This is a genomic window from Pantoea sp. RSPAM1, from assembly GCF_038816185.1.
Taxonomy (GTDB): Bacteria; Pseudomonadota; Gammaproteobacteria; order Enterobacterales; family Enterobacteriaceae; genus Pantoea; species Pantoea ananatis.
In genome coordinates this window covers 57,672-288,357 of the sequence record NZ_CP046137.1, presented here as the reverse complement: position 1 = coordinate 288,357, position 230,686 = coordinate 57,672, and the positions used below count along the sequence as shown (strand labels likewise).

206 protein-coding genes, 5 tRNA genes, 6 rRNA genes and 2 riboswitches (2 of these 219 only partly in view) are annotated in these 230,686 nt (G+C 53.0%); of the genes, 113 read left to right on the top strand and 104 right to left on the bottom strand.

The genetic code is table 11. The features are described from left to right. The 3 genes from GKC68_RS01855 to GKC68_RS01845 form a co-directional block, all read left to right on the top strand. Nucleotides 1-253, top strand: partial view of an extracellular solute-binding protein gene (locus GKC68_RS01855; protein ID WP_014594836.1) — the end only. It extends 851 nt beyond the left edge of the window; only the last 253 of its 1,104 coding nucleotides appear in the window; its start codon lies beyond the left edge, outside the window; it ends in the stop codon at nt 251-253. 37 nt (nt 254-290) lie between these two features. Next, a complete protein-coding gene (locus tag GKC68_RS01850) occupies nt 291-1,037 on the top strand; it encodes a glycerophosphodiester phosphodiesterase family protein (RefSeq protein WP_047713851.1) in 747 nt (248 codons plus the stop codon). A gap of 199 nt (nt 1,038-1,236) precedes the next feature. Continuing rightward, entirely contained in the window at nt 1,237-2,316 is a 1,080-nt protein-coding gene (locus GKC68_RS01845) for a porin (RefSeq protein ID WP_033778100.1), read from the top strand. 102 nt (nt 2,317-2,418) lie between these two features. On the opposite strand, the gene GKC68_RS01840 is transcribed toward GKC68_RS01845, so the two are convergent. The 4 genes from GKC68_RS01840 to GKC68_RS01825 all read right to left on the bottom strand — a co-directional run bounded on the left by GKC68_RS01840 (nt 2,419) and on the right by GKC68_RS01825 (nt 6,507). Next, nucleotides 2,419-3,354, bottom strand: coding sequence for an alpha/beta hydrolase (locus GKC68_RS01840; RefSeq protein WP_028724484.1), 936 nt, complete (start codon nt 3,352-3,354; stop codon nt 2,419-2,421). Between the two features lie 170 nt (nt 3,355-3,524). Continuing rightward, entirely contained in the window at nt 3,525-3,863 is a 339-nt protein-coding gene (locus GKC68_RS01835) for a hypothetical protein (RefSeq protein WP_028724485.1), read from the bottom strand. Between the two features lie 30 nt (nt 3,864-3,893). Further along, complete coding sequence (locus GKC68_RS01830) at nt 3,894-5,237, bottom strand: cation:proton antiporter (RefSeq protein WP_028724486.1); 1,344 nt, start codon at nt 5,235-5,237, stop codon at nt 3,894-3,896. Between the two features lie 61 nt (nt 5,238-5,298). Further along, a complete protein-coding gene (locus GKC68_RS01825) occupies nt 5,299-6,507 on the bottom strand; it encodes an MFS transporter (protein ID WP_342656537.1) in 1,209 nt (402 codons plus the stop codon). 93 nt (nt 6,508-6,600) lie between these two features. Here GKC68_RS01825 and GKC68_RS01820 point away from each other — a divergent pair, with 93 nt between their 5' ends. Continuing rightward, nucleotides 6,601-7,533, top strand: coding sequence for a LysR family transcriptional regulator (locus GKC68_RS01820; protein ID WP_028724488.1), 933 nt, complete (start codon nt 6,601-6,603; stop codon nt 7,531-7,533). A 60-nt stretch (nt 7,534-7,593) separates the two neighbouring features. Here GKC68_RS01820 and GKC68_RS01815 read toward each other — a convergent pair whose 3' ends face one another. The 8 genes from GKC68_RS01815 to GKC68_RS01780 all read right to left on the bottom strand — a co-directional run bounded on the left by GKC68_RS01815 (nt 7,594) and on the right by GKC68_RS01780 (nt 17,168). Then, the gene (locus GKC68_RS01815; RefSeq protein WP_014604798.1) at nt 7,594-8,097 is read right to left on the bottom strand and encodes a TIGR00645 family protein; all 504 of its coding nucleotides are present in this window, start codon (nt 8,095-8,097) and stop codon (nt 7,594-7,596) included. 54 nt (nt 8,098-8,151) lie between these two features. Next, complete coding sequence (gene kdpD / locus GKC68_RS01810) at nt 8,152-10,827, bottom strand: two-component system sensor histidine kinase KdpD (RefSeq protein WP_028724489.1); 2,676 nt, start codon at nt 10,825-10,827, stop codon at nt 8,152-8,154. A 13-nt stretch (nt 10,828-10,840) separates the two neighbouring features. Continuing rightward, complete coding sequence (gene kdpC / locus GKC68_RS01805; RefSeq protein ID WP_028724490.1) at nt 10,841-11,410, bottom strand: potassium-transporting ATPase subunit KdpC; 570 nt, start codon at nt 11,408-11,410, stop codon at nt 10,841-10,843. A 10-nt stretch (nt 11,411-11,420) separates the two neighbouring features. Beyond that, nucleotides 11,421-13,466, bottom strand: coding sequence for a potassium-transporting ATPase subunit KdpB (gene kdpB, locus GKC68_RS01800; RefSeq protein WP_013027626.1), 2,046 nt, complete (start codon nt 13,464-13,466; stop codon nt 11,421-11,423). Between the two features lie 2 nt (nt 13,467-13,468). Then, nucleotides 13,469-15,151, bottom strand: coding sequence for a potassium-transporting ATPase subunit KdpA (gene kdpA / locus GKC68_RS01795; RefSeq protein WP_047713855.1), 1,683 nt, complete (start codon nt 15,149-15,151; stop codon nt 13,469-13,471). Next, a complete protein-coding gene (kdpF, locus tag GKC68_RS01790; protein WP_015699348.1) occupies nt 15,151-15,240 on the bottom strand; it encodes a K(+)-transporting ATPase subunit F in 90 nt (29 codons plus the stop codon). Before kdpF ends, kdpA begins: the two co-directional genes overlap by 1 nt. A 110-nt stretch (nt 15,241-15,350) precedes the next feature. After that, nucleotides 15,351-16,517 carry an HD-GYP domain-containing protein gene (locus tag GKC68_RS01785; RefSeq protein WP_206116276.1) on the bottom strand — a complete coding sequence of 389 codons (1,167 nt, stop codon included), beginning with the start codon at nt 16,515-16,517 and terminating at the stop codon, nt 15,351-15,353. Nucleotides 16,518-16,664: 147 nt separating this feature from the next. Further along, on the bottom strand, nt 16,665-17,168 hold the full coding sequence (locus tag GKC68_RS01780; protein WP_028724494.1) for a GNAT family N-acetyltransferase: 504 nt from the start codon (nt 17,166-17,168) through the stop codon (nt 16,665-16,667). 71 nt (nt 17,169-17,239) lie between these two features. On the opposite strand from GKC68_RS01780, the gene GKC68_RS01775 reads away from it, so the two are divergent. Beyond that, the gene (locus GKC68_RS01775) at nt 17,240-19,072 is read left to right on the top strand and encodes an ABC transporter ATP-binding protein (protein WP_028724495.1); all 1,833 of its coding nucleotides are present in this window, start codon (nt 17,240-17,242) and stop codon (nt 19,070-19,072) included. Here GKC68_RS01775 and GKC68_RS01770 read toward each other — a convergent pair. After that, complete coding sequence (locus GKC68_RS01770; protein ID WP_342656536.1) at nt 19,069-20,193, bottom strand: GNAT family N-acetyltransferase; 1,125 nt, start codon at nt 20,191-20,193, stop codon at nt 19,069-19,071. The genes GKC68_RS01775 and GKC68_RS01770 overlap by 4 nt on opposite strands. A gap of 182 nt (nt 20,194-20,375) precedes the next feature. On the opposite strand from GKC68_RS01770, the gene GKC68_RS01765 reads away from it, so the two are divergent. After that, nucleotides 20,376-20,981 carry a dienelactone hydrolase family protein gene (locus GKC68_RS01765; protein ID WP_028724497.1) on the top strand — a complete coding sequence of 202 codons (606 nt, stop codon included), beginning with the start codon at nt 20,376-20,378 and terminating at the stop codon, nt 20,979-20,981. Between the two features lie 29 nt (nt 20,982-21,010). Here the strand turns inward: GKC68_RS01765 and crcB are convergent, their stop codons facing one another. After that, on the bottom strand, nt 21,011-21,388 hold the full coding sequence (gene crcB, locus GKC68_RS01760; RefSeq protein ID WP_028724498.1) for a fluoride efflux transporter CrcB: 378 nt from the start codon (nt 21,386-21,388) through the stop codon (nt 21,011-21,013). Nucleotides 21,389-21,481: 93 nt separating this feature from the next. Next, a riboswitch (Fluoride riboswitch) is annotated at nt 21,482-21,558 on the bottom strand. A gap of 245 nt (nt 21,559-21,803) precedes the next feature. Between crcB and GKC68_RS01755 the strand changes: the two genes are divergently transcribed. After that, nucleotides 21,804-22,721 (top strand): nucleoside hydrolase, encoded by a 918-nt coding sequence (locus GKC68_RS01755; RefSeq protein WP_028724499.1) that lies wholly within the window; start codon nt 21,804-21,806, stop codon nt 22,719-22,721. A 33-nt stretch (nt 22,722-22,754) separates the two neighbouring features. Here GKC68_RS01755 and GKC68_RS01750 read toward each other — a convergent pair whose 3' ends face one another. Then, entirely contained in the window at nt 22,755-23,783 is a 1,029-nt protein-coding gene (locus GKC68_RS01750; RefSeq protein ID WP_342656535.1) for a zinc-binding alcohol dehydrogenase family protein, read from the bottom strand. A gap of 137 nt (nt 23,784-23,920) precedes the next feature. Between GKC68_RS01750 and GKC68_RS01745 the strand changes: the two genes are divergently transcribed. Both GKC68_RS01745 and GKC68_RS01740 read left to right on the top strand, forming a co-directional pair. Continuing rightward, the gene (locus GKC68_RS01745; RefSeq protein WP_064365800.1) at nt 23,921-24,823 is read left to right on the top strand and encodes a GntR family transcriptional regulator; all 903 of its coding nucleotides are present in this window, start codon (nt 23,921-23,923) and stop codon (nt 24,821-24,823) included. A 168-nt stretch (nt 24,824-24,991) separates the two neighbouring features. Next, complete coding sequence (locus GKC68_RS01740; RefSeq protein WP_342656534.1) at nt 24,992-26,341, top strand: MFS transporter; 1,350 nt, start codon at nt 24,992-24,994, stop codon at nt 26,339-26,341. 9 nt (nt 26,342-26,350) lie between these two features. Here the strand turns inward: GKC68_RS01740 and GKC68_RS01735 are convergent, their stop codons facing one another. The 4 genes from GKC68_RS01735 to mntP form a co-directional block, all read right to left on the bottom strand. Beyond that, on the bottom strand, nt 26,351-27,742 hold the full coding sequence (locus tag GKC68_RS01735; protein ID WP_110957271.1) for a hypothetical protein: 1,392 nt from the start codon (nt 27,740-27,742) through the stop codon (nt 26,351-26,353). Then, nucleotides 27,735-28,682: an alpha/beta fold hydrolase gene (locus tag GKC68_RS01730; RefSeq protein WP_342656533.1), complete on the bottom strand. Its 948-nt coding sequence runs from the start codon at nt 28,680-28,682 to the stop codon at nt 27,735-27,737. Before GKC68_RS01730 ends, GKC68_RS01735 begins: the two co-directional genes overlap by 8 nt. Nucleotides 28,683-28,728: 46 nt before the next feature. Continuing rightward, nucleotides 28,729-29,565, bottom strand: coding sequence for a fumarylacetoacetate hydrolase family protein (locus GKC68_RS01725; RefSeq protein WP_342656532.1), 837 nt, complete (start codon nt 29,563-29,565; stop codon nt 28,729-28,731). Nucleotides 29,566-30,016: 451 nt separating this feature from the next. Beyond that, nucleotides 30,017-30,589, bottom strand: coding sequence for a manganese efflux pump MntP (gene mntP, locus GKC68_RS01720; protein ID WP_024472222.1), 573 nt, complete (start codon nt 30,587-30,589; stop codon nt 30,017-30,019). 305 nt (nt 30,590-30,894) lie between these two features. Here mntP and GKC68_RS01715 point away from each other — a divergent pair, with 305 nt between their 5' ends. Both GKC68_RS01715 and mqo read left to right on the top strand, forming a co-directional pair. Then, nucleotides 30,895-31,137: a DUF1158 family protein gene (locus GKC68_RS01715; protein WP_013027643.1), complete on the top strand. Its 243-nt coding sequence runs from the start codon at nt 30,895-30,897 to the stop codon at nt 31,135-31,137. A 621-nt stretch (nt 31,138-31,758) separates the two neighbouring features. Beyond that, the gene (gene mqo / locus GKC68_RS01710) at nt 31,759-33,372 is read left to right on the top strand and encodes a malate dehydrogenase (quinone) (RefSeq protein WP_028724505.1); all 1,614 of its coding nucleotides are present in this window, start codon (nt 31,759-31,761) and stop codon (nt 33,370-33,372) included. Between the two features lie 108 nt (nt 33,373-33,480). Here mqo and GKC68_RS01705 read toward each other — a convergent pair whose 3' ends face one another. Beyond that, the gene (locus tag GKC68_RS01705) at nt 33,481-34,068 is read right to left on the bottom strand and encodes a LysE family translocator (protein WP_028724506.1); all 588 of its coding nucleotides are present in this window, start codon (nt 34,066-34,068) and stop codon (nt 33,481-33,483) included. 134 nt (nt 34,069-34,202) lie between these two features. Here GKC68_RS01705 and GKC68_RS01700 point away from each other — a divergent pair, with 134 nt between their 5' ends. After that, complete coding sequence (locus GKC68_RS01700; protein ID WP_047713864.1) at nt 34,203-35,693, top strand: PLP-dependent aminotransferase family protein; 1,491 nt, start codon at nt 34,203-34,205, stop codon at nt 35,691-35,693. Here GKC68_RS01700 and GKC68_RS01695 read toward each other — a convergent pair. Continuing rightward, complete coding sequence (locus tag GKC68_RS01695) at nt 35,660-36,283, bottom strand: glutathione S-transferase (protein ID WP_342656531.1); 624 nt, start codon at nt 36,281-36,283, stop codon at nt 35,660-35,662. The genes GKC68_RS01700 and GKC68_RS01695 overlap by 34 nt on opposite strands. 105 nt (nt 36,284-36,388) lie before the next feature. Between GKC68_RS01695 and GKC68_RS01690 the strand changes: the two genes are divergently transcribed. After that, complete coding sequence (locus GKC68_RS01690) at nt 36,389-37,237, top strand: PhzF family phenazine biosynthesis protein (protein ID WP_342656530.1); 849 nt, start codon at nt 36,389-36,391, stop codon at nt 37,235-37,237. 39 nt (nt 37,238-37,276) lie between these two features. Here GKC68_RS01690 and GKC68_RS01685 read toward each other — a convergent pair whose 3' ends face one another. Continuing rightward, nucleotides 37,277-38,035, bottom strand: a complete 759-nt coding sequence (locus tag GKC68_RS01685; protein WP_064365795.1) for an SDR family oxidoreductase — start codon at nt 38,033-38,035, stop codon at nt 37,277-37,279. Nucleotides 38,036-38,150: 115 nt separating this feature from the next. Between GKC68_RS01685 and GKC68_RS01680 the strand changes: the two genes are divergently transcribed. From GKC68_RS01680 to GKC68_RS01670, 3 genes are all read left to right on the top strand, one after another. Beyond that, complete coding sequence (locus tag GKC68_RS01680) at nt 38,151-39,050, top strand: LysR family transcriptional regulator (RefSeq protein ID WP_028724510.1); 900 nt, start codon at nt 38,151-38,153, stop codon at nt 39,048-39,050. A gap of 43 nt (nt 39,051-39,093) precedes the next feature. Continuing rightward, on the top strand, nt 39,094-40,107 hold the full coding sequence (yhjD, locus tag GKC68_RS01675) for an inner membrane protein YhjD (protein WP_064365848.1): 1,014 nt from the start codon (nt 39,094-39,096) through the stop codon (nt 40,105-40,107). A gap of 277 nt (nt 40,108-40,384) precedes the next feature. Further along, nucleotides 40,385-41,716, top strand: coding sequence for an MFS transporter (locus tag GKC68_RS01670; protein ID WP_013027652.1), 1,332 nt, complete (start codon nt 40,385-40,387; stop codon nt 41,714-41,716). Between the two features lie 64 nt (nt 41,717-41,780). Here GKC68_RS01670 and GKC68_RS01665 read toward each other — a convergent pair whose 3' ends face one another. Continuing rightward, nucleotides 41,781-42,353: a substrate binding domain-containing protein gene (locus GKC68_RS01665; protein WP_342656868.1), complete on the bottom strand. Its 573-nt coding sequence runs from the start codon at nt 42,351-42,353 to the stop codon at nt 41,781-41,783. A gap of 114 nt (nt 42,354-42,467) precedes the next feature. Continuing rightward, the gene (locus GKC68_RS01660; RefSeq protein WP_342656867.1) at nt 42,468-42,635 is read right to left on the bottom strand and encodes a LysR family transcriptional regulator; all 168 of its coding nucleotides are present in this window, start codon (nt 42,633-42,635) and stop codon (nt 42,468-42,470) included. 175 nt (nt 42,636-42,810) lie between these two features. Here GKC68_RS01660 and GKC68_RS01655 point away from each other — a divergent pair, with 175 nt between their 5' ends. Genes GKC68_RS01655 through GKC68_RS01625 form a run of 7 tightly spaced genes read left to right on the top strand, consistent with a single transcriptional unit; the run spans nt 42,811 to nt 48,808 of the window. Then, the gene (locus GKC68_RS01655) at nt 42,811-43,782 is read left to right on the top strand and encodes an amino acid ABC transporter substrate-binding protein (protein ID WP_342656529.1); all 972 of its coding nucleotides are present in this window, start codon (nt 42,811-42,813) and stop codon (nt 43,780-43,782) included. 30 nt (nt 43,783-43,812) lie between these two features. Further along, nucleotides 43,813-44,703, top strand: a complete 891-nt coding sequence (hilA, locus tag GKC68_RS01650) for an L-isoleucine 3(1)-dioxygenase (protein WP_342656528.1) — start codon at nt 43,813-43,815, stop codon at nt 44,701-44,703. 47 nt (nt 44,704-44,750) lie between these two features. Further along, entirely contained in the window at nt 44,751-44,972 is a 222-nt protein-coding gene (locus tag GKC68_RS01645; RefSeq protein WP_342656527.1) for a hypothetical protein, read from the top strand. Further along, nucleotides 44,945-45,493: a 2OG-Fe dioxygenase family protein gene (locus GKC68_RS01640; protein ID WP_342656526.1), complete on the top strand. Its 549-nt coding sequence runs from the start codon at nt 44,945-44,947 to the stop codon at nt 45,491-45,493. Before GKC68_RS01645 ends, GKC68_RS01640 begins: the two co-directional genes overlap by 28 nt. Further along, nucleotides 45,481-46,215: an SDR family oxidoreductase gene (locus tag GKC68_RS01635; protein ID WP_047714143.1), complete on the top strand. Its 735-nt coding sequence runs from the start codon at nt 45,481-45,483 to the stop codon at nt 46,213-46,215. Before GKC68_RS01640 ends, GKC68_RS01635 begins: the two co-directional genes overlap by 13 nt. 48 nt (nt 46,216-46,263) lie before the next feature. Then, on the top strand, nt 46,264-47,520 hold the full coding sequence (locus GKC68_RS01630) for an ATP-grasp domain-containing protein (protein WP_064365792.1): 1,257 nt from the start codon (nt 46,264-46,266) through the stop codon (nt 47,518-47,520). 46 nt (nt 47,521-47,566) lie between these two features. Next, the gene (locus tag GKC68_RS01625; RefSeq protein WP_047714145.1) at nt 47,567-48,808 is read left to right on the top strand and encodes an MFS transporter; all 1,242 of its coding nucleotides are present in this window, start codon (nt 47,567-47,569) and stop codon (nt 48,806-48,808) included. Between the two features lie 116 nt (nt 48,809-48,924). Here the strand turns inward: GKC68_RS01625 and ilvC are convergent, their stop codons facing one another. Next, the gene (ilvC, locus tag GKC68_RS01620) at nt 48,925-50,400 is read right to left on the bottom strand and encodes a ketol-acid reductoisomerase (protein ID WP_028724518.1); all 1,476 of its coding nucleotides are present in this window, start codon (nt 50,398-50,400) and stop codon (nt 48,925-48,927) included. A gap of 161 nt (nt 50,401-50,561) precedes the next feature. Between ilvC and ilvY the strand changes: the two genes are divergently transcribed. Beyond that, nucleotides 50,562-51,443, top strand: a complete 882-nt coding sequence (ilvY, locus tag GKC68_RS01615; protein WP_047714146.1) for an HTH-type transcriptional activator IlvY — start codon at nt 50,562-50,564, stop codon at nt 51,441-51,443. Here the strand turns inward: ilvY and ilvA are convergent, their stop codons facing one another. From ilvA to ilvL, 6 genes are all read right to left on the bottom strand, one after another. Beyond that, nucleotides 51,444-52,991 carry a threonine ammonia-lyase, biosynthetic gene (gene ilvA, locus GKC68_RS01610; RefSeq protein WP_047714147.1) on the bottom strand — a complete coding sequence of 516 codons (1,548 nt, stop codon included), beginning with the start codon at nt 52,989-52,991 and terminating at the stop codon, nt 51,444-51,446. A gap of 1 nt (nt 52,992) precedes the next feature. Then, the gene (gene ilvD / locus GKC68_RS01605; RefSeq protein ID WP_047714148.1) at nt 52,993-54,843 is read right to left on the bottom strand and encodes a dihydroxy-acid dehydratase; all 1,851 of its coding nucleotides are present in this window, start codon (nt 54,841-54,843) and stop codon (nt 52,993-52,995) included. A gap of 59 nt (nt 54,844-54,902) precedes the next feature. Further along, a complete protein-coding gene (locus GKC68_RS01600) occupies nt 54,903-55,832 on the bottom strand; it encodes a branched-chain amino acid transaminase (protein WP_014604777.1) in 930 nt (309 codons plus the stop codon). Nucleotides 55,833-55,850: 18 nt separating this feature from the next. Further along, nucleotides 55,851-56,108, bottom strand: coding sequence for an acetolactate synthase 2 small subunit (ilvM, locus tag GKC68_RS01595; RefSeq protein WP_013027665.1), 258 nt, complete (start codon nt 56,106-56,108; stop codon nt 55,851-55,853). Beyond that, nucleotides 56,105-57,751, bottom strand: a complete 1,647-nt coding sequence (ilvG, locus tag GKC68_RS01590; protein ID WP_089528922.1) for an acetolactate synthase 2 catalytic subunit — start codon at nt 57,749-57,751, stop codon at nt 56,105-56,107. The genes ilvM and ilvG overlap by 4 nt, the downstream gene beginning before the upstream one ends. Nucleotides 57,752-57,901: 150 nt before the next feature. Further along, nucleotides 57,902-58,000, bottom strand: a complete 99-nt coding sequence (gene ilvL / locus GKC68_RS01585; RefSeq protein WP_071785161.1) for an ilv operon leader peptide — start codon at nt 57,998-58,000, stop codon at nt 57,902-57,904. Between the two features lie 330 nt (nt 58,001-58,330). Between ilvL and GKC68_RS01580 the strand changes: the two genes are divergently transcribed. Beyond that, nucleotides 58,331-59,851, top strand: a complete 1,521-nt coding sequence (locus GKC68_RS01580; protein WP_342656525.1) for a YifB family Mg chelatase-like AAA ATPase — start codon at nt 58,331-58,333, stop codon at nt 59,849-59,851. Nucleotides 59,852-59,874: 23 nt separating this feature from the next. Here the strand turns inward: GKC68_RS01580 and GKC68_RS01575 are convergent, their stop codons facing one another. Continuing rightward, entirely contained in the window at nt 59,875-60,213 is a 339-nt protein-coding gene (locus tag GKC68_RS01575) for a DUF413 domain-containing protein (protein ID WP_006121163.1), read from the bottom strand. Nucleotides 60,214-60,334: 121 nt separating this feature from the next. Here GKC68_RS01575 and hdfR point away from each other — a divergent pair, with 121 nt between their 5' ends. Next, nucleotides 60,335-61,159 carry an HTH-type transcriptional regulator HdfR gene (gene hdfR, locus GKC68_RS01570; RefSeq protein WP_047714152.1) on the top strand — a complete coding sequence of 275 codons (825 nt, stop codon included), beginning with the start codon at nt 60,335-60,337 and terminating at the stop codon, nt 61,157-61,159. A 112-nt stretch (nt 61,160-61,271) separates the two neighbouring features. Here the strand turns inward: hdfR and GKC68_RS01565 are convergent. From GKC68_RS01565 to btuB, 9 genes are all read right to left on the bottom strand, one after another. Beyond that, nucleotides 61,272-61,347, bottom strand: a tRNA-Trp gene (locus GKC68_RS01565). An 8-nt stretch (nt 61,348-61,355) separates the two neighbouring features. Then, a tRNA-Asp gene (locus GKC68_RS01560) sits at nt 61,356-61,432 on the bottom strand. A 235-nt stretch (nt 61,433-61,667) separates the two neighbouring features. Further along, nucleotides 61,668-61,783: ribosomal RNA gene (gene rrf / locus GKC68_RS01555) — 5S ribosomal RNA — on the bottom strand. 225 nt (nt 61,784-62,008) lie between these two features. Then, nucleotides 62,009-64,913 (bottom strand): 23S ribosomal RNA (locus GKC68_RS01550). 235 nt (nt 64,914-65,148) lie between these two features. Further along, nucleotides 65,149-65,224, bottom strand: a tRNA-Ala gene (locus GKC68_RS01545). 142 nt (nt 65,225-65,366) lie between these two features. Continuing rightward, nucleotides 65,367-65,443: transfer RNA gene (locus GKC68_RS01540), tRNA-Ile, on the bottom strand. Between the two features lie 73 nt (nt 65,444-65,516). Then, nucleotides 65,517-67,058 (bottom strand): 16S ribosomal RNA (locus GKC68_RS01535). The 16S, 23S and 5S rRNA genes sit together here with 4 tRNA genes alongside, the layout of an rRNA operon. Nucleotides 67,059-67,452: 394 nt before the next feature. Next, on the bottom strand, nt 67,453-68,304 hold the full coding sequence (murI, locus tag GKC68_RS01530; protein ID WP_028723138.1) for a glutamate racemase: 852 nt from the start codon (nt 68,302-68,304) through the stop codon (nt 67,453-67,455). Further along, nucleotides 68,249-70,105: a TonB-dependent vitamin B12 receptor BtuB gene (gene btuB / locus GKC68_RS01525; protein ID WP_342656524.1), complete on the bottom strand. Its 1,857-nt coding sequence runs from the start codon at nt 70,103-70,105 to the stop codon at nt 68,249-68,251. Before btuB ends, murI begins: the two co-directional genes overlap by 56 nt. Nucleotides 70,106-70,170: 65 nt before the next feature. Further along, nucleotides 70,171-70,354, bottom strand: a riboswitch (cobalamin riboswitch). 121 nt (nt 70,355-70,475) lie between these two features. On the opposite strand from btuB, the gene trmA reads away from it, so the two are divergent. Next, nucleotides 70,476-71,579, top strand: coding sequence for a tRNA (uridine(54)-C5)-methyltransferase TrmA (gene trmA, locus GKC68_RS01520; RefSeq protein ID WP_028723141.1), 1,104 nt, complete (start codon nt 70,476-70,478; stop codon nt 71,577-71,579). 33 nt (nt 71,580-71,612) lie between these two features. Here the strand turns inward: trmA and GKC68_RS01515 are convergent, their stop codons facing one another. Together GKC68_RS01515 and fabR are read right to left on the bottom strand one after the other, a co-directional pair. After that, the gene (locus GKC68_RS01515) at nt 71,613-71,966 is read right to left on the bottom strand and encodes a YijD family membrane protein (RefSeq protein ID WP_014604773.1); all 354 of its coding nucleotides are present in this window, start codon (nt 71,964-71,966) and stop codon (nt 71,613-71,615) included. A gap of 14 nt (nt 71,967-71,980) precedes the next feature. Then, entirely contained in the window at nt 71,981-72,628 is a 648-nt protein-coding gene (fabR, locus tag GKC68_RS01510) for an HTH-type transcriptional repressor FabR (protein WP_028723142.1), read from the bottom strand. Nucleotides 72,629-72,821: 193 nt separating this feature from the next. Here fabR and sthA point away from each other — a divergent pair, with 193 nt between their 5' ends. Beyond that, on the top strand, nt 72,822-74,222 hold the full coding sequence (sthA, locus tag GKC68_RS01505; protein WP_028723143.1) for a Si-specific NAD(P)(+) transhydrogenase: 1,401 nt from the start codon (nt 72,822-72,824) through the stop codon (nt 74,220-74,222). Here the strand turns inward: sthA and oxyR are convergent. The 5 genes from oxyR to argC form a co-directional block, all read right to left on the bottom strand. Then, nucleotides 74,205-75,122 carry a DNA-binding transcriptional regulator OxyR gene (oxyR, locus tag GKC68_RS01500; RefSeq protein WP_015699323.1) on the bottom strand — a complete coding sequence of 306 codons (918 nt, stop codon included), beginning with the start codon at nt 75,120-75,122 and terminating at the stop codon, nt 74,205-74,207. The two genes, sthA and oxyR, sit on opposite strands and share 18 nt — an antisense overlap. 355 nt (nt 75,123-75,477) lie before the next feature. Beyond that, on the bottom strand, nt 75,478-76,851 hold the full coding sequence (argH, locus tag GKC68_RS01495) for an argininosuccinate lyase (protein WP_058706100.1): 1,374 nt from the start codon (nt 76,849-76,851) through the stop codon (nt 75,478-75,480). A gap of 88 nt (nt 76,852-76,939) precedes the next feature. After that, nucleotides 76,940-78,157 (bottom strand): argininosuccinate synthase, encoded by a 1,218-nt coding sequence (locus tag GKC68_RS01490; RefSeq protein ID WP_089529052.1) that lies wholly within the window; start codon nt 78,155-78,157, stop codon nt 76,940-76,942. A 24-nt stretch (nt 78,158-78,181) separates the two neighbouring features. Beyond that, nucleotides 78,182-78,958, bottom strand: a complete 777-nt coding sequence (gene argB / locus GKC68_RS01485) for an acetylglutamate kinase (protein ID WP_013027679.1) — start codon at nt 78,956-78,958, stop codon at nt 78,182-78,184. A 14-nt stretch (nt 78,959-78,972) separates the two neighbouring features. After that, entirely contained in the window at nt 78,973-79,977 is a 1,005-nt protein-coding gene (gene argC / locus GKC68_RS01480) for an N-acetyl-gamma-glutamyl-phosphate reductase (RefSeq protein WP_028723147.1), read from the bottom strand. Between the two features lie 168 nt (nt 79,978-80,145). On the opposite strand from argC, the gene argE reads away from it, so the two are divergent. The 3 genes from argE to GKC68_RS01465 all read left to right on the top strand — a co-directional run bounded on the left by argE (nt 80,146) and on the right by GKC68_RS01465 (nt 86,290). Beyond that, complete coding sequence (gene argE, locus GKC68_RS01475; RefSeq protein WP_013027681.1) at nt 80,146-81,294, top strand: acetylornithine deacetylase; 1,149 nt, start codon at nt 80,146-80,148, stop codon at nt 81,292-81,294. Nucleotides 81,295-81,644: 350 nt separating this feature from the next. Then, a complete protein-coding gene (ppc, locus tag GKC68_RS01470; protein ID WP_342656523.1) occupies nt 81,645-84,293 on the top strand; it encodes a phosphoenolpyruvate carboxylase in 2,649 nt (882 codons plus the stop codon). 362 nt (nt 84,294-84,655) lie between these two features. Continuing rightward, nucleotides 84,656-86,290: a methyl-accepting chemotaxis protein gene (locus GKC68_RS01465; protein ID WP_047714749.1), complete on the top strand. Its 1,635-nt coding sequence runs from the start codon at nt 84,656-84,658 to the stop codon at nt 86,288-86,290. Between the two features lie 94 nt (nt 86,291-86,384). On the opposite strand, the gene metF is transcribed toward GKC68_RS01465, so the two are convergent. The 3 genes from metF to metB form a co-directional block, all read right to left on the bottom strand. Beyond that, nucleotides 86,385-87,281 carry a methylenetetrahydrofolate reductase gene (metF, locus tag GKC68_RS01460; RefSeq protein WP_028723149.1) on the bottom strand — a complete coding sequence of 299 codons (897 nt, stop codon included), beginning with the start codon at nt 87,279-87,281 and terminating at the stop codon, nt 86,385-86,387. 208 nt (nt 87,282-87,489) lie between these two features. After that, nucleotides 87,490-89,925, bottom strand: coding sequence for a bifunctional aspartate kinase/homoserine dehydrogenase II (locus GKC68_RS01455; protein WP_311092758.1), 2,436 nt, complete (start codon nt 89,923-89,925; stop codon nt 87,490-87,492). A 2-nt stretch (nt 89,926-89,927) separates the two neighbouring features. Beyond that, nucleotides 89,928-91,088 carry a cystathionine gamma-synthase gene (gene metB, locus GKC68_RS01450; protein ID WP_089529053.1) on the bottom strand — a complete coding sequence of 387 codons (1,161 nt, stop codon included), beginning with the start codon at nt 91,086-91,088 and terminating at the stop codon, nt 89,928-89,930. A gap of 271 nt (nt 91,089-91,359) precedes the next feature. On the opposite strand from metB, the gene metJ reads away from it, so the two are divergent. Next, nucleotides 91,360-91,677: a met regulon transcriptional regulator MetJ gene (gene metJ, locus GKC68_RS01445; RefSeq protein WP_013027687.1), complete on the top strand. Its 318-nt coding sequence runs from the start codon at nt 91,360-91,362 to the stop codon at nt 91,675-91,677. A 72-nt stretch (nt 91,678-91,749) separates the two neighbouring features. On the opposite strand, the gene rpmE is transcribed toward metJ, so the two are convergent. Then, on the bottom strand, nt 91,750-91,965 hold the full coding sequence (gene rpmE, locus GKC68_RS01440; protein WP_006121308.1) for a 50S ribosomal protein L31: 216 nt from the start codon (nt 91,963-91,965) through the stop codon (nt 91,750-91,752). A gap of 225 nt (nt 91,966-92,190) precedes the next feature. On the opposite strand from rpmE, the gene priA reads away from it, so the two are divergent. The 6 genes from priA (at nt 92,191) to rraA (ending at nt 99,300) form a co-directional block, all read left to right on the top strand. Continuing rightward, a complete protein-coding gene (gene priA / locus GKC68_RS01435; RefSeq protein ID WP_047714747.1) occupies nt 92,191-94,386 on the top strand; it encodes a primosomal protein N' in 2,196 nt (731 codons plus the stop codon). A 164-nt stretch (nt 94,387-94,550) separates the two neighbouring features. Next, nucleotides 94,551-95,588: a DNA-binding transcriptional regulator CytR gene (cytR, locus tag GKC68_RS01430; RefSeq protein ID WP_047714746.1), complete on the top strand. Its 1,038-nt coding sequence runs from the start codon at nt 94,551-94,553 to the stop codon at nt 95,586-95,588. Nucleotides 95,589-95,741: 153 nt separating this feature from the next. Further along, nucleotides 95,742-96,686 carry a cell division protein FtsN gene (gene ftsN, locus GKC68_RS01425; protein WP_089529056.1) on the top strand — a complete coding sequence of 315 codons (945 nt, stop codon included), beginning with the start codon at nt 95,742-95,744 and terminating at the stop codon, nt 96,684-96,686. Nucleotides 96,687-96,774: 88 nt separating this feature from the next. Continuing rightward, nucleotides 96,775-97,305: an ATP-dependent protease subunit HslV gene (hslV, locus tag GKC68_RS01420; RefSeq protein ID WP_028723155.1), complete on the top strand. Its 531-nt coding sequence runs from the start codon at nt 96,775-96,777 to the stop codon at nt 97,303-97,305. Nucleotides 97,306-97,315: 10 nt separating this feature from the next. Continuing rightward, entirely contained in the window at nt 97,316-98,653 is a 1,338-nt protein-coding gene (gene hslU / locus GKC68_RS01415) for an HslU--HslV peptidase ATPase subunit (protein WP_028723156.1), read from the top strand. A gap of 161 nt (nt 98,654-98,814) precedes the next feature. Further along, nucleotides 98,815-99,300 carry a ribonuclease E activity regulator RraA gene (gene rraA / locus GKC68_RS01410; RefSeq protein WP_013027693.1) on the top strand — a complete coding sequence of 162 codons (486 nt, stop codon included), beginning with the start codon at nt 98,815-98,817 and terminating at the stop codon, nt 99,298-99,300. A 53-nt stretch (nt 99,301-99,353) separates the two neighbouring features. Here rraA and zapB read toward each other — a convergent pair whose 3' ends face one another. Continuing rightward, on the bottom strand, nt 99,354-99,593 hold the full coding sequence (gene zapB / locus GKC68_RS01405) for a cell division protein ZapB (protein ID WP_014594885.1): 240 nt from the start codon (nt 99,591-99,593) through the stop codon (nt 99,354-99,356). Between the two features lie 416 nt (nt 99,594-100,009). On the opposite strand from zapB, the gene GKC68_RS01400 reads away from it, so the two are divergent. The 3 genes from GKC68_RS01400 (at nt 100,010) to glpX (ending at nt 103,505) form a co-directional block, all read left to right on the top strand. Next, on the top strand, nt 100,010-100,858 hold the full coding sequence (locus GKC68_RS01400) for an MIP/aquaporin family protein (RefSeq protein ID WP_028723157.1): 849 nt from the start codon (nt 100,010-100,012) through the stop codon (nt 100,856-100,858). A 30-nt stretch (nt 100,859-100,888) separates the two neighbouring features. After that, a complete protein-coding gene (gene glpK, locus GKC68_RS01395; RefSeq protein ID WP_342656522.1) occupies nt 100,889-102,400 on the top strand; it encodes a glycerol kinase GlpK in 1,512 nt (503 codons plus the stop codon). A 94-nt stretch (nt 102,401-102,494) separates the two neighbouring features. After that, nucleotides 102,495-103,505: a class II fructose-bisphosphatase gene (glpX, locus tag GKC68_RS01390; RefSeq protein ID WP_014604766.1), complete on the top strand. Its 1,011-nt coding sequence runs from the start codon at nt 102,495-102,497 to the stop codon at nt 103,503-103,505. Here glpX and emrD read toward each other — a convergent pair. After that, a complete protein-coding gene (gene emrD, locus GKC68_RS01385) occupies nt 103,495-104,688 on the bottom strand; it encodes a multidrug efflux MFS transporter EmrD (protein WP_047714745.1) in 1,194 nt (397 codons plus the stop codon). The two genes, glpX and emrD, sit on opposite strands and share 11 nt — an antisense overlap. Before the next feature lie 271 nt (nt 104,689-104,959). Between emrD and fpr the strand changes: the two genes are divergently transcribed. Beyond that, nucleotides 104,960-105,706, top strand: a complete 747-nt coding sequence (gene fpr, locus GKC68_RS01380; RefSeq protein ID WP_028723160.1) for a ferredoxin--NADP(+) reductase — start codon at nt 104,960-104,962, stop codon at nt 105,704-105,706. Between the two features lie 5 nt (nt 105,707-105,711). On the opposite strand, the gene GKC68_RS01375 is transcribed toward fpr, so the two are convergent. Further along, nucleotides 105,712-106,131, bottom strand: coding sequence for a DUF805 domain-containing protein (locus GKC68_RS01375; protein ID WP_028723161.1), 420 nt, complete (start codon nt 106,129-106,131; stop codon nt 105,712-105,714). Nucleotides 106,132-106,228: 97 nt separating this feature from the next. On the opposite strand from GKC68_RS01375, the gene GKC68_RS01370 reads away from it, so the two are divergent. Together GKC68_RS01370 and tpiA are read left to right on the top strand one after the other, a co-directional pair. Continuing rightward, complete coding sequence (locus tag GKC68_RS01370) at nt 106,229-106,819, top strand: DUF1454 family protein (RefSeq protein WP_028723162.1); 591 nt, start codon at nt 106,229-106,231, stop codon at nt 106,817-106,819. 120 nt (nt 106,820-106,939) lie between these two features. Next, on the top strand, nt 106,940-107,707 hold the full coding sequence (gene tpiA / locus GKC68_RS01365) for a triose-phosphate isomerase (RefSeq protein ID WP_064366097.1): 768 nt from the start codon (nt 106,940-106,942) through the stop codon (nt 107,705-107,707). 31 nt (nt 107,708-107,738) lie between these two features. Here the strand turns inward: tpiA and GKC68_RS01360 are convergent, their stop codons facing one another. The 6 genes from GKC68_RS01360 to cpxP all read right to left on the bottom strand — a co-directional run bounded on the left by GKC68_RS01360 (nt 107,739) and on the right by cpxP (nt 113,560). Further along, nucleotides 107,739-108,512, bottom strand: coding sequence for a CDP-diacylglycerol diphosphatase (locus tag GKC68_RS01360; RefSeq protein WP_311092490.1), 774 nt, complete (start codon nt 108,510-108,512; stop codon nt 107,739-107,741). A gap of 108 nt (nt 108,513-108,620) precedes the next feature. Next, nucleotides 108,621-109,610, bottom strand: coding sequence for a sulfate ABC transporter substrate-binding protein (locus GKC68_RS01355; protein ID WP_028723165.1), 990 nt, complete (start codon nt 109,608-109,610; stop codon nt 108,621-108,623). 146 nt (nt 109,611-109,756) lie between these two features. Continuing rightward, the gene (pfkA, locus tag GKC68_RS01350; RefSeq protein ID WP_006121288.1) at nt 109,757-110,719 is read right to left on the bottom strand and encodes a 6-phosphofructokinase; all 963 of its coding nucleotides are present in this window, start codon (nt 110,717-110,719) and stop codon (nt 109,757-109,759) included. A gap of 206 nt (nt 110,720-110,925) precedes the next feature. Next, nucleotides 110,926-111,828 carry a CDF family cation-efflux transporter FieF gene (fieF, locus tag GKC68_RS01345; protein WP_028723166.1) on the bottom strand — a complete coding sequence of 301 codons (903 nt, stop codon included), beginning with the start codon at nt 111,826-111,828 and terminating at the stop codon, nt 110,926-110,928. Between the two features lie 233 nt (nt 111,829-112,061). Beyond that, nucleotides 112,062-112,226: a KGG domain-containing protein gene (locus GKC68_RS01340; RefSeq protein WP_028723167.1), complete on the bottom strand. Its 165-nt coding sequence runs from the start codon at nt 112,224-112,226 to the stop codon at nt 112,062-112,064. A gap of 824 nt (nt 112,227-113,050) precedes the next feature. Further along, complete coding sequence (cpxP, locus tag GKC68_RS01335; RefSeq protein WP_047714251.1) at nt 113,051-113,560, bottom strand: cell-envelope stress modulator CpxP; 510 nt, start codon at nt 113,558-113,560, stop codon at nt 113,051-113,053. Between the two features lie 148 nt (nt 113,561-113,708). Between cpxP and cpxR the strand changes: the two genes are divergently transcribed. The 3 genes from cpxR to trmL are packed head-to-tail and all read left to right on the top strand — an operon-like array spanning nt 113,709 to nt 116,289. Then, a complete protein-coding gene (gene cpxR / locus GKC68_RS01330; protein ID WP_342656521.1) occupies nt 113,709-114,404 on the top strand; it encodes an envelope stress response regulator transcription factor CpxR in 696 nt (231 codons plus the stop codon). Beyond that, a complete protein-coding gene (gene cpxA, locus GKC68_RS01325) occupies nt 114,401-115,780 on the top strand; it encodes an envelope stress sensor histidine kinase CpxA (RefSeq protein WP_028723169.1) in 1,380 nt (459 codons plus the stop codon). Before cpxR ends, cpxA begins: the two co-directional genes overlap by 4 nt. 35 nt (nt 115,781-115,815) lie before the next feature. Further along, nucleotides 115,816-116,289, top strand: a complete 474-nt coding sequence (trmL, locus tag GKC68_RS01320; RefSeq protein ID WP_110146238.1) for a tRNA (uridine(34)/cytosine(34)/5-carboxymethylaminomethyluridine(34)-2'-O)-methyltransferase TrmL — start codon at nt 115,816-115,818, stop codon at nt 116,287-116,289. Here the strand turns inward: trmL and cysE are convergent. From cysE to GKC68_RS01295, 5 genes are all read right to left on the bottom strand, one after another. Next, a complete protein-coding gene (gene cysE, locus GKC68_RS01315; protein WP_013027713.1) occupies nt 116,286-117,107 on the bottom strand; it encodes a serine O-acetyltransferase in 822 nt (273 codons plus the stop codon). The two genes, trmL and cysE, sit on opposite strands and share 4 nt — an antisense overlap. A gap of 67 nt (nt 117,108-117,174) precedes the next feature. After that, nucleotides 117,175-118,191: an NAD(P)H-dependent glycerol-3-phosphate dehydrogenase gene (gene gpsA, locus GKC68_RS01310; protein ID WP_173647289.1), complete on the bottom strand. Its 1,017-nt coding sequence runs from the start codon at nt 118,189-118,191 to the stop codon at nt 117,175-117,177. Further along, a complete protein-coding gene (gene secB, locus GKC68_RS01305; protein WP_013027715.1) occupies nt 118,191-118,661 on the bottom strand; it encodes a protein-export chaperone SecB in 471 nt (156 codons plus the stop codon). The genes gpsA and secB overlap by 1 nt, the downstream gene beginning before the upstream one ends. Nucleotides 118,662-118,697: 36 nt before the next feature. After that, nucleotides 118,698-118,952, bottom strand: a complete 255-nt coding sequence (gene grxC, locus GKC68_RS01300) for a glutaredoxin 3 (RefSeq protein ID WP_013027716.1) — start codon at nt 118,950-118,952, stop codon at nt 118,698-118,700. Between the two features lie 16 nt (nt 118,953-118,968). Next, nucleotides 118,969-119,400, bottom strand: a complete 432-nt coding sequence (locus GKC68_RS01295) for a rhodanese-like domain-containing protein (protein WP_342656520.1) — start codon at nt 119,398-119,400, stop codon at nt 118,969-118,971. A 252-nt stretch (nt 119,401-119,652) separates the two neighbouring features. On the opposite strand from GKC68_RS01295, the gene envC reads away from it, so the two are divergent. Then, a complete protein-coding gene (gene envC, locus GKC68_RS01290; RefSeq protein WP_089529061.1) occupies nt 119,653-120,954 on the top strand; it encodes a murein hydrolase activator EnvC in 1,302 nt (433 codons plus the stop codon). Next, entirely contained in the window at nt 120,955-121,866 is a 912-nt protein-coding gene (locus tag GKC68_RS01285) for a divergent polysaccharide deacetylase family protein (RefSeq protein WP_342656519.1), read from the top strand. 95 nt (nt 121,867-121,961) lie between these two features. Here GKC68_RS01285 and tdh read toward each other — a convergent pair whose 3' ends face one another. Further along, nucleotides 121,962-122,990 carry an L-threonine 3-dehydrogenase gene (gene tdh, locus GKC68_RS01280; RefSeq protein WP_028723174.1) on the bottom strand — a complete coding sequence of 343 codons (1,029 nt, stop codon included), beginning with the start codon at nt 122,988-122,990 and terminating at the stop codon, nt 121,962-121,964. A 9-nt stretch (nt 122,991-122,999) separates the two neighbouring features. Continuing rightward, the gene (gene kbl / locus GKC68_RS01275) at nt 123,000-124,196 is read right to left on the bottom strand and encodes a glycine C-acetyltransferase (RefSeq protein ID WP_058706092.1); all 1,197 of its coding nucleotides are present in this window, start codon (nt 124,194-124,196) and stop codon (nt 123,000-123,002) included. A 228-nt stretch (nt 124,197-124,424) separates the two neighbouring features. On the opposite strand from kbl, the gene rfaD reads away from it, so the two are divergent. Genes rfaD through GKC68_RS01245 form a run of 6 tightly spaced genes read left to right on the top strand, consistent with a single transcriptional unit; the run spans nt 124,425 to nt 130,797 of the window. Continuing rightward, nucleotides 124,425-125,357: an ADP-glyceromanno-heptose 6-epimerase gene (gene rfaD / locus GKC68_RS01270; protein ID WP_014594895.1), complete on the top strand. Its 933-nt coding sequence runs from the start codon at nt 124,425-124,427 to the stop codon at nt 125,355-125,357. A 17-nt stretch (nt 125,358-125,374) separates the two neighbouring features. Next, on the top strand, nt 125,375-126,433 hold the full coding sequence (rfaF, locus tag GKC68_RS01265; RefSeq protein ID WP_342656518.1) for an ADP-heptose--LPS heptosyltransferase RfaF: 1,059 nt from the start codon (nt 125,375-125,377) through the stop codon (nt 126,431-126,433). After that, a complete protein-coding gene (gene rfaC, locus GKC68_RS01260) occupies nt 126,421-127,389 on the top strand; it encodes a lipopolysaccharide heptosyltransferase RfaC (RefSeq protein ID WP_047714258.1) in 969 nt (322 codons plus the stop codon). The genes rfaF and rfaC overlap by 13 nt, the downstream gene beginning before the upstream one ends. Next, complete coding sequence (locus tag GKC68_RS01255) at nt 127,386-128,555, top strand: glycosyltransferase family 4 protein (RefSeq protein WP_058706088.1); 1,170 nt, start codon at nt 127,386-127,388, stop codon at nt 128,553-128,555. The genes rfaC and GKC68_RS01255 overlap by 4 nt, the downstream gene beginning before the upstream one ends. Then, the gene (locus GKC68_RS01250) at nt 128,552-129,808 is read left to right on the top strand and encodes an O-antigen ligase family protein (protein WP_058706087.1); all 1,257 of its coding nucleotides are present in this window, start codon (nt 128,552-128,554) and stop codon (nt 129,806-129,808) included. The genes GKC68_RS01255 and GKC68_RS01250 overlap by 4 nt, the downstream gene beginning before the upstream one ends. Beyond that, entirely contained in the window at nt 129,808-130,797 is a 990-nt protein-coding gene (locus tag GKC68_RS01245) for a glycosyltransferase (RefSeq protein WP_047714044.1), read from the top strand. Before GKC68_RS01250 ends, GKC68_RS01245 begins: the two co-directional genes overlap by 1 nt. Here GKC68_RS01245 and GKC68_RS01240 read toward each other — a convergent pair. After that, a complete protein-coding gene (locus tag GKC68_RS01240; RefSeq protein WP_047714045.1) occupies nt 130,760-131,767 on the bottom strand; it encodes a deacetylase in 1,008 nt (335 codons plus the stop codon). The two genes, GKC68_RS01245 and GKC68_RS01240, sit on opposite strands and share 38 nt — an antisense overlap. 326 nt (nt 131,768-132,093) lie before the next feature. On the opposite strand from GKC68_RS01240, the gene GKC68_RS01235 reads away from it, so the two are divergent. Next, nucleotides 132,094-133,191, top strand: coding sequence for a glycosyltransferase (locus GKC68_RS01235; protein ID WP_342656866.1), 1,098 nt, complete (start codon nt 132,094-132,096; stop codon nt 133,189-133,191). Nucleotides 133,192-133,346: 155 nt separating this feature from the next. Here GKC68_RS01235 and GKC68_RS01230 read toward each other — a convergent pair whose 3' ends face one another. Then, nucleotides 133,347-134,369, bottom strand: coding sequence for a glycosyltransferase family 9 protein (locus GKC68_RS01230; RefSeq protein WP_058706086.1), 1,023 nt, complete (start codon nt 134,367-134,369; stop codon nt 133,347-133,349). A 215-nt stretch (nt 134,370-134,584) separates the two neighbouring features. Here GKC68_RS01230 and GKC68_RS01225 point away from each other — a divergent pair, with 215 nt between their 5' ends. The 6 genes from GKC68_RS01225 to coaD all read left to right on the top strand — a co-directional run bounded on the left by GKC68_RS01225 (nt 134,585) and on the right by coaD (nt 140,434). Next, a complete protein-coding gene (locus GKC68_RS01225) occupies nt 134,585-135,535 on the top strand; it encodes a glycosyltransferase (protein WP_342656517.1) in 951 nt (316 codons plus the stop codon). Between the two features lie 73 nt (nt 135,536-135,608). Continuing rightward, nucleotides 135,609-136,685, top strand: a complete 1,077-nt coding sequence (gene rfaQ / locus GKC68_RS01220) for a putative lipopolysaccharide heptosyltransferase III (RefSeq protein ID WP_058706084.1) — start codon at nt 135,609-135,611, stop codon at nt 136,683-136,685. Next, a complete protein-coding gene (locus GKC68_RS01215; RefSeq protein ID WP_013027733.1) occupies nt 136,678-137,814 on the top strand; it encodes a glycosyltransferase family 4 protein in 1,137 nt (378 codons plus the stop codon). The genes rfaQ and GKC68_RS01215 overlap by 8 nt, the downstream gene beginning before the upstream one ends. 90 nt (nt 137,815-137,904) lie before the next feature. After that, the gene (gene waaA, locus GKC68_RS01210; RefSeq protein ID WP_342656516.1) at nt 137,905-139,179 is read left to right on the top strand and encodes a lipid IV(A) 3-deoxy-D-manno-octulosonic acid transferase; all 1,275 of its coding nucleotides are present in this window, start codon (nt 137,905-137,907) and stop codon (nt 139,177-139,179) included. Then, entirely contained in the window at nt 139,179-139,958 is a 780-nt protein-coding gene (locus tag GKC68_RS01205; protein ID WP_028723188.1) for a glycosyltransferase family 2 protein, read from the top strand. Before waaA ends, GKC68_RS01205 begins: the two co-directional genes overlap by 1 nt. Further along, a complete protein-coding gene (gene coaD, locus GKC68_RS01200) occupies nt 139,955-140,434 on the top strand; it encodes a pantetheine-phosphate adenylyltransferase (RefSeq protein ID WP_014604743.1) in 480 nt (159 codons plus the stop codon). Before GKC68_RS01205 ends, coaD begins: the two co-directional genes overlap by 4 nt. On the opposite strand, the gene mutM is transcribed toward coaD, so the two are convergent. The 4 genes from mutM to radC all read right to left on the bottom strand — a co-directional run bounded on the left by mutM (nt 140,431) and on the right by radC (nt 142,659). Continuing rightward, complete coding sequence (gene mutM / locus GKC68_RS01195; RefSeq protein WP_019105393.1) at nt 140,431-141,240, bottom strand: bifunctional DNA-formamidopyrimidine glycosylase/DNA-(apurinic or apyrimidinic site) lyase; 810 nt, start codon at nt 141,238-141,240, stop codon at nt 140,431-140,433. The genes coaD and mutM overlap by 4 nt on opposite strands. 69 nt (nt 141,241-141,309) lie before the next feature. Continuing rightward, nucleotides 141,310-141,477: a 50S ribosomal protein L33 gene (gene rpmG / locus GKC68_RS01190; protein ID WP_001051798.1), complete on the bottom strand. Its 168-nt coding sequence runs from the start codon at nt 141,475-141,477 to the stop codon at nt 141,310-141,312. A gap of 20 nt (nt 141,478-141,497) precedes the next feature. Beyond that, nucleotides 141,498-141,734 carry a 50S ribosomal protein L28 gene (rpmB, locus tag GKC68_RS01185; RefSeq protein ID WP_006121249.1) on the bottom strand — a complete coding sequence of 79 codons (237 nt, stop codon included), beginning with the start codon at nt 141,732-141,734 and terminating at the stop codon, nt 141,498-141,500. Between the two features lie 238 nt (nt 141,735-141,972). Continuing rightward, entirely contained in the window at nt 141,973-142,659 is a 687-nt protein-coding gene (gene radC, locus GKC68_RS01180; protein ID WP_080687748.1) for a DNA repair protein RadC, read from the bottom strand. 150 nt (nt 142,660-142,809) lie between these two features. On the opposite strand from radC, the gene coaBC reads away from it, so the two are divergent. The 3 genes from coaBC to slmA all read left to right on the top strand — a co-directional run bounded on the left by coaBC (nt 142,810) and on the right by slmA (nt 145,183). Continuing rightward, nucleotides 142,810-144,030, top strand: coding sequence for a bifunctional phosphopantothenoylcysteine decarboxylase/phosphopantothenate--cysteine ligase CoaBC (gene coaBC / locus GKC68_RS01175; RefSeq protein ID WP_014604740.1), 1,221 nt, complete (start codon nt 142,810-142,812; stop codon nt 144,028-144,030). Continuing rightward, the gene (gene dut / locus GKC68_RS01170; RefSeq protein WP_014333008.1) at nt 144,008-144,466 is read left to right on the top strand and encodes a dUTP diphosphatase; all 459 of its coding nucleotides are present in this window, start codon (nt 144,008-144,010) and stop codon (nt 144,464-144,466) included. The genes coaBC and dut overlap by 23 nt, the downstream gene beginning before the upstream one ends. A 120-nt stretch (nt 144,467-144,586) precedes the next feature. Beyond that, nucleotides 144,587-145,183: a nucleoid occlusion factor SlmA gene (gene slmA / locus GKC68_RS01165; protein ID WP_028723190.1), complete on the top strand. Its 597-nt coding sequence runs from the start codon at nt 144,587-144,589 to the stop codon at nt 145,181-145,183. Nucleotides 145,184-145,211: 28 nt separating this feature from the next. Here the strand turns inward: slmA and pyrE are convergent, their stop codons facing one another. Next, the gene (gene pyrE, locus GKC68_RS01160; RefSeq protein WP_013027742.1) at nt 145,212-145,853 is read right to left on the bottom strand and encodes an orotate phosphoribosyltransferase; all 642 of its coding nucleotides are present in this window, start codon (nt 145,851-145,853) and stop codon (nt 145,212-145,214) included. A gap of 49 nt (nt 145,854-145,902) precedes the next feature. Continuing rightward, on the bottom strand, nt 145,903-146,619 hold the full coding sequence (rph, locus tag GKC68_RS01155) for a ribonuclease PH (RefSeq protein ID WP_013027743.1): 717 nt from the start codon (nt 146,617-146,619) through the stop codon (nt 145,903-145,905). A 153-nt stretch (nt 146,620-146,772) separates the two neighbouring features. On the opposite strand from rph, the gene GKC68_RS01150 reads away from it, so the two are divergent. Continuing rightward, a complete protein-coding gene (locus tag GKC68_RS01150; protein ID WP_014333007.1) occupies nt 146,773-147,957 on the top strand; it encodes a nucleoside transporter C-terminal domain-containing protein in 1,185 nt (394 codons plus the stop codon). Nucleotides 147,958-147,992: 35 nt separating this feature from the next. Here the strand turns inward: GKC68_RS01150 and GKC68_RS01145 are convergent, their stop codons facing one another. Continuing rightward, complete coding sequence (locus GKC68_RS01145; protein ID WP_028723191.1) at nt 147,993-148,427, bottom strand: DUF3574 domain-containing protein; 435 nt, start codon at nt 148,425-148,427, stop codon at nt 147,993-147,995. Between the two features lie 157 nt (nt 148,428-148,584). On the opposite strand from GKC68_RS01145, the gene GKC68_RS01140 reads away from it, so the two are divergent. The 7 genes from GKC68_RS01140 (at nt 148,585) to GKC68_RS01110 (ending at nt 156,213) form a co-directional block, all read left to right on the top strand. Beyond that, the gene (locus GKC68_RS01140; protein ID WP_013027746.1) at nt 148,585-149,448 is read left to right on the top strand and encodes a YicC/YloC family endoribonuclease; all 864 of its coding nucleotides are present in this window, start codon (nt 148,585-148,587) and stop codon (nt 149,446-149,448) included. Nucleotides 149,449-149,800: 352 nt separating this feature from the next. Next, nucleotides 149,801-150,616 (top strand): DUF3289 family protein, encoded by an 816-nt coding sequence (locus GKC68_RS01135; RefSeq protein ID WP_013027763.1) that lies wholly within the window; start codon nt 149,801-149,803, stop codon nt 150,614-150,616. Beyond that, nucleotides 150,613-151,092, top strand: coding sequence for a DUF943 family protein (locus GKC68_RS01130; protein WP_342656515.1), 480 nt, complete (start codon nt 150,613-150,615; stop codon nt 151,090-151,092). Before GKC68_RS01135 ends, GKC68_RS01130 begins: the two co-directional genes overlap by 4 nt. A 906-nt stretch (nt 151,093-151,998) precedes the next feature. Further along, nucleotides 151,999-152,274: a hypothetical protein gene (locus GKC68_RS01125; protein ID WP_019105388.1), complete on the top strand. Its 276-nt coding sequence runs from the start codon at nt 151,999-152,001 to the stop codon at nt 152,272-152,274. 517 nt (nt 152,275-152,791) lie between these two features. Continuing rightward, the gene (gene lpxP / locus GKC68_RS01120; protein ID WP_264228677.1) at nt 152,792-153,715 is read left to right on the top strand and encodes a kdo(2)-lipid IV(A) palmitoleoyltransferase; all 924 of its coding nucleotides are present in this window, start codon (nt 152,792-152,794) and stop codon (nt 153,713-153,715) included. A 772-nt stretch (nt 153,716-154,487) separates the two neighbouring features. Next, on the top strand, nt 154,488-155,138 hold the full coding sequence (locus tag GKC68_RS01115; RefSeq protein WP_089529075.1) for an oligosaccharide flippase family protein: 651 nt from the start codon (nt 154,488-154,490) through the stop codon (nt 155,136-155,138). Nucleotides 155,139-155,595: 457 nt separating this feature from the next. Continuing rightward, nucleotides 155,596-156,213 (top strand): trimeric intracellular cation channel family protein, encoded by a 618-nt coding sequence (locus GKC68_RS01110; RefSeq protein WP_013027768.1) that lies wholly within the window; start codon nt 155,596-155,598, stop codon nt 156,211-156,213. On the opposite strand, the gene ligB is transcribed toward GKC68_RS01110, so the two are convergent. Continuing rightward, entirely contained in the window at nt 156,127-157,896 is a 1,770-nt protein-coding gene (ligB, locus tag GKC68_RS01105; RefSeq protein ID WP_342656514.1) for an NAD-dependent DNA ligase LigB, read from the bottom strand. The genes GKC68_RS01110 and ligB overlap by 87 nt on opposite strands. A gap of 240 nt (nt 157,897-158,136) precedes the next feature. Between ligB and gmk the strand changes: the two genes are divergently transcribed. From gmk to GKC68_RS01070, 7 genes are all read left to right on the top strand, one after another. Further along, on the top strand, nt 158,137-158,760 hold the full coding sequence (gene gmk, locus GKC68_RS01100; RefSeq protein WP_028722042.1) for a guanylate kinase: 624 nt from the start codon (nt 158,137-158,139) through the stop codon (nt 158,758-158,760). Nucleotides 158,761-158,814: 54 nt separating this feature from the next. Continuing rightward, nucleotides 158,815-159,090 carry a DNA-directed RNA polymerase subunit omega gene (gene rpoZ / locus GKC68_RS01095; protein WP_003851346.1) on the top strand — a complete coding sequence of 92 codons (276 nt, stop codon included), beginning with the start codon at nt 158,815-158,817 and terminating at the stop codon, nt 159,088-159,090. Between the two features lie 20 nt (nt 159,091-159,110). Then, nucleotides 159,111-161,219, top strand: a complete 2,109-nt coding sequence (spoT, locus tag GKC68_RS01090; RefSeq protein WP_028722041.1) for a bifunctional GTP diphosphokinase/guanosine-3',5'-bis pyrophosphate 3'-pyrophosphohydrolase — start codon at nt 159,111-159,113, stop codon at nt 161,217-161,219. 3 nt (nt 161,220-161,222) lie between these two features. Then, on the top strand, nt 161,223-161,924 hold the full coding sequence (gene trmH, locus GKC68_RS01085; RefSeq protein WP_028722040.1) for a tRNA (guanosine(18)-2'-O)-methyltransferase TrmH: 702 nt from the start codon (nt 161,223-161,225) through the stop codon (nt 161,922-161,924). After that, nucleotides 161,921-163,999 carry an ATP-dependent DNA helicase RecG gene (gene recG / locus GKC68_RS01080; RefSeq protein WP_047714060.1) on the top strand — a complete coding sequence of 693 codons (2,079 nt, stop codon included), beginning with the start codon at nt 161,921-161,923 and terminating at the stop codon, nt 163,997-163,999. The genes trmH and recG overlap by 4 nt, the downstream gene beginning before the upstream one ends. Before the next feature lie 84 nt (nt 164,000-164,083). Further along, nucleotides 164,084-165,463 (top strand): uracil-xanthine permease family protein, encoded by a 1,380-nt coding sequence (locus GKC68_RS01075; protein ID WP_110146223.1) that lies wholly within the window; start codon nt 164,084-164,086, stop codon nt 165,461-165,463. A gap of 111 nt (nt 165,464-165,574) precedes the next feature. Continuing rightward, on the top strand, nt 165,575-167,254 hold the full coding sequence (locus GKC68_RS01070) for an AsmA family protein (protein ID WP_028722037.1): 1,680 nt from the start codon (nt 165,575-165,577) through the stop codon (nt 167,252-167,254). Nucleotides 167,255-167,286: 32 nt separating this feature from the next. Here GKC68_RS01070 and fabY read toward each other — a convergent pair whose 3' ends face one another. The 5 genes from fabY to typA form a co-directional block, all read right to left on the bottom strand. Continuing rightward, nucleotides 167,287-168,234, bottom strand: a complete 948-nt coding sequence (fabY, locus tag GKC68_RS01065; RefSeq protein ID WP_028722036.1) for a fatty acid biosynthesis protein FabY — start codon at nt 168,232-168,234, stop codon at nt 167,287-167,289. A gap of 59 nt (nt 168,235-168,293) precedes the next feature. Beyond that, a complete protein-coding gene (gene dtd, locus GKC68_RS01060; protein ID WP_013027777.1) occupies nt 168,294-168,731 on the bottom strand; it encodes a D-aminoacyl-tRNA deacylase in 438 nt (145 codons plus the stop codon). After that, nucleotides 168,728-169,597, bottom strand: a complete 870-nt coding sequence (locus GKC68_RS01055) for a virulence factor BrkB family protein (RefSeq protein ID WP_013027778.1) — start codon at nt 169,595-169,597, stop codon at nt 168,728-168,730. Before GKC68_RS01055 ends, dtd begins: the two co-directional genes overlap by 4 nt. Before the next feature lie 3 nt (nt 169,598-169,600). Then, nucleotides 169,601-170,197 carry a glucose-1-phosphatase gene (gene yihX, locus GKC68_RS01050; protein ID WP_028722035.1) on the bottom strand — a complete coding sequence of 199 codons (597 nt, stop codon included), beginning with the start codon at nt 170,195-170,197 and terminating at the stop codon, nt 169,601-169,603. 224 nt (nt 170,198-170,421) lie between these two features. Continuing rightward, the gene (gene typA, locus GKC68_RS01045) at nt 170,422-172,245 is read right to left on the bottom strand and encodes a ribosome-dependent GTPase TypA (protein WP_028722034.1); all 1,824 of its coding nucleotides are present in this window, start codon (nt 172,243-172,245) and stop codon (nt 170,422-170,424) included. A 432-nt stretch (nt 172,246-172,677) separates the two neighbouring features. On the opposite strand from typA, the gene glnA reads away from it, so the two are divergent. From glnA to glnG, 3 genes are all read left to right on the top strand, one after another. After that, entirely contained in the window at nt 172,678-174,087 is a 1,410-nt protein-coding gene (glnA, locus tag GKC68_RS01040; RefSeq protein WP_028722033.1) for a glutamate--ammonia ligase, read from the top strand. A 193-nt stretch (nt 174,088-174,280) separates the two neighbouring features. Further along, the gene (gene glnL, locus GKC68_RS01035; protein WP_028722032.1) at nt 174,281-175,330 is read left to right on the top strand and encodes a nitrogen regulation protein NR(II); all 1,050 of its coding nucleotides are present in this window, start codon (nt 174,281-174,283) and stop codon (nt 175,328-175,330) included. Between the two features lie 7 nt (nt 175,331-175,337). Further along, the gene (glnG, locus tag GKC68_RS01030) at nt 175,338-176,747 is read left to right on the top strand and encodes a nitrogen regulation protein NR(I) (protein WP_014332989.1); all 1,410 of its coding nucleotides are present in this window, start codon (nt 175,338-175,340) and stop codon (nt 176,745-176,747) included. Nucleotides 176,748-176,787: 40 nt separating this feature from the next. On the opposite strand, the gene hemN is transcribed toward glnG, so the two are convergent. From hemN to yihI, 3 genes are read right to left on the bottom strand one after another with little or no spacing between them, the layout of a single operon-like run. Further along, nucleotides 176,788-178,161, bottom strand: a complete 1,374-nt coding sequence (gene hemN / locus GKC68_RS01025) for an oxygen-independent coproporphyrinogen III oxidase (protein ID WP_058706072.1) — start codon at nt 178,159-178,161, stop codon at nt 176,788-176,790. 2 nt (nt 178,162-178,163) lie between these two features. Next, nucleotides 178,164-178,340, bottom strand: a complete 177-nt coding sequence (locus tag GKC68_RS01020; protein ID WP_110146220.1) for a high mobility group protein Z — start codon at nt 178,338-178,340, stop codon at nt 178,164-178,166. Nucleotides 178,341-178,395: 55 nt separating this feature from the next. Then, entirely contained in the window at nt 178,396-178,917 is a 522-nt protein-coding gene (yihI, locus tag GKC68_RS01015) for a Der GTPase-activating protein YihI (RefSeq protein ID WP_047714064.1), read from the bottom strand. A 549-nt stretch (nt 178,918-179,466) separates the two neighbouring features. On the opposite strand from yihI, the gene yihA reads away from it, so the two are divergent. Continuing rightward, entirely contained in the window at nt 179,467-180,102 is a 636-nt protein-coding gene (gene yihA / locus GKC68_RS01010; RefSeq protein ID WP_047714068.1) for a ribosome biogenesis GTP-binding protein YihA/YsxC, read from the top strand. Between the two features lie 395 nt (nt 180,103-180,497). Here the strand turns inward: yihA and polA are convergent, their stop codons facing one another. The 4 genes from polA to GKC68_RS00990 all read right to left on the bottom strand — a co-directional run bounded on the left by polA (nt 180,498) and on the right by GKC68_RS00990 (nt 185,627). Next, complete coding sequence (gene polA / locus GKC68_RS01005; protein WP_342656513.1) at nt 180,498-183,284, bottom strand: DNA polymerase I; 2,787 nt, start codon at nt 183,282-183,284, stop codon at nt 180,498-180,500. A gap of 380 nt (nt 183,285-183,664) precedes the next feature. After that, on the bottom strand, nt 183,665-184,294 hold the full coding sequence (gene dsbA, locus GKC68_RS01000; RefSeq protein ID WP_013027789.1) for a thiol:disulfide interchange protein DsbA: 630 nt from the start codon (nt 184,292-184,294) through the stop codon (nt 183,665-183,667). 25 nt (nt 184,295-184,319) lie between these two features. Continuing rightward, entirely contained in the window at nt 184,320-185,306 is a 987-nt protein-coding gene (locus GKC68_RS00995) for a serine/threonine protein kinase (protein ID WP_342656512.1), read from the bottom strand. 45 nt (nt 185,307-185,351) lie between these two features. After that, the gene (locus tag GKC68_RS00990) at nt 185,352-185,627 is read right to left on the bottom strand and encodes a YihD family protein (RefSeq protein ID WP_028722026.1); all 276 of its coding nucleotides are present in this window, start codon (nt 185,625-185,627) and stop codon (nt 185,352-185,354) included. A gap of 52 nt (nt 185,628-185,679) precedes the next feature. Here GKC68_RS00990 and mobA point away from each other — a divergent pair, with 52 nt between their 5' ends. Together mobA and mobB are read left to right on the top strand one after the other, a co-directional pair. Next, nucleotides 185,680-186,252, top strand: a complete 573-nt coding sequence (gene mobA / locus GKC68_RS00985; protein ID WP_047714066.1) for a molybdenum cofactor guanylyltransferase MobA — start codon at nt 185,680-185,682, stop codon at nt 186,250-186,252. Next, nucleotides 186,252-186,767, top strand: a complete 516-nt coding sequence (gene mobB, locus GKC68_RS00980; protein WP_110146217.1) for a molybdopterin-guanine dinucleotide biosynthesis protein MobB — start codon at nt 186,252-186,254, stop codon at nt 186,765-186,767. The genes mobA and mobB overlap by 1 nt, the downstream gene beginning before the upstream one ends. Before the next feature lie 313 nt (nt 186,768-187,080). Here the strand turns inward: mobB and rrf (GKC68_RS00975) are convergent. From rrf (GKC68_RS00975) to GKC68_RS00955, 5 genes are all read right to left on the bottom strand, one after another. Further along, nucleotides 187,081-187,196: ribosomal RNA gene (gene rrf / locus GKC68_RS00975) — 5S ribosomal RNA — on the bottom strand. Then, the gene (locus tag GKC68_RS00970; RefSeq protein ID WP_158541463.1) at nt 187,183-187,326 is read right to left on the bottom strand and encodes a hypothetical protein; all 144 of its coding nucleotides are present in this window, start codon (nt 187,324-187,326) and stop codon (nt 187,183-187,185) included. The genes rrf (GKC68_RS00975) and GKC68_RS00970 overlap by 14 nt, the downstream gene beginning before the upstream one ends. A gap of 78 nt (nt 187,327-187,404) precedes the next feature. Beyond that, a 23S ribosomal RNA gene (locus GKC68_RS00965) occupies nt 187,405-190,308 on the bottom strand. Between the two features lie 212 nt (nt 190,309-190,520). Next, nucleotides 190,521-190,595: transfer RNA gene (locus GKC68_RS00960), tRNA-Glu, on the bottom strand. Between the two features lie 92 nt (nt 190,596-190,687). Further along, nucleotides 190,688-192,229, bottom strand: a 16S ribosomal RNA gene (locus GKC68_RS00955). A 535-nt stretch (nt 192,230-192,764) separates the two neighbouring features. Between GKC68_RS00955 and mdtD the strand changes: the two genes are divergently transcribed. After that, the gene (mdtD, locus tag GKC68_RS00950; protein WP_028725315.1) at nt 192,765-194,165 is read left to right on the top strand and encodes a multidrug transporter subunit MdtD; all 1,401 of its coding nucleotides are present in this window, start codon (nt 192,765-192,767) and stop codon (nt 194,163-194,165) included. On the opposite strand, the gene rbsR is transcribed toward mdtD, so the two are convergent. The 7 genes from rbsR to GKC68_RS00915 all read right to left on the bottom strand — a co-directional run bounded on the left by rbsR (nt 194,162) and on the right by GKC68_RS00915 (nt 200,539). Continuing rightward, complete coding sequence (gene rbsR / locus GKC68_RS00945; protein ID WP_028725316.1) at nt 194,162-195,145, bottom strand: ribose operon transcriptional repressor RbsR; 984 nt, start codon at nt 195,143-195,145, stop codon at nt 194,162-194,164. The genes mdtD and rbsR overlap by 4 nt on opposite strands. A 13-nt stretch (nt 195,146-195,158) precedes the next feature. After that, nucleotides 195,159-196,088, bottom strand: coding sequence for a ribokinase (gene rbsK / locus GKC68_RS00940; protein ID WP_047714738.1), 930 nt, complete (start codon nt 196,086-196,088; stop codon nt 195,159-195,161). Between the two features lie 61 nt (nt 196,089-196,149). Next, nucleotides 196,150-197,025 carry a ribose ABC transporter substrate-binding protein RbsB gene (gene rbsB, locus GKC68_RS00935; RefSeq protein WP_342656511.1) on the bottom strand — a complete coding sequence of 292 codons (876 nt, stop codon included), beginning with the start codon at nt 197,023-197,025 and terminating at the stop codon, nt 196,150-196,152. 26 nt (nt 197,026-197,051) lie between these two features. After that, entirely contained in the window at nt 197,052-198,023 is a 972-nt protein-coding gene (rbsC, locus tag GKC68_RS00930) for a ribose ABC transporter permease (RefSeq protein ID WP_013023916.1), read from the bottom strand. Beyond that, complete coding sequence (rbsA, locus tag GKC68_RS00925; RefSeq protein WP_047714737.1) at nt 198,020-199,528, bottom strand: ribose ABC transporter ATP-binding protein RbsA; 1,509 nt, start codon at nt 199,526-199,528, stop codon at nt 198,020-198,022. The genes rbsC and rbsA overlap by 4 nt, the downstream gene beginning before the upstream one ends. Nucleotides 199,529-199,535: 7 nt before the next feature. Beyond that, nucleotides 199,536-199,955, bottom strand: a complete 420-nt coding sequence (rbsD, locus tag GKC68_RS00920; protein ID WP_028725319.1) for a D-ribose pyranase — start codon at nt 199,953-199,955, stop codon at nt 199,536-199,538. A 182-nt stretch (nt 199,956-200,137) separates the two neighbouring features. Further along, nucleotides 200,138-200,539, bottom strand: a complete 402-nt coding sequence (locus GKC68_RS00915) for a YgiW/YdeI family stress tolerance OB fold protein (protein WP_014332977.1) — start codon at nt 200,537-200,539, stop codon at nt 200,138-200,140. A 160-nt stretch (nt 200,540-200,699) separates the two neighbouring features. Here GKC68_RS00915 and qseB point away from each other — a divergent pair, with 160 nt between their 5' ends. Beyond that, the gene (gene qseB, locus GKC68_RS00910) at nt 200,700-201,371 is read left to right on the top strand and encodes a quorum sensing response regulator transcription factor QseB (protein WP_028725321.1); all 672 of its coding nucleotides are present in this window, start codon (nt 200,700-200,702) and stop codon (nt 201,369-201,371) included. Further along, complete coding sequence (qseC, locus tag GKC68_RS00905; protein ID WP_206116013.1) at nt 201,359-202,699, top strand: quorum sensing histidine kinase QseC; 1,341 nt, start codon at nt 201,359-201,361, stop codon at nt 202,697-202,699. Before qseB ends, qseC begins: the two co-directional genes overlap by 13 nt. A gap of 31 nt (nt 202,700-202,730) precedes the next feature. On the opposite strand, the gene kup is transcribed toward qseC, so the two are convergent. Further along, nucleotides 202,731-204,599: a low affinity potassium transporter Kup gene (gene kup / locus GKC68_RS00900; RefSeq protein ID WP_028725323.1), complete on the bottom strand. Its 1,869-nt coding sequence runs from the start codon at nt 204,597-204,599 to the stop codon at nt 202,731-202,733. Nucleotides 204,600-204,869: 270 nt separating this feature from the next. Between kup and ravA the strand changes: the two genes are divergently transcribed. The 18 genes from ravA (at nt 204,870) to glmS (ending at nt 225,353) form a co-directional block, all read left to right on the top strand. Further along, on the top strand, nt 204,870-206,366 hold the full coding sequence (ravA, locus tag GKC68_RS00895; protein ID WP_028725324.1) for an ATPase RavA: 1,497 nt from the start codon (nt 204,870-204,872) through the stop codon (nt 206,364-206,366). Then, nucleotides 206,363-207,823 (top strand): ATPase RavA stimulator ViaA, encoded by a 1,461-nt coding sequence (gene viaA, locus GKC68_RS00890; protein WP_058705869.1) that lies wholly within the window; start codon nt 206,363-206,365, stop codon nt 207,821-207,823. The genes ravA and viaA overlap by 4 nt, the downstream gene beginning before the upstream one ends. 74 nt (nt 207,824-207,897) lie before the next feature. Continuing rightward, nucleotides 207,898-210,036: a 5-histidylcysteine sulfoxide synthase gene (gene ovoA, locus GKC68_RS00885; protein WP_028725326.1), complete on the top strand. Its 2,139-nt coding sequence runs from the start codon at nt 207,898-207,900 to the stop codon at nt 210,034-210,036. A 104-nt stretch (nt 210,037-210,140) separates the two neighbouring features. Further along, the gene (gene asnC / locus GKC68_RS00880) at nt 210,141-210,602 is read left to right on the top strand and encodes a transcriptional regulator AsnC (RefSeq protein WP_013023927.1); all 462 of its coding nucleotides are present in this window, start codon (nt 210,141-210,143) and stop codon (nt 210,600-210,602) included. Between the two features lie 155 nt (nt 210,603-210,757). Further along, the gene (gene mioC / locus GKC68_RS00875; RefSeq protein ID WP_206116017.1) at nt 210,758-211,198 is read left to right on the top strand and encodes an FMN-binding protein MioC; all 441 of its coding nucleotides are present in this window, start codon (nt 210,758-210,760) and stop codon (nt 211,196-211,198) included. Between the two features lie 432 nt (nt 211,199-211,630). Further along, entirely contained in the window at nt 211,631-213,520 is a 1,890-nt protein-coding gene (gene mnmG / locus GKC68_RS00870) for a tRNA uridine-5-carboxymethylaminomethyl(34) synthesis enzyme MnmG (protein ID WP_028725329.1), read from the top strand. Nucleotides 213,521-213,567: 47 nt separating this feature from the next. Then, the gene (rsmG, locus tag GKC68_RS00865) at nt 213,568-214,194 is read left to right on the top strand and encodes a 16S rRNA (guanine(527)-N(7))-methyltransferase RsmG (protein WP_206116019.1); all 627 of its coding nucleotides are present in this window, start codon (nt 213,568-213,570) and stop codon (nt 214,192-214,194) included. A 688-nt stretch (nt 214,195-214,882) separates the two neighbouring features. Further along, on the top strand, nt 214,883-215,263 hold the full coding sequence (gene atpI, locus GKC68_RS00860) for a F0F1 ATP synthase subunit I (protein WP_110146211.1): 381 nt from the start codon (nt 214,883-214,885) through the stop codon (nt 215,261-215,263). 8 nt (nt 215,264-215,271) lie between these two features. Next, nucleotides 215,272-216,090 (top strand): F0F1 ATP synthase subunit A, encoded by an 819-nt coding sequence (gene atpB, locus GKC68_RS00855; protein ID WP_033737226.1) that lies wholly within the window; start codon nt 215,272-215,274, stop codon nt 216,088-216,090. 48 nt (nt 216,091-216,138) lie between these two features. Then, entirely contained in the window at nt 216,139-216,378 is a 240-nt protein-coding gene (gene atpE / locus GKC68_RS00850; protein WP_003849523.1) for a F0F1 ATP synthase subunit C, read from the top strand. 103 nt (nt 216,379-216,481) lie between these two features. Next, nucleotides 216,482-216,952, top strand: a complete 471-nt coding sequence (atpF, locus tag GKC68_RS00845) for a F0F1 ATP synthase subunit B (protein ID WP_013023933.1) — start codon at nt 216,482-216,484, stop codon at nt 216,950-216,952. Nucleotides 216,953-216,966: 14 nt separating this feature from the next. Continuing rightward, on the top strand, nt 216,967-217,500 hold the full coding sequence (gene atpH / locus GKC68_RS00840) for a F0F1 ATP synthase subunit delta (RefSeq protein ID WP_006121199.1): 534 nt from the start codon (nt 216,967-216,969) through the stop codon (nt 217,498-217,500). Between the two features lie 14 nt (nt 217,501-217,514). Continuing rightward, nucleotides 217,515-219,056: a F0F1 ATP synthase subunit alpha gene (gene atpA / locus GKC68_RS00835; protein ID WP_028725331.1), complete on the top strand. Its 1,542-nt coding sequence runs from the start codon at nt 217,515-217,517 to the stop codon at nt 219,054-219,056. 52 nt (nt 219,057-219,108) lie between these two features. After that, nucleotides 219,109-219,975 (top strand): F0F1 ATP synthase subunit gamma, encoded by an 867-nt coding sequence (gene atpG / locus GKC68_RS00830; RefSeq protein WP_006121201.1) that lies wholly within the window; start codon nt 219,109-219,111, stop codon nt 219,973-219,975. 30 nt (nt 219,976-220,005) lie between these two features. Next, nucleotides 220,006-221,403, top strand: a complete 1,398-nt coding sequence (gene atpD / locus GKC68_RS00825; protein WP_014332967.1) for a F0F1 ATP synthase subunit beta — start codon at nt 220,006-220,008, stop codon at nt 221,401-221,403. A gap of 24 nt (nt 221,404-221,427) precedes the next feature. Further along, nucleotides 221,428-221,847, top strand: coding sequence for a F0F1 ATP synthase subunit epsilon (locus tag GKC68_RS00820; RefSeq protein WP_013023936.1), 420 nt, complete (start codon nt 221,428-221,430; stop codon nt 221,845-221,847). A 161-nt stretch (nt 221,848-222,008) separates the two neighbouring features. Next, nucleotides 222,009-223,379 (top strand): bifunctional UDP-N-acetylglucosamine diphosphorylase/glucosamine-1-phosphate N-acetyltransferase GlmU, encoded by a 1,371-nt coding sequence (glmU, locus tag GKC68_RS00815; RefSeq protein ID WP_089528854.1) that lies wholly within the window; start codon nt 222,009-222,011, stop codon nt 223,377-223,379. Between the two features lie 144 nt (nt 223,380-223,523). Continuing rightward, nucleotides 223,524-225,353, top strand: a complete 1,830-nt coding sequence (gene glmS, locus GKC68_RS00810; protein WP_058705866.1) for a glutamine--fructose-6-phosphate transaminase (isomerizing) — start codon at nt 223,524-223,526, stop codon at nt 225,351-225,353. 43 nt (nt 225,354-225,396) lie between these two features. On the opposite strand, the gene GKC68_RS00805 is transcribed toward glmS, so the two are convergent. Next, complete coding sequence (locus GKC68_RS00805; RefSeq protein ID WP_206116025.1) at nt 225,397-225,780, bottom strand: hypothetical protein; 384 nt, start codon at nt 225,778-225,780, stop codon at nt 225,397-225,399. A gap of 176 nt (nt 225,781-225,956) precedes the next feature. Here GKC68_RS00805 and pstS point away from each other — a divergent pair, with 176 nt between their 5' ends. From pstS to GKC68_RS00775, 6 genes are all read left to right on the top strand, one after another. After that, nucleotides 225,957-227,000, top strand: a complete 1,044-nt coding sequence (gene pstS / locus GKC68_RS00800) for a phosphate ABC transporter substrate-binding protein PstS (protein WP_028725335.1) — start codon at nt 225,957-225,959, stop codon at nt 226,998-227,000. Nucleotides 227,001-227,086: 86 nt separating this feature from the next. Beyond that, complete coding sequence (gene pstC, locus GKC68_RS00795; protein WP_028725336.1) at nt 227,087-228,049, top strand: phosphate ABC transporter permease PstC; 963 nt, start codon at nt 227,087-227,089, stop codon at nt 228,047-228,049. Then, nucleotides 228,046-228,936, top strand: a complete 891-nt coding sequence (gene pstA / locus GKC68_RS00790) for a phosphate ABC transporter permease PstA (protein WP_028725337.1) — start codon at nt 228,046-228,048, stop codon at nt 228,934-228,936. The genes pstC and pstA overlap by 4 nt, the downstream gene beginning before the upstream one ends. Before the next feature lie 44 nt (nt 228,937-228,980). Next, nucleotides 228,981-229,754 (top strand): phosphate ABC transporter ATP-binding protein PstB, encoded by a 774-nt coding sequence (gene pstB, locus GKC68_RS00785; RefSeq protein WP_013023943.1) that lies wholly within the window; start codon nt 228,981-228,983, stop codon nt 229,752-229,754. Nucleotides 229,755-229,771: 17 nt separating this feature from the next. Continuing rightward, nucleotides 229,772-230,506, top strand: coding sequence for a phosphate signaling complex protein PhoU (phoU, locus tag GKC68_RS00780; protein ID WP_013023944.1), 735 nt, complete (start codon nt 229,772-229,774; stop codon nt 230,504-230,506). A 110-nt stretch (nt 230,507-230,616) separates the two neighbouring features. Continuing rightward, nucleotides 230,617-230,686: the beginning of an MFS transporter gene (locus tag GKC68_RS00775; protein ID WP_047713557.1), read on the top strand. It continues 1,169 nt past the right edge of the window; only the first 70 of its 1,239 coding nucleotides appear in the window; the start codon lies at nt 230,617-230,619; its stop codon lies off the right edge, out of view.

Sequence of the window (230,686 nt, the reverse complement as noted above, 5' to 3'; positions counted from 1 at the left end):
CGGAAATATGGTGGCGATACCTAAAAACGCGCCCCACAAAGCGGCAGCGTTGCTGTTTATCCACTGGTTGACGCTGCCCACCACCCAACGGCTGTTCCAGCAGGTTTATGGCATTACGCCTCAAAACAAAGAAGTGAATCGTGATGCCGGGCTGATTAACAGCAAAGAGCGCGTTCATGGCACTCAGTTCATGCCTAAACCGCTGGGTGATGAAGTCAGGACCGAATTCTCTAACCAGGTTTTGCTTAAGTAGACCTGCGATAAAACCCTAACAGAAGGTAAAGCCAAGAATGTCGACCAAAAAACACCCTGCACGCGTCGTGAACGCCAGCCTGATTGCCCATCGGGGAGCACCGCTGCTGGCACCGGAAAATACGCTGCCTTCGTTTCAGGCGGCGGTTGAACACGGCGCGACGTGGATAGAGGTGGATGTCAAACTCACCAAAGACATGCACCCAGTCATTATTCATGACGATTCCGTAGACCGGACAACGAATGGCAAAGGTTATGTGGCAAATTTAACCCTGGATGAGATCCGGTCGCTGGAGGCTGGCGTGTGTTACGGCCACCTCTTTAAAGGCGTAAAAGTGCCTACGCTGGCTGAAACTGTGGGCTTTGTGCTGGATAAAGGCATTGGGCTGCAACTGGAAATCAAACCCACCTCCGGGCAGGAAGTGGAAACGGCGGAGATTGCGATCGCTCAGTTGAAGTCGCTGTGGCCAGCGAGCGAGAAGAAGTTATTTATCAGCAGCTTCTCTGAGATTTCGCTGCAGGTTGCCGCCAGGCTGATGCCTGACGTACCGCGTGGGCTGGCGGTTTGCGTCCCGCCAAAAGACCCGGCGGCGCTCCTCGCCAGAACAGGTTGCCAGATCCTGCATTTCCTGGGTGACTTCGCAACGGACGAAGACCTGACGCGCCTGGCCCATTCAGGTATCGAATTCGCGATTGCCACAATCAACGACCCGGTGCTGGCCCGAAAATATATTGATGCGGGCGCACAAACGGTATTAAGCGATATACCCGACCTGGCATTTTGAATAAAAAGATCATCAGGATGTTCTCTGCCTGAATGGAATAACACCAGGGAAAGCCATTATAAAAAATGGCCATAAATTTTATGGCCGCTATGCCCATTTTATTATTTAGTCATTAAATAAGACGAAAGTGATATTGAAATAAATACCGCCCTGAGCGGTAACATCCTCATGCTTCAGTTAACTGATAAGGGTAGATGATATGCACAATAAAATAAAAACAGTCGCGCCGTATGCAATGTGTTTTCTGGTCTCATTTTCTGCATGCTCCGCCGAGATTTATAATAAAAGTGGAAATAAGCTTGACCTGTACGGTAAAGTCGATGCGCGCCATGTTTTCTCAGATAATACTGCAGAAGATGGCGACAACTCTTATGCACGCCTGGGTTTTAAAGGTGAGACGCAAATTAATGATAAGCTTACCGGTTATGGACAATGGGAATATAATTTCCAGCTGAATCACAGTGAAGGCGGTAGCGATGCGCAAACGGGTAATGCCACACGTTTAGGGTTTGCCGGTCTGAAACTCGCCGACTTCGGCTCGTTCGATTATGGCCGTAGCTTTGGGGTACTGTATGTTGCCTCTGCCTATACGGATATGGCACCGATCTACGGTTCCGGCACCATGACCACCAACGATAACTTCCTGTCAAAACGCTCAACCGGCCTCGCGACCTGGCACTCTCCGGACTGGGGCGGGTTAAAGTTAACCCTGCAGTATCAGGGGAAAAATGACCGCTCAACCGCCAAACTGGCTAACGGAGACGGTTACGGTGCTGGTCTGACTTACAGCATTACCGATGGGCTGAGCATTGCGGCGGCAGGGATGAAAGCAAAACGGACACTGACTCAGCAAGCTGACGGTCAGGGAGACGATGCCACCGCCTGGGTAACCTCTGCAAAATATGACGCCAACCAAATCTATCTGGCCGCCATGTATGGCGAAGCCAATGACGTTACGCCTTATGGACAGCTGGCACAGGTCGCCGACAAAACTCATAACTTTGAGGCGATTGCACAATACCAGTTCCTGAACGGTTTGCGTCCTTCTGTCGGTTTTGTTACGCAGCGTGGCGAAAACCTGCAGGGCGCGGGGAATTTTGCCGGGGGCAGCCAGACGATGCAGAAATATATTGCGGTGGGCACCTATTACTATTTCAACAAGAACATGCTGACCTACGTGGACTACCGCATTAACTTACTGAAGGAAAACGATTTTACGCGCGCCACCGGCATTACGACGAAAAACAGTATCGGTATGGGCCTGACCTATCAATTCTGATCCGCCTGTTGCTGCTTCGTCCTGTGTTGCTTCAATCCTGATCATCGCTCATTTAGCGAGGCCGGCAAATGCCGGCTTTTTTTATGCCTGCCGCAGGAAGCGTCAGGACAGAACGGAGGCGTGCCTGACCGCCAATGCGCCCTGACTGAGGTTTTCCAGCCATTTAACATAGGCCTGATCCCACAGTGCGGCAGGTGTACCCGCTTTGCCGAGTCCAAAACCATGCCCCCCGCTGGACAGCTGAATCAGCTGCACCGGTACGCGGTTGCGGCGACAGGTGTCACGCATGAGCTGGGTGTTAAAAGGTTTTGAGGTGTGATCGTCTCCGGCCTGCGCCAGGAACGTGGGAGGATAGAGATTCGTCACATAGTTTTGTACTGACCAGTTGGCTTCTTCTTGCGGACTGGCGTCATTGCCCACCATCATCAGGTGCGTGTTGGTATGTTGATAGGGCGCTTCAAGCGTAATCACCGGGTAAATCAGCCCAACGCTGTCGGCTTTAGGGACTTCCTGATCCAACCTGTCCACCGGCGGATATGACTGAAATTCCGGGCGCGCCGCCGCCATGCCCAGTAAATGCCCCCCAGCCGAAAACCCCAGGACATGCACTTTTCGTTCAAACGCACGTATCAGGCGCAGCGCACGCTGTGCATCCTGTAAGGGCGCGAGGTTGCCAGCCTGCCATTTCTCGCGCGGTAAGCGGTAGCTGAGCACATAGGCGGTATAACCGTTAGCATTTAACCAGTGCGCGACGGGCCAGGCTTCGCGTCCCATACCGATCCACCGGTAGCCTCCCCCGGCCGCAATCAGCACCGCTTCGCCATTGGGATTTTCTGGCCTGAAGCGTTGAATCGCCGGGCTGACAATATTCGACCATGAACCCCAGGCGTCCACGCGCAATGTTCCAGACGGCCCACCGCCGCCGGGCGGTTCGTCCGGCCAGAGAGGAATAATATCATCGCGGGCAAACAGTTTGCTGGTAGCCAGTGAAAGCGCAAGCGCTCCTGTGCCGAAAATAAAGCGTCGACGCGTAATCATGATGCCTGTTAAATCAATGCCATAAAGGTCAGCCGACCCTTTCGGCCCGCTGCGTTTTTATTATGTATCGCACATTTGGTTAAGACGCTGGCGATTATGTACGCAATCGGTAGGGAAAATCCATTAAAAAACGCGCCATTTTAGCGCGTTTATTGGCGAATTAACTGCGGTTAATCTTCCTGTTGAAACTGCGTCATCACCGTTTGTTCACACTGTTGGGTATGGGTACGGAGTTTGGCGCGTTCTTCATCACCCAGCTGCAGCCAGGCGCTGGCCACTTCATTGGCCAGCTCTTCATCAAATTCAGGCTTGCTGACGGCAGAGGAGGACTGCGATCCTGCCACGCTGGCCTTCATTTTTTCCACATACTGGTCGGCTGTCGAAACGCTTTTTTCACTGCTGACAATGTGACACAGCTGGCTTGCATACACGCTTTCTTCACTATTGTCTTCCGCCAGCGCGCTGCCCGACGCCAGCATGCTCAGCAACAGTATCTGAGATATCTTCATCATCAACTCCCGTTATCAGTTAATTCACTATCATGACTGGCGTTGTTTCGCCTCCAGTCGGGCCTGGCGCCAGTTGAGCAGCGGCGTCACCGAAATGCCGTGAACCACGACACTGCACACCACCAGCGTCAGCGCCATATCAGCCATTATCGTTGCTTCTGCGCCCCCCATGCCATGCACCCAGGCGAACGCAATATAGTTAAGGCTCCCAATACCGCGGATACCCAGCCAGCCAATCAGCAACCGCTGAGGAAGCGGCATGCCCGTCCTGAGGGTAACCAACCACACCGCCAGGGGGCGCACCACGATAAACAGCAGCAGTCCAAGCAAGATACCCTGAATGTTCCAGTGGTATGCCATGGTTACGCCCAGTACCACCATCATGATGGCAGCCAGCAAACGTTCAATAGTATCGCCAAAAGAAAGCGCGTCGCCTACTACTAAACCAACGGATTTCACCATGCCACTGCTGCGTTGCTGCAGGCGCTTGTTGGGATTGACCAATGCCTCTGCGGGCAGTAACCGATCGTCGTCCGGCATATCGTCTGGTTGGTAACGTTTAAAGACGCGCAGCTCAGCACGGCGCAGCCCAAGACCGGCGGCAAAGGTGGCCAGAAAGCCTGAAGCACCCAGCCATTCCGCCAGGGCGTAGCTGAGCGCGATCAACGCCAGCGCCAGAAAGTCGTTGGGGGCGCAATCCCCATGCGCATTGCGAAGCCGGGTGGCCAGTAAGCCAACAAGTCGGCCCAGGCCAAATCCCAGCAGGATACCGCCGCCGATGGCCCACACGACGTCGACAGCAGCCCAGTGCGCCAGCATGCCTGCACTGAGGTTTTGGCCGTTGAACAGCAGCAAGGCCAGTACCAGCAACGGCAGCGCTGAACCATCATTCATGCCCGCCTCGCTAGAAATGGCGACGCGCAAGGCGTCATCGTCCTGCGCGTCGCTCACCGAAATCAGGCTAGCCAGTACCGGGTCGGTTGGCGCAACAATTGCGCCAAACGCCAGCGCAACGGGCCAGGACAACCCGACCAGCCAATGAGACAGCAGCGTCATGGCCGCCACCGTTATCAACATCGCCGGAAAGGCCAGCAAGCCTCCTGCTCGCCAGCTTTTCGCTTTAAGCGGCAAGCGTAATTTGAGCCCCGTAATAAACAACGACGCAGCCATCGTGATTTCGGTAATGTGCGTAACCAGTTCCGCATGGCGAATGATATCAATCTCGATGACATCAAACATCCACGGCCCACAGGCGATCCCGGCTAACAAGAAAAGACCAAAAGAGGTCACCGGGCCACGGTGGATCCACCCTGATGCCAGTGACATTAATAACAGAAGACAGCCCGTCGCGGCTGTCCAGGCAATAAAGTTCATCACGCACCGTTTTAATTGAGTTTATGACTAAGCCTGGCACATTTGCTGACGGGCGGATTGATCAGTCCTTGAGATGACGGCTGGCGAGCCGCACCATCAGGCTGGCCGCGGCGGCAAGCGTGGACAATACGACAACGCCATTCCAGCCCCAGTGGGCAAGCGCCAGGCTGCCCAGCGCCGCACCGCTGGCCATGCCGATAAACACGACGGTAAAGAGTAGAGCGTTAAGACGACTCCGTGCATCGGGTACCAGACCATAAATCAGCGTTTGATGGGCGACCAGCGTGGCCTGCACACCTAAGTCAAAACCCAACGTGCTGATAACGATGACGACCAGCTGACCGGTGAGCGACAGCAGCGGCAGCAAAAACATCAGGGCGAAGGCAGCCGTGACCAGGCCGGCACCAAACTGGGTTACGCGTGCCGGGCCGAGTCGATCGGCCAGGTTACCCGCCAGCGGCGCGGCCAGTGCACCCGCCGCCCCTGCCAGACCAAAGGCACCGGCGATGGCACTGTCAAAGTGAAAACGTTCGCTGAGCATGATCGCCAGCGTAGACCAGAAGGCGCTGAAGCTGACAGAAAGCAGTCCCTGAGCCAGGGCCGCGCGCCGCAGGGTCTGGTGTTCGCGCCACAGGTGAACCAGCGATAAAAGCAGGCGGGGATAGCTTACCGACGTGCCGGGCGTAAAGCGCGGCAGCACGCGCCACAACGTCAGGCTTATCAGAAACACAGCCAGGGCCGCGATAATATACATGGTGCGCCAGCCAAAATACTCTGCCACCACGCCGCTGACGACCCGGGAGAGTAAAATGCCTACCAGTAATCCTGTCATTACCGTACCCACGGTTTTACCCCGGCTGTGCGCCGGTGCCAGCGCCGCCGATGCCGGAACAATATCCTGCGCCACGGTCGCCGTCAGGCCGGTGACAAAGCTGGCGATGAGCAGCACGCTGATACCGCTGGAAAACCCACACAGCAGCAGCGCCATCACCAGCAGCAGTCCTTTGATCAAAATTATCGTGCGGCGATCGTGGCGATCGCCAAGCGGGGCCAGCAGCAGAATACCTAAAGCATACCCGGCCTGCGTTAGCATCGGCACCATGCCGACGGTGCTCACACTGACCTGAAACTGCTTACCGATGATATCCAGCATCGGCTGACTGTAGTAAATCGAGGCCACACTCAGGCCCGCGCCAGCAGCCAGCGTAAAGACAAGGGGCGCGGGCAGGCGTTCAGTTGCGTGGGGAGTCATAGTTTTTACCGCTGACATGGTTACATCCTCAAAAAATTGTGTAGCAAGTAAAGCCTGTTTTTGACATACGCGGTAGACTAATAAAAAGCAAAACGGTTATACGTGGAACGCATGAGCAATTTCAGTAACAGCGATCGCATCGAACTGATGCACACCTTTATTCGTATTGTCGAAAGCGGCAGTTTGTCAGCCGCAGCATTGCAGCTGGGTATTACGCAACCGACAATCAGTCGCCGGTTGCAGTCTCTTGAGCAGGGGCTGGGGCTGAAACTGATTCTGCGCACCACCCATGCGCTGAAGCTGACTGATGACGGTGAGCGTTGCTATGCACAGGCCCGGCAGCTCCTGGCAACCTGGCACGCGCTGGAAGATGAACTGACCGGCGCCGGCAGCGATCCGGTTGGCATCTTGCGGGTGCGCGCGCCCCACGCTTTTGGCCAGGATCAGCTGGTCACACCGCTGGTGAACTTTATGCGCCGCTATCCGCGTTTGCGCATTGAATGGATGCTGAACGACAGGACGCCAGACTTCGTCGCCGAGAACGTGGACTGTGCGATTCAGGTGGGGGCGCTGACCGACCCTTCTGTGGTAGCCGTGCTGCTGGCCGAAGTGCCGCGCATTGTTGTCGCTGCGCCCGCGCTGCTTCAGCACTATCCCCCGATTAACCAGGTGGCGCAGCTGGGCGATTTGCCGTGGCTGGCGCTGACGAGTTTCTACCGTAACGAGATCGCATTACAACATAAAGACAAGGGGGAACCGATGAATCTGCCTATCGTTCCCCTGCTCAGCAGCGACAGCCTCTTCGCCGTGCGCAAAGCTGCGCTGGCGGGGCTGGGAACCGCTATTCTGTCGACATGGGTCATTCAGGAGGATCTGGCGCAGGGCAATCTGATTCAGCTTATGCCGGAATGGCAGGCTCCCGCATTGCCAGTCTGGCTGACCTATCCCTGGGCGAGCTATTATCCCGCCAGGCTGACCGCCTTCTTTACCATGATCAAAGCGGTATTTCCGCATTTGACGGGCGCGCGGCCCGCTTCAGGCTGAAACTGGCCTCCCCCACAGGGGAAGCCGTGTCACCGGACGGCATGGGGAGGTTGCCGTCGATCAGACGTTTTTCTTTTCCGCTCGCGACATGTTATCCAGCCAGCCCATCACGAAGGCAGACAGGACAAAGGTCAGGTGGATAATGACGTACCACATCAGCTTGTCGTTTTCGACATTGCGCGCATCCATAAACACCCGCAGCAGGTGAATGGAGGAAATGGCCACAATCGAGGCCGCGACTTTGTTTTTCAACGAGCCGGAATCCATTTTGCCCAGCCAGCTCAGCTTCTCTTTGCCCTCGTCAATGTCGAGTTTGGACACAAAGTTTTCGTAGCCTGACAGCATAACCATGACCAGCAGCCCACCCACCAGCGTCATATCCACCAGCGACAGCAGCAGCAAAATCAGATCGTTTTCTGCAATGCTAAAAATGTTGGGCAACAGGTGAAAAATTTCCTGGAAAAATTTGACGGTGAGCGCCAGCAGTCCCAGCGAAAGTCCAATGTAAACCGGAGCCAACAACCAGCGCGATGCATACATCAGGTTTTCGGTAAAACGTTCCATAATTTCCCAATCATAATCAGTAAGGTCGCGCATTATAACCGATCATCTGTGAAGTTATTTCAAGCCTTCAGGAGAAATTTCAGGAACGGGTGGAAGTGGTAAAGAGAGACGAAAGCAGGCGCCGCCTTCAGCACGATTTTCTGCCCAGATCTGACCGCCGTGGCTTTCGATAATCGTTTTACAAATCGCCAGTCCCAGCCCAACGCCAGGTACGGCCGATTCTTTATCACCGCGTGAAAATTTGTCGAAAATCCGCGTCAGGTCGTTTTGGGCGATGCCCGGCCCGCCGTCCCAGATGGCGATTTCCAGCCGGGTATTTTCACACCAGGCACGTATGCCGCGGGGCGCACAGTTGCCAGCGTACTTCAGGCTGTTTTCAATCAGGTTGGTAAATACCCGCTCCAGCAACGTACTGTCGCCTTTGATCAGGACAATATCTTCAGGCAGGTCGAGTTCGACCTCTCTTCCCTTGAGCGAGGGTGCCATGCTACTGAGCGCGCCGCCAATCACCTCTTCCAGCGCCAGCCACTCTTCGCGTAAATTCAGGCCGCCTGACTGAATACGCGCCATATCCAGCATGTTGCTGACCAGACGAATGGTACTCAGGGTTTGTTCACGAATCTGGCTGGCCTGCGGCACATACTTTGAGTTATCGCTGGCCAGGTCCAGCATCAGCATTTCTGCCTGACCAAACAGCACCGTCAGCGGGGTACGTAGATCATGGGAGAGCGCCGACAGCAAAGCATTACGCAGTTGCTCACGTTCAGCTGACAGCCGGGAAGCCGCCTCACTCTGGGACAGCGCCATCCGCTCCAGGGCATTGGCAATCAGCACGGTGAAGGTTTCCAGCAGCCGTTGCTGTTCCGGCACCATCAACTGACGCACATTCTGCGGTTCAACCACCAGCAATCCGCGACACAGATCGCCCACTTTCAGCGGCAGAATCTGGTAGGGCACCGCCGGTAAGGTGTCCGTGCCTGCGCCTGCTGGCTGGCCCTTGCTGAAGCTCCATTTCGCGATAGCCCAGTCCGGTTCGTTGCCCGGCAGCGCGTTGCCCAGCGTGTGCAGTTCGCCCTGCTCATCGGGCAGCAGCAACAGGCATCGCGCCTGTAAGGTCGCCTCCAGCACCCGCTGGCTGGTTGCAGCGATATCTTCAGGCGTCAGGCCGCTTCCCAACGATTTGGCCATTTCGTAAAGCTGCCGCGTGCGCTGCTCCCGGTAACGGGCAACCCGTGCCTGGTAGCGAACGCCGGCCGTCAGGTTGCCAACAATGACCCCGACCGCCAGCATCACCCCAAAGGTCACCAGGTATTGCAAATCCGAGACCGCGACCGTGCCGGTAGGTGCGACGAAAAACAGGTCAAAGGCAATGATGTTCATAACGGTGGCGATAACGGAGGGCCATCGTCCGTAGCGCAACGCGACGATCACCACCGCCAGCAGGTAGATCATCACACAGTTGGCCGGATCGAAGCTGATCAGCACCGACTGCCCTGCGGCGGTAACCACAATACACAGCACCAGCGCCATCAGCACGCCGCGCAGCTGCAGCCGCCATTTGTCGCTGTTAACCCGATCCTCGGCTAACGGATGGGGCGCATCCTGGATCGGCTCATTGAGCGCCACCACCAACAGATCCAGATCGGGACCCAACTGTCCCAGCCGCTCGGAAAAGCTGTCACGCCGCCAGCGGCGCGCCGGGCGTCGGCCCGTCACAATTTTACCCAGATTGTGTTCCCGCGCGTAACGCAGGACCGCCTGCGCCTCATCAGGGTCAGACAGCGTCGCCGTTTCCGCCCCCATATCCTGCGCCAGCTTCAGCGTGCGTAAAATGGCCCGACGCCGCGCTTCCGGTAGCCGGTTAAGCCGGGGCGTTTCCACGTAAACGGCATGCCATTCGCTGCCCAGCCTTGCGGCCAGCCGCGCCGCCGTCCGCACCAGTTTTTCGCTGCCGGTATCGTCCCCGATACACAATAAAATGGCATCACGCGTGTGCCAGACCCGATCGCGACCCTGACTGTCGCGCCAGGCGCGCATCTGGTCATCGACCCGGTCGGCCGTGCGGCGCAGCGCCAGCTCACGCAGGGCATACAGGTTGCCTTTACGAAAGAAATTTTCGATGGCGCGTTCGGCACGATCGCCAATGTAGACCTTGCCCTCTTTCAGGCGCTGGCGGAGATCGTCAGGTGGGAGATCAACCAGTACCACTTCGTCGGCAGCGTCGAAAAAGGGATCGGGAACGGTTTCACGCACCTGAATGCCGGTGACGCCACCGACCACATCATTCAGACTTTCCAGATGCTGAACATTCACTGTCGTCAGGACGTCAATGCCCGCCTCCAGCAGCTCCTCAATATCCTGCCAGCGTTTGGGATGACGTGAGCCCTTCACGTTCGTGTGCGCCAGCTCATCCATCAAAATTACTGCCGGATGGCGCGCCAGCGCGGCATCAAGGTCGAACTCTGCATGCCGCGAACGGCCCGTCGCCCGGCGCGGCAACAGCACCAGTCCGTTAAGAAGCTGTGCTGTTTCCGGACGTTCGTGCGTTTCCACTACGCCTACCAGCACATCCAGCCCCTGGGCACGCAGCCGCTGCGCCTCCTGCAACATGGCATAGGTTTTACCTACGCCCGCACAGGCGCCAAAATAGATTTTCAGTTTGCCGCGATGGCTGTCGCTGCTGGTCTGCAGCAGGGCATCCGGATCGGGGCGCAGCGGTTCGTGGTTCATAGCGTCCTTACAGTTATTTGAGGTCGTTCAGCGCCAGATTAAGCTGCAGCACATTGACAGTCGGTTCGCCGATAAAGGGCAGCAGCGGCCGCTGCGTCATGCTGTCTACCAGGGCATCCACTTTCGCCAGCGGCAGCTGACGTGCCGCCGCAATACGCGGTGCCTGCCACAGCGCAGCCTCTGGCGAAATCTCGGGGTCCAGTCCACTGGCCGAGGTGGTGACCAGCTCAACCGGTACCGCCCCGTTAGCCTGTGGATTCGCCGTGCGCAAAGCCGCCACGCGCTCGGCTACAGCCTTATCCAGCGCCGGGTTGCTGGCCGCCAGGTTGCTGCCGCTGGAGGCCAGAGGATTATAAGGCTTATCACCGGTTGCAGAAGGGCGCCCCCAGAAATAACCGGGCTGGCTAAAATTCTGACCAATCAGCGCTGACCCCCGTTCTTCGCCATCGACCTTCAATACTGACCCGTTAGCCTGCCAGGGAAACAGCAGTTGCGACAGTCCCGTGGTAAGCAAAGGATAAACGACGCCGCACACAACCGTTAGCAGCACAAGCAGGAAAATCGCCGGACGTAACTGACTCATTTTAATCTCCTCAGGCCATACCAGACAGCACGAGCAACATATCAATCGCTTTGATGCCGACAAAGGGCACCAGCAGCCCACCTAACCCATAAATCAGTAAATTACGGCGCAACAGCGATGCGGCACTCAAGGGGCGATAGCTGACACCTTTAAGCGCCAGAGGGATCAGGAATACAATCACCAGGGCGTTAAAAATCACGGCCGACAGGATGGCCGATGCGGGCGAGTGCAGCTGCATCACGTTGAGCATATTTAACTGTGGATAGGTTGCCGCAAACGCGGCCGGGATGATGGCGAAGTACTTGGCAACGTCATTGGCGATACTGAAGGTGGTCAGCGAACCACGCGTCATCAGCATCTGCTTACCAATGTGCACCACTTCCAGCAGTTTGGTGGGGTTCGAGTCCAGATCCACCATGTTGCCCGCTTCTTTCGCCGCCTGCGTACCCGAGTTCATGGCAACCGCCACGTCCGCCTGGGCCAACGCTGGCGCGTCATTGGTGCCGTCACCGGTCATCGCGACTAAGCGCCCCTCCGCCTGATACTGACGAATCAGTGCCAGCTTGGCTTCCGGCGTCGCTTCTGACAGAAAGTCATCCACCCCCGCCTCTGCCGCGATGGCGGCGGCGGTCAACGGGTTATCACCAGTGATCATCACGGTTTTAATGCCCATCTTGCGCAGTTCCGCAAAACGTTCTTTGATGCCACCTTTAACGATATCTTTTAGCGCCACCACGCCCAGCACCTTTGCGCCTTCCGCCACCACCAGCGGTGTGCCACCGGCCCGCGCCACCTCTTCCACCCGGGCGTTCACCTCAGCCGGAAAGGCACCGTGGCTGGCTTCAATATGACGGCGCACCGCATCGACCGCACCTTTACGGATCAGGCGGTCCTGTACGTTGACGCCGCTCATGCGGGTTTGAGCCGAGAAGGGAATAAAGCTGGCACCCATACTGCTCAGGTCGCGTTCACGCAGGTTAAACTTTTGCTTCGCCAGCACCACGATGCTGCGTCCTTCCGGCGTTTCATCCGCCAGGGACGCCAGCTGCGCCGCATCGGCCAGCTGTTCTTCCGTTACGCCGGGAGCCGGTAAAAACTGCGTTGCCTGACGGTTACCCAGCGTGATGGTGCCGGTTTTATCCAGCATCAGCACATCCACGTCGCCCGCGGCTTCAACAGCGCGGCCGCTGGTGGCAATGACGTTAGCGCCGAGCATCCGGCTCATCCCGGCCACGCCGATAGCGGACAGCAGACCGCCAATGGTGGTGGGGATCAGACAGACCAGCAGCGCCACCAGGACGGTGATGGTGACCGGCGTGCCGCCCCAGGCTGAAAAAGGCCACAGCGTGACCGTGGCTAACAGAAACACAATGGTGAGCGACACCAGCAGAATGGTCAGGGCAATCTCATTCGGGGTTTTACGACGCTGCGCGCCTTCAACCATGGCGATCATCCGGTCCAGGAAGGTTTCGCCTGGGTTGGCGCTGCAGGTAATAACCAGCCAGTCAGACAGAATGCGTGTCCCGCCGGTCACCGAGGCGAAATCACCACCCGATTCACGGATCACCGGTGCCGATTCACCGGTGATCGCGCTCTCGTCTACCGATGCGCCCCCTTCCACGACTTCACCATCGCAGGGGATCACATCACCGGCCTCTACCAGCACGGCATCGCCTTTACGCAGCGCATCGGCCGCCACCTGCTGCCACGCTGCACCGTAGTGCGCCGCCGACAGTTTTTTGGCGAAGCTGGTCTTTTTAACGCCTTTCAGGCTGTTTGCCTGGGCTTTACTGCGCCCTTCCGCCAGGGCTTCTGCCATGTTGGCAAACAGCACGGTGAACCATAACCACAGGGCAATCGCGCCGGTAAAGCTGGCGCTGCCGCTCTGGTGTCCGGTAAACATCATTATGGCCAGAATCGAGGTCAGGATACTGCCCAGGTAAACCACAAACATGACCGGATTGCGAAACTGCACGCGAGGATCGAGTTTTTTTACCGCATCGATCGCTGAGGTACGTAACAGCGCTGCGTCAAACACCTGTTGTTGACGACTCATGATTATTGTCCCTGAATAAGTTGCAGGTGCTCGGCGACCGGACCCAGCGCCAGAGCAGGAATAAAGGTCAGCGCGCCGACTAACAAGACGGTACCAACCAGCAGTGCGATAAACAGCGGACCGTGCGTAGGAAGCGTGCCGTTACCTACCGGCTGCACTTTTTTCACCGCCATTGCCCCCGCAATCGCCATGACCGGAATAATGATGCCGAAGCGACCAACGAACATGCACACCGCCAGCAGCAGGTTCCAGAACGGCGTATTGGCGCTCAGGCCCGCAAAGGCGCTGCCATTGTTATTGGCGGCCGACGAAACGGCATACAGGACTTCACTAAAGCCATGCGTTCCGGGGTTTGCCATACCTGCGCGTCCGGCGTCGGTCATCATCGCAATCGCCGTACCGATCAACACCAGCGCGGGCGTGACCAGAATCGCCAGGGCCGTCATTTTCATTTCCCATACGTCGATTTTCTTGCCGAGAAATTCCGGTGTGCGGCCAATCATCAACCCGGCAATAAACACCGCCAGCAAGACAAACAGCAGCATCCCGTACAGACCGGCGCCCACGCCGCCGAACACCACCTCGCCCAGTTGCATCAGCAACATCGGCACCATACCGCCCAGCGCCGTAAACGAGTCATGCATCGCGTTTACCGCCCCGCAGGACGCCGCCGTCGTAATCACCGCAAACAGGCTGGAGTTGAGAATGCCGAAGCGCGTCTCTTTGCCTTCCATATTGATGGCGCTGTCAGCCCCTAGCGTCAGAAAGTGCGGGTTGCCACGGAGTTCCGCCCACATCACCAGCGCAGCAGCCACGACAAACATCAGCGTCATGGACCACAGCAACATTGAGCCCTGGCGCCGATCTTTAACGCTTTCGCCAAAGGCAAAGCAGAGAGCCGCCGGAATCAGGAAGATACTCAGCATCTGGACGAAATTGCTCAGCGCGGTAGGGTTCTCAAACGGATGCGCAGAGTTGACGTTGAAAAAGCCGCCGCCGTTGGTGCCCAGCATTTTGATGGCTTCCTGAGAGGCAACCGGTCCCATTGCCAGCGTTTGCTGCACACCTTCCAGACTGGTGACGTTGTGATACGGCAGGAAGTTCTGGATGCTGCCCTGACTGACAAAAAACAGCGCCATCAGCAGGCTGATCGGCAACAGGACATAGAGTGTAATGCGCGTTAAATCGCGCCAGGCGTTGCCCAGGGTTGCTACCGAACGATTAGCAAAACCGCGAATCAGCGCAAACGCCACAGCGATGCCGGTAGCGGCGGAAACGAAGTTCTGTACCGTCAGCCCGACCATCTGGCTGAAGTAACTCAGGGTGCTTTCACCGGCATAAGACTGCCAGTTAGTGTTGGTGACAAAACTGATAGCGGTATTCAGCGCCAGATCCCAGCTCAGTCCGGGAAAATGTTGCGGATTGAGCGGCAACGCTCCCTGACACATCAGGATGGCGAGCAGCACCACGAAGCCAAGCAGGTTGAACACCAAAATGGCCAGCAGGTAGTGCTGCCAGCGCATACCGCCTTCTTGTACACCCGAAAAACGCCACAGCAGGGCTTCTGCACGTGCAAAGAGGGGTTTATCGGCAACCAGCGCGGCCAGCCCACGCCCCAGCGGTTGCGCCATCACCATCAGCAACAGCAGATAAACCGCGATCAGTAAAAACGCATTGGCCGCCATCAGAAGGCCTCCGCATTTAACAGGGCATAGATTAGATAGCCCAGCAACAACACTACCAGCACAATGCCGGTTATTACGCCTGCACTCACAGCAACCTCCAGAGGATTGGATTTGCTGAGTAGCTTGCGCTGGCGCACATAAAGAAAGGGTTAAAATGCAGGTCGGGGATGTAAAAAATGTATAAAAACGACCTGCAATATCAGGCGGTGTCCAGCAACCAGATTCGGCGCAGATAGACGTTGTCCCAACGGCCATTATCTTCGGCACACACAATGCTGTCAGTACAGAAACTGTCGCCCAGATCCAGCACCTCGGGTTTGATTTCCCGCTGCGCATGCAGTGACCAGAAGACATGCACCGTAGGTCGCTTTAATGATTTATCGCCGCCCTTCACCACCAGCGCAATGCGTCCAGACGCCAGGCGAACCAGGGAACCGACGGGATACATCCCTATCGTACTGACGAAAGCGTGCAGTAAGGTACTGTCGAAATGCCCCGGCCAGCTCAACATCATTTGCAGGGTTTTGGCTGGGGTCCAGCCTTTACGGTAAGGCCGCGTTGAGGTCAGCGCATCGTAAACGTCGCAAATCGTCGCCATGCGGGAATACACGCTGATCTCATGGCCTTTCAGGCCGTAGGGATAGCCGCTACCGTCATATTTTTCATGGTGATGCAGCGCGATATCCACAAGATCATCGCCTGCCTGTGCATCCATCAGCATTTGCGCACCGGCAATCGGATGTTCACACATGATCTTAAACTCTTCGTCGTTGAGCGTGTCCGGTTTGTTGAGGATAGCCAGTGGTACGGCTGCCTTGCCCAGATCGTGCAGTAATCCGCCCATCCCCACCCGCTGAAGCTGCTGAGCATCCAGCCCCAGTTTTTTTCCAAAGGCGATCATGAGCCCACAGACCGCCATGGAGTGCAGGTAGGTGTAATTGTCATGATCCTTGAGCTGCGCAACGCGTAACAGCGCGGAGGGCTCACGCTCAATAGAGCCCGCAATCTGATCGACAATGGCAATCATGTCATTGAGATTCAGACCATGGCCCAGGCGTGCCTCGCTGAACATGGCCAGCACTTTTGGCTTTCCCTGTTCAAAGATATGCTGCGCCTGCTCCATTTCCTGAGAAAAAGGCGCACGCAGGCCTGAATCGACCTTTTTCGGCACAGATGGCGTCACTGAAATCGATTTCTCCATATCGATCCATAAACGCTGTATGCCCTCATGACGAAACATCGAAACCTGACGTTGATCGGTGATCAACATCTGATTACGAATGCGTTTGTCTTTAAACCACCAGACTTCAAGCTTGTGGACGAACATACCCGGTTTTAGTTCGTCAATGGTGATGAGTTTAATCACAATCTCCCTCCAGAGTATCAGCGGGTGATATCGTGATATCGGCAGGCACTCGGTTTTATGCAGGTCATTTTGTGCGAACTGTGGCACAGCACAAATTTTAGCCGCCGAAGGGAGATTTTTCCTGTTAACCGGTTAAAAAGGGCGTGGTCAGGCTGTCTCAGTGAGCAATTTTGCCATCATCACCACATCGTGAAATTTGCCTTCACGCAGTGACGCCTGGCGACGGATGCCCTCGCGCTCAAAGCCCAGTCGCTCATACAGCGCCAGCGCCCGGTGATTATCGTGAAACACCTCCAGCTCCATACGGGTGATGCCCAGCCAGTTGCGCGCATAATCCATGGCGTTACGAATCAAATGCTCTCCGATTCCCCGACCAGAGAAGGCGGGATCGACGCCAATACCGAAACTGATGCAGTGGCGGGTACGCGGATTATGATTGGTAAACAGCGTAAGTTCACCCACCATTTCCCCCTCGACTTCGGCGATAAAATTGATAAAGCCTTCCGCATCCATCTTTGCAAACTTCTTTTCCCAGGTCGCGACGCTGGGGAAAGGCAACTGAAGCGTCCAGGGATAAACCGCCGGATTCCCGTAAAGACGTTGGTATGCCGCAGCATCGCCAGGCTCGCGGCCGCGCAGAGTGATATCCATATTTAATCCTTTTTAATCGGGCGTACACATGCACTAAGCTATCACTCTTCCCGAACGGAAAGAGTGACTCTATGTTGTATCGTCGTTTCGAACGTTTTATCAATATTTTTCAGGATGCGCCAACCGATATGCCGCCTTCACGGGTCTGGCCATTTTACTTTTACTATCTGCGTCAGGTGTGGCCGAGCTTCGCCGCGCTATTGGTGGTGGGATTAATTGGCGCACTGATTGAGGTTGCCCTGTTCAGTTATCTGAGCCGCATTATCGATTTGGTGAATCACGCTACGCCAGCAACGTTGTTCAGGGATAACTGGCAAACGTTGTTATGGATGGGCTGCGTTGCGCTGATACTGCGCCCGGTGTTTATTGCACTGCACGATATGCTGGTCCATCAAAGCATTAACCCCGGCATGACCAGTATGATCCGCTGGCAGCACCATAATTATGTCCTGCGGCAGAGCATGAACTTTTTTCAGAACGACTTCGCCGGGCGGATTGCGCAACGTATTTTGCAAACCGGTAACTCGCTGCGCGACTCGGCAGTACAGTTGGTGGATGCGATCTGGCATGTGCTGATCTATGCCGCAACGGCGCTGCTCCTGTTTGCAGAAGCCGACTGGCGTTTGATGATTCCGCTGATAATCTGGATTGTGGCCTACGTTGCCGCGCTGCGCTTTTTCGTCCCCCGGGTAAAAGCCCGTTCGGTGGTGTCATCGGAGGCCCGTTCGAAGCTGATGGGCACCATTGTTGACGGCTATACCAATATCGCCACCATCAAGCTTTTCGCGCACAGCGATCTGGAACGTCAGTATGCCCGCGAAGCGATTCAGGAGCAGACGGATAAGACGCAGCAGGCTAACCGGATGGTGACCAGCATGGATCTCACCTTATCAACGCTGAACGGAATTCTGATTGTCTCAACGTCAGGCCTGGCGCTGTGGCTGTGGAGCGCGTCGCTGATCAGCGTTGGCGCCATTGCCCTGGCAACCGGCCTGGTGATCCGCCTGGTCAACATGTCCGGCTGGGTGATGTGGGTGGTAAACGGGATTTTTGAAAACATCGGTATGGTGCAGGACGGGCTGAATACCATTTCACAGCCGCTTAGCGTGCAGGATTCCTCAAAGGCAACACAGCTAAAGGTGACGCAGGGCGAGATTCGTTTTGACGCTATCCGTTTCGACTATGGCGGCGGCCGTCAGGTCATTGATGGCCTGGACCTGTCCATCAAACCCGGTGAAAAAATTGGCCTGATTGGGCCTTCCGGTGCGGGTAAATCCACCCTGGTGAACCTGCTGCTGCGCCTGTACGACCTCAACGGCGGTCGTATCCTGATTGATGGTCAAAATATTGCTGAAGTGACGCAGGAGAGCCTGCGCAGCCAGATCGGGATGATCACCCAGGATACCTCGCTGCTGCATCGCTCTATTCGCGAAAACCTACTGTACGGGCGGCCAGATGCCAGCGAAGAAGAACTCCAGTTAGCCATTCATCGCGCCCGCGCCGATGAGTTTATCCCGTTGCTGTCCGATTCACAGGGCCGGTTTGGCCTGGATGCACATGTGGGCGAACGCGGCGTAAAACTGTCAGGCGGGCAGCGCCAGCGCGTAGCTATCGCCCGTGTCCTGTTGAAAGATGCGCCGATCCTGATTATGGATGAAGCGACGTCCGCGCTCGATTCCGAAGTAGAAGCCGCGATTCAGGAGAGCCTGGAATCCCTGATGCAGGGCAAAACGGTGATTGCCATCGCCCACCGCCTGTCCACCATTGCCAAAATGGATCGTCTGGTGGTGCTGGAAAAAGGCCAGATTGTGGAAATCGGTAGTCACGCTGAGCTACTGGCTCAAAATGGCCTGTATGCCCGTCTGTGGCAGCATCAGACGGGAGGATTTGTTGGCGCGGATTAATCGCCGCGTCGATATGGCAGGGCGTCACGGGCTTCTTCGGCCCAGAGATGGACGCCTTGCCGCTCCTGCTGCAGAAAGTCATCCACGGCCGCGCGCAGGCCGGGATGACACAGATAGTGCCAGGAGTGGGTCATCTGGGGTTCAAAACCGCGTACCAACTTGTGCTCGCCCTGCGCACCCGCATCGAAGCGTTGCAGCCCTTCCGCAATGGCGAAATCCATCCCCTGATAAAAACAGGTTTCGAAGTGAAGCCGGTCAAATTCCGCCAGGCAGCCCCAGTAGCGGCCATACAGGCTTTGGCCGTCCTTGAGGTAAAAGGCCATCGCCGCCGGTTGTTGCTGCAGACGGGCAATGACCACGCGAATAGGGTCCGGCAGCCTCTCAGCCAGCAGGCTGAAGAAGGCGCGGGTCAGATAGGGCCGCTGGCCGCGCACTGCATAAGTATTGGCGTAGCAGGTATAGACAAAGTCCCACTGCTCCTCGCGCAGTTGATCGCCGCGATACCAGTCAAATTCAAAACCGCTCTGCACCACCTGCTCGCGCTCTTTTCGCAGCTGTTTACGTTTACGCGACATCAGCGTATCCAGGAAATCCTGAAAATCGCGATAGCCTCGATTGTGCCAGTGATACTGGCAGCCCAGGCGTGACAGCCAGTCAGGTTGCGCCGCCAGCAAGGCGTTCGCTTGCGGGTCGGTGAAGTTGATATGCGCACCACTCAGCCCCTGTTCAGCCAGCACGTCCGGGAGAGCCGCAAGCAGTCGGGCGGCGGCATCCGCTGCGCCGAGTAGGCGTGCCCCTGTGACCGGGCTGAAAGGAATCGCGCCCAGCCATTTCGGATAGTACGGAATCCCGGCGCGCTGACAGGCATCTGCCCAGGCGTGATCGAAAACGTATTCACCCTGAGAATGAAACTTTTGATAACCGGGAAGCGCGGCGCGAAGCACACCGGCCTCACGCCAGAGAAGGTGATCGGGCTGCCAGCCCCTTTCCGGCCGGACGCTGCCACTTTCTTCCAGGCTCAGCAAAAACGCGTGGCGTAAAAAAGGCTGTTGATCGGGTAACAGCGCATCCCATTCAGCGGCAGAGATGTCTGAAAGCGAACTCAGGTGGAACAACGACATGCATAACTCCAGACAGCAACCGATGACATGTCAGTCAAGCAGGTTTTAGGGTTCAGGGAAAGCAGAACGGCACGGAATGCCTCATGCCGACGCGCGACCCAGATCGCCGTTAGGTTTTGACGTTAATCCCGCCAGCTGTTCAAATGCCCGCAGAATCTGACAAAACAGCGAAAGGAACAGACATGGCAAAAGCATTGGTGATCTTCCTGCACGGCGTGGGCAGTAACGGCGACGATCTGGCCCCTATTGGCGACGACTGGGCAACCCTGCTCCCGGATGTGGCCTTTGCATCACCGGATGCGCCTTACGTCTTTGAGCATGGCGCAGGCTATCAGTGGTTTAGCCTGGCCGGGATTACGCCGGAAAATCGCCCGGGTCGGGTACGTGAAGCCCGCGAGGCCTTTGACCACGTTATCCGCCACCTGATGGCGCAGCACGGAATGACAGATTGCTGGGAAAACGTCATTCTGGTGGGCTTTTCCCAGGGCTCCATTATGGCGCTGGATCTGCTGGCTTCCGGGCGTTATCCGCTCGCGGGCGTGGTGGCGTTTTCCGGACGCCTGGCCTTTGACGGCCCGCTGACGCCAGCGCCTCACACGCCAGCCCTGATACTTCATGGCCGTGCTGATACGGTCATACCGGCAAGCGAAAGCGAGTCGGCGGCCACTCGCCTGAAGGCGGCTGGCGTCCTGGTCGAAGCGGTATTTGAGCCGCAGACCGGACACACGATTTCGGCTCAGGGTGCGATGCACGCCGCCGGGTTTATTGCTCAGTGCCTGCGGGACTAAAGCGCAGACATGCCGGTTTGGCCCTCAGGCTAACCCAACAGGTTAATGAGCGCGAAACCGGCAAAACTCATCAGTAACGAGCCAATGACATGCACCAGCGCACTGCTCATCGCCCACAGGTATTTGCCGGTCTGCAATAAGGTCATTAACTCTGCTGTAAACGTGGAAAACGTGGTGAGCCCGCCGCATAAGCCCGTAATGATGAGTAACCGCCAGGCGGGATCGAGTGAGGGATTTTTGATAAACCAGGCCATTGCACCGCCAATCACGAATCCGCCTATCAAATTCACCAGCAAGGTTCCCGGTGGCAGATTGGGGAAAAACGCATTAAAACGCATCCCGAACCACCAACGCAGTACACAGCCCACGCTGCCGCCCAACATCACAGCCAATAGCGGTTTTAACATCACAGTCTCCATTTCAGGATTTGCGCGGAAGAGGGTGGAGGGCCAGAAAAAATGCATGCACCTGACACTCCATCTCCCGCGAAAGGATTAAGGATAATGTCAGGCGTCATCAGCCGCAGGTTAAGCCTGCAGGCGGTTGGGAAAGGTGGAACGCCATCACCTTGTGCGCGCCATAATACGACGCCTTTTTCTGACTGGCAACCACAGTTGAGGGGGGAAAGCGGCAATGCCCTCCGACGCCGTCTGGACAGCTACCCTCCGTTCAGGCTGCCGCAAAGCACAAGGTTTAGGGCCACACAATTCAGGTTTCCTCTTGAGCCGTTTTCCGCTTAAATGGTGACCTGCCAGCGGCCTTCAAGGGCCGTTTATTGCCCTTCACGCATGGCGAAGGGATGACCCTGCTCTGGAGCGTCCTGTGCGAACTGTCATTTTAGATACTGATATCGGCGTAGACGATGCCTTTGCTCTGGCTTATGCCGCCCGCACCCAACATTTGCTGGGCATTACTACGGTGTTTGGCAACGTTGCCGTGGGACAGGCCGTGAAAAACGCCCGGCTGTTTTGCCACAAAATGGCGATTGAGGTGCCGGTGTACCGGGGCTGTTCACGTCCATTGGCCCAGGCGCCGAGCGCGCCTGCCCGACTGCACGGCGAAGATGGTTTAGGCGACGCGTTTGATAATCCCTTCAGCGATGAGGCACCCGGTGCCGTTCAGTTTATTATCGACAGCGTTCGGGCCAGTCCGGGTGAAATCACGCTTGTCGCGATAGGTCCGCTGACCAATATCGCCAGCGCAATCAATCAGGCGCCGGATATTATTCCGCTGGTGAAAGAGCTGGTCATGATGGGCGGGGCATTTGGCACGGATGGACACAGCGGGAATGTCACGCCCTTCAGCGAATTTAATATCTGGAAAGATCCTCACGCCGCCGATCAGGTTCTCTCTTCCGCCTTGCCGATCGTGGTGATCCCGCTCGATGTCACGCATAAGGTCTTGATCCACAGCGATGAGGTCGATCGCCTTCATCAACCCGTCCTGCATGCGATCTGCCGCCCCTATCTGGCATACAGCCTTGAGAAAGAGGGCTTTTCTGGTATGGCACTGCATGACACGCTGACGATATCCTGGCTGTGTTTGCCTGACGCGTTCACGCTGGTGGAAAGCCCGCTTCGTGTCATTACGGAAGGCATTGCCTGCGGCCAGACGGTGCGTCAGTTGAGCACCCTGGCGTCCCGGCATGATCCCTTCCGCAATCTACCTCGACAGCGCATCGCACTGGGCGTTGATGCGGAGGCCGTGCGGAAACACTTTTTTCAGTTGCTCAGCCGATAAGCCTGGCGGCGAGACGGCTCCTGTGATCTACCGTTAGCGATCAAAATCGATAACGCCTTTTATCAACTCACGATTGTTGATAACCGCTTCCTCAAAGTGCTCTGCCAGCGTAGAGAAGGCGAAACGGCGGTTCAGCATCATGTCTGCTCGCAGTTTCCCGGCGGTCATGAGTTCACGCACCCGGTCAAAATCTTCGCGCGTCGCGTTCCGGCTGCCCATCAAGGTACTCTCTTTTTTGTGGAACTCACTGTCGGGGATGACCAGATCGCCTTTGTGCAGGCCGACATAAACCACCGTACCGCCATGCCGAATCAGGTTAACCGCCGCGTTCATGGCCGCCGGGTTGCCCGTGGCATCGATCAGGGTTAACGCCAGCTGACCGTTAAATTCAGCGCGCAGCGTGGCAATGAAATCGGCGTTGGCCGGGTTAAGCGCGGGAAGACCCAGCTGTTGACTGACGTGCTGGCGGCGGTATTCACTGGTGTCCGCCACGATGACCCGCGCGCCATTGGACGCCGCGATGGCCGCCGCCCCCAGCCCAATAGGGCCAGCGCCCACCACCAGCACGGCATCGCCCTGTGCCACTGCCGCACGCCTTACCGCATGGGCGCTAATCGCAAAGGGTTCAATCAGCGCCGCCGCCTCAGGTGCCAGCGCGTCTACGGCCAACAGGTTTGACGCAGGCACGCTCAGATAGTCACAAAAGCCGCCATCCTGATGTACGCCAATAACTGAGATATGTTCACAACAGTTGGTTTTACCGCTTTGGCAGGCATCGCACTGATAACACGAGAGATAGGGGATCAGCGCCACGCGCTGGCCAACGGCAAATCCCTCCACGGCACTGCCTGTTTCAACAATGTCTGCGCAGAGTTCATGCCCGAGTACCCGTGGATAGCTAAAAAAAGGTTGGTTTCCCGCCCAGGCATGGATATCCGTGCCGCAGATGCCCGCGCTGACAATTTTAATCAGCACCTCCCCTGGCGCGGGTTGAGGCGTTGCGCGCGTGGTCCAGACCATATTGCGTGGTTCTGCGATGACTAATGCTTTCATTGTTGTCATGGTAAGACTCCCGTTATCGTTAGCGCAGTTATGGCTAATCTTGCCGTGACAAGGCATTTCCTTTGCGCGTTCTGTGAAGCGTGACGGTTTTTTTGGGCCTTCAATGGTTTTTAATGCATAAAAAACCGGAGCCGCTCATGAGCCGTAGTCAGAATTTACGTCATAACGTGATCAACCATATGCTGGAAAGCATTGCCCAGGGTCACATTCAGTCGCCCCTGCCGCCGCAGGCCGCCCTGGCTGAAATGTTTAATATCAGCCGCACTACGGTGCGGCATGCTCTGCGCTATCTGCACCAACGCGGCGTGCTGGAGAACGTAAAAGAGAGCTGGGTCATCGTGCGCGAGCCCGAAGAGCAAGACAGCCTCAGCGCCGTCACGCCAGCCATCGAGCAGCAGGCCAGCCAGGTCGAAAAACACTTTTTTGATATGATTAATCAGCGACTGCTGCAGCCCGGTGATACGTTCAGCGAACTGCAACTGGCAAAACAGGCCAATGTCAGCCCGGTAGCGGTACGGGAATTCCTGCTGCATTTTATGCGTTATAACCTGCTGGAACCGGTTAAACGCGGCCACTGGCAGATGAAAAAGTTTTCACAGGAGTACGCTGAAAAGTTATTTGAGCTGCGCGAGATGCTGGAAACTCATGCGCTTACCCGCTTTCTGAATTTGCCCAGAGAGGATGAACGCTGGATCCAGGCCAGAGATCTGCTGGATCGCCATCGATCGATGCGCGAAACGATCGCCAGCAACTATCGCCATTTTGCTGCCCTCGATAAAGAGCTGCACTGGCTGATCCTGTCTGCCGCCAACAACCCCTTTTTTAATCAGTCGCTGGAGATTATTTCAGTGATTTTTCATTCGCATTATCAGTGGGATGAAAGCGATCTTAAGCAGCGCAACATCGTCGCGCTGGAAGAGCATATGGCGATTCTGTCCGCCCTGATTGGCCGCCGGGATGTGGATGCGCTGTGCGCATTGCATAACCACCTGGCTACCGCCAAGCGCTCTATGGTACGGAGCATTAATCAGTACAATTAAAACCCGATTAAAAACCACAAAGCATTAGCTCCCGCACGATTTTGAAACAACTTTACAACATATCCTGTTCATTCCCCCTACTCTCAGCGCAACGTCCCGACGGCCTTGTACCGTCGGGCGACCGTAATACTCACCATAATGATGAATCGCCTGCCCAGGGAGATTGCCATGCAACACAGATCGGTTGTTGATCACGCGAAACCGTCCGACACGTCGCCCGATGAGGCCTTTGTGCCGTGGCGCAGTGATATCGTGCGCTCGCCGCGCATTCGTAAAGTCCAGATTACCGCCATGCTGCTGCTGCTGTTTGCTGCCGTCATTAACTACCTGGATCGCAGTTCGCTGTCTGTGGCCAACATGACCATTCGTAATGAAATGGGGCTGAGCGCCACTGAGATCGGCGTGCTGTTGTCTGCGTTTTCGCTGGCCTATGGGCTGGCGCAGTTGCCCGCCGGTGCGCTGCTGGACCGTAAAGGACCGCGTATCATGCTGGGCCTGGGAATGTTTATCTGGTCCCTGTTTCAGGCCGCGTCCGGACTGGTGCATAACTTTACGCAGTTTGTCCTGGTGCGAATTGGGCTCGGCATTGGTGAAGCCCCTATGAATCCGTGCGGGGTCAAGGTCATCAACGACTGGTTTAATATTAAAGATCGCGGTATGCCGATGGGGATGTTCAACGCCGCCTCGATGATTGGCTTATCCATCGCGCCGCCGATCCTGGCGGCCATGATGCTGGTTCTGGGCTGGCGCGGCATGTTTGTCACCATCGGGATTCTGGGTGTGTTTCTTGCCATCGGCTGGTACCTGATTTATCGCGACCGCGATAACACCACGCTGAGCGCAGAAGAGATTCACTACCTGCAGGCAGGCAGCGTGGCATCGCGTAAAGAGCCGATCAGCTTTCAAGAATGGCGCGGGCTGTTTAAACAACGCACCATGTGGGGCATGATGATTGGCTTCAGCGGCATCAACTATACCGCCTGGCTGTATATCGCCTGGCTGCCGGGCTATCTGCAATCCACCTATCATCTCGACCTGAAAAGCACGGGATTACTGGCGGCCATTCCCTTCCTGTTCGGTGCCGCAGGCATGCTGTTAAATGGCTATGTGGTTGATGCGCTGGTCAGACGCGGCTGGGATGCGGTAAAAACCCGTAAAGTCTGCATTGTCAGCGGTATGATTCTGTCTGCCGGGTTTACCGCTATCGTGACCCGCGCGACCGACACCACCAGCGCCGTGACGCTGATTGGGATGGCGCTGTTTTGCATCCACTTTGCCGGTACCTCCTGTTGGGGTTTGATTCATGCCAACGTTACCGCGCGTATGACGGCGTCCGTGGGCAGCATTCAAAACTTCGCCAGCTTTATCTTTGCCTCGTTTGCGCCGGTCGTGACCGGATGGGTGCTGGATACCACCAAATCATTCAGCCTGGCGCTGATGATTTGCGCCTGCGTCACCCTGGTTGGCGCCCTTGCGTACCTGCTGCTGGTGCGCAAACCCATCACGGACGGGGCCTGATATCCCGATTCAGGTCAGCGAATGGAGGGTCACGCCGTGGCGCGCACCGTAACGCTGAATGCCCGCAATCGCTTTATCAATACTGAGCGCCGGCGGCGCAGGCAGTCGCGGTGCGCGCTCCCGTAGCGCCGAATCGAACCGGGAAAAGGTGGCAAAATCGTGGGGGAAGCGCGTTTCATCTACCCCGACTAATGCGCCCTCTTCCCTGGCAAAGGCTAACAGCTGTTTCCAGCGATCGATGCCCGCCAGGCCAATGCTGTCGGTGCCGTGCGAATACAGCATCATATCGATATGGTTGAAAGGCGGCTGCTTTTCAAGAAAGCGCTGCAGCGCATCAGCCGACGGCACGGATGGAAACATCAGCCAGAACGGAATCGCGTGCTGCTGCATGCTGCACCAGGGATCCATGAGTAAAAAGCTGTCTACCGTCAGCCGGGCAGGCAATATGCCCGCCGCCAGATACCAGTCGCGATAAATTTCAGCGACCACGAAACTCAGCGCTTCGGGATGGTCGTAGCGAATCTCCATCAGCCGCCAGCGCTGGGCTTCTGCCAGCTTTTTCAGTGGCGAAATCAGGTAGCCATCCAGCCCCCATTCGGCTTCAGGGACGTGGTCGGTGATAGCAGGCGGTTCCCAGCGCGCCCGATCCACGCCTGCCCGCGCCAGATATTCCGCCACTCTCGCTCCCCCCTGCAAATACTCCTTTTCGGTTGCGCCGCCGGGGGCGCCAAACTGAAAGAAAGAGCGGTCACTGGTGCGCGTTACCGGCCACTGTCGCGTACAGTGATTAATGAACAGTGTTGAGCCCGCCGGTAAACCTCCCAGCAGAAACTCATTAAAGGCCAGCGGCATGTCGCGCAGCTTCAGGCGGAAATAGTGCATTTTTTCCAGCAGGAGGCGATCCTGACTCGGATCCTGCATGTGGTGCACGGCAAGCTTAGGCCAGGTCGCCAGCAGCGCTGCGGCCACAGCCTTGCCGTTTTCAAATTCGGACTGGGCGTCATCCGGATCGCTCTGCTGTACCCGCACCGGGCACAAAAACGTTTGCGGTAGCCACGGCGTTCCCATCGCCGCGGCCAGATGCACCATGGCACCGTTAGTGGCACCGACAAACGCAGCCGGATAATCGCGCTGCGGATAGGTACTGACCATCCATTCGGCGATGCCTTCGACGTCCAGTTCACTGGCCTGTTTGTGACTGATGCCCTCGGCCAGGCCACTGACCGCATAGCCCCACTCCCGCAGTCGGGTCGGTAACCGATCAAGCGAAGGCAGTAAGCGGTCTAACATGGGCGACTGGCCTGGACTGGCAAAAGGCCGATCGTGCAGCGCATTCGCTAAGGCCAACAGCATCGTGGCGGCTGAATCAAACCGGGCAATGCCCTTGGGAGGTTTACTCATGCTGGCTCTCCTGCTGAATACGCGCCAAAAAAGGTCGAATGGCGTGGCAGAAACTCCACGGATAGACATAGTGCAGCCGGTGCGTGCCGCCGCACAGGGTGATTTTTTCACTGTGCGGCAGCAGCCCCGCCAGCTCATCCAGCCAGCGCGCCGGGCAAACCGGATCGCGCGAGCCTCTCAGTAAAAGGGTTGGCGCGGTGAGATAGGTCAGATGGTGTTCGATAGGATCGTTCAGCATGGCGCGCAGGGTGCCAAAGGCTCGCGGCAAACCGGCTTTCGCCCAGTCAATTCGGGCCAGTGAGTCGGGCGATCGATGCGCTTCCATTCGGCTGTTACGCCAGCCTCGCCATATCTGACGAACCACGCTGCGCGCGTGGCGATCGGCGGTGGGCCCCTGTAATACCAGGCCTGCCACCGCTTCCGGGTATTTATCCGCCAAAGCCGCCAGTACCTGGCAGCCAAAAGCGCTCCCAACCCAGATCGCCCGCTGAAAACCGTTGTGCTGTAACCATTGCCACAGGATATCGGCCAGCGCTTTCACCGAAAGCACCGGTGCGGATGCGGGCAACGCACTGCCGCCAAAACCCGGCAGGTCGGGCACCAGGACGTGATAATCCCGTCCCAGCGCCAGTGCCAGTGATTCCATCGACCGCCCCGACATGACCAGGCCGTGTATCAGCACCACGGGCAACCCCTGAGGTTCGTCAGGCGTGACGCGGGTAAACATGCGCCAGTCACCGATCTGTTGATAATAACCCGCCAATCCCGCGTGATGACTGCGAGGTGAAACCGGCGGCGTTTGCTTCATTTGCTGCCAGCGTTTCGTGCCCCACATGACCGCCGCGACACCGAAGCCGATCCCGGCGGCAAGCGCCATGCCCTGCCGCTTTCTACACTGGATGGTACGCCTCATCAGCTGCTCCTGTTCCTGGGTATCCATTGAGTGTAGGACGGGAATGGCAGAGGCAGGCGGTTAATGCATTGGGTCAGGCAATGGTATGGCGCAGGCGGCCGATTTTTTCGATCTCAACCTCAACCACATCGCCACTGAACATGAACAGCGGCGGCGTGCGTTTTTTGCCCACGCCGCCCGGTGAACCCGTAATAATCACATCGCCTGGCGACAGCGGGCTAAAGGCGGAAACGTATTCAATAATCCTGGCGACCGGATGCACCATGCTGCCGGTGGTATCGTTTTGTACTTCCTGACCGTTCAGCACCGTTTTAATGGTCAACTGCTGCGGATCGGGGATCTCGTCGGCGGTAGTCATCCAGGGCCCGAAGCCTCCGGTTTGCGGCCAGTTTTTCCCTGCGGTAAACCAGGTAAACTGCATGTCGCGTACCGTCGCATCCATAAAGCAGCTGTACCCTGCCACCGCGCTCAGCGCCTCTTCCGCCTTAACCCGGTGCGCAGGCTGTCCGATGATCACCGCCAGTTCCCCCTCGTAATCAAACTCCTGGGTGGTGGTGGGTTTTTGCAACGGTTGCTCATGGCCGACCAGGGAGTCAGCAAAGCGTACAAATAACGTGGGCGCATCTAGCGTGGCGGCGAATTCCTGGCGTTTATCGGCATAGTTCATGCCCACGCAAAACACTTTACCAGGCTGCTCGATAACGGGCAGAAACTGCACAGTTGACCAAACATGATCGGCGGGCATCGCCTCAAAAGCAGTCAGGTCGGCCAGCGACGAGCGCGTCAGGAAGGTTTTTAAATCGGGGCAGGCTTTTCCCAGGCGCATACCGACATCCACTACGCCCTGAGCCTTAACGATACCAAAGCTTTTCTTCCCCTGTTCAGGAAGGTAAAAACTGCATAGCTGCATGACCGCCTCATGATGATTACGGGTTATAACCGCATGTTTTACATGAAATTGGCGCGCAGAGTAGCAAAAATAGCGATGAAAATCGTACCGCGTTTGGCACATCGGATGTCCAGATGTATCACGTTGTGTCAACAGGAGGATATCAGGAAGGTCACGCAGAGAAGGTTGTCGTTATAACAGGGGACAATCAAAAGGGGGCGAGATGACGAGTGATAATCACCGGTCAATCCCTGACCGCGACTATCGAGGGTATTCGGTGGGCGCTTAGTTCAGCGCGCCTGGCGGTACGTGTTTAAAGGTTTCGACATAAGCGTGGAACACGTACTTAAAAAAACGTTTCATACATTATCCGGTTAAAAATTTGTTGAATATCTACAGCAAAAGTATAGCGCCTGCTGTTTAAAGCATCAATAAATTTTGAACCAGATCACAAAACTCACTTTTAACTGCGTTACTGAAACAGGGCCAGGTGCTCTGCAAGAATGGTTGACCCAATAGCAATCAGGACCAGGCCGCCCAGCACTTCAGCCCATTTGCCCAACACCGGTCCGATAAAACGCCCAATCAGCACGCCAGTGGTGGCCATTACGGTGGTTGCAGCACCGATAGTCAGGGCCGTGGTCACGATGTTTACCTGCAGGAACGCCAGTCCAACCCCGACAGCCAGGGCATCAAGACTGGTTGCGACCGCCGTGGTGGCCAGTACCATGAAGCCGTGACTCTGCGGTGCTTCACAGGGCTCCGTGGCTGTTTTGCGGAAGCCTTCCATCATCATACGCGCGCCCAGAAAGGCCAGCAGGAAAAAGGCAATCCAGTGATCCCATGCCGCTACGTACTGGCTGGCCGCCAGGCCCAGCGCCCAACCGATAAGTGGCGTCAGGGCTTCGATACAACCGAAAATCAGACCGGTCCGCACGGCTTCCTTCAGGCCAGGACGATGCAAGGTTGCACCTTTGCCCAGTGCGGCGGCAAACGCGTCCATTGACATTCCAAAAGCGAGAATAAGCGTGGCAATAAAGGTCATGATTCGTTCACTTGGGATGAAAAAGCACGGCTTCATGCTAAATCCATCACACAATTTGCTCGGTTATTTAAAAAGTGCGCGCAGTCTATCACGCGATAATCGATATAAAAAGACAATAAAATCAGGGATTTAAGTATAGCAAAGGCTATAACTCATAACAGTCGCTATGAATGCCGCTAAGTTAATGTCATTTAAGCCTTTTCTCGACAGCTTTCCTCCGGGAATGACAGGTTGCGGCAGAGCATGATTGAACCTCTGCACGGAATACCGGAAAATGTCCGGCTGATAAACAGAGAACACTGCTCATGAATAACCCTTTTGAGTCCTTAATCCTTCCCGGTGGCATTTTACTGCTGGGCTTTCTGTCTGCCCTGCTGCTACCCGCACCAGCTTTTAGCCTGACGGTGGCGCAGCATTTGCAGCAGTTGTTTCATTTACAGGATCTGAGCCAGCTGTACACCCTGGTGTTCTGCCTGTGGTTCCTGGTGCTGGGCGCGCTGGAGTTTTTTGTTATCCGCTTTGTCTGGCGTCGCTGGTTCAAGGTGTGACAACGCTGTCCTGAAACGCGGCCAGGATACAGGGCTGCCGGGCGGTGGGCCCTGGCCGGTTTTCTGTTCTGAAGAAAATCTTAAAATTGCGCTGTCACGCGTATTTGCTGAGGCTTGGCAACCGTGCTGGCATCCTGCATGGGGCCACTTCCGAGGTCACAAAAATGTAACATTTGTTTTACACAAATGGGTCAGCTACACCAGTGATTAAAAATTCACCTCAAAGAATAAAATTAAATAAACGTCATTTTTCATAAGTTTAAATTATTCCTTCCCTTATGTGACATTTTCACCCTGCACCATAAAGAGGCAATCTCGCAACATCAATCTTAACTTAACTCACTGAGTTAAAAGAAAAATCCCCCTTATGCCCAGCCCGAAATTATGATTACTTCTTATGCTGAATCATTTCTGCATTTAAAAAATAAACAAATGTTTAAATCCGATACGAGAATGTTATATTTGAGCAACAAAGCATAACGATGAGTTAACTCGTTATCGTCGCTTTAACCCATACCTGAGTCTTAACCCGGAAATAGCGCAACGCGCTCATCAGAAGCGTGACTATTTCGCCTGCAACGCTGTTGAGCTTCAGGTCAACAGAAGAGGAGATGTCGCCTCATGTGCAAATCAGCTGTAAATCTTGCGCTCATGATGAGTGTTAGCGGAAAGGACACCACCAGGGCGCAGGAGCGTAAAGACGTTGATGTACTGCTTATTGGCGCAGGCGTCATGAGTGCTACGTTAGGAACCTGGCTTCAGGATCTGGAACCTGACTGGTCCATCGAAATGGTGGAGCGACTGGGGCACGTAGCGGAAGAGTCTTCAAATGGCTGGAACAACGCGGGTACAGGCCATGCGGCGCTGGCCGAGTTGAACTATACGCCTCAGCGAGCCGATGGCAGTATCGATATCGCCAAAGCCGTTGCGATTAACGAGTCATTCCAGATTTCTCGCCAGTTCTGGGCCTATCACGTTCAGAAAGGCAACCTGCATACGCCGAAAAGCTTTATTCACAGTACTCCGCACATGAGCTTTGTCTGGGGCGATGATAATGTCGCGTTCCTGCGTAAGCGCTTTACTGCCTTACAGAAAAGCACGCTGTTCCGCGGCATGGCTTACTCTGAAGATCCGCAACAAATCGCACAGTGGATTCCGCTGGTCATGAAAGGCCGTGCGTCGAATCAGAAAGTGGCTGCAACCTGGACAGACATGGGCACCGACGTCGATTTCGGTGAAGTGACGCGCCAGCTGATTGCTTCGCTGGAGCAAAAAGCCAACTTCCGCTTACGGATGCATCAGGAAGTGCGCGAGATTACCCGCCTTAATGATGGCCGCTGGCAGGTGACGCTCGTCTGCATGAAAGAGGGTACACGTCGCACGTTGACGGCTGGAAAGATCTTTATTGGCGCGGGCGGTGCGGCGCTGCCGCTGCTGCAGAAGGCCGGCATTCCGGAAGCCAACGGCTATGCGGGCTTCCCGGTTGGCGGTTCCTTCCTGGTCACCGAAAATCCAGACGTCGTGAAACAGCACATGGCGAAAGTCTATGGCAAAGCCAGCGTGGGCGCGCCACCGATGTCCGTGCCCCATGTCGATACGCGTGTGCTGAACGGCAAGCAGGTGCTGCTGTTTGGTCCCTTTGCGACCTTCTCGACCAAATTCCTGAAGCAGGGCTCGCTGCTGGATATGTTTGCCTCACTCAACAGCACCAACGTAATGCCCATGATCAAGGTCGGACTGAAAAGCTTTGATCTGGTGAAATACCTGATGGATCAGGTGCTGCAAAGTGACCGCGATCGTATGGATGCACTGCGTGCTTATGTGCCACAGGCGAAACAGGAAGACTGGCGCCTGGTGACGGCCGGGCAGCGCGTGCAAATCATCAAAAAAGATGAGAAAGAAGGCGCAGTGCTGCGTTTAGGCACGGAAGTGGTGTCGTCCGCAGACGGATCTGTCTCTGCGTTGCTGGGTGCCTCGCCTGGTGCCTCGACCGCAGCGCCGATTATGCTGGAGCTGCTGCATAAGGTCTATCCGGAACAGATGGCGTCGCCGGAGTGGCAAAATAAAATCCGTGCCGTGGTGCCGTCCTGGGGCCGTAAGCTGAATGGCGATGTGGCGCTGACTGAAAAAGTACTGGCAGAAACCAGCCGTATCCTGCAGCTCAAATACACGCCGGTTACGCCAGTGGCTGCCAACGATGAAGGCCGTGAAACCGCCTATGTCATAGGCAAATAATCCACGGCAGCGCGCAAAACATCATCGCCACGTGCGCATTTGTGGCGATGATGTGCCGGAAATCCAGAACGAAACGTCGCCCTTGACGACCGCGTCAGGCCCACCAGACTAGAGAAGCCTGAAGGCATCGACCAGCATCCAGATCGTGGTCGCCACCAGCGACAGCGCCATCAGGCTGTTAAACAGCTGGCGCTTCCAGTTGATTTGCAGGTGACCGCGCAGGCGATCACCCAGTGCAGCCCACAATAAAATGCACGGCAGATTGAGCAACATAAAAGCCCCCATCACGGTCAGCACGCCACTGCTGGCGCTGTAGAGCAGTGCCACGTTGCTGGCCATTAACCAGGCTTTTGGATTGATAGCCTGAAAACAGGCCCCACCCACCAGGGTCATGGGCTGCGGCTTTGCTCGCGCTTCGGGGGCATTCGCCCGAAATATTTTCCATGACAGCCACAACAAATAACCACATCCCACCAGCGTCAGCGGCAGACGTACAGATGCCATCCAGTGCAGCAGGACTTCCAGCGCCAGCCCCGCAATGGCGGTTTGTAGCGCACAGCCAATCAAAATGCCAAACATCATGGGTAACGTCCGGCGCATACCAAAGTTAACACCGGAAGTGGCGAGCAACAGATTATTTGGCCCCGGTGTAATCGACATCACGGTGACATAACTAAAAAAGGAAGGATCGAGCATAGTGGCGTTCCTGATGAATGAGAGAACACCATGCTACGATCAGAAAAGCCATGGCAACAGAGACAAGAAATCGCTATTTTGATGGGTACAATCAGCACTGATTCCAACTGTACCTGTTATCTACGGAGGCAATTGTGTCCCCTGAAACTCAGTCCGAGCACAGGCTTTATCAGCAACTGGCCGACAGCTTTGCCGAGGCCATTCACAAGGGCACGCTAAAACCGGGCAAGCGCTTACCCGCCATCCGGCGCGTTGCTCAGTCACATCAGGTCAGCGTGAACACCGTGCTGAATGCCTGGCAGCTGCTGGAGAATCGCGGTCTGATTGAGGCGCGCCCGCAATCGGGCTACTACGTGCGCGGCGTGCTGCCAGTGGTAACGCGAGATGCCCAGCACTCTGCCCGGGTGGTTCGCGATCCAGGCAACGAGAAGCTGGACTTGATTGATAAGGTTTTCGCCGCACAAAATCATCCGGATTACACCAATATTTCGCTGGCCTGTCCGCAGGACAGTGATCTGTTTCCGTCAGCCAGACTGGCGCGCATTACGGCCTCTCTGCTACGTCGCGATCCACAACTCATTGGTCGCTACGCGCTTCCGCCGGGTAGTGAGCGCTTACGGGAGGAGATTGCGCGACGTGCCCTGCATAGTGGCCAGTCGCTCGCGGCCGATGAGATCACCCTTACCCATGGCTGCATGGAGGCACTTCAGCTGGCACTCAGGGCGGTGACCCGGCCAGGTGATTGTGTCGGTCTGGAATCCCCCACCTATTTCTTCCTGTTTCCCCTGCTGGCATCGTTGGGCCTGAAGGCACTGGAGATTCCTACCGATCCTCAGCGCGGCCTCTCGCTGGATGCACTTGAGATGCTGCTCCAGGAAAAGCGTATTCAGGCGCTGGTTGCCATGCCCTCTGCGCAGAACCCGCTGGGCTTTGGAATGTCGTTGCCCGACAAGAAAAGGCTCGCAGAGTTAGTGAACACTTACAACGTTCCATTGATTGAGGACGGGCTTTACGATGAGTTGCAGTTTGACTGGCCGCTGTCCCCTACGGTGAAGTCATTCGATCAGCATGGCTGGGTGCTCTACTGCACCAGTTTCACGAAAACCGTGGCGCCCGATTTTCGCATCGGCTGGATTGCAGCCGGCCGCTTTCATGATGCCATTGCACGCCTTAAAGCCGTGTCATCCATGGCGGAATCGGCCCTGCTGTCTGAAACGCTGGCAGAATTTCTTGCCAACGGAGGCTACGACCACCATCTGCGCAGCCTGCGCCGTAGCTATGCCAGTAATCTGGATGAAGCGCGCGGTTTGATTGCGCAGCATTTTCCTCAGGGTACCCGGGCTACGTTACCGCGCGGCGGCTTCGTTTTTTGGGTCGAACTGCCCGGCAATGTGAATACCACAGAGATGTTTAGCCGTCTGTTGAAAGAGCAGATTTGTGTCACGCCAGGTGCACTGTATTCGCTGAGCGAGCGCTATAACCATGCATTGCGCCTCTCATGCTGCTATCCGTTTGATCAGCGTTATGTCAGCGCGATCATCCGTGCGGGGGCGGTAGCCTGCGAACTCGCTGGCCTGCCGCCGGGCCAGGATCAGGGCGTGCCATTACGTCCCCAAATGGTATAGCCATGCCGTTCAGTGAGGCGTTCGTAGTAGGTCCGCACGGCCGGTAAATCAGGATGGTCAAGCGGCGTTTCAAACCAGCGGTTAACGGCCAGCCCAATAGGGATGTCCGCCAGACTGAAGTTACGCCCGGCAACATAGCGACCGGTATGTTCGAGCTGCTGATTGAGAATACCCATGGTGTGGGACCAGCCTTTGCAGGCAGCGGCCAGCAGTCTTGGGTCCTGATGGGCGGGCGAATTACGCACCAGTGACATAAATGCATAGCGCCATGAGGTATTAAGTTCCGTCGACTGCCAGTCCATCCACTGATCCACCGGCGCACGCGCACGTGGATTGTCGGGATAGAGCCAGTCGCCACCGTAGGCGGTGACCAGATAGCGTAGAATGGCGTTGGACTCCCACATCGTCAGGTCTTCATCAATCAACACTGGGATCATGGCGTTAGGATTCAGCGCGATAAATTCAGGAGAGTGCGTGGATTTGTACCCTTCTCCCCACTCTTCACGTTCGTAGAGCAGGTCCAGTTCGTCACACAGCCAGAGTACTTTGCGCACGTTGATTGAGGAGGCGCGTCCAAGAATTTTTAACATAGCAGGCTCCATCCAGTTGCTTAACTTATTCATAGCCCTGTTAACTGACATAAGCAATTGCCGGAGCATGAAAAAACATCTTTACCTCATTCACAAGGAGTCACAATGCGCGTTGCGTTTAAACAAGTCGATGTTTTTACTTCAGCCGCGTTTAACGGCAATCCCCTGGCCGTCATCATGGATGCACAAGGTCTGGACGACAGCCAGATGGCGGCCATCGCACGCTGGACTCACTTATCTGAAACGACCTTTGTCCTGCCGCCGCAGGATAATCAGGCCGACTACCGCGTGCGTATCTTCACCGTAGAGGGCGAACTGCCCTTTGCCGGCCATCCGACGCTCGGTACCGCTCATGCTTTACTGGAAGCGGGCTTCCAGACGAAAACGCCGGGCGTAATGATCCAGGAATGCGGCGTAGGCAACGTAATGATAAAGATTGCCGACGACAAGACGCTGGCCTTTGCCGCGCCAAACGCCACCTTAACACCGTTTCATGATGCGCTTATCAGCGCGGCGCTCAACAGCCATGCGCTTGATACCGCGCAGGATGCCGTGGTGGTCGATATGGGCATCCGCTGGCTGCTGATCCCAATGATCAGTGCCGATGCGGTCCTGGCGATTAAGCCCGATATTGCGGATTTACAGCGGCTTGTTCATCACGCCAACGTCACTGGCATTATGCCATTCGGCCCGCTGCCCGCAGGGGAAGCGGAACAGTACGAGGTTCGCGGCCTGATAATTGAGCATGGAAGCCTGACCGAAGATCCGATTACCGGCAGCGCCAATGCCTGCCTGGCACGTTACTTCGCTGCTCAGGGCAAAACGCAAGATTACCGCGTCCGTCAGGGCACCCGGGTAAACCGAGAGGGACGCGTAACGGTGGAATATCAGGGCGATACGATCTGGATCGGGGGGAAAACCGTGACGGTGATAGAGGGTACCATCAGGCGCTAACCCAGACGTTGGCACAAGGGCGGCAAAGCCGCTCTGAAATTACAGCGCCTGACCGCCCGATGCTTCGATACGCTGCGCAGTGATCCAGCTGGTTTCCTCACTGAGGATGGCACAAACGGCATCACCGATATCGTCTGGCAGGCCCACCCGGCCCAGGGCGGTTAATGCGGCGATAGTGTCATTGACCGTTTTATCATCGCGCACGCGCCCGCCGCCAAAGTCGGTCTCAATGGCACCCGGCGCCAGGATGTTAACGCGAATGCGCCGCTCGCCCAGCTCTTTAGCCTGATAGCGCGTCAGCACTTCCATTGCGCCCTTCATTGAGGCATAGGTTCCGGAACCGGGATACGTCAGGCGGGTTAACCCGCTGGAGATATTCAGAATGCGCCCGCCGTCTGCTATCGCAGGCAATAGCGTCTGAGTCAGGAAGTAAGGCCCCTTGAAATGCACATTCATCAGCGCATCAAATTCAGCCTCGGTAGTCTCAATAAACGGTTTATAGTGCCCATGGCCGGCATTGTTCACTAAATAATCAAACGTCTCACGCTGCCAGTGCTGTTGCAGTGCATTTTTCACTTCAGACATGAAACGATCAAACTGGCGCAGATCGCCGACATCCAGCTGGAGCGCCACTGCGCGGCCGCCTGCGCTTTCAATTTCCCTTACCACGTCCTGCGCTTCATGTTGATGACTGCGGTAGGTCAGAATGATATCCCGGCCCTTAGCCGCCAGTTTTAGCGCTGCATTCCGGCCTAAACCGCGATTAGCGCCCGTGATCAAGACGATTTTACGATTCATGTTGATTTCCTGTTGCAAAATTGAACACAGGTTGAGGATATTCTCTAATAATTGTTCTATAAACGCTTAAGAACGAGCAGCACTGTTCCACTTACAACAACAATCGGCAGGCCATATGGATAAAATTCATGCAATGCAGGTTTTCGTCAGAGTGGCAGAGATGGGCAGTTTTACGGCAGCAGCAGAAAGTCTTGGGCTGCCAAAAGGAAGCGTCTCGCGACAAATTCAGGCGCTGGAAAATCAGATGGGGACGCGTCTTTTGCACCGCACCACTCGCCGGGTGCAACTTACCCAGGATGGCTTAGTTTATTACGACCGCTGTCTGGATTTGCTGTCGATGATTAGTGATATGGATAGCCTGTTCCAGCACGATCCCGCCACCTTAAGCGGTAAGCTACGGGTGGATATGTCCGCCGCGATGGCGACCGATCTGATCCTGCCCCGCCTGCCAGAATTTCTGCAGCATTATCCCGGCGTTGAAATCGAGCTCAGCAGCAACGATCGCCAGGTTGACGTTATCCGCGAAGGGTTCGACTGCGTGATCCGCGTTGGCGAGCTGAAGGATTCGGGCCTCATCGCCCGCCGTATCGGCACCCACACCTTAATTAACTGCGCCAGCCCTGGCTATCTTTCCCGTTTTGGCCGGCCGGTTAGGCTTGAAGAGCTGTCGCAGCATGCCATGGTGCATTACAGTCAGCAGCTCGGCCAGCCTGCCCAGGGCTTTGAGTTTTTCGATGGCAAGCAGTGTCACTATGTGCACACCGGCGGCGTTGTCACCGTCAACAGCACCGAAACCTATCGCGCGGCCTGCCTCGCGGGGCTGGGCATTATCCAGGTGCCGACCGTGGGGATTCACAAATATCTGGAAAGCGGTGAGTTGGTGGAGGTGCTGCATGCCTTCCCGGCAAAACCGATGCCGATTCATTTACTTTATCCCCATCGCCGTAACGTTGCCCGTCGCGTGCGGGTATTTATGGAGTGGTTGAGTCAGGTGCTTCAGGAGTATGTCACCTGAGAGGCTATAATGTGTTTTTACGTTTAACAGGAAGTGAATGTCTATGACAGACGAACAGGACAACGCAAAAGACGCACAGTCACCCAAGCCACTGATTGATATCAAAACAGGTAACAAGACTGTCGATCGTTCGATCGTGCGGGTTTCACGCTTTGCCACCTGGTTTCAGGCCATACCCGCCGTTGCCCATTTTATTCGTGCGCTTGACCGGTTTAACGATCGTCTCGGTAGCCAGTTTGGCGCAGCCATTACCTATTTTTCATTTTTATCATTAATCCCGATTTTAATGGTGTCCTTTGCCGCCGTGGGTTTTGTGCTGGCATCGAATCAGGATCTGCTGACCGATATCATCAACAAAATCGTCAGCAGCATCAGCGATCCCTCGCTGGCAACGACCCTGAAAAATACCGTAAATACGGCCATTCAACAGCGCGCGACCGTGGGGATTACGGGTCTGCTGTTGGCGCTATACTCGGGCCTTAACTGGATGGGCAACCTGCGTGAAGCGATTCGCGCACAGTCGCGTGATGTCTGGGAACGCCAGCCCGACGATAAAGAGAAGATCTGGAAACGCTACATTCGCGACTTCTTATCGCTGACAGGACTGATGCTGGCTCTGGTCATTACCCTGTCGTTAACCTCAGTCGCAGGCTCTGCCCAGGCGATGATCGTGAGCGCGTTAGGTCTGGATGGCATCGAATGGTTACGTCCTGCGCTGACAATTATCGCGACCTCGATTTCCGTAATGGCAAACTATTTGTTGTTCCTGTGGATTTTCTGGATTTTGCCTCGCCATAAGCCCCGTAAGAAGGCGCTGCTACGCGGTACGCTGCTGGCGGCAGTGGGTTTCGAAATCATTAAATTTGTCATGACGCTGACCTTGCCAAAACTGGCCACCTCCCCGTCAGGCGCCGCATTTGGGTCGGTATTGGGATTGATGGCCTTCTTTTATTTCTTTGCGCGTCTGACGCTGTTTTGCGCCGCATGGATTGCCACCGCGAAATACAAAGACGATCCGCGCATGCCGGAAAAAGGCGCGCTGACCACGCACAAATGACAATACTGCGTTAAACCAGCGTAAAATATCCCCCTCCGGTTATTTATTCACCAAATTACAGGATGAATAACTGAGGGGTCACTTTTCTTCAGCGCTTTCTTAGAGTATCTCGCCATATTTGCGTCACTTAACGCTGACATTCTCCGGCATTTAACACATCACAAAAATTTTCCACTTTTGCTGGCGCAACGTCGCTAACCACGCGGCTTTCCGCCATTGAATGCCGTTATACAGGTGCGTAAGATTCCCTATCTGTCATTAAAAATAAGAAACATTTATGCAAGCCTCCATATCAGAACCGCTCGATCAGCAAAACGATCCCACGCCAGTAAACTCACGAAGTAAAGTGGTTATCGCCTCGCTGGTTGGCACCGCTATCGAATTCTTCGATTTTTATATTTATGCCACCGCAGCCGTCATCGTTTTCCCTCACATCTTCTTTCCTCAGGGTGATGCCACCGTCGCGACGTTGCAGTCGCTGGCCACCTTTGCGATTGCGTTCATCGCCCGTCCCATCGGCTCTGCCCTGTTTGGTCACTTTGGCGATCGCGTAGGCCGTAAAGCCACCCTGGTTGCCTCACTGCTGACGATGGGGATCTCGACCGTGGTTATCGGTTTATTACCCAGCTACCAGAGCATTGGCGTGCTGGCTCCGCTGCTGTTGGCGCTGGCACGTTTTGGTCAGGGGTTGGGCCTGGGCGGTGAGTGGGGCGGCGCAGCCCTGCTGGCGACGGAAAATGCACCTGCCAAAAAGCGGGCGCTGTACGGCTCCTTCCCGCAGCTGGGCGCACCTATTGGCTTTTTCTTCGCCAATGGCACCTTTTTACTGCTCTCCTGGCTGCTGACCGATGAGCAATTTATGCAATGGGGCTGGCGCGTGCCTTTTGTGCTGTCTGCCGTGCTGGTGCTGATTGGACTGTACGTGCGCGTGTCGCTGCATGAAAGTCCGGTTTTTGCCAAAGTGCAGAAAGAGAAGAAACAGGTGCGCGTGCCGATTGCCTCACTCCTGAGCAAACATCTGACGGCAACGATACTTGGCACCTTTATCATGCTTGCCACTTATACGCTGTTTTACATCATGACCGTTTACTCAATGAGTTACGGCACCGCCGCCGCGCCAGCCGGACTGGGGATTTCTCGTAACAGTATGCTGTGGATGCTGATGATGGCGGTGATTGGATTTGGCGTGATGGTGCCGATTGCGGGCCTGCTTGCTGACCGCTTTGGTCGCCGTAAAACCATGATCGTCATTACGCTGATGATTATTGGCTTTTCATTCCTGTTTCCGGCCATGCTGGGCTCCGGTTCTCAGGCGCTGGTGATGGCTTTCCTGCTGCTGGGCTTGAGCATTATGGGGCTGACGTTTGGCCCAATGGGTGCGCTGCTGCCTGAGCTGTTCCCGACGGAAGTGCGTTATACCGGCGCATCCTTCTCCTATAATCTGTCGTCGATTTTAGGTGCGTCGGTTGCACCCTATATTGCGACCTGGCTGAACGCGCACTATGGCTTGTATGCTGTCGGATTGTACCTGGCTTCCATGGCTTTTCTGACGCTGATTGCCTTGATTGCCTGCAAAGAAACCCGGCATCAAACGCTGTATGAAGTGTGATACCCGATAACGCTAAAGACACTCAACCCGGCTCAGGCCGGGTTTTTTATCGTTTCCAGTCACGCTATTTCGCTCTAAGCCAGGCCATAAAATCGTCAATAAAGACACGGGTTTTTAGTGGTAACAGACGGTTGGGTAAGGTAATGGCGTAAGTGGTCATTGAGAGCGTATTTTCAATTCGCCAGTCTGGTAACACGCGGCGTAACTGCCCGTTGAGCAAATAACCATTTGCAATAAAGGTGGGGATCAACGCAATACCTACACCCTGCAATATCGCATCAATCATGGCATCACTGTTATTTATCATCAGCCGGGGCGTGAGTGTAACGCTCTCCATCGTGTCGTTTAGCCAAAAACGCCATTCTCCGCGAAACTGAGCATCGTCCGGAAAGAAAATATTGTGCTGTTTGAGATCGCCCGGCATATCAGGCAGCCTTTGATCGTAGTGCTCTGCACAGACTAAAACATAGTCAACAGGCATTAATGCTCGCGCGACCATATTGATAGGTGGCGTATCCGTGACGCGCAATGCCAGGTCGTACGACTCATGCGTGAGGTTTATCAGATGGTCAGTGAGATTGAGCTCAATATTGATTTCAGCATAGCGTCGCAGAAAACCAGGCAGGAACGGCGTCAGTAAAATCTTCCCAAGCGTTGTCGGCGCAGTAATACGCAGTAACCCCTTAGGGACATCGCTGTAACTGTCTGCCTGAGAAAACAGGGATTTAGTTGCGGCGATAACTGATAAAGCCTAGTGATATATTTCCTGTCCGGCCTCGGTCACAGCGAGCGCGCGCGTCGAGCGGGTAAAGAGTAAAACATTTAGCCTTTTTTCCAACCTGTCTATCATACGACTCACTGAAGACGGCGTCATGGATAGCGCTCTGGCAGCTGAGGAAAAGCTACCACTTTCAACCACCTGAACAAACAAAACCAATCCAGGCAAGACTTCCGTTAATTCATTTATGTTCTTCACGCACAGCTCTTTTGCATCTCAACTATCTAGCCAAGCTAGCACTGAACAGTATGATGTTCAACAGAGGTTTACATCCTTGAAACCTTATTATTCTTAATACTTTAATGACAGGCTAGCTATGTTTGAACATGCAGTAATTAAACGCATTGAACAACATGACGTATTAAATGTTGGTGTGAGTTTAGGCTTTAAAGGCCTTTCGCAGCGCGATCCCCTCAACAACAGCTGGAATGGATTTGATATTGATTTGGCACGCGCTGTGGCTATCAGCGTGCTGGGAGACGGCGGCAAAATCCATTTTATCCCTTTGCAATCGGCTGATCGCTTCCAGGCTCTACGTGATGGCGTCATCGATCTTGGCACCTTTAACGCTAGCGTGACCTTTCAGCGCGAAGCGGAGTACGGCATTAATTTCCTACATCCGATGTTGTTTGATGGGGAAGTGCTGATGACTCCGCGCAGTAACCTCACTGAAGAAAGCCCACAAGCCAGGTTCACTCGTCAGCGTCGTATTGCTGCGATGCGTGGCTCAACAACGGAAGAGAACCTCACTCGCTATTTTGATGAACTTAACCTTCCCTGTGAGATTCTGCTATTTGACTCTCCGCAGCAAGCGAGGCAAGCCTACGAATCAGGAGAATGTGATATCTACTGTCTGGATGGTTATCTGCTAGCGGGTGAACATCACCAGTTAACAGACAGCAGCCAACATCTTATCCTGGACGATCGCATTTCACTTGAGGCAATGGCACCCGCCGTTAGCGCCAGTGACTCACAATGGTATATTGCGACAAAATGGGTTATGCGCGCACTGATTGAAGCTGAGAATCTGGGTATTACCCAAAAAAACATTTTAGAAAAAAGTGATAATCCTGAGGGTTATTTAAAAACGTTTCTCTATCCCGATGTGAATTTGTGTTCGCAACTCGGTCTACAACCTGACTTTATTAGAGAGATAATACGTAAAATTGGCAATTATGGTGAGATTTTTGAGCGTAACCTGGGTAAACACTCAGAATTAAAACAACAGCGCCGCGACAATAAACCTTGGGAGGAAGGCGGAATGCTCTGGTCACCTCTTTTTATTTGACTTCTTAAATTCAAATGGCATGGAAACATTATGACTGATTTACTGACCTTAGAACCTACGCAAACAATATTAACGGGTTCAAAAAAAACAAACTTTGGCTATCTGGAATCAACAGATGGCGTTATTAACTTCTCCATTGTTAAAAACATTATTCTTAACGGCCATCATCATGGCAATGTTTTATATGTTATTCGTAATTACGCATCAAAATCCGTGTGCGAAAAACTTGCAAAAAACTTTGATTACAGGGTTACCCAAAGTGGAGGGAATCGCGCTGACGATGGCTTTGTTTTAACCAATCAGATCGGTGCAACGCAGTTTTCGCGTAATGGTGAACAATATATTCATGAAGTCAATCGTGTGAATCAAAGTGTCGCCGACCTGATGAAAGCAACCAGCGCAGAAGATAGTGAATCACTTTTCCTCAACCTGACGCTGGAAAAAGAATTTTTAGAACGAGGTATTCATTTTGGTCCGGCACGATTCAAAAACGGCTATGCCTGTTTTGCAACCTTTCGTCGCTGGCTTGATAACGGTGTGATGTCACTTATGCCACATGAAGATATGGCACAGGTTGACTTTGCAAAAGAAGACGGCTTTGAGATTGCGAATACTCAAACTGTAACAGCCTATAATGTTTGTCTGGAAGCTGCGCAGGGTGGTGGCCAACTTAAAATCTGGAATCTCATTCCCGACCAGGTGTGCCGTGAAACACTTGGCGTAACACGAACAGGTTATCCTTATCCACCCCATCTGTTAAATGAAATAGAATCCCTTTCTGTTCAGCTCAATGCTGGCGATCTTTACTTTATGAATGCTTGTCACTTACACGGCGTAAGCAGTGTAAGTGAAGGAAGCCGACTCACTGCTGGACGATTTATTGGAAAACTGAATGACCGTAAGGTGGTTTACTGGACATAGCTTATGGAATGTATTTAAAACTATCCTTTTAATGCAGAGATAAATAAATGATGGAATATGCAACGCATCTCTCCAGGCAAGGCTATGCCTTTATTCCCGGTGATTATTATCGTTCAATTGAAGCCATGCAGTTTTCGAATAAAGAAGATTTCTTAGATGAGCTGGAAAAATTAAAAAAAGGCTATGAGAATTTACTTCTTGATCCTTATTCGCCAGGAAACCGCTGGCGCGGTTATGCTCAATGCAAAAAAATGAAAAGGGCGAATTAACCTTTGGAAAATTTAACCCTTATAAACAAACAAAAGCCTTTAATCCTGATACTGGTGATATTATTCGCGATTATCCGCTATTGCCTGAAGCGATCACCCGTAATCGTCTGTTTCAAACGCTGTTGCACGATGACTTATCGTTAGTCGACGCTTATGAAAGCATTGGCCCTGTCGACAGCCTGACCATTGGCATTCATTTTTTTCGTTATCAGGCCACGGAAAATGAGCCTGCTTATAGCTCGCCCGTCTGGCTGCATAAAGACGATGAAGACGTGGTGTTTGTGCATATGATTAATGCCTCACCGAATATGCTGGGCGGAGACAGTCTGATTGCCAGCCATCCTCGCAGCATTGATCGCGTGCTGCGTCTGGAACAGCTTTTTGACACCTTAGTGGTTAATCACGACAAACTTCATGCCGTCACTCCCGTTGGCGCACGTGAAAACAGTGGCCCTGCTCAACGCGACATCATTCTGATCACGTTTCAGAAAAACGAGGAGAAGACAGCATGTCCGGTCTGAAGCTTAAAGCCGTTATCACGGGGGCATCCAGCGGAATTGGCCGCGCGCTGGTCAAGGCCTTCCTCGACAAAGGTTATCAGGTTGAGGGTATCGATCGTTCATCATCGGAATTTAACGATACGTCAGCCTATCGCCATCATCAGCTGGACGTGACTGACTCCGTCAGCCTGGCTGCACTTTTCGAAACTCTGGAGTACGGCGAGGCTAATAACGTTCTGATTAACTGTGCCGGTACGCGTGAAATTTGCAGTATCGCGGATTTAACGCTGGCGCAATGGGAATCCGTTTTTGCCCTTAACGTGACAGCCAGTTTTATAGCAGGTCGTGCTTTTTGCCAACAGTTGGTAAACCAGAACCGCCCTGGAAATATGGTTAATTTGGCCTCCGTTTCAGGATTAATGGGCGAGCCTGATCGAACGGCTTATGTCTCATCAAAACACGCCGTCATTGGACTGACGAAACAACTGGCACTCGAATACGGCAAACACGGTATTCGTGTCAATGCAATTGCGCCCGGCGTTATTCGTACGCCACTGACGGAGTCTTATTACCACGATGACTCGCAGCTTGAAAAAATTAAGCGTGGCCAGTTTTTACCGGTACTGGGTGAGACAGGTGACGTTGCCGAAGCGGCACTTTATCTGACCGCCCCGGAGAATCGTTTTGTCACAGGTTCAACACTGGTCATCGATGGTGGCTGGACGCTGGGAAAAGATCTTTAACTTTCTTGGGTCAGATAAACGGCCCAACCTCTTTGCAGGAGAAGCAACATGGATAAGCGTTATATATTAATTTTAGGCGGCGAGTTTTCCCTTCGTGAACGTGTATTAGCCGGTGCACTGCGCGCAGCAGGCGGAATGCAGGTGCTCACCATGGCAAAAAATCGTACCAATGCCGCAATCAAATTTTTTGACGGCTATTTGTCAGGTGATGTCGCCGATGAAAACGCCGTATTAAATGCGGTAAAAGCCCATGAAGCCTCAACAGGGTGCAAACCCGCCGCCGCCATTCCTATGAATGATTTCACTGTCCGCGCCGCCAGTCTGGTGGCTGAACATTATCAGCTTCAGGGTAATAGTCGTCAGACTATTCATAATTGCCGTGACAAGTTTGTCATGAAACAACTGCTGGAGAAGGCCGGATTACCGGTGCCACGTTTTGCCGCATTCAGTACGCTGGAAGAACTCAGACACCATATTCGTGATATTGGGCTGCCTGTCGTTATTAAGCCCCGTGAAATGGCAGGTAGTCTTGGTGTTCTGAAGATTACCCGTGAAGAGGAGATTGAACCGAGCTTTGCCAGAAGTGTGGCTGACGTCATCTCACTTAACGGTGAATCCTATGCTCCCGAAGATCTGTTCCAGGTGGAAGAGTACATTCCCTCTCTTCAGGAAGTTAGCGTTGAGGTAATAAATCAAGGTGACTACCACAAAGCTATTGCGGTAACGGATAAATATCTGGGCGAGGAACCTCATTTTGTTGAAGTGGGACACAGTGTCCCTTCCGTTCATGCCAGTAACGCACAGTTGCGGGATATCGCGGAGCGCGCCTGTCATGCCTTGGGCATTCATTATGGCGTGGCGCATTTTGAAGCGCGAATTACCCCCGCCGGAGAGATCAAAATCATTGAAGTGGGTGCCCGCACCGGCGGCGACACCATTATGGATCTGGTTGAACGGAGCTATGGCATTAATCCTTATGAGTTGCATGTAGCAAGCCATTTAAACGCGCTTAAACCCCTTGCAGAACCTTTAGTGCCGAAAGGCCTGAGTGCAGTGGCCTTTATAAAAGCGCCTGTCGGCACAATTGAGAAAGTGACGCTTCCTGCCAGCCTTCCTGATCACATTGTGAATATGCAGATCACCGCAAAACCGCTGGATACATCGAAGAAGCTCGAGTCCTGGAAAACACGTGAGGGATCGGTAGAGTTTTTTTGGCCCAGCCGGAAGCCGGAAACCGGTTTTAATGAGCATCTACGCACTGCGGATGACCTGGCGACTACGCTCTTTACCTTACGCCAGGCGTAATTATTTTTGAGCCGCTGCAAAGCGGCTTTCAAGCAGGAGTCCCCTTATGTCTGCTGAAAACTTCGGTTTAAAGCGCTTCGTTTTTTCCCGTTTTGTCGGCGCGTTGTGCGATCAGTTCTTACTGTTTGCTGTTCCTCTGGCTATTCTCAAGGCGACAGGGTCGCTTACGCTTTCATCCCTGGCCTTTGTCATTGAATGGCTGCCACGCATTATTTTCTTCCCGTTATCGGGATTTATGGCTGACCGCATCAAGCCCCGTTTCATCTTTTTCAATGTCGATGCTCTTCGTGCCTTACTGATGGGGGCCGTCTTCGCCCTTCTTTACTGGTATCCGGGGTCAACTTTTCCGGCCCTGGCCGCGATGATGGCTTTGTTGTCTGTAGCCTATGTTCTCAACTTTGTGGCCACGGATGCCCTCTTGCCTCGTCATTTGTCCAGTGAAGCCTTGCCGAAAGCCCACTCCATGCTTCAGGGCGTCGATCAAATCACTATGGTATTGGGGCCTGCTATCGCGGTTGCGATTTCTTCGTGGGGCGGCATCGACAGCATTTTGATCGTCGCAGCTGGTCTGTTTGCCATTTCGGCTATTAATTATCTTTTTTTGGAAACACACGATCTAGAGGTGACGGAAAAGCTAGGGTTTCATACCTTACTGGCATCTAACCGAACGGCATTGCACGTGCTCAAGAAAAACAAAATACTGCTGCATCTTTGCGCACTGACCTGGGTCGTGAATCTGGTTTACGGCGCGGCGCTGGTCGTGAGCGCAGCGGTCATTTTAAAAGAGTTCAACCTGTCCGATCGCTACTTTGGCGCCTTGCAGACAACAGCCGCTCTCGTCAGTATCGTGGCATTCTTCTTTGTTCCCAGGTTTGCCAGCCGCTTTGGTTTGTCCACGTTGGGAACATTTTCGTTTTGCGCCATGATTCTTGCGGGTGCCGTAATGTCGCTGTCCGTTGATTACGCAATGTATCTGGCAGGCTATGCTGTGCTGATGGCTTTTGACGGTGCATTCAGTGTTTATTTGCGCACGTTGAGAAGCCAGGTCATTCCTAAAGAACATTTAGGGAAAACCATGGGAATTATTGGCTTGATGAACATGTGTTCAGTACCGGCGAGTGGGGCTGTGGTATCGCTGCTGTCCGGGCATTTTATGCCGCTGCAAATCATTAGCATTATTCTGGTTGCCGCATTAGTGTTTGGCTTGCTTTTGATTTTCTTCGGGCGCCGTGTCTTTGGCTATAAAAGTTTATTACCCCCAGTGATCGTGTCAGAGCCATCCTGTTAACTTTTTATACCTGAATTGCCATAACAAGCCGCAGGCTTAATACATAAAAAGGGCACAGCCAGATGGCTGCGCCCTTTTTGCCTGTGCTGTTTTGCTGAAAACAGTGACGGTGCGGCTTAGCCTGCAACCGCGATGCGTTTCATATCGGTCATGTAGCCACGCAGTTTGCGGCCAACCTGCTCGATAGGATGCTGACGAACAGCTTCGTTAACGTCGCGCAGTTGGGCATTATCCACCTGTGTGCCCTCTATCGCTTTACCCAGATCGCCCGGCTGCAGCGTGGTCATGAACTCTTTCAGCAGTGGAACGGCCGCGAAGGAGAACAGGTAGTTACCGTACTCAGCGGTATCAGAAATCACCACGTTCATTTCGTACAGACGCTTACGGGCAATGGTGTTGGCAATCAGCGGCAGCTCATGCAGCGATTCGTAGTAAGCCGACTCTTCGATGATGCCAGCATCAACCATGGTTTCAAATGCCAGCTCAACGCCCGCTTTGACCATGGCAACCATGACAACGCCTTTGTCGTAGTATTCCTGCTCTTCGATTTTGCCATCGAACTGAGGTGCGGTTTCGAACGCGGTTTTACCGGTCTCTTCGCGCCAGGTCAGCAGCTTCTTATCGTCATTCGCCCAGTCCGCCATCATGCCCGCAGAGAAATCACCGGAAATGATGTCATCCATGTGCTTCTGGAACAGCGGTGCCATGATGGTTTTCAGCTGCTCAGACAGCGCGTAAGCACGCAGTTTGGCCGGATTCGACAGGCGATCCATCATCAGCGTAATGCCACCAAACTTCAGGGATTCGGTGATGGTTTCCCAGCCAAACTGAATCAGTTTTTCGGTGTAAGCCGCATCGTGACCTTCCGCCACCAGCTTATCGAAGCACAGCAGAGAACCGGCCTGCAGCATGCCGCAAAGAATAGTCTGCTCACCCATCAGGTCAGATTTCACTTCGGCAACGAAAGAAGATTCCAGCACGCCCGCGCGGTCGCCACCGGTGGCAGAAGCCCAGGCTTTGGCGATCGCCATACCTTCACCTTTCGGATCGTTTTCCGGGTGAACCGCGATCAGCGTCGGTACGCCGAAGCCACGCTTGTATTCTTCACGCACTTCGGTACCCGGGCACTTCGGCGCAACCATAACAACGGTGATGTCTTTACGGATGGTTTCGCCTACTTCAACAATGTTGAAACCGTGTGAATAGCCCAGCGCGGCACCGTCTTTCATCAGTGGCTGTACAGCCTGAACAACGGCGGAGTGCTGTTTGTCTGGCGTCAGGTTAACCACCAGGTCTGCCTGAGGAATCAGTTCTTCGTAAGTGCCCACGTTGAAACCGTTGTCGGTGGCTTTACGGTAAGAAGCACGTTTTTCAGCGATGGCTTCTGCACGCAGGGCATAAGACACATCCAGACCTGAATCACGCATGTTCAGACCCTGGTTCAGACCCTGAGCACCACAGCCCACAATCACAATCTTTTTGCCTTTCAGGAAGCTGGCGCCATCCGCGAACTCGTCACGCCCCATAAAACGACATTTGCCCAGTTGCGCTAACTGGTTGCGCAGATTCAGTGTATTGAAGTAATTAGCCATGGGTACTCCGGTTAAATGTTGTGTTTGCTTTTGTCTGTTGACGGCGTAAGGTTCAGCGCCGCGAATGACCCCATCATATGACAGGACTTCTGTTGCTTAAATTGATATATTAACAACATTACATTGCAACAATTGCAATGCCATCCTGAGGTAGATTCCCTATGGATTTACGCGATCTCAAATTGTTTTTACATCTGGCAGAAAGCTGCCATTTTGGCCGCACCGCACGGGCCATGCACGTCAGCCCGTCCACGCTGTCGCGCCAGATTCAGCGGCTGGAAGAGGATGTCGGCCACGCGTTGTTTCTGCGTGATAACCGCACCGTGGCGCTCACCGAAGCGGGCGAAAGACTGAAGTTATTTGCACAACAAACCTTACTGCAGTATCAGCAATTGCGCCATGCCATGGATCTCAACGGCCCTTCACTCAGTGGCGAACTGCGGCTGTTTTGCTCGGTGACGGCGGCCTATAGCCATCTGCCGCCTATTCTGGATCGCTTCCGCGCCGAGCATCCTCAGGTCGAAATCAAACTGACTACTGGCGATGCGGCGGATGCGATTGAAACGGTGCAGTCGGGCAATGCAGACCTGGCTATCGCGGGCCGGCCTGAGTCGCTACCGGCCAGCATTGATTTCACCACGCTGGGGCTGCTGCCGCTGGGGCTGATTGCGCCTGCGCTGCCCTGCCCGGTACGCAGTCAGGCAACGGAAGAGGTACCTGACTGGACACAGATTCCGTTTATTTTGCCCGAACAGGGGCCGGTTCGTCGGGCCATTGAACTTTGGTTTCGTCGTCACCGCATTGTTAACCCGTTGATTTACGCCACGGTTGCGGGTCATGAAGCGATTGTTTCCATGGTGGCGCTTGGCTGTGGCGTTGCCCTGTTGCCGGATGTGGTGCTGGAGAACAGCCCTGAGCCGGTACGAAACCGGGTGTTACCGCTGGAAAGCGTGGCATCCGTCGCGCCGCTGGAGCTGGGGGTTTGCGTACAAAAAAAGCGGCTCGGGGAGCCGCTTATCAGTGCATTCTGGCACCAGCTATAGTTACTGGCCTGCCAGGAAAAAGCGGAATGCCGGATTATGCGTTTCGTCGTGGAAATCGTAGCCCAGATCGGCAAGGTGCTCTTCAAAACGCGGTTCGTCGTTGCCAAGCTCGAAGGCCGTGAGGACCCGGCCGTAATCCGTGCCGTGGCTACGGTAATGGAACAGCGAGATATTCCAGTGCGTGCCCAGCGTTTGCAGAAACTTAAGCAATGCGCCGGGCGCTTCCGGAAACTCAAAGCTGAACAGGCGCTCACGCAGCGGCTTGGAAGGCCGGCCGCCCACCATGTACCGCACGTGCAGCTTTGCCATCTCATCGTCAGACAGATCCACCACCTGATAGCCGTTTTCCGTTAACTGACTGATGATCTCTGCGCGCTCCTCCATCCCCCGCGTCAGGCGCACTCCCACAAAGATGCAGGCTTTGTCGGTGTCGGCATAGCGATAGTTGAATTCGGTAATCGAGCGACCACCCAGCGTCTGGCAGAACTTGAGGAAGCTACCCTGCTGTTCCGGTATAGTGACGGCCAGAAGCGCTTCACGTTGTTCACCCAGCTCGCAGCGTTCAGAAACGTAGCGCAAGCCATGGAAGTTAACGTTAGCACCCGACAACACGTGCGCCAGGCGCTCGCCTTTGATGTCATGTTGCTGAACATATTTCTTCATGCCTGCCAGCGCCAGCGCCCCTGAAGGCTCCGCCACGGCGCGCACATCTTCGAACAGATCTTTCATGGCCGCGCAGATAGCATCGCTGTCCACGGTGACGATATCGTCGAGAAATTCCTGACACAGGCGGAAGGTTTCACTACCGATGCGTTTCACCGCCACACCTTCGGCAAATAAGCCCACGCGCGGTAAATCTACCGGCTCACCGGCATCCAGCGCTGCCTTCAGGCAGGCTGAATCCTCTGACTCTACGGCAATCACTTTGATTTGCGGCATCAGCTGTTTGATCAGGACGGCCACACCGGCCGCCAGACCACCGCCACCCACCGGGACAAAAACCCGATCAAGATGCGCATCCTGCTGCAGCAGTTCCATCGCCAGCGTACCCTGTCCGGCAATAACTGCCGGATGGTCAAACGGCGGGACAAAGGTGTAACCCTGCTGCGTCGCTAACTCGATAGCTTTAGCTTTTGCCTCGTCAAAGTTGGCACCAAACAGGAAGGCTTCTCCGCCAAATGCACGCACGGCATCCACCTTAATGTCGGCAGTGGCAAGCGGCATCACGATCAGCGACTTGATGCCCAGCTTCGTGGCGGATAAAGCAACGCCCTGAGCATGGTTGCCCGCAGACGCGGTGACGACGCCGCGTGCTTTCTGCTCTTCGTTAAGTCCGGCAATCATCGCGTAGGCGCCGCGCACTTTAAAGCTGTGCACCGGCTGGCGATCTTCTCGCTTGACCAGAATGGTATTGCCCAGACGCGCAGAGATTTTTTCCATCTTCTGCAGCGGGGTAACCTGTGCCACTTCGTATACCGGTGAACGCAATACAGCGCGCAAATACTCGGCGCCGCAGGGCGCCTCGGGTAGCGGTTGAGCCTCAGCCATTCTAGCCTCCCAGCTTACTCTTATCGCGCACGGCACCTTTGTCGGCACTGGTGGCAAGCGATGCATAGGCGCGTAGGGCAAACGACACCTCGCGCTGACGGTTCATCGGCGTGTAAGCGGCATCGCCACGTGCTTCCTGCTCTTCACGGCGCGCGTGCAGTTCATTATCCGGCACGGCCAGCTTGATGCCGCGGTTCGGAATATCAATTTCAATGGTATCGCCATCTTTAACCAGCGCGATGGTGCCGCCATTGGCTGCCTCGGGTGAGGCATGACCAATTGACAGGCCAGAGGTACCGCCAGAGAAGCGACCGTCGGTGATCAGGGCACAGCTCTTACCCAGCCCCATCGATTTCAGGTAGGTGGTGGGATACAGCATTTCCTGCATGCCCGGTCCACCTTTTGGCCCTTCGTAGCGAATCACAACCACGTCACCTGCCACCACTTTGCCACCGAGGATAGCTTCTACTGCGTCATCCTGGCTTTCATAGACTTTGGCCGGGCCGCTGAAGGTCAGAATCTCTTTATCGACGCCCGCGGTTTTTACGATACAGCCATCTTCAGCAATGTTGCCGTAGAGTACGGCCAGACCGCCATCCTGAGAATAGGCGTGTTCGCGCGTGCGGATGCAGCCTTCAGTACGGTCATCATCCAGCGTGTCCCAACGGCAGCTTTGCGAAAACGCCTGAGTCGTTCGAATACCGGCTGGACCCGCACGGAACATGTCCTTCACCGCCTGATCCTGAGTCAGCATGATGTCGTACTGATCGATCGTTTCACGCATGCTTTGCTGCAGAATGTTGCGTGCGCTGGTGTCGATGAGTCCGGCACGATCCAACTCGCCGAGAATACCGATCACGCCACCGGCGCGGTGCACGTCTTCCATGTGATATTTCGGCGTGCTTGGCGCCACTTTGCACAGCTGAGGCACTTTGCGTGACAGGCGATCGATATCAGAGATGTTGAAGTCGATCTCGCCTTCCTGCGCGGCAGCCAGCAGGTGCAGAACGGTATTTGTAGAGCCGCCCATCGCGATATCCAGCGTCATGGCATTTTCAAACGCTGCCTTAGTGGCGATGTTGCGCGGCAGCATATTGGCATCGTCCTGCTCGTAATAGCGTTTGGTCAGGCTGACGATGCGCTTACCGGCGTTGATAAACAGTTCTTTACGGTCGGCGTGAGTGGCCAGCAGGGAACCGTTACCCGGTTGCGACAGGCCCAGCGCTTCGGTCAGACAGTTCATGGAGTTTGCGGTGAACATGCCTGAACAGGAGCCACAGGTCGGACAGGCGGAGCGTTCAATCTGCTCGCTGTCGGCATCGCTGACGTTCGGGTTAGCCCCCTGGATCATGGCATCCACCAGATCCAGCTTGATGATCTGATCGGACAGTTTGGTTTTACCGGCTTCCATTGGGCCGCCGGAAACAAAGATCACCGGAATATTCAGGCGCAGCGCGGCCATCAACATGCCTGGGGTGATTTTGTCGCAGTTTGAAATGCAGACCATGGCATCGGCACAGTGCGCATTCACCATATACTCGACGGAGTCAGCAATCAGTTCCCGGGAAGGCAGAGAATACAGCATGCCGCCATGGCCCATGGCAATACCGTCATCCACCGCTATCGTGTTGAACTCTTTGGCCACGCCACCAGCCGCTTCGATTTGCTCGGCAACCAGCTTACCCAGATCACGCAGGTGAACGTGGCCCGGCACAAACTGGGTGAAGGAGTTCACGACGGCAATAATCGGTTTGCCGAAATCATCGTCGGTCATTCCTGTTGCGCGCCAGAGGGCACGGGCACCGGCCATGTTGCGGCCGTGGGTGGTGGTAGCGGAACGGTACTTAGGCATGCTCTTTACTCCAGTGAAAATAAGTTCGCGGACATCCAGCGACATCCGCGCAGGTCTGGTTATGCGTTAACCGGGTCCAGCCAGCCCCATTTGTCTTCAGTCTCGCCGGTGAACAGGCCAAAGAAGGCCTGCTGAACGCGTTTGGTGACGGGACCGCATTTGCCTGCGCCAACCTGAATGCGGTCAACGCTACGCACTGGAGTAATTTCAGCTGCGGTGCCAGACATAAAGACTTCATCAGCCAGATAGAGCGACTCACGGGACAGCGTCTGTTCACGTACTTCGATGCCCATATCACGCGCCAGCGTAATAATGGCATCGCGGGTGATGCCCGGCAGTGCAGATGAGGTAAACGGCGGGGTAAACAGCACACCGTCTTTCACTTCAAACAGGTTTTCGCCTGCACCTTCTGAGATCAGGCCATTGGTGTCCAGTGCAATGCCTTCCTGATAACCATGGCGGCGCGCTTCGCTGCCCACTAACAATGAGGAAAGGTAGTTGCCGCCTGCTTTTGCCGCGGTTGGCAATGTGTTTGGCGCAACGCGGTTCCATGAAGACACCATTGCATCAATACCGTTTTCCAGCGCTTCAGCACCCAGATAAGCGCCCCACGGAAAGGCTGCAATGATCACGTCGGTCGTAAAGCCATCCGGCGGGTTCACGCCCAGTCCCACATCACCGACGAAAGCCAGCGGGCGGATATAGGCGCTTTTCAGGTTGTTGACGCGAATGACTTCACGGCAGGCTTCCATCAGTTCATCAACGCTGTGTTTGATTGGGAAACGGTAGATTTTGGCCGAATCGTGGAGGCGCTGCATGTGCTCACGGTGACGGAATACAACCGGCCCTTTATGGGAGTCATAGCAGCGAACGCCTTCAAATACGGATGTGCCGTAGTGCAAAGCATGAGACATCACGCTGACTTTTGCCTCTTCCCACTTAACCATTTCGCCGTTGAACCAAATAAAGTCTGCTTTTTTGGTACTCATTATTATTTCCTTTCGCGACTAGGCGCGTATTTGTTGTGATGTCTGTTGTTGAGTCTGGACGCAGGCGACATCCATCAGTTTTCTTAGCTGGGAAGACAGTAAATCGACAGAGCGCTGGCTGGCAACGGTCATTTCGATATTAATGTTCTCAGTGTTAGCCACGGTGGCCATGTTCATGGAACACACCTGAAAACCACGATGGCGTACCACACGTAAAATACGTTCCAATATTTCAGGTCGAAAGCGCGCTTCGATAGACAATTGATGCTGGTTCATACGGTTTTCTCCATCATGTTGGCGTTGCTGGCACCAGGCGGTACCAATGGCCAGACGTTTTCATGCTCATCGATTGAAACATGCAGGAAGTAAGGTCCTTCACTGCTCAGCAGAGCATCGAGTGCGGCGTCGACCTGATCTTTACGGGTGATTCGCTGGCCAGGGATATCAAACGCGCTGGCCAGCGTAAGGAAGTCGGGATTATCGGTCAGGATGGTTTCGCTGTAGCGACCATCAAAAAACAGCTGCTGCCACTGGCGCACCATGCCTAAGCGCTGGTTATCGAGCAGCAAAATTTTTACAGGCAGCTTGCCACGCTTGATGGTGCCCAACTCCTGAATGTTCATCATGATCGAGCCATCGCCCGAGACGCAGATAACCGTATCGTTGGGACGCGCCACCTGCGCACCGATCGCCGCGGGCAGCCCAAAGCCCATGGTGCCTAACCCACTGGAGGTGATGAAATCTTCAGGTGCGTCACAGACGATATGCTGGGCCGCCCACATCTGGTGCTGGCCGACGTCGGTCGTGATCACGGTGTTAGCAGGCTTGCGATCGGACAGTTGCTTCAATAACAACGGCGCATAGATCGCTTCGCCGGGGTGATCGTAGCGCCATGCATGCTGGGCTTTCAGGGCGGCCACTTCGTCACGCCATGTCTGAATCTGTAAAGGCTGGCTCAGGGCTGGCAGGACATGGTTAAGATCGCCCTGCAGTGAAACATGCGCACGGCGCAACTTGTTCAGTTCTGCGGGATCAACATCCAGATGAATCACGCTGGCCAGCGGGGCAAACGTATCCAGTTTACCGGTGACGCGGTCGTCAAAACGCGCGCCAACGGCAATCAACAGGTCACAGGACTGCACGGCCAGGTTCGCGGCCTTAGTACCGTGCATGCCCAGCATGCCCAGATAGCCTTCGCTGTCGGCGTCAACACTTCCCAGGCCTTTCAGCGTGGCGACAGAAGGTATGCCGGTCTCCTGCATCAGCGCGCGCAGCGCCGGCACGGCCTGCGCCATCCCTACACCGCCGCCCACATAGAATATCGGCTTTTTAGCCTTAGCCATCATGGCGCGCGCTTCAACAATGGCCTGGTGCGGCATCGACATCACTTCTTCGACCGGCATCAACTGTGGCGAAGGCTCGCCTTTTGCCAGCTGAATATCTTTTGGGATATCCACTAATACCGGCCCGGGGCGACCCGACTGCGCGATGGCGAATGCCTCGGCCATCACGGAAGGCAACGCGTCCAGAGACTCAACCATAAAGCTGTGTTTTGTGCAGGCTAATGACAGGCCAAGAACATCAATTTCCTGGAATGCATCCGTGCCGATGAACGCAGAGGCGACCTGCCCGGTTAAGGCGACGACCGGAACAGAGTCCATCATGGCGTCGGCAAGACCGGTGATCAGATTCGTCGCGCCGGGGCCAGAGGTTGCAATGCAAACGCCGGTTTTGCCGGTTGAACGGGCATAGCCGATTGCGGCCATTACTGCGCCCTGCTCATGGCGGCACAACAGGTGTTCTACGCCGCCGTCGTATAGCGCATCGTATACTGGCATGATCGCACCACCAGGATAGCCAAATACGGTATCAACGCCCTGTGCGCGTAAAGCCTGAACTACCCATTGTGCACCTGTCATCGCTATTCTCCTGTATTCCGAGGGGAACAACAGAATTTTATGCTACTGTTCATTGTTTGTTCCTTGTAGATTTACTAAGTTTTTGCCAGGTCAAAAAAAAACCCCCGGACCTTTCGGTGCGGGGGGTTTTTTAGAGTTCTGGCTTGATTTTTAAGCCTTTCTTGCTCCAAGCGTTGCCCCGCACAGTGGGTTAATAATCACCACCACGCTAATCACGACAAGGCTAATCACTAGTAGAAGGGCTTTCATAACGTATTCGATTCTTTAACTCGTTCGAAGTAATGCCTACAGAGTTATCATAGTTACCCCTCTAATTACAATATTTTTTATCAGGTTTTTTATTCACGCAGGTTTACCGTATTCATTATCGAATTGTTATTAAAAGATTATTTTATCATCCGGGGTTCCGGACAAAAAAAGGCCGCTCATTGCATTTTGACGATTTCACAGTCTGCTTCTGCAAAATGTGAAACCCGATGTATGGCAGGTAAAAAGTTTGCGGGGCGACATTCATTTCCTTGTTCTGGCCTTCGCTACACCTAAATTCCGGGTACAGAATGGCCGCATTTGGGGGCCGCTATGTCATTGTCAAAGGTGCTGACACGGGCAGCCATCGGTGTTGAAGCGCCGCTGGTGACGATTGAAGTGCATATCAGTAACGGATTGCCCGCACTCACGTTGGTAGGATTGCCTGAAACGACCGTGAAAGAGGCGCGTGAACGCGTACGCAGTGCCATTATCAACAGCGGTTTTGACTTCCCTGCCCGACGTATCACCATCAACTTAGGCCCGGCAGACTTACCCAAAGAAGGCGGCCGCTACGATTTGCCTATGGCTATTGCCATTCTGGTGGCCTCTGAGCAGCTTCCTGCGGACAAGCTCAACCACTACGAGTTTCTGGGTGAGCTGGCGCTTGACGGTGGTCTGTGCGGCGTTAAAGGCGCCATTCCGGCGGCACTGGCTGCGACAGGGGCCGGTCGGCAACTGGTGCTCTCAGCTGAAAACCAGCCTGATGTGGGATTGATACGTCAGGGCGCGACTTTAGTCGCCGCACATTTGATCGAGATTTGTGCCTTTTTACACGGTAAGTGTGAGTTAGCGACCGCAACCGCTCATGTTGAAGATGATGACAGCATTACCGAAGATCTTCGCGATATCGTGGGTCAGGAGCAGGGACGGCGTGCCCTGGAGATTACCGCTGCAGGTGGACATAATCTGTTGTTGATCGGTCCGCCAGGAACCGGTAAAACCATGCTCGCCACACGCTTACCCGGTATCATGCCGCCGTTAAGCGATCAGGAAGCCCTGGAGTGCGCCGCCATCGCCAGCCTGAGCCAGACATCCCCGTTGCATCTGCGATGGCGTAAGCGGCCTTTTAGGGCCCCTCATCACAGCGCTTCTCTGTATGCCATTGTCGGGGGCGGTGCGTTACCACGACCCGGAGAAATCTCGCTGGCACATAACGGCGTGCTGTTTCTGGACGAACTGCCCGAGTTTCAGCGCAGCGTGCTGGACGCGTTACGTGAACCCATTGAGTCTGGCGAAGTGGCCATTTCACGGGCGAGGGCCAACGTCGTTTATCCTGCACGCTTTCAGTTAATCGCAGCAATGAATCCCAGCCCAACCGGACACTATCAGGGACAGCATAACCGTACGTCGCCACAGCAGATTTTACGCTATCTCAGCAAACTTTCTGGCCCTTTCCTGGATCGCTTTGATCTGTCACTGGAAGTTCCGCTGCTTCCTGCAGGAATGCTGAGTCAGCAACGGCAGGCAGGGGAAAGCTCTGCAGAAGTGCGTGAGCGCGTTTTTGCCGCACGTCAGGTACAGATGGCGCGCTCAGGGAAGATCAATGCGCAGTTGGCTAATTCAGAGGTACTACAGTGGTGTCAGATTTCGCCATCGGATGCACGGTGGCTTGAGTCTGTTTTAAATCAGTTGGGCTTATCGGTGAGGGCGTGGCAACGTATCCTGAAAGTGGCGCGCACGGTGGCCGATTTAGCGGGGGAAGAGGTGATTGGACGTCATCATCTTCAGGAAGCAGTAAGCTATCGAAGCATTGACCGACTGATGATCTATTTGCACAAGAGCTTGCAGTAAAAAGGGGCTTTCGCCCCTTCTCATTAATCGTCGCTTTCGGTGTAGTCTTCAACGGTATCCATCTGTGGTTTACCGCCTGACAGCGTGTGAAAACGCTTAGGACGCTTAATACGTGTCATGTATTTGGACCATACACGTTCTGCTTCCGTTTGTGGCTCACGCACGCCACGACAAACCTCAATGAACAGACGCTCTTCTTCTGTTGCTGGCTCACGCTTGGCGAGGTCCAGCTCATTAAACGCTACGCCGTGACGTTCAAGTAGCTGTGCTTCTTTAATCGTAAAGTCACCATGCCGCGAAAAACCGCGTGGGTAATGTTTGTTGTCAAAGAAACGATTTTCCGTTGAGAAGCTTTCCGCCATGTTACACGCTCCTGTTTCTCGTATGGCCGTGCTATTTATGGCGCGGAGTATTAGATAGGCTTGACAGAGTGTAAAACAAAACATTTAAATCTATACGACAAACAAATTTTGGGAGAACGTTGTGGATACGGAATTACTGAAAACTTTCCTGGAAGTGAGCAGAACTCGCCATTTCGGGCGCGCTGCAGAAGCACTTTATTTAACGCAGTCTGCTGTCAGTTTTCGCATCCGCCAGTTAGAAAATCAGCTTGGTGTTAATCTTTTTACCCGCCATCGTAACAATATCCGTCTGACCTCCGCAGGTGAGCGGCTGCTGCCCTATGCGGAAAGCCTGATGAATACGTGGCTGATGGCCAAGAAAGAAGTGTCGCATACGCAGCAGCACCACGAGCTCTCTATTGGTGCCAGTGCCTCGTTATGGGAGGCGTATTTAACACCCTGGCTTCAGACGCTCTATGAGAACCGTGAGAGCCTCCATCTGGAAGCGCGTGTGGCACAACGCCATTTACTGGTTAAGCAGCTTCACGAACGTCAGCTGGATTTATTAATCACCACAGAAGCGCCGAAGATGGATGAGTTAACCAGTCAGCAGATCGGTCATATCTCACTGGCGCTGTTTCGCTCACGACAGACAGACAAGCGTGAAAAATATGATTATATAAAACTGGAATGGGGAGCCGACTTTCATCAGCATCAAAGCTATCTCTCTGGCGGTGACGATGTGCCCGTGTTAACCACCACATCCGCCCAGGTGACGCGCGAGTTGCTTCACACGACAGGTGCATGTGCGTTTCTACCTGATTTCTGGCAAGGCCTTTACAGCGATTTGATGGTAATGCCTGATACTTCTGTAGCCGTTCGCCCTCTTTATGCGGTGTGGCTACAAAACAGCGATCAGCAAACGTACATCCGTCAGCTGTTAAAGTTTCCTGTGGTACCGAATTAAAAACAGGGGGACGTCAAAGAGGCGTGGGCCAGTATCTGCTGGCTGGTTTTCTTTTTAAGTTTTCTGCAGGCAAAAAAAAATCCTTCGCCGAAGCAAAGGATTTTTCTCTTTCTGGCAGGGGCGGAGGGACTCGAACCCCCAACACCCGGTTTTGGAGACCGGTGCTCTACCAATTGAACTACGCCCCTAAAAAGGGTGGCGGAACGGACGGGGCTCGAACCCGCGACCCCCTGCGTGACAGGCAGGTATTCTAACCAACTGAACTACCGCTCCACCGATTCTGTACTGACGTCAGAAAAACGTTCTGATATCAGGTATATCGCCCTTCCGCGTCACCGGTAAGGTCACGACCAGCGTACTGGTCTCAATTTGATGCCTGGCAGTTTATGAATCACGCTGTGATTCACCCTTCGGGCCGCTGCCTCGCAGCGTTCAAAAGCGTTCGCTTTTGTCCTACTCTGTTGAGTAGTGAACTGCCCGAAGTCACGTGCAGGTCGTTCAATTTGATGCCTGGCAGTTCCCTACTCTCGCATGGGGAGACCCCACACTACCATCGGCGCTACGGCGTTTCACTTCTGAGTTCGGCATGGGGTCAGGTGGGACCACCGCGCTACAGCCGCCAGGCAAATCTTGGTGCACTGTCCTGTGTCTTTTGTGCTGATGCTGTGTTGTCTTCCCTCGCGCCACTCAGTCACATACCCACGTATGCTCCTTCGTAACGCCTCAGTCGACGCCTTGCCTCAGCGCAAAATCCGTCGGACTCACGTCCGCAGGACACCGCTAATTCTTTATCCGGGAAACAATGCTGAAAATTCTTCTGTCTCTCAACCAAAACGCCTCTGGCGTTGTAAGGTTAAGCCTCACGGGTCATTAGTACCGGTAAGCTCAACGCATCGCTGCGCTTACACACCCGGCCTATCAACGTCGTCGTCTTCAACGTCCCTTCAGGAGCCTTAAAGGCTCAGGGAGAACTCATCTCGGGGCAAGTTTCGTGCTTAGATGCTTTCAGCACTTATCTTTTCCGCACTTAGCTACCGGGCAGTGCCACTGGCGTGACAACCCGGACACCAGCGGTGCGTTCACTCCGGTCCTCTCGTACTAGGAGCAACCCCCCTCAATTCTCCAGCGCCCACGGCAGATAGGGACCGAACTGTCTCACGACGTTCTAAACCCAGCTCGCGTACCACTTTAAACGGCGAACAGCCGTACCCTTGGGACCTACTTCAGCCCCAGGATGTGATGAGCCGACATCGAGGTGCCAAACACCGCCGTCGATATGAACTCTTGGGCGGTATCAGCCTGTTATCCCCGGAGTACCTTTTATCCGTTGAGCGATGGCCCTTCCATTCAGAACCACCGGATCACTATGACCTGCTTTCGCACCTGCTCGAGCCGTCACTCTCGCAGTCAAGCTGGCTTATGCCATTGCACTAACCTCCTGATGTCCGACCAGGATTAGCCAACCTTCGTGCTCCTCCGTTACGCTTTGGGAGGAGACCGCCCCAGTCAAACTACCCACCAGACACTGTCCGCAGCCCGGATCACGGGCCTACGTTAGAACACCAAACATTAAAGGGTGGTATTTCAAGGCCGGCTCCACGCAGACTGGCGTCCACGCTTCAAAGCCTCCCACCTATCCTACACATCAAGGCTCAGTGTTCAGTGTCAAGCTGTAGTAAAGGTTCACGGGGTCTTTCCGTCTTGCCGCGGGTACACTGCATCTTCACAGCGATTTCAATTTCACTGAGTCTCGGGTGGAGACAGCCTGGCCATCATTACGCCATTCGTGCAGGTCGGAACTTACCCGACAAGGAATTTCGCTACCTTAGGACCGTTATAGTTACGGCCGCCGTTTACCGGGGCTTCGATCAAGAGCTTCTCCTTGCGGATAACCCCATCAATTAACCTTCCGGCACCGGGCAGGCGTCACACCGTATACGTCCACTTTCGTGTTTGCACAGTGCTGTGTTTTTAATAAACAGTTGCAGCCAGCTGGTATCTTCGACTGCCTTCAGCTCCACCCGCGAGGGGTTTCACCTACCGACAGCGTGCCTTCTCCCGAAGTTACGGCACCATTTTGCCTAGTTCCTTCACCCGAGTTCTCTCAAGCGCCTGGGTATTCTCTACCTGACCACCTGTGTCGGTTTGGGGTACGATTTTGTGTTACCTGATGCTTAGAGGCTTTTCCTGGAAGCAGGGCATTTATCACTTCAGCACCGTAGTGCCTCGTCGTCACGCCTCAGTGTAAAGTGAACCGGATTTGCCTGGAACACACACCTACACGCTTAAACCGGGACAACCGTCGCCCGGCTGATATAGCCTTCTCCGTCCCCCCTTCGCAGTAACACCAAGTACAGGAATATTAACCTGTTTCCCATCGACTACGCCTTTCGGCCTCGCCTTAGGGGTCGACTCACCCTGCTCCGATTAACGTTGAACAGGAACCCTTGGTCTTCCGGCGACAAGGTTTTTCACCTTGTTTATCGTTACTTATGTCAGCATTCGCACTTCTGATACCTCCAGCAGCCCTCACAGGCCACCTTCGACGGCTTACAGAACGCTCCCCTACCCAACAACGCATAAGCGTCGCTGCCGCAGCTTCGGTGCATGGTTTAGCCCCGTTACATCTTCCGCGCAGGCCGACTCGACCAGTGAGCTATTACGCTTTCTTTAAATGATGGCTGCTTCTAAGCCAACATCCTGGCTGTCTGGGCCTTCCCACATCGTTTCCCACTTAACCATGACTTTGGGACCTTAGCTGGCGGTCTGGGTTGTTTCCCTCTTCACGACGGACGTTAGCACCCGCCGTGTGTCTCCCGTGATAACATTCTCCGGTATTCGCAGTTTGCATCGGGTTGGTAAGCCGGGATGGCCCCCTAGCCGAAACAGTGCTCTACCCCCGGAGATGAGTTCACGAGGCGCTACCTAAATAGCTTTCGGGGAGAACCAGCTATCTCCCGGTTTGATTGGCCTTTCACCCCCAGCCACAGGTCATCCGCTAATTTTTCAACATTAGTCGGTTCGGTCCTCCAGTTAGTGTTACCCAACCTTCAACCTGCCCATGGCTAGATCACCGGGTTTCGGGTCTATACCCTGCAACTTAACGCCCAGTTAAGACTCGGTTTCCCTGCGGCTCCCCTATACGGTTAACCTTGCTACAGAATATAAGTCGCTGACCCATTATACAAAAGGTACGCAGTCACACCACGAAGGTGCTCCCACTGCTTGTACGTACACGGTTTCAGGTTCTGTTTCACTCCCCTCGCCGGGGTTCTTTTCGCCTTTCCCTCACGGTACTGGTTCACTATCGGTCAGTCAGGAGTATTTAGCCTTGGAGGATGGTCCCCCCATATTCAGACAGGATACCACGTGTCCCGCCTTACTCATCGAACTCACAACCTGTGCACCTTTGTGTACGGGAGTATCACCCTGTACCCTGCGACTTTCCAGACGCTTCCACTGATGCACAAGCTGATGATGGTTCTGGGCTCCTCCCCGTTCGCTCGCCGCTACTGGGGGAATCTCGGTTGATTTCTTTTCCTCGGGGTACTTAGATGTTTCAGTTCCCCCGGTTCGCCTCATACAGCTATGTATTCACTGCATGATAGTGTGACGAATCACACTGGGTTTCCCCATTCGGGTATCGCCGGTTATTGCGGTTCATATCACCTTACCGGCGCTTATCGCAGATTAGCACGCCCTTCATCGCCTCTGACTGCCAGGGCATCCACCGTGTACGCTTAGTCGCTTAACCTCACAACCCACAGGCGTTTATCTGTTTTACCGTAACGGCACCACAGTTAGCTTGTAAGCTGTAAGCTTTTGAGAGACTCGAACACATTGTCATCATTCTTTATTACGGAAGAATGCGACGCTGTGTCGTTTCAAATTTTCAGCTTGTTCCGGATTGTTAAAGAGCAGAATACTTCGCAGCACACCGTTGCCGGTACGCTCTGAAGTATTTTCAGAAAAAAATACAGTAGTGAGTATGGTGGAGCTAAGCGGGATCGAACCGCTGACCTCCTGCGTGCAAGGCAGGCGCTCTCCCAGCTGAGCTATAGCCCCATACAGTTACTGCAGAGACCACTACCACCACTCAACCGCGTGCACTTCGTGAGAAATGCACTTCGTGCTCAGGCAAGGCGTGTGTCCGCGAAGCATAGTGAACTATGCGAGCCGGAGACATAACGCAGCATGAGTGCGAAGTTGGTAGGCCTGAGTGGACTTGAACCACCGACCTCACCCTTATCAGGGGTGCGCTCTAACCACCTGAGCTACAAGCCTGTAGAGGTTTTTTCTGCTCGTGACTTTCTATCAGACAATCTGTGTGAGCACTTCGCACGAAGGTATCTTCAGGTAAGGAGGTGATCCAACCGCAGGTTCCCCTACGGTTACCTTGTTACGACTTCACCCCAGTCATGAATCACAAAGTGGTAAGCGCCCTCCCGGAGGTTAAGCTACCTACTTCTTTTGCAACCCACTCCCATGGTGTGACGGGCGGTGTGTACAAGGCCCGGGAACGTATTCACCGTGGCATTCTGATCCACGATTACTAGCGATTCCGACTTCACGGAGTCGAGTTGCAGACTCCGATCCGGACTACGACGCACTTTATGAGGTCCGCTTGCTCTCGCGAGGTCGCTTCTCTTTGTATGCGCCATTGTAGCACGTGTGTAGCCCTACTCGTAAGGGCCATGATGACTTGACGTCATCCCCACCTTCCTCCGGTTTATCACCGGCAGTCTCCTTTGAGTTCCCGACCGAATCGCTGGCAACAAAGGATAAGGGTTGCGCTCGTTGCGGGACTTAACCCAACATTTCACAACACGAGCTGACGACAGCCATGCAGCACCTGTCTCACGGCTCCCGAAGGCACCAAGGCATCTCTGCCGAATTCCGTGGATGTCAAGAGTAGGTAAGGTTCTTCGCGTTGCATCGAATTAAACCACATGCTCCACCGCTTGTGCGGGCCCCCGTCAATTCATTTGAGTTTTAACCTTGCGGCCGTACTCCCCAGGCGGTCGACTTAACGCGTTAGCTCCGGAAGCCACTCCTCAAGGGAACAACCTCCAAGTCGACATCGTTTACGGCGTGGACTACCAGGGTATCTAATCCTGTTTGCTCCCCACGCTTTCGCACCTGAGCGTCAGTCTTCGTCCAGGGGGCCGCCTTCGCCACCGGTATTCCTCCAGATCTCTACGCATTTCACCGCTACACCTGGAATTCTACCCCCCTCTACGAGACTCAAGCCTGCCAGTTTCAAATGCAGTTCCCAGGTTAAGCCCGGGGATTTCACATCTGACTTAACAGACCGCCTGCGTGCGCTTTACGCCCAGTAATTCCGATTAACGCTTGCACCCTCCGTATTACCGCGGCTGCTGGCACGGAGTTAGCCGGTGCTTCTTCTGCGGGTAACGTCAATCAACAAGGTTATTAACCTTGTTGCCTTCCTCCCCGCTGAAAGTACTTTACAACCCGAAGGCCTTCTTCATACACGCGGCATGGCTGCATCAGGCTTGCGCCCATTGTGCAATATTCCCCACTGCTGCCTCCCGTAGGAGTCTGGACCGTGTCTCAGTTCCAGTGTGGCTGGTCATCCTCTCAGACCAGCTAGGGATCGTCGCCTAGGTGGGCCGTTACCCCGCCTACTAGCTAATCCCATCTGGGTTCATCCGATAGTGAGAGGCCCGAAGGTCCCCCTCTTTGGTCTTGCGACGTTATGCGGTATTAGCCACCGTTTCCAGTGGTTATCCCCCTCTATCGGGCAGATCCCCAGACATTACTCACCCGTCCGCCACTCGTCACCCGAGGAGCAAGCTCCTCTGTGCTACCGTCCGACTTGCATGTGTTAGGCCTGCCGCCAGCGTTCAATCTGAGCCATGATCAAACTCTTCAATTTAAAGTTTGATTTGCTGCAACCAGTGCAGCGGTGCTCAAGGAAAACGTCGTAATGAATTTATTACGTGTTCACTCTTAAGACTTGATATTTTTTACGTCCGGAGACGCTGATATCAATCCTGCGAGTGCCCACACAGATTGTCTGATAAATTGTTAAAGAGCAGTGCCACACTTCTCTGTGGCGCGGGCTGCATATATTACGCTTTCCGCTTTATCAGTCAAGCACTTATTTTTGCTTAACTGACCGGTTCGAATCGTTCTGAACCTTACTTAACCCGGCGCTTCGTATTCCGTTGTGCCGTGTCAGTGGAGGCGCATTATAGGGAGTTCTTTTCGGCTGACAAGGGCTAATTTCAATAAATTTTCCGAGTGCTGTTTTTTTCAACGAAAACCTTCTAAAGCGCCAGTTTTTCAAGCAATGGGAAGCCATAACGTTGCAAAACTGGTGACAATTGCACCGCTTCGCCATCCAGCTCGGTACAAAACGCCACGTTTTGCAGTGACGATCGGACCTCAGGGGCTTCATTTTCCAATAGCCAGGCCGTTCGTCTGGCTATGGCTGCCCCAGAATCAATTAAACGCGTCCCTTCCGGCAGGATCTGCTGCAGCTCATCGCGCAGTAAAGGAAAGTGCGTACATCCTAACACCACTGTGTCCGGCGGCTCCGCCATACGTAACCAGGGTTGCACAATGCGCCTGATTTCATCTATCGACACCTCTTCGCCATGGAGTTTGGCCTCAGCCAGCTCAACCAGTTCGGCTGAACCCAACATTTCAATCTTGCAGGTTTTGGCAAACTGCGACACCAGCTCATGCGTATACGAGCGACGGACCGTCGCGCGCGTTGCAAGCAGCCCGACCACACCGTTACGCGTTAGACGCGCAGCAGGTTTAATCGCAGGCACTACGCCGACGACAGGAAAGGCAAATCGCTCACGTAATGCGGGCAGTGTCACGGTGCTGGCTGTATTGCAGGCGATGATGACCAGGGAAACAGGATGACGGCGGGTAATGGCATCAACAATCGCGACCACACGCTCGACAATAAACGTCTCGGTTTTTTCACCATAGGGAAAACCGGCATTGTCGAATGCATAGAGATAATGCAGGTCCGGCAGGTGTTGCCGAACCTCATCATAGACAGAAAGCCCTCCTACGCCGGAGTCAAACACCAGCACAGTCGGGCGCAGGTCAGAAGCTGTAGCTTCCGCTGAGGTAATACTCTCTTCCTGGAGTCTGATAGCCATACGCTGTCTCGTAATCTTTATCGAACAGGTTGGCGATTCTACCACGAACGGTCAGATGTGATGTGACCGGATACGATACGGCGAGATCCCACAGGCTGACACCGCCCAGCTTTACCGTTTCAAGCGTGTTGAAATTGGTGTCGTAACGCTGGCCAAGATACTGATAACTCACTGACCAGTCGAAATCATACAGCGTTAAATCCAGCTGATATTTAAACTGTTCTTTTGCCCGACGAGCCAGCCATTGATTTGTCGTCGCATCGCGAGCATCAAGATAGTCAAAAGATAATGAATGAGAGAGCACGCCAGTATCAAAAGATGCCGTTGTTTCAACGCCTTTTATCCGGGCCTGGTTGACATTGTAATAGCGATTATTGGTATAGGAGATCAAATCATCAATATCATTGCGGTATCCCGACACTCGCCAGTTAACCGGGCCTGTCAGGCCTTCAAAACCCCCTTCCCATTGTTTGCTTTTCTCTGGGTTGAGATCCGGGTTACCGCCAAAGCCACTGTATAGCTGTCCAAAATTAGGGGCGTTAAATGCCGTGCCATAGTTGGCAAAGACACGATAACCTTCTACAAATTCCCAGGCTGCGGCTGTCTGCCATGTGGTATGCCAGCCAAACTGGCTATTGTCATCCCCACGAAGTGCGCCTTCCAACGTCACATCGCCAAATTCTTGTTGGGCCGTCGCGTAAAGGCCGGTGTTGCGCTGTTCGTAGCCCTCACTCAGGAAGTTTGTACCGGGCTGAGTCGCTTCTTTCCGCCAGTCGACGCCGCCGCTGAAGGTGCCGTGCTCTGCTTGCAATGTGTTGCCCCATTGCACGTTATACTGCTCAATGTCATCAAAGGTCGCGGTACTGTCATATCGCCCCAGTTGAGGGCTGTAGTTAATGTCTTTGGTATGGCTGTAACTGGCCACCAACTGCGTTGAATAGATGCCCTGATTGAAGCGCAAGCCGCTATCCCAGCTTTGACTGTAGAGTTGGCGAGTATCAACAAACGCATTGGGATCGAAAGATACCTGCTGTCCATCGTAGGCAGTGCGGTTGTCAAAACCATAGCCACGGATAAAACCACTAAATTGATCGTTAAATTGGTGCTCCACCGTGCCAAAGAGGGTTTTACTCATAAAACCATCACGGTCGGGCTGGGCCGCGCTAAAGGCATCAGGCAGGTTAGCCACCACATCATACCCTTTGGTGTAGGTATAATTTCCCGCCAGAGTGGCTGTGGTCGCCTCACCCAGCCGCTGCTGGGTGGACCCATCGTATGCCTGATAGCCGTTAGAACCCACACCTGCGGTCAGCGTGGTGCCGGGCTTATCGCGGCCCGTAATAATATTCACGACGCCGCCGATGGCATCTGAACCATAAACCGCCGAGCGTGCACCCCGGATATATTCAATTCGTTGCACCAGCGACAGCGGGATCTGGCTGAGATCGGAAGAACCCGAAATCCCAGCCTGGTTGAGACGAATACCGTCGATCAGCACAAGAACATGGCTGGAATTGGTTCCACGAATAAACATGGAGCTTGACTGCCCCAGTCCACCGTTTTGAGCAATATCCACCCCCGGCAAACGCCGCATGACATCAACGAGGCTTTTGGACTGCCAGCGATCAATCTCTTCACGCGTAACCACGGTCGTCGGGGCCAGTACCGACGACACTGGCTGTTGAAAACGATTGGCGGTCACAATTTGCGTATCATCATTACCCTGCGCAAAGCCATTTTGCGCCCAGAGGGAAATCGCCGTTGCGCTGAAGGCAAACAGCGAGGCTTTTGTTTTACTCATTTTTATCGCATCCAAAAGAAAAAGGATGCCGCAGGCATACAATCGATAGCACGCGATGACTGTAAGAGTGGCGACGTCACACCGGCAGGTCTTCGGGCTGGGAATCATAGCAGGTGATGACTTCCCATCCCGCAGGACAGTGTCTGCAATTGCAATCACCCTGACATTCCTTACCGCTGCGCGTCAGCTCCAGATTCACACTGGATTCCCTATTAACTCAAGGCTGAGGCCGGTGCCAGCAGTCTACGAAGAGCGCATGAGCAAGTCCAGACTTCCGCACGTCGTCTTTCTGCGCCAGCGTACAAGACTGGACATCGGCAGGTGAATGCCTACAATCGCCCGGCAAGTAAGCTCTTAACCAGGATTAAACATGACACCCGAACATCTCCCTGTTGAACAGTATGACGCGCAGCTGGCGGAAAAAGTCAGTCGGTTAGAAACGATGATGACGCCATTCGCTGCACCCGCCGTGGAGGTGTTTCGTTCCCCCGTCAGTCACTACCGCATGCGAGCAGAGTTCCGCATCTGGCACGAGGGTGATGACCTCTACCACATTATCTTCGATCAGGAGACGAAACAGCGCATACGCGTCGATCAGTTTCCTGCGGCCAGTGAGTTAATCAATCAGGTCATGCCAAAAATGATGGCGGCCATTCGGGACAATCGTCTGCTGCGCCACAAGCTGTTTCAGATCGATTACCTGTCCACAATGAGTCATCAGATCGTGATTTCGCTGCTCTACCACCGCAAACTGGATGAGGAATGGCAGCAGGCCGCCAGCACGTTACGCGATCAATTGCGCGCTGAAGGTATTGATGTCCAGCTGATTGGCCGCGCGACCAAGACCAAAATCTGCCTCGATCGGGATTATGTCGATGAGCGTTTGCCGGTGGCCGGTAAAGAGATGATTTACCGTCAGGTAGAAAACAGCTTTACGCAGCCCAACGCCGCCATGAACATTCAAATGCTGGAATGGGCACTGGACGTCACCACGGGTTCTCGCGGCGATCTGCTGGAGCTCTACTGTGGTAATGGCAACTTCTCGCTGGCGCTGGCCCGAAATTTCCGACGGGTACTGGCAACAGAAATCGCCAAACCTTCCGTAGCGTCAGCGCAGTACAATATTGCCGCCAATCAGATTGATAACGTGCAGATTATTCGCATGGCAGCCGAAGAGTTTACGCAGGCGATGAATGGCGTGCGCAGCTTTAACCGGCTGGAAGGGATCGATCTGAAGAGTTATGACTGCGAGACGATCTTTGTCGATCCGCCGCGCAGCGGGCTGGATGAGGAAACCGTTAAGATGGTGCAGGCTTATCCTGCCATTCTCTATATTTCCTGCAATCCGCAAACCCTGTGCGACAATCTGCTGATACTGGCGCAAACGCACGACGTGACGCGGCTGGCGCTGTTTGACCAGTTCCCGTACACCCACCATATGGAATGCGGCGTGCTGCTGACGCGTAAAGCGTAAAAAAACGGGAACCTGAAGGTTCCCGTTTTTTAATTACCGATTGCGGTTGCGCTTGTAACGTAGGGCAATCCAGAACACCAGCCCAACCATTAAAATGGTCGGGATGAAATTAGAGCCAATATCCGGGTACTCTGCCCTGACCAGCGCGCTGTATACCAAAATGCCCAACAGGAAAAAGGCGGCAGCAAGGCCGGGAACGCCATCCGGCATGTTTTTGTTCAGATAACGCTGATGCAGGCACCAGGCCGACAGCCCCAACGCAATCAGTGGAAAAATAGAAAAAGGAACAAAAGCACTAAACAACACGGAGAACGAGCCGTTCATAGCAAGGCCGGTAATAAAAGCCAGCAACATCGTGCCTTTATCACGGGAGCTTGGGTGGGTCATGGCAGGGTCCTTATTCATATCTCTTCAGGTTTATCCAGGGTTACCGCAAGGCGTTCTTGTTCCCGGCGATACCAGTAATAAGCGCCTTTGGCGATCATGCGTAACTGTAATACCAGACGATCTTCCAGCTTACGTCGCTGCCCAATATCAATGTCCAGGGCTTCAGCACCCGCGCTAAAAACAATCGTCACCATCGCTTCAGCCTGCGCTTCGGTGAAGCTGCGCGGCATGCGATTTTCGACCTCAAGATAGTCAGCCAGTTCAGCAATGAAATGTTGAATTTCACGTGCAACAGCAGCGCGAAAGGCCGCGGAAGTTCCTGAACGCTCGCGCAACAACAAGCGAAACGCGTTAGGGTTATTCTCGATGAACTCCATGAAAGTGGCGATAGAGGTTTTAATAATGCTGCCACCTTTTGCGATACGCTGACGTGCCTGGCGCATCAGCTGGCGCAACATCAGTCCACTTTCGTCAACCATCGTCAGACCTAACTCATCAACATCTTTGAAATGCCGATAAAAAGACGTGGGCGCAATGCCGGCTTCCCTGGCAACTTCACGTAGGCTCAGGCTGGCAAAACTGCGCTCGGCGCTGAGCTGACTGAATGCAGCTTCGATGAGTGTACGCCGTGTACGTTCTTTTTGTTGCGCTCTGACACCCATTCTCTCTGCCTTGTGAGGTTCTGAAACAGCACTATAACAAAATATTCAGCGTACAGCCGGGCAAACTTTGTGACGGCTTGTTAAACACCACTGAAAGGCAAAACGTGATGAAAATCGCTGTTAGAATTCAGAAGTGCGCGGTGAGATGTTAGAATCTCGTTGTAAAAATGTATAAATAATAGGACGTATCGGTATGCAAAAGTCTTACGATTACGATGTTATAGTGATTGGTTCAGGACCCGGCGGCGAAGGTGCGGCGATGGGACTGGTCAAGCAAGGCGCACGCATCGCGGTTATCGAACGCTATCACAACATCGGCGGCGGCTGTACTCACTGGGGAACCATCCCTTCAAAAGCCCTCCGTCACGCTGTTAGCCGCATCATCGAATTCAATCAAAATCCCCTTTACAGCGACCACACCCGACTGCTTCGTTCATCCTTTGCCGATATCCTTAACCACACGGAAAACGTGATCAACCAGCAAACGGCAATGCGTCAGGGTTTTTACGAGCGTAACCGCTGCGAACTCTTTCAGGGCGATGCCCATTTTGTTGATGCCAACACGGTCGAGGTAGAACATCATGACGGTACGCGCGAAAAACTAACCGCCGAGAAGTTTATCATCGCCTGCGGTTCACGCCCTTATCATCCCCACGATGTCGACTTTACCCATCCACGCATTTACGACTCCGATTCTATTCTCAACCTGCACCATGAACCTGGCCACGTGATCATCTATGGCGCCGGCGTCATTGGCTGTGAATATGCTTCTATTTTCCGTGGACTTAACGTCAAAGTTGATTTGATTAACACCCGTGACCGGCTGCTGGCATTTCTTGACCAGGAGATGTCCGACTCGCTGTCCTATCACTTCTGGAACAGCGGCGTAGTGATTCGTCATAATGAAGAGTTTGAGAAAATTGAAGGCGTAGATGACGGCGTGATCATGCACCTTAAATCCGGCAAGAAAGTAAAAGCGGATTGCCTGCTGTATGCGAATGGTCGTACCGGTAACACTGATTCGCTGTCGCTGGAAAATGTCGGTCTGGAAGCAGACGGACGTGGCCTGCTGAAAGTGAACAGCATGTATCAGACAGCTCAGCCGCACATTTATGCGGTAGGCGACGTGATTGGTTATCCAAGTCTGGCATCCGCTGCTTACGATCAGGGCCGTATTGCCGCGCAGGCCATTATGAAAGGTGAAGCCTCAGCGCATCTGATAGAAGACATCCCGACCGGGATCTATACCATTCCGGAAATCAGTTCTGTGGGGAAAACCGAGCAGCAGCTGACGGCAATGAAAGTGCCATACGAAGTGGGTCGTGCTCAGTTCAAACATCTGGCGCGTGCGCAAATCGTTGGAATGAATGTGGGTAGCCTGAAGATCCTGTTCCATCGCGAAACCAAAGAAATCTTAGGCATTCATTGTTTTGGCGAGCGCGCGGCGGAGATCATCCATATCGGTCAGGCGATTATGGAGCAAAAAAATGGTGGCAACACAATCGAGTACTTTGTGAATACCACCTTTAACTATCCCACCATGGCCGAAGCCTATCGTGTTGCAGCGTTAAACGGCCTAAACCGCCTGTTTTAACGTCGTATCGAAATAGCCCTGCATGTGCGTTCGGATTGCCTCTGCCAGTTGTTCATAACGACTGCGCAGGGGTGAACCGGGGCGGTATACCAGTGCGATAGTGCGTTGGGGAACCGGTTTGTAGCACGGGAGATAACAAACGCCGTCACGAATACGCTGATCCGGTACGGCCAGTGCAGGCAGTAACGTGATCCCGCTTCCCGCCGCAACCATATTGCGCAAGGTTTCCAGGCTGGTCGCGCGGAAATGCGTGTCTTCGTCTGCACCTGCTTCAAAGCAAAAGCCCATCGCCTGATCGCGCAGGCAATGACCGTCTTCCAGCATGAGCAGCTTTTCGCCCGCCAGATCGGACATCGGCACGCGGTCACGATCGCGCCATGGGTGATCTTCATAAACGGCCAGCTTCATCGGCTCATCAAACAGCGGGACCTCGATAAAGGCTTCGCTTTCTTTCACCAACGCCAGAATCGCACAGTCCAGTTTGCCGCTGTCGAGCTGCGCCAGCAGTTGCTGCGTCTGCGCTTCATGCAGATACATTTCCAGCTTTGGAAAGGTCTGATGCAGCATTGGAATGATCTGCGGCAGCAAATAAGGGCCGGTCGTGGGGATAAGCCCAATATGCAGTGGCCCTGACATCGCTTCGCCTTGCTGACTGGCCATCTCTTTCAGCACTTTGACTTCACGCAGAACGGTACGCGCCTGGTCGACCAGCAACAGGCCGGCCTGAGTAAACAGCACTTTGCGGCTGGTACGCTCCAGCAGCATGACACCTAATTCGTCTTCTAATTTACGGATCTGTCCGCTCAACGTGGGCTGACTGACATGGCAGGCATCCGCAGCACGTCGGAAATGACGATGTTCAGCAAGCGAAACCAGATATTCAAGATCACGGATATTCATTATTACCCTCCATTCCACGATAGCTCGTGGCGATAGATAGAATAGCAACCAACGATTGGCCCTATCAAGAGCGGATGGGAATAATGCCCACATCAATTCAGATTCATTGCCACCCAGGGAAATGTTTTCTGAACGTTGGAAACGGTGTCGCCCCTGTTTTCAACAGTCGCGAGCCCTTCGCCTAAAAAAAGACGAGAAGCACTGTCAGGCTTCCCTAAAACGCGTAGAGGGTGAACGTAACGAATCTGAGCATCGGCCGGGAGCGCCGTGGCTCTGATGATGTGCCTAAAATAAAAGTAGTTTCTGAAGCTAGAGGTTGGCGGGCATCTGATGCCCGCTTTTTTTTGCCTGCTGTTTACGCTAAGCGTGTTTTGGCATCCGCGATAGCACGGGCAACCTGACCGGGCGAAACCCCACCCTGAGCATTCCGCTTATCCAGACAGGATTTTAGGGCCAGAACAGGATAGACATCGTCCTCTATCACACTACTGAACTGCTTTAACTGCGCCAGCGTCAGCGCTTCCAGCGCCACGCCCTGTTTTATCGCTTCAACGACCGTTTCACCGACAATGTGGTGCGCCTCACGGAACGGCACGCCTTTAGCAACGAGGTAGTCAGCCAGCTCGGTTGAGTTCGCGTAGCCCTGCTCTGCCGCTTCCTGGCAGCGAGGACGTTTTACCTGCAGGCCATCCAGGACAAGAACCGACATATGCAGGCAGTCCAGCCAGGTATCCAGCGCGTCGAACAGCCCTTCTTTGTCTTCCTGCATGTCTTTGTTGTAGGCGAGCGGCAGACCTTTTAGCGTCATCATCATTCCGGTTAACGCGCCCTGTACACGGCCACACTTGCCGCGAATCAGCTCCAGTGCATCCGGGTTTTTCTTCTGTGGCATCAGGGATGAACCCGAGGTGACTTTATCTGAGAGTTCGATAAAGCCGGCTTCGCCAGTGTTAAAGAAAATCATGTCTTCAGCAAAGCGCGACAGATGTACCATACCGATTGACGCATCCGAGAGCAGTTCCAGAACATGGTCACGATCGGACACGGTGTCCAGGCTGTTACGCGTGGCAGAAGCAAAGCCTAACCAGCCAGCCAGCTGCTCACGATCGATGTCGTACGCCGTTCCTGCCAGCGCGCCACAACCCAGTGGGCTAACATCAAGACGCTTCAACGTATCCTGCAAACGGCTTTCATCGCGCGCCAGCATTTCAACATAGGCGAGGCACCAATGCGCAAAGGTTACCGGCTGCGCCCGCTGCAAATGCGTATAGCCTGGCATCACCGCATCCTGGTTCACTTCGGCGGTGGCGACCAGCGCCTGCTGCAGCTCACGTGTGGCGTCCAGCAGTACGGCAACCTGCGCCTTACACCAGAGTTTCAGGTCGGTCGCTACCTGGTCATTACGGCTACGGCCGGTGTGCAGTTTTTTGCCCAGCGCACCGACTTTCTCGATCAACTGACCTTCAACCCAGCTGTGAATATCTTCGGCATCACTTTGCAGAATTTGCTCAGGATTGGCACGAACCTCTTCCAGCAATGCATTCAATGCGGCTTCCAGCTGCTGCTGCTCATCACCGGTCAGAACATTTACCGTCACCAGCGCTTTGGACCAGGCCACTGAGCCAATGATGTCCTGCTCAGCCAGGCGGTAATCAAAACGCAGCGAGTCGTTGAACTGTTTGAAACGTTGATCTGCTGCCTGGGTAAAGCGTCCACCCCAAAGTGCCATGTGAATCTCCTTCAAGTCGTTAAACCAGGGGCGGCCTGAAAGCCGCCCCTGATGTCATACTGAGAGGCGAGGCGATCCTCGCCTGCGATTACTTTTTCTGCTCGTTCAATGCACGGATGCGTGAAGAGAGTGAGAACAGACGGATAAAGCCACCGGCATGACGATGATCGTAAACCTCGTCTTCGCCGAAGGTCGCGAACTCTTCGGAATACAGGCTGTTGGCTGAACGCTTCTGCGTCGCCGTGGCCTGGCCTTTGTAGAGTTGCAGGACCACTTCACCGTTGACGTCTTCTGCCAGCGACTCTGCCGCCGCCTGGATAGACTTACGCAGCGGTGCAAACCAGCGACCATCGTAAACCACATAGGACATTTCATGGCCCAGCTGCTCACGCCATTTGAAGCTGTCGCGATCCAGAACCAGTTGTTCAACCGCACGCAGTGCGTTAACCATGATGGTGCCGCCAGGCGTTTCGTAACAGCCGCGTGATTTAATGCCCACCAGACGGTTTTCAACGATATCGATACGACCTACGCCGTGTTTAGCACCCAGCACGTTCAGCTTTTCCAGACACTGGAACGGGCTCAGTTTCTCGCCGTTTACCGCGACAACGCGCCCTTTTTCAACGGTTACCGTCACGTCTTCAGGCTGATCCGGGGCTTCCAGCGGATCAACGGTCCAGACCCAGCAATCTTTATTCGGCGCATTAGACGGGCTTTCCAGCACGCCGCCTTCGGTGGAAATATGCCAGGCGTTTTCATCACGGCTGTAGATTTTTTCCAGCGAAGCGGTGGTTGGGATATTGCGCGCTTTCAGATAATCCAGCAGCGCTTCACGTGAACGCAGGTTCCATTCGCGCCATGGCGCAACCACTTTCAGCTGGGGTGCCAGCGCGGTGTAAGTGGTTTCAAAACGTACCTGGTCATTGCCTTTACCGGTCGCACCGTGGCACAGGGCATCAGCACCGACTTTCAGCGCCAGCTCAACCTGCGCTTTAGCGATGATAGGACGCGCCATTGAGGTACCCAGCAGATACGTCCCTTCATACAGGGCCCCGGTCTGCAGCACCGGATAAACGTAGTCGCTGATAAATTCTTCACGCAGATCAACAACGTGACATTCTGATGCACCTGACTGCAGCGCTTTCTTCTCAACGCCTTCCAGATCGCTACGTTCCTGACCGATATCCGCCACAAACGCGACCACTTCACAGCCGCCATAGTTTTCTTTCAGCCATGGAATAATGGCGGAAGTATCCAGACCACCAGAGTAAGCCAGAACGATTTTTTTGATGTTTTGCGTTTGCATTTCGTAATCCTTGAATCTGAGTCGTTAAGCGAGAATCCGGGTGCCAATGGACACACCGTTAAAAAGGTCGGGCAGTTGCTCGGCATGACGCCAGCTGGCGATATCAACCGGGCGGCCCAGCGTGCGCGCAGCATCCAGCGCTGCGTTCACTTTAACAATCATGCCATCGGTGATGATGCCCTGCGCAATCAACTGTTCAGCTTTGTCAGCCGTCATCTCTGCAATGCGCTGGCCTTTGCCATCGAGAATGCCACTGACATCCGATAACAAGACTAAATCAGCACCCAGCGTTGATGCCAGCGCCGTGGCGGCCTGATCCGCATTGACGTTCATTAACTGGCCGTCATCGGTAATGCCAATTGAGCTGACAACAGGCATATAACCCGCCGCAAGCAATGTATTGACCAACGCGGGATTACCCGGCGTGGCGTGGCCCACATGACCCAATGCTTCATCCAGCTGCGTGACATTAACCAGGCCTGCATCGCCCAGGCAAAGGCCTACCGCATGAATGCCATATTTTTTCGCCCAGGCCAGCAGGGTTTTGTTTGCGGTACCCGCCAGTGCGCCGGTAATAATGTCGATCTGGTCGGCAGGCGTGACGCGTAAGCCGTTCTTTTTCTGCACCGGCAGCGCCAGTTTTTTCATCAGTTCATCGACAAGGCAGCCGCCGCCGTGAACGACGATCAACGGGCGCTGATGCGCGGAGCGATAGGCCAGCAGCGCGTCAAATAAACGGGCCAGCGCTTCTTCGCTGTCTAACAGCACACCGCCCAGCTTGATAATCAATGGATTGGTCATGGTTTACTCGTCCGTTAAATCAGTGACTGCGTTTCAGGGAAACCGAAACGAATATTAAGGCACTGCACCGCCTGGGAGGCCGCGCCTTTAAGCAGGTTATCTTCTGCAGCCACCACAATCAGGTGTTCGCCCTGAACGGCGAACCCGATATCGCAATAGGGTAGCCCGACAACTGCTTTCAGAGCCGGCACGCCCTGGTCGTACACGCGTACCAGCGGCTTATCGTGGTAGGCGTTATGGAAAGCTTCAGCAACATCATCACGGCTTACGCCGGCCTTCAGGCGGCAGGTAACGGTCGCCAGAATCCCACGCGGAAAACTGCCCAGATGCGGGGTGAAAATTACCGGCGTTCCCAGGTGCGCCACAATCTCAGGATGATGACGATGATTAAAAATACCGTAAGGTTGCAGGCTGACTTCGCAGAAGCTGGTGCCGACATTCGCTTTGCGCCCCGCCCCACTCACGCCGCTGGTGGCATTAATGACCGGCCACTGCGCGTCATTCAGCAAACCCGCATCCAGCAAGGGCTTCAACGCCAGCTGGGAGGCGGTGGGATAGCAGCCCGGTACGGCCACCAGCTGTGCTTCTTTAATTTTTTCCTGCTGGAACTCAGCAAGACCGTAAACGGCTTTATCCAGCCAGTCACCGTGCTGATGCGTAAAGCCATAAAACTGGGTGTAAAAATCGTCATCGTTGACGCGAAACGCGCCTGACAGATCGAACACCACACAACCGGCTTTAAGAAATTCAGGGGCCAGGTCATGGCTAACTTCGTGGGCGGTCGCCAGAAACACCACATCCACTTTGCCTGCCCATTCGGCGGCATCACTCAACGGCTGCAGCGGCAAATCCACCACGCCTTTCAGCTGTGGATGCAGATCGGACAGGCGCTTGCCCGCATCGGGACTTTGCGCAGATACCGCCAAAGCGGTTATGTTGATATGTGGATGGCGATTAAGGAAGGTGGCAAGCTCTACGCCAGCGTAACCACTGGCACCAACGATCAGCGTATTCAACATCAGGCTGTATACCTTTATTACAGTCACACGTTCCGGGTCGCGGCCTTGCCCCGTTGCCCACGATGTCGTTTGCAGCGATTTAAGGTTCACATGCACACGACGTTAATGTATTTTTATTCACTATTAATGCATGAATATTGATACATCCTAACTCAAGGACCGTCAACAGTGAAGACAAAATTACCGCCTTTTATCGAACTATACCGCCAGTTGATCGCAACACCGTCAATCAGCGCAACCGATGCCGCACTCGATCAGAGCAATGAAACTTTAATCAATTTACTGGCTGGCTGGTTCCGCGACCTGGGTTTTGCTGTGGAAGTACAGCCCGTCCCCGGAACGCGTCATAAATTTAATATGCTGGCGCGCACCGGAAACGGCGCGGGCGGCCTGCTGCTTGCCGGGCATACCGATACCGTTCCGTTCGATGACGGTCGCTGGACTCGCGATCCCTTTACCCTGACCGAACATGACAACAAGCTGTACGGTCTGGGCACCGCCGATATGAAAGGCTTCTTTGCGTTTATTCTGGACACGCTACGTGATGTGGATGTGACAACCCTGAGTAAGCCACTGTATATTTTGGCGACAGCCGATGAAGAAACCACGATGGCAGGGGCGAAATATTTTGCAGAGTCCACCCAGCTTCGCCCCGACTGCGCCATTATTGGCGAACCGACCTCGCTAAAGCCGGTGCGGGCGCACAAAGGCCATATATCTAATGCGATTCGCATTCAGGGACAATCGGGCCACTCCAGCGATCCCGGACGCGGCGTTAATGCCATTGAGCTGATGCATGAGTCGATTACCGAACTCATGCAGTTGCGTAACACACTCAAATCACGTTACCACCACGATGGCTTTGCCATCCCCTATCCGACCATGAACTTTGGTCATATTCACGGCGGCGATGCGGCAAACCGTATCTGCGCCTGCTGCGAATTGCATATGGATATCCGGCCTCTGCCGGGCCTCACGCTGAGCGATCTCGACGGGCTGCTAAATGAAGCACTGGCACCGGTAAGCGAACGCTGGCCGGGACGGATCACCATTGAAGAACTGCATCCACCGATTCCCGGCTACGAGTGCCCCGCTGATCATGAACTGGTTAAAGTGGTAGAAACGCTACTGGGGATTCAGACGGAAGTGGTGAATTACTGCACTGAAGCGCCTTTTATTCAGCAACTCTGCCCAACCCTGGTACTGGGCCCAGGATCGATCAATCAGGCGCACCAGCCAGACGAGTTTATCGATACCGCATTTATTAAGCCTACCCGTGCGCTGATAAGCCAGGTTGTGCAGCATTTCTGTCACTAATTATCATTAATCGGGGCATTTCACTGAAATAACAGCAAAATGCCCCGCCATTCTGTGGGATTTGATAATAAGAATAACTTATCCCGCTTCTCCCCTATCAAATTCCATGAATTTCCAGCAGTTAGCTGCATGTTTCCTTCACTTTAAGTCAATTGACGAACGGATGATTACGTGGCTAGATAAAAGACGATGTTATACCTACGGGGCAATCATCCCACTTTATTCAGCTTGCGCCAGGCAGCAACTGAAGAACCTCGGGCAGTACCGAGAGGACAACGTTGCTGGCTTTTGTGCTGCCTGAAAAGACCGGGTATAGAGGTTTATCAAGACGATAAGGGTGTCAGGGTCACATGAACGAACAATATTCCGCAATGCGAAGTAATGTCAGTATGCTCGGCAAACTGCTCGGGGATACGATTAAGGATGCGCTGGGAGAGAACATCCTGGACCAGGTGGAAACCATCCGTAAGCTGTCTAAATCATCCCGTGCTGGCAATGACACGCATCGTAAGGCGTTGCTGAATACGCTGCAGAATCTGTCAAATGACGAGTTGTTGCCCGTCGCACGTGCTTTCAGTCAGTTCCTGAACCTCACTAACGTGGCTGAACAGTATCAAACCATTTCCCGCAGCGGCGATGGCGCGAATCATCCCGAGTTGTTAAAAAAGACCTTCGAAACGCTCAAACAAAACAATCTTAGTGAAAGTGCTATTCACGCGGCGATTGAATCCCTGTCGCTGGAACTGGTGTTGACCGCCCATCCCACAGAAATTACGCGTCGTACGCTGATTCATAAACTGGGCGAAGTAAACAGCTGTCTTGAACAGCTCGATCACAGCGATATTTCTGACTACGAGCGTAACCAGATTATGCGCCGCCTGCGCCAACTGGTCGCTCAGGCCTGGCATACGGATGAGATCCGTAAATACCGCCCTACGCCCGTGGATGAAGCCAAATGGGGCTTTGCCGTCGTTGAAAACAGCCTGTGGGAAGGCGTACCTGCGTTTCTGCGTGAGCTGAATGAACAGGTAGAAGAGACGTTTGGCATTAAACTGCCGGTCGATTTCGTTCCGGTGCAGTTTACCTCCTGGATGGGCGGTGATCGTGACGGCAACCCCAATGTCACGGCCTCCATCACCCGTCACGTCATGCAACTCAGCCGCTGGAAAGCCACCGACCTGTTCCTGCGTGACATTGGCGTACTGATTTCAGAACTGTCGATGTCTGAATGCAGCCAGGAAGTGGCCGATCTCAGTGGTGCCCCTGAAGCGCTCGAACCTTATCGCGTGATTTTGAAGCGTCTGCGCAGCCAGCTAATGAGCACGCAGGCTTATCTGGAACGCCGCCTCAAAGGCGAACGTTTACCACGTCCGGCTGACCTACTGGTCTCTAACGCTCAGCTTTGGGACCCGCTGTATGCGATCTATCAATCCCTGCAGCAGTGTGGCATGAGCATCATTGCCAACGGCCAACTGCTGGATACGCTGCGCCGCGTGAAATGCTTTGGCGTGCCGCTGGTCCGCATTGATGTTCGTCAGGAAAGCACCCGTCACACCGAAGCCATTGCAGAGATTACCCGCTACCTGGGGCTGGGCGATTATGAGAGCTGGTCAGAAGCCGACAAGCAAGCGTTCCTCATCCGCGAGCTGAATTCTAAGCGCCCATTACTGCCGCGCAGCTGGGAACCGAGCGATGAAACCCGCGAAGTGCTGGAAACCTGCAAAGTGGTAGCAGAAGCGCCTCAGGGCTCTATCGCCGCCTATGTGATTTCGATGGCAAAAACGCCGTCGGATGTGCTGGCCGTCCACCTGTTACTGAAAGAAGCCGGTATACCTTTTGCGATGCCGGTTGCACCGCTGTTTGAAACGCTTGATGACCTCAACAATGCCAACGATGTGATGAGCAAGCTGCTCAACATTGACTGGTATCGCGGCTTTATTCAGGGCAAACAGATGGTCATGATTGGCTATTCCGACTCGGCGAAAGATGCCGGGGTCATGGCGGCCAGTTGGGCGCAGTATCAGGCGCAGGATGCGCTGATTAAAACCTGCGAAAAAGCCGGAGTGTCACTGACCTTGTTCCACGGACGTGGCGGTACTATCGGTCGCGGCGGCGCGCCGGCACATGCTGCGCTGCTGTCTCAGCCGCCAGGCAGCCTGAAGGGCGGCCTGCGCGTTACCGAGCAGGGCGAAATGATCCGCTTTAAATACGGTTTACCGGAAGTGACTATTGCCAGCCTGTCGCTCTATACCGGTGCGATACTGGAAGCTAACCTGATGCCACCGCCGGAACCTAAACCGGAATGGCGCAGTATTATGAATCAGCTTTCTGCGGATTCCTGTGCCATGTACCGGGGCTACGTGCGCGAAAACGCTGACTTTGTGCCCTACTTCCGTTCAGCCACCCCAGAGCAGGAACTGGGCAAGCTGCCACTGGGTTCACGCCCGGCCAAACGCCGTCCTACCGGCGGTGTGGAATCCCTGCGCGCCATTCCCTGGATCTTCGCCTGGACCCAAAACCGTCTGATGCTCCCGGCATGGCTGGGTGCAGGTGCGGCGCTGCAGCAGGCGATGCTGGCAGGCCATCAGGATCAGCTTGAAGCGATGTGTCGCGACTGGCCGTTTTTCTCAACCCGCCTCGGTATGCTGGAGATGGTGTTCTCCAAAGCAGACCTGTGGCTGGCTGAATATTACGACCAGCGGCTAGTGGATAAATCCTTGTGGCCATTAGGTCAACAGCTGCGTGACCAGCTGGATGCCGATATCAAAGCCGTGCTGACCATCGCCAACGATTCACACCTGATGGCGGATCAGCCGTGGATTGCCGAATCCATTGCCCTGCGCAATGTGTATACCGATCCTCTGAACGTACTGCAGGCTGAACTGCTTCACCGTTCACGTGCTCAGGAAGCCCGCGGTGATGAACCGGATGCGCGCGTCGAACAGGCGCTGATGGTGACGATTGCCGGTGTTGCCGCTGGCATGCGTAACACGGGTTAAGTCCATTCTTGTCAGGACGGTCCGCGCAGCCTGTGCGGCCGTCCTTAACCCACCCGCGCTCGGGTGAGTTTGCCCGCCTCAACTACGCACCCTCTGATGAATGCCTGCTGTTTTATCTGGTGTTTTACCCCTTCACCCTCAGCGTCCTTAAGACCCTTTCATCTGGTCAAGTGCGTTACCTCAGAAATTATTACAGTTTGATTACAGTTAGCCTATAAACCTTATGCCTTTGTGGTCGTTACTCTTTATACGGGTCAAAAATCACCCGGATTGATCGATAAAAAGCCACACACTGATTCACACACCACACTGACAGAAGGCAGTGAGGCCTTCGTGCTTCTCATTAACATCAGGGTAACAGTATGAATAACATCAGAATAGGAATACGGCTCGTGGCGGCTTTTGGCTTCATGGGCATGCTTGTCATTTTCATGGTCCTGATCGGTATTACCAAAACACGTTCTCTGGCCGACGCCAACAGTGAGATCGCCGGGGGCCTTTACGCCAAGGCATCCGAATCGGCCGTGCTGTCATTTTATGCGCAAGATATGAGTCGTCTGGCGCGCATTGCGGTACTCCAGCCGGATCCGGCAAAAACAGAAAAAGCGGTTAACAGCTATCAGCAGGTCAGAAGCCAGGCCGACAGCCTGATGCAGGTACTGGATAAAGAGGTTGCCTCCGTCACTGGCAGACAACTTTTTTCCAACATCCAGTCTCACGCGGCGCTTTTTCTGCCGCTAATGGATAAGGTCGTTGCACTTGCTCAGCAAGGTAAAAAAGAGGAGGCCGACCAGCTGTTACAGGCCTCGGGAGACAACATTCAAACGGGCTACATCGCCTCCCTTCAGGCATTAAAAGATCACCAGGAAGCGCGGATGCAGGTTGCAGAGCAAACGTCCCATAGCGATCAAACCAATGCGTTGCGCTTACTGGCGGGCGCCGGTGCCGTTGCGCTATTTCTGGCGGGATTGTCTGCCTGGCTTATTACGCGCAGCATTACCCGCCCCCTTAATCAGGCCCTGATTGCCGCGCAGCGCGTGGCAAAAGGTGACCTCAGCGAGCCTGTGCAGGTCACTCACACCGATGAAACCGGCAAACTGCTGGTGGCAATACGGGAGATGCAGGAGGCACTGGTTCAAACGGTCAGCCTGGTGCGATCCAATGCGGAAAGCGTCGCCTCTGCCAGTAGTCAGATAGCGCAGGGAAATGCCGACCTGTCACAGAGAACCGAAGAGCAGGCCAGCGCGCTGGAGCAGACGGCAGCCACCATGACGCAGCTTGGCATGACGGTAAAAAATAACGCCAGCAATGCGCAGCAGGCCAGTCAGCTTGCGGTCAATGTGCGTAATGTCGCCAACGAAGGCAATGATGCCACGGCAGCGATTACCAGCACGATGCGCACCATTAAAGACAGCTCAGGGAAAATCGCCGACATCACCGCCGTCATCGACAGTATTGCCTTCCAGACCAATATTCTCGCGCTGAACGCAGCAGTAGAAGCCGCGCGTGCGGGCGAACACGGTAAAGGTTTTGCGGTGGTTGCCAGCGAGGTCAGAACTCTGGCGCAACGTAGCAGCACGGCCGCAGGTGAAATTCGCCAGTTAATTGACGCCAACGCCCGCAGCGTGGGGCAAGGTGACGAACTGGTTGCACATGCCACCGCGACGATGCAGAGCATCGTCAGGGCCGTGGGTCACCTGAGTGATACCGTTGAGGAAATTACCTCAGCCAGCGCCGAGCAGGCCAGAGGCGTGGAACAGGTGGGCATCGCGGTAACCGAGATGGACAGCGCCACACAGCAAAACGCCGCATTAGTGGAAGAATCCGCCTCGGCCGCGAACAGCCTCCGGGAACAGGCACGACAGCTGCTGCAGGCGGTCTCCGTCTTTCGTTTTAATAACGCGACACAGCAGGTGCAAAGCGTACCGACGCTCAAAACACCCTCGCTGGTGAAACCGGCTCAATCCTTGACCCATGAAGGCTGGACACATTTTTAATGCGTGGCACATCAGGCTGCTGTCAGCCCTGTATATGCAATGGATGAGACATTAAGAACCGACGCAGACACGTCGGTTTTTTTTATGGCCCTCTTCAGGCGGCAATTCCCGGGCGCACACCTAACGTATGACAAATGGCATAGCTCATTTCTGCCCGGTTCAGAGTGTAGAAATGGAAATCCTTTACGCCCTCACGCGACAGGATTTTCACCATGTCCATGGCGATGTTCGCCCCCACCATTTTGCGCGTTTCAGGATCCTCATCCAGTCCTGCAAACATCGCATTCATCCAGCCCGGCACACGCACGTTAGTCATGGTGGCGAAGCGCTGCAATTGTTTGAAGTTAGAGACGGGCAAAATGCCCGGCACGATTTCAACATCAATACCGGTGGAAACGCAGCGATCACGAAAACGCAGATAGCTTTCAACATCAAAGAAGAACTGGGTAATGGCACGGTTAGCGCCAGCATCAATTTTACGTTTCAGATTGATCAGGTCAGCCTGGGCACTTTTTGCTTCGGGGTGGACTTCCGGATAGGCTGCGACGGTGATATCGAAATCACCGACCTCTTTAAGCAGCGCAACCAGATCGCTGCCGTACATTTCCGGCTTACCGCTATTGGGTGGCAGATCGCCACGCAGCGCCACGATATGGCGAATCCCGTTATTCCAGTAATCCTGTGCAATGGCTTGCAGCTCATCCCGGGTAGCGTCAATACAGGTCAGATGCGGCGCAGCTTCAAGCCCCGTTCGTTCTTTAATACCTTTGATAATGCTGTGTGTGCGGTCACGCTCACCCGAGTTCGCCCCGTAGGTTACAGAGACAAAACTGGGTTTCAGGCTGCTCAGGCGATGAATGGAATTCCACAGCGTTTCTTCCATTTCACTGGTGCGCGGCGGGAAAAACTCAAAAGAGACATTAATTCGCCCGTTTAGCTCTGCCAGGCTCTGATTGAGCGCCTCGCGCTGATTGGCATGAAAGAAACTCATCCTGCTACCTCCGCCCACATCGGTTATCTGTTAACCTGTAAACATCTATACGTTTAGACGTCCAGACACTCAAAATGAACCATTTCCCCACAAGCGTCAACGGATAAATCATTCCAGGAAGTGACAAATATTCAGTCGATGTGAAAGGGCTTTATACATGAGGATGTTAGGGCAGGACAGGCGCCGAAGCGCCTGGAGAAAAGCAACGTCAGAGAAGTCGGGCAAGGCGATTGATATCAGACTGGATAGCGCCGGCGGTAACGTCCCGGCCTGCACCCGGTCCGCGGATCACCAGCGGATTATCGCGATACCAACGGCTGTCGATGGCAAACACGTTGTCACAAGGCAGTAAGGCGGCCAGAGGATGCTCCGGACGTACCGCTTCGACGCCAACACGTGCTTTGCCGTTTGCATCGAAGCGCGCAACATAGCGCAGCACCAGCCCCATCTCCTGCGCGGCTTCAAGCCGTTGCAGCATCTGCTCATTAAGCTCGTCGCCATTTTCGAAAAAGTGATCTATTGATTCATCTTCGCAACTCTGCGGCACCAGCGACTCCACGCGCACCTGATCCGGCTCGATGTCATAGCCTGCTTCACGTGCCAGAATCACCAGTTTGCGCATGACGTCCTGACCCGACAGATCGACGCGAGGATCCGGTTCCGTCAATCCCTGCTGCCACGCCTGATCCACCAGCTCGGTAAAGGGCACCGTGCCATCAAATTGCAGAAACAGCCAGGACAGCGTTCCGGAGAAAATACCGCTGATCGACAAAATCGTGTCGCCGCTTTCCCGTAAATCGCGCACCGTATGGTTTACTGGCAGACCTGCACCCACGGTGGCGTTATACAACCAGTGGCGACCGGTTTTTTCAAAGGCATCCCGAATCTCGCGCCAGGTTTGTGTATCCGATGCTCCCGCCACTTTATTGGCGCTGATGACATGAAACCCATGGCTGGCAAAATCCAGATACTGCTGTGCCAGCGGCTTACTGGCTGTCACATCCAGCACAACCAGATCATCATAAGGGTGCGCGCGCATCCACAGAAACAGCGACTCTTCATCACGCGCTTCCGCTTCATCGTCAAAGAATGCCAGTGCGCGACTGGCGTCCAGACCTTCATAGCTCAGCAGGCTGCGTTGGCTGTCCACCACGCCCGCTAGCACAAACTCGAAACCGGTACGCGCCGACAACGTTTCCTGCTCGCGGGCAAACAACTCCAGCCAGCGAGAACCGATGTTGCCCTTGCCAAACAGCATCAGGCCAATGCGCTTTTCTGCCCGAAACAGGGAACTGTGCAACCCCTGAATGAGATGCTGAGTAGGGCCAACGCGCAGCACCGCAACCACGCTAATGTGCTCTGGCGACTGGCTGATAAATTCGACCGGCTGATCTTTTAGCTGCTGCCAGAAACGGTGCGTGTGCAACGGGTTGCGCGTGACGCCAGCGCCAACCAGCGCGACCAGCGCTAAACCTTCACGTAACTGCAAGTGTCCAGGAAAGCCGGCGTCCTGCAATATAGTAAAGGCACTGTTCACCACTTCAGAGGTGTAGCACAGTTGCAGCAGTTGACGATCGGGATGAATGCCCATCGCCAGCGGACGCATCTGCGCGCGCGTCAGCAGCTGGTCGATCTCTTTTTGAAACAGCGTAAAATCGTGCTGCTCAGGAAGTTGGATCTCTACCAGGCACACGTCGTCGTGGCTGGTGACGATGCGGGCGCCCGTACCGGACGCGAGGACGCGCTCGATACGGGTAGAGCCCTGTTCCGGCTGATAGCTGCAGCGTAACTGCAAATCAATATCGCTGCCCGAGACCGGCTGTAAGGTGCGGGTATGCAGTACCGGGGCTGCCAGACGCGCCAGCTCACTGGCCTCATCCAGGCGCAGTAAGGGCAGCAGACAGGCATCAGAGACTTTGCGGGGATCAGCACTGTAAACGCCCGCCACATCGCTCCAGATCGTCACACGTCCCACGCCTGCCAGCGCACCAATCTGCGTGGCAGAGTAGTCAGAACCATTACGCCCCAGCAGTACCGTTTCTCCCGCGTCATTGCCGCAGATAAAGCCGGTTACCACGATGCGTTTATGCGGATGCTGGGCCAGCAGCGTTTGTAACAACGGCCAGGATTTGCCTTCATCTACCTGCGGCTGGGCGGCCCGTTCCGCACGCAGAAAATCGCGTGCATCCAGCCAGCAGGCATGAAGATCCTGCTGGTTCAGCACCGCTGACATTAAACGTGCAGACCAGATCTCACCATGGCCCACCACTTCCGCATAGACCGCTTCTGTGACGTCACCATCCAGTAACGCCGCCAGTTTTTCGAGGTCGCGAATAAAGGCAGTAATTAAGGGTTCGGCTATTTCGGCAGGTAACAGTGCACTGATGAGCTCACTCTGATAGCGACGTAATGTCTGCTGCACCTGATGTGCGGACAGTCGGTCGCTCTGGCTCAGCTTCAGCCAGCTAATCAGCTGATTGGTCGTCGAGCCCGCGGCCGATACGACCATCATGTCACCTGGCTGGCTGTAATCCGCCATAATGCTGGCGACACGCTGGTAGCAGCGTGCATCTGCAAGGCTGCTGCCACCAAACTTGTGGAGCTGTCTGTTGTTTGGCGTTCCTGCGCCAACTGAACTCGTCATCATCAATCCTCGGCTGCGATCCGGAATGCATTATCCAAATCGGCAATTAAATCTTCGTGGTCTTCAATACCTACTGAAATACGTAGCAATGTTTCAGAGATGCCTGCTGCGGCCCGGGCCTCTGCAGACATACCTGCATGGGTCATGGTCGCCGTGTGTGAAATCAAGCTTTCAACGCCGCCCAACGACTCCGCCAACGTGAACAACTCAAGCGCTTTAAGAAAACGGCGCAACCGGGCTTCATCGCCGTCCAGCTCAAAACTGAGCATGGCACCGAATCCACGCTGCTGGCGTGCAGCGAATTCATGCCCCGCGTTTTCCGGCAGTGAAGGATGATACAACGTTTTCACCAGCGGCTGTTGCTTGAGATAATCAACAATGGCTAACGCATTACGTTGCGCAGCGGCCATACGTGGGCCCAGCGTGCGCATTCCGCGCAGCAGCAGATAGCTGTCAAAAGCGGAGCCGGTGACCCCAATATTATTGGCCCACCAGGCTAAATCGGTCGCCGCCTGCGGATCTTTAGCAATCACGGCACCGGCTACCACGTCAGAGTGGCCATTCAGGTATTTGGTACAGGAGTGAATGACCAGATCCGCACCCAGTGCCAGAGGATTTTGCAGTGCCGGACTCATAAAGGTGTTGTCCACGACGCTGACGGCGCCCGCCGCACGCGACGCTGCGCAAATGGCGGCGATATCCACCACGCGCAATAGCGGGTTACTGGGGCTTTCAACCAGCACCAGTTTAGGCTTCTCATCCAGTGCCGCCTGAAGCGCAGCTTTATCACCCTGATCGACAAACTTTACCCGGTAAGCGCCCCGCTTACTCAGACTGTCGAACAGCCGATAGCTGCCGCCATAACAGTCGTGCGGCGCAACCAGCAGATCGCCAGGCTTCAGGAACACGGTTGTCACCAGATGAATCGCGGACATGCCGGTATTGGTCAGCACCGCGCCCGCTCCGCCTTCCAGCTCTGCCAGGGCACGCTGCACCACATCTCGCGTGGGGTTACCACGACGGGAATAGTCATGCGCTCGGGGCTCATTGAAATCATGGAAGTTATAGGTGCTGGAAAGATGGATGGGCGGGACAACGCAGCCGTATTGCTCGTCGTCATTCAAACCGCTGCGCACTGCGATGGTTGCCTGTTTACGCGTCATAGGGCTAACTGTTCCTGAGGTATGAAATAAGTTGCCAACAGGATATCATCTTGCTTTTAGACGTCAATACATCTGGACATCCAAATGTCTTTGCGTATAGATTGAGCATCGTCGCAATAACCGCTAAAATTATGCGCCCATACCTGGCGTTCAACTCCATTAGCACTGTGCGTTGAACGAAGAAACCCGCCAGAGAAGGGGTCAGGTAGAAGAAAATCAGGCATAATCGGCTGATTTCGTAACTTTTAACTTTTATTGATTAAGGTATCCCATGGCTGAATGGAACGGCGAATATATCAGCCCGTACGCTGAGCACGGCAAAAAGAGCGAACAGGTTAAAAAAATCACGGTATCAATTCCGTTAAGCGTGCTGAAAATTCTGACAGACGAACGGACACGTCGTCAGGTTAACAACCTGCGTCACGCGACAAACAGTGAACTCCTGTGCGAAGCCTTCTTGCATGCTTTTACCGGACAACCGTTACCTAATGATGTCGACCTGCGTAAAGAACGTAACGACGAAATACCGGAAGCCGCGAAAAAAATTATGCGTGACATGGGCATCGACCCGGATACCTGGGAATACTGATTTTCAGACATAAAAAAACCCAGCCTGAGCTGGGTTTTTCTTGCCGCCGAACAGATGTCCGAATGCCGTTTCTTATTTTTTGGTGCCTGGCACGCTGAAACGCTTGTTGAAGCGGTCAACGCGGCCACCAGTGGCAACTTCACGCTGCTTACCGGTGTAGAACGGGTGGCACTTACCACAAACGTCCAGGTTCAGTTCGTGAGTCAGCGTAGAGCGAGTGTGAATCACGTTACCGCAAGTACAGTTGATGGTAACTGCTTCGTATTTTGGGTGAATACCTTGTTTCATGGGAAACCTCATATAAGGCCGTGTCGCTCTCCGCGCCAGGACGTGAACCTGCGCAGCACCACACGCGATTGAACATTAATGGTGAACTCCGGCAAGGTCTTTCTTACCGAAGGCGGCATATTATACAGGCTAATGTTTAACGCTGCAAATGTCGCCTGAGATACACGCCGTGTGCGTCAGCGTGTACACTAACCGCCCTGCTAGATGAACCGGAAAGAGACTGTTATGCCCGTTGTTCAGGTTGCCCTGCCCGTTCCCCTTCCTCGCCTGTTTGACTACCTGCCTCCTGTCGGCGTGCAGCCGGTCATTGGCGGTCGGGTGATCGTGCCTTTTGGTAACCGAAAAATGACCGGTATCGTGGTGGCATTACCTGACACCAGCGACCTGCCCGCAACCCAGCTCAAACAGGTGATATCGGTGCTGGACAGCGAGTCGCTGTTTCCCCCGTCTCTGTGGCGCATTCTCCACTGGGCGGCGAACTACTATCATTCACCGCTCGGCGAGGTACTGAGCCATGCGCTACCGGTGCTGCTCAGACAAGGTAAACCTGCCCAGGATAATCCCTTATGGCGTTGGGAAATTACCGAGCAGGGCCGGGCTACTGCTCCCGAGAGCCTGAAGCGGGCCCCCAAACAGCAGCAAGGGCTTGCAACGCTGCGACAGCGGCCGCTTTATCGTCATGAAGTCACTGAGCACGATCTCACCGATGCCGCCATGCAGGCGCTGCGTGCCAAAGGGTTATGCGAATTACATGAGCATCAGCCACACAGGCATGACTGGCGCAGCAGCTTCGCGGTCAAAGGTGAACGCTTGCGCCTGAATACCGATCAGGCGACGGCAGTTGGGGCGATACGCAGTGAAGATGAGCATTATGCGGCCTGGCTACTGGCGGGAATTACCGGATCAGGCAAGACTGAAGTTTATCTCAGCGTGCTGGAAAACGTCCTGGCCAGAGGAAAACAGGCCCTGGTGCTGGTGCCGGAAATCGGCCTGACGCCACAAACCATTGCCCGTTTTCGCGAACGTTTTGATGCGCCGGTTGATGTGCTGCACTCAGCGCTGAATGACAGCGAACGCCTTTCTGTCTGGCTACGGGCGCGCAGAGGAGAGAATGCCATCATCATCGGCACGCGCTCGGCCCTGTTTACCCCGATGGCGCGTCCGGGCGTCATTATTATCGATGAAGAGCACGACAGTTCTTATAAGCAGCAGGAAGGCTGGCGCTATCAGGCTCGCGATCTGGCTGTGTTTCGCGCCCATGAAGAGAATATTCCTGTCATCATGGGTTCCGCGACACCGGCGCTGGAAAGCCTGCACAACGTGCGTAACGGCAAATACCGTCAGCTCGACCTGATGAAACGAGCCGGTAACGCCAAACCCGCTCTGCAGCAGCTAATCGATTTGAAAGGTGTACAGCTGACAGGCGGCCTGGCGCCTGCCCTGATCTTCAAAATGCGCCAGCATCTGAAAGCTGATAACCAGGTGCTGCTTTTCCTGAACCGCCGTGGTTTTTCACCTGCGCTGATCTGCCACGACTGCGGCTGGATTGCCGAATGCCAGCGCTGCGATCGCTATTACACTCTGCATCAACATCATCGTCAGTTGCGCTGCCACCATTGTGACAGCCAGCGGCCGCTGCCCAACCAGTGTCCACAATGTGGTTCAACTCACCTGTTACCGGTGGGCGTAGGGACGGAACAGCTTGAGCAGCAGTTGGGCACGTTATTTCCCGGTGTGCCGGTCTCGCGCATCGACCGGGATACCACCAGCCGCAAAGGCGCGCTGGAGCAGCATCTGGCGGATGTCCATCGCGGCGGCGCGCGTATTCTTGTGGGAACCCAGATGCTGGCAAAAGGGCATCATTTTCCTGATGTGACGCTGGTGTCACTGCTGGACGTCGACGGTGCCTTGTTTTCCGCTGACTTCCGCGCCGCAGAACGCTTCGCTCAACTTTATACTCAGGTAGCCGGCCGCGCCGGTCGGGCTGGTAAGCAAGGCGAAGTCTTGCTGCAAACACACCATCCTGAGCATCCGCTTCTGCAAACGCTGCTCCACCAGGGCTACTTCGCTTTTGCCCAGCAAACGCTGTTGGAGCGCCAGTCGGTTTTTCTCCCGCCGTGGACACATCATGCGCTGTTTCGTGCGGAGGACATGGACAACCATCAGGCTGCAGAATTTCTGCAACAGCTGCGTAATATGCTGGAAGCCAGCCCGCTTAACGACACGGCAATGTGGTTCATGGGGCCACTGCCTGCCCTGCAGCCAAAGCGGAGCGGTCGCTGGCGCTGGCAGTTGCTGGTGCAGCATCCTTCACGCAAACGTCTGCAACAGCTGCTGAGTAGTTCGTTACCGCTGACGGGCACTTTACCGGCCTCGCGCAAGGTGAAGTGGACGCTGGACGTGGATCCTACCGAAAGCTAGGCCCGGGCAGGTTGTGAGAGGGATCGAAAAACGTCGCATAAGTCACAATTTTTATGCAAATTAAGTAACGGCCCGGCATCGCAATCGATAACAATGGTGCCTGGCCTGTTTTTACCTCAGACAATACGAACGTTGAATGCGCGATTACGCATCAGGAGCATGTGTTGGATCAGAATCAACCGTCGGCTGCCGCCACGATGAAAGACGTCGCAGAAAAAGCTGGCGTCTCAACCGCTACCGTGTCGCGTGCACTCATGAACCCGGAAAAAGTCTCTTCGGCCACGCGTCAGAAAGTCGAACAGGCCGTGGCTGACGTCGGCTATGCCGCCCAGAGTCTGTCCCGCCATGCCAGACGCAATGACACGCAGACGCTGCTGCTGATCGTCCCCAATATCTGCGATCCTTTCTTCAGTGAAATTATCCGCGGTGTTGAAGTCGCCGCCTCAAAGGCTGGTTATCTGGTGCTTATCGGCGACTGCGCACACCAAAAACCGCAGGAGTGGACGTTTTTAAACCTGATGCTGACCCGGCAGATCGATGGCATCGTGCTGCTGGGCGCACAGTTACCCTTTGATGTGAGTCCTGAAGAGCAGCGCAATCTTCCGCCGATGGTGATGGCGATTGAGTTCTCGCCAGAAATGTCGTTACCCACCGTCAATATCGATAACCTGACGGCCTCGTTTGTCGCGGTCAATCACCTGCTGCAGTTGGGTCATAAACGCATTGCCTGCCTGACGGGACCGGAAGACGTTGCGCTGTGCCAGTATCGCCTGCAGGGTTATGTGCAGGCCTTACGTCGCAGCGGCATCAACGTGGATCCCACGTATATCGTTCGGGGTGACTTCACCTTTGAATCCGGCGTTGATGCCATAAATCAGCTATTGGCTTTACCACAGCCGCCACGAGCCCTGTTTTGTCATAGCGATATCATGGCCATCGGCGCTATCAGCCAGGCAAAACGGCTGGGCCTGCGCATACCGGAAGACCTGTCGGTTGTGGGGTTCGACGATATCGAACTCTCGCGCTACTGCGAGCCGCCGCTCACCACGGTAAAACAGCCCTGTTTTGAGATAGGTTGTGAAGCCGTGCGGCTGTTACTGAATGAACTACAGGGTAATTGCACTCATAACGGTTCAACGCTGCTGGATGCCGAACTGGTGGTGCGTGGTAGCACAACTTTGGCAAAAAAGGATGAAAGATAGGTAAAAATTTCCGCTATTTTCAGGGGATTCTTAGGGCTATCATTGCTGGTCAAAGTTCCGGCCCTTAAGTAACATGGCGGGCTCCTTGCCGGGCGTGTGGTAACAACGGATTCGCCTACGTGGCATCATATTTTCAAGGGTATCAGGACGAGAGTGGCACAAAAAGATTATGTAGGCCGCGGGCGTTCAACAGGGACGCGTCGCAAGAAAAGCCCAAGCCGTGGCAAAAAAACAAAAAGCGGTTCAGGCACCTCTAAATTAATGATTGTACTGGCGGTTGCTGTATTGGTGACCTTTGCCGGTGGTTTATGGTTCCTGGCGCACCACAAGAAAGAAGACGTGCCGGTTATTACGGATCATAAAGCCAACGGTAATGGCTTACCGCCAAAGCCTGAAGAACGCTGGAAATACATCAAAGAGCTGGAAAACCGTCAGGTCACTGTGCCGACCCCAAGCGAGCCTACCTCCGGTGGCGAAGTGCAGTCGCATACACAACTGACCGACGAGCAACGCCAGCTGCTTGAGCAAATGCAGGCGGATATGCGTCAGCAACCCACCCAATTAAATGAAGTGCCGTGGAACGAGCAGACGCCAGCTCAACGCCAGCAAACGCTGCAGCATCAGCAGCAGGTGCAGCAACTTCAGCGACAGCAACAGCTCCAGCAACAGCAACTGCAGTCGCAGCAACGTCAGCAGCAGGCACAACAGCAACAGCAACGCCAGCAACAACTACAGCAGCAGCGTCAGGAGCAGCATACTCAGCAACAGCAGAGTGTGCAGCAGACACAACCCGCGCCTGTTACGCGTGAACCTACTGCTCAGCCTAAAACGCAGGATACCGCCAAAGCAAAACCGGCGGAAAAAGCAGCCTCGCAACGCTGGATGGTGCAGTGTGGCTCGTTTAAGGGAACAGAGCAGGCTGAATCAGTACGCGCCGCACTGGCGTTTGAAGGGTTTGAAAGCCGTCTGACCTCCGGCGGTGGATGGAATCGTGTCGTGGTAGGGCCTTTTAAAGACCGCGCCAGCGCAGACAGCACGCTGAAACGTCTGCGCGCTTCAGGACATTCCGGCTGCATTCCGCTCGCTGTTGGGGGTTGAAACCCGTCAAACCTGCCCCATATCTGTCTGCATGATCCTCCGCGCCCTGGGCGCGGAGCTTTTTTCCGACAGTAAAAGGGGTCTGCCCGTGACAACAATAGTAAGTGTTCGACGCAACGGCCAGGTAGTGATTGGCGGCGATGGCCAGGCTACGCTCGGTAATACCGTAATGAAAGGCAACGTCAAAAAAGTGCGTCGTCTTTACAACGATAAAGTGATTGCTGGCTTTGCTGGCGGCACTGCAGATGCCTTTACCCTGTTTGAACTCTTCGAACGCAAACTTGAAATGCATCAGGGCCATTTGGTGAAAGCGGCCGTTGAGCTGGCGAAAGACTGGCGCACCGACAGAATGTTACGCCGCCTGGAAGCGCTGCTGGCGGTGGCGGACGAATCGGCATCGCTGATCATCAGCGGTAATGGTGACGTCATCCAACCCGAAAACGACCTTATTGCTATCGGTTCTGGCGGTCCCTATGCCCAGGCCGCTGCCCGCGCCTTGTTAGAAAATTCTGAATTGAGTGCGCGCGACATCGTTGAGAAATCGCTGAATATCGCTGGCGATATTTGCATCTATACCAACCACAACGTTAATTTCGAAGAATTAACGTCCAAGTCGTAAGGATTTAAACATGTCTGAGATGACTCCACGCGAAATCGTCAGCGAGCTGAACCGCTTTATTATTGGCCAGGACAGCGCTAAGCGCGCCGTGGCTATTGCCCTGCGTAACCGCTGGCGCCGTATGCAGCTTGACGAAGAGCTGCGTCACGAAGTGACACCTAAAAATATTCTCATGATCGGCCCAACCGGTGTGGGTAAAACAGAAATTGCTCGCCGTCTGGCAAAACTGGCCAACGCGCCGTTCATCAAAGTTGAAGCCACCAAGTTCACCGAAGTAGGCTATGTCGGTAAAGAAGTCGACTCCATTATTCGTGACCTGACGGACTCCGCGATCAAAATGGTGCGCAGCCAGGCCATTGAGAAGAACAAATATCGCGCAGAAGAAATGGCGGAAGAGCGCATTCTTGATGTGCTTATCCCACCGGCGAAAAATAACTGGGGACAGCCGGAACAAACCAGCGAGCCTTCATCTGCACGTCAGTCTTTCCGCAAGAAGCTGCGTGAAGGCCAGCTCGACGATAAAGAAATTGAGATCGATTTAGCCGCAACAGGCCCTGGCGTTGAAATCATGGCGCCGCCGGGCATGGAAGAGATGACCAGCCAGCTGCAGTCCATGTTCCAGAACCTGGGCGGGCAGAAACAGAAACCGCGCAAGCTGAAAATCAAAGAAGCCTTTAAGCTGTTGATTGAAGAAGAAGCCGCCAAGCTGGTGAATCCGGAAGAGCTGAAGCAGGATGCCATTGATGCGGTAGAACAGCACGGCATCGTGTTCATCGATGAGATAGATAAAATCTGTAAGCGCGGCGGACAAAACGCCGGCGGCCCGGACGTCTCACGTGAAGGCGTTCAGCGCGACCTGCTGCCACTGGTAGAAGGCTGCACCGTGTCGACCAAGCACGGCATGGTCAAGACTGACCATATTCTGTTTATCGCCTCAGGTGCGTTCCAGGTTGCCAGCCCGTCCGACTTGATTCCTGAGCTGCAGGGTCGTTTACCGATCCGTGTTGAACTCCAGGCCCTGACGGTGAATGATTTCGAGCGCATCCTGACCGAACCTAATGCTTCAGTCACAGTGCAGTACAAAGCGCTGATGAATACCGAAGGCGTGAACATTCACTTTACTGACGATGGTATTCGTCGCATCGCGGAAGCCGCATGGCAGGTCAACGAAACCACTGAAAACATCGGTGCGCGTCGCTTGCATACCGTGCTGGAACGTCTGATGGAAGATATTTCCTATGATGCCAGCGATCGGAGCGGTGAATCCGTCACCATTGATGCCGAATATGTGGGTAAACATCTGGATGAGCTGGTTGCAGACGAAGACCTGAGCCGCTTCATCCTGTAAGGTTCATCTGTCTATGTGCTGTATCAAAGCCCGGCCAGTTTGGCTGGGCTTTTTTCTGCATGCGCTTGATGCGGTACCGGTTTTTTACCACTGATGATTTTGCCAACAATTGGCATTAAGCGATATACTTAGCGCTCCTGTGGCAAACAGACGAAACCCTTATGAAATACGATACTTCTGAACTCTGCGACATCTACCACGAAGAAGTGAACGTTGTTGAACCGCTTTTTTCAAATTTCGGTGGGCGGACCTCATTCGGCGGTCAGATAACCACAGTGAAATGTTTTGAAGACAACGGGCTGCTTTACGATCTGCTGGAAGAGAACGGTCGTGGCCGCGTGTTGCTGATCGATGGCGGTGGCTCAGTACGCCGCGCTTTGGTTGATGCGCAGCTTGCCCGACTGGCAGCGCAGAATGAGTGGGAAGGCATCGTGGTTTACGGTTCGGTACGTCAGGTGGACGAACTGGAAGAACTGGAAATCGGCATTCAGGCTATCGCCGCGATTCCGGCAGGCGCGGCCGGTGAAGGCATTGGCGAAAGCGATGTGCGCGTAAATTTCGGCGGCGTCACCTTCTTCTCTGGCGACCATCTCTATGCGGATAACACCGGTATGATTTTATCGGAAGATCCACTCGACATTGAATAATGTCAGCAAACGAAAACGGGTGCCAGGCACCCGTTTTTCGCATTAGTTGAGGCTTATACCTCTTCCATTTTTCCCAACAGCGCACGCAGGCGTTCTTGCCAGACATGCTGCTCCTCTTTCAGATGCTGATTTTCGCGCATCAGTGCTTCATGGTTGCCAGCAGCATTCTGCGCGTCGTGACGCAGGTTGTTGTTCTGCTCTTTCAGCTCTTCAATTTCCATTTGCAGCAGGGTGATAGTATCAATCGCCTGCTGTACTTTTGCTTCCAGTTTCTCAAACACTTCAAATGACATCTTTCTGACCTCTCCTAAAATCCTGCAAGGCGTTGATGATGCCAGCTTTCGCACATAAGGCGTTTACCAGCAACGTTGTCCCGATTGTATGTAGCCTCATCACGCAAGTCCAGCAACGCGGGCCTGCAGACCGCCCTCAGTAACATTTTTCAGCCTAACCCTAAAATGTTCCTTTCCCACCTGTTTGCGTAGCGAAGCTGGTAAAGGCGGATGAAAACGGCCCGAATGGCGCTTAAGGAAAATCAAAACACGCGAAAACGCGCATTTTTTTGACACACTACACAAAAATCGATTTCGCTATTTCTCGTTTATGCTCGTTAACGATAAATTAACAACAGCCCTACATCAAAGATGGGTGACTCACGGAATGAGAACAAAAACTGATAAAATTTAACCTCGCTTCAGGAACAACTATCATGAGTCAGACTACAACCACACTCAAAGGTCAGTGTATTGCCGAATTTCTGGGTACCGGTTTGATCCTGTTTTTTGGCGCGGGTTGCGTTGCCGCGCTTAAGCTGGCTGGTGCCACTTTTGGCCAATGGGAAATCTGTATCGTCTGGGGGCTGGCCGTTTCTATGGCGGTCTACCTCAGCGCAGGTGTGTCAGGTGCCCATCTCAACCCGGCAGTGACTGTCGCACTCTGCCTGTTCGCTAATTTCGAAGGCCGCAAAGTCCTCCCTTATATTCTGTCTCAGGTCGCCGGTGCTTTCTGTGGCGCGGCGCTGGTCTACGGACTTTACTACAGCTTGTTTATCAATTTCGAACAAAGTCATAACATGGTACGGGGTTCAGTTGAAAGCCTGAGCCTGGCGGGCATTTTTTCGACCTACCCGAATCCGCAAATTAGCGTAGGTCAGGCCTTCCTGGTTGAAATGGTGATTACTGCAGTCCTGATGTCCGTGATTATGGCACTGACCGACGATGGCAATGGCGTCCCGCGTGGCCCGATGGCACCGCTGCTGATTGGCCTGCTGGTTGCCGTTATTGGTGGCTCTATGGGCCCACTGACCGGCTTTGCTCTGAACCCGGCACGTGACTTCGGACCGAAAGTGTTCGAGTGGCTGGCTGGCTGGGGCAGCGTTGCCTTCACTGGCGGTCATCAGATTCCGTATTTCCTTGTGCCAATTTTTGGCCCACTGGTCGGTGCTTGCCTGGGAGCCTTTGGTTATCGCGCCCTGATTGGCCGCCATTTACCCGGTGCGGTGATTTCCCCACCGATCAGTGACAAACCGATTGCGTCCGCGCATGAACGTAAAGCGTAAGTTCCACTTTTTATCATCAGGAATGAATTTATGACTACCACCGATAAAAAATACATCGTCGCTCTCGATCAGGGCACAACCAGTTCACGTGCTGTGGTGCTGGATCACGACGCTAACATTGTGGCGGTATCGCAACGCGAATTTACCCAAATCTATCCTAAAGCGGGCTGGGTAGAGCATGACCCAATGGATATCTGGGCATCACAGAGTTCTACGCTGGTTGAAGTGCTGGCACATGCCGATATTCGCTCCGATGAAATCGCGGCGATTGGGATTACTAACCAGCGTGAAACCGCGATCGTCTGGGATAAAGAAACCGGTAAGCCGGTCTATAACGCCATCGTCTGGCAGGATCCCCGTACTGCTGACTACTGTAATAAGCTGAAGAAAGAGGGCCTGGAAGAGTACATCCAGCACACCACCGGTTTGGTGATTAACCCTTACTTTTCTGGCACCAAAGTTAAGTGGATCCTGGATAACGTAGAAGGTGCGCGCGAGCGTGCCAAACGTGGCGAACTGCTGTTTGGTACAGTCGACACCTGGCTGGTGTGGAAAATGACCCAGGGACGCGTGCACATCACCGATTACACTAACGCCTCACGTACCATGCTGTTCAACATTCACAAGCTTGAGTGGGATGAGCGCATGCTGGAAATCCTGGATATCCCGCGTGAGATGCTGCCAGAAGTGAAATCTTCTTCTGAAGTTTATGGTCAGACAAACATTGGTGGTAAAGGCGGTACGCGTATTCCTATCGCGGGTATCGCAGGCGACCAGCAGGCTGCGCTGTATGGTCAGCTGTGCGTTCAGCCGGGAATGGCGAAAAACACCTACGGCACAGGCTGCTTTATGCTGATGAACACCGGTACCGAAGCCGTTACCTCAACGCAAGGCCTGCTAACCACTATTGCCTGCGGGCCACGTGGTGAAGTCAACTATGCGCTGGAAGGGGCGGTCTTTATCGGCGGCGCGGCCATTCAGTGGTTACGCGATGAGATGAAGCTGATCAGCGATTCGGCTGACTCAGAATACTTCGCGATGAAAGTGAAAGATTCTAACGGTGTATATATGGTGCCTGCCTTTACTGGCCTGGGTGCACCTTACTGGGATCCCTATGCACGTGGCGCGCTGTTCGGCCTGACACGTGGTGCTAATGCGAACCACATCATCCGTGCAACGCTGGAGTCCATCGCTTATCAAACACGTGATGTCCTGGAAGCCATGCAGAATGATGCCAACACGCGCCTGCAGGCTCTGCGTGTGGACGGCGGAGCAGTGGCTAACAACTTCCTGATGCAGTTCCAGTCAGACATTCTTGGCACACGCGTTGAGCGACCTGAAGTACGTGAAGTCACTGCGCTGGGTGCCGCATACCTGGCAGGTCTGGCGGTAGGCTTCTGGCAGGATCTGGAAGAAGTCCGTGCCAAAGCCGTGATTGAGCGCGAATTCCGTCCAACACTGGAAACCACCGAGCGTAACGTCCGTTATGCCGGCTGGAAGAAAGCTGTCGCGCGCGCGCAAGCGTGGGAAGAACAAGAGTAATCCGCACTGCGCCCGTGACGTCCTCCGTCACGGGCCTTTTCCCCGCCCTCTCCCTCCGCTACACTGCCAGCCTGTTTTTTGTCAGGTACATGCAATGAAACGAGAACTTGCCATTGAATTTTCCCGCGTAACTGAGGCTGCCGCACTGGCTGGTTATAAATGGTTAGGGCGCGGCGATAAAAACGCGGCGGACGGTGCCGCCGTTCATGCCATGCGTCATGTCTTAAATACCATTCAGATCGATGGACAGATAGTGATCGGCGAAGGGGAAATTGACGAAGCCCCTATGCTCTACATCGGCGAAAAAGTGGGCACGGGTCAGGGCGACGCGGTGGACATTGCCGTCGATCCTATTGAAGGTACCCGCATGACGGCCATGGGACAGGCCAATGCGCTTGCCGTGATGGCCGTCGGTGACAAAGGCAGTTTTCTTCATGCGCCTGACATGTATATGGAGAAGCTTATTGTCGGTCCGGCGGCGCGGGGCCATATCAATCTGGATCTCCCGCTTGAGATTAACCTGCGTAATATCGCCATCGCCATGAATAAGCCGTTGTCACAACTCACCGTGTCCATTCTGTCAAAGCCCCGTCATGACGCCGTTATCGAGCAGCTTAAACAGCTGGGCGTAAGACTGTTCGCGTTCCCTGATGGCGATGTGGCGGCCTCTATTCTTACCTGTATGCCCGACAGCGAAGTTGACGTGATGTACGGTATTGGCGGCGCGCCTGAAGGCGTGGTATCAGCCGCTGTAATTCGTGCGCTGGACGGTGATATGCAGGGCAGATTACTGGCACGACATCACGTAAAAGGTGACAGCGAAGAGAACCGCCGGATTGGGGAATATGAGCTGAAACGCTGCGCTGGCATGGGGATTGAGGCAGGAAAAGTTCTGCCCCTACAGGCGATGGCGCGAAACGACAACGTGATCTTTGCCGCCACCGGTATCACCAGTGGTGATCTGCTGAAGGGCATCACACGTCAGGGCAATATGGCCACCAGTGAAACCCTGTTAATTCGCGGCAAATCACGCACGATTCGCCGCATCCAGTCTGTGCATTACCTGGACCGCAAAGATCCGGTTTTACATCCCTTTATCCTGTAACAGCCTGATTTTCGCCTGCTGGCTGTCGCGAAAGCGGCAGCCAGCACAGCAACATCACCAGAGCCGTGATAACCATCAGCAGGCCAAGGCTGAACTGATCGCGCTGAGGCATCAACGCCGAGAGGGACGCCACCAGCCCCGAACCCAAATTCTGTAAACCCCCAATCAGTGCGCCCGCACTTCCTGCGAGCCAGGCATAGGGCTCCATCGCACCGGATGTGGCCAGGGGAAACAGCATTCCCGCGCCAAAGAAAAACAGCGACGCCGGTATCAATAACGTCCAGATTGTCATGATGCCAAACCAGGCAGGTATCCACATCAACACCGCCGCCAGCAGGCAACTGTTGACGCCAAACCACATCAGACTATGCCAGGAGCGCTGCTCACGCCCGGCGAACCAGGCACCAAAGAAGGCCGCTGGGATAGGTAAGATAAACAAAATACTGACGGTGAAACTGTTCAGGCCCAGAACGCCACCCAGCAGCACGCCACAGCTGGCCTCAAAGACGGCAATGCCGGCCAGTGCGCCAATCAGCAGCACCAGATAACGGACGAAATTCGCATCACGTAACAGCCGGATGTAGCGTGTTAAGAAGGGCGTGACTTCGGCACTGTTCGGGCGCGTCTCCGGCAGCCAGCGCGCCATGGCGACCGTCACCATCAAACACAGCAACAGCAGAAAAGCAAAACAGGCATGCCAGCCAAACAGCTGCGTTAACAGTGCGCCAATCACCGGTGCCACTAAAGGACTGGCGAGCACGCCCATATTAAGCCAGCTGTTCGCCTGGCGTAGGGCATGACCGTGATAAAGATCGCGCGGCATGGTTCGCGCCATTACACCGGCCACGCCGGTGCCCGCGCCCTGAATCGCACTACCCGTTACCAGCATATCCAGCGACGAGGCCATCATGGCGGCAATCGCGCCGATCATAAAGATCGCCATCCCCGCCAGGATCACCGGACGGCGCCCCACGCTGTCAGAGAGCGGACCGTAGATCAGCTGCGATCCGCCGTAGGTGATTAAATAGGCCGCCATGACATGCTGCATCATGCCATTTCGCACCTGAAGTGCATCCGCCATTGCCGCCATGGCAGGTACATAGATGGTCTGAGCCATCTGCCCGACTGCGACCAGTGCAATGAGCATGATCAGCAACGGACGATTTTCTATTTTCTTCATCATCTTTTAACGAAAGGTCTGTACGAACAGGGACGATTAAACAGCACAAATAACGGCTGAAACCCGTTGTGGCAGGAAAATATCAGGATTTCATGACAAAGCGAGTGATTCATAAAAAGTGGCGGGGCAATTCACGTCAATAATTGCAACCAGGATGTAAACTAAATATTACAGTTTGTCGATTAGAGCCTTTGCAGCCTGACGGACTGGTAATCTGCCAGTGCAGTAGAGAAGATGTTTATTCGCCAGACGATTCAACGCTGAAGGAGTAACCATGGCCGAGTGGATCAATGCTCAAGTAAAGGAAGTGAAAAACTGGACTGACGCGCTGTTTAGCTTGCGGGTTGAGGCCCCTGTCGCTCCGTTTAGTGCCGGGCAGTACGCCAAGCTGGCACTGGAGATCGAAGGTGAACGTGTGCAACGTGCTTACTCTTACGTCAACGCGCCCAATGACGACCTGCTCGAGTTTTACTTAGTCACCGTACCCGACGGCAAATTGAGTCCACATCTGCAGGCGCTGCGCCCCGGTGAGCAGGTCATGATTACCAAAGATGCTGCAGGCTTTTTTATTCTGGATGAAGTACCGGAATGTCAGACCTTATGGATGCTGGCAACCGGTACGGCAGTGGGGCCTTATTTGTCCATTTTGCAGCAGGGTGAAGGCCTGGATCGCTTTAAACATATCGTTCTGGTCCATGCCGCACGTTACGCAGCCGACCTCAGCTTTTTACCGCTAATGCAGCAACTCCAGCAGATCTATAACGGCAAACTGCAGGTGATCACGGTCGTCAGTCGTGAAGAAAGTATGGGCTCATTAACCGGACGTGTTCCGGCATTAATCGAAAGTGGCGAGCTGGAGCGGGCGGCCGGATTGAATATTGATGCAGAAACCAGCCATGTGATGGTCTGCGGCAATCCACAAATGGTACGAGATACGCAGCAGCTGTTGAAAGAGACACGCGGCATGCGCAAGCACCTTAAGCGCAAGCCCGGTCATATCACCAGCGAGAATTACTGGTAAGTCGCTCACTTCAGACGTAAAGGCACCGGTGCGGCACCAAAGCGGTTATCGCCAGCGGTGCCACGAAACAGGCCTAAGTCCAGCATCAGTCCTGCCAGAATGATAAAAGGCAGCGCGCGGCCAATAACCCACTGCAGGACATCGCCAGTCATGCTCCAGTTACCTGCCATCAACAACCAGGCAGCGATCAGTAACAGCGCCCAGTAGCCGCGGCGATCGCGATCGTGCAGGCGCTTCACCACGATGGCGCTGGCCGGCCACAATAAACACACGATGCCAAACGCAGCCATTTGGGTATCCACCAGATCGTTACCGGCTAAAAAGAACAGGACGCTGGTTAACAGCAACCAGATTGCCTGCCAGAGCCAGAAATCACGGCGCCCGACGCGACCACGAAATGAAAAAAACCATTGCTGTAATATCATGCATGCTCCCCAGACAAAATTTTACCTGCACGCTTTTGACCTTGGAGGTAAAAACCGTTCTAATTTGATTCCGAGTTTATTGGTCAGGGCCGACAAAATGAAGAATTTGCCAGGCGCACTGTTGCTGAGTCTTGCGCTGACGGTTCCGGTATTTGCTGCCGATCCGCCGCCACTCGACAAGGCCGAACATATGCCTACCGCGCCCTATCTGTTAACAGGCGCGCCCACGCTGGATATGACTATCGGCCAGTTTCGTGAAAAGTATAATCTCGCGAATCCTCAACTGCCGCTGCTGGAGTATCGCGCCATTGACGCCCGCGATGAGAAAACCGATCTGACGCGGGCAGCCACCAAGATTAACGAAACGCTTTACTCCTCGACCGCGCTTGAGCCTGGCACAGGTAAAATTAAAACGCTGCAGGTCACCTGGCTACCGGTTCCGGGCCCGGATCAAAGTGCGTCCCAGGCCAGAGCCATGGATTATATGACCGCAATATTACGTTTTTTTGTGCCGGGACTCACGCCAGAAGAAGGGCGTAAAAAGCTGGAAACATTACTTAAAGCAGGCAAAGGCTCACGATACTACGAGCACGTTGAAGGCGCACTGCGTTTTGTGGTGTCTGATAACGGGGATAAAGGATTAACCTTTGCCATTGAGCCGGTAAAACTTGCGCTGGCTGCGCCCTGATGGACGGGGCAAAAATGACGAAAAGCAAAGCCACGACGTTATTTGATCTCTATACTGTCTGGCAGACAACGTTGCCCCGGGGCAGCGCCATTTCATGTATCGCGTTATGCGGAGGATAGAATGCGACATCCACTGGTTATGGGTAACTGGAAGTTGAATGGCAGCAAGCATATGACAGCCGAACTGATCGACGGTCTGCGCAAAGAACTGTCGGGCGTTGAGGGTTGTGGCGTCGCTATTGCACCGCCCGCGCTCTATCTTGATCAGGCTAAACACGCCATCTCCGGTAGCCACATCGCTCTGGGTGCTCAAAACGTTGATGTAAACCTCTCTGGCGCATTTACCGGCGAAGTGTCCGCTGAAATGCTGAAAGATATCGGCGCGAAATACATCATCATTGGTCACTCAGAACGTCGCACTTATCACAAAGAAAGTGACGAGTTCATTGCGAAAAAATATGCCGTGTTGAAAGCCGCTGGCCTGGTGCCGGTTCTGTGCATCGGTGAAACCGAAGCGGAAAACGAAGCGGGCAAAACCGAAGAAGTGTGTGCACGCCAGCTTGATGCGGTGCTGACCACGCAGGGTGCAGAAGCGTTCAAAGATGCGGTCATCGCTTATGAACCCGTTTGGGCGATCGGTACCGGAAAATCCGCGACGCCAGCCCAGGCGCAGGCCGTTCACAAATTTATTCGTGACCACATTGCCAAAAAAGATGCGGCTATCGCTGAGCAAGTGATTATTCAGTACGGCGGCTCAGTTAACGATAAAAACGCTGCCGAGCTGTTTACTCAGCCGGACATCGACGGGGCCCTGGTTGGCGGCGCGTCGCTGAAAGCCGATGCGTTCGCTGTTATCGTCAAAGCTGCAGCCGCGGCTAAACAAGGCTAACCTACGGTTTAGCACTGCCTAAGCGGCCTGTTCAGGCCGCTTTTTTTATGGGTTGTAGCAGGGCGCAGTCGTGATCCTGCACCTCCTCTGCCGATCCCTTATTCAGCAAAAGCCAGTTGCGCGCTACCGCCATCAGCACCAGACGACCATCGGGTAAGCTTGCCAGTGCCATGCCGTATTTCCCCATCGCATTCTTAGCATCCGGGACTTCAGACGCTAACCGGATAAAGACACTCTGTTGATCCAGTTCCGCCTGACTGAGCACCCGCACAATATAGTGATGGTTCAGAAAGGTAACAGCTTTCCACTGCGCATTGAGAGTTGGTGCCAGTTCATCCAGTTGCTGACGGACATCGGGCCGTAAGCAGGAAATATGAATGTGTAGCTGGTTTTGGGTACGCCCGTATTCGGAATTGATCGCCAGTGACAGCACAGTGTCTTTAATGGGCGAACCGAATTTCTGCGCCACTACGCCTCTGTCCTGCCAGGCAAAGCTGAAAAAATTGGGTGTGGCTGTGCTGAGCAACCGCGGGCTTTCAATGCCGGTTATCTTATCAACGGGAATTAACAGGTATTGCAAGGGGCCGTTACGGTCTTTTAGCAGTGTATAACGCTGCTGCAGATCGACTCGCAGGCAAGGCGCGGGTTGCCCGTTATTCTGCTGATTGGGTACGCACTTTTCGCTGACGATCTGCCAAAGCGCATCGGCATTGCCTTTAACATGAAGGGAAGCTATCCCCATTCCTGCCACGACAAGCACCAGCAGAAACGCAATGATGATGAAGGCCCGACGATTCGCCTGCATAGTTACCCTCTCCATACTGAATCAGTCAGCATCCTCGCCTGACAGCGCCGGAATGTCACGCATAAAAAAACCAGCATTTCCGCTGGTTTAGATTGTGTCAGGCGATCGTTACGGCTTCATGACCTGGTCATAGGTGCCGCCATCCGCAAAGTGGATTTTTTGTGCCTTAGCCCAACCGCCGAATTTCTCGTCCACAGTAAACAATTTTACAGGGGCAAAGGTGCTGGCAAACTTCTTCGCAACCTCGGCATTGCGCGGACGATAGTAATTCTCGGCTGCAATAGTCTGTCCCTCGGTCGAATAGAGATACTTCAGATAGGCCTCAGCCACTGGGCGCGTTCCCTTCTCATCAACCACTTTATCCACCACGGAAACCGTCGGCTCTGCCAGAATAGACTCGCTTGGGGTCACGATCTCAAATTTGTCTTTGCCCAGCTTATTCACGGCCAGGTACGCCTCATTTTCCCAGGCGATAAGAACATCACCAATGCCGCGCTCAACGAAGGTGTTGGTCGCACCGCGCGCACCAGAATCCTGCACTTCAACATTTTTAAACAGGGCTTTGACATAGCTTAGCGCTTTTGCCTGATCGCCGTTATTGTGATCCAACGCCCAGCCCCAGGCTGCCAGGTAATTCCAGCGTGCACCACCTGAGGTTTTTGGATTTGGCGTGATGACGGAAACGCCAGGTTTGATCAGATCGTTCCAGTCATGGATCCCTTTGGGATTGCCCTTACGGACCAGGAACACAATCGTGGAAGTATAAGGTGCCGAGTTATCCGGCAGACGCTTAATCCAGTTTTTATCAATACGGCCACGTTCAGCAATCGCATCAATATCAGACTGCAGCGCCAGCGTCACGACATCAGCACGAATGCCGTTTATCACTGATGTGGCCTGCTTGCCTGAACCACCATGCGACTGACGGATCACCACATTATCGCCCGTTTCCTGTTTATAGTGAGCACTGAAGGCCTTGTTGTACTGCTCATACAGCTCACGGGTGGGATCGTAAGAAACGTTTAACAGCTGAATATCCTTCGCCAAAACACTGCCTGATGCCAGTAACAAGCTAATACCGATGGCCCATTTATTCATTGCGCACTCTCCCAGTTCATTATGGGGTAAGCGTGACATAAACGTTTTCAGAGCTAAAAGAATTAAAAATAAGCGGTTATAACTATGGGGAATATACGGAAGGTATAAGGGCATGCCTGATGAGCATGCCCGTTAATGCAGTGAAATCAGTAAAGCTGCTTCGCGGTATCCATCCAGTCACGCTTGAATGGACGCTTCATGTTCTCGATCGCATCAATGATGTCATGGTGCACCATTTTGTCGTTCTGGATACCCACACAGCGGCCACCGTAGCCCTGCATGAGCAGTTCAATGGAATACGCGCCCATGCGGGATGCAAGAATACGATCATAAGCGCACGGCGCACCGCCACGCTGAATGTGGCCAAGTACCGTCGCGCGCGTTTCGCGCTTCGTTTCGGTCTCGATAAACCGTGCCAGATCGTCGATATCACAGATATGTTCAGTGATAGCAACAATCGCATGCTTTTTACCTTTCGCGATGCCGGCCTTAATTTCTGCCACCAGCTCTTCACGGGTATAGGGAATTTCTGGCAACACGATAAACTCGCATCCACCCGCGATAGCGGCAGCCAGGGTCAAATCACCACAGTAACGGCCCATCACTTCAACGATGGAGATGCGCTGGTGTGATGAAGAGGTATCACGCAGGCGGTCAATCGCCTCAACCACCGTCTCCAGTGCGGTAAAGTAGCCAATGGTGTAATCGGTGCCAGCAACATCGTTATCGATCGTGCCTGGCAGGCCGATACAGGGGAAACCCATCTCAGTCAGTCGCTTGGCGCCCATATAGGAACCGTCTCCGCCAATGACGACTAACGCATCAATACCGCGCTTTTTCAGGTTTTCAATGGCCACCTGACGGACATCATCGTTACGAAACTCAGGAAAACGCGCTGAACCCAAAAAAGTGCCGCCGCGATTGATCATGTCAGATACGCTGTAACGATCGAGATTGATCATGCGATCTTCGTACAAACCCTGATAGCCGTCATAGATACCAAAAACTTCCAGCCCTTCACTTAACGCGGAGCGAACCACGCCGCGAATGGCTGCGTTCATGCCTGGGGCGTCACCGCCGCTGGTCAGTACACCAATTTTTTTGATCATGACAACCTCTGGATTGTTCAAAGCTAAGGGTTAATCCGGCCTGTTCAACGCTGATAAACACTATTGTGATGAGCGCAACATATAATGGCAGATAGTATATCAAAGGCCTGCGGCTGAATTGATTCAGGTCAGACAACTTTTCACTATTTTTTTGCAGCAATGTTAAAAACGTGCCGTTTCCATTTTATTAATTTAATTCATGTAGGTTAAAAGTTAAAAGAATCCTGCTTTTCAAACGGTACCACAGAACAGGGATCCTGATGAATAATCACGTCAGAACCGGGAAACGCTTTTCGCAGCGCTTTCTCGACCTGATCGGCAATACGATGAGCCTGGACGAGGGGTAACTGATCTTCGAGCTCAACGTGAAGCTGGATAAACTTTGTCGGGCCGGACTGACGCGTACGCACATCGTGTACGCCCTGCACCCCCGGCCAGTTGAGGGAAATCGCAATAATTTGTTGCCGCTCTTCATCGGGTAAAGCTCTGTCCAGTAAAGACTGAACGGCTTCATGGCCCATCCGCAGCGCACTAAACAGAATATAGACGCCAACCCCTAACGCAAACAGTGCATCAGCGCGCGTGAAACCGTAGCTGCTTAATATCAGCGCCACCAGAATAGCCCCGTTCATAAACACATCTGACTGATAGTGCAGCATATCTGCGCGAATGGCCTGACTCCGGGTTTTACGCACGACCCAGCGCTGGAAGGTGACCAGTACTAATGTCGAAACCAGCGCTACGACGGTGACAACAATGCCAATGCCCGGCGAGCGCAGTTCGTTAGGGGAAGCAAGATGTTGAATACCCGTAAGAAAGAGGAAAAGGGCTGAACCCGAAATGAACATGCTTTGGGCCAGCGCGGCCAGCGACTCTGCTTTACCATGACCAAATGTATGATCGTCATCGGCGGGCTGTAAGGAATAACGCACCACCAGCAGGTTGGTCAGCGAGGCGGCAATATCTACCAGGGAATCGACCAGCGCGGCCAGCAGGCTCACCGACCCGGTGTACCACCAGGCAAAAATCTTCACAACCAATAAGACGGAAGCCAGCAGCGTCGCCGCGACTGCCGCAGACTGGATTAACTTTCCGTACGAAGCCTGCATGCCGAACTCCATAGACATATTACTGAAAACGTAACGCAGTATGAGAGAAAGGCTAAGTTTAACACTACAGAAGGCGTCTCGCCTGACTGTCTGAACGGCGAAGAAGCGGGATGAAATGGCATTTCTAAAAGGATAAAAGTACTCCGCCCCGTCCTGATAGAGAGACGGGGCGGATTGCCTACCTGGGTAAGCGCCAAATCAACGTGCAGATTTGGTTCAGTGCTTAGCAGCCGTTACTTTTTGCCGCCTTTCTTGCCCGCTTCGGAGGCTTTTTCGGGGTTATTTTTAAAATTACCGCCGCCGCCATTGCCGCTGCTCTTACCACCTTTTTTACCGGCTTCAGACGCTTTTTGCGGGTTGTCTGCGAAATTACCTGAACCACCACGATGCTCTGCCATAATTTACTCCGTTAATAGGTTAATTCGGACTACATGATGTGGTTACTGCTCTCCGTTAATTTCGTAAGTACATCGGCTTCCATGCTGAGACAACTTAAGTGTAGAACTGCGCAATTAGCGTGCAAGCGGAGCGGGATATTTGCAGCTGATTGAAATATAAATAAAAATAAAGAAAAAACTTAAATAAGTTTTACTTATCATGTATTTAAAATATGAAAGAAAAGTGAAATATCTTAGATCGAAAAACGGGCAAGAAAAACAGCCCCCTGAAAAACAGGAATAAAACCAACGGTGTTTTCTCTTTTTTTAACTACCCGATTAATTGTAAATTCATCGTAAATGATAAATCGCAGATAAAAACATCATGAGATGAAAAGGGATTCCTGGTTCAAAGTGAGCCAGAACAATTCTGCACATTAATGAAACTGGCGAAGCCAGATATACCCAGGCATCAACCTATGCATATCTTGCGGCATACGTTCAGCCGTTGGTCGTGATGAACGGCAGAAACCTCATCTCGTTACAGGCGATTTTAGGCTATGCCAGCATTAAGCAAACGGCTGCTGATGCTCATCTTGCACCTGACGATTTGATGGATGCGATTACGCGTAATCCGCCTGAAGGAGGCCTAAATGTATAGCAAATATTGTCTATATATTGTCTACACTGATGCCGCTTAAGGCGGCTTACAGATGCTTAAAAGGGGTTTTTAGCAGCCTTGATTTGAAAGGATTTTTGAATACGTACCTGATAAAAAAAACCCCCTCATCATGAGGGGGAAGACAGGGATGTGTCTATGGCAAGGAAAACAGGGATACTATTTACTACTGGTTACTACTGGTACGACTCACGGGTTGCAGCGATGATGCGGGCTGCAGATTCGAAAGCTTGCGTAAGGAATTTAAACGCCGCTCATAATTCTTTTGTAACGCGGCCTGCTGCTCCGGCGTTAACAGGTGGTACATCTGATTACGAACGCGCGCCATCTCAACCTGCTGCTCTACCTGAACTCTGGCAATAGCTTCTGCCTTGCTGCGGATGGCCGCTTCGTTAAAATTATCTGCAGTCACCAAATCATGCATGGCTGCGATATCATCAATATTCGTTGCCGGACGATCGTGTCGGGCTTGCTGCATAAGGTCACGCATCTGCTGCCGCTGATGTTCCGTCAACTCAATGCCGTCGAACATGTGACTTTGCGAATTTTGCGTCATACTGCCTGTCGTAAATTCGCCGTGATGCACATCATCAGGCGCCATCGGCTCTGCTGCTCTTGCGCTGGCGTTACAGAGAACCATCGCTGAGGCAATAACGACGGCGGTTAATTTGCGCATCGTTTACTCCAGTTCGTTCTGTTTTGCGATTCAACGATAGCCAGTGTACGGCGATAGCTGCAAACATCCGTCAGGGGGTGTAAAAGTACGTAAATCGATGGATTGGTATCATGGTAACACGCTATTTTGCCTGCGGAGGGCTACAAAAATGAATAAAATCCTGTTGGTAGATGATGACCGCGAATTAACTTCGCTTTTGAAAGAGCTGTTGGAAATGGAAGGGTTTGAAGTCGTGGTCGCCAGCGATGGTGAACAAGCGTTGAACCTGCTTGATAACTCAATTGATCTGCTTTTACTGGATGTCATGATGCCGAAGAAAAACGGTATCGACACCCTGAAAGAATTACGCCAGCAGTATCAGACGCCCGTCATTATGCTTACCGCACGCGGAAGCGAACTGGATCGCGTGCTGGGCCTTGAACTGGGTGCCGATGACTATTTGCCTAAACCCTTTAACGATCGTGAGCTGGTCGCGCGTATTCGCGCCATTTTGCGTCGCTCAAACTGGAGTGAACAGCAGCAGCACGATAACAGTTCACCCACGCTGGAAGTTGACTGCCTGCGGCTGAATCCGGGCCGTCAGGAAGCCAGTTTCGACAGCGAGACGCTGGATCTCACCGGAACGGAATTCACCTTGCTTTATCTTCTGGCACAGCATCTTGGGCAGGTTGTCTCTCGCGAGCACCTTAGCCAGGAAGTGCTGGGCAAGCGCCTTACGCCTTTTGACCGCGCCATTGACATGCACATCTCTAACCTGCGCCGTAAGCTCCCTGACCGCCGTGACGGGCATCCGTGGTTTAAGACCTTACGTGGCCGCGGCTATCTGATGGTTTCTGCATCATGATAGGAAGTTTGACTACCCGCATCTTTGCTATTTTCTGGCTGACGCTGGCGCTGGTATTGATGCTGGTGCTCATGGTACCCAAGCTTGATTCACGTCAGATGACGTCGCTGATGGAAAGTGAGCAGCGTCAGGGAACGATGATAGAGCAGCACGTTGAAGCGGAGTTAATGCGCGATCCCCCTAACGATTTGATGTGGTGGCGGCGCTTATTTCGCGCGATTGAGAAATGGGCACCGCCCGGTCAGCGATTGCTGTTAGTCACCAGCGAAGGCCGGGTAATTGGCGCGCAGCATAATGAAATGCAGGTTATCCGTAACTTTATCGGTCAGTCAGACAATGCCGATCATCCACAGAAGAAAAAGTACGGTCGCGTCGAAATGGTGGGCCCTTTCGCCGTTCGGGATGGGGAGGATAACTATCAACTTTACCTGATTCGCCCTGCCAGTAGTTCTCAACTGGACTTTATCAATCTGCTGTTTGACCGGCCTTTGCTACTGCTTATCGTTACCATGCTGATTAGCTCACCGCTTCTGCTCTGGCTGGCGTGGAGCCTGGCGCGTCCTGCGCGTAAACTCAAATATGCTGCGGATGAAGTGGCCAGCGGCAACCTGCGTCAACATCCTGAACTGGAATCGGGCCCGCAGGAGTTTCTGGCCGCCGGCTCCAGCTTTAATCAAATGGTGAGTGCGCTGGAGCGCATGATGAACGGTCAGCAACGCTTGCTTTCCGACATCAGCCACGAATTACGTACGCCGCTGACGAGACTTCAGCTGGCTACCGCCCTGTTGCGTCGCCGTCACGGTGAAGGCAAAGAGCTGGAGCGCATCGAGATGGAAGCTCAGCGGCTTGACGGCATGATTAATGACCTGTTGGTGCTGTCGAGAACCCAGCATAAGAACGCGCTGGTCAGCGAAGCCATGAAGGCAAACCAGCTCTGGAATGACGTGTTGGAAGACGCCAGGTTTGAAGCGGAACAAATGGGCAAGACGCTGGAGATTCCCTATCCTCCAGGCCCCTGGCCGCTCTATGGCAATCCACATGCGCTGGAAAGCGCACTGGAGAACATCGTCCGTAATGCGTTGCGCTACTCGCACACGCATATCAGCGTCAGTTTTTCCGTGGATATCTCGGGTATTACCGTGCACGTTGACGATGACGGTCCTGGCGTCAGCCCGGAGGATCGCGAGCAGATATTTCGTCCTTTCTACCGCACTGATGAAGCGCGGGACAGGGAATCCGGCGGAACTGGCCTGGGGCTGGCGATTGTGGAAACGGCAATACAGCAACATCGCGGGTGGGTCAAAGCGGATGACAGCCCGCTGGGTGGACTGCGCCTCACTATCTGGCTACCACTTTACTCCTCTGCAAGGCAATAATTTGCTATGCTTCGGCCCTCGTTATCGGGGGCCATATGCTTAACATCGTATTATTTGAACCAGAAATCCCACCTAACACCGGCAATATTATTCGCCTGTGCGCCAATACCGGTTTTCAGCTCCACCTGATTGAGCCACTGGGCTTTGCCTGGGACGATAAGCGCCTGCGTCGCGCCGGGCTGGATTATCACGAATTTACCGCCATCAAATTTCATGCTGACTATCAGGCTTTCATCGCTACTGAGCAGCCTGAGCGCCTGTTTGCGCTGACCACCAAAGGCACGCCCGCACACAGTGCGGTCAACTATCAGTCTGGGGATTATTTGCTGTTTGGACCGGAAAGCCGCGGGTTACCCGCAGAGATATTACAGGCTCTACCCCCAGCGCAAAAAATCCGCATTCCGATGATGGCGGAAAGCCGTAGCATGAACCTGTCCAACGCGGTATCGGTAGTGGTTTACGAAGCGTGGCGCCAACTCGACTATGCTGGCGCACTGATTAAATCTTAAATACCATCGCCAAACTGGAAGCCTGCACCGTTACCGTTAAAGTGTTGATCCATATCCATTGACGGCTTTTCACTGCCGGGCTTACCGACGATGCGCGCAGGAACCCCGGCGGCGGTGGTATGTGGAGGGATAGATTGCAACACCACGGAGCCGGCACCAATCTTGGCACCACGGCCTACCTCGATATTACCGAGGATTTTCGCACCCGCGCCGATCATTACCCCTTCACGAATTTTCGGATGGCGGTCGCCGCTGGTTTTTCCGGTGCCGCCAAGCGTTACTGACTGCAGGATTGATACATCATTTTCCACAACGGCGGTTTCACCGATCACAATCCCGGTGGCATGATCCAGCATGATCCCATGACCAATTTTGGCAGCCGGATGAATATCAACCGCAAAGGAGACTGAGACTTCGTTTTGCAGATAAACGGCCAGGGCGCGTCGGCCTTCATTCCACAGCCAGTGCCCGATACGATGCGCCTGAAGCGCATGAAAGCCTTTCAGATAAAGCAGCGGCGTGGAATATTTATCAACCGCAGGATCGCGCAGGCGAACCGCCTGAATATCACAAGCTGCAGACGCAATCATTGAGGGATCTTCACGGTATGCTTCTTCTACCACTTCACGAATAGCGATAGCAGGCATGATCGGATTCGCCAGCTTATTGGCCAGCATATAGCTCAGAGCACTGCCAAGATTCTCATGCTTCAGCAATGTCGCATGGTAAAAGCTGGCCAGCATTGGCTCGCAGTCTGCCAGCGCGCGTGCTTCCGCCTTGATATTGTCCCAGACCAGTTCTAACTCATCAGACGACATGCTGTTTTCTCCCGATAAAAAAAGCGCCTTGACCGGCGCTGCAGGTGATGATGCCTGGCTTCCTGCTTTAGTTTGTGCTGTTTTCGTCCTTCCTCGAACGCCCCAGCAGGCTTAATGCTGCATCTCGTGCCGGTTTTCCGCAATAGAGCACCTGATAAATCTGCTCCGTAATGGGCATTTCAACCCCGACGCGTGCAGCCAGCGCTTTGACTTCTTTCGTGTTTCTGTAACCTTCTACAACTTGTCCGATAATGCGTTGTGCGCCATCGACCTCTTCACCCTGCCCCAACATCATGCCAAAGCGGCGGTTACGCGACTGATTATCGGTACAGGTCAGCACCAAATCGCCCAGGCCAGCCATCCCCATAAACGTCGTAGGATCGGCACCCAACGCCGCGCCAAGACGGCTCATCTCTGCCAGTCCACGAGTGATTAATGCCGTTCGTGCATTCGCGCCAAATCCGATACCGTCCGACATCCCAGCACCAATCGCGATCACGTTTTTAACCGCGCCACCCAGCTGAACGCCGATAAAATCGGGATTGTTATACACGCGGAAACTTTTGCCGCAGTGCAACCGCGTTTGCAGATCATCCGCAAACTGCGTATCGGTTGCCGCCAGCGCAATCGCCGTAGGTAAACCCGCGGCCAGTTCTTTCGCGAAGGTTGGGCCAGATATCACCGCCAGCGGAATGGCCTCACCCAGGATTTCCCGGGCGACGTCCTGCAGCAAACGACCGGTTTCTTTTTCCAGCCCTTTCGTCGCCCAGACGATACGCGAGTCCTCACGTAAGCCAGGTTTGATCTGGGTCAGCACTTCGCCAAAGACGTGGCTGGGTACGACCACCAGTAGATCGCGGCTGGCCGCAATGACCCTGGCGAGATCGGGTTCAATCGTCAGGTTATCGGGAAAGGGAACATCAGGCAGGAAAGCGAGATTGCAGCGGTCTGACTGCAACTGTGCCATGTGGGCGGGATTATGCCCCCACAACAACACGGGATGGCCATTACGGGCCAGCGTAATCGCCAAAGCGGTGCCGTACGAACCGGCACCGATGACGCTAATCGAAGCGTGAGTAGTCATCAGGCATCCTGATGTTGCGCGGCACCTTCTTCGCCTTGCTGCTGCTGCAGATAGTTCATAAACAGCGCATCAAAGTTCACCGGCGCGAGGTTAAGCTGCGGGAACGTACCACGAGAAACCAGACTGGTGATGCATTCACGGGCATAAGGGAACAGAATATTCGGGCAGTAAGCGCCCAGGCAATGCGCCATCTGAGTGCCGTCGATACCGCCGATGGTGAAAATGCCCGCCTGCTGCACTTCACACAGGAAAGCGGTATCTTCGCCAACGGTCGCGGTTACAGTCACACGCAGCACCACTTCATACACTTCATCAGCCAGCTGCGAAGAAGCCGTGTCCAGATCCAGCTTAACGTCTGGTTCCCACTCTTTCTGAAACACTTGTGGCGCGTTCGGCGCTTCAAAAGAAATGTCTTTCGTGTAAACGCGCTGAATCTGAAATTGCATTTCGTTGGTGTTATGTTCTGACATGTGACTAAGTCCTGTAAGTTAATATGTCTGGCGTAATTACGCCTGTAGTAACGGATCTAAACCTGCACGATCGTTGAGCGCCATCAGATCATCGCAACCGCCAATATGCTGACCGTCGATAAAGATCTGCGGCACGGTAGTCCGGCCACTGCGCTTAATCATCTCTTCGCGTTTTGCCATGTCCCCATCGATGGGAATCTCCTGAAACGCCACGCCTTTTTGACTCAGCAGCGCTTTTGCCCGGTGGCAATAAGGACAGGTTGCTTTGATGTAAATTTCAACATTTGCCATAGGGACCTCAGGATGATTATTTACCGCGAACCAACGGCAGATTTTCGCCGCTCCAACCACTGATACCGTCTTTCAGAACGGCAACCTGGGTAAATCCAGCCGCGCTCAGATGGGCAGCAGGATCTGCCGCGCTTTGTCCGGTTGCGCATACAACAATTATGGGCTGCGCTTTATGCTTTTCCAACTCGCCTAAACTGCCTTTCTTGATATCTGCTGCAGCCACATTTATCGCGCCCGAAATGTGCCCCTTGCGGTAATCATCACGCGAACGCACGTCTACCACTACCGCGTCCTCTTTGTTAATGAGTCGGGTTGCTTCGCCTCGACTGATAGTTTTTACTTTAGAGAACATTCCTTTAACGGTAGTCACAATCACCAGTAAGAGTAAGACGACCCATGCCAGACTCAGGATAGGGTGATTGCTTGCAAACTGCATAATTTCTTGCATGAGGGGTAACGACTCCAGACCGGGCTAATAAGCTAAAACAAGGCTTCTGAGTATACCTGCGCCACTTCGCATGTACAGACGCTAAGCGGACAGAGTGACGATTTGTGCGTCATTTTCCAAAAAAATTGGCTGAATGGCAAAAATGTCGTGGCGCTTGTCCCTTGTCCTGATAAAAATGGATCGCACTCCGAAAGCAAAAGCCGGTCGGCAATGCTGGTAAGCAACTGTTCATCGTGGAATAATCATCGGCCTATGAAGGGAAAGACAACCGTTCTACCAACATGGACTCGTTACAACGGTCGTCCCCTGCCGTTGTTTACACGCTTGTCCGCCCTGTCTTTTAGCCTGCTTTATGCGGGCATATTGTTGTTTCCTCCTCCCGGCTTATCGGCGGATGACAACAAAGCCCAGCTGAAATCTATCCAGCAAGAAATTGCCGAAAAAGAAAAAAGCGTAAAAGCCCAAAAGGTTCAGCGCAGCCAGTTACTTAATCAGCTGCAAAGTCAGGAAAAGATCATTGCTCAGGCAAGTCGACAGCTACGGGAAACCCGTAACAGCCTTTCGGCCCTGAACGGTGAGATTACCCAGGTCACCGCCTCGGTTTCCCGTCTTGAAAAGCAGCAGGCCCAGCAGGAAAAGCTGCTTGCAGAACAGCTGGACGCCGCCTTTCGCCAGGGGCAGCACAAAGGTTTGCAACTTCTGTTAGGCGGTGAAGAAAGCCAGCGTAGCGAACGTATCCTCGCCTACTTTGGCTATCTGAACACCGCACGTCAGGAAAATATCACCGCCCTGCAAACCACCCGTCAGGAATTAGCCCAACAGCGCGCGTCGCTGGAACAAAAGCAACAGCAGCAGAAAACGCTGTTAACCCAGCAGCAAGAACAACAAGACAAACTCCAGCAAGCCAGCGCCGCGCGTAAAAAAACGCTCACGTCCCTGGAGAGCGCCCTGCAGAAGGATCAGGCTGACCTGGTTGAGATGCGCCAGAACGAAAGCCGCCTGCAAGATAAAATCGCTCGTGCCGAGCGAGAAGCGCGTGAACGCGCCGCCCGTGAGGCACGTGAGGCAGAAAAAGTGCGTCAGCGTCAGGTGCAGGCGAAAGCGAAAGGCTCCAGTTATCAGCCCACACAAAGCGAGCGCGAGCTGATGGCGCGAACAGGCGGGCTGGGACGGCCCAACGGTCAGGATATCTGGCCGGTGCGCGGACGCGTCGAACATCGGTTCGGAGAGGAACTGCAAGGCGAATTACGCTGGAAAGGCCTGGTCATTGCGGCTCCGGAAGGCACTGAGGTCAAAGCCATTGCCGATGGTCGTGTGTTGATGGCTGACTGGTTGCAGGGCTATGGTCTGGTCGTAGTTATCGAGCATGGTAAAGGGGATATGAGCCTGTATGGCTATAACCAAAGCGCCCTCGTCAGCGTAGGTGCCCAGGTGAAGGCCGGTCAGCCCATCGCGCTGGTGGGCACCAGCGGTGGTCGCGGCACGCCTTCGCTCTATTTTGAAATCCGGCGTCAGGGTAAAGCGGTCAATCCAGTTCCGTGGTTGGGAAAATAAGTGTTAGTTCATCGTTACCAGATTACCGCCTTGCTGTGCGGACTGTTGCTCAGTTTCGCGTCCCTGGCCGCTAAGCTCGCCATTGTCATTGATGATTTCGGCTATCGACCTACGGAAGAAAATAAAGTGCTGCAAATGCCGCAGGCGATCTCTGTCGCGGTGCTTCCTGATGCGCCCTATGCACGTCAGATGGCCATCAAAGCGCATCAGGGCGGCCGTGAAGTTCTGATTCACCTGCCTATGGCGCCGTTAAGTAAGCAACCGCTTGAGAAAAACACCTTAACGCCTGAAATGAGCCGCGCGGAAATCGATCGCATCATCCGTAGTGCGGTCAACAATGTCCCCTATGCCGTGGGGCTGAATAACCATATGGGCAGCAAAATGACATCGAGCCTGCAGGGTATGCAAAAAGTCATGCAGGCGCTGAATCAATACAATCTGTACTTTCTCGACAGCATGACGATTGGTAACAGTCAGTCACTGCAGGCTGCACAGGGAACGCACGTCAGGGTGCTAAAGCGTCGCGTATTTTTAGATGACAGTCAGGACATCAATGCGATCCGACAGCAGTTCAGCCGGGCAGTCAAGCTGGCCCAGCGTGATGGCTACGCGATTGCGATCGGTCATCCGCATCCCAATACCGTGCGGGTGCTGCAACAAATGTTGCCCACTTTGCCTGCAGATATCACGCTGGTGACGCCGGGGCAGTTATTAAATGCGCCGCTGCACAACGGCAACACATCGCCGGCTAAAACCACATCACCTGACAAGCCATCGCAAGGCTTCCTGCCACCGGGTGAGTGTAAAGTGAAGCAGCCGCTGGCACCGGTGCCTGCTACGCGCGCACTGAGCGTGATTGTTAAGAGCATCACAGAAAGCCCACTCTATCACCAAATTGATAAGCTCTTCTGAAACCGGCTGCACCAGGCAAAACCCGGTGCAGAACGGTAACGCTAATTAGACAAACATGATCCTGCCGTCTCTAGGTATAACACTTGTGGGCGCAATCACTCCCAGCTCAGAATCACCTTTCCTGAATGCCCCGAGCGCATTTCATCAAAACCCTGCTGGAAGTCATCAATCGGGTAACGGTGAGTGATAATCGGGGTGAGATCCAAACCTGACTGAATCAGCGCGGCCATCTTGTACCAGGTTTCAAACATCTCACGCCCGTATATGCCCTTGATAAACAGCCCTTTAAAGATCACCAGGTTCCAGTCAATAGCCATTTCTCCCGGAGGAATGCCCAGTAAGGCCAACCGCCCACCGTGATTCATCACCTCAAGCAAGGTTCGGAAAGCGGGCGGTGCACCTGACATTTCTAATCCCACGTCAAAGCCTTCTTTCATGTCCAGCGCATGCATGACTTCACGCAGATCTTGCCTGGCGACATTGACCGCGCAGGTCACGCCCATCTTGCGGGCCAGTTCAAGCCGGTAGTCATTAATGTCCGTAATCACGACATTCCGCGCACCCACATGGCGGCACACCGCAGCCGCCATAATACCAATAGGGCCGGCACCGGAAATGAGTACGTCTTCACCAACCAGGTCGAAGGATAAGGCGGTATGTACCGCGTTGCCAAACGGGTCAAAAATCGCTGCCAGATCGTCGGAAATATTGTCGGGAATTTTAAATGCATTAAAGGCGGGAATAACCAGATACTCTGCAAAGCATCCCTGTCGGTTAACGCCAACGCCTTGGGTATTTCGACAGAGATGGGTACGGCCTGCGCGGCAGTTTCGGCAGTGCCCACAGGTGATATGCCCCTCACCCGAAACCCGATCGCCAATGTTAAACCCTTTAACCTCCTGACCAATAGCCACCACTTCACCGACATATTCGTGGCCGACAATCATGGGTACCGGGATGGTTTTACGCGACCAGTCGTCCCAGTTGTAAATATGTACGTCTGTCCCACAGATGGCGGTTTTACGAATTTTTATCAGCAGATCGTTGTGACCCGGTTCGGGAACCGGCGCATCAGTCACCATCCAGATGCCCTGCTCTTTTTTCAACTTAGCCAGTGCTTTCATGGTTAATCCTCAGGCAATGACGCCAAGTTGTTTACCAATGCGCGTGAAAGCTGCCACCGCCGTTTCAAGTTGCTGCTGGCTGTGTGCTGCTGAAATTTGGGTTCGGATGCGTGCCTGACCTTTTGGCACAACCGGATAGAAAAACCCGGTGACATAGATGCCCTCCTGCTGTAACAACTGAGCAAATTCCTGCGCGACGCTGGCTTCTCCCAGCATGACTGGAATGATCGCATGATCGGCGCCGGCCAGCGTAAAACCTGCCGATGTCATTTTTTCGCGGAAGAAACGGGCGTTGTCCCACAGGCGCTGACGCAAACCGTCGCCTTCGCTTAATAAATCCAGTACGCGAAGAGACGCCGCGACAATAGCCGGTGCCAGCGAGTTAGAGAACAGATAAGGCCGTGAGCGCTGACGCAGCCATTCCACCACCTCAGCTTTGGCTGCAGTGTAACCGCCTGATGCGCCGCCCAGCGCCTTGCCCAGAGTGCCGGTGATAATGTCGACCCGGCCCATGACGTCGCAATACTCATGCGTTCCGCGACCGGTACTTCCGACAAAGCCAACCGCATGGGAATCATCGACCATGACAAGGGCGGAATAGTCGTCTGCAAGATCGCAAATGGCGTTCAGATTGGCGATCACGCCGTCCATTGAGAACACGCCGTCCGTGGCAATCATAATGGTCTTCGCCCCGTTATCCCTGGCTTCCTTCAGGCGGTCGCGCAGTTGCGCCATATCATTGTTAGCGTAACGATAGCGCTGTGCTTTACACAGGCGTACACCATCAATGATCGATGCATGATTGAGTGCATCAGAGATGATGGCATCTTCCGCACCCAGTAAGGTTTCAAACAGCCCGCCGTTGGCGTCAAAACAGGAAGAGTAAAGAATGGCGTCCTCCATTCCCAGAAAATCGGCGAGCTTTTTTTCCAGCTGTTTGTGTATATCCTGAGTACCGCAGATAAAACGCACGGATGCCATGCCAAAACCGTGCGAATCCATGCCCTCTTTGGCTGCCTGAATTAAGGCTGGGTGGTTGGCCAAACCCAGGTAGTTATTCGCGCAAAAGTTAATCACGGGACGATCGGGCCCGACCTTAATTTCAGCCTGCTGAGCGGAGGTGATAATACGTTCTTTTTTGAATAAACCTTCACGCTGGGCGGCGTCGAGTTGCTGTCGGATATGTTGGTAAAAATGCGCTGGCATTATCCTGCTCCTGATAAGGTGGAAATCTGGCAAATATTACTGAACATATCGCCTTTCTACGCTTAATCGACCAGGAGAATGTTAATTTTGCAGCATAGTTCACGTCATTATGTTGGATGTGCAGGACCTTACAGAGTCATCTGGCTGTCCGGAGCGGGATGAAATGTTATGATGTAGGCATTACGTGTGAAATGTCCCGTTTCAACTCAAAACTTTAAAGGTAACAGTATGATTATCGTAACCGGTGGCGCAGGAATGATCGGCAGCAATATTGTCAAAACGCTGAACGATCGCGGTCACAACGACATTCTGGTCGTGGATAACCTTAAAGATGGCACCAAGTTCGTGAATCTGGCCGATCTGGATATCGCTGATTACATGGATAAAGAAGAATTCCTGACCTATATCATGTCAGGTGAAGATCTTGGTCCGATTGAAGCCGTTTTTCACGAAGGTGCCTGCTCAGCCACCACCGAGTGGGACGGTAAGTACATGATGGATAATAACTATCAGTACTCTAAAGATCTGCTGCACTTCTGTCTTGAGCGTGAAATTCCGTTCCTTTACGCTTCTTCTGCCGCCACCTATGGTGGACGCAACGAGAATTTCATTGAAGAGCGCCAGTACGAACAGCCACTGAATGTCTACGGCTATTCAAAAATGCTGTTCGACCACTACGTGCGTCAGATCCTGCCTGAAGCCTCCTCGCCGGTATGCGGCTTTCGCTACTTTAACGTTTACGGCCCGCGTGAAAGTCATAAAGGCAGCATGGCAAGCGTGGCGTTTCATTTAAACACGCAGATCAGCAATGATGAAAATCCAAAGCTGTTTGAAGGCAGCGACGGCTTTAAACGTGATTTTATTCATGTCGATGATGTGGTGTCGGTGAATCTGTGGTGCTGGGAGAATGGGATTTCCGGCATCTATAACTGTGGAACAGGCCGCGCCGAATCCTTCCAGGAAGTGGCAGATGCGGTGCTTAATTTTCACCAGAAAGGCCAGATTGAGTACATTCCTTTCCCTGACAAGCTGAAAGGCCGCTACCAGGCTTATACGCAGGCCGACCTGTCTAAATTACGCGCAGCGGGTTACGACAAACCGTTTAAGACCGTGGCACAGGGCGTATCTGAATATATGGTTTGGTTAAATCGCAACGTCTAAAGGAATAGATACCGGTAATGAAAATTCTGGTGATCGGCCCGTCGTGGGTCGGCGATATGATGATGTCGCAAAGTCTCTATCGTACCCTCAAGGCCGAACATCCTGACGCAGTGATTGATGTGATGGCACCTGCGTGGTGCCGTCCTTTACTTTCACGGATGCCTGAAGTGAATCAGGCGCTGGCGATGCCGCTGGGTCATGGCGCGTTAGCGCTTGGGGAGCGCCGTCGACTGGGCAAATCGCTCCAGGCCAGCCATTATGACCGCGCTTATGTTTTACCCAACTCTTTTAAATCAGCGCTGGTTCCCTTTTTTGCCGGGATCAAGCGCCGTATTGGCTGGCGTGGAGAAATGCGTTACGGCCTGTTAAACGATTGTCGGGTACTGGATAAAGCCGCGTTTCCGCTGATGGTTGAGCGCTATGTGGCGCTGGCCTATGACTCGCCAGTCCGCTCTGCGCGGGAACTGCCGCAACCCTTATTAACGCCTCAGCTCCAGGTCAGTGAACAGGAAAAAAGTGAGACGTCCGCGCAGTTTCGGCTGACTCCGGCGCGGCCGACGATTGGTTTTTGTCCCGGTGCAGAGTTTGGGCCGGCAAAACGCTGGCCCCATTTTCACTATGCGACGCTTGCCCAGCAGTTAATCAGTGAGGGTTATCAGGTTCTGCTGTTTGGCTCGGCAAAAGATCGTGCCACTGGTGAAAAAATCCTGTCTTCGCTACCGGAAGCGAGCCGTGTACATTGCCGCAATCTGGCTGGCGAAACGCAACTGGAACAGGCTGTTATTCTGCTGGCTCAGTGCCACGCAGTGGTCAGTAATGATTCAGGCCTGATGCATATTGCCGCAGCATTAAACCGACCGCTTGTCGCCTTATATGGTCCCAGCAGCCCTGACTTTACGCCGCCCCTGTCTGACCGGGCACGTATTCTCCGTTTAATTAGCGGCTATCATCGTGTACGTAAAGGCGATGCCGGGCAGGGCTATCACCAAAGTCTTATCGATATTCAGCCCGAACAGGTTCATGAAACATTGAGCACGTTGTTGCGCGAAGTCCAGGAGGGGACATGCACGTCCTGATCGTCAAAACCTCCTCCATGGGAGACGTACTGCATACGCTGCCAGCACTCACCGATGCCATGCATGCCCTGCCCGGAATACGCTTTGACTGGGTAGTGGAAGAAAATTTTGCACAAATCCCGACCTGGCATCCGGCGGTGGATAAGGTTCTGCCTGTCGCTATTAGACGCTGGCGTAAACACTGGTTTGGCAGCCAGCAGCGTGAAGAGCGCGTGCGTTTCAAGCGTGAGCTTCAGTCTCGTGACTACGACATCGTGATCGACGCTCAGGGGCTGATTAAGAGTGCCGCGCTTGTGACTCGTCTGGCTAAAGGCGTTAAACACGGCCTGGACAGCCGCAGCGCGCGAGAACCTTTCGCCAGCTGGTGGTACGACAAAAAACACGAGATCAGCAAGCAACAACATGCAGTCGAGAGGACGCGGGAGCTGTTTGCTAAAAGTCTGGGTTACGATAAACCCCCGTCTCAGGGGGATTATGCAATTGCCGACCATTTTCTGAAGCCCTTATCACAGCATGAGAGCCCTTATCTTGTCTTTCTTCATGCCACTACCCGTGATAACAAGCACTGGCCAGAAGCTCACTGGCGAGCGTTGATTGAACGTGTCCGGCCAGCGGGCTTGCGTGTAAAGCTGCCGTGGGGCGCTGAACATGAACATCAGCGTGCGCTGCGTCTGGCTGAAGGTTTTGAGCACGTAGAAGTCTTGCCTAAGCTTTCTCTTGAAGCCGTAGCACAGCAGTTGGCAGGCGCAGATGCCGTAGTGTCGGTAGATACAGGCCTGAGCCATCTGACCGCCGCGCTGGACAGGCCCAATATCACGTTATACGGCCCCACCGATCCGGGTTTGATTGGGGGTTATGGGCAAAATCAGTATGTTTTGCGGCCTGCAGAGGGCAGCAAATTAGCAGACATTAGCGCTGAGGACGTCGCAGATATGGTCTTTGAGATTCTTGTATGAAGAAACTCCACATCATCAACCTTGAAAAAATGGGTGGTGTTGAACGCCTGTTCCTGCAGTACATCAATGATTTTTCGGATGGAAATGATGATGTGATATGCATCAGTAATGAGATAGACGATGATATTCGTCGTCATATTCCTCAACAAAAAATCACCTTTGCCAATCGTTGGGTAAATGGGCTGAAATATAAAGTCCCGCAATTTCTTCGGAAATATTTGCTAAAAAAACGCATCGAAGCAAGTGATGCCGATGTAATAGTGGTTTGGGATTTAATTCCAGGACTGCCAGCAAAACCCAGGCGGGCTGCTCTGGTCTATTACGATCATGGCTGCTCGTGGCGTTATCCAAAAAATAAAAAAACGCTTAACTTTATGGCAATGCTGGACGGCGTGATTTCTGCCTCATACGCGTCAAACCGGGTGATGCATCACCGCTTCAACCTACCTTGCCCGCATCACGTCGTGATAAACCGAATCATGTTGCCGCAGGGGATAAACTCCGCAATCAGAACGCTACAAAATCCGGTCAGGCTAGGAACGGCATCTCGCCAGGTTAGCCTGAAAGGCATTAGCGTAGGACTTTTAACGCTTAAAGAATTACGCCAACGTGGACACAATGTTGTTTTGGAAATTGCGGGAAAAGGGCCAGATCATGACGCCTTCGTGGCGCTTGCTGAGCGTTTGAATATTAGTCAGTTTGTTACCTTCAGCGGGTTTCAGCATGATATGAGCGCCTTTTTTAATCGCACAGATATCTATCTCAGTACACCTGTCACTGAGCCATTTGGCCTTTCCTGTATGGAAGCACTTTATTTTGGTGTACCGGTTATTTTCCCCATGATTGACGGCCAACCTGAAGTCGTTGGTCATCAGCAGTGTGGCATTGGGTTACCCCCCACCGTTACAGTTGATGAGCATGAGAAATTAACTGGTATACGCGTTGATTTCCCCTATCAGGTCTACGAACCTGTCCATGATATTATGGAAGAAGCCAGGCTGATTTCACATATTGATTGCGCCAACGCGGTTGAAGTCTTGTCGGTGCCTGAAACGTATCAGCGATTTAGTGAAGCCGCCAAAGCCTGGACAGTAGAACATTTCGACTATGCGCTGTTTAAAGCAGAATTCAACGATGCTTTAAAGGACGTTATAATTAAAAAATGAAACTAAATCATATAATCTTTAAAAAAGAAGCGCCTGCCAACTTTTTCAGCCAGCTTATTTTTATCGGTTGTGCTATCGCCTTTGTTACTTCGCCATTTGGATGGGCCTTTGGCAGGAATGTTTTTTATCTTTCCAGCTATCTGGCTTTTCTGGTCATCATTTTTCATCTCAGATTTTACATTGCTGACAAAAAAAACCTGATTCTCCCTGGTGCGTTTTTTGCTGTCGGGATCGTCAGCATTATCTGGACAGCCATGTATAAACAACCTGGCGATTTCATTACTCTGTACCGGCAGTACCAATCAACCGGACGATTACAAATCGCCGCAGCGTTTGTTCTACTGGCGATGCTTAATGTAAGGATAGCGCTACAAAAACATACCGTGCTGGCAGCCCTTGTTTGCGGGCTTGCGGTAAATAGCTATGCCATTTATCAGGGGGTTTTCTTACACATAGCGCGTGTAGAGCTGAATTTTGATCGAGCAACGGTTGCTGCCTACATCATTACCGCAGTTAATCTGATATTCATTAAAGCCGTATTACTTTTAAGAACCCGCCACAGAGTGTTGCTTTTTTTGGCTGCTTTCACCTTTACCTATGCTTCCATTCTGTTGACTGGAACCCGTGCAGCTATGCTGGCTTATCCCGTGTTGACTTTAATGATTGTAGTAATGAGCACACATGTAATTAATCGTCGTCATAAAATTATTCTGTTCATTCTGGTGCCCATCATGCTCCTGCTCAGCGCTGCACTTTTTCATAAAGTCATCACTATGCGTATACAGCAGTTCAATCAGGATATTGCGCATATGCATGAGCAAACGGGAGAAAACTCAATCATCTCACGCTTAAGCATGCAAACCGTTGCATTTCGCACGGGCTCTGAAGCCCTGTGGGGAGAGTCTGCAGAGCAACGAGCGGCAGAAGCAAAAGTGATTGTTGCACAAGAACCTTCGCTTTATGGGGCATTAACCTACCTTACCGTTCATATGCACAATGAAGTAATGGAAACGTTCTCGATTAAGGGCATTGTGGGTCTGTTAGCGTTGGCAGTTTTATATCTTTGCTTACTACGCAGCGCATTCACGCCTTACAGCAATCCCGCACTCTTCGCAGTCACAGCATCTTTGATCACCTATGGCGTAAGCGACGTGATATTTTTCAGCACTGAGGGAACCCTCATCTATTGTCTGGCCGTTATCATCAGTGGCTTATTAGTCAAAACACCGTCAGTATTACAGGAAGCGAAGTAATGCAAACGCGTGACTGGCTGCTAAGCATCATTATTCCTCTATACAATAATCAGGATTATATCGTTCCCTGCCTGACATCCTTGTTTACCCAAATTGATCCTGATATTCAGGTCATCATTATTGATGATGGTTCGACAGACCTCTCAGCTCAGCGTGTGAAAGAATTTCTCAAGACTCATCCTTCAGCTTGTGTTGAATTCATTCAGCAGGCTAACCAGGGGGTTTCCGCAACCCGCAATGTTGGCCTGTCAAAAGCTAAAGGAAAATTTATTACCTTTCTGGATGCTGATGATGTACTCAGTAAAAATTATCTATCAGTTATCCGACCGTTATTACTCTCCGATCAAGACGATCTGATTGATTTTAACTACGCACGCTTTGAAAACACGCCCCCTGAAGCATCAGAAAGCGAATTGCCTCAACGTGTCGCTTACGATTTTCCCGCTCAGGGGATAAATTGTCTGCGTCCGCTTTTTATCCGATCGATGTGGCATGTATGGAACCGCATATACAGAAACAGTCTGCTGGAAGGTGAGGCTTTTGAAGTCGGCAAACGTTACGAAGACGTTATCTTTACGCCATTTCAATATCTCAAAACACAGCGTATCGCTCATCTTGAAAATACGCTCTACTACTACCGCGATAATCAGCAGGGCATCACACGTAATGTCCGTATGAGCGACATAGAGGACATGCTCTTCGCCATGAATAAAATGTGTGCAATGGCACAGTCTGATACTAAGCTACGTCGACTGGCTGCAGGGATGATAGTGAACTGCTTTAATGAAGTGAAAAGCATGTCGAAAGCGGTTTTTGGTTATTATCATTATGATAAACAAACCAGGCTGGCCATTAAGTCAGCCTCACGCCTTTGCAGGGGCCATTGCAAAACAAAAAAGTTTTGGCAAATGCGCTATCCCGAAGTCGATACGCTTTTTTCGTGGTTGCGATTTAAGGCCCGCAAATCTGTTCCTGAAGCGAATCAGTGACGGCACCGAGTGCCGTTTTTTTCTTCAGGGCATATTCGGTCAAGGTCATACCCTGGGTACGTTCCTGAAGCCAGCTGAACAGCTGCTCTAAATCATCGTAAAGACGGTCAATGTCTGCGTCGTTTTTAAACGTCGGGCTGCCGTCAGGCATAAACTCCGATGAGTGCAGCATAAATTCAACATAGTCGTTTCCCTGCGACAGAGTTTGCTCAACGACATGCTTCATTTGCGCCAGATTCCCGCCCACAGGCCGCAGCCAGTTTACCCGAGGTCCTCTCGACTTGCCCCTAAGGTTGTCCCAGACTTTTTTAAACTGGTTTTTCAACATGCCATGCCGGTACTGAATGCTCATCGGCAATTCCAGCAAGGTTGAGCCGCCAGGTTTAGAAATATCGTTGATGTCGATATAGTAGGCCTGGTCAGGAAAATGGCGGTAATCTGTACCGCCTTTCCCTTGGGGAGCACCGGGAGAACTACGCCAGTCCACGCGCGGCGTCACAGAGCAATCGACCAGATAGCCATGATCGATCAATGCACGTGCATAAACTTCATTGAAGGCCCAGCGGCCTGCACGGTGACTACGCATTTTAGTTTCAAATGCCGTTTCAAGCAGGTCGGTCATATAGGCGACCTTATCGTGCAGTATCGACTCTGGATATTCGATCAAATAAGGCTGGTAGCGCCAGTCATTCTCCGTGAGTGCATAGTCAGGAGGGCTGTACCAGGCATGTAAATGCATGCCTATTTCACCCTGATTACGCTCAAGAAGATCTCGTCCGAACTCGACATAAGCCGGATCGCAAGCCATTTCATAATTAGTAAGCCACGTCGGTTTGAACGCGTATTTCTCGCAAAGCGACTGAAAACGCGGTAGAAAGCGGACATTATGTGTGGTGACATTGCCGCTGCGGTTGCGCCAGAGGTTGTCGCCTTCCGTATCGAGAGTGATTAAAAATGCCGGTTTATCCATGACTTATCCAATAATCGGTAGAGATTATCCTGTCTATGTTACGCAGGGTAGTCATTCCGCGCAAAAATATAATTGCAATTGGTTTGGTTTTTATTCGTAGTCATCAATAGTCTGATAACCTAAGATAATTCCCGTGGGCAGCGGGGGATTTGTTTTGTAACACTCTGATTAGAATATAATTTTGGTGTTTTTCCTATTGAAAAACTGCGTCAGATCCCCACTATTTTACTCTGTTATGGCGAGTTTACTGCCGTGCGCTTTATGCTTTAGGTCATTCACAGTGCTGGCGGCGTCTTTGAGGTGATAATTTGTCCAAGCGTATTTTGATGATAATAGACGGGCTGCCCGGTGGCGGCGCTGAAAAAGTAGTACTGACCCTGGCACAGGGCCTGATTAACAGTGGACATCAGGTATCACTTTTTTCTTTGCGTAACGTCTGTGATTATTCCCTGCCGTCAGGGCTTGATTATCAGGTGATTGAAGACCGTTGTCGCAGTCCATGGCGTAAGCTTACCGAAACATCTCGTCGCGCCGCACTCCTGGATAAAGCCGTCCGTTACAGTGAAGCCCGCCAAGGCAAATTTGATCTTGTGCTGTCTCATCTGCATAAAACGGACCGAATAGTGTCTTCTTCGTGTGCTCTCGATCCGCTCAGGACCTGGTATTGTATTCATGGCATTTTTTCTGCCTCTTATCTCGCTCGCAAATCGGGTTTTTCATTATGGCTTAAGCGACAGAAAATACGTCATGTCTATCGCCATCGCCAGGTGATCGCGGTTTCCCAATATGCTCTTGATGACTTGATCAACCATATTGGCGTAAAAGCATCGCGAACGGATGTTATCTTTAACCCTTTTGATTTCAATGAAATCAAAAGGCTCTCACTGGAACCCTGCCCACTGGCAGGTGAGGATTTCCTTGTTCATGTTGGCCGTTTTCATGAAACTAAACGCCATGACCGCCTGTTGGAAGCTTATGCGCAAAGCGGCATTCAGGCCCCTTTAATCTTACTGGGGCAGGGCAGTCCTGCTATGAAAGAAAAACTGTATCGTTTATCTGAACAACTGGGCGTTTCAGATCGCGTGCGCTTTGAAGGCTTTCAGCGTAATCCCTATCCCTGGATTCATCATGCACGGATGTTGATTTTGAGTTCTGACAGTGAAGGTTTCGGCAATGTTTTGATCGAAGCAATGAGCTGCGGAACACCTGTAGTGAGTACACGTTGCCCCGGCGGGCCCGCGAGTATTTTGACGGGGGACCTGAGTCGCGGGCTGTCTGAGATGAATGCAACCTCTCTGGCGGAAAAGATGCGAGAGATTTACGATAACCCGCCTGATTTGCATCAACTTGACCTGAGTATCTACAGCCTCTCCGTTATCTGTCAGCGATACTTGCAGTTGGCAGATTTACGAGTGTCCAAATAAATGCATGTTGACCGCTCATAGCATCAATCAGTCGTTCCCATGAACCGATAAGCAGATCAAGGGAACGGCAGGTTTTGAGCGTTGTTCTTCAGGTAATTGATATCGTTTAGCCAGAAATTTTCGGAAAATAATCGAGCGTATCACGTGTTAGCCACTCAAGGGATGTCCTTAAGCTGCAGCCACGCACTCATCACCTCATGAGGAGTAATATCGTTACATTCACCAGAAGGTGTCTGCAAAATTCTGTACTCACCAGACCATGGATGCCACCCCGGCGCATCCGTATCGCCAAAAAACACCACCTGCTTTTTATGCAAACCCGCCGCGATATGCATTTGGCCACCATCGCTACACAGAATTTGGTCACAACAACTAAAACCCGCCATTAGATCACGCACTGACGTGGTAGTGTAAGCCGCTACGCGTGAAGAATTGACCAGTTGCATAAGTTGCTCGGCTCGGGCGTCATCACCCCGATCATCCGGCCCCAGCGCTCCCTGTGGCGACCAAAAGATCAGCACACGGGCTTGCGCATCGTCTAACAGATGACGAATAAAAACAGCATACTTTTCTATATCCCAGCGGCGCTTTGGGCTGCGACTACTAATGTGTATACCGTATGTCTGACCTGATACCGTAAACAGTGAATGCACATGCGTTTTAGCCTGTTCATGCTCTCGTGGGGTTAAATAGACTCTGACGGGGGGAACGACAGGTAAATGAGCAGTGAGCGCTGAGAGATACGAGTAAGTATGTTCGACCTGATGGTTACCGGAAAAATCTGTTCTGCCAAAATATCTGGTGAGCCCGTTATCGGCTTCACCTGCGCCAATGATATGTTTTGCGCCCGCCATACGCGCGAGGCGAAGGCTGTATTTACAGGGGACAGGATTGGCCAGTACAGCCGCATCGAAGTGCGTCTTGCGTAAAGCCCAAAAGATTTTTAATCGGTGCCAGTAAACGCCCACTGCGCTTTCATTCTTACTGCGATGTTTGGCTTTTTTATACACATGCAGCGCGTCAATATGTGGGTTATGCAGCACCACGTCCTGCGCAACTTTATTGACCAATAGTGTCAGCTTAGCTTCAGGGAAGGCCGTCTTTATGCCTTCCAGTAACGGTGTGGTACACACCATATCACCAATGTTGTCGCGCCTGATGACGAGAATATTTTTCATACTGTACCTGGTTAAACGTACCTGACCGGACTGCAGCGTACATACGCCATAAAGTTGCAAAAAAATAAATTTCTGCTACACATCAACATTTGACTCTAAATGCACAAAAAGTTCTATCGGCATTCGTAATAATGTCGGCGGGATTCCGTGTTCTTTTCACTTTAAGTTGTGCTGCTGTGTCACAAAATTCGCCTTTACTATCGATAATCACACCAATGTTTAACGCTGGTGACATGTTCGAGACTTTTATTCAGTCTTTGCTGGCTCAGACGCTGACATCTCTGGAAATCATCCTTGTCGATGATGGATCGACTGACGGCTCGGGTGAGAGAGCGGATGACTACGCACAACGTTATCCTCACATCCGGGTCATTCACCAACCTAATGGCGGCGTATCACGTGCACGAAATGCCGGGCTGGCTGTTGCATCCGGTAAGTACGTCACCTTTCCGGATGCTGATGACACCATGAAGCCAGAGATGTATCAAACGCTGGTCGATATGGCAGAGGCAGACGATCTCGATGTGGCGCAATGCAATGCCGAATGGTTTTTCCAGGTCAGCAATGAAACCCAGCCGTTAATACCGCCTGAACGACTCTCAAGCACATCCGTCCTTAGCGGCCCTGAGTGGCTCAACAAGGCGCTAAAGACGCATCGCTATAAACATGTTGTCTGGCTCGGTATTTACCGACGCGAACTGATTGAAAAACTTAAGCTAAATTTTGAACCTGGCCTGCACCATCAGGATATACCCTGGACAACAGAGTTCATGCTGAATGTAAAACGCGCGCGTTATACCGAGAAACAGCTTTACCGCTACTATTTGCACAATGCTTCAATCAGCAATCGCAAGCGGACCGGCCTGCGTAACGTTGAATATCAGCGTCACTATCTGAAAATTGCGCAAATGCTGGAGTCAATCAACAGCCGCTATCGCCATAAAGTCAAAATCTACCCGGCATTCCACTATCAGATTACATACGAAGCCCTGAGCGTCTGCCACAGTATCCGACGCGAGCCGGACGAATCAGCGCGACAGGCGATGATTGCCGATATCTTCGCGACCCAGACACACACGCGTATGCTGCGTAATGCGCGCGGGATAAAACAGTGGTATCACCTTCTGCTATGGCTGGGTCGAATTTATTACTGGCGCAGGAAATAAGCGGCGTCACTTGCTTTAACCTCAAAAGGGTTTGCCCTACAATCGGCTCACTGAATTCTGAGAGCATTTGAGTATGACAAGCCCGATTCCAGTCCAGTTTCCACCCCAAAAAATTCTGTTAATCAAACTACGTCATCACGGCGACATGCTGCTGACTACGCCTGTCATCAATGCTTTGCATCAGCATTACCCGCAGGCCAGCATTGATGTCCTGCTCTACAAAGAAACCCGGCCCATGCTGGAAGCCCATCCATCTGTCCGTCATCTGCACATCATCGATCGAAACTGGAAAAAGGAAGGTGGCTGGCAGACTTTTCGCCATGAAGTTGCACTGGTCTCCGCAGTGCGAGCCTGTCATTACGATTTGGTGATTAACCTTGCCGATCAGTGGCGCAGTGCCATTCTCACCGGCCTGTCTGGCGCGCCGGTACGCATTGGATTCGCGTTTAAAAAGCGTGATAACGCCTTCTGGCGCTGGTGCCACAATCATTTGGTTACCACAGAAAATCATGAGCGCTTACATACGGTTGAACAGAATCTTTCCGCTCTGTCACCGCTGCAGATTTCAACCGACGTTGCCAGAGCCTCTATGCACTTTAGCCCGGAGGATGCGTTAAAAGTGCAGAATATGCTGCTTCAGCAGCAGGTGAAGCCCCCTTATATCGTGCTGCAGCCTACCTCCCGCTGGCAGTTTAAATGTTGGGAAGAAGACAAGGTTGCCGCCACTATCGATCAGTTGGCTCAAGCCGACCGCAAAGTCATCCTGACAGCAGGACCGGATGATAGTGAGCTGGCGATGGTTGAGCGGATTCTGGCGCAGTGCCAGTCTCCGCATGTTATCTCGCTGGCAGGCAAACTCTCTCTGCCACAACTGGCTGCACTTATTGCTCGCGCTCAGCTCTTTATTGGCGTTGACTCAGCCCCGATGCACATGGCCGCCGCGCTCGACACGCCCTGCATTGCGCTTTTCGGTCCGACAAAACTGCAGCACTGGCGCCCCTGGGGTGACAACAATCGGGTCATCTGGGCTGGCGACTATGGCCCCCTTCCTTCTCCGGATTCCATTGATACTCGTACCGAACAACGTTACTTGTCCGTTATCCCGGTTGAGGACGTCGTTACCGCAGCAAGGAGCTATCTAAATGAGTAAGTTACGCCTGGCGATAGTCCGGCAGAAATATCGCCCTGATGGCGGGGCCGAACGCTTTATTTCACGCGCGCTGGAAGCCCTGGGTAGCGAAAAACTGGACCTCAATATCATCACCCGAAGCTGGGAAGGCAAGCCCAACCCGGACTGGCACCTGCATATCTGCAATCCCGGGAAGCTGGGACGGGTTTCACGTGAACGCGGTTTTGCCCATGCGGCGCGGGCCTGCTGGGAACGTGAAAAGTTCGATATTGTGCAAAGCCATGAGCGTATCGCAGGTTGTGACATCTTTCGGGCTGGCGATGGCGTTCATCGTGTCTGGCTTGAACAACGGGCACGTATTGTTTCGCCCCTGCAGCGCCTTAGCGCCAGCCTCAGTCCATATCATCGCTATGTTCTGCAGGCAGAAGCCGATATGTTCAACTCCCCCGCTTTGAAAGCGGTGATATGTAATTCTGAGATGGTAAAAAAAGACATCCTGCGCTGCTTTGCACTGCAGGCTGACAAAATACATGTCATTCACAACGCCATTGATTCAACGCGCTTTCAACCTGCGACAGAGGCCGCCCGCCATGCGGTTCGGACACAGCTGAACCTGCCCGCTAACGCGACTGTTCTGATCTATGTGGGTTCGGGATTTGAACGTAAGGGCCTCAAAGCCGCCATTGAAGCACTGGCCAAAAGTAACCGCTATCTGATCGTGGTCGGCCAGGACAAACAGGCAAAACGTTATCAGCAGTTAGCCAGTCAGCTTCACTGCAGTGAGCGGCTTCGCTTTGTCGGCGTACAGCAGGATGTGCAGCCCTATTACCATGCTGCTGATGGGTTGCTTCTGCCCACTCTTTACGATCCTTTTCCCAACGTGGTGCTGGAAGCCATGGCCTGCGGGTTGCCGGTGATCACCAGCACCGGGTGTGGCGGCGCTGAATTTATTCGCGAAGGTCAGGAAGGGTTTGTTCGTGATGCGCTGGATGTAAAAGGACTCAATCAGGCCATCAATGCCCTTTCTGCTTTAACCGTTGACGGCAGAATGGGCGAAGCAGCAAGACGCAGGATTGAACCTTACACGCCGCAGAACCTGGCACATTCATTGAACAGGCTCTATCAACAGGTCCTGAGTCGCCACGCATGATGTGGGATGAGTGATTATGCTGTTTCTGATAAGATGCTGTATTCTGACTTTAATCTGCTTTTTTGACGCCAACGTGTCATAACGGTAACTATGACGACCATTTACACCGCATTGCTTTATCTCATTCAGCCACTTATTTGGCTGCGCCTGTGGCTGCGCGGTCGTAAAGCTCCTGCCTACCGTAAACGCTGGGCAGAGCGTTATGGCTATTGCGCCGGAAAAGTGAAGCCTGAAGGCATCGTTTTACACTCCGTTTCCGTGGGCGAAACCCTGGCGGCAGTGCCGTTGGTGCGCGCGCTACGTCATCGCTATCCAACGCTACCTATCACCGTCACAACCATGACGCCAACCGGTTCTGAACGTGCGTTGTCTGCTTTTGGCAAAGATGTGCATCATGTTTATTTGCCTTACGATCTCCCCAACGCCATCAATCGCTTTCTTGATACGGTCAATCCCCGCCTTGTGATCATTATGGAAACCGAGCTGTGGCCTAACATCATTCGTATCCTGCACCAGCGCCATATTCCTCTGGTGATTGCTAATGCCCGACTTTCGGAACGATCGGCTAAAGGCTATCGCAAGCTTGGCAAGTTCATGCGTAATCTCTTACAAAGTATCACGCTGATCGCCGCACAAAACGCCGAGGACGGTGAGCGGTTTGTGCAACTCGGCCTGAAGCGCTCGCATCTGTCGGTTACCGGCAGCCTGAAGTTTGATATCTCTGTTACGCCCGAGCTGGCCGCAAGAGCCGTAACGCTGCGCCGGCAATGGGCGCCCCGTCGCCCTGTCTGGATTGCCACCAGCACGCATGAGGGTGAAGAAGCTATCCTGCTGGATACGCACCGTCGCTTATTACATACCTTTCCAGATTTGCTGCTGATTCTGGTGCCGCGTCACCCGGAGCGTTTTAACGATGCCCGAGAGCTGACGCAAAAGCGCAACTTTAGTTTTACCCTGCGCAGCAGCGGTGAAATCCCATCCGGCTCAACGCAGGTTGTGATTGGTGACTCAATGGGTGAACTGATGTTGCTGTATGGCATTGCCGATCTGGCCTTTGTTGGCGGCAGCCTGGTTGAGCGCGGTGGTCATAACCCGCTCGAACCCGCCGCTCATGCTATTCCGGTGCTTATGGGCCCCCATACCTGGAACTTCAAGGATATTTGTAGCAAGCTGCAACAGGCACAGGGGCTGATTACCGTTACTGATGTCGCATCGCTTGCAAAAGAGGTGACGAACCTGCTGCAGGACGATGATTATCGTCGCTACTACGGACGCCATGCCGTAGAAGTGCTGCATCAAAACCAGGGCGCCCTTCAGCGTTTGCTTCAGTTACTTGAACCACATCTGCCGCCAAGAGCCCATTAATGACATCCCCTCGCCAACGCCTTTCAGTCGTGATGATTGCCAAAAATGAAGCAGAGCTGCTGCCTGACTGTCTTGCATCAGTGAGCTGGGCCGATGAGATTATCGTGCTGGATTCTGGCAGCGCGGACGACACGATGGCACTGGCCCGGGCAGCAGGCGCGCAGGTTTTTCAGGCGACGGAATGGCAGGGCTACGGCAAGCAGCGCCAGCGGGCGCAGAGTTTTGCCAGTTGCGACATGATTTTGATGATCGACGCCGATGAGCGGGTCACGCCAGAGTTACGTCAGGCCATTGAGCGGGTGCTCGAGGCGCCCCCGGGCGACACCGTTTACAGCTTGAGCCGCAGTAATCTTTTTTTGGGGCGATTCATGCGCCACAGCGGCTGGTACCCTGATCGAGTGATGCGCCTTTACCCACGTACGTTAAGCTATAACGATAACAGCGTGCACGAGTCACTCAATACCGAAGGCGCCTCCGTGCAGGCCCTCAAAGGCGATTTACAACACCTGACCTGTCGTAACCTGATGGCTTTCCAGCGTAAGCAGCTGGCCTATGCGGAGGCCTGGGCACAGGAACGATTTCAGCGCGGAAAAACCTGCAGCCTGTTTTCGGTTTTCAGTCATGCGCTCGGCGCCTTCGCGAAAACGCTGCTGCTGCGTGCCGGCTTTCTCGATGGTAAACAGGGTTGGCTGCTGGCGGTCGTCAATGCCCAGTACACCTTCAACAAATATGCAGCGCTATGGGCGCTGACTCATGCTTCGGCGAAAGGGCGCACATGACCACGAAAGCTATTTATCCAGGCACCTTCGATCCCATCACATTAGGCCACATCGATATTGTGACGCGTGCTGCGCAGATGTTTGACCGGCTGGTCGTAGCCATTGCCGCCAGCCCGAGCAAAAAGCCCTTATTCACGCTTGATGAAAGAGTTGCGCTGGCGCGTCAGGCGACCGCGCATCTGGCCAACGTTGAGGTGACAGGTTTCAGCGATCTGATGGCCAATTTTGCCCGCACTCAGCAGGCAAACATTCTGGTGCGCGGATTGCGTGCCGTGTCGGATTTTGAATATGAGACACAGTTGGCGCGTATGAACCGGCATTTGCTGCCGACGCTGGAAAGCGTGTTTTTGATGCCATCGGAAAACTTTTCCTTTATCTCTTCTACTCTGGTGAAAGAAGTGGCGCGGCACGGCGGCGACGTCTCGGCCTTCCTGCCCGCGCCTGTCCACCAGGCTCTGCTGGCAAAACTGCCTTAGTGTTGACAGTTGGGGCACCAGTAAGTACTGCGTTGCCCATGCTTGCCACTGACAATCGGTGTGCCACATGCCCTGCAGGGCTCTCCCGCGCGACCATAAACCTGTAGCTCTTGTGCAAAATAGCCCGGTTTGCCATCACTTTGTAAAAAGTCGCGTAATGTTGTTCCGCCCTGCTCGATTGAGCGCAGCAGTACCGCTTTGATGGTATTCGCTAATATCGCCGCATCTTCATGGGAAAGGCTCATTGCGGGTCGATCAGGAATGATCCCTGCCGTAAACAGTGATTCACTCGCATAGATGTTACCCACGCCAACGACAATTTTATTGTCCATTAGCCACTGCTTAATCACCGTTCGCTTTCCGCGGGATTTTTCAAAAAGATAGTCGCCACTGAATGCTTCACTCAGCGGCTCTGGGCCAAGGTGTGCCAGTACGCTACTGCCGGCCAGGTCACTGCTCCACAGCCAGGCGCCAAAACGCCGGGGATCGGTATAGCGCAGGACTTTACCGTTGCTCATGACCAGGTCGACATGATCGTGTTTGGCTGCGGGCAACTCTTCAGAAAGGACACGTAAACTGCCTGACATACCCAGGTGGATAATAATCCAGCCGTGCGGCAATTCGAGTAAAAGGTATTTGGCACGACGTTGAACGCTCAGCACAGGCTGATCGCTTAACGCCAGGATTTCTTGTGACACTGGCCAACGCAAACGCGCGTTGCGCACGACTGCGTGAAGAATTGTCTGACCAACCAGATGTGGCTCAATGCCGCGTCGGCTGGTTTCTACCTCTGGCAACTCAGGCATAACCTCTCCCCTGCGCATTACACAAACAAAAAACCCGGCCTGAGCCGGGTTTTTTGCAGAAAACCAAAATTACTTAATTTTGGCTTCTTTGTAGATCACATGCTGACGTACAACCGGATCGAACTTTTTCAGTTCAAGTTTCTCTGGTTTAGTACGTTTGTTCTTCGTGGTGGTATAGAAGTGACCTGTACCAGCAGAGGAAACCAGCTTGATCTTCTCACGAATACCTTTAGCCATGATTCAGTTCCTTAGTACTCTTAGTACTTCTCACCACGGGCACGCATGTCGGCTAACACCGTATCAATGCCCTTTTTATCAATAATACGCATACCTTTTACAGATACACGCAGAGTAACGAAGCGCTTCTCGCTCTCAACCCAAAAACGGTGTGAGTGCAGGTTCGGAAGGAAACGGCGTTTCGTCGCGTTCATTGCGTGGGAACGGTTGTTACCGGTCACCGGACGCTTTCCAGTTACCTGGCAGACTCGTGACATGTCTATTCTCCAAAAATCAAATCAGCTCGAGCTTTAAAAATTAGGTTTTGGCCGCCTCGTCAGGCTTACAGCCCGCCAGGCGAGTTCCATGGAACCCGCTAAGCTGGCCTAACCGCCAAACCCGAGATTCTCAAAGGTGGCGTAGTATACGCCGCTCGGCCCAAGTGCTCAAGTCCCGAACAGATAAAGATCCCGAATGATCGTGTAAAAATCCGCCACCTGGACCAGATTTTCAGGCTCAGAGCCATCCCCGCTCGGTAAATGAGACCGATTCACCCCGTCCAATCACTAAATGATCGAGCACGCGAATATTTACCAGCCGACACGCTTCGCAGATTTTAACGGTAATGTCGCGGTCAGCCTGGCTCGGCTCGGCTCTTCCTGACGGATGATTATGTGCGATGATTAACGCTGCGGCGTTAATTTTAAGCGCCTCGCGCACAATTTCGCGCGGATGCACTTCCACACTGTTAATCGAGCCTGAGAACATTTGCCGGGCGGTTATCACCCGGTGTTGATTATCCAGAAACATCACGATAAAAATCTCACGTTCCTGATCGGCTAACAGCGTTTGCAGATACTGGCGTGTCGCAAGCGGACTGTCGAGGGTATTTTCACGGGCCAACTGGCTGGCGAAAAACCGTTTAGCCAGCTCAGCCACGGCACGTAGCTGAATTAACTTAATTTCCCCCGCCCCTTTGATTCCTTTGAAATCCTCCGCACTGGCGTTCACGATGTTGTAAAGCGACCCCAGCTCTTGCAACATCTGCTGCGCCAGCTTCATCACCGGTACGCCTCTTGAACCCGTACGTAAAAAGATGGCCAGCAGTTCTGCATCGCTTAATGCATCTGCGCCCAGTAGCTTGAGTTTTTCCCGTGGTAGAAAATGATTCATTGCTGCTCTCCCTGTCGCCCCCTGTATCATCTTCTGTCAGTCAACACGTGACCAGTGAGCAAATGTGATTCTTCGGCACTTCTCGCAAACGCAGCCTTTGAACAGGTGACGGCAAGGTTTTGTGATAAAATTCGCCCATTCCGCCGTGGCTGTACGGCAACTGAAAACGAGGTCAACTGCATGATGGGATTAGCCGGTAAAAAAGTGCTTTTAGGCGTAAGCGGTGGCATCGCAGCCTATAAAACCCCCGAGCTGGTGCGCCGTCTGCGCGATCGCGGTGCCGATGTACGCGTGATGATGACCCATGCAGCAAAAGCGTTTATTACGCCCCTCAGCCTCCAGGCCGTATCGGGCTACCCGGTAATGGACGATCTGCTCGACCCGGCAGCCGAGGCCGCCATGGGCCATATTGAGCTGGCCAAATGGGCCGATCTGATTCTGCTGGCGCCCGCATCCGCGGATTTAATCGCGCGCGTGACAGCCGGTATGGCGAACGATTTAGTGACAACTGCTGTGTTGGCTACCGCGTCGCCTGTCGCGATTGTGCCGGCGATGAATCAACAGATGTACCGCGCAGCCATCACGCAAACGAACCTGACGACGCTGCAGGCCCGCGGCGTATTCATCTGGGGGCCTGACAGCGGCAGCCAGGCATGCGGCGATGTCGGGCCGGGCCGCATGCTCGACCCGCTGGCTATCGTTGACCATGCGGTTCAGTGGGCCAGCCCCGTCAACGATCTGCAACATCTCAACATTATGATTACCGCCGGCCCGACTCGTGAAGCCCTCGATCCCGTGCGCTACATCAGCAACCACAGCTCAGGAAAAATGGGCTTTGCCATTGCGGCCGCGGCCGCCAGACGCGGTGCCAGCGTCACACTGATTAGTGGCCCGGTTAGCTTAGCAACGCCCGTGGGCGTTAAGCGGGTGGATGTGACGTCGGCACGGGAGATGCAGTCTGCGGTGATGGACGAGATAAATAAACAACATATTTTCATTGCAAGCGCAGCCGTGGCAGACTACCGGGCAGCCGACATTGCGGATGAGAAAATCAAGAAACAGGATGACGATGATAATGTCACCCTGCAGCTCATTAAAAATCCCGATATCGTCGCGGGCGTTGCCGCATTAACGCAGGGCCGGCCTTTTGTGGTTGGATTTGCGGCTGAAACCCAGAATGTGGAAGAATACGCCCGAAAAAAACGCGCGCGTAAAAAGCTGGACCTGATCTGTGCTAACGACGTGTCGAAAGCTGGACAAGGGTTCAATAGCGACACCAATGCTCTTCACCTTTTTTGGCAGGAAGGAGAAAAGACCTTACCGCTCAGCGATAAGTCACTCCTTGGTCAACTTTTAATAGACGAGATTGTCAGCCGTTATGATGAAAAAAATAGACGTTAAAATTCTCGATGCGCGCGTCGGCAAAGATTTTCCATTGCCGACCTACGCGACACCGGGTTCCGCTGGGTTAGATCTTCGTGCCTGTATTGATGACGTGATGGAAATCGCCCCCGGGACTACAACATTAATCCCTACCGGCCTGGCTATCCATATTGCCGATCCGAGCCTTGCTGCTGTGATCCTCCCACGCTCAGGACTGGGCCATAAACATGGCATCGTACTGGGTAACCTGGTGGGGCTTATTGATGCCGATTATCAGGGTCAACTGATGGTATCGGTATGGAATCGGGGTCAGGAAAGCTTTACGCTACAGCCGGGCGACCGCATGGCCCAGCTGGTTTTTGTTCCTGTCGTTCAGGCCGAATTCAATCTGGTAGAAGAGTTTGATGCCAGCTTACGCGGTGAAGGCGGCTTCGGTCACTCAGGTCGTCAGTAACCAGCACTACCTATTTTCACTTACGCTCATCATTTTATTTCTCATCGCCATAGGTGTTTATCTTGTGGCTGATGCGTAGGTGTTGCCTGTTTATGGTGAAATTCAGGGGTTTTTAAGGGCATGGCAGAAAAAAAAGTCGTAAAGCGGAATCGTCGTGAAGAGATTTTGCAGGCGCTGGCGCAAATGCTTGAGTCCAGCGATGGTAGCCAACGAATCACTACCGCGAAGCTCGCGGCCAACGTCGGAGTTTCGGAAGCGGCGCTGTATCGTCATTTTCCCAGCAAAACACGGATGTTTGACAGCCTGATCGAATTTATTGAAGACAGTCTGATTACCCGCATCAATCTCATTCTTAAAGATGAAAAAGAAACAATGGCGCGCCTGCGTCTTATTGTGCAGCTGATTCTGGGGTTTGGTGAGCGTAATCCGGGGTTGACACGTATTTTAACGGGTCACGCGCTGATGTTTGAACAGGATCGTTTACAAGGGCGCATTAACCAGCTGTTTGAGCGCATTGAAGTCCAGCTACGCCAGGTGATGCGTGAGCGGAAAATGCGAGAAGGTGAAGGCTTTCAAACCGATGAAGCATTACTGGCCAGTCAGCTACTGGCTCTGTGTGAAGGATTACTATCGCGTTACGTTCGCTCGGAGTTCCGCTTTAGTCCCACCGCTGACTTTGATATCCGCTGGCCGCTGATTGCGGCACAGCTGGTGTAACAGGCAGGCGGGCAGCGCCCGCCTGTAATCAGACGCCGTACGCTTTTTGATACGCACGCACCTGCGCTAAATGATCGGCCATATGCGTTTTTTCAGCCAGATAGTCGATCAGGTCGTTGAGCGTGATAATGGCGGTAACCTTGCAGGAATAGTCACGTTCCACTTCCTGAATAGCGGAAAGCTCTCCCCGGCCACGTTCCTGACGATCCAGTGAAATCATGACGCCAGCCAGACTCGCATCATGGGCATTAATGATATCCATCGACTCGCGGATTGCCGTGCCTGCCGTGATAACGTCATCGACCAACATAACTTTACCCTGTAGCGGACTTCCCACCAGCAGACCGCCCTCACCGTGATCTTTCGCCTCTTTACGGTTAAAGCAGTAAGGCACATCCCGGTCATGATGATCGGCTAAGGCAACCGCTGTCGTGGTCGCAATAGGAATCCCTTTATAAGCGGGCCCGAACAGCAAATCGAAATCCACGCCGCTGTCCACTAACGCCTGCGCATAGAAACGCCCCAGCAGCGCTAAGTCTCGCCCGCTGTTAAACAGACCGGCATTAAAGAAATAGGGACTTTTACGACCAGATTTTAACGTAAACTCACCAAATTTAAGCACCTGCTTATTCAGTGCGAATTCAATAAACTGCCGCTGCCAGGCTTTCATGTCTTACTCCTCAGATAAAAAAAAGGCGACTCTGCGGTCGCCTGTTACTTTATTTTTCCAACGCCGCTTTTTGCGCCTGAATTAACTCTTCGATGCCGCCGCGGGCCAGCGCCAGCAGTGCCAGCAACTCTTCATGGCTGAAAGGTTCGCCTTCCGCCGTGCCCTGCACCTCGATCATACGGCCGTCTTCCATCATCACGACGTTCATATCGGTTTCAGCAGCGGAGTCTTCAACATATTCAAGGTCACACAGGGCTTCACCGTTAACGATGCCCACAGATACCGCCGCGACCATCCCTTTCATCGGGTTCGCTTTGAGCTTACCGCTGGCAACCAGTTTGTTTAGTGCATCCGCCAGTGCCACGCAGGCGCCGGTGATAGATGCGGTACGGGTGCCACCATCAGCCTGGATGACGTCGCAATCAAGCGTAATGGTATATTCACCCAGCACTTTAAGATCGACGGCTGCGCGGAGTGAACGGGCGATCAGACGCTGAATTTCCAGCGTGCGGCCGCCCTGTTTGCCCTTCGCGGCTTCACGTGCCATGCGGCTATGCGTTGAACGCGGCAACATGCCATATTCGGCAGTGACCCAGCCCTGTCCCTGTCCTTTGAGGAAGCGCGGAACACCTTCATCCACCGTGGCAGTGCAGAGCACTTTGGTTTCACCGAATTCCACCAGAACGGAACCTTCTGCGTGTTTAGTGTAATTGCGGGTCAATGTGACTGGACGCACCTGATGTGCGCTACGGCCTGCTGGACGCATGGTTATCTCCGGCTTGCAAATGATTGGCTGCGTATTATACGGACTTCCTGGCCCGCTGTCTCTTGCAGTGGGCTGTAAGGCTCAGGATGAAATTCATGTGGGAGTATGGCTAAATGCCCTACCTTTTGCCGCATTTTACGAACAGATTAAACTATGGCCGCTATTTTACATTTCCTGCTGGCGCTGGTGGTGATTTTCGCCCTTGCGCTGTTGGTCAGTCATGACCGTAAACACATTCGTCCGCGCTATATCATTCAGCTCATTATCGTTGAAGCCGCGCTGGGCTGGTTTTTCCTTCATTCTGCCAGTGGACTGGCGCTCGTGGGAGCGGTGGGCAGCTTCTTTGAAACATTACTGGGTTTTGCTGCACAAGGCACAGAGTTTGTTTTTGGCGGCATGAGTCAGCAGGGCCTGGCCTTTATCTTTCTTGGCGTACTTTGCCCGATTGTTTTTATTTCCGCTCTGATTGGTATTTTGCAGCACTGGCGCATTCTGCCGTTGCTAATCCGCCTGGTGGGAACTGTCCTGTCTAAAATCAACGGCATGGGAAAGCTGGAATCTTTTAATGCGGTCAGTACGCTGGTACTGGGTCAGTCTGAAAACTTCATCGCATATAAAGGTATTCTGGCGGATATCCCGCCGAAGCGCCTTTACACCATGGCGGCAACCGCTATGTCTACCGTCTCGCTTTCCATTGTCGGTGCATACATGTCGATGATTGAGGCTCGCTATGTCGTGGCGGCGCTACTGCTCAATATGTTCAGCACCTTTATCATTCTGTCGATTATTAATCCCGGTAAGGAAAGCGAGGAACAGCCTGTAGCCCTGGATAAGTTGCATGAGGAGCAGAGTTTCTTCGAAATGCTGGGAGAGTACATCCTGGCGGGCTTTAAAGTGGCGATGATCATTCTGGCAATGCTGATCGGTTTTATTGCGCTGATCGCGGCCGTCAATGCGCTGTTCGCAGCGCTATTTGGCTACAGTTTCCAGCAGCTCCTGGGCTATGTTTTTTACCCTTTTGCCTGGTTAATCGGCATCCCCGCCGTCGACGCCCTTCAGGCTGGGAGCATTATGGCCACTAAACTGGTGGCCAATGAATTCGTCGCCATGATCGAACTGAAGAAAGTGGCGGCAGGCATGACGCCGCGTGGATTAGGCATCCTGTCGGTATTCCTGGTCTCGTTTGCTAACTTTGCGTCGATTGGTATTGTGGCAGGCGCGATTAAGGGGCTGAACGAACAACAGGGGAACGTCGTCTCCCGATTTGGCTGGAAACTGGTATATGGTTCGACCCTGGTAAGCCTGCTTTCGGCTGCGTTCGCCGGACTGTTTATCTGATCATCTTACGGCGGCCTGGGCCGCCGTTAATGGCATCAGAAACTCACGCAGGAAGGCGAATCGACACGCATGACCGATTCCTGACCAAACTGTTTTTTATACTGCTCGCGTAGTGCTTCGACACGGCTGTTGTTATCGCTGTCAAAGTGATAGATGAGCACCAGCGCTTTGCTTTTCTCACGCGCCAGCTGACCGTTTTCACCCAACCACTGCCCTTGCGCATCATAAACCGAGAGCCCGGCTTTAAAGCGAGGCGTCACTTGTTTATCGATAAAATTCATCCAGTCCAGCGAACTCACGCTACCGCCTTGTGGCTTACTGAGACCAAACCACAATGTGGTTTGCATCATCACCTCACCGCCAGCACAGATGGGAACAGGTCGGGTTGATGGCACAGGTGGCGGTGATGGCGAATGACAGCCAGCCAGCAGTAAGGTCAGCATGACAGGAAAGCGTAATACGTGAGACATAAACGGGGTCCTCAACGAGTAAGCCAGTAAACAGCATAAGTGCCTGTTGCTGAAAGCGGAAATAATTTGTTCTCTCATCCTGCTGCTGCTTACACCTGTTATGGTTAGCTTTGCCTCGTTATACTGACTTTAATCTTTCTGAAAATGAGTAACGCTTATGATCCGCAGTATGACCGCCTACGCCCGCCGTGAAGTTAAAGGCGAATGGGGCAGCGCCGCCTGGGAGCTGCGTTCCGTTAACCAACGTTATCTTGAAACCTATATTCGTCTGCCAGAGCAGTTCCGCGGACTGGAGCCGATGATTCGGGAACGCATTCGCCAGCGTCTGACGCGCGGTAAAATCGAATGTAATCTGCGCTTTGATGCCGATCCCGGCGCACAAGGCGAGCTGATGCTGAACGAGTCGCTGGCTAAACAGCTGGTTCAGGCCGCTAACTGGGTGAAGATGCAGAGCGACGAAGGCCAGATCAATCCACTGGATATTTTGCGCTGGCCTGGCGTGATGTCTGCGCCAGAACAGGATCTGGACGCGATTAATACACAGCTGATTCAGGCACTAGATGGCGCACTGGATGATTTCATTGCTGCACGTGAGAGCGAAGGTAGCGCATTGAAATCCCTGATCGAGCAGCGTCTGGAAGCGGTAACGCATGAAGTCAGTAAAGTGCGAGCTCAACTGCCTGATGTCATTAAGTGGCAGCGTGAAAGGCTGATCGCCAAACTGGAGGACGCCGAAGTGCAGTTGGAAAACAACCGCCTGGAGCAGGAACTGGTGATGATGGCGCAACGTGTGGATGTAGCAGAAGAGCTGGATCGCCTGGATGCGCACGTTAAAGAGACGTACAACATTTTGAAGAAAAAAGAAGCCGTCGGACGTCGGCTCGACTTCATGATGCAGGAGTTCAACCGCGAGTCGAACACTCTGGCCTCGAAATCGATTAATGCAGAGATCACCAATTCAGCCATTGAGCTGAAAGTGCTGATTGAACAGATGCGCGAGCAGATCCAGAATATTGAATAATTTTCTCTTGTTTTCCAAAGCTTTTCAATATTTATCAACGCCCTGATTTATCAGGGCTTTTTATTTCCAACCTGTTTTGTACGTTTCAATTTGTTTCATCCAAGCGGTGAGCACGTCAAAGTATTGAGACCAGGCTATGACAGTAATTTGAGAAAAAGATGAGATTCTCAGCACTTCCCTTTCCCGTATATGAAGTTTATTATTACACTAATCAGCTATAGGTTAAGAGTCAGAAATGAATATCTTGTAATGACAAGGAACTGAGTTTACAGACATGACGATATTTAAAGATTTGGATCTACCTTCACAAGTAAGAGTTTGGTCTGAAAATTAATATCATAAGGAAGTTATTATGTCAGCTATGGTGTTCCCAGTCACACTTTATCAGACTAAGCATCAGTTCAATGACCACAGCTCTGATGATATGCAATGTGGCGATCTTACTGAAAAACAGCTTAGAAGCGACTTAGGTCTTGATGATGTTTCTGATGTCGTTGATCCGTGGACTGGAGAGGAAGTCTCAATATTTAGTTCCTTCCGTAAATCCCAACCAAAATCAAAAACGGTAATTGCTCAAATCCTTTTCGATGAGTTTCTTCGAGTGTCATTGCCTACATATTACTTAGGGCAACATAATTTATTTAATAATCTTGTAAAGCATTTTTATCATGGCAATGGAAAAAGCTATTCCAGCCCTTTTCTTGATAGTGCATATAAAAGTTTGATATTAAACGAACAATCCTCTCCGTTATCTTCGCTAAAAATAATCCAGTCTATGCTCGATAAGGTTGCCATTGATGTAAAAAATGGCTTATCTGATGCCGACAAAGATTCAATAACTAAAGCAATAGGAAATTCAATACTTCCTAAGTTTAACAGATGGGCAGATAGCTTTAATGGATTAGGAATGTCTATACATGACATATATGCCACAAAGATACAACTCACTAAAATTGATATCACTGAGAGTGGTTATGTAGCGAAAGTAACTTTTACGGGACAAGATCATTTTGGTCTCGACAAAACTGACATTATGAATATGAAGTTTCACTATATTAGGGCATTCCGCATCTGGTTTGTGCTCCAACGATGGGAAAAATTTGCATTTAAACCTTTTTTTACAAATATGAAAGCCGAGTTTGAAATTAGTAGCCGGAGGAATGGATGAAAGCCAGAAAAATTATAATATTTATATTAGCAGCTATTATTCTTGTATTCTTCTATTTGAATTTTTTTAATTCCACTAAGGTCCTTGCCGTTCACGGCACTGGCTCTAATAAAGAATTTTTAGTTAAAAACATGCCTTTCAGTGATAGTAGTAAAATTGAGTGGTGGGATAATAATGGAGCTAAAACCCTCTCATCCGCTGAAACTTACTTTGTTTCAATCTGGAAGTTTGACGGAAGATATCAAAAGCTTGCCCCTAAAAATTCAGGTATTTTTCCAGATCATGATACAGATTATTTACTATGCTTCGATGACATGAATACAGAAGAAAATTGTATTGATAAGTCTAATTGGATCATGGACATAACTAAGACAAAGGATGGCTATACCTATTACCGGATAGGAACCGAATCTTACTATCGGAAACTTTCTGGTGAACTCATGAAAGGTGAAAGATCAAAGACAACCATTCAATGACAGATGTAATCTGTAACCTGGCGAGCTGAACAGCTTGCCACTGTTATAAATGGGGAGTTGATTGGGGAGTAAAATGGTAAGCCCCTCAAAGGTCAATCCATTGAGATGATGATAAATAGCATTTATTTTATTCAACATTCAGATTCAATCGAGTTATAGCTAATTTTGCTTTGTAACGTTTACTATGTTAACTCATCATTATCAACCCCTTGTAATAGCCGACTTTTCTCATTACTGCTCAGTAAACTCAGGCGCGTAAAAAAGGCTTACCAACCTGCTGTAAGCGCACTGAACGCCCGTTTTACGCGTGCTATCTGATCAGACAGATAAAATCTGTAACCCGTTAATGTTAGCTTATCATTTCCGGTGCTCCCTTTTTTAACGGAACATGGAATTGATTTTTATGTTCCGTATTATGCATCCCTCTCGACAAGGGCCTTATTTCTTAAGTAAAGCGTTCTCCCCCCCTCCGCTAACCGAATAGTGAGATGTGATAAAGAGGCCGGAAACTAAAACGCGAAGAAGCCCAGACGTACAACAATTCCAGTATGGATAATGAAGATATTTTCATCTGAGTGATACACGACCTGGATGCCGCATTTCAGCCTGTCCGCCGATTTTCACACGCCTTAATGCAACGGTTTTTTTTTGTGATTTACCGCCCAGTATTCAGGCGGATTTGTTAAAAAAGAGAAAATCTTACTAAGAAAAAAAATGCCCATAAGGTGGTGAACTATAATCCACTAAGCTTCTTCCAGCAATCGGCATTAATAAGAGTCTGTAAGTGCTAAATCACTCACACTATCGTATAAAATAATTTTTAAAAAATAAAAAAGCACGATCGACTAAAGTTTTATTATTTGGTGCCGTTCTTTGTTTATGAAAATCAACACAGAGTGTGAAGCCATGAAAAAACTAACTTATGTATTTGTCTTAATGGCATTATCATCCTCGTCATTTGCAACTGGCGGCCAAATCACTTTTCGTGGTGCTATTGTGGAGACCGGATGTGATACCCTGATTGTTCATTCTCAGATTAAGCAAAGCTGCACAAGAGGGGGTAAAACCGAAGCTGCCACCCTAGGGTTGAATGACAGCCAGCAATCTTTGCCATTCAAGCTGGGCACGATGCAGTTAAAAAAAGTCGGTAATTACCGCATGATGACTGTGAATTACTACTAGCGCTCCTTTTTTGTACAGCATGTTCTTTCAGGCTATGATGTGACGTACGGGGACAGACGTGTATAGCCTGTGAAGACGCATGTCCTTACTCTCTCCTCTTATGATCTGCCGAAATCACTTATCGCACGGATCATGTCGCTTTTCATCACATCCCGGCGCATACTCGTCCTTAGCCAATTTTTAGAATTTTGCCACTCTGAATGTAAGTTTTTCGAAAAGATTTTAGCTTGTGAGTACAGAACTGTCTTAATTTCCCTACGCTTCCCTTAACGTTCTGGCTTTACAAGAGTATACTTAAGACGTTGTTTTTAAATCATTAAAAAATAAAACACCACCCTGTTTTGTTCGTTCAGTAGGCCATTCCATCGATCGTCTTAATCCACAGGATGACGAAAGCTCACTGTGACAGAGGGCACTTTTTGATAAAGTGCTGGTCGTAGTTAGCACAGCCGTACCGCTTGGGAACTTAAGGAATGGGTCTTTTTGCGTTACATCCATTACTCCTTTAAGGTCAATGATGAAAAACACCAGGCAATTCAGCAGCACACTTTTACACCCGCGTTATTGGTTTACATGGTTCGGTCTAGGCATTCTCTGGCTTCTGGTTCAACTCCCTTATCCTGTTCTGATGAGATTGGGTGCAGGTGCCGGTAAACTTTCCCGTCATTTCCTTCAGCGTCGAGAGCGCATAACCCGTCGTAATATTGAACTCTGCTTTCCTTTTATCAGTGAACAAGAAAAAGAAAGCATGATCGCGGGTAATTTTGCCTCTCTTGGTATGGCACTGGTTGAAACGGGTATCGCCTGGTTCTGGCCTGACCATGCGGTTAAACGTTTATTTAACGTTTCTGGCCTTGCAAACCTCTATTCAGCTCAAAATGAAGGCCGTGGCGTAATGTTAATCGGCATTCATTTTATGTCCTTAGAGCTCGGTGGCCGCATCAGCGGGTTGTGTCAGCCGATGATGGCCATGTACCGTCCGCATAACAACCGCGCGATGGAATACGTACAAACCAGAGGCCGGATGCGTTCCAACAAGGCGATGATCGATCGCCGCGATCTGCGCGGCATGGTGCAGGCACTCAAGCAGGGCGAATCCGTCTGGTTTGCGCCGGACCAGGATTACGGCCCTAAAGGCAGTACATTTGCGCCACTGTTTGCTGTTGAGAAAGCAGCGACAACGAACGGTACCTATGTTTTATCCCGCCTGGCCAAGCCGGCTATGGTGCCAATCATGCTGATTCGTAATCCCGATAACGATGGCTATAAACTGATTATTGAACCGATTCTGGAAAACTATCCTCATAAAGATGAATCAGCCGCTGCTGCTTACATGAACAAAGTGATTGAAAGCCAGATTATGCGCGCGCCGGAGCAGTACCTCTGGCTACATCGCCGGTTTAAAACGCGCCCGCCGGGTGAAGCGTCTCTTTACGTATAAAGACAAAGCAGGCTCTGGCCTGCTTTGCTTTTTCAGGCGGGATTCGTTTTACCGTTACGGCAAACAAGACAGGTTCAGCCTGAAAGCAGAACCCCCTATCCAGCCCCGCCTTTCTCTGCCTTCTTTAATAACTACCAAAGGCTATTTTGCCAGTACAGCGGTTGGGGCATTCTTACGCTCCGGTTTTTTATGTTCAGAATGTTTAAGTATTTACCCCTCACGCGCGTACAAAACGTGTTTATGCTTTGCCGCTGCTTAAGCATTTTATAGCGGAAAAATCCTGGCTCACGCTCTCACAGCGTTCCTATGTACAGTGTTTAAAAGCCTTTTTTATTCCAGACTCTTTTATGCTGGATAGTCACACCGAATCCTGGCACAAATAAATATGTAGATTTTATCTGTCAGTCAAAAAACATCATGCAGCTACTCAATATTAACCCTTATCTCAAATCCTATATCAGATTTTCCTTATGATGTTATTTCTAATAAAAAGCGCTATAAATCACCTACACACAGCAATACTTATATAACGATATAACAAAGGCGTTCAGTAACGTTCATTATGGCATCATGAATGTTATAATTATGAATGTCGTCTGGATAATTAAAACAACAACAGGGATTCAGCACCACCAGGGGAAATATGCACGCGATAGATCCGTTCGCGACAGCATCAGCTTGATCGTTAATATCACCTGTATAAACAGACCAAACGCTAAGCCAGGGTTTCACCTCCGCTTATCACTATAATTATTTACACGATGGAAAAACCATGGCTATACGTAAAATAAATATTATTGACGCTAAATGGCCCTTTCTTTCATCAATAAAAATCTTAAGCATTGGCGTGTTGCAACTTTCCCTGCTGGGTAAAATCCTGCAGGCAGAAGCATTCAATTTTCTGGCTGTCGTGATTGCTGGCCTTTTAATCATAGACACACTGGCGGATCGCGGCTTTTCAAACAAAGTGATTCGCTATTCCCCCCTCTCTGACAATACGTTGTCTGTCATATATTGGGGGAATGTGTTAATGGGCCTCCTCATTTTTTCTGCGTTTTTTATTTCCGGCATTGTTGCCGATCATCTTTTTAACCAGCCAGAGATTACCATGATGCTGGAGATGGCAGCGGTCATTTTTATTATTATCCCTCAGGGCCAGCATTACCGCGCGATCTTGCAGCGCGAAAAGCAGTATTCCGATATCGCTTTTTGCGAAATATCCTCCGTATTCGTTGGACTGATCATTACGCTGCTGACTGTGTGGAGCACGCCTTCCGTGTTGTGCGCGTTATGGGGCTATCTGGCAATGATTTCAGTAAGGATGCTGGCTTACTGCTGTTATGGCCGGGTCTGGTTTCAGCCCGAGTATCAATTTAATCTGAAAACCTTTTTCCAGGTTTGTATCAGGAACGTACCGCGATAAGAAGGTATTTGGACTTCAGGCATCTGATAAAAGGTCTTCACGTGCTGCCAGTCAGCACGTTTTTTTTGAGAACACACAGCCCTTTCCGTTATTGGTTATTCCTGCGGATTCAGCTCTGCTTTTCACCGGCCTCTGCATGCCAGCTGCCATTGACCCAACAGGTTTTCATCCTGCATGGCTTTCTTGCGTTGTTTCCTTTCCCTGTTTAAACCAACATAATGCCACGGCAGAGAGCATGATCAGGGCAATGCCTCAGCGCTCCCTGGCATGTCTGGATTAAAACCAATAAAAAATTTCATCTCTACTGGTGTCTTCATCCATGCACCTTATTGATTATTAATGTCTTATCCCGAACAGGATAATTTTTACTAATACTTTTAACGTCACTAACAGAAAATCTCAGTCGCGCCGTGCTCTTCAGTGGCGTAGCCTTGCCGCCGTCTTCCTGGAGCCTGCTATGTTACTTACTGTTCTCTATATCATTGGTATCACCGCTGAAGCGATGACGGGTGCACTTGCCGCCGGCCGTCGTAAAATGGACCTGTTTGGCGTGATTATTATTGCTTCTGTGACCGCGATAGGCGGGGGTTCAGTACGCGATATTCTGCTTGGCCATTATCCACTGGGTTGGGTAAAGCATCCTGAGTACATCATGATCGTCGCCGCGGCTGCCGTGGTGACCACTTTTGCCGCGCCGTTGATGACACATCTGCGCAAGGTATTTCTGGTTCTGGATGCGCTGGGTCTGGTGGTGTTTTCCATCATTGGCGCTCAGGTTGCGCTGGATTCAGGCCATGCCATGATCATTGCCGCGATAAGTGCCGTCATTACCGGCGTATTTGGTGGGGTTTTACGCGATATGTTTTGTAATCGTATCCCGCTGGTTTTTCAAAAAGAGCTTTACGCCGGTATCGCTTTCGCTTCTGGCTGGATGTACATCCTGCTCCTGAAAACGCCTCTGGCACATGAGCTGGTAATCATTATCACCTTACTTTTCGGTTTCTTTGCCCGCCTGCTGGCACTGCGGTTCCGACTCGGCTTGCCCATCTTCAATTATCCCCATCCTGAACACTGACGATGCCGGGATGCCCTGCTGCTGCAAAAAGGTAATCAACTTCCGCAGCCCGGCATCCTGAAATTGTGCGGCAATGCGTTCAGCACGTCTTGCGCCCACACCGGGCAGCGCTTGCCAGGTTTGCACATCACGAGCCAGCAAGGTTTCCCACTCTTTATCGGCCAGGGCGCGAAGTGCCTTTTGGGGCAACGCGATGCCCAACGCGTTAACCCAGCGACGCAAAGGTTGCTGGCGGGTCAATTCGAACCTGTGCCAGATTTGCTGTGCTCTTTCAGAGGAGATGCCTGCTGCAGCGGCAATCTGTTCTGGCGTCATCGTCAGCCAGGAAAACAGGTGCGTAATACAACCGGTATCCAGTAGTCGCTGCCAGGTGCTGCGCTGAACGCCGGGAATATTCAGCACGGACTTTTGACTCAGCCAGCTCAGGCGAGCCAGTAACTGGCGATGGCAATCCGGCGTTAACGTATAACAACTAAGATGAGTGAAGTGCTCAGAGCCCGGTGGCTCAGGATAATCACGCTGCGCCACGCGCCAGATAACGCGCTCCAGCCGGGGAATTCCCTGTCCTGCCAGGCTAACCGTCACCTGATCTCCCGCGATGACATCCTGCTCACGCCAGCGTTTTAACGATCCTATGTTGACACGTCTGACGGTTTTGTCATCAAGCTGAACGGGCTGAACATTCAGTACGACCGCCACCTTTCCCGTTCGTCCTATTGAGAAATCGACGGAGCGTACCTCACTGCTCACCTCCGGTGGCGGGTATTTCCAGGCGATGGCCCACTCACCCTCACCAGGCTGCCAGTACTTTCCTGCCGGGCGGGCAGCCTGGTGCACGACAATGCCGTCGGTAACAAAAGGCAAGGGCGCGCGAAACCAGCGCTCGCGCCAGCTTGCCGCATCCTCTTCATCCTGAACGGGTTGAGTCCAGTGGCTGGCGAGGTCAAAGCCCCATGAGCTCAACCGGGCCAGACGTTCAGGCATACTCGCCGGCCCGTCAGGCCAACCCCAGATAAAAATACCCAGCTGTGCCAGCAGCGGCGAGTCAGCCTCGCTCATCATTGCCCCTGCCACACGGGCTCTGGCATTCCTGCCGCCGTCAACAGCCTGCTGATGACCGGTCATCTTCAAAAAAAGCTCGCCCTGCAGGATGATGCTGCCTTGCTGACTGTCGATAACCGATGGAATGGCAGGAATATGACGGGCTTTCGCCAGCCACTGCTCGCCGTGTAACCCATCGCCGCGGCTGATTAGCGAGACCAGTTTTCCCTGTCGATAGATCAGGGAGACGGCAACGCCATCGATTTTTGGTTGTACCCAAAGATCATTTCGTGCCTGCATCCAGTAACCCAGCGCACGTTTATCCTGTACTTTTTTTACGCCGGTGTGCGCAACGGGATGCCACTGCGTACCGTCCTCTGGCAAGGCAGGCACATATTCATCCGCAGCCTGAGTAAAACAGCGCTGCCAGTGGTTAAGCCGCTGCTGCAAGCTATCGTAGTCTGCGTCACTCACCAGCGAACGCCCCTGCTGGAAATACGCCTTATCCCACTGCTGAAGTTGCTGTTGCAAATGCGCAATCTCACTGACGGCACGCGCAGACGTCCAGGCGGGGCACAACGCCGCAAGGGAAGAAAACGTGCTGAATATCAGTAGCAGCCCAACAATAAACATCCCTCTCATCCGTCACCTCCTGATTTTGAACCATTCAATCTCTGAACAACAGGCTGAGCCAGCCCTGTTCCGGTGTTCTGGAACGGGTTAGCCGAACAAAGCGTTGTGTTTTCAGCTGCTGCGGGCTGGGCTGCGTAGCATGTCGCATAAACTTTTCGCTTTGGAGATGGCGCAAACGCTGCGTGGGGCGGGGAAGCTGTGTATACTGTGCAGGAAACCGACTCCGCACTTAATCAATTCAAGAAAATCATGGCCCAAGGTACGCTCTATATTGTTTCTGCGCCCAGTGGTGCAGGAAAATCCAGTCTGATTCAGGCACTGTTAAAAACGCAGCCGCTGTATGATACGCAAGTGTCTGTTTCCCATACCACCCGAGGTATGCGTCCGGGCGAAGCGCATGGTGAACATTATTTCTTTGTTCAACAGCATGAGTTCGAAAAAATGATCGCGGAAGATGCTTTTCTGGAGCACGCGAAAGTTTTCGACAACTATTACGGCACCTCGCGTAAGGCAATTGAACAGGTCCTGGCGACCGGCGTGGACGTTTTTCTTGATATTGACTGGCAGGGCGCGCAGCAAATTCGCGCTAAGATGCCCGAAGCGCGCAGCATATTTGTTTTACCGCCTTCGAAAGAAGAACTGGATCGTCGCCTGCGTGGTCGCGGTCAGGACAGCGAAGAGGTCATTGCACGTCGGATGGCACAGGCCGTGGCAGAAATGAGCCACTACGCCGAATACGACTATTTAATTGTGAATGATGATTTTGATCTGGCGTTATTGGATCTGAAAACCATTATTCGCGCAGAACGTCTGCGCATGGCCCGTCAGAAAGCGCGCCATGATGCTTTAATCAGCAAACTGTTGGCAGTCTGAACCCAGTTTCAGTATGATGCCGAGTCATTTCTTCATCTGTGGAGTAGCACACCTATGGCACGCGTAACCGTTCAGGACGCAGTAGAAAAAGTTGGTAATCGTTTTGACCTGGTGTTGGTCGCTGCACGTCGTGCACGTCAGATGCAGGTAGGCGGAAAAGATCCGCTGGTTCCGGAAGAGAACGATAAACCTACCGTTATCGCACTGCGCGAAATCGAAGAAGGTTTGGTCACCAATCAGATTTTAGATGTGCGTGATCGTCAGGAGCAGCAAGAGCAGGAAGCCGCTGAGTTACAGGCCGTTACCGCTATCGCTGAAGGTCGTCGTTAACAGCTAGCTGCAGGTCAACCTTGTATCTGTTTGAAAGTCTCAATCAACTGATTGAACAATACTTGCCTGAGGACCAGATTAAGCGCCTCAAGCAAGCCTATCTTGTTTCACGTGATGCCCACGAGGGACAGACACGCTCCAGCGGCGAGCCTTACATCACCCATCCTGTTGCAGTGGCCTGTATTCTGGCAGAAATGAAGCTCGATCATGAAACGCTCATGGCCGCGCTTTTGCACGATGTTATTGAAGACACGCCAGCCACCTATCAGGATATGGAACAGCTGTTTGGCAAGAGCGTTGCCGAACTGGTTGAAGGCGTTTCAAAGCTGGATAAGCTGAAATTCCGTGACAAGAAAGAGGCGCAGGCAGAGAACTTCCGCAAGATGATTATGGCAATGGTGCAGGATATCCGTGTCATTCTCATCAAGCTGGCCGACCGTACTCACAACATGCGAACGCTCGGGTCGTTACGTCCCGATAAACGTCGTCGCATCGCGCTCGAAACGCTGGAAATATACAGTCCACTGGCGCACCGCCTGGGTATTCATCACCTAAAAACGGAACTGGAAGAGCTCGGTTTTGAAGCGCTCTATCCCAATCGTTTTCGGGTGATTAAAGAGGTCGTGAAAGCGGCCCGCGGCAACCGTAAAGAGATGATTCAAAAAATCCTCTCTGAAATCGATGGCCGCCTGCAGGAAGCCGGTATCCCCTGCCGGGTCAGTGGGCGCGAAAAGCACCTTTACTCGATCTACCGCAAAATGACGCTGAAAGAGCAGCGTTTTCACTCGATTATGGATATCTATGCCTTTCGCGTGATCGTGAAAGACCTGGATACCTGTTACCGCGTGCTGGGCCAGATGCACAGCTTATACAAGCCGCGTCCTGGTCGCGTCAAAGACTATATCGCTATCCCTAAAGCTAACGGCTATCAATCGCTGCATACTTCCATGATCGGACCGCATGGCGTGCCGGTTGAAGTGCAAATCCGTACCGAAGATATGGATCAGATGGCTGAAATGGGGGTTGCCGCGCACTGGGCCTATAAGCAGGCAGGCGAAAGCGGTACCACGGCGCAAATCCGCGCTCAGCGTTGGCTGCAGAGCCTGCTTGAACTGCAACAGAGCGCTGGCAGTTCATTTGAATTCATCGAAAGCGTGAAATCTGATCTCTTCCCGGATGAGATCTACGTCTTTACGCCAGAAGGCCGTATTGTCGAACTGCCGACAGGCTCCACGCCGGTCGATTTCGCCTACGCGGTACATACCGATATTGGTCATGCTTGTGTAGGCGCACGCGTTGATCGTCAGCCTTATCCACTGTCTCAGACGCTCACCAGCGGCCAAACTATCGAGATCATCACCGCGCCCGGCGCGCGTCCTAACGCCGCCTGGCTCAATTTCGTGGTCAGTTCCAAAGCACGCGCTAAGATCCGTCAGCTGCTGAAAAACCTCAAGCGCGAGGACTCGGTAAACCTGGGACGTCGCCTGCTCAGCCATGCAATGGGCGGCAGTCGTAAACTGGCGGAAGTACCGGCTGAAAACATCAAGCATGAGCTTGATCGCATGAAACTGACGTCACTGGACGATCTGTTAGCGGAAATTGGTCTGGGTAATGCAATGAGCGTGGTCGTGGCCAAGAACCTGCTCCAGACTGACACCAGCACGCTCAGCAATAACAAAAAACAAGGCAAGCTGCCCATCAAAGGTGCAGACGGCGTGCTGATTACCTTTGCGAAATGCTGTCGCCCTATTCCTGGCGATCCCATTGTCGCTCACGTCAGCCCCGGTAAAGGCCTGGTTGTTCACCATGAATCCTGTCGAAATATTCGCGGCTACCAAAAAGAGCCAGAAAAATTCATGCCGGTAGAGTGGGATAAAGTCACCGAACAGGAGTTTGTGGCTGAGATCAAGGTGGATATGTTTAACCACCAGGGTGCACTGGCTAATCTCACGGCAGCCATTAATACTGCCGAATCCAATATCCAGAGTCTGAATACTGAAGAGCGCGATGGCCGCGTTTACAGTGCCTTTATCCGTCTGACGGCACGCGATCGCGTCCACCTGGCGAATATCATGCGTAAGATTCGTGTGATGCCGGATGTGATCAAAGTTCACCGCAACCGTAACTAGTGCATGAATCCTCAACGCTTTGCTCGTATCCAGGAAATGCTGGCCCTGCGCCAGCACGACCTTACCGTCTGCATGGAACAGGTGCATAAACCGCATAACGTTTCCGCTGTCATTCGTACCGCCGACGCGGTGGGGATTCATGAGGTCCATGCCGTATGGCCCAGCCAGCGCATGCGCACCCAGGCGTCGGCATCGGCCGGCAGTAACAGCTGGGTGAACGTGGTAACGCATCCCTCAATCAACGACGCCATTAGCCATCTTAAAACGCAAAACATGCAGATACTGGCGACCAACCTCTCTGCTGACGCCGTGGATTTTCGTGAGATTGATTACACCAAACCCACCTGCATTTTGATGGGGCAGGAAAAAACCGGTATTACTGATGACGCTCTGGCGTTGGCCGATCGTCATATCATTATTCCGATGGTCGGTATGGTTCAGTCACTCAACGTTTCCGTTGCATCTGCCCTGATTCTTTATGAAGCGCAGCGCCAGCGTCAAAATGCCGGCATGTATCAACGTCAGACCAGCCTTTTAGCGCCGCAAGAGCAACAGCGCCTGCTGTTTGAGGGTGGCTATCCCGTGCTGGCCCGCGTGGCAAAGCACAAGCGCATGCCGTATCCTTATATCAATGCTCAGGGCGAGATAGAAGCCGATGAAACCTGGTGGGCAACGATGCAATCTACAGGCAGAAGTAAGAAATGAAAGGCCGTCTGCTGGATGCCATCCCGCTCAGTACCCTGACCGGCGTCGGCGCCAGTCAGGCGGCAAAGCTGGCTAAAATTGGCCTGCATACTGTTCAGGATTTACTGCTTCACCTTCCCCTGCGTTATGAAGATCGTACTCAACTTTATGCCATTAATGACCTGCTACCGGGCATTTGGGCGACTGTTGAAGGCGATGTCCTGCATACCGAGATTACCTTTGGCCGCAGGCGCATGATGGTGTGCCAAATCAGTGACGGCAGCGGCGTGCTGAGCATGCGCTTCTTCAACTTTAATGCCGGGATGAAAAACAGCCTCGCGCCAGGCAGACGCGTCACCGCCTATGGTGAAATAAAACGTGGCCAGCGCGGCGCAGAAATCATTCATCCGGAATACCGTGTACAGGGCGAGCACAGCACCGTGACGCTGGAAGAAACCCTGACGCCCGTTTATCCCACCACTGATGGCATTCGTCAGGCGACGCTGCGCAACCTTACCGACCAGGCGTTAACTCTGCTGGAAAACTGCCCGATTACGGAACTGTTGCCGCAGGCGTTAAGTGGCGGACTGATCAGCCTGCCCGAGGCCTTACATACGCTGCATCGGCCACCGCCAGATGTGAAACTCAGCGAACTTGAAAGCGGGCACCATCCTGCTCAGCGCAGGCTGATTCTGGAAGAACTGCTGGCGCATAACCTGAGTATGTTGGCCGTCAGAGCTGGCGCACAGCGCCATTATGCTCTGCCCATGCCTGCCCGACATACATTGAGTGACCAGTTACTGGCCGCTCTGCCTTTTTCGCCCACTTCTGCCCAAAAACGCGTCGTGGCGGAAATCGAAAAAGACTTAGCGCATGATTATCCCATGTTGCGACTCGTCCAGGGCGACGTGGGGTCGGGTAAAACGCTGGTCGCGGCGCTCGCCGCCCTGAACGTTATTGCTCACGGCAAACAGGTGGCGATGATGGCACCGACAGAGTTGCTGGCCGAACAGCATGCAATCAATTTTCGTCAATGGCTCGCGCCACTGGGTCTGGAAGTCGGCTGGCTGGCAGGTAAACAAAAAGGCAAAGCGCGTCAGGCGCAGCAGGACGCCATCGCGAGCGGTAATGTCGCCATGGTCGTCGGCACACATGCCCTGTTTCAGGAGCAGGTGAAGTTCAACGGGCTGGCGCTGGTGATTATTGATGAGCAACACCGGTTTGGTGTTCATCAGCGGCTCGCGCTTTGGGAAAAGGGGGAGGAGCAGGGTTTTCATCCCCATCAGCTGATCATGACCGCCACTCCCATTCCGCGCACGCTGGCCATGACCGCCTATGCCGATCTGGATACATCAACCATTGACGAATTGCCGCCGGGCAGGACGCCGGTCACGACCGTTGCCATTCCGGACAGCCGTCGCAGTGAGATCATTGAGCGCGTACAAAAGGCCTGTCACGAGGGCCGTCAGGCTTACTGGGTCTGTACATTGATTGAAGAATCAGACCTGCTGGAAGCTCAGGCTGCAGAAGCCACATGGGAAGAACTCAAAGTTGCACTGCCCGATTTACAGGTCGGCCTGGTGCATGGCCGTATGAAACCGGCGGAAAAGCTGGCAGTCATGCAGGCTTTCAAAGCGAACGAGATCCAGCTGTTAATCGCGACTACCGTCATTGAAGTCGGCGTGGACGTGCCAAACGCCAGCCTGATGATTATCGAAAACCCGGAACGGCTTGGGCTGGCTCAGCTGCACCAGCTACGCGGACGCGTCGGGCGGGGTGCGGTTGCCTCTCACTGTGTGCTGCTGTACAAAGCGCCGCTGAGCAAAACGGCGCAGAAGCGTTTGCAGGTGCTACGCGACAGCAACGATGGCTTTGTGATTGCCCAACACGATCTGGAGATTCGGGGGCCGGGTGAACTGTTGGGAACGCGCCAGACCGGTAATGCTGAGTTTAAGGTTGCCGATCTCCTGCGCGATCAGGCCATGATTCCTGAAGTTCAACGCGTCGCACGGCATATCCACCAGCACTATCCTGAACAGGCTCAGGCCCTAATCGAGCGCTGGCTGCCGGAAACCGGCCGCTACAGCAACGCCTGACACTTTTTTTGCCACCGTTAGCAAACGTTTGCTTTTGAGCCGTTGCAGATTACAATCGCCTCACTTTTTTTGGGAACCGTTACAATGTCGACCAATCAGCAGCCAGCCTCCTCATCCGTCAGTAAAAGTGAACTGATCTACCGCCTGGAAGATCGCCCGCCGCTTGCGCAAACCCTGTTTGCAGCCGGTCAGCATTTGCTGGCCATGTTCGTCGCGGTGATTACGCCCGCGTTACTCATCTGCCAGGCATTGGGTTTACCGGCGCAGGACACACAGCACATCATCAGCATGTCCCTGTTTGCCTCTGGCGTAGCCTCAGTGCTGCAAATTAAAACGTGGGGGCCGGTTGGCTCAGGTTTGCTGTCTATTCAGGGCACCAGCTTTAACTTTGTCACACCGCTGATTATGGGTGGGATGGCGCTGAAGAACGGCGGCGCAGATGTGCCCACGATGATGGCGGCGCTGTTTGGAACGCTGATGGTCGCATCCTGCACGGAAATGGTGCTGTCACGGGTGCTGCATCTGGCTCGCCGTATTATCACGCCCCTGGTGTCCGGTATTGTTGTAATGATCATTGGGTTATCGCTTATTCAGGTTGGCCTCACCTCCGTCGGCGGCGGCTTTGCCGCCATGAACGATCACAGTTTCGGCGCACCGAAAAACCTGCTGCTGGCCGGCGTCGTTCTGGTCGTGATTATCCTTCTAAACCGTCAAAAAAACCCTTATCTCCGCGTTGCCTCCCTGGTGATTGCAATGGCGGTCGGCTACCTGCTGGCCTGGGCGATGGATATGCTGCCCTCCATCAGCACACCGACCGATCAGCCGATCGTTGCGTTGCCGACGCCGCTTTATTACGGTCTGGGTTTTGACTGGAATCTGCTCATCCCGCTCATGCTGGTGTTTATGGTGACCTCGCTGGAAACGATTGGTGATATCACCGCAACCTCAGATGTATCGGAACAACCGGTGAGCGGCCCCATTTATATGAAGCGCCTGAAAGGCGGCGTGCTCGCTAACGGCCTGAACTCCTTTGTCTCTGCCCTGTTTAATACCTTTCCTAACTCCTGTTTTGGGCAGAATAACGGCGTTATCCAGCTGACCGGCGTTGCCAGCCGCTATGTTGGTTTTGTTGTGGCGCTGATGCTTATCCTGCTGGGCCTGTTTCCGGCGGTGAGTGGACTGGTGCAGCATATTCCTGAGCCGGTTCTGGGCGGCGCAACAATCGTGATGTTTGGTACCATCGCCGCATCTGGCGTGCGAATTGTCTCCAGAGAGCCGCTCAACCGGCGTGCAATCATGATTATCGCCCTCTCCCTGGCCGCAGGACTTGGCGTGTCACAGCAACCGCTGATTTTACAGTTTGCACCGGACTGGTTGAAAACCTTACTGTCTTCCGGCATTGCCGCAGGGGGCATCACAGCGATTGTGCTTAATCTCGTCTTTCCACCAGAAAAGTCGTCTTAAGGCAGGCTGCGGCCTGTCTGCTATTTATGCTGATTTACATCCAGGCGGTTGAGCTATAACGATAATTCAGGCATAACAACCTTTCAGCGGACTGAACCCGGGAAGGATACGATGAAATTTATAGGAAAGTTTTTCCTTACCTTATTGTTACTACTACTGTTTGCGTTAGTGGTGCTGTATGTACTGCTGCAAACACAGTGGGGCGCGGGCTGGTTTAGCCGTTGGGTGAGCGACAAAACGGAATGGCATCTGTCGCTGAGCAAAATCGAACATAACTTTTCATCACCTACACACATTATTCTGGATGACTTCAGTTTTGGCCATGACGGACAACCGGCCGTGCTGGTCGCCAAACGCGTCGATCTTGGCATCGCCCTGCTGCAGTTCAGCGATCCCTTCCATTTTGCCAGCATAGAGCTCCGTGACGGTGAGGTTAACCTGACCAATCTGGCCAGGAATAGCGCCTTACCCGTGCAGGCCGATCGCCTGCAACTGAACAACATGCGCATCGACAGTCCCGCTTCCGTTTTACCGCTTTTCGCATTGCAGGTGAATGGCGGCATTCTGCCGTGGAAGCCCTTGCCCGACGATGTGCTGGGTAAAGATGCACAGTTCCAGATGAGTGCAGGCAAGATGACGCTCAACAGCGTAGCAGGTGAAAACGTGCTGATTCAGGGCAACGTGTCCCAGGGGCGCATGACGTTTAGCAACATCGGCGCTGATTTAGCCCGGGGCTCGATGACCGGTAACGGAGAGCGCGATGCGCAGGGTAACTGGAAGATCAATCAGCTCCGCCTGAACGATATCCGATTGCAAACCGCCAGTTCACTTGTCGATTTCCTGAAGCCGTTTGAAGAGGTGCCCTCGGTTACGCTGAACCGCGTCGATATTACCGATGCCCGGCTGCAGGGCCCTGACTGGGCGGTAACCGATCTCGATCTGACATTGAAAAATATCAGTTGGAAAGGCCGGGACTGGCAGAGTCAGGATGGCTCACTGGCGATGAACGCAGGCAACTTTATCAATGGCAAATTCGAGCTCAACGATCCCATTATCAATATGGACTTCTCGCCACAGGGGATTGCCCTGACCCAGTTCAGCTCACGCTGGGCTAACGGCGTGATCCGGGCTGACGGTAACTGGTCACGTAATGACAGACGCTTAACACTGAATAACCTGGCCGTCGCGGGCCTGGAATATACGCTGCCACAGAACTGGCGGGCGTTATGGCAGGATACCCTTCCTGACTGGCTGGATGGGATCATCGTGACCCGTTTCACCTCAAACCGCAATTTGATTATCGACATCAATCCTGCGTTTCCTTTCCAGCTTACCTCCCTGGATGGCAATGGTGAGAATCTGCAGTTGGCCCGCCAGCATCAATGGGGGATCTGGTCAGGGAAACTGAGCCTGAATGCAGCGGAATCGACTTTTAACCGCACGGATTTACGCCATCCGTCCATTGCGCTGGAGGCTGACGATCGGCAGATCAAGGTGACGGAACTCAGCGCGTTTAGCGCTAAGGGTTTACTGGAAGGCACGGCAACCGTAGGTCAGCAAACCGACCGCCCAGTTAGCCTTAACCTTACGGGTCGCGGCGTACCCGTCAATGTCTTGCAAAACTGGGGCTGGCCCGCCCTTCCTCTGGAAGGCGACAGCAATTTCCAGCTGCGCCTGAATGCCTCACTGAAGGCCGATCAGCCGCTGGCACCGTCGGTTAACGCCACGCTGTCGGTGAATACAGACAGCCAGCAACTGCAGCAGACCATGCAGGCAGGTCAGGTGAGGTAAAACACACAGGGCCGCAATCGCGGCCCTGTCGTTTAATTGATGCGCGCCCCTGAGCCGCCCTCTTCGAGCGGCCCGTCCGGATCCACAGGCAACACGATATACACCGCTTCAAATACCGCACCACACTCATCATCACCGAATAGCTGCACGTCCAGCTGAACACGGGCTTTGCGCCCCCGAGCCAGGCGATCGAGATCGCCACTCAGTGAGCCAAGGTCGGCAATAGCACCCGGCCTCCCGGTGATCGGACGGCTATAGCGAATATGCGCATCGGCCAGAATAATAGTGCCACCGAGATGGCGCTCACGCAGCAGCAGCCAGATCAGCCCCCAGCCGGTAAGCGTGGCCAGCGAAAACAGGCTTCCGGCAAACAAGGTATGATGCGGGTTTTGATTACCTGTTTCCGGCATGGTGGTAATAAATTTTTGCCCGGTATATTGCAGAATCCGCACACCCATTTTTTCACTCAGGGGGATGTGATCGTACCAGGCCTGCTGTAGCTGCCCGCACCAGTCCGCGCGGTGCAAGATATCATCCAGCGTAACAACCGGCTTGATCATCAGAAAGTGGCGTACCGGCGTGGTCTGTGGGGCGGTAATTTCACCCTGATTGACATATCCGAGCTTGGCAAAGAACGCCACCGCATCCTCACGCGCACTGCACGTCACACGTTTGACGCCTTCCTGACGCGCAACCGACTCCAGCGTCATCGCCACCAGCGTGCCCAGGCCTTTCCCCTGAACGGTTGGGTGTACGGCTAAAAAACGGATTGCCGCCTCATTATCCGCATTGATGTAAAGTCGCCCCACCGCAACAGGTTTACCCTGCTCATCCACTACCATTTGATGATGCGCTAACGCATCCCAGGCATCACGTTCAGAACCCTGAGGTTGATGCAGCGGCTTTCGTAACATTTCCCAGCGGAACTGATAATAGACATCCAGCTCTTCCGCCGTTTGTGGCACACGAAGATGATACATAAAATGTTTCTCTCGGTCTGATGCGGGATGGCGGAGGTTTAGCCGCGCGGTATGCGGCGTCATACCTGTAACCAGAATGTCACCGGTCCGTCGTTGACCAGCGCGACCTGCATATCCGCGGCGAAACGGCCATTCGCGGTCATCACGTCATGGCGACGGCAGCACGCGCTGAAATAGTCATACAGCCGTTCTGCTTCTTGCGGCTCAGCCCCACCGGAAAATGAGGGGCGCATACCCTTTTGCGTATCGGCAGCCAGCGTAAACTGAGACACCACCAACACACTGCCGCCCGCCTGTTTGACGTTCAGGTTCATCTTGCCCTGGTCGTCACTAAAAATACGATAGCCCAGCACGCGCTCCGCCAGCCGCTCGGCGCGCTTGTCATCATCACCTTTTTCAACGCCCAACAGTATTAACAATCCCTGTCCGATTTCACCCACAACAGCGTTATCAATACTGACGCTGGCACGCTGAACGCGTTGAATTAAAGCAATCATCCGTCCTCTCGTTCTTTTTCTCTTTCCTGCCGTTTGAACTGGCGGTAATCATCTAAGGTCACGGTAATTTCCGCACCGAGAAGTACGATACACCACGTCCAGTAAACCCACAGGAATAAAATGGGGATCACCGCCAGCACACCATAAATCAGCTGGTAAGACGGGAACATCGTAACATAGAGCGCAAAACCCTTTTTCCCCAGCTCAAACAACAGTCCGGCGACCAGCGCCCCCGTCAACGCATCACGCGAAGGAACCCGCTGTGTCGGGACAATACTGTATAACAGCCAAAATGACAGCCACGATAAGAGCAGCGGAAAGAAACGCAGCATCTGATCGACCAGGCTGGTTACGCCCGTCACGTTGATCCATTTCAGCGACAGCAGATAAGAGCTGATGGCTAAACTGGCACCCGCCAGCAAGGGCCCGAGCGTTAATATCATCCAGTAAACCGCAAAGGAATAGACCAGCGGCCGCTTTTTGTCGCTGCGCCAAATGGCATTCAGCGCCGAATCCACGGAATGCATCAGCAACAGCGCCGTCACGATCAACCCCACCGCGCCCACGGCCGTCATCCGGTGCACGTTTGCCACAAACTGCTCAAGGTAACGTTGCAGCGTGTTACCCGCCGCGGGCATGAAGTTGGTAAAAATAAAATTCTTAAGCTGTACGCTAATATCAGAGAACACAGGAAACGCAGCAAACAGCGCAAAGACCACCGCAATCAACGGCACCAGCGCCAGTAACGAGACAAAGGCCAGGTTGCCTGCCTGCGTCGTCATGGCATCATTATCAATGCGCTTCCACAGCAGCTTAAGCCACAACCAGAACGCATGAAGCCCGGGGCGAAAATGACGTAACTTCATGGCTTAATGCTGACCTGCAAACCAGTTCGGCACGGTTGTGCTGTCGGTTACCAGCACACTCTTAATACCTAAGGCTCGTGCGCCCTCAATATTTTGCGCGTTGTCATCGAAGAACACGGCCTGATCGGCGCTCACCCCTTCAGCATCTAACACATGCTGGTAGATTCTCGCTTCAGGTTTACGCATGCCCAACTCCTGTGACAGGTAGATCTTGTCAGCCGCCTGCTGTACGTCAGGATATTGCGTTGGCCAGAAGGTACAGTGCAGTGCGTTAGTGTTGGAAAGAATAACCACCCGATGTCCCGCTTGTCTTAGCTGATGCATTACGGCCAGCGTCTCCGGCCGGACACCAACAAAAACCGCCTGCCAGCCTGCCGCGAACTGTTCATAGCTCAGCGCGATATCCAGCTTCTCACACAGGACTTCTGCAAAGGCCTCATCACTGATTTCGCCGCGCTCATGTTGCTCAAAAGCCTCGTCCATTTGGAAGTGACTTTGAAGCGAGGCCAGCGGCACGCGGCTGAGGTCACTCCAGACGCCCAACACGCGGTTAAAGTCGATATCGATTATTACATTGCCCAAATCAAAGATGTACAGCATGGTGCCTCCTTTGGTTCCCTGGATCATTCACTCTAGCGGTAAAAACGCGGCCTGAACAGGCAGTCCGGACGAGAAAAATATAAACCTTAACTTAAGGTACGACAGGACAAAGTGGGAAGGGTACAGAGAAGAAGTTACAGGCTGGTTTAGGCTGGATTTAACTGTGCTGGCAGGCACACAGGCAAAAAAAAAGCCCCGATAAACGGGGCCTTTTTGTGACGCGATTATGCGTCTTTACCGCCACGTGAAGCACGCTTACGGTCATTCTCGGTCAGGTGACGTTTACGGATACGCACTGACTGAGGGGTAACTTCGACCAGTTCGTCGTCATCGATGAACTCAATGGCCTGTTCCAGCGTCATTTTCTGCGGTGGAACCAGCGTGGTGGCTTCATCAGTTCCTGATGCACGCATGTTGGTCAGCTTCTTACCGGTCAGGCAGTTTACAGTCAGGTCGTTAGAACGGCTGTGAATACCGATGATCTGGCCTTCATAGACTTCCGCACCGTGACCCAGGAACAACTTGCCGCGATCCTGCAGACCAAACAGGGCGAACGCAACGGCTTTACCCTGGCCGTTAGAGATCAGGACGCCGTTCTGACGCTGGCCCACTTCGCCCGGACGAATATCATCGTAGTGGCTGAAGGTGGAGTACAGCAGACCGGTACCTGAGGTCATGGTCATAAATTCGTTACGGAAACCGATCAGACCACGGCTTGGGATCACGTAGTCAAGACGTACGCGGCCCTTGCCATCTGGATCCATGTTTTTCAGGTCGCCTTTACGCTCGCCCATGGCTTGCATGACTGAACCCTGATGCGTTTCTTCGATATCCAGCGTCACGTTCTCGAAAGGCTCTTGCTTACGGCCTTCGAACTCGCGGAAGATAACTTTCGGACGGGATACCGCCAGTTCGAAACCTTCACGACGCATGTTCTCGATCAGAACAGACAGGTGCAGCTCGCCACGGCCCGATACGCGGAACGCGTCAGCATCTTCGGTTTCTTCAACACGCAGTGCTACGTTGTGAACCAGTTCTTTGTTCAGACGCTCAAGGATCTGACGAGACGTCACGTACTTACCTTCTTTACCGCAGAACGGAGAGGTGTTGACGTTAAAGAACATGGTAACCGTTGGCTCATCCACGCTCAGTGCCGGCAGCGCCTGCACGTTTTGTGGATCACAAATGGTGTCAGAAATGTTCAGCTCGCCCAGACCGGTAATCGCAATGATATCGCCTGCTTCTGCCAGGTCGCTGTCAATACGCTCCAGACCCAGGTGAGTCAGGACTTTACCGACTTTACCGTTGCGGGTTTTACCTTCGCTATCAATGATAGTGACTTGCTGGTTAGGCTTCACTTTACCGCGCTTGATGCGGCCGATACCGATCACGCCCAGGTAGTTGTTGTAGTCCAGCTGAGAGATTTGCATCTGCAGCGGGGCATCCGCTTCAACCTGTGGAGGCGATACATGGTCGACAATAGCCTGATACAGCGGGGTCATGTCGTCAGCCATGTCTGTGTGCTCAAGACCGGCAATACCATTCAGCGCCGAGGCGAAAATGATCGGGAAGTCGAGCTGCTCGTCAGTCGCATCCAGGTTAACGAACAGGTCAAATACCTGATCAACAACCCAATCAGGACGCGCGCCAGGACGGTCAACTTTGTTGATAACCACAATCGGCTTCAAACCATGCGCGAACGCTTTTTTGGTGACGAAGCGGGTTTGCGGCATAGGGCCATCCATCGCATCTACAACCAACAGTACCGAATCCACCATAGACATTACGCGTTCAACTTCACCACCGAAGTCGGCGTGTCCTGGGGTATCAACGATGTTGATACGGTAGTCGTTCCATTTAATGGCGGTATTTTTTGCGAGGATGGTAATCCCACGCTCTTTCTCCAAATCATTGGAGTCCATCACGCGCTCGGTGGCTTCAGTACGGGCATCGAAAGTACCGGACTGTTGCAGCAGTTTATCAACCAGGGTGGTCTTTCCATGGTCAACGTGCGCGATGATGGCGATGTTACGCAAATTTTCGATCACAGCTTTTTTGCCTCAGGCATTAGAAATAACGCGGTATTGTACACGGATTAAGCGGGAGACTGAACACGATCACACTTTTCACTGAAAGTTTATTGCATTGTCGCAAAATCGCACTAATAGGCGTGCAAAATTTGCACTGCATCGATGTTTTGCACCAAAAAAGTGCTCACTTTCAACCCAATCGCACACAAACAGTGCAATGCAACTATCATGGTGCATGACCTTTATGACAAAAAGGTGCATGACAGCGCGATTTTGTGCAAAGAAATAAAGTTGGCACAGAATTCGCTTTGTATTATCCAGATGAAAACGATGTAAGACAACGGTTACAGAGCTGGTCAGGATCAGATTCAGGAAAGACAGTTCACAGTCGTCTATTCCGTAACCCGGTTCTCGCCATGTAGACAATGACCATTTCCAGGAGAGTTGAGTATGTCCGCTGAACACGTTCTCTCGATGATGAACGAGCATGAAGTTAAGTTTGTTGACCTGCGTTTTACCGATACCAAAGGTAAAGAACAGCACGTTACTATTCCGGCTCACCAGGTTAACGCTGACTTCTTCGAAGAAGGCAAGATGTTCGATGGCTCTTCCATCGGCGGCTGGAAAGGCATTAACGAATCAGACATGGTGCTGATGCCGGATGCAACCACAGCGGTAATGGATCCTTTCTTTGAAGATTCTACCCTGATCATTCGTTGCGACATTCTTGAGCCAGGCACTATGCAGGGCTATGACCGCGATCCACGTTCTATCGCTAAGCGCGCGGAAGATTACCTGCGTTCTTCAGGCATTGCGGATACCGTTCTGTTTGGCCCTGAGCCAGAGTTCTTCCTGTTTGACGATATCCGTTTCGGTTCGTCAACGTCGGGTTCTCATGTTGCTATCGACGATATCGAAGCAGCCTGGAACACTGGCAAAGAATACGAAGGCGGTAACAAAGGCCATCGTCCAGGCCTGAAAGGCGGTTACTTCCCGGTTCCACCGGTTGACTCATCACAGGACATCCGTTCTGCCATGTGTCTGACCATGGAGCAAATGGGTCTGGTTGTTGAAGCCCATCACCATGAAGTTGCAACAGCAGGTCAGAACGAAGTGGCTACCCGCTTCAATACCATGACCAAAAAAGCTGACGAAATTCAGATCTACAAATATGTCGTGCACAACGTGGCTCATGCCTACGGCAAAACGGCGACCTTTATGCCAAAACCGATGTTTGGTGATAATGGTTCCGGTATGCACTGCCATATGTCGCTGTCTAAAGGCGGTCAGAACCTGTTCTCTGGCGATAAGTACGGCGGCCTGTCTGAAATGGCGCTGTTCTACATCGGCGGCATCATCAAGCACGCCAAAGCGATCAACGCCCTGGCGAACCCAACCACCAACTCCTACAAGCGTCTGGTGCCGGGTTATGAAGCGCCGGTGATGCTGGCCTATTCAGCCCGTAACCGTTCAGCCTCAATCCGTATTCCGGTTGTCGCCAGCCCGAAAGCACGTCGCATTGAAGCGCGCTTCCCGGACCCAGCGGCTAACCCATACCTGGCGTTTACCGCACTGCTGATGGCAGGTCTTGATGGCATCATCAACAAGATCCATCCTGGCGATGCGATGGACAAAAACCTGTATGACCTGCCACCGGAAGAAGAAGCTGAAATTCCAAAAGTTGCAGGTTCACTGGAAGAAGCGCTGAATGCCCTGAACGAAGACCGCGAGTTCCTGACCCGTGGCGGCGTGTTCACTGATGACGCGATCGATGCCTATATCGAACTGCGTAAATCCGAAAACGATCGTGTGCGCATGACGCCGCACCCGGTTGAGTTCGAACTGTACTACAGCGTTTAATTTCAGAATAAGCAAATGGGTGCCGCAGACAGATCTTGCAAAGGCGGCACCGATAGCCTGAAACGTTTTTTTGTTGCCGTGGAAACTTTAGCCCATCTTCGGATGGGCTTTTTTCTCCGCGAATTCATCGTTCATTCGCTTTAATTCCGGCTTAGAGATTACAATGCACTAAATTAGTGCAGAGGAACGCTGTATGGCAACTGCCTCACTGCCCGATGCCGGGCAGATTCTCAATACCTTAATCAACAGTATTTTGTTGGTGGATAACGATTTGGTTATTCACTACGCCAACCCGGCGGCACAGCAATTACTGGCGCAAAGCTCCCGTAAATTATTCGGCACGCCGTTACCTGAACTGACCGGCTACTTTTCGCTGAATGTCGAGGTAATGCGCGAGAGTCTTGAGGCGGGCCAGGGCTTTACGGACAGTGAAGTTACCCTGGTGGTCGATGGTCGGGCACATATTATGTCGCTGACAGCGCAGCGCTTGCCAGAGGGCCTGATTTTGCTGGAAATGGCGCCCATGGATAATCAACGTCGCTTGAGCCAGGAACAACTCCAGCATGCTCAGCAGGTTGCGGCACGCGATCTGGTGCGTGGACTGGCGCATGAGATCAAAAATCCGTTAGGCGGACTGCGCGGTGCGGCCCAGCTGCTGTCTCGCGCCTTGCCCGATCCCGCGCTGAATGAATATACCAAAGTCATTATTGAACAGGCCGATCGCCTGCGGAATCTGGTGGATCGCTTATTAGGGCCGCAACAGCCCGGGATGCACATCACCCAGAGTATTCATCAGGTCGCCGAACGGGTGGTCAACCTGGTCTCGATGGAGCTGCCAGAAAATGTCTCTCTGGTCCGCGATTACGATCCCAGCCTGCCGGAGTTGCCCCACGATCCCGACCAGATTGAACAGGTACTACTGAATGTGGTGCGTAATGCGCTGCAGGCGCTGGGCGAGGACGGTGGCACGATAGTCATTCGCACCCGTACCGCCTTTCAGCTGACGCTGCACGGTACGCGGTATCGCCTGGTCGCCCGTATTGATATCGAAGATGACGGTCCAGGCATTCCGGCACAGCTTCAGGATACGCTGTTTTATCCGATGGTAAGCGGACGTGAAGGTGGAACCGGTTTAGGTCTTTCTATTGCCCGTAGCCTGATTGATCAGCATTCAGGAAAAATTGAGTTTAACAGTTGGCCGGGTCATACCGAATTTTCGGTTTACCTGCCTATTCGCCAGTGAGGTTTCTATGCAACGAGGGATAGTCTGGATCGTCGATGACGATAGCTCCATCCGCTGGGTGCTTGAACGCGCGCTCACTGGAGCCGGTTTGAGCTGTGCGACCTTTGACAGTGCGAACGACGTGCTGAACGCATTAGCGACAAAAACGCCGGACGTTTTATTGTCAGACATTCGTATGCCCGGAATGGACGGGCTGACGCTGCTAAAACAGATTAAACAGCGCCATCCCATGCTCCCGGTCATCATCATGACGGCGCACTCCGATCTGGATGCCGCGGTCAGTGCCTATCAGCAAGGGGCGTTTGATTATCTGCCCAAGCCGTTTGATATTGATGAGGCTGTTGCGCTGGTCGAGCGCGCTATCAGCCACTATCAGGAACAGCAGCAGCCACGTAACCAGCCTGTCAGCGGCCCGACCACCGATATTATCGGCGAAGCGCCCGCCATGCAGGATGTGTTTCGTATTATTGGCCGTCTCTCTCGCTCGTCGATCAGCGTCCTGATCAACGGGGAATCCGGTACGGGTAAAGAACTGGTTGCGCATGCGCTGCATCGCCATAGCCCTCGCAGCAAAGCGCCGTTTATTGCCCTGAATATGGCCGCGATTCCCAAGGATTTGATCGAGTCAGAACTGTTTGGTCATGAAAAAGGGGCGTTTACCGGTGCCAATCAGATCCGTCAGGGCCGTTTTGAACAGGCCGATGGCGGCACGCTTTTTTTAGACGAAATCGGCGATATGCCGCTGGATGTTCAGACACGACTGCTGCGCGTTCTGGCTGACGGGCAATTTTACCGCGTCGGCGGCTATGCGCCGGTAAAAGTTGACGTCCGAATTATTGCCGCAACGCATCAGAACCTTGAACTGCGGGTGCAGGAAGGCAAGTTCCGTGAGGATTTATTCCATCGTCTGAACGTCATCCGCGTGCATCTGCCGCCGTTGCGTGAGCGCCGTGAGGATATCCCGCGTCTTGCCCGTTATTTCCTCCAGGTTGCGGCACGGGAACTGGGGGTCGAGGCCAAGATTTTGCACGCGGAAACCGAAACCGCGCTGACACGTCTGCACTGGTCGGGTAACGTGCGCCAGTTGGAGAATACCTGTCGGTGGTTAACCGTTATGGCTGCGGGACAGGAAGTGCTGATCCAGGATCTTCCGCCAGAGCTGTTTGAATCCAGTACCCCGGAAAGCCCTACTCAGTCGTTGCCGGATAACTGGGCAACCCTGCTGGCGCAGTGGGCTGACCGCGCCTTGCGTTCCGGTCATCAAAATCTACTGTCTGAAGCCCAGCCGGAGATGGAGCGTACGTTGCTGACCACGGCGCTCCGTCATACTCAGGGCCACAAACAGGAAGCGGCACGCTTGCTGGGTTGGGGGAGAAATACTCTGACACGTAAGCTCAAAGAACTGGGCATGGAATAAGAAATCCACCGCCGGAACAGCGCAGGCTGCTCCGGCTTTTTTAAATGACGCGTGAAAACTGCTGCTGCCGCGCCTTGTGACGTAGATACGCATCAAAACACATACAGATATTTCGAATCAGCAAGCGTCCGGCTCCCGTCACTCTCAGGCCCGTTGCATGCTGCTCCACCAGCCCATCACTAATCAGCGGTTTTAACAGCGCCATGTCTTCCGCAAAATAGCGTTCAAACTGAATATTCCACTGCGCTTCGACCGTGCTGAAATCAAGTGAGAAATTGCAGATCAGCCGTTTAATCACGTCACGACGTAAGCAGTCGTCTTCACTGAGCAGTAATCCGCGCCACAGGCCATGGCCCTGTTTTTCAACCTGACTGTACCAGTCGTTAAGCCCTTTCTGGTTTTGCGCATAGCTGTCGCCGATCATGCTAATCGCAGATACGCCAAGCCCCAGCAAGTCACTGTCGCCCTGTGTCGTATAGCCCTGAAAGTTGCGGTGCAGTTTTCCTTCACGTTGCGCGACTGCCAGCTCGTCCTGCGGTTTAGCAAAGTGATCCATACCAATAAACTGATAGCCCTGCTGGGTCAGCGTGGTAATAGTCTGCTGCAGGATATCCAGCTTCTGCTGTGCTGAGGGCAGCTCATCTTCTTTAATTTTACGCTGTGCGGCGAACAGCGCGGGTAGATGGGCATAGTTAAAGACGCTGAGGCGATCAGGATCCAGTGCGATAACGCGCTGCAAGGTATAAGCGAAGCTTTCAGGCGTTTGCAGCGGCAACCCGTAAATCAAATCGATGCTGGTTGAACGAAACCCCTGCTCGCGCGCCCGCGCCATTAAGGCAAAAATGACCGCTTCATCCTGTATCCGATTCACCCGCTCCTGCACGGCTTTATTGAAATCCTGCACGCCCATGCTCAGGCGATTGAAACCACACGCGCGCAGGTGATCGACCCTATCCAGTTCAATTTCACGTGGATCGACCTCGATCGACATCTCTGCGTCGTCGATAAAGGTAAAGTGCTGCTTCAACAGCGCCACCAGCCGGCTGATTTGCTGTTTATCAAGGAACGTGGGCGTTCCGCCGCCCCAGTGCATCTGGCTAACCTGACGCCCCTTAAACAGCGGTGCGCGGGCAGTGATCTCCTGCTCAAGCGCATTCAGATAACGGTCGGCTTTATGCAACTGACGCGTGACAATCTTATTGCAGCCACAGAAGTAGCACAGGCGATGACAGAACGGGATATGAATATACAGCGATAAGGCACGTTGCGGATAACGTTCAATGGCGTGTCTGAAGTCGTTATCAGTAAACTTATCGTTGAACGCTAAGGCGGTGGGATAAGACGTGTAACGCGGACCGGCAGCGTTATATTTTTCAATTAACGCCTGGTCCCACTTAATCTGCATTGCTGACATGCTCACTCCTTCCGCTTACGTTGCCGTCGTAAAGGTCGCGATCCAGAAGGAAAGAGAGGTGAGCGGGCGGAAACCCGACGTAAACGCTGCTTCAGACGCGACAGTCGCCGTAGTTTAAACAATAACCACAGCAGATAACATGTCATCAACAACGCGAAAATTGATCCAGGCCAAAACATTGTCGTTTACCTGTTAAGCATGGCATGCGCATGCGCGCATGCCGATCAATACAGCTTAGTTACCTTTCAGCAGGCGATACATATCCTCTTCCGCCTCCTGGTCTTCCTCTTCGTCCATTTCAATACCAAGCTGTTCCATCAGTTCATCAATGCGATCCAGCGTCACGTCAAGCCAGCCCTGATCTTCTGATGACAACGTCTCACCCTTTTCAAGACGATCGAGCAGCGCATCCAGGCGCTCACTGTTCTCCAGCTGCGCCAGCTCCTCTTCAGGAGTAAGAGACACTTTTTTCTCCCTTACCGGTTTGGCCGCGACGTTTTTCGCTTTTTTTGGTGCGGCCTTTTCGTCAGCGATCAATGCCACTGGCTTTTTGCTGCCAATACGCGGATCTTTCGCGGCGGCGCTTTGCTTGCCGTTGTTGCTCTGCGTTTGCGGGTTAGCACGGCTGCCTGACGCATGGCCACGATGCTTTTTATCGCGTTTACGATCGCGCGCTTCATTATTAATTTCTTCACGCGATTTACGTTTCGCTTTGGCGACAGGCTTACCTTTCGCAGCGCTTGCAGGTTGCTTCATGATGTTCGGTCCCGGTGTTTTTTATTCAGTATAGAATTGCGGCGAAATCTAGCAGAAACCACACAAAGAAAAAAGGCGACAGCTCAAGCTGTCGCCTTATTTCATACCTTCAGCAGAAGGAATCATGTTTCAAATCCGTTTCGGCTCACAACGTCCCGGTTAATCCTGCGCCTGCTCAACTCCTGAGCGTATCCCTTTCCTTTTCCGGCTCCCGTCCATAGCCATTTCCACTCCAGCCGCTCTTCGTTATCCCAACATTCCTGAGCGCATCATCCTGATGAGTGCATCCTGCACTGCTGAATAATGTAGACCATTTGGTAAAAGGCTCAAGTAACACATGTCAGTCTTTAGGCGAAAAAACCTGTACTTAAGTATAATTCACTGAATTTTAATGGTTTATTTTTTTAATTATTTAACTAAAAAGAGACATAACGGGCAAAATTTATGGCAAATATCTTACAACGTCGTCTCACCAATGGTATTGAGCACTTTCGCGCCATAACGCGTATAATCAGCGCCATTGCCCTAATGCGTTTCTGGAGTATTCCCTTGTCTGAACTGAATTACCATGTCACCCGCTTCATTCTTAGCGCACCGGACATCCGCCATTTACCCTCTGATACCGGCATTGAAGTTGCGTTTGCTGGTCGTTCAAACGCGGGTAAATCCAGCGCCCTGAATACGCTCACCAATCAAAAAAGCCTGGCGCGAACCAGTAAAACACCCGGTCGTACGCAGCTGATTAACCTGTTTGAGGTTGCAGAAGGTAAGCGCCTCGTAGACTTACCGGGCTACGGCTATGCTGAAGTGCCAGAAGAGATGAAACTCAAATGGCAACGGGCGTTAGGTGAATATTTGCAAAAGCGGCAGGCGCTTAAAGGCCTGGTGGTACTGATGGATATCCGCCATCCGCTTAAAGATCTGGATCAGCAAATGATTCAGTGGGCGGTTGAGAGCGAGATCCCTGTACTCCTGCTGCTGACTAAAGCTGACAAACTCGCTTCCGGCGCACGTAAAGCCCAGCTCAATATGGTGAAAGAGGCCTCAATGGCGTTTATGGGTGATGTGCAGGTTGAGGTTTTCTCATCGCTGAAAAAAATCGGCGTCGACAAAGTGCGCCATAAGCTGAATAGCTGGTTTAGTGAACTCGAACCTGCTGTTGAAGATCAGGGCACTGAAGCCTGACAAACCTCACAGGCTGCCGTTTTTTAGCGTCAGCCCAATAAAAAACGCCCCAGTCACAGAATGACTGGGGCGGCTAAATTCAGCCAAATCCGATTACGTGAAGTAAAAGGTCTGAAAGATAGAACATCTTACCTCTGTACCCTACGCCTCGAACTTTACCTGATTTTTTGTGAGCAACAAAGGGTTTTTTGTTGCTCTCTTTCATTTTTAGTCACTTTTTTTACAATGCTCGTCACAAAAATGAGTATGGCATGTAGTTAAATTACATAAAAAGTGCTTAGGCCATAATAAGTTACTGCATCGTTATGCAGCGCCGGTACCACGGAGTGCCGGCTTCATGCCTGATCACGTGATAATGCACCAGCGGTGGCGCATAAACGCCACCAGCCAGAGTCTTAATGCGCCTGATCCCAGTTGTCGCCTACGCCGACTTCGACCAGTAAGGGGACATCCAGCGCCATACTGCCCTCCATCAGCGCGCGAATCTGCTTGCTGGCTTCATCGACGGCTTCAGCTTTGATTTCAAACACCAGTTCATCGTGCACTTGCATGATCATCCTGACCGCATCATCGGTTTGCTTTTGTAACCAGTCATCGACCGCAATCATGGCGCGTTTAATGATATCCGCGGCCGTTCCCTGCATGGGGGCATTAATCGCTGCACGTTCAGCAGCTTTACGACGAATGGCGTTACTGGACTTGATGTCGGGCAACCACAAGCGGCGTCCATCCAGCGTTTCAACATACCCGTTACTGGCTGCAAGCTGGCGCGTGTTTTCCATATAGCGCAGCACGCCAGGATAGCGCTCGAAGTACAAATCCATATACTTTTTCGCTTCGCCTGCGCCAATGTTCAGCTGGCGAGATAATCCAAACGCGCTCATACCGTAGATAAGACCAAAGTTGATGGCCTTGGCGCTACGACGTTGTTCACCCGTGACCTTAGACAGCGGCACGCCAAAGACCTCTGACGCAGTAGCACGGTGAATATCTTCTCCCTGGGAAAAGGCATCGAGCAGGCCTTTATCCTGTGACAGATGCGCCATGATACGCAGTTCAATCTGTGAATAGTCCGCCGCCACGATACGGTTCCCCTTGCCCGCAACAAAGGCCTGACGAATGCGGCGTCCTTCATCGTTACGGACCGGGATGTTTTGCAGATTAGGATCGGTTGAAGACAGGCGACCGGTAGCCGTCACCGCCTGATGATAGGACGTATGCACGCGACCGCTGACAGGATTGATCATCAGCGGCAGTTTATCAGTGTAAGTTGACTTCAGTTTCGACAACCCACGGTGCTCCAGAATGACCTTTGGCAGCGGATAGTCCAGTGCCAGCTCAGCCAGGACTTCTTCACTGGTAGAAGGCGCGCCTCCGGGTGTTTTCTTCGTCGGCTTAATGCCCTGCTTTTCAAACAGGATGACCTGCAGCTGCTTGGTTGATGAGAGATTAAAGGGCTCGCCCGCCAGCTCATGCGCTTTAAGCTCAAGCTCAGCCAGGCGCGCTGTCAGCTCTTTAGAGTGCTGCGCCAGAATGGCTTGATCGATCAATACGCCATTACGCTCAACACGTGAAATCACCTTAAGCAGGGGCATTTCAATTTGTTCAAAAACCTTTTTAGGGCCGGCTTCTTTTTCAAGCTCAGGCCACATTTTCAAATGCAGTTGCAGAGTGACATCGGCATCTTCTGCTGCGTAATGTGCAGCCTGCTCTAAAGCGATTTGATTAAATGTGAGCTGATTTTTCCCTTTACCAGCGATCTCTTCAAAGGTAACGGTTTTATGATTCAGCCACCGCGCAGACAGGCTGTCCATATCATGCTTGCCTACTACGCTGTTCAGAATATATGACTCCAGCATCGTGTCATATTTGATACCGGCGAGTTCAATATCGTAGTTTTTCAGCACGCCACGATCGTATTTGAGATTTTGCCCCACTTTACTGACGTCAGGATCTTCAAGCAGCGGCTTGAGTTGCGCAAGAACGGCATCGCGGTCGAGCTGCTCCGGCGCATCGAGGTAATCATGTGCCACGGGCAGATAAGCCGCCTCACCTGGCGCTACCGCAAAACTGAGGCCGACGATATTAGCCGTTAACGTATCCAGTCCATCGGTTTCGAGATCGAACGCAAACACCTCGCTGTTTTTCAGCTTCTCCACCCAGGCATCTAAGGTTTGCTGATCCAGAATGGTGATATAGCCGTCAGCCGATAGCAGGCTGGTAGCCTCAACACTCGCCACCGGCTCATCGGCAAGAACCTGCTGGGCTTGCCGGTTGCTTTTAGTACCCTGCAGCCATTTTCCCTCTTGCAGGTCGGTCAACCAGCGCTTAAATTCGAAACGGCTAAATAGCGCTTGCAGCGCTTTAATATCAGGTTCGCTGACCGTAAGTGCTTCACAGGGTTGATCGAGCTCAACGTCTGTTTTAATGGTAGCAAGCTGATAAGAAAGAAAAGCAACATCGCGATTCTGCTCCAGTTTCGCGGCCATGGTTTTTGCACCGCGAAAAGAGAGATCGGCGACTTTATCAAGATTGTCGTAAATGGACTGCATCCCGCCCAGGCCCTGCAGCAGCGCCTGGGCTGTTTTTTCACCCACGCCGGGTACGCCGGGAATATTATCTGAGCTGTCTCCCATCATCGCCAGAAAATCGATGATCAAAGACGGTGGCACACCATACTTCTGCTCGACCTCTTCTGGGCCAAGAATGGTATTCGTCATGGTATTGATTAGCGTAATGCCTGGCGTGACAAGCTGCGCCATATCTTTATCGCCGGTGCTAATCAGAACAGCGTGGCCTTTTTTCTCTGCCTCTAACGCCAGCGTACCAATCACATCGTCCGCTTCAACGCCGCTGACAGCCAACAGCGGCAAGCCCATCGCACGCACCATTTCGTGCAGCGGCTCTATTTGTGACCGCAAATCATCAGGCATCGGTGGCCGGTGGGATTTGTAATGTTCAAACAGTTCATCCCTGAAAGTTTTGCCTTTAGCATCAAACACCACAGCAACATGTGTAGGGCTGTACTGTACCAACAGGCTTTTCAGCATGTTGAGCACGCCATACATAGCACCAGTAGGCTCACCTGCGCTATTGGTTAGCGGCGGGAAAGCGTGGTACGCGCGATAAAGATAGGATGAGCCATCAACCAAAATCAGGGGGTTTTCTGCTATTTGCGCCATATGTCTGTGTATTCTTCGTTGCCATGGATTGGCCTATAAGGATGCCACACCTTGGCGAAAAGGGTTAATCAAGACAGACAGGGAGTGACGTTTTTCGTGCTTATGTAATGAGGATCGCAACGATCTTTCTGTGGATAACTTTGTGCGTAAAAATTATATCAATAGTTTATTTGTGTCATAAAAAAGATTCAGTCAAAATTAAAAACAACAAAATCATATGGTTAATATAAATCCGTGATGCGATCGTGATTTTTAATGGCATGTTCGCTTGTGTGGATAGAAAAACTGTGCTTCGACAACTGGTCAGCGATGGGCGCACAAATTACAAATGAAAACGCCAGCGTATGCTGGCGTTTTGCAAAAAACTCAGCGTAAAACGCTTATTTTTTCTCAACCAGGAACTTCACTACGTTGGCATAATCCGCCACGAAGTTCGCCATTGAGCTGGTGTCCAGACCGCCGTTATTAACCATATATTTGCCGTTAATAAACATCGCTGGCACGCCGCGCAGATCAACGTCAGATGCCGCTTTTTGCTGCTGAGCAACAAGGGCTTTAACTGCAAAGCTGTTCCACGCCGCATCATACTGCTCAGAAGAAATGCCCGCTGCTTTGATGAATACGTCTTTCAGACTGGCTGCATCCGTAATCGTCTGGCTTTTCTGAATGCCATCAAAAATAGGTGAAGTCACTTTATCTTCTACGCCCAGCGCCATAGCGACGGCCCACGCATGAGTGACAACGGGACCTAAGTCGCCGCCAAGGAAGTCAACGTGGTACTTCACCATCTTCGTATCGGCTGGCAGATTCTTTTTAACTGCATCACCGACGTGGTAAATTTGCTCAAACTGGTAGCAGTGAGGGCAGAAAAAAGAGAAAAACTCCATGACCTGGGGTTCACCTGCAACAGGTTTAGGCAGGCTAACGTATTGTTTACCTTCAGTGAATTGTGCAGCAGATGCGCTGAACGCCAGCACCAAACCCATCAGTGCAAAAAATATTTTCTTCATTGGGGAAAACTCTCCTGACTTTTCATTAAAATTGCGGGGCCAGCTGCAACGGAGGTTCCCGTAACACCTTTTCCTGCTCGATAAACTGCAAAATTTGGCTGCGCCAGAAATCCTCATCCACCATCCAGGGGAAAGCGCGCGGAAAAGCGGGATCCTGCCATCGGCGCACGACCCAGGCCAGATAATAAATCATGCGCATAGCACGTAAAGGCTCAATCAGTGACAATTCGTTAATATCGAAGTCGCTGAATTCACTATAGGCGTCCAACAGAATATCCCATTGGATGCGTTGTTCCTGCTTGTCTCCGCTAATTAACATCCACAGATCCTGAATAGCGGGACCGTTACGGGCATCATCAAGATCGACAAACAGCGGGCCATCGCGCCACAGAATATTGCCCGGATGGCAATCACCATGTAAGCGTAGCGGCTGCCAGTCGCTATGCCAGCACTGCCGCAGCGTGATGCCAAGTTTATCGACAGCTTCCAGCAATGCAGGGCGGAGTGACGCAGGCACCAGCTCAGCCTTTGCCAGGACTTCTCGCGGCTGCGCCAGATATTCTTCCAGCCCTATGGATGGGCGTTGCTGAAACAGGCTTTTGCGGCCAGTTTGATGAATACGTCCCAGGAAACGGCCTACCCATTCCATCTGATCTTCGTTGTCGGTTTCATACTGCCGTCCACCCAGACTGGGAAAGACCGCATAGTAAAAACCAGCATGACGTTGCAGCGTATCGCCCTGCAAAATTAATGGCGCGGCAATCGGCACCTCATCGTCCAGCAAATCCTGGGAAAACCGATGCTCTTCGGTGATCTGTTCTGCACTCCAGCGCTGAGGGCGATAAAACTTGGCCACATAGCGACGTTTTTCATCGTCGCTAAACTGATAAACCCGATTTTCATAGCTGTTCAGGGCGGTTAAACCAGAATCTACCCGTATACCCGTTTCCCAAAGCGCATCCAACAGGACATCAGGATTGAGTGTCTGGAAGTTAAAGGCGGCATCACTCATGGTTATCCCTGTGCTTATCTTTTCTGTTAATGGCCAAGGATAACACTACTCGTCATTTTTGATGACACCACGTGCACGTAGCAGAGCGGTTTTAAAATCGACTTCATAATCTTTTTTCAGGCCCGGAATCTCATCGGTGCTGGCTGAATCACGCATTTTTAGATGATAAATCAATACGTCATCGCTTAATTCACTTAATGGGCCAATGAAACCAGACTCGTGGGCCAGTTTTTGTAAAAATGCCAACAGGTTAAGATCGGGCTCTTTCTCCCATGCCGGTTGCAGGAGTTCAAGCAGTTCAGTCAGCCGATGGGTTTTCATAATGATTCCTCAATGCAGGTGATTCACGTCCAGAATGACACAAGGAGACAAGATGGCAGCATGTACTGGTGTAATCCTGGCTGGTGGACAAGGTAGCCGTATGGGCGGGCAGGATAAAGGATTACTCATGATGCAGAGTAAACCCCTTTACCAACACGTTCTAGCGCGGTTGAGGCCGCAGGTAGACATTGTGTTAATAAGCGCTAACCGCAACATTGATCGTTATCAGCTAAGTGGTTATCAGGTCGTAACCGATTCAATGAAGGACTACCCAGGACCGCTTGCAGGTATGTTGAGCGGTTTACGGCACAGCCCCACTGATTGGGTGGCATTTTGTGCCTGTGATACACCTCAGATCCCTTGTGATTTTGTTGCGCGCCTCTGGCAGCAGCGTAACAACGCACCTGCTGTATGGGTGAAATCCTCCCAGCGGGATCATCCAACCCTGGCCTTGATGAATAAGGCGATTGCCGACGATCTTGAGACATGGTTGTTACGGGGGGAGCGCCGGCTTATGCAGTTTATGCGTGAGCATGGCGGCCACCCGGTTTTATTTAGCGATCCAGAGTCAGCGTTCAGCAACATCAATACACCTGACGATCTGATCATGCAGGAGAAGTCATAATGCATATTCCGTTATTGGCCATTGTCGCCTGGAGCGGAACCGGTAAAACCACACTACTCGAGCAGGTTATACCGTTGTTAAAAGCGCAGGAAATACGTGCGGGATTAATTAAACACACCCACCATGACATGGACGTAGACAGACCGGGTAAAGACAGCTATCGGCTGCGTAAAGCCGGAGCCGAGCAGGTTATTGTCGCCAGCGACAGGCGTTGGGCACTCATGTGTGAAACACCTGAGCAGCCTGTCAGTTTAATAACGTTAGTGGAACGAATGGACGGCGAACAGCTGGATGTAGTGTTAGTCGAAGGATTTAAAGATGAGCCAGTCGCCAAAATTGTGCTTTGGCGATCGGGTCTTAAAGGTGAGCTAGCAGCACTGCTGGATGAGAAGGTGGTGGCTGTCGCCTGTGACGACACGACTTTAAACCTGAATGTGCCCGTTTTGAACATCAACCAGCCACAAGAAGTGGCCGCATTTATCCTGACATGGCTGGGTAAAAAAGCGCATAGCTGACAACACAATGGGTAGCGATTGGATGATGCAGATCAGCAGCGTTCAGTACAGAGTTTTCCCGTCTTCGAACGGCAAAGAAGGTGTAATTACCATTATCCCCTGAGCCTGTCGGCCGCTTACCAGATAACGCGCCTGGGTTTTACGTCGCTCCGCCACTGCACCCGTGCCCTGCTTCAGGTTCACCGTTGCCCGCTGAAAGCCGGTAAAGGGAGGCATCCGGCCCGGAACGGCGCAGAGACGAGGGGTTATCCGGCAGATCGACAGACGTAAAAAAGCCCCGCACTTTCGTACGGGGCTTCTCTACTTAATTGATGCCTGGCAGTTCCCTACTCTCGCATGGGGAGACCCCACACTACCATCGGCGCTACGGCGTTTCACTTCTGAGTTCGGCATGGGGTCAGGTGGGACCACCGCGCTACAGCCGCCAGGCAAATTCTTTGTGCCGAAACGCCTCTTTTACACCGTGACCGCGTTGCCATCGCTCAGCCACACCGGTCACATACTTCTGTATGCTCCCGCTGATGTCTTCGCTCTGCGCCTTGTCACGCCGCAAAATCATGCGTTTCCGCAGATTCTTTATCCGGGAAACAATGCTGAAAATTCTTCTGTCTCTCAACCAAAACGCCTCTGGCGTTGTAAGGTTAAGCCTCACGGGTCATTAGTACCGGTAAGCTCAACGCATCGCTGCGCTTACACACCCGGCCTATCAACGTCGTCGTCTTCAACGTCCCTTCAGGAGCCTTAAAGGCTCAGGGAGAACTCATCTCGGGGCAAGTTTCGTGCTTAGATGCTTTCAGCACTTATCTTTTCCGCACTTAGCTACCGGGCAGTGCCACTGGCGTGACAACCCGGACACCAGCGGTGCGTTCACTCCGGTCCTCTCGTACTAGGAGCAACCCCCCTCAATTCTCCAGCGCCCACGGCAGATAGGGACCGAACTGTCTCACGACGTTCTAAACCCAGCTCGCGTACCACTTTAAACGGCGAACAGCCGTACCCTTGGGACCTACTTCAGCCCCAGGATGTGATGAGCCGACATCGAGGTGCCAAACACCGCCGTCGATATGAACTCTTGGGCGGTATCAGCCTGTTATCCCCGGAGTACCTTTTATCCGTTGAGCGATGGCCCTTCCATTCAGAACCACCGGATCACTATGACCTGCTTTCGCACCTGCTCGAGCCGTCACTCTCGCAGTCAAGCTGGCTTATGCCATTGCACTAACCTCCTGATGTCCGACCAGGATTAGCCAACCTTCGTGCTCCTCCGTTACGCTTTGGGAGGAGACCGCCCCAGTCAAACTACCCACCAGACACTGTCCGCAGCCCGGATCACGGGCCTACGTTAGAACACCAAACATTAAAGGGTGGTATTTCAAGGTTGGCTCCACGCAGACTGGCGTCCACGCTTCAAAGCCTCCCACCTATCCTACACATCAAGGCTCAGTGTTCAGTGTCAAGCTGTAGTAAAGGTTCACGGGGTCTTTCCGTCTTGCCGCGGGTACACTGCATCTTCACAGCGATTTCAATTTCACTGAGTCTCGGGTGGAGACAGCCTGGCCATCATTACGCCATTCGTGCAGGTCGGAACTTACCCGACAAGGAATTTCGCTACCTTAGGACCGTTATAGTTACGGCCGCCGTTTACCGGGGCTTCGATCAAGAGCTTCTCCTTGCGGATAACCCCATCAATTAACCTTCCGGCACCGGGCAGGCGTCACACCGTATACGTCCACTTTCGTGTTTGCACAGTGCTGTGTTTTTAATAAACAGTTGCAGCCAGCTGGTATCTTCGACTGCCTTCAGCTCCACCCGCGAGGGGTTTCACCTACCGACAGCGTGCCTTCTCCCGAAGTTACGGCACCATTTTGCCTAGTTCCTTCACCCGAGTTCTCTCAAGCGCCTGGGTATTCTCTACCTGACCACCTGTGTCGGTTTGGGGTACGATTTTGTGTTACCTGATGCTTAGAGGCTTTTCCTGGAAGCAGGGCATTTATCACTTCAGCACCGTAGTGCCTCGTCGTCACGCCTCAGTGTAAAGTGAACCGGATTTGCCTGGAACACACACCTACACGCTTAAACCGGGACAACCGTCGCCCGGCCGATATAGCCTTCTCCGTCCCCCCTTCGCAGTAACACCAAGTACAGGAATATTAACCTGTTTCCCATCGACTACGCCTTTCGGCCTCGCCTTAGGGGTCGACTCACCCTGCTCCGATTAACGTTGAACAGGAACCCTTGGTCTTCCGGCGACAAGGTTTTTCACCTTGTTTATCGTTACTTATGTCAGCATTCGCACTTCTGATACCTCCAGCAGCCCTCACAGGCCACCTTCGACGGCTTACAGAACGCTCCCCTACCCAACAACACATAGTGTCGCTGCCGCAGCTTCGGTGCATGGTTTAGCCCCGTTACATCTTCCGCGCAGGCCGACTCGACCAGTGAGCTATTACGCTTTCTTTAAATGATGGCTGCTTCTAAGCCAACATCCTGGCTGTCTGGGCCTTCCCACATCGTTTCCCACTTAACCATGACTTTGGGACCTTAGCTGGCGGTCTGGGTTGTTTCCCTCTTCACGACGGACGTTAGCACCCGCCGTGTGTCTCCCGTGATAACATTCTCCGGTATTCGCAGTTTGCATCGGGTTGGTAAGCCGGGATGGCCCCCTAGCCGAAACAGTGCTCTACCCCCGGAGATGAGTTCACGAGGCGCTACCTAAATAGCTTTCGGGGAGAACCAGCTATCTCCCGGTTTGATTGGCCTTTCACCCCCAGCCACAGGTCATCCGCTAATTTTTCAACATTAGTCGGTTCGGTCCTCCAGTTAGTGTTACCCAACCTTCAACCTGCCCATGGCTAGATCACCGGGTTTCGGGTCTATACCCTGCAACTTAACGCCCAGTTAAGACTCGGTTTCCCTGCGGCTCCCCTATACGGTTAACCTTGCTACAGAATATAAGTCGCTGACCCATTATACAAAAGGTACGCAGTCACACCACGAAGGTGCTCCCACTGCTTGTACGTACACGGTTTCAGGTTCTGTTTCACTCCCCTCGCCGGGGTTCTTTTCGCCTTTCCCTCACGGTACTGGTTCACTATCGGTCAGTCAGGAGTATTTAGCCTTGGAGGATGGTCCCCCCATATTCAGACAGGATACCACGTGTCCCGCCTTACTCATCGAACTCACAGCCTGTGCACCTTTGTGTACGGGAGTATCACCCTGTACCCTGCGACTTTCCAGACGCTTCCACTGATGCACAAGCTGATGATGGTTCTGGGCTCCTCCCCGTTCGCTCGCCGCTACTGGGGGAATCTCGGTTGATTTCTTTTCCTCGGGGTACTTAGATGTTTCAGTTCCCCCGGTTCGCCTCATACAGCTATGTATTCACTGCATGATAGTGTGACGAATCACACTGGGTTTCCCCATTCGGGTATCGCCGGTTGTAGCGGTTCATATCACCTTACCGGCGCTTATCGCAGATTAGCACGCCCTTCATCGCCTCTGACTGCCAGGGCATCCACCGTGTACGCTTAGTCGCTTAACCTCACAACCCACAGGCGTTTTACGCTGCGTGTCATGAGCTTTTGAGAGACTCGAACACATTGTCATCATTCTTTATTACGGAAGAATGCGACCCTGTGTCGTTTCAAATTTTCAGCTTGTTCCGGATTGTTAAAGAGCAAATATCTCAAACGTGACCCTGAGGCCAGTTTTGAGATACTTTGTGGAGACACCTTTCACCTGTCACCAAGCAAGTGGCGTCCCCTAGGGGATTCGAACCCCTGTTGCCGCCGTGAAAGGGCGGAGTCCTAACCGCTAGACGAAGGGGACACGTACGCGTGTCTCGACTTCGCAGCCGTCTTGCTTCTTTATCTTTCTATCAGACAATCTGTGTGAGCACTTCGCGGGAAAGTATCTTCAGGTAAGGAGGTGATCCAACCGCAGGTTCCCCTACGGTTACCTTGTTACGACTTCACCCCAGTCATGAATCACAAAGTGGTAAGCGCCCTCCCGAAGGTTAAGCTACCTACTTCTTTTGCAACCCACTCCCATGGTGTGACGGGCGGTGTGTACAAGGCCCGGGAACGTATTCACCGTGGCATTCTGATCCACGATTACTAGCGATTCCGACTTCACGGAGTCGAGTTGCAGACTCCGATCCGGACTACGACGCACTTTATGAGGTCCGCTTGCTCTCGCGAGGTCGCTTCTCTTTGTATGCGCCATTGTAGCACGTGTGTAGCCCTACTCGTAAGGGCCATGATGACTTGACGTCATCCCCACCTTCCTCCGGTTTATCACCGGCAGTCTCCTTTGAGTTCCCGACCGAATCGCTGGCAACAAAGGATAAGGGTTGCGCTCGTTGCGGGACTTAACCCAACATTTCACAACACGAGCTGACGACAGCCATGCAGCACCTGTCTCACGGTTCCCGAAGGCACTAAGGCATCTCTGCCGAATTCCGTGGATGTCAAGAGTAGGTAAGGTTCTTCGCGTTGCATCGAATTAAACCACATGCTCCACCGCTTGTGCGGGCCCCCGTCAATTCATTTGAGTTTTAACCTTGCGGCCGTACTCCCCAGGCGGTCGACTTAACGCGTTAGCTCCGGAAGCCACTCCTCAAGGGAACAACCTCCAAGTCGACATCGTTTACGGCGTGGACTACCAGGGTATCTAATCCTGTTTGCTCCCCACGCTTTCGCACCTGAGCGTCAGTCTTCGTCCAGGGGGCCGCCTTCGCCACCGGTATTCCTCCAGATCTCTACGCATTTCACCGCTACACCTGGAATTCTACCCCCCTCTACGAGACTCAAGCCTGCCAGTTTCAAATGCAGTTCCCAGGTTAAGCCCGGGGATTTCACATCTGACTTAACAGACCGCCTGCGTGCGCTTTACGCCCAGTAATTCCGATTAACGCTTGCACCCTCCGTATTACCGCGGCTGCTGGCACGGAGTTAGCCGGTGCTTCTTCTGCGGGTAACGTCAATCAGTAAGGTTATTAACCTCACTGCCTTCCTCCCCGCTGAAAGTACTTTACAACCCGAAGGCCTTCTTCATACACGCGGCATGGCTGCATCAGGCTTGCGCCCATTGTGCAATATTCCCCACTGCTGCCTCCCGTAGGAGTCTGGACCGTGTCTCAGTTCCAGTGTGGCTGGTCATCCTCTCAGACCAGCTAGGGATCGTCGCCTAGGTGGGCCGTTACCCCGCCTACTAGCTAATCCCATCTGGGTTCATCCGATAGTGAGAGGCCCGAAGGTCCCCCTCTTTGGTCTTGCGACGTTATGCGGTATTAGCCACCGTTTCCAGTGGTTATCCCCCTCTATCGGGCAGATCCCCAGACATTACTCACCCGTCCGCCACTCGTCACCCGAGGAGCAAGCTCCTCTGTGCTACCGTCCGACTTGCATGTGTTAGGCCTGCCGCCAGCGTTCAATCTGAGCCATGATCAAACTCTTCAATTTAAAGTTTGATTTGCTGAAACCAGTTCAGCGGTGCTCAAGGAAAACGTCGTAATGAATTTATTACGTGTTCACTCTTAAGACTTGATATTTTTTACGTCCGGAGACGCTGATATCAATCCTGCGAGTGCCCACACAGATTGTCTGATAAATTGTTAAAGAGCAGTGCGAACAGCGGGTTAACCGTCTGTTGCGAGGTGGCATATATTACGCTTTCCTCCTTCAGAGTCAACCTCTTTTTCAGAAGTTTTTCTCCGGCGGAAACTCCTGGGAGCCTCCTGCTGAACACCGCGTTACGTAAGCCGTTGTGCCGTGTCAGTGGAGGCGCATTATAGGGAGTTCTCCGAAGCTGACAAGCATTAATTATAAAAAAATGTCTGAGCGGTTTATTTTTAAACGAACGAGGTAAAAACCACCACTTCCTGCCTAAACAACGCACGGAAATCACCGCGTAGTCATTGAAAGAGGCGTATTGTGGGTTTCTGCCAATGCTATTCTTCTTCATTATTTTTGCTAAAAACATTACGAAGGACGCTCAATGATTAAATCCGCGCGCAGTATGGCCGGTCTGCCATGGATTGCCGCTATGGCATTCTTTATGCAGTCCCTGGATGCCACGATATTGAATACTGCCCTGCCCGCGATCGCCACCAGTCTTGACCGTTCCCCGCTTGCCATGCAGTCCGCCGTCATCAGCTACACCTTAACCGTTGCCATGCTTATCCCTGTCAGCGGCTGGCTTGCAGATCGTTACGGCACACGCAAAATCTTCATGATTGCCGTTTCACTCTTTACCCTTGGCTCGTTAGCCTGCGCCTTGTCGCCTTCTTTATCTGTTCTGGTTACCTCCCGTGTCATTCAGGGCATTGGTGGTGCCATGATGATGCCGGTAGCGCGCCTGGCACTCTTGCGCGCCTATCCGCGCAGTGAACTCTTACCCATACTTAACTTTGTGACGATGCCGGGTTTGGTGGGGCCGATCCTGGGGCCGCTGTTGGGCGGTATAATGGTGACGTATGCCACCTGGCACTGGATATTCCTGATTAACATCCCTATTGGCATACTCGGCATATTCTATGCGCGCAAATATATGCCTGACTTTACTACGCCTAAACGCCGCTTCGACTTTCTGGGCTTTTTACTCTTCGGCATCGGGTTGGTGATGCTCTCCACCGGGATAGAGCTGTTTGGTGAGCGTATCGTCTCACCCTGGATTGCGGCCGGAGTATTGTGTGGCGGTGTTGTGTTATTGCTTCTTTATATTGCGCACGCCCGACGTCATCCCTCTCCCCTTATTAATCTGCCGATGTTTAAGACCCGCACCTTCTCGGTAGGTATCATTGGCAACATCGCCTCGCGGCTTGGTACAGGCTGTGTGCCGTTTTTGATGCCGCTGATGCTTCAGGTGGGTTTCGGTTACTCGGCTATTCTGGCGGGATGCATGATGGCGCCCACGGCCGTAGGATCTATTCTGGCAAAACAAAGCGTAACGCAGCTGCTGCGCTGGTTTGGTTATCGCCGCTTGCTGGTCAGTATTACGGTGATTATCGGGTTCATGATTGCCAGCTTTTCACTGCAGTCACCTTCTGAAAGCATCGCATTGTTATTGATCCCGCTCTTTCTGCTGGGTATGGCGATGTCCACCCAGTTTACGGCGATGAATACCATTACGCTGGCTGATTTAGATGACGACAACGCCAGTGGCGGCAATAGCGTGCTAGCCGTGACACAACAACTGGCGATCAGTTTCGGTGTAGCGGTGAGCGCTGCTGTACTGCGTTTTTATCAGGAGTTCGATAGCACGACGGTAGAACAGTTCCATTCCACCTTCCTGACGATGGGCATCGTAACCGTGCTGTCGGCGCTAACATTTATGATGTTGCGCAATGGTGATGGACGTAACCTGATCAGCAATCGCGATAAAAAGAAAAAGGCTTAAACCGAGCCTCGCGGCACCAGCTCCGGCGTTAGTACCAGCGTTTGCTGGCTGACGTCGGGATTGCTCAGGCGGTGAATCAGCGTATCTATCGCCAGTTCGCCCAGTTCATCTTTGGGTTGATGAACAGTACTCAGCGGCGGTGACATATAGCGTGCCAGTTCAATATCATCATATCCCATCACCGCCATATCCTGTGGAATCTGCAGTCCGGCCTGATGCAACGCGTGATAAACGCCAACCGCCATCGCGTCGTTGCTGGTAAAAACAGCATGTGGCGGCGTTTCCAGCGCCAGCAATTCAAACATCGCGTTGTAGCCGCCTGAAAACTCAAAGTCGCCACTGACAACATACTCTGGCGGAACATGCAGACCGCTTTTCTGCATCGCCTGGTAATAACCTTCCAGTCGCATACGTGCAGGCGTTTTATCAAGCGGCCCAGAAATACAGGCAATACGCGAGTAGCCACTGTCAATCAGGTGCTGCGTGGCCAGCTCTCCCCCCAACAATGCGTTATCCTGAATAATATCGCCATGGCCTTCGAAAGGTGCCCAGTCCATCATCACCGTTGGGATAGAGGGATAACGGTTAAGAATTTCGGCCGAAGGCAGATGACTCTCGGTACACATGATAAGCAAGCCATCAACGCGCTTTTGCAGCAGCGTTTCCAGGCTACGATTCATGCGCGCTTCGTCGCCAGCGGTATTACAAAGAATCAGACTGTATCCCCGCTCATAGCAACTGTCTTCTACCCCGCGCACCACTTCTGCATAAAAAGGGTTGCTACTGGCAGTCAGTAGCATGCCGATGGTATTGGTTTGGTTAAGCTTGAGGCTACGTGCTAGTGCCGACGGCGCGTAGTTGAGTTCGCGGATCGCCTGTTCAATTTTTTCACGCACGCCGTCACTGACAAAACGGTTCTTGTTGATGACGTGTGAAACCGTTGAAGTTGAGACACCCGCCAGTCGGGCGACATCTTTCATCGTAGCCAAGCGCTTAACCCTGCTGCTGTAAAAAGTCGTCGATTTCCGCACGCCACGGTACAGAAGGCTGCGCACCTGAACGGGTTACCGCAATTGCCGCGGCGGCATGGGCAAAACGAACGGCATCATGCATGGCCTTACCTTCAAGGCGCGCAGTGATAAACGCACCGTTAAAGGTATCGCCAGCAGCAATGGTGTCGACCGCGTTGACCTCAAAGCCGGCAATACGTTGTCCCTTCCCATTTTCACTTAGCCAGACGCCACGGCGTCCCAGGGTGATCAAAACGGTAGCAATACCTTTTTCATGCAATGCAGCGGCGGCACGTGCAGCATCATCATCATTATTTACCGCAATACCGGTCAGAATTTCAGCTTCAGTTTCATTCGGCGTAATGATGTCGATAAGCGCTAACAAATCATCAGACAGTTTCGTTGCCGGAGCAGGATTTAAAATCACGCGGGTTTGATGCTGTCTGGCCAACGTCGCCGCAGCCAAAACACTGTCCAGAGGCGATTCCAACTGCATCAGTAAGGCATCCGCCTGGGTAATGACCTGCTGGTGACGTTCAACATACTGCGGCGTCAATGCCGCGTTGGCGCCGGAATAGATGCCAATGTTATTTTCGCCTTCGCCATTCACGAAAATCATCGCCACACCCGTAGATTCACCCTCGACGGCTTCTACTGAATGCGTATCAATATTGTCCTGCGCGAGCTGTTGGCAAATACGTTCGCCAATGTCATCAGCGCCAACACAGGCTATAAAAGCGATATTCGCACCCGCACGACCCGCGGCAACCGCCTGATTCGCGCCTTTACCGCCAAACGCAATCTGGTATTTCTGCCCGATCACCGTTTCGCCAGGGCGGGGAAAATGAGCCAGATTAAGGATGTGGTCAGCATTAATGCTACCAAGAACGGCCAGTTTTGCGTTTTTGCTCATTGGAGGAGTCCGAAATAAGTGCGCCACCGACGGGTGGCGCAATGCCCTGCTTTTCTTTGATTTATTTGGTAACCAGTTTCAGATCGACCGGATTGACCGCCTGCACTTTTTCACCTTTCAGCACTTTATCAGCAGTCTGAACGCCGATCATGCCAATTTTCTCCGGCATCTGAGCCACGGTTGCGGCCAGCTTGCCACCTTCAACGGCTTTCACGCCATCAGGTGTGCCATCGAAACCAACGACCATCACATCGGTTTTACCTGCAGTCTGCAGTGCACGCAGCGCGCCCAGTGCCATTTCGTCATTCTGTGCAAACACCGCCTGAACATCCGGATGCGCCTGCAGCAGGTTCTGCATGACGTTCAACCCCTTGGTACGATCAAAGTCTGCCGGCTGGCTGGCCAGAATCTGGAATTTATGTGCATCAGCAGCCTGTTTAAAACCTTCGCCACGTTCACGCGCAGCAGAAGTCCCTGCGATGCCTTCTAACTCGATCACTTTCGCGTTATCACCCAGTTTACGTGCGATGTAGTCACCCGCCATCTTGCCGCCAAAACGGTTATCAGATGCAACGTGACTGACTACCGTACCCTGTGCAGCTACGCGGTCCAGGGTGATCACCGGGATCTTCGCCTGGTTAGCCATTTTGATGGCGTTGCCGACAGCGTCAGAATCGGTCGGGTTAATCAACAGCACTTTCGTCCCGCGCACGGTCAAGTCCTGAACGTTAGCCAGTTCTTTTGCCGGGTTGTTCTGTGAATCCAGCACGACCAGGTTGTAGCCCAGTTTATCGGCTTCTTTCTGTGCGCCGTCTTTCAGTGAAACGAAGAACGGGTTGTTCAGCGTAGAGATAACTAAGGCAATGGTATCTTTAGCCAATGCGCTGGCGCTGAGCGTTGCACCAAGGATCACAGCTAATGCAGTTAACTTTTTCATCTTTTTATCCTGTATTAAGGTCTGAGTTATTTGCTGCTTTTATTGTCCACCAGCACCGCCAGCAGAATGACTACCGCTTTTACGATCATCTGGTAATACGACGATACACCCATCAGATTTAAACCATTGTTCAAAAAGCCAAGGATTAATGCGCCAATTAAAGTGCCAACAATCCGGCCCTTACCTCCGGCCAGGCTGGTACCGCCTAATACAACGGCGGCAATCGCATCCAGTTCATAGCCTGTTCCGGCTGTCGGCTGCGCGGACGAAAGACGGGCGACTTCGATTGAGCCCGCCAGCGCCGCCAGCATGCCAGACAGCGAATAAACAATGACTTTCACCCGATTGACGTTGATACCGGAGAGACGTGTTGCGGCTTCATTCCCCCCCAGTGCATAGATGTAGCGGCCCAACCGCGTGTGGTGCAGCATGTACCAGGCCGCCACGAACACCAGCACCATCAGCCATACAGGTGTAGGAATTCCCAACGGACGACCAATACCAAACCAACCGAACAGATCGGCATTGTCATTAAAGCCGGTATTCACTGGGCTGCCGTTGGTATAAACCATGGTGACACCGCGCAGTAACAGCATCATCACCAACGTGGCGATAAAAGCCTGCACCTTACCGCGCGCGACAATGGTACCGGTCACCGCGCCAATGGCTGCGCCCAGCGCCAGCGAAGCCGCAACCGCAACAAAGGCATTCACCTCCATTCCCACCAGCGATGCCGCCACCGCACCGGTGAGCGCCAGTAGCGATCCCACAGAGAGATCGATACCTGACGTCAGAATAACCAGCGTCATGCCCACCGCCATAATGGCGTTGACCGATGTCTGCTGCAAAATGTTGAACAGGTTTGCCACGGTAAAGAAATTAGGGCTCTGGCTGGCGACCACGGCAATCAACACAATCAGCGCAATCAGCGACTTTTGCTCAAGCAGCCAGGCTTTGCTGAACCAGCGACGGTTAGACGGAACGGTTTGGGTGGTCATACAACTAAATCCTCACTGTGTTGCTTACCAACGGCTGCGGCCATCAGGCTTTCCTGGGTAGCGTCTTCACGGGTAAATTCGCCGCTTAAACGGCCTTCATGCATCACGACAATACGGTCACTCATGCCCAAAACTTCAGGCATTTCAGACGACACCAAAATAATGCTCAGCCCTTCTGCCTTAAACTGGTTAATGAGCTGATAGATCTCTTTTTTTGCCCCCACGTCAACACCGCGCGTCGGTTCATCAAGAATCAACACGTTGGGGCGCGTCATTAATCCGCGGGCAATCGCGACTTTTTGTTGATTACCGCCGGACAGCAGGCCAATCGGCTGCTCCATTGAGGGGGTTTTAACGTTAAACAGACGGATAAAATCGCTGACGGCGAGCTGCTCTTCAGCGTGCCTGAGCCTGCCGCCCAGGTGACTGAAGTAGCGCAGTGCGGTCAGAGACATGTTCTCTTTGACTGACATGCCCAGCACCAGGCCATCGCGCTTACGGTCTTCTGAGATATACACGATGCCATTGGCAAGGCCATCCTGCGGTGAGCGGGTCACCACTTCACGTCCACTCAGCCAGATCTGCCCGGCGCTGCGGGGCGCAGCACCGTAGAGGATTTTCATCAGTTCGGTGCGCCCAGCGCCCATCAGGCCAGACACGCCAAGAATTTCACCTTTGCGCAGGATAAACGAGACGTTATCGACGCCAGGCCCGCTAAGATTTTCGACTTTGAGGCGCACGTCGCCGGGCGCCTCGTCCAGATGGGGATATTGATCTTCCAGCTTACGGCCTACCATCATCTCAATCAGGCTTTCTTCACTCAGATCGCTGACGGCACGCTCAGCAATAAACTGACCATCACGGAACACAGTGACATCATCGCAAATCTCAAAAATCTCTTTCATGCGATGGGAGATGTAGACGATACCGCATCCCTGTGCTTTCAGTTCGTTGATAACGCGGAATAGCGACAGGGTTTCGGTATCGGTCAGCGCGTCGGTCGGCTCATCCATAATGATGACTTTCGACTCAAAGCTCAGCACTTTAGCGATCTCGACCATTTGCTGATCGCCGATGGATAAATCGCCCACCAGTTTGTGGCTGTTAAAACGTAAATTCAGGCGCTTTAGCAGCGCGTCAGCTTCAGCATACATCCGTTTCCAGTTGATGCAGCCCAGACCATTAACGAATTCGCGACCAAGAAAAATGTTTTCCGCGACGGTTAACTGGGGGATCAGGTTAAGTTCCTGATGGATAATACCAATGCCCGCTTCCTGAGAAGCCTTGGGGCCGCTGAATGTCGTTTCTTCACCCAGCCACAACAGTGAACCCGCATCACGACTGTAAATGCCGGTAAGCACTTTCATCATGGTCGATTTGCCCGCGCCGTTTTCCCCCACCAGCGCCATAACGCGTCCCGGCCAGACTGACAACGATGCGCCATTCAGTGCCTTGACGCCCGGAAATGATTTTTCGATGCCTTTAAGCTGCAGTAACGGTTGCATAATGGCCTCAGAAGGTCACACCTGCGCTCAGGATGACATTCGCAAACGGAGAACACTCTCCGCTGCGAATGACCGCCTGACTACGCTGTGTTTGTTGTTTGAACTGTTCGTGACTGATGTAGTGGATACTAATGGTATTTCCCTGGTGCTGTTGCAATGCTTCGAGCACGGCGATCAGTTCGCTGTGGAGCTGCGGATTATGCTGCTTAATTTCTTCCGCGATAAAGGCGCTTTCCACCTGCATCTCATGCGTTACCGCTTCAACCACCTGCATAAATCCTGGCGTACCCGGTATCAGTGCCAGATCGATACGCTGGGTTTCTGCCGGAATCGGCAACCCCGCATCGGCGATCGTCAGTGTATCCGTATGGCCCAGGCGGGCGATGACGTAAGAGAGTTCAGCGTTTAACAGGCGACCTTTTTTCATTTTTCCACTCCAGAGCGAAACGTTTCGCTTTCAGGAGTGTATAAAATGAAGGTTACAATTCAACCACTGAATAAGAAATTTGTGATCGCTATCGAAACGTTTCGCTGTTGCAGACCAGAATTTGAGTTACGGGGCCGTCAGAAGGGATAAATGGACCGACTGGGCGGTCCATTGGGGCAGAATCAGGGCAACTTTTTGACCTGTTTAACGTCCAGCTCGATGCTGTTGAAATCTTTATCCAGTTCCCCGGTCAGTTCAACACGGTCTTTGGGTGAGACAGTCAGCCCATTCCAGCGCTTATGATCGATTTCGACTTTCATCGTGCCGGTCTGATCGCGGAACACGTAGTCTTCATCACCAATCTGCTTTTCAAGCTGGCCACGAACGGTAATCCAGCTGTCATCTTTCATCTCTTCAGCCTGTTTCACCGTTACAACACTGCTTTGATCGGCTTTAAAACCGCCCTGCTGCTGATGTGCGGCCGGCGCTGGCGCATTGGGATCAACAAATCCGCCTTGTTGTGCAGCAAAGACCGGCGCGGAAGCCAGCATGGTTACGGCTAATAGTGCAGCATACTTTTTCATTTTGTCACCTCTTGTCCATGAAGCAGTTAGGGTAGTAACTGCAGTAAAACATAGAGTTCTTAACAGGATCTTAAGGCAAAAATAAACGCAGTTTTTAGCCAAACTCACTGTACAACCCCCATTTGCCTTCGTATAAATCGCTTACTAAAAGGGAGAAGCGATGCGAATTTTACTGATTGAGGACGACCGCCTGATTGGAGACGGCATTAAAGCGGGACTCAGTAAGCTGGGATTCAGCGTTGACTGGTTTGTCTCTGGCGAGGCCGGTTTTCAGGCATTAACGGCGGCGCCGTGGGATGCGGTCGTACTCGATTTATCACTACCTGAGCGTGACGGGCTGGACATACTGCGTCATTGGCGTCAGCAGGGGCACGACGTCCCGGTCCTTATCCTTACCGCCCGCGATGCGCTTGATCAACGCGTTGAAGGATTACAGATGGGGGCTGACGATTACCTGTGCAAACCCTTTGCCCTTACAGAAGTTGCCGCTCGCTTACAGGCACTGATTCGCCGCCGCCACGGGCAACTCCAGCCCGAACTGCGTCATGGCGATGTCGTGTTGATTCCCGGTAATCTCAGCGTGGAAAGAAACGGCGAAACTGTCGCGTTAAAAAGCCGTGAGCTGGCCCTGCTTGAGCTGTTTATGCGAAATCCGGATCGGGTACTGACGCGAAGCCAGCTCGAAGAAAAACTCTATACCTGGGATACCGAAGTGTCGAGCAATGCGGTAGAAGTGCATATCCATCATCTGCGTAAAAAACTCGGTAACCGCTTTATCCGCACCATCCACGGCGTGGGCTATACGCTGGGGGAAAGCGAATGCGATCGATGAGTTTGTTTTTACGCCTTGGCATTGGCCTGGTGCTGATACTGGGCATTTGTTGGGGAACGGCCACGCTCAGCGCCTGGTATAAAACACGTGACACCGTTAACGAGCTGTTTGATACGCAACAGATGCTGCTCGCTAAGCGCCTGCTGACCCTGGACTTTACGACGCTGAACGGCACGTCGCTGCCAAAAACGAAAAAGTTGCTGGATCACAATCGTGGCGAACAGGACGATGACGCGCTGGCTTTCGCGGTATTTGACCAGGAGGGAAAACAGGTCCTCAACGATGGCGATAATGGCAAAGATCTGCCCTTTAATGCGGATCATCAAGGTTTCCAAGATGGACAGCTTAACGGGGATGACGATCTCTGGCGCTTTGTCTGGCTGACTACGCCCGATCAACGTTACCGCGTCGTGGTGGGTCAGGAGTGGGAATACCGTGACGATATGGCAAAAGATCTGGTCGATGCCAGCATGTTGCCCTGGCTGATCTCATTACCTTTTATGCTGCTGATGTTAACGGGCCTGGTGTGGTATGAACTTCGTCCGCTGAAGAAACTCAGCCACCAGCTTGCCGGGCGGGCACCTGACGATGATGCGCCCTTGCAGGCCGATCGCGTTCCTAAAGAGGTACGACCGTTAATTGACGCCCTGAACGGTCTGTTTCGCCGCATTCATTCCATGATGCAGCGGGAACGCCGTTTTACGTCGGATGCCGCACACGAATTACGTAGCCCGCTGGCCGCACTGCGGGTGCAAAGCGAGGTCATTCAACTGGCCGCCGATGACGAGGCGATGCGCACTCACGCGCTGCAACAGCTGGATGCGGGTATTACCCGCGCCACTCGTCTGGTTGATCAGTTGCTTACCCTTTCCCGCATTGAAGCCGAGGATGTTCGCAATACGTTCCAGCCCGTCATGTTAAAAAAGGTGGCACAGGAAACGCTGGCTTCACAGCTGCCACTGGCAGATAAGGCTGACATTACATTGCGCCTTAACGCTGAAGCCGACCCGGTTATTTCGGGACACGCGTTGCTGCTGTCACTGCTGATCAGAAACCTGTTGGATAACGCTATCCACTATACACCGCCGGGCAGCCGCGTTGACATCGTGCTCAGCCCGAATACGTTGCGGGTGGAGGATAACGGGAACAGTTTATCGGCAGCGGAGTTGCAGCGTTTAGGCGAACGTTTCTGGCGTCCGCCCGGGCAGGAGAAAAGCGGCAGTGGGCTGGGTTTATCGATCGTACGCAATATTGCCCAGTTGCACGGTATGTCGCTGCACTTCAGTCAATATCCCGGCGGCGGATTGTGCGTCACGCTGCACTGGTGAAACGCAGTGCCTGACAGGCAGGCACAGCCGTTTAAATCTCGACCTGCGTTCCCAACTCAATAACCCGATTTGGCGGGATTTCAAACTGATCGGGCGCACGCAGCGCATTGCGTTGTAACGTCATAAACAGCTTGCCGCGCAGACGCAAATACCAGGGGCGTTTTCCAATGATCAGCGACTCATGGGACATAAAGAAAGAGGTCTCCATCATGCGGCAGTTAAGTCCTTCCAGGCCACAGCGGTGGAAAATCTCTTCAACGTTCGGCGTTTCACGCCAGCCGTAACTGGCTACCACGCGCCAGAAGGTGGGCGACAACTGCTCAATAGTGACGCGCCTGACGTTGTGCACGTATGGCGCATCTTCGGTACGCAGCGTTAACAGCACGACGCGCTCATGCAGCACCTTGTTGTGCTTAAGATTATGCAGCATGGCAAAAGGAATCACGTTCAGCGCGCGAGACATGTAAACCGCAGTGCCGGGTACGCGAACAGGCGGTGACTTTTCCAGTGAAGCAATCATTGCTTCCAGGGAATTGCCGTGCTCATGCATGCGGCGCAGCAACCGAAAGCGTTCACTCTTCCAGGTTGTCATCACAATGAACATCATCAGCGCCAGCGTCAGAGGCAGCCAGCCGCCGGAGAAAATTTTAATCAGGTTGGCCGAGAACAGCGACACATCAATGCACAGCATCGCCACTAAAATCAGCCCCACCAGATAACGATTCCAGTGCCAGTTCTGAATCGCCACGGTCGCGCACAGAATGGATGTCAGCACCATAGTGCCCGTGACCGCAATCCCGTAAGCCGCGGCCAGGTTACTCGAATGCTCAAAGCCGATGATGACAATCACGACAGAGAAAAAAAGCAGCCAGTTAATCACGGGGATGTAGATTTGTCCCGACTCTTTTTCCGACGTATGGACGATGCGCATTGGCGGCAAATAACCCAGACGTACCGCCTGTCGGGTTAATGAGAAGACCCCAGAAATCACCGCCTGTGAAGCAATAACGGTGGCTAAGGTCGCCAGAATCAACATGGGGATCAGCGCCCAGTCGGGGGCCAACAGGAAGAACGGGTTTTTAATCGCTTCCGGCTGCTTCAGTAACAGCGCGCCCTGACCAAAGTAGTTGAGCACCAGGGAAGGCAATACCACCACAAACCATGCCAGCCGGATAGGGAATTTACCAAAGTGCCCCATGTCCGCATACAAGGCTTCGACGCCTGTAATGGCGAGCACCACCGCGCCGAGCGCAAAGAAAGAGACAGACTTGTATTCGACAAAAAAGTGCAGCGCCCAGTAAGGATTGAGCGCCTGCAATACTTCAGGATTATTGAGAATGCTGCGCGCACCCAACACGGCCAGGACAATAAACCACAACAGCATGACGGGCGCGAAGAGTTTACCGACAATGCCGGTTCCGTGTTTTTGAATGACGAACAGCAGGGTCAGGACGGCGATGGCCATGGGCACGATGTAGCTATCGAGACTTGGCGCCGCAATTTCCAGACCTTCAATCGCCGACAGGACAGAAACCGCCGGGGTGATCACCACCTCGCCGTAAAAAAAACTGCCGCCAATCAGCCCCATAATCACCAGAATTGCGGTGGCCCGCCCGCCCGTATGTCGCCCAGCCAGTGACATCAGCGTCAAGATGCCGCCTTCTCCGGCATTGTCTGCGCGCATGACGTAGCTGATATATTTCAGCGATACCACTAGCACCAGCAGCCAGAAAATCAGCGAAAGAAAGCCAAAGACCGCATCCCGCTCCACGCCAAAGCCAAACTGCCCCGAAAGACATTCGCGTAAGGTATAAAGCGGGCTGGTGCCGATATCCCCGTAGACGACACCAATGGCAGCCAGCGTTAATCCGCCTAATGAGTGCTTATTATCCGAGCTCATAAAATTATCTTTTGTTGGAGTCTGAGAGGCGCACAAGCCATCAAAAAGCGCACAGTATGCACGTATTCACAAAAATTCCTACACCGCCGTCCGGGTAACCGATGGTCATTCACTGTTTTTTGGTGCTGCATTAACATTTAAAGTCGCGCTGTCGAACCTTCTGAAACAAAAAAGCTGACATCGATTAACGCTTTCGCGCATCATACCCTATAGAGTATTGCGTTCGCTAAAACGCGGCGGCTCGACGATCGTAAGGACATTGATGTGATTATGGCTCAACCCCATCTTTTGGCAGAAAGAATTTCTCGTCTCAGCAATGCGTTAGAAAAAGGTTTGTATGAGCGACATCATGCCATTCGCCTTTGCCTGCTCGCCGCACTCAGCGGCGAAAGCGTATTTTTGCTGGGTCCGCCAGGCATAGCAAAAAGCCTGATTGCCCGTCGCCTGAAATGCGCCTTCCAGCATGCCCGCGCTTTCGAATATCTGATGACCCGTTTTTCTACCCCGGAAGAAGTCTTTGGTCCGCTGTCTATTCAGGCTTTAAAAGATGAAGGACGCTATCAGCGGCTGACCAAAGGCTATCTTCCCGATGCCGAAATCGTTTTTCTGGATGAGATCTGGAAAGCTGGCCCGGCAATCCTTAACACGCTGCTTACCGCCATCAACGAACGCCGTTTCCGTAATGGCGATAGCGAAGAAAAAATTCCGATGCGCCTGCTGGTCACGGCCTCCAATGAGTTGCCGGAAGCCGATAGCGGGCTCGAAGCCCTGTATGACCGCATGCTAATTCGCCTGTGGCTGGATAACGTGCATGAAAAGCAGAACTTCCGCAGCATGCTGACCCATCATCAGGATGAAAATGACAACCCGGTTGCCGAGTCGCTGCGCATCAGCGACGAAGAGTATGTGCAATGGCAGCAAGGCATCAGCCAGGTCACCCTGCCCGATAACGTGTTTGAACTGATCTATCAGTTACGCCAGCAGCTGGAAAAGTTACCCGAGGCGCCTTACATCTCCGATCGCCGCTGGAAAAAGGCCATACATCTGTTACAGGCCAGCGCCTTTTACAGTGGGCGAAACACCATTGCGCCACTGGATCTGATCTTATTAAAAGACTGCTTGTGGCATGACGTTGCATCCATGCAGCTTCTGGATCGTGAGATCGATCAGCTCATGACTCAACATGCCTGGCAACAGCAGGCGATGTTGCTCAGGTTGCAGCAACTGAAAGCCCGACGTCTGGCCCTGCAACAGCAGCAAAGCGTGGCTGCCGCCATTACGCTTGAGAAGCACAGCGGCATGTTCAGCCGTAAACCGCATTACGACATGCCCGAAAGCTTTACCGACGCCCAGTTAACGCTGATGCTGCAAAAGCCGCTCACGCTGCATGATATGCAGGTCACGCATCTGGTTATTGAGCGTGAAGCACTGAACCACTGGTTACAGAAAGGCGGCGATATTCGCGGCAAATTAAACGGCATTGGATTTGCTCAAACGGTGGATATGCTGGTGGATGCGCAGCATTGCCTGGCGGTTCGCGATGTCAGCTTACAAACGGCAAGACTGACACTGCCCGGCAGCAGCAGCAGTGAGGCGTTGCCGGAAGAAATCAGTGAAGCGCTGGATGAACTCGACAACCAGCTGCGTCAACAACGCCACCTGTTCAGTCAGCAACAGCGTTGCCTGTTTATCAGTGATGACTGGCTGGCTCGCGTCGAAACCAGCCTGCAGGACGTTGCGGAACAACTAAAACAGGCGCGTAAATGATCTCACTGGAGACGCTGAGCACCCTGCTGTCAATCGGCGAGACCGAGCTGATTGAAGAGTTAATTCTGGCACTCCTCGCGTCTCCACAGCTGGCCCTGTTCTTTGAAAAATTTCCCGGCATGAAAAAAGCGCTGTTACGGGATGTTCCTCGCTGGAAGGCAGAAATTGATGCCGAACTCAAAGCCACGCCGGTACCGGAAGCACTGGCGGAAGAGTTTCAGTTATTCCAGCGAATTCAGTTACTCAGCGATCGTGAATTCAGCCAGCAGCTTGATGAAACCCTTTCTCACCTTGAACGCCTGACATCTCCTTTCCAGGAAGAAGCAAAACGACTGCTTCTTCATAACGATCCCGGCCATCTCAGTACTGCCCAGCATACGCTGTTCCTGCAACGCTGGCGGCTCAGCCTTACGCTGCAAACGTTAACGCTTAATGAACAACTTCTTGAGCAGCAGCGCGAACGTCTGATGGCAGAGTTACAGCAACGTATGGCCCTGAGCGGGCAACTGGCGCCTGTGCTGGCAGACGATGACGAAGCGGCAGCCGGACGGTTATGGGATATGGGCAAGGCGCCGCTTCAGCATGGCGATTACCAGTTGATGCTGCAATACGGCGAGTTCCTTGCACAGCAGCCCGAATTAATGAAGCTGGCCCAGCAACTGGGGCGGAGTCGGGAGGCAAAATCGGTTCCCTCCCAGGATGCGCCGATGCAAGCCTTTCATCATCTGGTGCGCGAACCGGATGCCGTACCGGAAGAAGTCAGCGGCATTCATCAAAGTGATGACGTATTACGCTTGCTGCCGCCCGAACTGGCAGCATTGAGCGTCAGCGAGCTTGAACTTGAGTTTTACCGCAGGCTGGTAGAGAAGCGACTGCTTACTTACAAACTTCAGGGCGATGCCTGGCATGAAAAAATCACGCAACGTCCCGTCAGCCACCAGCAGCATGAAGAACAGCCTCGCGGCCCGTTTATCGTTTGTGTCGATACCTCAGGGTCAATGGGAGGGTTCAATGAACGCTGTGCAAAAGCCTTTTGTCTGGCCCTTCTCAAAGTAGCACTGGCCGATCGCCGTCGCTGTTACATCATGTTATTCGCTCATGACGTAATTGGTTACGAATTAACGGGCGATGACGGGCTGGAGCAGGCCATCCGTTTTCTCAGCCAACGTTTTCGTGGCGGGACCGACCTCGCAGCCTGTCTTTCCGCGGTGGTCAAACGGATGGAAGGCCCGTTGTGGCAGGATGCCGATGCCGTCATCGTGTCAGACTTTATTGCGCAGCGCCTGCCGGAAGAGGTGGTACGCAGCGTTAAACATCGCCAGCAGCAACAGCAGCAGCGCTTCCACGCCGTCGCCATGTCCACGCACGGTAAACCCGGCATAATGCGTATCTTCGATCATATCTGGCGTTTTGATACCGGCTTGAAAAGCCGCATATTACGTCACTGGCGGCGCTAAGCGAGACAGCAGAAATTCCATTTTGCTTTATAGTAAATATCTGCAATTACTTATTCAGCAATCAGGAGTGTCCTGTGAACACCGTTCAACCCCATCGCGATTTACCTGCGCCAACCCGGACGCTGATGCTCTCTGGCCAAAATGTCGAACAAAAACGTGCCGAGCTGCTGACTTACTTTAGTCAGACATGGGCGCTGTACGAAGATCTCTTTACCTGCCTCAACGATCAGCGCGCATGGTTTACCAAAGCAATTCCCCTACGCCATCCGCTGATCTTTTACTTTGGCCACACCGCCACGTTCTACATTAACAAGTTAATGGCTGGACGTTACATCGATGAACGCATTGACGATCGCATCGAAGCCATGCTGGCTATTGGTGTGGACGAAATGAGCTGGGATGATCTCAACGACAACCACTACGACTGGCCTTCTGTAGAAGCCGTCCGCGACTATCGCGGTAGCGTAAAAGCCGTAGTGACACAATTTATTCAGGAGATGCCGCTTGAACTGCCCATCACATGGGACAGCCCGGCCTGGGTGATCCTGATGGGGATTGAGCATGAGCGAATTCACCTGGAAACCTCCAGCGTGCTGATCCGTCAACTGCCTGTCGAATGGGTGAAACCTCAACCGCAGTGGCCTGTCTGCGGGGAAGCGCGCCGCGATCGTCAGTTGGTGCCCACCAACGCACTGGTCTCGCTGCCCGGTGGCCACATCACGCTTGGTAAAACCGATGATACCTATGGCTGGGACAACGAGTACGGTACTCAGCAGGTCGAGCTAAAGCCTTTCAAGGCCAGCAAAATGCTGGTCAGTAACGCAGAGTTTTACGAATTTGTGCAGGCTGGTGGCTATCAGGAATCCCGCTGGTGGGATGAAGAAGGCCTGGGCTGGCGCCAGTTTGCACAGGCAGAAATGCCCACCTTCTGGGTGGGTAACGCTTCGATGCCCGATCAGCTGAAACTCCGACTGATGTGCGAAGAGGTACCCATGCCGTGGGACTGGCCTGCTGAGGTCAATCAGTTGGAGGCCGCGGCCTTCTGTCGCTGGAAAGCGGAAGAAACCGGTAAGTCGGTCCAGCTACCCTGTGAGGCAGAATGGTATCAACTGCGCGAACAGGTCGAAGGCGATCAGCCAGACTGGCAGCAGGCGCCAGGCAATATTAATCTGGCTTACTGGGCCTCTTCCTGCCCGGTCGATCGGTTCCCGCAGGGCGAGTTCTACGATATCGTGGGCAACGTCTGGCAATGGACAACCACCCCAACCAATGGCTTTGAAGGCTTTAAAGTCCATCCGCTTTATGACGATTTCTCAACGCCCACCTTTGATGGTAAGCACTCACTTATAAAAGGTGGAAGCTGGATTTCCACCGGCAATGAGGCGATTAAATCCTCGCGTTATGCCTTCCGCCGTCACTTTTTCCAGCATGCGGGTTTTCGCTATGTGATTTCTTCCCACCAGGAAACTATGGCCTTAAACCCCTATGAAACCGACAGCATGGTTTCTCAGTATCTCGATTTCCAGTATGGCCCTCGTTATTTCGGCGTCGATAACTATGCAGAAGCTCTGGTTAAACTGGCGCTGTCGTACAGCCAGAATCGGGGAGAGGCGCTGGATATTGGCTGCGCCACGGGTCGGGCAAGCTTCGAACTGGCCCGCCACTTTGCGCATGTCACCGGCATGGATTATTCGGCCCGCTTTATTGATGTGGCGCTGCAGCTCACCACCGGCGAAGATTTCCGCTACGTGGTGCCTGAAGAAGGCGATCTGGTGGAATACCGTCAGGTACGACTTAAGGACTTTGCTATCACCAGCGAGCAGGCGAAGCGCATTCAGTTTGTTCAGGGCGATGCCTGTAACATGAAACCTCAGCCAGCACGTTACGATCTGGTCCTGGCCTCGAACCTAATCGATCGCCTGCGTCAGCCGGCACGTTTTCTTCAGGACGTCACGCCCATGTTGCGTTCTGGTGGGATCTTAGTGCTGTCGTCACCATACACGTGGCTTGAAGCCTTTACTCCGAAGGAAAACTGGCTTGGCGGCGTGCGTGAAAACGGAGAAGCCCTGACCACCCTGCAGGCACTGCAACGGTTGCTGGCCGCCGACTTTGAGCAGATAGGTTCACCCCAGGATATGCCCTTCGTTATCCGTGAAACGGCGCGTAAATTCCAGCATACGCTCGCGCAGGTCACGTTGTGGCGTAAACGTTAAGGCAACCGGCAGCGGCTTATGCCGCTGCCGGTGTGTTGCCAGTTACGTTATTTTGCTGCACATTCTCCTCAGTTCATTGAAGAAAAACGATAACGAGGACGACCATGCCCGAACATCTGCAACTGGATAACCTTGACCGGGGGATCCTGAATGCACTACTGGAAAATGCACGCACCGCCTATGCCGAACTGGCAAAACAGTTCAACGTCAGCCCGGGAACCATTCATGTCCGTGTCGAAAAAATGAAGCAGGCAGGCATTATTTTGGGAACGCGGGTTGAGATCGATCCCCGTCAGCTGGGCTTTGATGTCTGTTGTTTTATCGGCATTATTCTCAAAAGCGCCCGTGATTACCCGGCGGCGCTGAGTAAGCTGGACGCGCTGGATGAAGTCGTTGAAGCCTGGTATACCACCGGGCATTACAGTATTTTTATTAAAGTCATGTGTCGATCTATCGATGCTCTCCAACAGGTTTTAATTAACAAGATCCAGACGATTGACGAAATCCAGTCAACAGAAACCCTGATCTCTCTGCAGAACCCCATCATGCGAACCATCAAGCCCTGATCTTTCCACCCGTTTGTGCACAATCTTATCCTTTAACGATCGGCCGCCTGACAACGGCTGTATCGCCTTTGTCAAAACTAATAACCTTGTTTTCCACAGGTGGATCACCGCTTGATCACAGCGTACAATGTTCATCTTGATCTCAGGAGAGCACGATGGCCGACATTACGTTAATCAGTGGCAGCACCTTAGGCAGCGCCGAATATGTTGCTGAACATCTCGAAGAAAAACTGCAGAAAGCGGGCTTCTCAACGCAGATGCTACATGGTCCTGAGCTTCATGATGTGCCCCTGCAGGGGATCTGGCTGGTCGTGAGTTCTACCCACGGAGCCGGAGAGTTGCCTGATAATCTGCAACCTTTCTATGACGCCATTGATGAAAGCCGTCCCGATCTGTCAGCCGTGCGTTTTGGCGCAGTCGGTATCGGCAACCATGAATATGATCTGTTTTGTGGTGCGATACGCAATCTTGACGCTCTGTTAATTGCCTGTGGCGCGCAGCGCATCGGCGAAAGACTGGAAATTGATATTCTGCAACATGAGATCCCCGAAGATCCGGCTGAAGAGTGGGTGATGACCTGGAAAGACGCGATCTGAGCCGGTCAGGGATCGGGAAATCACGACGATCCCCAGCAGATGATACTGTTTTTATCCGGATCCGGTCTTTTATTCTGTGGGTAACTACCCTGTTTAGTTGCGTATAACCGGTAGTTATCCAAAGAACAACTGGTGTTTACATTGTGAGCTGTGGATAAACCCCTCTTTTGATCCCAGCTTATACGGATCAGGATCACCGATCATTAACAGGTAACGATCCTCGCTACACACTTGTTTATCCTGTGCTTTTAGCAGATATCCACAAGAGGTGGCGATCCTAATAAGAGATCTAACAGAAAGATCATACAAAGAATTAAGATCTTTTCTTTTAATACCTGTCGATCCCGCTGCTTTCACCTCAGCCATAATTTCAGTAGAATCCACGGCCCAGAGAGAACGATCTCTGACTATTCATCAACGAGGTACCACTTCATGTTTTATCAAGATCCTTTTGACGTCATCGTTATTGGTGGTGGTCATGCGGGCACGGAAGCTGCCATGGCAGCAGCCCGAATGGGTCAGCAAACCCTGTTACTGACCCATAACATCGATACGCTGGGACAAATGTCCTGCAACCCGGCCATCGGTGGTATCGGTAAGGGACATTTGGTAAAGGAAGTGGATGCCTTGGGCGGTTTGATGGCCGGTGCGATCGATCGGGCGGGTATTCAGTTTAGGATACTAAACGCGAGTAAAGGTCCTGCCGTGAGAGCAACCCGTGCTCAGGCAGACCGCGTACTCTATCGTCAGGCGGTACGTACTGCGCTGGAGAACCAGCCAAACCTGATGATCTTCCAGCAGGCCGTTGACGATCTTATCGTCGAGAACGATCGCGTTGTCGGTGCGGTAACCCAAATGGGCCTGAAATTCCGTGCCAAAACGGTCGTGCTGACCGTGGGTACCTTCCTCGACGGAAAAATTCATATCGGGCTGGATAACTACAGCGGAGGTCGTGCAGGCGATCCGCCGTCGATCCCTCTGGCAAAACGCCTGCGTGCTTTGCCACTGCGCGTTGACCGCCTGAAAACCGGTACACCGCCACGCATTGATGCACGCAGCATCGATTTTAGCGTACTCACCCCGCAGCATGGCGATAACCCGATGCCGGTGTTTTCTTTCATGGGCAATGCCGGACAGCACCCACAGCAGGTGCCGTGCTGGATGACCTATACCAATGAAAAAACACATGATGTGATTCGTAATAACCTCGATCGTAGCCCCATGTATGCCGGGATCATCGAAGGGATCGGGCCACGTTATTGTCCGTCCATCGAAGACAAAGTGATGCGCTTCGCCGATCGCAACTCGCATCAGATCTTCCTTGAGCCTGAAGGACTGACCAGCAATGAGATCTACCCCAACGGTATCTCAACCAGCCTGCCATTCGACGTACAGATGCAGATCGTTCGTTCAATGCAGGGCATGGAAAATGCGAAGATCGTGCGCCCGGGTTATGCCATTGAGTATGACTTCTTTGATCCACGCGATTTAAAACTCACGCTGGAAAGCAAATTTATCGACGGCCTGTTTTTTGCCGGTCAGATCAACGGCACCACAGGCTATGAAGAAGCGGCAGCACAGGGATTGCTGGCGGGGCTTAACGCCGCGCGTCAGTCTGCGGACAAAGAGGGCTGGGCACCGCGTCGCGATCAGGCTTACCTCGGGGTACTGGTCGACGATCTTTGCACTCTCGGCACCAAAGAGCCTTACCGCATGTTTACCTCACGTGCCGAATATCGCCTGATGCTGCGTGAAGACAATGCTGATTTACGTTTAACGGAAACCGGGCGTGAACTCGGCCTGGTGGATGATGCGCGCTGGGCTCGCTTCAATCAGAAGCTTGAAGCGATCGAGCAGGAACGCCAGCGACTGCGCGATATCTGGGTGCACCCTAAGTCCGAACATGTTGAGGCGGTGAATACCATCACCAGCTCGCCATTGACGAAGGAAGCCAGTGCTGAAGATCTGTTACGCCGCCCCGAAATGACCTATCTGAAGCTGATGGCACTTGATGCTTTTGGCCCGGCTTTGGCAGATGAACAGGCTGCTGAACAGGTTGAGATCCAGGTAAAATACGAAGGCTATATAGCGCGTCAGCAGGAAGAGATCGATCGCCAGTTGCGTAATGAGAATACGCTGCTGCCAGCCACGCTTGATTATCGTCAGGTCAGTGGCCTTTCTAATGAAGTTATCGCCAAGCTTAACGATCATAAACCGGTTTCAATCGGCCAGGCATCACGCATCTCAGGCGTCACGCCTGCGGCCATCTCAATTTTACTGATTTACCTGAAAAAACAAGGTCTGCTGCGCAAAAGCGCCTGATCTGAACCGGGGCGGGATTTTCCGCCCCCGCTGACTGGACTGATGCTGTGATCAACAAACTCACTTCGCTGCTGCAAGCGGCCAAAATTTCCCTTTCCGATCAACAAAAACAGCAACTGGTGGCCTATGTAGGGCTACTGGATAAATGGAATAAAGCTTATAACCTGACTTCGGTCCGCGATCCTCAGCAGATGCTGGTTCGCCATATCCTCGACAGCATCGTGGTGGCGCCACATCTTCAGGGTTCACGTTTTATTGATGTCGGCACTGGTCCCGGTTTACCTGGCATTCCGCTGGCCATTGTGATGCCGGAGGCACATTTCACTTTGCTGGACAGCCTGGGTAAACGCGTACGTTTTTTACGGCAGGTGCAGCATGAACTGGGACTCACAAATATCGAGCCGGTCCAGAGCCGGGTCGAAGCCTTTCCTTCCGAACCGCCATTTGACGGGGTGATCAGCCGCGCCTTTGCGTCACTGGAGGATATGGTGAGCTGGTGTCGTCACTTACCCGCGGAAAATGGCCGTTTTTATGCGCTTAAAGGCGTGCGGCCGGATGAGGAAATCGCCAGCCTGCCTGCGGGCTATGCGCTGGACAAGGTGATTTCACTTCAGGTTCCCCAACTGGAGGGCGAACGTCATCTGGTTATCGTTGCCAGGAACAGTACGCCATAGCGCATTCAGGCACCGTAAAGCGTATCAACGCGCGGTGCCATGTAACCAAAGATGCGATGGTCTTTGGGTCATCTACTCTGCTTTTCCGGCGCACGTTGTTAAATCCTGACGCGGAAATTATCTGAAAAACTTTTTCACATTTAACCTTTGCTTCACAAAGTTTTATCAGAATAATCACGAATTTTTGGCGTTTTACCGGTGCGCACCGCGATTAATCATATTTAAGGCCACCCGCCTTTCAGCAAGAGTAATTGGCTTTTTACGATTCTGAAGGAGACTTCGATGTCAATAGACCATTTTCATCGGGAACAAAAAAATGTTGCGGCGCTTTTCTTTATAAATTATTGATAATAAAGTTTTTTACCCCTTATTTTGCGTTAGGATAATTGGGTCTTAATAAAACATAACGCGGTGCGAATGCTTATTATGTGATCTAAAGCACGCTTTAAAACTGAGTTGCTGCGGAAGTATTTACGGCTTTATCCGAAACGGGCTGCTCAGTATCTTTTGAAAAATAGTCATTCGGAAAGAAATTTAGATAATTGTTCACCTTTTCGTTACTTAACGATTGAAATCACAGGTACGGCCCGTATAATTTGCACGGCTTTTGCTACTTGACTCAAATGCACAAAGGCAGTCTTATACGACACGCGACATACCCCTAAAGGGGCAGGAGAGTATCAGCGTCATGTCAGTGTCTCTTTACAGTGTGAAATACGCCCGAACGGTGCTGGTGATTCAGCTAGTGGCCATCGTCATCGTCGGTGCACTCTTTGCCCTGAAAGATGTCACCTGGGGCGGCTCTGCTCTTGCTGGCGGAATGGCAGCCTGGCTGCCAAACGTGTTGTTCTTGTTTATAGCCTGGCGCCTGCAAGGGCAAACTCCGGCTTCGGGGCGCGTCGCGTGGAGCTTCGCTTTGGGGGAAATAGCCAAAGTGTTCGCGACCATTATTTTGCTCATTGTGGCGTTGGGTGTATTCGATGCGGTCTTCTGGCCGGTCGGGATCACCTGGTTATCGGTGCTGGTCGTTCAGATGTTGGCACCGGCGGTAATTAACAACAAAGGGTAAGAGGCATCATGGCTGCAGGAGAAATCTCTACTCCGCAAGAGTACATTGGTCACCACCTGACTCATCTTCAGTTGGACCTGCGTACCTTCGAGTTAGTGAATGCTCACGACGCTCCCGCGACGTTCTGGGTATTAAATATCGATTCCATGTTTTTCTCTCTGGTGCTGGGAGTTATCTTCCTGGTGTTGTTCCGTAGCGTGGCGAAAAGCGTCACCAGCGGTGTGCCAGGGAAAATGCAGGCGGCTATCGAGCTGGTTGTCGGTTTCGTTGATAGCAACGTGCGCGACATGTATCACGGTAAAAGTAAACTTATCGCCCCGCTGGCTCTGACAATTTTTGTCTGGGTCTTCCTGATGAACTTCATGGATCTGCTGCCAATCGATCTGCTGCCGTATATCGGTGAGCATTGGTTAGGCCTGCCAGCGCTTCGCGTTGTGCCGTCCGCAGACGTGAACATCACGTTATCTATGGCGTTGGGCGTCTTTATTTTGATTCTGTTCTACAGCATCAAAATGAAAGGCATTGGCGGCTTCACGAAAGAGCTGACGCTGCAGCCTTTTAATCACCCGATCTTTATCCCCATCAACCTGATTCTGGAAGGTGTTAGCCTGCTGTCCAAACCGGTTTCTCTCGGTCTGCGACTGTTCGGTAACATGTATGCGGGTGAACTGATCTTTATCCTTATTGCCGGTCTGTTGCCGTGGTGGTCACAGTGGGTTCTGAATGTGCCATGGGCCATTTTCCACATCCTGATCATTTCGCTACAGGCTTTCATCTTCATGGTCCTCACGATTGTCTATCTGTCGATGGCATCTGAAGAACATTGATTTTTTTCTCAACAATACGCGTTTAACTGAAACAAACTGGAGACTGTCATGGAAAACCTGAATATGGATCTGCTGTACATGGCTGCCGCTGTGATGATGGGCCTGGCGGCAATCGGTGCTGCGATCGGTATCGGCATCCTCGGAGGAAAATTCCTGGAAGGCGCTGCTCGTCAGCCTGACCTGATTCCTCTGCTGCGTACGCAGTTCTTTGTTGTAATGGGTCTGGTGGATGCAATCCCAATGATCGCTGTTGGTCTGGGCCTCTACGTGATGTTCGCTGTCGCCTAAAGCCCCTGTGTTCACTCCGCACCTGGTGCGAGAGTGAACGGATTCTGCCGTTTATCGTTGATAGCGGCAGAAAAGTTAAATACTTAATTAGAGGCATTGTGCTGTGAACATTAATGCAACAATCCTCGGCCAGGCCATCGCGTTCATCCTGTTTGTCGCGTTCTGCATGAAGTACGTATGGCCACCGATTATGGCTGCCATCGAAAAGCGCCAGAAAGAAATTGCTGAAGGCCTTGCTTCTGCTGAACGCGCGAAGAAAGATTTGGATCTCGCGCAGGCTAATGCGACCGACCAGCTGAAAAAAGCGAAAGAGGAAGCTCAGGTCATTATCGAGCAGGCGAACAAGCGTCGCACGCAGATTCTGGACGAAGCTAAAACTGAAGCTGATAACGAACGTACTCGCATTGTTGCACAAGCGCAGGCTGAAATTGACGCCGAACGCAAGCGTGCACGTGAAGAACTGCGTAAGCAAGTCGCGTTGCTGGCAATGGCTGGCGCCGAGAAGATCATCGAACGTTCCGTGGATGAAGCTGCTAACAGCGACATCGTTGATAAACTGGTCGCTGAACTGTAAGGAGGGAGGGGCTGATGTCTGATCTGATTACTGTAGCTCGCCCCTACGCCAAAGCAGCTTTTGACTTTGCTGTTGAGCATCAAAGTATTGAACGCTGGCAAAAGATGCTGGCGTTTGCCGCAGAAGTGGCTGCCAATGAACAGATGGCCGACCTGCTTTCCGGTGCATTAGCACCTGAAGCGCTGGCTGCCTCGTTTAATGCAGTCTGTGGTGATCAACTGGATGAACCCGCACAGAACCTGATTAAGGTGATGGCGGAAAACGGACGTTTGACAGCGCTTCCGGCTGTACTGGCGCAATTCATTCAACTGCGAGACGCTTATGAAGCGACTGCCGAAGTGGATGTTATTTCTGCCAGCACGCTGAGTGACGACCAGCTGACTAAAATCAGCGCCGCGATGGAAAAACGTCTGTCACGCAAAGTTAAGCTGAATTGCAAAATTGATAAGTCTGTGATGGCAGGCGTGATCATCCGTTCGGGTGATCTGGTGATTGATGGCAGCGTACGCGGCCGTCTTGACCGTCTGGCTGACGTCTTGCAGTCTTAAGGGGACTGGAGCATATGCAACTGAATTCCACCGAAATCAGCGAACTGATCAAGCAGCGCATTGCTCAGTTCAATGTCGTGAGTGAAGCTCACAACGAAGGTACTATTGTTTCTGTAAGTGACGGTATCATCCGCGTACACGGCCTGGCCGATGTGATGCAGGGTGAGATGATTTCCCTGCCGGGAAACCGTTACGCTATCGCCCTGAACCTCGAGCGTGACTCTGTAGGTGCGGTGGTGATGGGTCCGTATGCTGACCTGGCCGAAGGCATGAAGGTCAAGTGTACTGGCCGTATTCTTGAAGTACCGGTTGGCCGTGGCCTGCTGGGCCGCGTGGTGAACACCCTGGGTGCACCTATCGACGGTAAAGGCGCGATCGACAACGACGGCTTCTCGCCAGTCGAAGTGATTGCACCAGGTGTTATCGACCGTCAGTCCGTAGACCAGCCTGTTCAGACCGGTTACAAATCTGTCGATGCGATGATTCCAATCGGCCGTGGCCAGCGTGAGCTGATCATCGGTGACCGTCAGACCGGTAAAACCGCAATGGCTATCGACGCCATCATCAACCAGCGCGATTCAGGCATCAAGTGTGTCTATGTTGCGATTGGTCAGAAAGCGTCAACCATTTCTAACGTGGTACGTAAACTGGAAGAGCACGGTGCGCTGTCTAACACCATCGTTGTTGTGGCCTCTGCGTCTGAGTCTGCTGCGCTGCAGTATCTGGCTCCGTATGCAGGTTGCGCCATGGGCGAATACTTCCGTGACCGCGGTGAAGATGCGCTGATCGTATATGATGACCTGTCTAAGCAGGCTGTTGCTTACCGTCAGATTTCTCTGCTGCTGCGCCGTCCACCAGGCCGTGAAGCATTCCCGGGCGACGTGTTCTATCTCCACTCTCGTCTGCTGGAGCGTGCATCACGCGTGAGCGCTGACTACGTTGAGCGCTTCACCAATGGTGAAGTGAAAGGCCAGACCGGTTCTCTGACCGCGCTGCCAATCATCGAAACTCAGGCGGGTGACGTTTCTGCGTTCGTTCCGACCAACGTAATCTCGATTACGGATGGTCAGATCTTCCTGGAATCTAACCTGTTCAACTCCGGTATCCGTCCGGCTGTTAACCCGGGTATCTCTGTATCCCGTGTGGGTGGTGCTGCTCAGACCAAGATCATCAAGAAACTGTCCGGTGGTATTCGTACCGCGCTGGCGCAGTATCGTGAACTGGCTGCTTTCTCCCAGTTTGCATCTGATCTGGACGATGCAACCCGTAAACAGCTGAGCCACGGTCAGAAAGTGACCGAGCTGCTGAAGCAGAAACAGTATGCGCCGATGTCGGTTGCGCAGCAGGGTCTGGTGCTTTTCGCAGCGGAACGCGGCTATCTGAACGACGTTGAGCTGGCAAAAATTGGTAGCTTTGAAGCGGCTCTGCTGGCGTTCGCAGATCGCGATCACGCCGAGCTGATGGCTGAAATCAACCAGTCTGGTAACTTCAATAACGATATCGAAGAGAAGCTGAAAGGCCTCCTCGAGACGTTTAAAGCAACCCAGTCCTGGTAATGTCTGGCGGCTTGTCTGAAAAGGCAGGCCGCAAGGCTTTGAGGAGAAGCTAATGGCCGGCGCAAAAGAAATACGTACCAAGATCGGAAGCGTAAAAAATACGCAGAAGATCACCAAAGCGATGGAAATGGTCGCCGCCTCCAAAATGCGTAAAACGCAGGAACGCATGGCGGCCAGCCGTCCGTATGCAGATACCATGCGCAAAGTGATTGGTCACCTTGCACTGGGAAATCTGGAATACAAGCACCCTTACCTGGATGAGCGCGACGTTAAGCGCGTCGGCTACCTGGTCGTTTCGACTGACCGCGGGCTTTGTGGTGGTTTGAACGTTAACCTGTTCAAAAAATTGCTGGCAGAGATGAAGGCCTGGTCCGACAAAGGCGTACAGAGCGATCTGGCCATTGTGGGATCGAAAGGCGTGTCATTCTTCGGCGCTGTTGGTGGCAATGTTGTGGCACAGGTCACTGGCATGGGCGATAAGCCTGCGCTGTCTGATCTTATCGGCCCGGTAAAAGTGATGTTGCAGGCCTACGATGAAGGCCGCATCGACAAGCTGTACATTGTTAACAACAAGTTCAACAACACCATGTCTCAGACTCCGACCATTACCCAACTGCTGCCGTTACCGCCAGCGGAAGGTGAAGAAGAGATGAAGGCGAAGACCTGGGATTACCTGTACGAGCCCGATCCGAAAGCGCTGCTGGATACGCTGCTGCGTCGCTATGTCGAATCGCAGGTTTATCAGGGTGTGGTGGAAAACCTGGCCAGTGAGCAGGCCGCACGTATGGTAGCAATGAAAGCTGCAACCGATAACGGCGGAAATCTGATCAAAGAGCTGCAGTTGGTTTACAACAAAGCTCGTCAGGCCAGCATCACCCAGGAACTTACCGAGATCGTCTCGGGAGCCTCCGCGGTTTAACCAGGTTTGGAATTAGGTAGAGGATTCAAGATGGCAGCTGGAAAGATTGTCCAGATTATCGGCGCCGTAGTTGACGTCGAATTCCCTCAGGATGCAGTACCGCAAGTGTACAGCGCTCTTGAGGTTAAGAATGGTGATGCTCGTCTGGTGCTGGAAGTTCAGCAGCAGCTGGGTGGTGGCGTGGTTCGTACCATCGCTATGGGTACTTCTGACGGCCTGAAGCGCGGTCTGGAAGTCACCGACCTGAAAAAACCGATCCAGGTACCGGTTGGTAAAGCAACCCTCGGCCGTATCATGAACGTGCTGGGCGAGCCTATCGACATGAAAGGCGACCTGACAGAAGAAGACGGCAGCGCAGTAGAGGTTTCCTCTATTCACCGCCCTGCGCCTTCTTATGAAGATCAGTCTAACTCGCAGGAACTGCTGGAAACCGGCATCAAGGTTATCGACCTGATGTGTCCGTTCGCTAAGGGCGGTAAAGTCGGTCTGTTCGGTGGTGCGGGTGTAGGTAAAACCGTAAACATGATGGAGCTGATCCGTAACATTGCGGCTGAGCACTCAGGTTACTCGGTATTTGCCGGCGTGGGTGAGCGTACTCGTGAGGGTAACGACTTCTACCACGAAATGACTGACTCCAACGTTATCGATAAAGTTGCGCTGGTGTATGGTCAGATGAACGAGCCGCCGGGTAACCGTCTGCGCGTGGCACTGACCGGTCTGACCATGGCGGAGAAATTCCGTGATGAAGGCCGTGACGTTCTGCTGTTCATCGACAACATCTACCGTTATACCCTGGCCGGTACGGAAGTATCAGCACTGCTGGGTCGTATGCCATCTGCGGTAGGTTATCAGCCAACGCTGGCAGAAGAGATGGGTGTATTGCAGGAGCGTATTACCTCCACCAAGACAGGTTCAATCACCTCCGTACAGGCCGTATATGTGCCAGCGGATGACTTGACTGACCCGTCACCAGCAACCACCTTTGCTCACTTAGACTCAACAGTCACCCTGAGCCGTCAGATCGCCTCTCTGGGTATCTACCCGGCCGTTGACCCGCTGGACTCCACCAGCCGTCAGCTGGATCCACTGGTTGTGGGTCAGGAGCACTATGACGTTGCACGTGGCGTACAGTCACTGCTGCAGCGTTATCAGGAACTGAAAGACATCATCGCCATCCTGGGTATGGACGAGCTGTCTGAAGAAGACAAACTGCTGGTGGCACGTGCGCGTAAGATTCAGCGCTTCCTGTCCCAGCCGTTCTTCGTAGCAGAAGTGTTCACCGGTTCTCCAGGTAAATACGTGACGCTGAAAGACACCATCCGTGGCTTTAAAGGCATCATGGAAGGTGAATTTGACCACCTGCCAGAGCAGGCCTTCTACATGGTTGGCGCCATCGAAGAAGCGGTCGAAAAAGCGAAGAAACTGTAATAACGGTTTCCCAGGAGGAAAATTATGGCTATGACTTATCACCTGGATGTTGTCAGCGCAGAGAGCCAACTGTTCTCTGGTCTGGTACAGAAAATTCAGGTGTCAGGTAGCGAAGGTGAACTGGGGATTTTCCCTGGCCATGCCCCGTTGCTGACTGCCATTAAGCCTGGAATGATCCGTATCGTGAAACAGCACGGCGAAGAGGAGTTTATTTACCTCTCTGGCGGCGTGCTGGAAGTGCAGCCTGGCAGCACCACCGTTCTGGCCGATACCGCAATTCGCGGTACTGACCTGGACGAAGCGCGTGCCCTGGAAGCAAAACGTAAAGCAGAAGAGCATATGAACAGCAGCCACGGCGACGTGGACTACGCTCAGGCCTCTGCGGAACTGGCGAAAGCCATTGCGAAACTGCGCGTGATCGAGCTGACCAAAAAAGCGATGTAATCCGGCTTTATGCGTCACGAAATGCCAGCCCATTGGGTTGGCATTTTTTTTGCGTAACGGTAAAGCAAAAGGATGTTGGCTAATTTCGGGCCGAGAAAAATGTAGTAATCTCAGTGCTAAATCGTTTAACTTTCTTCAGTCTACAATCAGTCAGGATAGATATGTCTAACAGTGCGATGAGTGTGGTGATTCTTGCGGCTGGCAAGGGCACCCGTATGTATTCCGATCTGCCGAAAGTGTTGCATACGCTGGCAGGAAAACCGATGGTTCAGCACGTCATTGATGCCGCAAAGGGCCTGGGTGCAAAGCATGTGCACCTGGTATACGGGCACGGTGGTGACCAACTCAAAGCAACGTTAAACGACAGCACAGTAAACTGGGTGCTACAGGCTGAGCAGCTGGGTACAGGCCACGCTATGCAGCAGGCGGCCCCTCACTTCGCCGATGACGAAGACATCATGATGCTCTATGGTGATGTCCCGCTGATTTCTGAAGCTACCTTACAGCGTCTGCGCGAAGCAAAACCCGCGGGCGGTATCGGTTTATTAACGGTCGTCCTGGATAATCCCACCGGTTACGGTCGCATCGTGCGCGAGAATGACACCATTGTAGGTATTGTTGAACAAAAAGATGCCACGCCTTCTCAACTGACCATTAACGAAATTAATACCGGTATCCTGATCGCCAATGGCGGCGATCTTAAGCGCTGGCTGTCCCAGTTGAATAACAATAATGCTCAGGGCGAATTCTACATTACCGATATTATTGCTCTGGCGCATGAAGAAGGTCGGGTGATTAATGCAGTGCATCCGGCCCGCAATAGCGAAACTGACGGTGTCAATAATCGCCTGCAGCTGGCCACGCTTGAGCGGACTTACCAAAGCGAGCAGGCTGAAAAACTGCTGTTGGCAGGCGTCATGCTCCGCGATCCTGCGCGTTTCGATCTGCGTGGCACGCTGCAGCACGGCCGTGATGTTGAAATTGACACCAACGTTATCATTGAAGGCCAGGTGACGCTGGGTAACCGTGTAAAAATTGGTGCTGGCTGCGTCATCAAAAACAGCGTTATCGGGGATGACTGTGATATCAGCCCCTATTCGGTGATCGAGGATGCAAATCTGGCTGCAGACTGTACCGTAGGGCCATTTGCGCGTCTGCGTCCGGGAAGTGAGCTGGCTCAGGCCGCGCACGTGGGTAATTTTGTCGAGATGAAGAAAGCCCGACTGGGTAAAGGGTCCAAAGCGGGTCACCTCTCTTACCTTGGCGATGCCGAGATTGGTGCCAATGTGAATATTGGGGCGGGAACGATCACCTGTAATTACGATGGCGCGAATAAATTCAAAACAATCATTGGCGATAACGTCTTTGTAGGATCGGACACGCAGCTGGTCGCGCCGGTCAATGTGGCGGCAGGCGCGACTATCGCAGCGGGCACCACGATAATGAAAGATGTCTCTGCAGCCGATCTGGTCTATAACCGTAAAGAGCAAAACCATAAAGCCGGTTGGCAACGTCCGCAGAAGAAAAAATAATGTTTACGGCCCGTGATAAACGGGCCGCTTGCAGTACCAAAACTATAATCCCCACTCTCTACAAGGCTCGGGGAACCGGCAAAGCCGGACTATCAGGTCATATGACAACGCAATGGCGAACAGCCATGAAGTCAGGAAATAACTATGTGTGGAATTGTTGGTGCAGTAGCACAACGTGATATCGCTGAAATTTTGTTAGAAGGGTTACGCCGCCTGGAGTACCGCGGTTATGACTCAGCCGGTCTTGCCGTCGTCGATCAGCAGGGGCATGTAACGCGCCTGCGTCGTCTGGGGAAGGTTCAGATGCTGGCTGCAGCCGCAGAAGAACAGCCCCTTGTCGGCGGAACAGGGATTGCCCACACTCGCTGGGCAACCCATGGCGAGCCCTCAGAAGCCAACGCGCATCCGCACGTTTCTGAGCACATCGTTATCGTCCATAACGGCATTATTGAAAACCATGAGCCCCTGCGTGAAGCGCTGATGGCGAAAGGTTATCACTTCGCCTCAGAAACCGACACTGAAGTGGTGGCGCACCTGGTCCATCAGGAACAGAAACAGGGCGGCTCGCTGCGTGAAGTTGTACAGCGCGTGATCCCTCAGCTGCGCGGCGCCTATGGCATGGTGATTATGGACAGCCGCGATCCGTCGCTGCTGGTGGCGGCTCGCTCCGGAAGTCCGCTGGTCATTGGCCGTGGTGTGGGTGAAAACTTTATCGCTTCTGACCAACTGGCGCTGCTACCGGTCACTCGCCGCTTCATTTATCTGGAAGAGGGTGATATCGCTGAAATTAGCCGTCGTGATGTCACCATCATTGATGGCAACGGCAATAACGTCCGTCGCGAAGAGATCGAGTCCAGCGTGCAGTATGATGCGGGCGACAAAGGCCAGTATCGTCACTACATGCAGAAAGAGATCTATGAGCAACCGAATGCGATTAAAAACACCTTAACAGGACGTTTTAACCACGGTGAAGTGGATCTCAGTGAACTGGGGCCAAATGCAGAAGCCCTGCTCAGCAAGGTAGAACATATTCAGATCATTGCCTGCGGCACCTCATATAACTCCGGTATGGTTTCGCGTTACTGGTTCGAGGCGCTGGCAAACGTCCCTTGCGACGTCGAAATCGCGTCTGAATTCCGCTATCGCAAATCCGCGGTGCGTAAAAACAGCCTGCTGATTACCCTCTCTCAGTCGGGTGAAACCGCTGATACGCTGGCTGCGCTGCGCCTGTCCAAAGAGCTGGGTTATCTGGGATCGCTGGCCATTTGTAACGTCGCGGGTTCGTCGCTGGTGCGCGAATCCGATCTGGCGCTGATGACTAAAGCGGGCACTGAGATTGGTGTGGCCTCCACAAAGGCCTTTACCACCCAACTCACCGTGCTGCTGATGCTGGTGGCAAAACTCGGCCGCCTCAACGGCATGTCCGCAGAAAAAGAGCATGAGATAGTTCATGGTCTGCAGGCGTTGCCAAGCCGCATTGAGCAAATGCTGGCGCAGGATAAGCTGATTGAAAACCTGGCTGAAGATTTCTCTGATAAGCACCATGCGCTGTTCCTTGGTCGTGGCGATCAATATCCGATCGCCATGGAAGGCGCGCTGAAGCTGAAGGAAATTTCGTATATTCATGCGGAAGCCTATGCTGCGGGTGAACTCAAGCACGGTCCGCTGGCGCTAATCGATGCTGACATGCCGGTCATCGTGGTGGCACCGAACAACGAGCTGTTAGAGAAGCTGAAATCGAATATCGAAGAGGTGCGGGCGCGCGGCGGTCTGCTGTACGTGTTTGCCGATCAGGATGCCGGTTTCAGTGACAGCGAGGGAATGAAGATTATTCCCTTGCCACACGTTGAAGAGGCCATTGCGCCTATCTTCTATACTGTGCCGCTCCAGCTACTCTCCTATCATGTCGCCCTGATTAAAGGCACCGATGTGGATCAGCCGCGTAACCTGGCGAAATCGGTCACGGTCGAGTAAAGCCTCTCACGCGTGAATCCCAGCAGGGATTCACGCGTTCCATTTATTTTATTTTGCTGCTGATTTGCTCAATTACGCGCTGCTGATCGCTGATTTTACGGTTAGCCTCATCAAGTGAGCGTTGCAGGTTATTGATCGTATCTTCATTTTTACTGATCTTTTGTATGAGCTGGTTGAGGGTATCAGTCTGGTTTTCTTGCGTTTTTAATAATTTCTCTACATTCTCCTTCGTTTTACTCACATCCTCAGCATTGACAGAAGCTTGTCTGACCGCGCCACCACCATCAATTGTAGCCAGCGTGCCTCTGCCATCTGCCATTGCAAAAGATTCATCCGAATGAATCTGCGGTACGTCATACGCCTGGGCACTGGCCAGCGTACAGAGGATGACGATATTGCCTACCAGAAGCTTCTTCATAAATTTCATCGAACATATCCTTTTCAATAGTGTGGTTGTAAAAATTAGCAATAATTGTGTCTGTCATATAACTGTAATATTAACTACATTTTTCTGTCACTAAACTGTCCTATTTTCCCTCCTGCAGCAATCACTGACTCTTACTAAAAAGGCACTTAGCCTGACTTTTCTCCCCTGGAGGGAACATGACACTGATGCGTAGCACCGTAGCCCGAATCCTCGCCGCCTCTCTTGCCGTTAGTGCGGTTTCTGCCTTTGCAGCCACCGATCTGACTGGTGCTGGCGGTACATTCCCGGCGCCGGTTTATGCCAAGTGGGCAGCAGAGTATCAGCAAGCCACCGGTAGCAAAATTAACTATCAGGGCATTGGTTCATCTGGCGGTGTAAAACAAATTATCGCCAAAACCGTTGATTTCGGTGCGTCCGATGCGCCTATGAAAGACGAAGATCTGCAGAAGAATGGGCTGTTCCAGTTCCCTACCGTGATCGGCGGTGTGGTGCTGGCGGTTAACCTGCCAGGCGTAAAATCTGGCCAACTGACGCTCGACGGAAAAACCGTAGGTGATATCTATCTCGGCAATATCAAGAAGTGGAACGATCCAGCGATCGTTAAACTGAACCCGGGCGTGAAACTGCCAGACACCAACATCAACGTGGTGCGCCGCGCGGATGGTTCAGGTACCTCTTTCGTTTTCACCAGCTACCTGGCGAAAGTGAATGAAGAGTGGAACAGCAAAATTGGTAAAGGTAACACCGTTAACTGGCCAACCGGTCTGGGCGGCAAAGGTAACGACGGCGTTGCGGCGTTCGTTCAGCGTCTGCCAGGCTCCATTGGTTACGTTGAGTACGCGTATGCCAAACAGAACAACCTGACTTACACCAAACTGATGGATGCAGACGGTAAGGCCGTTGCGCCAAGCGAAACCAGCTTTTCTAATGCTGCAAAAGGCGCAGACTGGAGCAAATCATTTGCCCAGGATCTGACCTTTCAGAAAGGCAATGATGCATGGCCGATCACCTCAACCACCTTTATCCTGATTTACAAAGACCAGGCGAATGCGGCGAAAGGTGCCGAAGTACTGAAATTCTTCGACTGGGCTTATAAAGACGGCGGCAAAACGGCTAACGCCCTGGATTATGCTACCCTGCCTGAGAGCGTTGTTCAGCAGATCCGTGCTGCATGGAAAGCCAATATCAAAGACAGTTCAGGTAAAGCGCTGTACAAGTAAGTGAATGACCCTGGCCGGACATCAGTCTGGTCAGCCTTCATGGGCGGCGTCTGCCGCCCTGATAACTTCTGAGGACTGAGACTTCTATGGCTGCAACGAAGTCGGCATTCAAAGCCCCAGGCAAGCAAGGTGACAGAGTTTTCGGTGCACTGGTAAAACTCTCTGCGCTGATCGTCTTGTTACTAATGGGCGGCATCATCGTCTCCCTGATCTTCTCTTCCTGGCCGAGCATACAGAAATTTGGTTTCGCGTTTTTGTGGACCAAAACCTGGGACGCTCCTAACGAACAATTTGGTGCGCTGGTACCGATTTACGGTACGCTCGTCACCTCAATTATTGCCTTAATCATTGCGGTACCGGTTAGTTTCGGTATTGCGCTTTTCCTTACTGAACTTGCACCAGGCTGGTTACGTCGTCCACTGGGGACCGCGATTGAGCTGTTAGCCGCGATCCCCAGTATTGTTTACGGCATGTGGGGCTTATTTATTTTTGCGCCACTGTTCGCCGAGTATTTCCAGACGCCGGTGGGCAATGTGCTGTCGGGCATTCCGATCCTCGGTGAGCTGTTTTCAGGTCCGGCCTTTGGTATCGGTATTTTGGCCGCAGGCGTTATCCTGGCCATCATGATCATCCCCTACATCGCCTCAGTCATGCGCGACGTATTCGAACAGACGCCGGTCATGATGAAAGAGTCGGCTTACGGTATCGGCTGCACCACCTGGGAAGTGATCTGGCGTATTGTTCTGCCCTTCACTAAAAATGGGGTGATCGGCGGGGTGATGCTGGGGCTGGGACGCGCGCTGGGTGAAACCATGGCCGTGACCTTTATCATTGGTAACACCTACCAGCTCGATAGCGCTTCGCTGTATATGCCAGGTAACAGCATTACGTCGGCACTCGCGAATGAATTTGCCGAAGCTGAATCCGGCGTACACGTTGCGGCATTGATGGAGCTGGGACTGATTCTGTTTGTGATTACCTTTATCGTGCTGGCGATTTCAAAGTTAATGATTATGCGTCTGGCAAAAAGTGAAGGAGCGCGATCATGACAACAATGGAAGTACAGGCTCGCGCTGAGCTGGAAGCGTCACGTCGTAAGATGCAGTCGTGGCGCAGTACCAAAAACAAAATTGCGCTGACAATGTCCTTACTGACCATGGCTTTTGGCCTGTTCTGGTTAGTGTGGATTCTGTTTACTACGGTAAGCCGTGGTCTTGATGGACTGTCATGGTCGCTGTTTACCGAGTCCACGCCGCCACCTAATACGGCAGGCGGTGGCCTGGCCAATGCCCTGGCGGGAAGCGGTTTACTGATTTTCTGGTCTACCTTCTTCGGGACGCCGCTCGGCATCATGGCTGGCGTGTATCTGGCGGAGTACGGACGCAAATCAGCACTGGCAGAAGTGATTCGTTTTATTAATGACATTTTGTTGTCAGCGCCCTCAATTGTGGTTGGCCTTTTCGTCTACACCATCGTCGTGGCGCAGATGCACCACTTCTCCGGCTGGGCGGGCGTGATTGCGCTGGCGCTGCTGCAGATTCCAATAGTGATTCGTACCACGGAAAACATGTTGCGACTGGTACCAGACAGCATGCGCGAAGCCGCCTATGCGCTGGGCACGCCAAAATGGAAGATGATTTCGGCGATTACGCTCAAGGCGTCCGTTTCCGGCATCATTACCGGTGTGCTGTTAGCCATTGCCCGTATTGCCGGTGAAACCGCGCCGCTGCTGTTTACTGCGCTGTCGAATCAGTTCTGGAGTACCGACATGATGCAGCCGCTGGCCAACCTGCCGGTCACCATCTTTAAGTTCGCGATGAGCCCGTTTGCTGAGTGGCAGAGCCTGGCCTGGGCTGGCGTATTGATTATTACCCTGTGCGTGCTGCTGCTGAATATCGTAGCAAGAGTGGTTTTCGCCAAGGGTAAACACGGTTAACTACCGACACTGCCCTGTGCGGTGTCGATTAAGAGAGAAAAACAATGAGTACTGCGACTGCGTCAGCTGGAAAAATTGAGGTTCGTAACCTGAATTTCTATTACGGCAAGTTTCACGCTCTGAAAAACATTAATCTGGATATTGCTAAAAACCAGGTTACAGCGTTTATTGGACCATCAGGCTGCGGTAAATCCACATTGCTGCGCACCTTCAACAAAATGTATTCGCTCTATCCGGATCAGCGTGCCGAAGGTGATATTCTGCTGGATGGCGACAATATTCTGGCCTCGCATCAGGATATCGCGCTGTTGCGGGCGCGCGTTGGCATGGTGTTTCAGAAGCCAACGCCTTTTCCAATGTCGATTTATGACAACATTGCTTTCGGCGTGCGCCTGTTCGAGAAGCTGTCTCGTGCCGACATGGATGAGCGCGTGCAGTGGGCCCTGACCAAAGCGGCCCTGTGGAACGAAACCAAAGACAAGCTGCACCAGAGTGGTTACAGCCTGTCGGGTGGACAGCAGCAGCGTCTGTGCATTGCCCGCGGCATCGCTATCCGTCCGGAAGTGCTGCTGCTGGATGAGCCATGCTCGGCCCTGGATCCGATTTCCACCGGCCGTATTGAAGAGCTCATTACCGAACTGAAGCAGGATTATACGGTTGTGATCGTGACCCACAACATGCAGCAGGCTGCACGGTGTTCCGATCACACGGCATTTATGTATCTGGGCGAACTGATTGAGTTCAGCGACACCGACACGCTGTTCACCAAGCCGGCACAGAAACAAACAGAAGACTACATCACAGGTCGCTACGGCTGATTTGACAGGAGATCGCCATGGACAGTTTAAATCTGAATAAACACATCTCCGGTCAGTTCAACGCTGAACTGGAGCACATCCGCACTCAGGTGATGATTATGGGCGGGCTGGTCGAGCAACAGCTGACCGATGCGATTACCGCCATGCATAACCTGGACGGTGAGCTGGCCCAGCGCGTCATCGATGGCGACCAGAAGGTCAACATGATGGAAGTGGAGATTGATGAGGCCTGCGTGCGCATCATTGCCAAACGCCAGCCTACTGCGATTGACCTGCGCCTGGTGATGGCAATTATTAAGACCATTTCCGAGCTGGAACGTATCGGCGACGTGGCCGAGAAAATCAGCCGTACCGCACTGGAGAAGTTTGGTCAGCAACATTTGCCTCTGCTGGTCAGCCTGGAATCCCTGGGCCGCCACACCGTACAGATGCTGCATGACGTGCTGGACGCGTTTGCACGTATGGATCTTAACGAAGCCGTTCAGATCTATCGCGAAGATAAAAAAGTGGATAAAGAGTATGAAGGGATTGTGCGCCAGCTGATGACTTACATGATGGAAGATCCCCGTACGATTCCCAGCGTGTTAACTGCACTGTTCTGCGCCCGCGCCATCGAGCGTATTGGTGACCGCTGCCAGAACATCTGCGAAATTATTTTCTACTTCGTCAAAGGTCAGGATTTCCGTCACGTCGGCGGGGACAAGCTTGATGAGCTGTTATCCGGCGACGACGGCAGTAATAAACCTTCTTGATTCTGCACAACCGTGTGCTATTCAGGCGCACGGTTGCGGCTATTCTGCATAGACCTCATCATCATCGCTCTTTATACTTGCGCCAGTTTTTTAACCAACGGTGCTGACTCATGTCCTCTTCTTCCTCTTCTAAGCAGAGCGTTACGCCTGCCAAAGCGATGCTGGCTGCCGTCAGCGGTT

What these genes read in the sequence shown, in the direction of transcription:
- GKC68_RS01850 (WP_047713851.1), top strand. Translation starts at nt 291, where the DNA reads ATGTCGACCAAAAAACACCCTGCACGCGTCGTGAACGCCAGCCTGATT.
- GKC68_RS01845 (WP_033778100.1), top strand. Translation starts at nt 1,237, where the DNA reads ATGCACAATAAAATAAAAACAGTCGCGCCGTATGCAATGTGTTTTCTG.
- GKC68_RS01840 (WP_028724484.1), bottom strand. Translation starts at nt 3,354, where the DNA reads ATGATTACGCGTCGACGCTTTATTTTCGGCACAGGAGCGCTTGCGCTT.
- GKC68_RS01835 (WP_028724485.1), bottom strand. Translation starts at nt 3,863, where the DNA reads ATGAAGATATCTCAGATACTGTTGCTGAGCATGCTGGCGTCGGGCAGC.
- GKC68_RS01830 (WP_028724486.1), bottom strand. Translation starts at nt 5,237, where the DNA reads ATGAACTTTATTGCCTGGACAGCCGCGACGGGCTGTCTTCTGTTATTA.
- GKC68_RS01825 (WP_342656537.1), bottom strand. Translation starts at nt 6,507, where the DNA reads ATGTCAGCGGTAAAAACTATGACTCCCCACGCAACTGAACGCCTGCCC.
- GKC68_RS01820 (WP_028724488.1), top strand. Translation starts at nt 6,601, where the DNA reads ATGAGCAATTTCAGTAACAGCGATCGCATCGAACTGATGCACACCTTT.
- GKC68_RS01815 (WP_014604798.1), bottom strand. Translation starts at nt 8,097, where the DNA reads ATGGAACGTTTTACCGAAAACCTGATGTATGCATCGCGCTGGTTGTTG.
- kdpD (WP_028724489.1), bottom strand. Translation starts at nt 10,827, where the DNA reads ATGAACCACGAACCGCTGCGCCCCGATCCGGATGCCCTGCTGCAGACC.
- kdpC (WP_028724490.1), bottom strand. Translation starts at nt 11,410, where the DNA reads ATGAGTCAGTTACGTCCGGCGATTTTCCTGCTTGTGCTGCTAACGGTT.
- kdpB (WP_013027626.1), bottom strand. Translation starts at nt 13,466, where the DNA reads ATGAGTCGTCAACAACAGGTGTTTGACGCAGCGCTGTTACGTACCTCA.
- kdpA (WP_047713855.1), bottom strand. Translation starts at nt 15,151, where the DNA reads ATGGCGGCCAATGCGTTTTTACTGATCGCGGTTTATCTGCTGTTGCTG.
- GKC68_RS01780 (WP_028724494.1), bottom strand. Translation starts at nt 17,168, where the DNA reads ATGGATATCACTCTGCGCGGCCGCGAGCCTGGCGATGCTGCGGCATAC.
- GKC68_RS01775 (WP_028724495.1), top strand. Translation starts at nt 17,240, where the DNA reads ATGTTGTATCGTCGTTTCGAACGTTTTATCAATATTTTTCAGGATGCG.
- GKC68_RS01770 (WP_342656536.1), bottom strand. Translation starts at nt 20,193, where the DNA reads ATGTCGTTGTTCCACCTGAGTTCGCTTTCAGACATCTCTGCCGCTGAA.
- GKC68_RS01765 (WP_028724497.1), top strand. Translation starts at nt 20,376, where the DNA reads ATGGCAAAAGCATTGGTGATCTTCCTGCACGGCGTGGGCAGTAACGGC.
- crcB (WP_028724498.1), bottom strand. Translation starts at nt 21,388, where the DNA reads ATGTTAAAACCGCTATTGGCTGTGATGTTGGGCGGCAGCGTGGGCTGT.
- GKC68_RS01750 (WP_342656535.1), bottom strand. Translation starts at nt 23,783, where the DNA reads ATGACAACAATGAAAGCATTAGTCATCGCAGAACCACGCAATATGGTC.
- GKC68_RS01745 (WP_064365800.1), top strand. Translation starts at nt 23,921, where the DNA reads ATGAGCCGTAGTCAGAATTTACGTCATAACGTGATCAACCATATGCTG.
- GKC68_RS01740 (WP_342656534.1), top strand. Translation starts at nt 24,992, where the DNA reads ATGCAACACAGATCGGTTGTTGATCACGCGAAACCGTCCGACACGTCG.
- GKC68_RS01735 (WP_110957271.1), bottom strand. Translation starts at nt 27,742, where the DNA reads ATGAGTAAACCTCCCAAGGGCATTGCCCGGTTTGATTCAGCCGCCACG.
- GKC68_RS01730 (WP_342656533.1), bottom strand. Translation starts at nt 28,682, where the DNA reads ATGGATACCCAGGAACAGGAGCAGCTGATGAGGCGTACCATCCAGTGT.
- GKC68_RS01725 (WP_342656532.1), bottom strand. Translation starts at nt 29,565, where the DNA reads ATGCAGCTATGCAGTTTTTACCTTCCTGAACAGGGGAAGAAAAGCTTT.
- mntP (WP_024472222.1), bottom strand. Translation starts at nt 30,589, where the DNA reads ATGACCTTTATTGCCACGCTTATTCTCGCTTTTGGAATGTCAATGGAC.
- GKC68_RS01715 (WP_013027643.1), top strand. Translation starts at nt 30,895, where the DNA reads ATGAATAACCCTTTTGAGTCCTTAATCCTTCCCGGTGGCATTTTACTG.
- mqo (WP_028724505.1), top strand. Translation starts at nt 31,759, where the DNA reads ATGTGCAAATCAGCTGTAAATCTTGCGCTCATGATGAGTGTTAGCGGA.
- GKC68_RS01705 (WP_028724506.1), bottom strand. Translation starts at nt 34,068, where the DNA reads ATGCTCGATCCTTCCTTTTTTAGTTATGTCACCGTGATGTCGATTACA.
- GKC68_RS01695 (WP_342656531.1), bottom strand. Translation starts at nt 36,283, where the DNA reads ATGTTAAAAATTCTTGGACGCGCCTCCTCAATCAACGTGCGCAAAGTA.
- GKC68_RS01690 (WP_342656530.1), top strand. Translation starts at nt 36,389, where the DNA reads ATGCGCGTTGCGTTTAAACAAGTCGATGTTTTTACTTCAGCCGCGTTT.
- GKC68_RS01685 (WP_064365795.1), bottom strand. Translation starts at nt 38,035, where the DNA reads ATGAATCGTAAAATCGTCTTGATCACGGGCGCTAATCGCGGTTTAGGC.
- GKC68_RS01680 (WP_028724510.1), top strand. Translation starts at nt 38,151, where the DNA reads ATGGATAAAATTCATGCAATGCAGGTTTTCGTCAGAGTGGCAGAGATG.
- yhjD (WP_064365848.1), top strand. Translation starts at nt 39,094, where the DNA reads ATGACAGACGAACAGGACAACGCAAAAGACGCACAGTCACCCAAGCCA.
- GKC68_RS01670 (WP_013027652.1), top strand. Translation starts at nt 40,385, where the DNA reads ATGCAAGCCTCCATATCAGAACCGCTCGATCAGCAAAACGATCCCACG.
- GKC68_RS01655 (WP_342656529.1), top strand. Translation starts at nt 42,811, where the DNA reads ATGTTTGAACATGCAGTAATTAAACGCATTGAACAACATGACGTATTA.
- hilA (WP_342656528.1), top strand. Translation starts at nt 43,813, where the DNA reads ATGACTGATTTACTGACCTTAGAACCTACGCAAACAATATTAACGGGT.
- GKC68_RS01645 (WP_342656527.1), top strand. Translation starts at nt 44,751, where the DNA reads ATGATGGAATATGCAACGCATCTCTCCAGGCAAGGCTATGCCTTTATT.
- GKC68_RS01640 (WP_342656526.1), top strand. Translation starts at nt 44,945, where the DNA reads ATGCAAAAAAATGAAAAGGGCGAATTAACCTTTGGAAAATTTAACCCT.
- GKC68_RS01635 (WP_047714143.1), top strand. Translation starts at nt 45,481, where the DNA reads ATGTCCGGTCTGAAGCTTAAAGCCGTTATCACGGGGGCATCCAGCGGA.
- GKC68_RS01630 (WP_064365792.1), top strand. Translation starts at nt 46,264, where the DNA reads ATGGATAAGCGTTATATATTAATTTTAGGCGGCGAGTTTTCCCTTCGT.
- GKC68_RS01625 (WP_047714145.1), top strand. Translation starts at nt 47,567, where the DNA reads ATGTCTGCTGAAAACTTCGGTTTAAAGCGCTTCGTTTTTTCCCGTTTT.
- ilvC (WP_028724518.1), bottom strand. Translation starts at nt 50,400, where the DNA reads ATGGCTAATTACTTCAATACACTGAATCTGCGCAACCAGTTAGCGCAA.
- ilvY (WP_047714146.1), top strand. Translation starts at nt 50,562, where the DNA reads ATGGATTTACGCGATCTCAAATTGTTTTTACATCTGGCAGAAAGCTGC.
- ilvA (WP_047714147.1), bottom strand. Translation starts at nt 52,991, where the DNA reads ATGGCTGAGGCTCAACCGCTACCCGAGGCGCCCTGCGGCGCCGAGTAT.
- ilvD (WP_047714148.1), bottom strand. Translation starts at nt 54,843, where the DNA reads ATGCCTAAGTACCGTTCCGCTACCACCACCCACGGCCGCAACATGGCC.
- GKC68_RS01600 (WP_014604777.1), bottom strand. Translation starts at nt 55,832, where the DNA reads ATGAGTACCAAAAAAGCAGACTTTATTTGGTTCAACGGCGAAATGGTT.
- ilvM (WP_013027665.1), bottom strand. Translation starts at nt 56,108, where the DNA reads ATGAACCAGCATCAATTGTCTATCGAAGCGCGCTTTCGACCTGAAATA.
- ilvG (WP_089528922.1), bottom strand. Translation starts at nt 57,751, where the DNA reads ATGACAGGTGCACAATGGGTAGTTCAGGCTTTACGCGCACAGGGCGTT.
- ilvL (WP_071785161.1), bottom strand. Translation starts at nt 58,000, where the DNA reads ATGAAAGCCCTTCTACTAGTGATTAGCCTTGTCGTGATTAGCGTGGTG.
- GKC68_RS01580 (WP_342656525.1), top strand. Translation starts at nt 58,331, where the DNA reads ATGTCATTGTCAAAGGTGCTGACACGGGCAGCCATCGGTGTTGAAGCG.
- GKC68_RS01575 (WP_006121163.1), bottom strand. Translation starts at nt 60,213, where the DNA reads ATGGCGGAAAGCTTCTCAACGGAAAATCGTTTCTTTGACAACAAACAT.
- murI (WP_028723138.1), bottom strand. Translation starts at nt 68,304, where the DNA reads ATGGCTATCAGACTCCAGGAAGAGAGTATTACCTCAGCGGAAGCTACA.
- btuB (WP_342656524.1), bottom strand. Translation starts at nt 70,105, where the DNA reads ATGAGTAAAACAAAAGCCTCGCTGTTTGCCTTCAGCGCAACGGCGATT.
- trmA (WP_028723141.1), top strand. Translation starts at nt 70,476, where the DNA reads ATGACACCCGAACATCTCCCTGTTGAACAGTATGACGCGCAGCTGGCG.
- GKC68_RS01515 (WP_014604773.1), bottom strand. Translation starts at nt 71,966, where the DNA reads ATGACCCACCCAAGCTCCCGTGATAAAGGCACGATGTTGCTGGCTTTT.
- fabR (WP_028723142.1), bottom strand. Translation starts at nt 72,628, where the DNA reads ATGGGTGTCAGAGCGCAACAAAAAGAACGTACACGGCGTACACTCATC.
- sthA (WP_028723143.1), top strand. Translation starts at nt 72,822, where the DNA reads ATGCAAAAGTCTTACGATTACGATGTTATAGTGATTGGTTCAGGACCC.
- oxyR (WP_015699323.1), bottom strand. Translation starts at nt 75,122, where the DNA reads ATGAATATCCGTGATCTTGAATATCTGGTTTCGCTTGCTGAACATCGT.
- argH (WP_058706100.1), bottom strand. Translation starts at nt 76,851, where the DNA reads ATGGCACTTTGGGGTGGACGCTTTACCCAGGCAGCAGATCAACGTTTC.
- GKC68_RS01490 (WP_089529052.1), bottom strand. Translation starts at nt 78,157, where the DNA reads ATGCAAACGCAAAACATCAAAAAAATCGTTCTGGCTTACTCTGGTGGT.
- argB (WP_013027679.1), bottom strand. Translation starts at nt 78,958, where the DNA reads ATGACCAATCCATTGATTATCAAGCTGGGCGGTGTGCTGTTAGACAGC.
- argC (WP_028723147.1), bottom strand. Translation starts at nt 79,977, where the DNA reads ATGTTGAATACGCTGATCGTTGGTGCCAGTGGTTACGCTGGCGTAGAG.
- ppc (WP_342656523.1), top strand. Translation starts at nt 81,645, where the DNA reads ATGAACGAACAATATTCCGCAATGCGAAGTAATGTCAGTATGCTCGGC.
- GKC68_RS01465 (WP_047714749.1), top strand. Translation starts at nt 84,656, where the DNA reads ATGAATAACATCAGAATAGGAATACGGCTCGTGGCGGCTTTTGGCTTC.
- metF (WP_028723149.1), bottom strand. Translation starts at nt 87,281, where the DNA reads ATGAGTTTCTTTCATGCCAATCAGCGCGAGGCGCTCAATCAGAGCCTG.
- GKC68_RS01455 (WP_311092758.1), bottom strand. Translation starts at nt 89,925, where the DNA reads ATGACGAGTTCAGTTGGCGCAGGAACGCCAAACAACAGACAGCTCCAC.
- metB (WP_089529053.1), bottom strand. Translation starts at nt 91,088, where the DNA reads ATGACGCGTAAACAGGCAACCATCGCAGTGCGCAGCGGTTTGAATGAC.
- metJ (WP_013027687.1), top strand. Translation starts at nt 91,360, where the DNA reads ATGGCTGAATGGAACGGCGAATATATCAGCCCGTACGCTGAGCACGGC.
- rpmE (WP_006121308.1), bottom strand. Translation starts at nt 91,965, where the DNA reads ATGAAACAAGGTATTCACCCAAAATACGAAGCAGTTACCATCAACTGT.
- priA (WP_047714747.1), top strand. Translation starts at nt 92,191, where the DNA reads ATGCCCGTTGTTCAGGTTGCCCTGCCCGTTCCCCTTCCTCGCCTGTTT.
- hslU (WP_028723156.1), top strand. Translation starts at nt 97,316, where the DNA reads ATGTCTGAGATGACTCCACGCGAAATCGTCAGCGAGCTGAACCGCTTT.
- rraA (WP_013027693.1), top strand. Translation starts at nt 98,815, where the DNA reads ATGAAATACGATACTTCTGAACTCTGCGACATCTACCACGAAGAAGTG.
- zapB (WP_014594885.1), bottom strand. Translation starts at nt 99,593, where the DNA reads ATGTCATTTGAAGTGTTTGAGAAACTGGAAGCAAAAGTACAGCAGGCG.
- GKC68_RS01400 (WP_028723157.1), top strand. Translation starts at nt 100,010, where the DNA reads ATGAGTCAGACTACAACCACACTCAAAGGTCAGTGTATTGCCGAATTT.
- glpK (WP_342656522.1), top strand. Translation starts at nt 100,889, where the DNA reads ATGACTACCACCGATAAAAAATACATCGTCGCTCTCGATCAGGGCACA.
- glpX (WP_014604766.1), top strand. Translation starts at nt 102,495, where the DNA reads ATGAAACGAGAACTTGCCATTGAATTTTCCCGCGTAACTGAGGCTGCC.
- emrD (WP_047714745.1), bottom strand. Translation starts at nt 104,688, where the DNA reads ATGATGAAGAAAATAGAAAATCGTCCGTTGCTGATCATGCTCATTGCA.
- fpr (WP_028723160.1), top strand. Translation starts at nt 104,960, where the DNA reads ATGGCCGAGTGGATCAATGCTCAAGTAAAGGAAGTGAAAAACTGGACT.
- GKC68_RS01375 (WP_028723161.1), bottom strand. Translation starts at nt 106,131, where the DNA reads ATGATATTACAGCAATGGTTTTTTTCATTTCGTGGTCGCGTCGGGCGC.
- GKC68_RS01370 (WP_028723162.1), top strand. Translation starts at nt 106,229, where the DNA reads ATGAAGAATTTGCCAGGCGCACTGTTGCTGAGTCTTGCGCTGACGGTT.
- tpiA (WP_064366097.1), top strand. Translation starts at nt 106,940, where the DNA reads ATGCGACATCCACTGGTTATGGGTAACTGGAAGTTGAATGGCAGCAAG.
- GKC68_RS01360 (WP_311092490.1), bottom strand. Translation starts at nt 108,512, where the DNA reads ATGCAGGCGAATCGTCGGGCCTTCATCATCATTGCGTTTCTGCTGGTG.
- GKC68_RS01355 (WP_028723165.1), bottom strand. Translation starts at nt 109,610, where the DNA reads ATGAATAAATGGGCCATCGGTATTAGCTTGTTACTGGCATCAGGCAGT.
- pfkA (WP_006121288.1), bottom strand. Translation starts at nt 110,719, where the DNA reads ATGATCAAAAAAATTGGTGTACTGACCAGCGGCGGTGACGCCCCAGGC.
- fieF (WP_028723166.1), bottom strand. Translation starts at nt 111,828, where the DNA reads ATGCAGGCTTCGTACGGAAAGTTAATCCAGTCTGCGGCAGTCGCGGCG.
- GKC68_RS01340 (WP_028723167.1), bottom strand. Translation starts at nt 112,226, where the DNA reads ATGGCAGAGCATCGTGGTGGTTCAGGTAATTTCGCAGACAACCCGCAA.
- cpxP (WP_047714251.1), bottom strand. Translation starts at nt 113,560, where the DNA reads ATGCGCAAATTAACCGCCGTCGTTATTGCCTCAGCGATGGTTCTCTGT.
- cpxR (WP_342656521.1), top strand. Translation starts at nt 113,709, where the DNA reads ATGAATAAAATCCTGTTGGTAGATGATGACCGCGAATTAACTTCGCTT.
- cpxA (WP_028723169.1), top strand. Translation starts at nt 114,401, where the DNA reads ATGATAGGAAGTTTGACTACCCGCATCTTTGCTATTTTCTGGCTGACG.
- trmL (WP_110146238.1), top strand. Translation starts at nt 115,816, where the DNA reads ATGCTTAACATCGTATTATTTGAACCAGAAATCCCACCTAACACCGGC.
- cysE (WP_013027713.1), bottom strand. Translation starts at nt 117,107, where the DNA reads ATGTCGTCTGATGAGTTAGAACTGGTCTGGGACAATATCAAGGCGGAA.
- gpsA (WP_173647289.1), bottom strand. Translation starts at nt 118,191, where the DNA reads ATGACTACTCACGCTTCGATTAGCGTCATCGGTGCCGGTTCGTACGGC.
- secB (WP_013027715.1), bottom strand. Translation starts at nt 118,661, where the DNA reads ATGTCAGAACATAACACCAACGAAATGCAATTTCAGATTCAGCGCGTT.
- grxC (WP_013027716.1), bottom strand. Translation starts at nt 118,952, where the DNA reads ATGGCAAATGTTGAAATTTACATCAAAGCAACCTGTCCTTATTGCCAC.
- GKC68_RS01295 (WP_342656520.1), bottom strand. Translation starts at nt 119,400, where the DNA reads ATGCAAGAAATTATGCAGTTTGCAAGCAATCACCCTATCCTGAGTCTG.
- envC (WP_089529061.1), top strand. Translation starts at nt 119,653, where the DNA reads ATGAAGGGAAAGACAACCGTTCTACCAACATGGACTCGTTACAACGGT.
- tdh (WP_028723174.1), bottom strand. Translation starts at nt 122,990, where the DNA reads ATGAAAGCACTGGCTAAGTTGAAAAAAGAGCAGGGCATCTGGATGGTG.
- kbl (WP_058706092.1), bottom strand. Translation starts at nt 124,196, where the DNA reads ATGCCAGCGCATTTTTACCAACATATCCGACAGCAACTCGACGCCGCC.
- rfaD (WP_014594895.1), top strand. Translation starts at nt 124,425, where the DNA reads ATGATTATCGTAACCGGTGGCGCAGGAATGATCGGCAGCAATATTGTC.
- rfaF (WP_342656518.1), top strand. Translation starts at nt 125,375, where the DNA reads ATGAAAATTCTGGTGATCGGCCCGTCGTGGGTCGGCGATATGATGATG.
- rfaC (WP_047714258.1), top strand. Translation starts at nt 126,421, where the DNA reads ATGCACGTCCTGATCGTCAAAACCTCCTCCATGGGAGACGTACTGCAT.
- GKC68_RS01255 (WP_058706088.1), top strand. Translation starts at nt 127,386, where the DNA reads ATGAAGAAACTCCACATCATCAACCTTGAAAAAATGGGTGGTGTTGAA.
- GKC68_RS01250 (WP_058706087.1), top strand. Translation starts at nt 128,552, where the DNA reads ATGAAACTAAATCATATAATCTTTAAAAAAGAAGCGCCTGCCAACTTT.
- GKC68_RS01245 (WP_047714044.1), top strand. Translation starts at nt 129,808, where the DNA reads ATGCAAACGCGTGACTGGCTGCTAAGCATCATTATTCCTCTATACAAT.
- GKC68_RS01240 (WP_047714045.1), bottom strand. Translation starts at nt 131,767, where the DNA reads ATGGATAAACCGGCATTTTTAATCACTCTCGATACGGAAGGCGACAAC.
- GKC68_RS01235 (WP_342656866.1), top strand. Translation starts at nt 132,094, where the DNA reads ATGATAATAGACGGGCTGCCCGGTGGCGGCGCTGAAAAAGTAGTACTG.
- GKC68_RS01230 (WP_058706086.1), bottom strand. Translation starts at nt 134,369, where the DNA reads ATGAAAAATATTCTCGTCATCAGGCGCGACAACATTGGTGATATGGTG.
- GKC68_RS01225 (WP_342656517.1), top strand. Translation starts at nt 134,585, where the DNA reads ATGTTTAACGCTGGTGACATGTTCGAGACTTTTATTCAGTCTTTGCTG.
- rfaQ (WP_058706084.1), top strand. Translation starts at nt 135,609, where the DNA reads ATGACAAGCCCGATTCCAGTCCAGTTTCCACCCCAAAAAATTCTGTTA.
- GKC68_RS01215 (WP_013027733.1), top strand. Translation starts at nt 136,678, where the DNA reads ATGAGTAAGTTACGCCTGGCGATAGTCCGGCAGAAATATCGCCCTGAT.
- waaA (WP_342656516.1), top strand. Translation starts at nt 137,905, where the DNA reads ATGACGACCATTTACACCGCATTGCTTTATCTCATTCAGCCACTTATT.
- GKC68_RS01205 (WP_028723188.1), top strand. Translation starts at nt 139,179, where the DNA reads ATGACATCCCCTCGCCAACGCCTTTCAGTCGTGATGATTGCCAAAAAT.
- coaD (WP_014604743.1), top strand. Translation starts at nt 139,955, where the DNA reads ATGACCACGAAAGCTATTTATCCAGGCACCTTCGATCCCATCACATTA.
- mutM (WP_019105393.1), bottom strand. Translation starts at nt 141,240, where the DNA reads ATGCCTGAGTTGCCAGAGGTAGAAACCAGCCGACGCGGCATTGAGCCA.
- rpmG (WP_001051798.1), bottom strand. Translation starts at nt 141,477, where the DNA reads ATGGCTAAAGGTATTCGTGAGAAGATCAAGCTGGTTTCCTCTGCTGGT.
- rpmB (WP_006121249.1), bottom strand. Translation starts at nt 141,734, where the DNA reads ATGTCACGAGTCTGCCAGGTAACTGGAAAGCGTCCGGTGACCGGTAAC.
- radC (WP_080687748.1), bottom strand. Translation starts at nt 142,659, where the DNA reads ATGATACAGGGGGCGACAGGGAGAGCAGCAATGAATCATTTTCTACCA.
- coaBC (WP_014604740.1), top strand. Translation starts at nt 142,810, where the DNA reads ATGATGGGATTAGCCGGTAAAAAAGTGCTTTTAGGCGTAAGCGGTGGC.
- dut (WP_014333008.1), top strand. Translation starts at nt 144,008, where the DNA reads ATGATGAAAAAAATAGACGTTAAAATTCTCGATGCGCGCGTCGGCAAA.
- slmA (WP_028723190.1), top strand. Translation starts at nt 144,587, where the DNA reads ATGGCAGAAAAAAAAGTCGTAAAGCGGAATCGTCGTGAAGAGATTTTG.
- pyrE (WP_013027742.1), bottom strand. Translation starts at nt 145,853, where the DNA reads ATGAAAGCCTGGCAGCGGCAGTTTATTGAATTCGCACTGAATAAGCAG.
- rph (WP_013027743.1), bottom strand. Translation starts at nt 146,619, where the DNA reads ATGCGTCCAGCAGGCCGTAGCGCACATCAGGTGCGTCCAGTCACATTG.
- GKC68_RS01150 (WP_014333007.1), top strand. Translation starts at nt 146,773, where the DNA reads ATGGCCGCTATTTTACATTTCCTGCTGGCGCTGGTGGTGATTTTCGCC.
- GKC68_RS01145 (WP_028723191.1), bottom strand. Translation starts at nt 148,427, where the DNA reads ATGTCTCACGTATTACGCTTTCCTGTCATGCTGACCTTACTGCTGGCT.
- GKC68_RS01140 (WP_013027746.1), top strand. Translation starts at nt 148,585, where the DNA reads ATGATCCGCAGTATGACCGCCTACGCCCGCCGTGAAGTTAAAGGCGAA.
- GKC68_RS01135 (WP_013027763.1), top strand. Translation starts at nt 149,801, where the DNA reads ATGTCAGCTATGGTGTTCCCAGTCACACTTTATCAGACTAAGCATCAG.
- GKC68_RS01130 (WP_342656515.1), top strand. Translation starts at nt 150,613, where the DNA reads ATGAAAGCCAGAAAAATTATAATATTTATATTAGCAGCTATTATTCTT.
- GKC68_RS01125 (WP_019105388.1), top strand. Translation starts at nt 151,999, where the DNA reads ATGAAAAAACTAACTTATGTATTTGTCTTAATGGCATTATCATCCTCG.
- lpxP (WP_264228677.1), top strand. Translation starts at nt 152,792, where the DNA reads ATGAAAAACACCAGGCAATTCAGCAGCACACTTTTACACCCGCGTTAT.
- GKC68_RS01115 (WP_089529075.1), top strand. Translation starts at nt 154,488, where the DNA reads ATGGCTATACGTAAAATAAATATTATTGACGCTAAATGGCCCTTTCTT.
- GKC68_RS01110 (WP_013027768.1), top strand. Translation starts at nt 155,596, where the DNA reads ATGTTACTTACTGTTCTCTATATCATTGGTATCACCGCTGAAGCGATG.
- ligB (WP_342656514.1), bottom strand. Translation starts at nt 157,896, where the DNA reads ATGAGAGGGATGTTTATTGTTGGGCTGCTACTGATATTCAGCACGTTT.
- gmk (WP_028722042.1), top strand. Translation starts at nt 158,137, where the DNA reads ATGGCCCAAGGTACGCTCTATATTGTTTCTGCGCCCAGTGGTGCAGGA.
- rpoZ (WP_003851346.1), top strand. Translation starts at nt 158,815, where the DNA reads ATGGCACGCGTAACCGTTCAGGACGCAGTAGAAAAAGTTGGTAATCGT.
- trmH (WP_028722040.1), top strand. Translation starts at nt 161,223, where the DNA reads ATGAATCCTCAACGCTTTGCTCGTATCCAGGAAATGCTGGCCCTGCGC.
- recG (WP_047714060.1), top strand. Translation starts at nt 161,921, where the DNA reads ATGAAAGGCCGTCTGCTGGATGCCATCCCGCTCAGTACCCTGACCGGC.
- GKC68_RS01075 (WP_110146223.1), top strand. Translation starts at nt 164,084, where the DNA reads ATGTCGACCAATCAGCAGCCAGCCTCCTCATCCGTCAGTAAAAGTGAA.
- GKC68_RS01070 (WP_028722037.1), top strand. Translation starts at nt 165,575, where the DNA reads ATGAAATTTATAGGAAAGTTTTTCCTTACCTTATTGTTACTACTACTG.
- fabY (WP_028722036.1), bottom strand. Translation starts at nt 168,234, where the DNA reads ATGTATCATCTTCGTGTGCCACAAACGGCGGAAGAGCTGGATGTCTAT.
- dtd (WP_013027777.1), bottom strand. Translation starts at nt 168,731, where the DNA reads ATGATTGCTTTAATTCAACGCGTTCAGCGTGCCAGCGTCAGTATTGAT.
- GKC68_RS01055 (WP_013027778.1), bottom strand. Translation starts at nt 169,597, where the DNA reads ATGAAGTTACGTCATTTTCGCCCCGGGCTTCATGCGTTCTGGTTGTGG.
- yihX (WP_028722035.1), bottom strand. Translation starts at nt 170,197, where the DNA reads ATGCTGTACATCTTTGATTTGGGCAATGTAATAATCGATATCGACTTT.
- glnA (WP_028722033.1), top strand. Translation starts at nt 172,678, where the DNA reads ATGTCCGCTGAACACGTTCTCTCGATGATGAACGAGCATGAAGTTAAG.
- glnL (WP_028722032.1), top strand. Translation starts at nt 174,281, where the DNA reads ATGGCAACTGCCTCACTGCCCGATGCCGGGCAGATTCTCAATACCTTA.
- glnG (WP_014332989.1), top strand. Translation starts at nt 175,338, where the DNA reads ATGCAACGAGGGATAGTCTGGATCGTCGATGACGATAGCTCCATCCGC.
- hemN (WP_058706072.1), bottom strand. Translation starts at nt 178,161, where the DNA reads ATGTCAGCAATGCAGATTAAGTGGGACCAGGCGTTAATTGAAAAATAT.
- GKC68_RS01020 (WP_110146220.1), bottom strand. Translation starts at nt 178,340, where the DNA reads ATGTTTTGGCCTGGATCAATTTTCGCGTTGTTGATGACATGTTATCTG.
- yihI (WP_047714064.1), bottom strand. Translation starts at nt 178,917, where the DNA reads ATGAAGCAACCTGCAAGCGCTGCGAAAGGTAAGCCTGTCGCCAAAGCG.
- polA (WP_342656513.1), bottom strand. Translation starts at nt 183,284, where the DNA reads ATGGCGCAAATAGCAGAAAACCCCCTGATTTTGGTTGATGGCTCATCC.
- dsbA (WP_013027789.1), bottom strand. Translation starts at nt 184,294, where the DNA reads ATGAAGAAAATATTTTTTGCACTGATGGGTTTGGTGCTGGCGTTCAGC.
- GKC68_RS00995 (WP_342656512.1), bottom strand. Translation starts at nt 185,306, where the DNA reads ATGAGTGATGCCGCCTTTAACTTCCAGACACTCAATCCTGATGTCCTG.
- GKC68_RS00990 (WP_028722026.1), bottom strand. Translation starts at nt 185,627, where the DNA reads ATGAAAACCCATCGGCTGACTGAACTGCTTGAACTCCTGCAACCGGCA.
- mobA (WP_047714066.1), top strand. Translation starts at nt 185,680, where the DNA reads ATGGCAGCATGTACTGGTGTAATCCTGGCTGGTGGACAAGGTAGCCGT.
- mobB (WP_110146217.1), top strand. Translation starts at nt 186,252, where the DNA reads ATGCATATTCCGTTATTGGCCATTGTCGCCTGGAGCGGAACCGGTAAA.
- GKC68_RS00970 (WP_158541463.1), bottom strand. Translation starts at nt 187,326, where the DNA reads ATGATTTTGCGGCGTGACAAGGCGCAGAGCGAAGACATCAGCGGGAGC.
- mdtD (WP_028725315.1), top strand. Translation starts at nt 192,765, where the DNA reads ATGATTAAATCCGCGCGCAGTATGGCCGGTCTGCCATGGATTGCCGCT.
- rbsR (WP_028725316.1), bottom strand. Translation starts at nt 195,145, where the DNA reads ATGAAAGATGTCGCCCGACTGGCGGGTGTCTCAACTTCAACGGTTTCA.
- rbsK (WP_047714738.1), bottom strand. Translation starts at nt 196,088, where the DNA reads ATGAGCAAAAACGCAAAACTGGCCGTTCTTGGTAGCATTAATGCTGAC.
- rbsB (WP_342656511.1), bottom strand. Translation starts at nt 197,025, where the DNA reads ATGAAAAAGTTAACTGCATTAGCTGTGATCCTTGGTGCAACGCTCAGC.
- rbsC (WP_013023916.1), bottom strand. Translation starts at nt 198,023, where the DNA reads ATGACCACCCAAACCGTTCCGTCTAACCGTCGCTGGTTCAGCAAAGCC.
- rbsA (WP_047714737.1), bottom strand. Translation starts at nt 199,528, where the DNA reads ATGCAACCGTTACTGCAGCTTAAAGGCATCGAAAAATCATTTCCGGGC.
- rbsD (WP_028725319.1), bottom strand. Translation starts at nt 199,955, where the DNA reads ATGAAAAAAGGTCGCCTGTTAAACGCTGAACTCTCTTACGTCATCGCC.
- GKC68_RS00915 (WP_014332977.1), bottom strand. Translation starts at nt 200,539, where the DNA reads ATGAAAAAGTATGCTGCACTATTAGCCGTAACCATGCTGGCTTCCGCG.
- qseB (WP_028725321.1), top strand. Translation starts at nt 200,700, where the DNA reads ATGCGAATTTTACTGATTGAGGACGACCGCCTGATTGGAGACGGCATT.
- qseC (WP_206116013.1), top strand. Translation starts at nt 201,359, where the DNA reads ATGCGATCGATGAGTTTGTTTTTACGCCTTGGCATTGGCCTGGTGCTG.
- kup (WP_028725323.1), bottom strand. Translation starts at nt 204,599, where the DNA reads ATGAGCTCGGATAATAAGCACTCATTAGGCGGATTAACGCTGGCTGCC.
- ravA (WP_028725324.1), top strand. Translation starts at nt 204,870, where the DNA reads ATGGCTCAACCCCATCTTTTGGCAGAAAGAATTTCTCGTCTCAGCAAT.
- viaA (WP_058705869.1), top strand. Translation starts at nt 206,363, where the DNA reads ATGATCTCACTGGAGACGCTGAGCACCCTGCTGTCAATCGGCGAGACC.
- asnC (WP_013023927.1), top strand. Translation starts at nt 210,141, where the DNA reads ATGCCCGAACATCTGCAACTGGATAACCTTGACCGGGGGATCCTGAAT.
- mioC (WP_206116017.1), top strand. Translation starts at nt 210,758, where the DNA reads ATGGCCGACATTACGTTAATCAGTGGCAGCACCTTAGGCAGCGCCGAA.
- mnmG (WP_028725329.1), top strand. Translation starts at nt 211,631, where the DNA reads ATGTTTTATCAAGATCCTTTTGACGTCATCGTTATTGGTGGTGGTCAT.
- atpI (WP_110146211.1), top strand. Translation starts at nt 214,883, where the DNA reads ATGTCAGTGTCTCTTTACAGTGTGAAATACGCCCGAACGGTGCTGGTG.
- atpB (WP_033737226.1), top strand. Translation starts at nt 215,272, where the DNA reads ATGGCTGCAGGAGAAATCTCTACTCCGCAAGAGTACATTGGTCACCAC.
- atpE (WP_003849523.1), top strand. Translation starts at nt 216,139, where the DNA reads ATGGAAAACCTGAATATGGATCTGCTGTACATGGCTGCCGCTGTGATG.
- atpH (WP_006121199.1), top strand. Translation starts at nt 216,967, where the DNA reads ATGTCTGATCTGATTACTGTAGCTCGCCCCTACGCCAAAGCAGCTTTT.
- atpA (WP_028725331.1), top strand. Translation starts at nt 217,515, where the DNA reads ATGCAACTGAATTCCACCGAAATCAGCGAACTGATCAAGCAGCGCATT.
- atpG (WP_006121201.1), top strand. Translation starts at nt 219,109, where the DNA reads ATGGCCGGCGCAAAAGAAATACGTACCAAGATCGGAAGCGTAAAAAAT.
- atpD (WP_014332967.1), top strand. Translation starts at nt 220,006, where the DNA reads ATGGCAGCTGGAAAGATTGTCCAGATTATCGGCGCCGTAGTTGACGTC.
- GKC68_RS00820 (WP_013023936.1), top strand. Translation starts at nt 221,428, where the DNA reads ATGGCTATGACTTATCACCTGGATGTTGTCAGCGCAGAGAGCCAACTG.
- glmU (WP_089528854.1), top strand. Translation starts at nt 222,009, where the DNA reads ATGTCTAACAGTGCGATGAGTGTGGTGATTCTTGCGGCTGGCAAGGGC.
- glmS (WP_058705866.1), top strand. Translation starts at nt 223,524, where the DNA reads ATGTGTGGAATTGTTGGTGCAGTAGCACAACGTGATATCGCTGAAATT.
- GKC68_RS00805 (WP_206116025.1), bottom strand. Translation starts at nt 225,780, where the DNA reads ATGAAATTTATGAAGAAGCTTCTGGTAGGCAATATCGTCATCCTCTGT.
- pstS (WP_028725335.1), top strand. Translation starts at nt 225,957, where the DNA reads ATGACACTGATGCGTAGCACCGTAGCCCGAATCCTCGCCGCCTCTCTT.
- pstC (WP_028725336.1), top strand. Translation starts at nt 227,087, where the DNA reads ATGGCTGCAACGAAGTCGGCATTCAAAGCCCCAGGCAAGCAAGGTGAC.
- pstA (WP_028725337.1), top strand. Translation starts at nt 228,046, where the DNA reads ATGACAACAATGGAAGTACAGGCTCGCGCTGAGCTGGAAGCGTCACGT.
- pstB (WP_013023943.1), top strand. Translation starts at nt 228,981, where the DNA reads ATGAGTACTGCGACTGCGTCAGCTGGAAAAATTGAGGTTCGTAACCTG.
- phoU (WP_013023944.1), top strand. Translation starts at nt 229,772, where the DNA reads ATGGACAGTTTAAATCTGAATAAACACATCTCCGGTCAGTTCAACGCT.